Raw genomic sequence first — 227871 nt, forward strand, 5'->3', positions numbered from 1 at the left:
CTTCCCCGAGCCGACGACCGCTGCGATCGAGGCCGCCCAACTCGCACAAGCGGCGGGCTCAGCAGCCTTCGTCCTGCAGTACCACCACGCGAGTGGGTCCGAGTGGCCGGCATCGCTCGCCGTCACGACCGACGCGACCTCCGTCATCGCACCTGACGGGACATTCCTCACTCCCCTGCCTCCGGGCGCGGAGCTGGTCTACAGCACGTCGTCCGACCACCGTGAGTTCTCGATCACCTTGATTGGGAGCACGTTCGGTTCGGTAGCGACTTTCGACTCGGTCACGAACGAAGTGCGAACGACTCAAGGAAACGGCTGAACAGGATGCACACGCCGACATCCCCCACCGCGCAGGATGCCCAGCGGCTTTGGGCGCGGCTGCGCATCCGGACACTCGTCGAGCTTCGCCTGGGCCGGATCTATCGCGCCCCCGCGCTCAGCACCTCGCGCGCGTGCGCGTACTTCGCAGCGAGCTGCTCACGCTTCGAGTCGTCGAGCTTCGCGACGCGCCACGGGAGGAGGTTGTCGGCGATGTCGGCGAGTTTGACCTGTCGCGCGACCGGGTGCGCGGCGAGGCGGGCGTAGTACTCGTCGGACGGCACGTCGTCGGTTCGCGTCATCAGCACCACGATCTCCACGACCTCCGGAGCGACTCCCTCCTGCAGGAGGTCCGTGGCGGTCATCCGTCGATCGCCGAGGTAGGTGTCTTCGATCACGTCGTGGAGCCATCCGGCCGCGACGGCGACGAGATCGCCGCTCGGTTCCAGTGACGCGGCCACCCGAGCCGGATGCGAGATGTAGGCCGCACCGAGCTTGTCGAGCTGACCGAAGTGCTGGCGCGCAGCGATCCGTGCCGCGAGGGCCACCTGCACCACACCGTCGACTCCGTCGGTCATTCGGGCCCCCAGACTGATCGGCGCGACGCCGTTCGTGCTTCGACTCTATGACGTCGGTGCCGAGCACTAGCTTGAGACTCGTGAGCGAATACGTGGGCGTGGGTGACCTCGCGCGGCGCCGCCCCGCGGCATCCGTCATCGCAGAGTGCCTGCGCGAGCAGGCGAGCGTGCCGCCGAACAGCGCGATGCAGCGGATCTTCGGGGTCTCGCCGCTCGGGCGGGCGGCGGAGCCCTGGTACGTCGGAGCGCTCGGCGAGCTCGAGGTCGCGCGGCGGCTGGAGCGACTCGGCGACGGGTGGCACGTGCTGCACTCGGTTCCGGTCGGCACTGCGGGCAGCGACCTCGACCACGTCGTGATCGGGCCGGGCGGGGTGTTCACGATCAACACGAAGCACCACCGCGGCGCGTCGGTGTGGGTCGGCGCGCGCCGCATCCTCGTCAACGGGCAGCGCACCGACCACCTGCGCAACGCCGAGCACGAGGCGAACCGCACCGCGAAGCTGCTGTCGACGGCGACACGGATGCCCCTGGAAGCGACGCCGGTGCTCGCGATCGTCGGCGCCCGGCGGCTGACCGTGCGCGAGCGTCCGGCGCGGGTGGTCGTGCTGCCGGCGGATGCGCTGGCGCGGTGGCTGCGGGGCCGGCCCGTGGTGCTCGCGCCCGAGGAGGTGGGGCGGCTCGTGGCATCCGCTGCCCTGCCGTCGACGTGGGGGCAGAGCGGTGAGGTTGTGGAGGCGGATCACGACGCGTTCGAGCGGCTGCGCCTGGAGGTCGTGCGGGCGCGACGGCGCCGGTTGATGTGGGGCGGGGTCGTGATGGCGGCTGCGGTCGTTGCGCTCTTCGCGGTTGTGGGTGTGGCGGTCGGAGCGGTCGCGGGAACCTAGGCTGCTGGAGCCGACTTGGCGTTGGGGCGGGGCTTGAGCTTCACGCGCACGCCGCCGCCGGGGCGCGGGCCGACCGTGAAGAGGCCGACCTCGCGCACGAGGTCCGACAGCTTCGCGTAACCCCAGTTGCGGGAGTCGAAGTCGGGGCGCTGCTTGCGGACGAGGGAACCGACGGCGGCGAGGTCCGCCCAGCCGTCGTCGCCTCATCGAGCACGTCGAGGTAGGTGAAGCGGTCGCAGGCGTTGCGGAAGGCGCCGAGGGTCTTGCGCTCGCCGAAGCCGTAGACCGTCACGCCGTCCTCGCGGATTCGGGATGCAAGGCGCGTGAAGTCGCTGTCGCTCGAGACGATGCAGAACGCCTGGAAGCGGCCCGTGTAGATCAGGTCCATCGCGTCGATGATGAGGGCGCTGTCGGTCGCGTTCTTGCCGACGGTGTTCGCGAACTGCTGCATCGGCTGGATCACGTGCTCGCTCGGGCGCAGACGCCGCAGGTAGGTTTTCTCCTCCAGGAGGAGTTGTTTCCTGTTCCAGAGAAAAGCGAGTTCTCTCGAGAAAACTCGGTTGTTTCCGGCGCACCGGGCATGTTCTCGTAGATCAGGACTGCGAAGAGCGCAGGCGCGAAGCTAGCCTGAAGACATGCCGGTGGACATCACGATTCGGGCGGTACCCAACGACGTGCTGGACGAACTCGCTGCGCGGGCTCGTCGGTCGGGGCGGTCACTGCAGGAGTACCTGCGCGCGGAACTCGCGCGGCTCGCTGCGGGGCCATCGGTGAAGGACGCTCTGGCGACGATTCGGGAGCACGCCCGCCGGTATCCGCGTATCTCCACGGACGAGATCCTCGCCGCGCGCGCTGCGGACCGGCGGTGACCAGCAGCGGAACTCATCGCTAGCGGGGCGGGAACGACGTGACGCGTATCACCCCAGCGGGATCGACACGATGAGCATCGCGAGTGTCATCGCGGACATGGCTGCCGCGTCGAGGGTGCGGAGGCGCGCACCGCAGCGGTGTGCGCGCAGCGCGTGCCACGCGCTGTAGGCGGCGAAGGCGAGTGCGCCGGCCACGATGACCGGGGCGAACGAGGTCGGCGAGTGGCCAGCATGGGCGCCCGAGGCAGCGGCTCCGGAACCAGCGGCGCCGGCGTGGAGCGCGACGACGAGCGCGGCCGTCACCACGAGCCCGAGCGCGCGGTGCAGGTCCACCTGCGTGACACCGCCGGCAGCACGCGCCGCCGCCACGACGGCGATCGCCACCGCCACCATCGACGCCGCCCACGCCACCGACCGCCCCGCCCACCCGGGCACGGCCCCGGCGAAGAACGCCATGTCGACCATCGCGCCGAGCATGAGCAGCGAGGCCACCACGGCCAGCACCTGCCCCAGCACGGCGACGAGCACCGCGCGGCGGCGCCCGGCCGACCCCGCAGCGGGGGTCGACCAGGCACCGGCGCCGACGGAGCAGCAGACGCCGATCGAGGCGGGAATCACCATGCCGGCGTGGAGCAGCTCGGTCATCGGGGCATCCGTTCCTGAATACCGGTCCTGAAAAGTGCCAGACCCAGCGAAACCGCGCTCAGTGCCCGCAGCTGCACGCCGCGCCCGCGTCACCCGCGCAGTGCGCGCAGCCGGCGTGAGACCCGGTCGCGTGCGACCCCGTGCCGTGCGCGGTCGTGGCGGGCACGTTCAGCACCGGGTTGCGGTCGAAGAAGCCGTACGGCTTCAGCGTGAACTTGGCGTGGTCGACGGGCATGACGGGCCAGTCCTCCGGGCGCGGGAAGTGCGTCGGGCCGAAGGTGTGCCAGAGCACGATGTCCTCGCCGTCGATCGAGCGGTCGCCCGCGCGGTACTTGGTGAGGCCGTCGCCGCCCGGGTTCTGGTGCACGTAGTCGCCCGCGGCGTACTTCTCGGCCGGGTCGTACTGCGTGACGAACAGGTGCTTCGTCGCGAACTCGGCGCGCGACGCGATCGACGACGACGGGTCGGCGAGCAGCGTCGGCGTGGGCGTCGGGTGCAGCACGTATCCGGTGGGCTGGCCGAGACGGTTCGTCTTCTCGGTGTTGACGATGTGCCAGGCGCGTCCGGCCGAGCCGTCCGCGTCGCGCGCAGCATCCGCTTCGGTCGAGAGCCTCGTGCGCGAGAACGTGAAGCCGTTGCCGTGCTCGTTGCCCGGGCCGATCGGCACGCGCACCGCGTCGACCTCGTCGACCGCGTTCGCCAGGCCGTCGACCATCATGTCGAGGCGGAAGTTGAACAGGTGCTGGTGCGCCGGCCCGCCGAGGCCCGGCGCGACCTGCGTGGCGTACGGGTAGCCCTCCTCCGGGTAGGCCGAGGTGAAGAGGATGCCCGTGAGCTTCGCCTCGCACTCGATGGTGCCGTCGAGGTACAGGTACCAGTAGAAGCCGTAGTCGTAGTTGCCGACGGTGGTGAAGAAGCTGATCACCAGTCGACGCGCGCGGCGCACCTCGTCGGACTCGGTGAACATGTCGCTGTGCTTCCACAGCGTGCCGTAGTCCTCCTCGTGCATGCAGATGCCGTTCTGGATGGTCGTCGGGTTGCCGAGCTCATCCGCGAAGGTGGCGTCGAAGTACGTGATTTCCCCGAGGCAGTCGCAGCCGAGCTGCAGCGAGTTCGTGAACCGCCCGAACAGGTACTCCCCCGTGTCGAAGTAGTTCTGCCAGAAGCGCGTGGCCTGCGGGTCGCCGTAGGGCACCAGCATCTCCGACACGCTCGCCCGGTAGATGACCGGACGCTCCTGGTCGCCGTCGACGATGCGCAGCCGCCGCAGGATGAGCCCCTCGCGCGGGTCGAACCCGATCTGGAACTTCCAGTTCGCCCACGACACCTCGTCGCCGTCGACGTCGAAGCTCGGGCCCTCGGGCTGGGTGATGACGATCGGCTTCAGCGAGGTCATCGGCGGGCCCTGCAGCTCGGGGTCGTCGAAGTTGCCGTGCTCGGCGGGCACCGGGTACGGCTCGGTGTCGATGAGGCGCGTGATCTTGCGGTTGATCACGTCGATGTACGCGGCGAGGCCGTCGACCGGGTGCGCCCACGGGTGGTCCTTCGGGTGGTCCATGCGGAAGGCGAAGACGCGCAGCATCCGCGTGCCCGCCTCCTCCTCGTACCCGTAGTGACCGGCCGACAGCGGCACGCACACGACCTGGTCGTGGGTCACGCCGCGGGCGGCGAGCGCCTCGTGCCAGCGCGGATCCTCGGCGACGATGTCGCCCACCATCTCGAACTCCTCGACGAGGATGGGCAGCTGCCCCTCCGACCCGTCGAGCACCACGGTGCTGAGGATCGCGCCCGAGGTGAGCGAGACCAGCAGGTCGGTCGACTTGCCGTCGGCGAGGTCGAGCAGCATGACGCGCACGCGACGCTCGGGCAGCGGCCCGCCGTCCTCCCACGCGAGCACCTCGCGCTTGTGCGGCTCCTCGAGGCCCACGTACGCGAAGCGGGTCGAGGCGGCGAGCGCGAGCTCGGCGATCAGCAGCTCGCGCACGCGCGTGATCTCGGCGGCGCTGAGGTCGGCGAGCGGATGCGGCGCGGCCGCGTCCGCCGCGGCGTGCGCGTGGCCGTGGAGTCCGTGTTCGGTGATGGTCATGGGGTGCTCCTTACGGGGGCGGTGGTTCGTGAAGTCTGCTGCGTGGGCGGGTGCCGCAGGATCCGGATGTGAGGAACGGACCCCGCGGAGTCGTGGGGGGCGGATGCCCCGGGGCGGCCGCGGGCGGGCGGCCGGGCGGATGCCCCGGGCGGGCGTGGGCCGAGGGCCGGCGCACGCCCGGGGCATCCGCTCAGTTGCTACTGCGCGCCGATCGCCTCGGTGATGCGCCGGTAGATCTCGGGCTTCGCCTTGCGCAGGTAGACCGCCTGCAGGTAGCCGAAGACCGGGAAGGCGACGATGATGCCGAGGCAGATCCAGGTGGTTACGCCGAACACCGGGTTGCCGGCCGCGTCGTAGTCGCCCACGAGCATCGGGTAGCCCACGACGATCACGCCCGCCGAGAAGAGCAGGCCCGCGAGGCCGAGCACCGGGGCGATGATCGTGTTCCACACGCGCGAGTCCTTCTTCGTGCGGAGGAAGTACGCGATGACCGCGACCGACGTGATCGACATCAGGATGATGATGCCGAGCGTCGCGATGCCCGCGAGCCAGGTGAAGACCTGCGCCACCGGGTCCATGCCGAAGACCGCGAACAGGGCGATCAGCGCCGCGGCGGTGCCGGTCTGCACGAGCGACGACGTGTGCGGCGACAGGTGCTTGTGGTGCACGTTCGCGAGGCTCGAAGGCAGCACGCCCGCGTTCGACATCGACAGCTGGTAGCGGGTGACGACGTTGTGGAACGAGAGCACGCACGCGAACATGCCGGTGATGATCAGCACGTTGATCGCGATCTCGCCGACCGGGCCGAGGTAGGCGGCGGCGGTCGCGATGACCAGGCCCTCCGGGTCGGCCTGGGCGGCGGCGACGACCTCAGACGGGCCCCACGCCATGACGACGGCCCAGCTGACGAACGCATAGAACAGGGTGATCGCGATGACCGCCGCGTAGGTGGCGCGCGGGATGGTGCGACCCGGCTCGCGGGCCTCGTCGCGGAAGACGGCGGTCGCCTCGAAGCCGATGAACGCGGCGATCGCGAACATCAGGCCGACGCCCGGGGCGCCCGAGGTGATCTCGCTGGGCGCGAAGGTGTCGAGCGAGAGGCCCTCGGCGCCGCCCGTGAACGTCACGGCGAGCGACATGATCAGTGCGATGCCGACCTCGAGCACGAGCAGCACGCCGAGCACCTTCGAGCTCAGGTCGATGTGGCGGTAGCCGAGCAGGCCGACGAGCGCGACGACGGCGAGCGCCCAGACGTACCACGGGATGTCCGGCCCGCCGAGGGCGGCGATCGAGGCGCCGATAATGGTGCCGACGTACGCGTGCACCGCGACCTGCACGGTCGTGTAGGTGAGCCAGGCGAGGTACGCGGTGGCGAGGCCCATCGGGCGGCCGAGGCCGTAGCCCGAGTAGGTGAAGAACGCGCCGGGCTTCGGCACGTGCCGGGTCATGGCGACGAAGCCGACCGAGAACAGCAGCATCACGACGCCGGAGAACACGAACAGCGACGGGAAGCCGACGCCGTTGCCGAACGCGATGCCGAGCGGCACCGAGCCGCCGACGACGGTGAGCGGCGACGCTGCGGCGACGACCATGAAGACGATGGCGACGACGCCGAGCGAACCGCTCAGCTTCTTCGGCGCGGTGGTCTCGGTCGTGGGGGCCGAGCCTTCCTGGGTGGTCATGGGGATCCCTTTCGACGAGGCGGGGGTGGGTGTTGCAGGGCTGGTGCGGCCAGCCTCGTGGTCTCGTGTTGCAGGGGTGTCGGATGCGGGTGAAAGTTCGTCGGCGCCAATTGGGACCGGGGTCGGGGCGGTGTCTCATTTGGGCGACACGGGGCCGAAACACGCGGGTGGCGTGCGGGAAACCGGGGCGGGGTATCGTCGCGGGCGCGACACCCGCACCACCGCACCACCCGAGGAGCCCGCTGATGTCCGCCCTGGAACGCGCGATCGCGAACCCCGAACCGGTGCCCGGCCTCGACGCCGAGTCCCCCGTCGCCGGCCTCGACCGCCGGAGCGTCGGCGCCGTCGAGGTGCTCGCCCAGTCGGTCTCGGCCGTCGCGCCCGCAGGCGCCGCCCTCACGATCCCGGCGATCATCGCCGCGGTCACCGGCACGGCCTCGCTGCTGCCGATGCTGCTCGCGGCGGGCGTCACGCTGCTCGTCGCATCCACCATCAACCAGTTCAGCCGGCGGATGGCCGCGCCGGGCGGCGTCTCGGCCTACATCGCCCGCGGCCTCGGCTCGTCGGCCGCCCTCGTCGGCGGCGTCGCGCAGCTCATCGGCTACGGATTCGTCGCCATGTTCGCCCTCGTCGGCACGGTCTACACGACCCTCTCGCTCGCCGACTTCGTGCTGCCGACCGCCGGCGCGCCCGCCGTGTGGGCCGTCGTGCTCATGCTCGTGTTCGGTGCGGGGGCGCTGTTCATCCTCGTCCGGGGCATCCGTCGGTCTGCCCGCGTGACCCTCATCGTCGAGGTCGTGTCGGTCGGCGCGATCGCGCTGCTCACCGTCGCGCTGCTCGCGGTGCTGTGGGCGACGGATGCCCCGATGATGGCGAACCGCACCTTCGCGGTGTTCGATCCGAGCGGCGTCTCGGGCGCCGAGCTGCTGGTCGCCACCGCGCTCGCGATGACCGCCCTCGTCGGCTTCGAGTCGGCGTCCACCCTCGGCGGCGAGGCGAAGCGGCCGCTGCTCGCGATCCCCCGCGCGATCGTCTGGACCGTCTTCGTGTCGGCCGGCCTCTACCTGCTGACCGGATACGCCCAGCTCACCGGCATCGACGCCGACGACCTCCGCGGCGGCGACGGCTTCTTCCCCGTCGACGGCGTCACCGCCTCGCTCGGCATGCCCTGGCTCGGCGCGGTGCTCGAACTGTCGATCGCGGCCTCGCTCTTCGCGTGCCTCATCGCCTCGGCGACCGCGATGACCCGCGTGCTCTTCGCGCTCGCCCGCGAGGGATTGCTGCCGCGCGCACTCGGACGCACCCGCAGCCGCTCGGGCACCCCCGTCGCCGCCGTCGCGCTCAGCATGTCGTTCGTCACCGTCGTGCCGATCGTGTCGGTGCTGCTCGGCGCGGCGCTCTGGCCGACCATGCAGTGGCTGCTGTTGGGCGCTGCGACCGGATACCTCGTCGCGTACTTCCTCGCGTGCGTCGCCGCGCCGGTGTTCCTGTGGCGCATCGGCGAGTCGGGCTGGCGCTCGACGGTCGTCGCCGCGGCCGGGGCGGTCGGCGTCGCGGTGATCCTCGTCGCGTACCTCGTGGTCGAGTCGACCGGCGCGCGCGCCGGCGCGGTGTGGGTCATGGTCGGCGTGCTCGTCGTGACGGTCGTGCTCGCTGGGCTGCGCGCGTCGTTCGCGCTGCGGCACCCGCGCATCCGGGGCGTCTACGACGTGCCCACGATCGCCGACGTCTGGGGCGGGCGCCGTGGCGGCTCCTGAGCGGCGAGCGGATGCCCCGGGGCCGCCGCCGCGCGCCGATGGTCGCTTCTCAGGAGCGGGCGATCGGTTCTCAGGAACGGCCGCCCGCGATGACGAGCGCAATTCAGGGGCGCCCGGTCGGTATTCAGGAGCGGGTGCGCCCGAGGCATCCGCCGTCCCACCATCAGCGAGCGGCGTGGAGCTGCGAGCGCGGCAGCCGAAGGCGATCCAGCACGCGCTGCACGTGCTCGAGGAGGTCGCGCGACTGGGGCCCGGCGTCACCGCGCAGCAGGTCTCGACGAGCCTCGGCATGCCGCGGGCGACCGCGTACCGGCTGCTCAACCTGCTCGTGCAGGAGGAGTACCTCGTGCGGCTGCCCGACCTGTCTGGGTTCGCGCTCGGCAGCAAGGTGACGCAGCTCGCGACGCTCGTGCCGACCGCGCCACCGCCGCGCGCCGTGCGCCAGGTGGTCGACGATCTCCGCGGCCGCGTGCGAGCCGGCGTGCACCTCGTGCGCTACGACGGCGGCATCCTGCAGATCGTCGACGCCGACCCCGACTTCGCCCTGAGCGACGAGGTGCGCATCTCGCGCGACCCCCACGTGTCGGCGCTGGGCGGGCTGCTGCTCGATGCATCCGCCGCCTTCGTGTCGATGACCTCGCCGATCGTGCCCGGACGCGCATGCCTGGCGGTGCCGATCCGCGACGACCGCGGCGCGCTCGTCGCCGGCATCGCGCTGGCGACCACGCCCGCCCGCGCGGCGTCGCCCGAGCCCCTGCTCGCCGTGCTGCGCGAGGCGGCCGCGCGGCTGGAGCCGCTGCTCGCGTAGCGCGCGGCCTGCCGACCATCGCGGGCCCTCTCCGCGGCGAGCTCAGCCGCGGATCCACCCGGTGGGGCGCGGTGCAGCACTTCCGAGTTCGGGATCGAACGTGCCATCGCCATCGTCGCCCGCAGCGCGACCTGCCGCGAGGTTGTCGGTGAACCGGATCACCGTCTGCTGCAGGCCCGGATGGGCGCCGGCGTGCGGCGACTCGGCCGTCGCGATCGCCCGGATGCGGTCGAGCGCGCCGTCGATGAGCGCCGAGGCATCCTGCACCTTCCATGAGTTCGCCTCGTCGATCAGGTGCGCTCGCGTGAGGAGACGGTGCTGGAATTCGCCTGCAACACGGAACGCCATCTCGCCATCGTTGTCGTAGTGGGTCTGCGGAACGATGTCGTACATCGGGGCGAGCTCGACGCCACCGACGCGGTCGTGCAGGAGCGAGATGTTCTTCGCGTGGAAGTCGAGGTTGCCCACCGCGACCGACAGGGTGAGCATGCGGAGGAGTCGCTCGCGGTCCGCGCGATCCAGCTGCGACGCGACGCTCGACAGGCCGACACCACCGTACGTCTCGTACTTGTCATCGCCTGACAGCCCGAGCACCTGCGAGAAGTCCTCCTGGTGGACTCGACCGTCAGGCGACGCTGCCGACCGGTCGTAGCGTTCGATGACCAGCGCCATGACGCCGTCGAAGGCCTGGAGTCGCGTGTCGAACGTGGCGAGCCCGAGGTCCCTGGCGAACCGGGATCCGTACTCCTCGTCGAAGATCATCGTGGGGAACTCCCCCACGATCGGCTTCACGATGTGCGTCGACGGATAGCCGTCGAGCGCGCGCGCCCATCCGGTCTCGGTGCGCACGAGCACGATCTTCGACTGCACCCCGTTCAGCGAGGTCTTGCCGCGGCGCGGCTTGTTGCCGAGCGGTGCGATCGCGACCTCAGCGAGCATCTGCCGCACTCCCGCATCGTCGACGGGCTCGACGGCGGGCGTCCGCGGCTCGCCCGGCTGTTCGGGGTTCCAGATCTGCAGGGCACCCGCCACGTCGCGGCCGTAGGCGGCCAGCATTCCGAGCACGTCATCGCGCCGAACGCCGGCCTCCACTGCGAGGCGGTCGCGTGCACGGCCCTCCGGCAGCAGCTCGGCGAAGAAGTTGGCGCGGATGCCTCGGTTGCGCGGGTTCGCTCGAGCGACGAGCGGCACTGCCACGGAGAGCACACGGCTGCCGAGCCCGTAGCTCCGGACCGCCTCGACGTCGGCCTGGAAGTCGAATCCGTCGCGGTCGCCGCGGAGTGTGCCGACGTGGTCGCCGTGCAACTCGACATTGAGCACCGTCTCGGGCATCAGGACTCCTCGTCAGCTCGCGCGTCGCTGCGAGCTGCGGCTCCCCTGGCTTCGATCGATTCGATGTCCGCCCCTTCGGGCACCGAGAGGATGATGTCGACTCCGGTCGCGTTGAATGCGTCGAGGAGGCGACTGATCGCCTGGAACTCCTTCCCAGACTCGAGCTCCCAGAGGTAGCGCTGCGAGATGCCGAGGTCGGCGGCGAGGTCGCGCTGGCTGAGACCCGCGGCAGCACGGGCCTGTTGCAGCGCGAGGCCGATCTCGGCAAGGGTGCGCGGGTGCATCTGGAATGACATCGCGGCTCCTGACTACTGATGAGTAGTCGCCCGAGACAACTACCTTTCGGTAGTCAGTTTGCAGCACTACCGTGCGGTAGTCAAGCGGTGGGCGCGGCTCAGCACAGGGCGCAGCACGCGCCCAGCCCGCCGACATGCGCACGAAACATCGAGCGGTTCTCAGTGCTCGGCGAGCGGCAAGAGAGTGATTTCAACGGTTCACAGTCAAGAACGGCGATTCTTTCAGGAGCATCCGTCACCGAAACCGCCCCGAGATGAGCCACTCTCGTCTGACCGGACACCCCCGGTGCCTGCCACCTCATGAAGGGACACCCACCGTGGCCAACATCCTCTGGCTCGACCAGCTCGGCATGGACGACATCGGGCGCGTCGGCGGCAAGAACGCCTCGCTCGGCGAGCTCATCCACAACCTCGGCGCCGCGGGCGTCAACGTGCCCGGCGGGTTCGCCACCACGGCCGATGCCTTCCGCGCCTTCCTCGGCCAGACCGGCCTCGAAGACCGCATCGCCGCCACGCTGCTCGAGCTCGACAGCTCCGACACGCTCGCGCTGGCGCGCGCCGGCCGCAGCATCCGCACCGACATCATCGACACGCCGCTCCCCGCCGAACTCGAGCAGGAGATCCGCGACGCGTACGCCACGCTCACCGCCGACGAAGACCCCGACGACCCCGTGTCCTGGGCCGTGCGCTCGAGCGCCACCGCCGAGGACCTGCCCGACGCGAGCTTCGCCGGCCAGCAGGAGACGTTCCTGAACATCCGCGGCATCGACCAGATCCTGCGCGCCGTGCACGAGGTGTTCGCGTCGCTCTACAACGACCGCGCCATCTCGTACCGCGTGCACCACGGCTTCGCGCACCTCGACGTCGCGCTGTCCGTCGGCATCCAGCGGATGGTCCGCAGCGACCTCGCCTCGTCGGGCGTCATGTTCACCATCGACACCGAGTCGGGGTTCGCCGACGCCGTGCTCATCACGTCGGCCTACGGACTCGGCGAGGGTGTCGTGCAGGGCGCCGTGAACCCCGACGAGTTCGTCGTCTACAAGCCGGCGCTGAACGCCGGCCGCCCCGCCATCTTGAAGCGCACGGTCGGCGAGAAGGCGACCAAGATGGTCTACACGAAGTCGCAGCACGTCGGCCGCACCGTCGACTTCGTGCCGGTGACGAAGCCCGAGGCGCGCCGCTTCAGCCTCACCGACACCGAGATCGAGCAACTCGCACGGTACGCAGTGAGCATCGAGCAGCACTACGGCCGCCCCATGGACATCGAGTGGGCGAAGGACGGCATCGACGGCACGCTCTACATCGTGCAGGCCCGCCCAGAGACGGTGGTCGCCCGCCGCACCGGCCGCACCGAGCGGTTCACGCTCGCCGAGCGCGGACCGGTCGTCGCCGAGGGGCGCGCGATCGGCCACAAGATCGGCACCGGCGCCGCCCGCGTGCTCACCTCGGTCGACCAGATGCACGAGTTCCAGCCGGGCGACGTACTGGTCGCCGACATGACCGATCCCGATTGGGAGCCGGTCATGAAGACGGCATCCGCCATCGTCACGAACCGCGGCGGGCGCACCTGCCACGCGGCGATCATCGCGCGCGAGCTCGGCGTGCCCGCCGTCGTCGGCACCGGCAACGCCACCCAGGCGCTGGTCGACGGCCAGCAGGTCACCGTCTCGTGCGGCGAGGGCGAGACCGGGTTCGTCTACGACGGCGTGCTCGACTTCCACGTCGAGTACAGCGACCTGGGCGAGCTGCCCGAGCTGCCGACCGCGGTCATGATGAACGTCGGCACCCCGGAGCAGGCGTTCAACTTCGCCCAGACGCCGAACGACGGCATCGGCCTCGCCCGGCTCGAGTTCATCATCAACCGCCAGATCGGCATCCACCCGCGCGCGCTGCTCGAGCTCGACGACCAGGCGCCCGAGATCGCCACGGAGATCCGCCACCGCATCGCGGCCTACTCCGGCGCGCGCGACTTCTTCGTCAAGCGCATCGCCGAGGGCGTCTCGACGCTCGCGGCCGCGTTCGCGCCGAACCCGGTGATCGTGCGCATGTCGGACTTCAAGTCGAACGAGTACGCCAACCTCATAGGCGGCGAGCGTTACGAGCCCGACGAGGAGAACCCGATGATCGGGTTCCGCGGGGCGTCGCGCTACGTCGCGCCGAGCTTCCGCGAGGCCTTCGACCTCGAGTGCGAGGCCCTGAAGTTCGCGCGCGACGAGATGGGGCTCACGAACATCAAGCTGATGATCCCGTTCGTGCGCACCATCGCCGAAGCCGAGGGCGTCATCGCGGCCCTCGCCGAGAACGGACTCGTCCGCGGGCAGAACGGCCTGCAGGTCGTCATGATGTGCGAGGTGCCGAGCAACGCCGTGCTCGCCCACGAGTTCCTCAACCACTTCGACGGCTTCTCGATCGGCTCGAACGACCTCACCCAGCTCACCCTCGGCGTCGACCGCGACTCGGCCGAGATGGCCCGCGTCTTCGACGAGCGCGACCCCGCGGTGCTGAAGCTGCTGAGCATGGCGATCGAGGCGTGCGTCTCGCGCGGCAAGTACGTCGGCATCTGCGGCCAGGGCCCGAGCGACCACCCCGACTTCGCCGAGTGGCTCATGGCCCAGGGCATCTCGTCGATCTCGCTGAACCCCGACACGGTCGTCGACACCTGGCAGCGGCTCGGCCGGCTCGAGGCGGCGAAGCGCGAGCTGTCGATGGTGTGAGGGGCGGGGCGGATGCCTCTGGCGCGTCGTCGTCCGGAGGCATCCGCTCGCCGCCCTGCGCCCCCTCACCCTCGCCGCCCCTCCACAGGCAGGTCCCCGCGCCACCGCGAGCACCTGCCCGTCCGATTCGCCCCGACGAGCGCCACGCCAACGACGCTGGTCGCATGCCCGCATCCGACACCCTTCCACGCCCGCGCCTCACCGTCCGCGTCGAACTCCGCGCCGGCGACGACCCGCCTTGGCGCGAGATCGCCATCGACGCCTCGCTCGGCCTCGCGACCCTCGCCGACGCGATCCTGCTCGCCTTCGGCTGGACCGGCACCGGCAGCTGGCGGTTCGGCACCATGCACACTCCGTGGTGGGGTCGCGAGGCGGATGCCTGGGGGCAGCGCATCCTCACGCCGGCGCGCCCGCACCATCCCGCGCCCGTCGACGAGTACGGCGGGTACGACGAGGGGTGCCGGTGCGCCCGCTGCCGCTACGGCGACGCGGTCGACTGGGACCCGAAGGTACAGCGGCGCGTCGAGCCGGAGTGGAACCTCGACCACGTGCTCGAGCGCTTCGGCGGCACGCTCGAGTTCGAGTACCGTCCGCTCGACGCGCGCAGCGGCACGTCCGACCACACCTGGCGCCACCGCATCACCGTCGGCGTGCGCGATGAGGCGACGACGGATGCGTCGGCGCCATCCGCCAACCTCATCGACGGCGCGGGCGCGGTTCCGCGGTCCGGCACCGAGGCGGCGTTCGGCGAGCTCGGCGACCCGACGCACCGCATCTCGCTCCAGCACGAGTTCGCGCTGCGGTTCGGGGCGAGCGACCAGGTGACGCAGTCAGTGCGTGCTCCCGGGTGGGAGCCCCTCGACGTCGCGACGCGCGGCGCCGGCGAGGTGGCCCGCCGCGCGCTGCGCATGGACCTCGTCGAGCTCGGAGCACTCGACCCGCCGATGCTCGACATCGAGGAGGTGGAGCGGGGTACCGCCCAGATCCGTGCGCTCCTCCGGGCGGCCGGCGGGCCCGACGGCATCGATGCGGAGACAGCGGGCGAGCTGGGCGACGACCTGAAGGCGTTGCATCTGGTTCGGACGCAGCGCGGCCGCATGCTCACGCTCGTCGCGGTGCGCGACCGGATCCTCCCTGAACCCGTGACGCTCTGGTACGAGCTCGCACGTCAGCTCATGAGCCTGTCGGGCGCGGACCCCGAGATCGCCGCACGTGCGGTCGACCTCGCGTGCGGCGGCAAGACGGTGCGTCGGTTCGCGCTCGAGCAGGCGCGAAGCGCGCATCGGTCGGGGCAGTACTCGAGCGAGTTCGGGCCGACCCGCGTGGATCGCATGCTCCTGCGCCTCGGGCTGGTCGATGCAGACGGCCGGCCGGGTCACTCGAACGCGCGTGCGTTCGGATTCGCGATGCTGCGAGGCGGGGCTGGGTCGTATATACCGGCAGTCATGCCGAGGTAGAATGGTGGAATGGCGTTGAGCATCAAGAGCGCGGAGGCCGAGCAGCTCGCTCGGCGGCTCGCGGCTGCGACCGGCGAGAGCATCACCGGAGCGATCACGACCGCGCTGCGCGAGCGGCTCGAGCGCACCGAGGCGACCGACGACTCCCGCTCCGCGCAGCGTGTCGAGCGGCTCGCCGCCATCGGAGCCGATGCCGCCGGCCGCTGGAGCGACGACCTGCGTACCGCGGACCACGGCGACCTGCTCTACGACGACCGCGGACTCCCCCGGTGATCGTCGACACGTCGGCGCTCATCGCGATCCTCCGGAACGAGCCCGCCGCGCCGGCCTGCATCGCCGCGCTCGCGTCCTCGACCAGCACGTCCATGTCGGCCGGCACGTTCATCGAGGCATCCGTCGTCGTCGACGCGAACCGCGACCCCGTGCTCAGCGCACGCTTCGACGAACTCGTCGCCGAGGCCGGCATCGAGATCGTGCCGATCGACGCCGCGCTCGCGCGCATCGCCCGCGCCGCGTATCGCGACTACGGAAAGGGCAGTGGCCACCCGGCGCGCCTCAACCTTGGCGACTGCTTCGCCTATGCACTCGCGCGCTCGCGCAGCGAACCGCTGCTCTGCATCGGCGACGACTTCCGTCAGACAGACCTGCGAATGGCGCTCGAACCATCCTCCTGACCGCTACTTCGTCAGGCAGACCGCCGGGAGGTCGAACCAGCGGAGGTGCTCGAAGTCGGCGGAGAGCGCCCTCGGCGAGGCGCCGGCCCGATCGGCGTCGGCGGGCGGAGGCGGCGATTCTGCGGCATCCGTCACCTGCACCTCTTCGAACGGATGCATGGCCGCAGCCGCATCCGTCACCCCCGCTGCCTCCGAACCGCCGCCGCCCGCCGCCGCGAACCGCTGCCTGGCTTCCGCGAGGTACCCGGCGAGCGCCGACTCCGGCGCGCGGTCGTCGTGGTGCGGATACGTCAGCCGCCCGTCGGCGTCGTACGACACCTCGTGCAGGCGCAGCGGCGGCTCGGCCGGGCCGCGCCGGTGGCGCCAGAGGCCGGAGTCGGGGTCGAACGTGTAGTCCGGCAGCATCCGCCACCCGTCTCGGGCGACGAGCCGCACCGCCTCGACGAGGTAGTCGAAGACGCTCTCCGAGATGAAGTAGTTGAAGTTGATGCGCACCCAGCCGGGCTTGATGCCCTCGCAGCCGCGGGCGATCTCGCGCTCGAACTCGTGCGAGCGCTCGATGTCGATGCCGAGCAGTTCGTGGCCGTACGGGCCGGCGCACGAGCAGCCGCCGCGCGACTGGATGCCGAACAGGTCGTTCAGCAGCGCGACGACGAAGTTGTGGTGCAGGTAGCGGCCGCTCGGCGCGCGCACCACGAACGAGACGATCGACAGGCGCTCGGCGTCGAGGTTGCCGAGCACCTCGATGGCGGGCTCGTCGTGCCAGGCCGCGATCGCGCGGCGCAGGAAGTCGTCCTCGAGCGCGCGAATCGCCGGGACGCCGACGGCGTCCTTCAGGCCGAACACGAGCCCGGCGCGAATCGACTCGACGATCGCCGGCGTGCCGCCCTCCTCGCGGTGGGCGACGTCGGCGAGGTACTCGTGCTCGGTCGGGTTGACGAACGCCACCGTGCCGCCGCCCGGTACGTCGGGCACCCGGTTCGTCGCGAGCTCGCGGCGCAGCACCAGCACTCCGGGCGTCGAAGGCCCGCCGATGAACTTGTGGGGGCTGAGGAAGATCGCGTCCTTGTAGGCGCCGGTCGCGAGGGCGCGTGCGGGCGGGCCGTGGTACATCTCGACGTCGATGTAGGGTGCCGCGGCGGCGAAGTCCCAGAACGACAGCGCGCCGTGCCGGTGCAGGAGCGTCGAGATGCCGACGGTGTCGCTCACGATGCCGGTCACGTTGCTCGCGGCGGAGAACGAGCCGATCTTCAGCGGGCGGTCGGCGTACCGGATCAGCTCGGCCTCGAGTGCCGCCTGGTCGATGTGCCCGTCGGCGTCCTGCGGAATGGTCACGACGTCGGCGATCGACTCCCGCCAGGGCAGCTCGTTCGAGTGGTGCTCGAACGGGCCGATGAAGACCACCGGCCGCTGGTCGTCGGGAATCGCGGCGGTGAGGTGGTACCGATCGTCGAGGGCGGACGGCACGCGCAGCCCGAGCATCCCCACCAGCTTGTCGATCGCGCCGGTCGATCCCGCGCCGGTGAAGATCACCACCGTGTCGTCGTCACCGCCCACCGCGTCGCGGATCGTCGCACGCGCGTCCTCGCGCAGCCTGGTCGTCTGCAGGCCCGTGCCGCTCGACTCGGTGTGCGTGTTCGCGTACCGCGGCAGCACCTCGTCGCGCACGAAGTCCTCGATGAAGCTCAGCGCCCGCCCCGACGCCGTGTAGTCGGCGTAGGTCACGCGCCGCGGGCCGTACGGCCCCGGCACGACCTGGTCGTCGCCGATCACCGACTCGCGGATGCGCCGCACCAGCGGCGACCGCCGGATCGCCTCGATGTGCGCCCGGTCGTCGTGGCGGGGGTACGCGGTGCTCGCCTCCGCGGCGGTATCCGCGTGGTGGAGGTCCACACGAGGAGGGTACCGCCGCCCGCCGACGGCTGCCAGAGGCGAGCGGATGCCTCGTGCCCGGCGCTGGTCACCCCGCCGAGAACTCCGCAATTCTGTACGTAAATATGTACATCTTTGCTACCATCAGTCCATGAGCACGACCGTCTCCAGCCCCGCGAACCCCGTCATGCCGGTCGCGGAGGCACGCGCGAAGCTCTCAGCAGTGCTGCGCGAGTTCCGCGCGCACGGCGACACGGCGGCTCCCGTCATCATCGGCTCGCATCGGAAGCCCGAGGCGGTGCTCGTTCCCTACTCCTCCGTCGCACCGGCCATCGGCGACCGCCCCGACGCACCTGCAACGCCCAGGTCCGTTCGCGAGGTCCTGCACCGGCGGCGCGCGCTGATCGAGCGCCTCGCCCGCGCGAACCGGCTGGGTTCGGTCGAGGTGTTCGGTTCGGTGGCTCGCGGGGACGACGGGCCGGCCAGCGATGTCGACCTCCTCGTCGTTCCGAACGACGACGCATCGCTGTTCGATCTCGCGCAGTTCGAGGTCGACATGGAGGCGCTGCTCGAGCGCAAGGTCGACGTCGTCTCGCACGGAGCCCTCGATCCCGTTCGCGACCGCAGCATCCTCGACGAAGCTCAGCCCCTGTGAACGAGAGCGACCGCGTCGATCGGTGGCTCGACGACCTCGAGACGACGCTTGCGACGACCCACGACCTCGTCGCGCGCGGGCGCCATGCCTTCGACACCGACCCCGCGCTACCGCTTGCATTCGAGGCGCTCTCGAACCGCGTCGGCGACCTCGCGAAGCGGCTCACGAGCGCCGACCCCGCGCGGTTCGACGACCCGGTCTGGTCCCAAGCCGCACGGAACCGCGACTATGTCGTGCACCACTACGACCGAGTCGATGCGGCGGTGCTGTGGACGACGGTCTCCCGACACGTTCCCGAGATGACCGCGGTCGTCGCCCAGCTCCGGGGCGGCGCGTAGCGAAGACGTGCAGCGGCGCGCGAAGCGCGGCGTGTCTGCATGCTTTCGCGGAGGATCGCGCTGATCTGCATGTGTTCGGGTGGCGCCGCCGCGCGCGGATCTGCGCAACGACGAAGGCGCCGGCCCCGCGACACGCGTCGCGGGGCCGGCGCCCGGCAGCGGAATCCGCTCAGCCCCCGATCGTGAACACGTCGATCACCTTCGGTGCCTCGCCCGCGGTCACGTTCGCCGAGTAGCTCGTCACCTCACCGGTCGCCGTGTCGAACACCGTGAAGACGGCCAGGTCGTTCGACTGCACGAACGGCTGGGGGGTGCCGTCGGCGGCGAGGTACGGGTCGACCGCCGGCACGATCGGCTCGAGCCCGCCGGGGTTGCCCTGCGCCCAGTAGTTCGCGGGGTTCCACGGCGCCGGCGGCACCGGACGCGACCGGCCCGAGAGCGGGTGGTACGCGCCGTAGCTGTTGCCGGTGTTGGAGGTCTCGATCCAGTTGGTCGTGCCGTTATCGCTGACGAAGCGGTTCCAGAGGTGCGAGTGCCCGTTCTGCACGAGGTCGACACCGGCATCCTCGAGCAGCGGCTGCAGGTCGTACAGCAACTCGTTCTCGGTCGCCGGGTACTCGTAGCGCACCCCGACGACGTCGCCCGAGGCATCCGTCTCCTCGATGCGCTGCGGGTCGGCGAACTGCGGCATGACGTTGTCACCGAGCCCCTGCGGGCCCTCGTGCAGGATCACGACCCGGTACTTCGCGTCCTGGAACGCGTCGCCCGCGAGCTCGTCGGCCAGCCACGCGTACTGGTCGCTCGACGCGTCGATCGCCTCGAAGATGTGCTCGCCGTAGCCCTGCGCGAACAGGTCGTCGAGGTTGGCGGATGCCTCCTGGTAGCGCGAGTTCGCGGTGCGCGCGGCCGGGTCGGCCTGCGCCGTCGTGCCGCGCCAGATGCGGGTCGAGTAGAGCGAGACGAGCCGCACGTCGCCGAAGGTGGTGGCGTAGTAGGTCTCGCCGCCGGACGCGCTCTCGGGCAGGGTGAAGATCTCCTCGTAGGTGCGGGTCGAGAACGAGTTGTCCTCGATCCACGCGGCCTTCAGGTCGGCGTCGCCGGTCGGGTTGACCTCGTCGGCCACTTCGGCGTACGCCGCCTCGGCGACGGCCCGGGGCACGGGGTTGTTGAACGACGCGTTGAGGCTCGTGGCCCCGTCGCGGCGACCCTGCACCTCGTGGTTGCCGATCGCGGTGAACAGGGGCGCGTTCTGGATGATCTCGCCACCCCGGTACTCGACCCCACCGGTCGAGACGCGCCCGCCGGTGCCCTGCAGCACCGGGAAGAACGCGCTGCCGCGGGTGTCGTCGAACCACTCCGACGCCCGGTCGGGGATGTTCACCAGGTCGCCCGCGACGAACACGCCGTCGATGTCGCCGATCGTCTCGGCGGCCAGCTGCAGGTTCGCCGGGGTGTTCACCATGGCCTGGTGGTCGCTGGTCAGCAGGATCTTCGTGCCCTCGCCGGCCGTGGGCGCAGGCTGCAGGGTGAAGGCGTCGGATGCCGCGAGCTGCTGCCCGTGCAGGCTCACGACGCGGTACGGCACCTCGTCGCCCGGCTCGAGGCCGGTGACCACGGCCTCGTGCCGCCAGATCGCGCGGTCGACGATGCCGTCCTCGGGGAGCGGCTTCACCTCGTCGGGGATACGCGAGCCCGAGTCCTCCGCGGTGCGGCTGAGCTGCGTGGTCGTCGCGCGCACCGAGCGCACGTCGGCGAGGTTGCGCTTGTGCACGGCCTGCGCGAGCGCCGTGCCCTCGAGCTCGGCGACGCCGTCTCCCAGCAGCACGGCGTGCTGCGACCCCTCGAACTCGGTGAACCAGACGACGCTCACGCCGGTCTCGGTGGGGGCCTGCAGGAACGGGTCGGTCAGCAGGTCGGTCACGGCGGCGGGCGTCGAGCCCGGCGCCGGTGCCGCGGTCGCGGCGGGAACGGTCGCGGCGAACGTCGCCGCGGTCAGGGCCACCGCGGCAGCGGCCACGGTGACGGTGGAACGGGTGGTGCGAGGCATCCTGTGTCTCCAGTCGGTCGAAAGCACCTGTCGGAGACACGCTCACGGGCCGTCGTGACCGGTCGGTGACCTGCGCCGGACCGACAGGCGAATTCGATGAGTCTCCTGTGAGCGCCCACCTGAGTTCCCATAAATTTGCATTACCTCACAGTTACGAACGCAGCGTTACCGTTTCGTGACACGCCCACGTTGACGCGCACCCCACGCGCCAGCCATGCTGATCCAGCACGTTTCCCCGCGAAACGGCCAGAAAGCGGCCCGATCGCCCTCAACGGCGAGGAAGTTCACACTTGTCACTCATCACACCGACTTCACACCACGACTCAGAAGTTCACACAAAGCGGCACCTGAGCGATGGGACGTTCGCGTTCCTGCTCGTCGTCCCGGGTCTGGCGCTCCTCGCCGCGGTTGTGGTCTATCCGCTCATCACCGCCCTGGTGACGGCCTTCTTCGAGCAGAGCCTCGTGGTGCCGGGTCGCGAGTTCGTCGGGTTCGACAACATCGTCGAGGTGCTCACCGGCGAGTTCATGCAGCTGCTCTGGCAGACGCTGGTGTTCACCATCGGTACGACGATCTTCCCCTTCGTGATCGGCTTCGCCCTCGCCCTGGCGCTCAACACCCGCATCCGCGGCGCCAAGGTGCTGCGGGGCCTCATGCTCATCCCGTGGCTCGTGCCGGGCGTGGTCGTCTCGTTCCTCTGGATGTGGATCTTCAACGCGAACTACGGCGTGATGAACTCGCTCCTCCAGGCGATCGGCCTGATCGACGAGCCGCAGGCCTGGCTCGCCCACCCGACGACGGCGATGGCCGCGGTCATCATCGCCAAGACCTGGCAGTCGTTCCCGTGGATGATGGTGATGCTCCTCGCCGGCCTGCAGACCGTGCCGCGCGAACTGCACGAGGCCGCCGAGATGGACGGGGCCGGCACCGTCCGCCGCTTCTTCTCGGTCACGGTGCCGCATCTCAAGGGCATCATCGGCCTCGTGCTGCTGCTCGAGTTCATCTGGAACTTCCAGCACTTCGACATCATCTACGTGCTCACCGGCGGTGGGCCGGCCGGCTCCACGCAGACCTTCGCCACCGCGGTCTACGAGACGGCATTCCAGGGCTTCGACCTCGGCCAGGCCGGCGCGATCGGCCTGCTCTGGATGGTGCTGCTGATGGGCCTCGTCGTCATCTACGTCCGATTCTCGGAGAAGGGAGAGGAGCGATGACCGTGTCGACCGAGCTCCCCGCACCCGCCCCCGCGACGCCGCCAGCAGACGACACCGTGGCCGCCGTCACCGCTCCCGCCCCGCGCCGACGCCGTCGCGAGCAGCCCGACGCCCAGCGTCCGGAACGCCGCGGCGTCCGGATCACCGCGTGGATCGCGGTCGCGATCTGCGGCGGGTTCGCGTTGCTGCCCGTCTACTGGCTGCTCGCCACCTCGCTCACGCCGCGCACCCAGGTGTTCGCGTACCCGCCGCGCCTGTTCCCGGCCGAGATCTCGTTCGACGCCTACGTCTCGCTCTGGAACAACCCGGCGCTGTTCACCTACCTGCAGAACAGCATCATCGTCTCGGTCATCACCGCGGTCCTGTCGGTCATCGTCTCGGCCTACATGGGCTACGCGTTCTCGAAGTTCCGGTACCGCGGTCGCCGGTCGCTGATGTACTTCGTGCTCGCCTCGCAGATGTTCCCGCAGGCGCTGCTGCTCGTGACGCTGTACACCGTGTTCGCCGCGTACGGCCTGCTCAACACGTACGCCGCGCTCGTGCTCTCGTTCACCACCTTCACGCTTCCGCTCTGCGTCTGGATGCTGAAGGGATTCTTCGACACGATCCCCGACGAGCTCATCGAGGCGGCGCGCGTCGACGGCGCCTCGCGCATGCGCATCATCCACTCGATCGTGCTGCCGCTGTCGGCGCCCGGCCTCGTCGCCGCCGGCCTGTTCGCCTTCGTGCGCGGCTGGAACGACTTCATCTTCGCGCTGACGCTCGCCGGCCCCGACAAGCAGACCCTGCCACCGGGCCTCGTGAACACCTTCATCGGCGAGGCGTCCACCGCCTGGCCCGAGTTGATGGCCGCGTCGCTCGTGACCTCGCTGCCCGTGGCGATCGCCTTCATCGCCCTCCAGCGCCACCTCGTCGGCGGACTCACCGCCGGCGCCGTCAAGGGCTGACGCCCGCGACCCCCAGTACCCGCCGACACATCACATCCCTCGAGGAGGAGGAACACCCATGTCCGACACCCCATTGCTCGCCACGCCGTTCAACCGCCGACGCGCCCTGCAGCTGTTCGGCCTCGGCGCCGCGAGCATGACGCTCGCCGCCTGCGCTCCCACCGGAACCGGTACCGCTGCCGGCGCGGCCGCGGCCGGCGGCAGCTTCACGCCGACCGACTTCGACTTCGCCAGCTGGTCGCTGACGGAGGAGGCATCCGCCCCCAACATCCAGGCGCTGCTCGACGCGTACGCGTCGAACCAGGACGTCGCGATCGGCGAGGTGTCGTTCCCGTACAACGAGTACTTCAACCAGCTCACCCTGCAGCTGCGCGGCGGCCAGTTCGTCGGTGCCGCGCACGTCGACGTGGCGTGGCTCGGCGCGCTCTCGGGCCTCGGCACGCTGCAGGACGTCTCGGCGCTGACCGACGGCCGCGGCTACACCGACGCGGCGCTGAGCGCCGCGCAGTTCGACGGCGTGCAGTACGGGTTCCCGTGGACCATCGGCGCGATCGGCCTGGTCACGAACGCCGAGATCCTGGCGAAGGCCGGCATCGACGAGTTCCCGACCACGATCGACGGGTTCGAGGCGGCGCTGAAGGACCTGAAGGCCCTCGGCGACGGGCTCATCCCGTACGCCGCGTCGACCAAGGCAGCCCAGCTCAAGGACGCCCTGATCTGGATGCAGACGTTCGGCAGCCCGCTCGTCGACGGTGGCACCGTCACCATCGGCGACGACGCGAGCGTCGAGGCCGTCACCTGGTACAAGTCGCTCTACGACCAGGGCCTCATCGCCCCCGACGTCGACCGCTTCGACGCCCGCTCGCTGTTCGCGCAGGGCCGCGCGGCGATCTACGACGACGCTCCCGTCGGCCGCGGCGCGGTCACGAACGAGTCGCCCGACCCCGACCTCGGCTCGAAGCTCGACCCGCAGTCGCGGCCCGTCGTGAAGGCCGGCGACACGCCTCGCGCCCTCGTCTGGGGCGGCGCGATCGTCGTGGTCGACGGCGACACGGCCCCCACCGCGGCCGACTTCGGCCAGTGGGTCACCTCCGACCTCGACACGGTCCTCGCCGACTACGAGCGTCGCGGCCTGCCGCCGGCGCTCCAGGCGGCGCTGGAGTCGCCCGAGGTCACCTCCGACGAGTTCGGCACGGCGTTCGGCGAGCGCATCACCGCGACGGCGACCAGCAACCCGTTCTGGGCCTACGCGCAGTACGCGCAGATCGAGACCGAGATCGCCGAGCGCGTGCAGGCGGTGCTCGTCGGCCAGCAGAGCCCGAAGGACGCCATGCAGGCGGCCGGCGAGGCGGCGCAGAAGCTCATCGACTGACCCGGACGCAGACCGGCCGTTCCATGACTCCCGCCACCACGCATCGGATTCGAGGAGGAACCATGCATCGCTCCACACGTACCCGCCGCATGCGCGGCATCACGGCCGCACTCGCGGCCGCGGGGGTCGCCGCCGTCGCCGTCGGGCTCGCCCCGGCGGCGGCCGCGGCGCCGCCCCCCGCCCAGGTCGAGACCCTCCCCTACGCCGTCGACACGTCCAACCAGGCCGCCTGGTGGTCGCCGGTCGACGTGTTCGAGGGCGTGACCTACTTCGCCTATGACGCCCCCGGGCCGAGCTCGTGGAACCACGAGGTGCACCTCGCCGCGCGCGACGCGGAGGGCAGCTGGGTCGACGGATGCCTCCGGCTGGCGTCGGGCTCCTGTGCCACGTTCCTCGACGACAACGGCCACAACCAGCCGTCCGTCGTCGTCGACGGCACGGGCACGATCCACGCGTTCGTGTCGATGCACCACGAGCAGTGGAACTACTTCCGCTCGACGGTGCCGGGCGACGTCACCTCGCTCGTCGACGCGACCGCGGACATGCCCGACCTCGACGGCACGATCACCTACCCGGTCACCGCGCGCGGTCCGGAGGGCGACGCCTGGGTGCTCGTGCGCTCGGGGGCAGAGAGCCAGGCGCGCCGCGAGGGCGTGCTGTACCACCTCGACCCCGCGGTCGGGCTCTGGGAGCGCGAGACCGTCGTCGGCGCCGCGCGCGGCACGTCGTTCTACCCCGACGACGTCGAGGTCGACGAGCGCGGACGCGTGCACCTGCTCTGGGAGTGGGGCCCGTTCCCGGCGGACCCGTCGCGCCACCTCGGCTCGTACGTCGTGTACGACCCTGCCGACGGCTCGTTCCAGGACGTCGCAGGCGCCACGCTGGCGGGGCCGATCACGCCCGACACCGCGGGCGCCGTGATCTGGCAGCCGTTCACCGAGGGCGAGGAACTCACGACCTACGCACCGGCCCTGCAGAGCGCGAAGCTCGCGATCCGCAACAACGCGCTGGAGGGCATCGCCTACCGCTTCGTCCCCGCGGGCGAGGGTGCGTACGACATCTGGCACGCGAGCTGGGACGGCACCGGCTGGGTGCGCACGATGCTCGTCGACGCCTCGTCGCTGGGCGTCGGCGTGACCACGATCGCCGCGATCGACATCACCTCCTTCGGCGCCAAGACCCGCGTCTACGGCGTGCTCGGCGTGCCCGACTGCGGTGTGCTGCGTAGCCAGGTGATCGTGCTCGAGCAGTTCGCGGGCAGCGACGCGTGGACCGCGAACCTCGTGGGCGAGGACGTCACCGGCCAGCAGCGGCTGCGCGCGGCGGTCGACGAGGACGGCAACGACGTGCTCTACGTCAGCGCGCCCGCGGCCGGGCCGGGCAGCGGCACCCTGAGCCACGTGCTCGTTCCGCGTGCGGGGCCTGCGGCGACGGATGCCTCGCTGGCCGACGCCGTGGCCGACATCGGCGGCGACGTGATCGGGGAGAACGTCGCCCTCGGCGCCGATGTGACGGCGTCCTCGGAGCTGCGCGAGAACACGGCCGCGACGCTCGCGGTCGACGGGGTCTGCGCCGATGCGAGCCGCTGGATCTCGGCGCTCGACGACCTCACGCCGAGCATCACCGCGGACTGGCACGAGCCGACCCCGCTCGAGGTCGTCCGTGTCCGCAGCGGCTACAGCGGCGGCATCCCCTCCCAGTCCGTGCTCCGCGACTTCACCGTCGAGGTGCACACCGCCGACGGGTGGATCGAGATCGGCCGCTTCGACGACAACGTCGACGGCACCGTGCTCGCAGCCGCCGACGGGCTCGTCGCCGACCAGGTGCGCCTGCACATCACCGACCCATCCGCCTCGTCCACCGACGTGGCACGCGTCTACGAGATCGAAGCGATCCGCAGCGGCGGATGACCGACGGCCGGTGCGCCCTCCACAACGGCGGGGGAGGGCGCACCGGCTCCCCCTCCTCCCCCGCCGAGCCCCACCACCATCACCCGCACCGCCCCGGAAGGACCCCGCACCGCATGCGCACTCAGACCGTCGAAGCCGACATCGTCGTGGTCGGAGGCGGCCTCGCGGGCGTCGCCGCGGCCGTCGCCGCGGCGCGCCAGGGTCGCCGCGTCGTGCTGGTCAACAACCGCCCGGTGCTCGGCGGCAACTCCTCGTCGGAGGTGCGGGTGTGGGTCTGCGGGGCGACCGCGCACGGCAACCAGCGCTGGGCGCGCGAGACCGGCATCATCGGCGAGCTCTACGTCGAGAACCAGTACCGCAACCCCGAGGGCAACCCGGTCTACTGGGACGACGTGGTGCTCGACACCGTGCGCCGCGAGCCGAACCTGCAGCTGTTCCTCAACACCGACGTGTCGGAGGTCGACGCGAGCGGCCCGGACGACGCGCGTCGCATCGAGTCGGTCACCGGCTGGACCATGGGTGCCGAGATCCGCACGACGTTCCGCGCGCCGGTCTTCCTCGACTGCACGGGCGACGGCATCGTCGGCCACCTCGCCGGCGCCCGGTACCGGCTCGGCAAGGAGGGGCGCGACGAGTTCGGCGAGGAGTGGGCACCGCCGCAGGCCGCGCGCGAGTTCCTCGGGTCGACGCTCCTCTTCTATACGCGCGACCTCGGCCGACCCGTGAAGTACGTCGCGCCCGAGACGGCGAAGGACATCACCCGCACGCCCATCCCGACCTCCCGCGTCATCCGCAGCGGCGACAGCGGCGCGCACTACTGGTGGATCGAGTGGGGCGGCGAGCTCGACATCGTCGACGACAACGAGCAGATCCGCGACGAGCTGCGCTCGGTCATCCTCGGCGTCTGGGACTACATCAAGAACTCCGGGGACTTCGACGCCGAGACCCTCACCCTCGAGTGGATCGGCAACCTGCCCGGCAAGCGCGAGTACCGGCGCTTCATCGGCGACTACACCCTGCACCAGGGCGACGTCATCGAGCAGACGTCGTTCGACGACGGGGTCGCCTTCGGCGGCTGGTCGATCGACCTGCATCCGGCCCAGGGCATGTACGCCGAGGGTGCCGGTGCGCTCCAGCGCTTCTCCGACGGGGTCTTCGAGATTCCGTTCCGCTCGCTCTACTCCGCGAACGTCGAGAACCTGCTCATGGCAGGGCGCGACGTCTCGGCCACGCACATCGCCTTCGGCGCGGCGCGCGTCATGGCCACCTGTGCGGCCATGGGCGAAGCCGCCGGCACTGCCGCCGTGCTCTGCGTCGAGCACGGCGTGACCCCTCGGCAGCTGTACGCCGACCACCGCGAGGACCTGCGACAGACCCTGCTGCGCTGGGACGCCCCCGTGCTCGGGGTCGCCAACGCCGACCCGCTCGACCTGGCACGGCTCGCCCGGGTGAGCGCGTCGAGCACGACGGTCGAGCTCACGCCGGGTGCCGCCGAGGGAGACGAGCGGATGCCGCATCCGCTCGTCGACGACCTCGCCATCGTGCTGCCGGTGCACGGCGGGCTCGACACCGTGGGCCTGCTCGTCGCCGCCGAACGCGACACGACGCTCGAGGTGGAGGTGTACTCGACGGGGAAGCCGCAGAACGTCGTGCCCGCGCACCTCGAGCATGCGACCACGGTCGCGCTCGCCGCCGGCGGGGCCCGCTGGGTGACCGCGGCGACGCCGTTCGCGCCGGAGGCGCCGGCGAACGCGATCGTCGTGCTGCGCGCGAATCCCGACGTCGTCGTGCACACGACCGCCCCACTCCCGCCGGGCGTGCTCGCGCTCGTGCACCGCGTCGACAACGACGATCAGAACGTGCAGATCAGCCGGGACGAGCTGCTCGTGCAATGGCCGACCAAGCCACTGCGCGGCCGCTCGATCGTCTTCCGCGCCGACGTCGGCGACGCGCTCGCCGCCGAGCGCGCGACCAGCGGGCCGAACCGCCCCTACGGCGGGCCGAACCTCTGGGCGTCGGAGCACGTCGCGCCGGGCCGCCCCGAGTGGCTGCGCCTCGACTGGGACGCACCGGTCGCCGCCCGCGAGGTGCGGCTCGTCTTCGACGACGACGTCGACCTCGAGCTGAACACGCTGCACCACCACCGCAGCCCCGACGAGGTGCTGCCCCAGCTGGTGCGCGACTACCGCGTCGAGGTGCTGCCCGCCGGCATCGATGGGGGGCCGGATGCCACCTGGCGCACGATCGCCGACGAGCGCGACAACCGGTGGCGCCACCGCATCCACGCGCTGCCCGCCGACCTCGGTGCGATCCGCGCCGCGCGGGTCGTCGTGACGGCGACGAACGGCGCCCGCGAGGCGCGCATCATCGCGTTCCGGGTGCAATCGTGACCCGGAATCGCACTACGGTGATCACCGGGGCGGAACGCCGCCGCTCAGACCGCACCGCAGCGAGGAGCACCAACGTGACCGACGCCGCCGCCGCGCCGCGCCGCAGCGCGCCGATGCCGCGTCGCGAGCGCACGGGGATCGTCGCCCTCGCCGTGCCCAACCTGGAGGAGCCGTACTTCGCCGAGCTCACGGCGCTGATCGTGCGCCGCGCCGACGCCCGCGGGCTGTCGATCCTCATCCAGCAGACCGAGGGGTCGCACGAGCGCGAGGTCGACATCGCCAACGGCGTCGGGCTGCCGGCCACCGACGGGCTCATCCACATCCCTCGCGCACTCACCGTCGGCGACCTCACCCGACGCACCTCGCCCGGGCCGCTCGTGCTGCTGGGCGAGCACATCCAGGTGAGCCCGTTCACGCACATCACGATCGACAACCGCGCGGCGGCGCGCGCCGCGACCGAGCACCTCGCCAAGGCCGGATGCACGCGGGTCGCGTTCGTCGGCCCGCGCGATGCCAGCCCGTCGGACGCCGCCGACCAGCGCTTCGCGGGCTACCGCGACGCCGTCGCCGCCCGCGGGCTCGCAGCGGACGCCGACCTCGTCGCTCAGGTCGTCTCGTTCACGTCGGCCGAGGGCCGGCGCGCCATGCGCGGACTGCTCGCCACGGGCATCCGCCCCGACGGCGTGGTCTGCTCCAACGACTCCGTGGCGTTCGGCGTGCTCGCCGCCCTGCACGAGGCCCGGCTCGACGTGCCGGCCGACGTCGCCGTGATCGGCATCGACGACGTGCGCGCCGCGGCGTTCGCGGTGCCGGCGCTCTCGTCGGTCGCACCCGACAAGGAGGCGATCGCCGAGGCGGCACTCGACGAGCTCGAGCGGCAGGTCTCCAGCCCGCCCGGCGCCGACCTCCCGGTGCGGCACGTCGTCGTGCCCGCGACGATCGTCGAGCGGGCGAGCTCGGCCCGCCGCGAGCGGACGCGCTGAGCGGTGGGGCCCGCCGCATCCGGCCGGCGCACGCCGGCGGGGCGTCAGCCGATCAGCTCGTCCGTCACGGCGCGCACGTCCGTCGCCGCATCCGCCCCACTCGTCGGGACCGGCACGACCCAGAGCTCGCCGACCTGCTCGGCGATGACGCCGCGTGCCTCGTCGGGCAGGCCGTCATCGGTCACCAGGCGGTCGATCTCGTTGAGGTCCATGATCGTCGTCAGGCCGACGACCCCCCACTTGGCGTGGTCGGCGAGCACGACCGCCTCACGACCCGCCGCGGCCAGCGCACGGTCGGTCTCGGCCTCGAGCAGGTTGGTGGTGGTGAGTCCGGCCTGCAGGTCGACGCCGTACACCGTCAGGAACACGACGTCGCAGTGCAGGTGCTCGAGCGAGCGCACTGCGACCGGACCGACCAACGCATCCGACGGCGTGCGCACGCCGCCGGTCAGCACGACCGTCTGCGTGTACGGCTCGTCGGCGCGGTCGGGGCGGCGGAAGAGGTCGGCCACGGGCAGCGAGTTCGTCACGATCGTCAGGTCGGGGACGCGTCGCAGCTCCTGCGCGAGCACCCAGGTCGTCGTGCCGCCGGACAGCCCGACGGCCATGCCGGGCTCGACCAGCTCGGCCGCGCGCGCGGCGATGGCACGCTTCTCGGCGAGCATGCGGTGGGTGCGGTCCTCGAAGCCGCGCGACGCATCGGCACCGACGCCGTGGGCGGTCGCTCCGCCGCGCACCTTCTCGATCGCCCCGTCGGCGGCGAGCACGTCGAGGTCGCGACGGATCGTCATGGCACTGACGTCGAGCTCGGCCGCCAGGTCGGCGATGGTGGCGGCACCCCGACGGCGCACGGCGGCGACGATCCGCGACCTGCGTTCCGCGACGAGCACCGGCTCTCCTTCCGACCCTCGGGCCAGTCTGCCACGGCACGGGGCGCCCCCGCGGGCGCCGTCCCGAGGCGGCGACGGACGTGCGCGCGACGCGATCGGCGCACGGGTGCAGGACAGGACCACGACGAGGGGATGCGACGCGTGATCGGCTCGATGCGGCATCCGTGGTTCCCCGATGCGGAGATCGACGGCAGCTACGGATGCGACGAGGCCGCGCTGCGCGCCGTCGCTCCGATCGACCCGCCCGACGGGTTCGCCGAGCGCTGGCGGGCGTGGAACCTGGCCGCTCGACGCACGCCCGCCGATCCGGAGCTCGAGCCGATCGGGCGCATCGGGGCGCACGACGTGTCGGCGCTGGCGTTCGGCACGGCGGACGGGCTGCGCATCCACGGCTGGCTCGCGGTGCCGTCCTCCGGGCCCGCGCGGGTCGGCATCGTGCACAGCCACGGGTACGGCGGGCGCGAGGCGCCCGAGTTCGGTCGCGTACCCGAGGACGCCGCGGCGGTCTTCCCCGTGGCGCGCGGGCTCGGCGCGGTGAACGTCGGCATCGGCGCGCCCGCGGAGCGCGACGCGCACGTCGTGCACGGCATCGAGACGGACGAGACGTACGTGCTCGGGCGCTGCGCGTCCGACCTGTGGAGCGCGGCGAACGTGCTCGACGAGGTGGTCGGCCCGCTGCCGCACTACCTCGTCGGCGAGAGCTTCGGCGGCGGCATCGGCGCGCTCGCGCTGCCGTGGGACGACCGGCTCATGGGCGCCACGCTGATCGTGCCGAGCTTCGGCCAGCACGCCGTGCGCCTCGGGCTGCGCTGCGAGGGCAGCGGCGAGGCGCTGCGCCGCTGGGTCGCCGACCACCCCGAGGCGCGCGAGGTGCTGCGAACGTTCGACGCCTCGACGGCGGCGCTGTTCGCGCGCGTGCCCGTGCGCGTCGAGGCGGCGCTCTGGGACACGGTGGTGCCGCCGCCCGGCCAGTTCGCGGTCGCGGCCGGCATCGCCGCATCCGGCGCCGACCTCGAGCTCGCGGTGCTGCCCGCCGGGCACGCCGAGTACCCCGGGCTGCCCGAGGTGCGCGCGGCCGCCGAGGCCGCGACGCTGCGGCACATCGCCGCCGCGCTCGCGCACCGACGTCCCGACCGGGACGACGCAGCCGACGAGGGGCTGCGCCGCCGAGGCATCCGCCCCTAGGCTTTCGGGCACGAGGAGGTCCACATGGCCGATCGGATGCCGAAGTCGCTGTACAAGCGCGAGCTGAAGTCGCTGCAGGCGAAGCTCGTCGAGATGCAGAAGTGGGTGCAGCAGTCGGGCACGCGCGTCGTCGTGATCTTCGAGGGGCGCGATGCCGCGGGCAAGGGCTCGGCGATCAAGCGCGTCTCGGAGTACCTGAACCCCCGGCAGGCGCGCATCGTCGCGCTGCCCGCGCCGAGCGAACGCGACAAGACGCGCTGGTACTTCCAGCGGTACGTGCCGCACCTGCCGGCCGGCGGCGAGATCGTGCTGATGGACCGCTCCTGGTACAACCGCGCCGGGGTCGAGCGCGTCATGGGCTACTGCACGAACGAGGAGTACCAGCGGTTCCTGCAGCAGGCGCCGATCTTCGAGCGGATGCTCGTGGACGACGGCATCATCCTGCTGAAGTACTGGTTCAGCGTCTCCGACGTCGTGCAGGAGGAGCGCTTCCGCTCGCGCCTCGACGACCCGATGCGGCGGTGGAAGCTCAGCGTCACCGACCTCGCGTCGATCACGAAGTGGGAGGACTACTCGCGCGCCAAGGACCGCATGTTCGTGCACACCGACATCGCCGAGGCGCCCTGGTACGAGATCGAGAGCGACGACAAGCGGCGCTCGCGCATCAACGTGATGGCGCACATCCTGTCGAAGGTGCCGTGGGAGCCGGTGCCGCAGCGCACGATCGAGATTCCCGAGCGCCCGCCGTCGGAGGGCTACGAGCGCCCGCCGCGGCAGTGGTCGAACTCGGTGCCCGACTACGCCGGCGAGCTCGAGCAGCGCGAGGCCGCACGCAAGCACTAGGCGGGCGGATGCCTCGGGCGAGCGGATGCCTCGGGGCGACCGCCGCGCGATGGCAGCCCGGCCCCTGCGTCCACGCCCGCCGCGCCCTCCCGAACGCATGCCGCGGCGGGCCACACGCCGCGCTCGTGCATGCCTTCGGTGCGGTGCGCGCACGTCTGCATGCATTCGGGCGTGCTCCTGCGGTGCGGGCGGCGCGGTGTCAGCGGGTGCGGCGGCGCGCGAGCGGCGCGCGGCGGCGCGGGATGAGCAGCGACGCCGCGGCGCCCGCGCCGGCGAGCACGGCGATCAACCCGAACGCGGTGCCGAAGGAGGCGGCGTCGGGCGGGAAGCCGCGCACGGCGAGGAGCGCGGCGACGCCGGCCGCGCCGAGCGCACCGCCGACCTGGCGGGCCACGACGTTGACGCCGGTGGTGACGCCGACCTCGTCGTCGTGCACGGCGTCGATGAGCACGTTGATCATGCCCGCGGAGCTCACCGCGATGCCGGAACCGACGAGCACGGTGCCGACGAGCAGCGCCGCGAAGTCCCGCGTCGCCGCGAAGATGACGAGGCCCCCGGCGGCGGCCACGAGCGCCCCGAGCGGCACCGGGGTGCCCGTGCCGACGCGCCGCCGCAGCACGCCCGCGAGCGGGCCGACGACGAGCATCGCGAGCGACGCGGGCAGCAGCAGGAGCGCCGCGGCCGTCACGGACTCCTCGAGCCCGTGGCCGGTCTCTGCGGGCGCCTCCGCGTAGGCGGGCAGCAGCACGAAGCAGCCGAGCAGCGTCGCGCCGAGGAGTGCCGCAGTGAGGTGCGTCGCCCACACCGCGCGTCGGCGGAGCGTGCGCGGATCGACCAGCGGGTCGGGGCTGCGGTGCTCGCGCCGGAGCCACAGGGCGACCAGGGCGGCGCCGAGCAGGAGGCATCCGCCGATCGCGAGCGCCGGCAGGGGCCACGACGGCGCCTCGGTGACCGCGATCAGCAGGGCGGTCAGCGCCCCCGAGAACAGCAGGGCGGAGCGCACGCCCAGGTGCACGCCGGAGCGGTTCGGGATGCGCGGGAGCGCTGCGAGCACGCACAGCCACGCGACGCCGAGGATCGCGAGGGGAACCCACGACAGGGCCGGCAGGCCGACGGCGTCGACGAGGAGCCCGGCGACCGCCACCCCGAAGCCGGTACCCGTCGCCCAGGTCGCGGTGACCAGCCCGATCGCGGCGGGGCGGTGGCGCCCGGGCACCACGTGCGGCACGATCGCGAACGCCAGCGGGAAGATGCCGCCGCCGAGGCCCTGGACGGCCCGCCCGGCGATCAGCCAGCCGATCGTCGGGGCGAGGGCGGCCATCGCGAGCCCGACGCCGACGACCGGGATGAGCACGAGCAGCACGCGGCGCGGCCCGTAGAGGTCGCCGATGCGGCCGATCACCGGGGTGCTCGCGACCGCGACGACGAGCACCGCGGTCAGCACCCAGCTCGCCTCCGCGACGGTGGTGTCGAACCCGTCCGCGGTGAGCGCGAGGGTCGGCGCGCTCATCGCCTGCGGCAGCACCGCGCCGAGCGTCGCGAGCACGAGCCCCGCCATCACGAGGGTGCCGCGCGCGCCGAGCCGCGCCGGGGCGGCGTGCGGGGGCGCGGGCGTGCTCACGGTTCAACGCTACGACCGAGGGGTCTCCGGGCCGAACTCCGGCGATCCCCCAGCCCGCTCTCAGGATCTCGCGCTAAGGTCAGACCACAGGCAGTCGGGAACTCTCCCCCAGTTCCACTGCCTGATCAGAGAAGGAAGAGACCATGGCCATCCGCACCCGCATCGCGTCGCACGTCGACGCGTTGGGTGCGCAGCTGCGGCACTTCCGAGATCGGGTCGACGCGGCATAGCGCCCCGCCTGCAATCCCCTTGCCAGGCGGCGCGGCGCTCGGATGCCGCGCCGACGCCGGTCGCGCGCCGGTGTGCCGTCGAGGCGACCGGTCTCAACTCCCCCCAACGAGACCCGTCGCGCCCGGCCACCGGTGCGCCTCCCCTCTGAATCCCCCTGCACCACCTGCATACGCCGTGCCCCGCCTCGCGGACCCCTGACGCGAGGCGGGAAACCCCGCCCCGACCCTTCGAGCGCCGTGCCCCTGCATCGCCGCGTCCCACCCCGCGACCCCCCGCGCGGGGTGGGGCTCGGCCCTGCACGGTCGCGGCCGGCGCGCGCGCCGTTCCCCTGCGCACGCACCGGCTCCGACGGATGCAGGGAAGCGGCCGGCGCGCCCGAACCCGCCGCCGCGCGGGAAGGCGCACCACCGCACCGCACGCCGCACCACCACCACCACCACCGACAGGAACGAGCACGCATGAGCACCGACCACCTCGACCAGATGCCCGCCGACCTGGCCGTCGGCGACGACGGCGCGATCGTGCGCCGTCCGCGCACCGACGTCGACGCCGCCGAGGCGCTCGCACCCGAGCCCCACGGCGAGCTGGTCGGCGCCTAGGCACGACCGGGGTGAGCGGGCGAGCGGATGCCCCGGGGCATCCGCTCGCCCCACACGACCACGTCAGTCGGTGATCAGGTCGCGGCGGCGGAACCCCAGGACCCCGACTCCCGCGATCACGACGGCGACCGCGGTGAGCACGAGCATCGCCGCGCCCGACAGTTCCTCGCCCGGGTACTCGCCGATGTGCTCGAACGGCGAGATCCACAGCGCGAACTCGGGCAGGTCGAACAGCGGGCCGAAGAACCCGACGAGGAAGCCGTAGCCGAACAGCGCCCACACGGCACCGAGCGCTCGCGGCACCAGGCCGTAGAGCAGCGCCGCGACCGCCAGCACGACCCACACGGCCGGCGAGTGGGCGACGTGGCCGAGCACGACGTCCCAGAAGATCGTCCAGTCGCCGGTCGACGTCGACGCGCCGATGGCCTGCCCGACGCCCGAGGCGAACTGCAGCCACGCCACGGCGAGCGCCGCGACGACGAGCCACGAGGTCATCCACGACCCGCGCCCGACCGCCGCGGTGAGCACGCCCTCGCCGCGCCCGTCGAGCTCCTCGCCGCGCAGCGACTGCACCGACAGGATCGCGAAGATCGTCGCGAAGAACGCCATCATGAGGCCCATCAGGCCGAGGTAGCCCGACAGGATGTCGTCCTCCGCGCCCATGATCGCCAGCAGCTCCGGCGGTGCGTCGACGAAGCCCTCGACGAGCGGCTGCGAGAAGCTGCCGTACGCGATCGCGGAGGCGAACAGCGCGAGCGTCCAGCCGATGATGCTCGCCCGCTGCAGCCGGAACGCCAGGGCGAACGGGCTCGCGAGCCACGCCGCCGCGACCGGGCTGCCGCGCCGCGCGGCCACCAGCCCCGACCCGAGGTCGCGGCGCCCGGCGAGCCGGAAGCCGAGCCACGCGAACACGACCGCGAACGCCAGCGACAGCGCGAGCGGCCACCAGCGGTCGTACACGTACGGTGCGGTCTGCTGCGACCAGCCGATCGGCGACAGCCACGACAGCCAGCCGAGGTCGCCGCCCTGCGCGTGCGACATGTCGCCGAGCCCGCGCACGAGGAACGCGCCGCCGAGCACCGCGCCGGCGATGCCCGATCCGGCGCGCGAGAAGGCCGTGAGCTGCGCGGTGGTCGCCGCGAGGCCGGCGAAGGCGATGCCGGCGGCACCGACGGAGGCCCCGAACGTGAACGCGCCCGCGACGTCGGTGCCCTGCGCCGTGAGCACCGCACCGTAGAGCACCGCGACGACCACGCTCATCAGCACGGCGACCAGCAGCGCGGCGGCCAGCTGGGCGACCCGTCCGACCGCGCTCGCGCGCACGAGCTCGGCGCGCCCCTCCTGCTCCTCGCGGCGGGTGTGCCGCATGACGGTGAAGATGCCCATGAGCCCGGCGCCGGTGATGAGGTAGAGCCCGTACTGGCTCACGAGGAACCGGTCGAGTGTGAGCTCGTCGTACCCGAACCCGGGCCCGCCGAGCAGCGCGCCGACCGGGCTCGCGGTGAACCCGATGATCGTCTGCAGGTCCTCGGGGTTCGGGAACACGACCCGCAGCACGCCCGAGAAGTAGACGAGCATGACCGTCATGCCGAGCGTCCAGCCGAGGAAGCGGATGCGGTCGCGCCGCAGCATGAACCGCACCAGCGCGCCGGTGCCCGCGAGCGGGCGGGGCGGGCCGAGCGGAGCGGATGCCTCCGGCGCGCGCCGCGCGGCAGCGGTGACGGTGCTCATCGCGAGGTCTCCGCGTCGGTGGCGGCGGGCGCCTGCTCGGGGGCATCCGTCGCCTCGAGCGCACCCGTCGCTTCGGCGGCATCCGCCCCCGCCGCACCCTCCGGCACGTCGCCGTAGTGCCGGAGCAGCAGCTGCTCGAGCGTCGGCGGCGTCGCGGTGAGGCCCGTGACCTCGAGGGCACCGAGGCGTCGCATGAGCGCGGGCATCGCCTCGCCGTCGACGTCGAAGCGGACGAACCCGTCGTCGACGCGGAAGTGGTGCACGCCCGGCAGCGCCGCGAGGCCCGCGGTGTCGCCGGTCGTCGCGAGCGACACCGACGTGCGGGTGAGGTGGCGCAGCTCCGCGAGCGATCCGGTCTCGACGTTGCGCCCCTGGCGGATGATCGAGATGCGGTCGGCGAGCACCTCGACCTGCGCGAGGATGTGGCTCGACAGCAGCACGGTGCGCCCCACGGCCGTGGCCTCGCGGATGCACGCCTGGAACTCGGCCTCCATGAGCGGATCGAGCCCGGCGGTCGGCTCGTCGAGCAGCAGCAACTCGACGTCCGACGCCAGTGCCGCGACGAGCGCGACCTTCTGCCGGTTGCCCTTCGAGTACGTGCGCCCCTTCTTGCCGGGGTCGAGGTCGAAACGCTCGCAGAGCTCGTCGCGCCGGCTGCGGTGGATGCCGCCGCGCAGGCGCCCGAGCACGTCGATCGCCTCGCCGCCGGTGAGGTTCGGCCAGAGCTCGACGTCGCCGGGTACGTACGCGAGCCGGCGGTGCAGCGCGACCGCGTCGCGCCAGGGGTCGCCGCCGAGCAGGCGCGCGGTGCCGCCGTCGGCGCGCAGCAGCCCGAGCAGGATGCGGATGGTCGTGGACTTGCCCGCGCCGTTGGGCCCGAGGAGGCCGAGCACCTCGCCGCGCCGGACCTCGAGGTCGAGCCCGTCGAGGGCGGTGGTCGCGCCGAAGCGCTTGGTGAGGCCGGAGATCTCGATCGCCGGGGCGCCGGCGGCGTGCCCGGGGGTGGTGGAAATGGTGCCGGAGGTCGTGGTCATGGAATCGCCTTCGATCGCAGTCGAGAGGGGGTGGGGGTGCGGGTGTCAGACGGCGTCGCCGCCGTCGGCGGGCGGGTCGGGCACGTACTCGAGGTACGCGTCGAGCATCGACCGGTCGGTGAGGAACCCCTCCGACATGAGCTCGAGCGCGGGCAGCGTGATGCGCTCGATCGCGCGGAGCATCGTGTCGCTCGGGTCGGCGGAGCGATGGGCGGATGCCCCGGGCCGCAGCTGCTCGAGCATGAGCGCGCCGAACACGGCGCCCATGAGGTACCGCGCCCGTGCCTCCTCGTCGCGGCTCGGCACGATCGTGCCCGCGGCGACGCCCTCGGCGATGTACTCGAGCGCGTCGGCGATCATGTGCTCGACGAACTCGGCGGCGTGCGGTCCCCCGTCCTGGATGCTGCGCAGCACGTACCCCACGAGCGGCCGGTACTCCTCGACGCGTGCGAGCTGCGCGAGGAACGCGCCCGGCGCCCCCGGCTCGGCGAGCACCTCCTGCTTGGCCTCGCGCACGGTGCGGAACACGTACCCGTCGCACGCCGCCCGCAGGGCCTCCTTCGACCCGAAGACCTTCATGACGGATGCCGCGCTGACGCCCGCGTCGTCCGCGATGGCGCGCACCCCGACGCTGAAGCCCTCGCGCGCGAACCGCTCGATCGCGGCGGCCCGGATGCGGGCCCGCGTCGATGTCCCCTCGTGCTCCGGCGCGGTCGGTGAACGCATGTGCACGATGGTAAACGCGTGTTCACCACCCCGGCAAGGGGCGAACGTCCCGCCGTCGCCGCGGTGGCCGCACGACTACCAGGCGTAGGCCTCCGGCGCCGGTCCCGGCCCCGGCCAGATCTCGTCGAGCCGGTCGAGCACCGCGGTCTCGAGGTCGACATCGGCGGCCCCCGCGAGCGCCTCGAGCTGCGCTCGGTTGCGCGGCCCCACGATGGTCGATGTCACCCCCGGCTGCGCGAGCAGCCACGCCAGCGCGAGCACAGCCACCGACAACCCGAGCTCCCCGGCGAGCGCCCGCGTCGCGTCGAGCTGCGACCGGTGCACCTCGGCCCGCCGTGCGAACTCCGCACTGCGCCGGCGGCCGCCGTCCGAGGCATCCGCGTCGGCCAACAGTCCCCCGGCGAGCGGGCTCCACGGCACCACGCCGATGCCGAGCTCGCGCGCGGCCGGCAGCACCTCGAGCTCGACCGTGCGCTGGGCGAGGTTGTACACCGACTGCTCCGAGACGATGCCGAGCGCCCCGCGGGCAGCGGCCGACCCCTGCGCCACGGCGAGGTGCCAGCCGGCGAAGTTCGACGACCCGACGTAGGTGATCTTGCCCTGGGCCCGCAGCAGGTCGAACGCCTCCCACACCTCGGGCCACGGCGCGGCGCGGTCGATGTGGTGCATCTGGTAGACGTCGAGGTGGTCGGTGCGCAGGCGCCGGAGCGACGCCTCGCACGCCTCGCGGATGTGCCGCGCCGAGAGGCCGCCGCCGTTCGGCCCCGGGTGCGTGCGCTCGAAGACCTTGGTCGCGAGCACGATGCGATCGCGGCGCGACGGATCGGCAGCGAGCCACTCGCCGATGATCTCCTCCGACGCGTGCGGCCGGTCGGGCGGCCCGTATCGGTTCGCCGTGTCGACGTAGGAGATGCCCGCGTCGAGCGCGGCGTCGAGCACCGCAAGCGCGGCCGCCGTGTCGGCGTGCGCGCCGAAGTTCATCGTGCCGAGGCAGAGCCGTGACACCTCGAGCCGGCTGCGCCCCAGCTGCGCGAACCTCATCGGGCCGCCACCGCCGACACGGCGGCCTCGGCCGCGTCGCGCACCCGCGCGAGCTCGGCCGCATCGACCTCCGATGGCCGCCAGCGCGACGCCGTGCGCATGCCGATGCCGGCGCGCAGCTCGACCAAGTGCTTTGCCGAGCCCGGATAGGTCGGCCCCATGCGCTCCTCCACCTCGACGAGGGCCGCCTGGAGCGCCGCCGCACGGTCGGCGTCGCCGCGCCGCGCCGCGTCGAACACCTCGCCCGCGGCATCCGGGTACACGTTCGCCACCCACCCCGACAGGCCGCCCACGCCCACTGCGACCGACTCGGCGAACGACTCGATGCCCGCGTTGTAGATGCGCATCGGGCTGCCGTCGGCGCCCGCGACCCGGGCGCGCATGCGCTCGACGTCGTGGCTCGTCTCCTTGAAGAACGCGAAGCGCCCGGTGCGCGCGAGCCACGCGACGGTGTCGTCGCCGAGCACCCGGTGGTACGGCAGCGGGCACTCGTAGATGCCGAGCGCCACGCCGGGCTGCGCCCGCGCCACCTCGGTGGCGATCGCGCGCAGCGCAGCCTCGTCGTCGCCCTCGGCGAGCACGACCGACGCGACCAGCACCACGATGTCGACGCCGACGGCCGCGAGCTCCGCCACGCGCGCCGCGGTCTCGGCCGTCGACCCCGGCTCGGCGACGGCAGCGCACACCGGCACCCGCCCGGCCGCGCGCGCGACCACCCGCCCGGCGACCGCGAGGCGCTCGGCGCGCGACAGCTCGTACATCTCCCCCGACAGCGCGACCGGGAACAGCCCGGCGGCGCCGCGCTCGATGAGCCAGTCGACGTACCGGTCGAGCACGTCGACGTCGACCCGGTCGTCGTCGGTGAAGGGGGTGAGCATGACCGGCCAGACGCCGGCGGGAGGGGACTGCACGCGAAGGTTCTCCAATCGTGGCGCCCGTCAGCGGGCGGGGTGCACGGCCACGCGCTCAAGGTCGAGCGCGGCCAGGTAGTCGGCGAGCTGCCGCAGCGGCTCGCGCTCGTGGTCGCCGATGCGCTCCGGCTTCCAGCGGCTGTGCGGGCGGAACGAGAGCCGCGACGACTCGGCGAGCAGCACCTTCGCCGACGAAGGGTAGCGCAGGTTGACAGCGTGCTCGGCGACGGTCAGCAGTCGCTGCACGGCGGTCACATCGGCGGCATCCTCCTCCGCGTGCCGGCACAGCCAGGCGACGAGCTCGGGGTAGACGTTCGCCGCGTACCCCGAGAGACCGGCGGCGCCGAGCCGCAGCGACGGCACGAGCGACGCGATCGCGGCGTTGTACAGCCGCAGCCGCGACCCCGCCGACGCCTCGATGCGCGCGCCCATCACCGACAGGTCGTGGCTGGTGTCCTTGTAGAAGGTGCAGCGACCGCTCGACGCAAGCCAGCCGACCGTGTCGAGGTCGAGCAGGCGCTTGGACGGCAACGGGCACTCGTAGACGCCCACGTCGACCCCCGGATTGCGGTCGAGCACGGTCGTCGCGGCGACGATCCACTGCGCGGCTGATGCCTCGGGCGGCACGACCAGCGACGAGATCAGCACGACCGCGTCGACACCCGTCGCCGCCACCTCGGCCACCCGGTCGGCCTGGCGCTCGGCTGCACCCGACGTCACCGCCGACGCGACCACTGGCACGCGCCCCGCGGCGCGGTCGACGACCCGGCGCGCGAGCGCCAGCTGCTCCCCGTCGCTCAGGTCGTACATCTCGCTCGACAGCGCGACGGCGAACAGCCCCGACGCGCCGAGTTCGATGAGCCAGTCGACGTAGGCGTCCACGCCGTCCCAGTCGATCGACCGGTCGTCGTGGAACGGCGTCAGCATGACGGGCCAGGCGCCGCCCGGCAGCATCCGCTCGCTCACCCCTTCACCGCCCCGCTCACGAGGTCGAGGCGCCAGTACCGCTGCAGGAAGAGGAACAGCAGGATCAGCGGGATGATCGCGATGAGGCATCCGATGATCACGAGGTTGTACACGTTCAGCTGGTCGGTGCCCTGGTTCATCATCGAGTAGAAGCCGACGGTGAGCGGGAAGGTCTCCTCGCGGCTCAGCATGATGAACGGCAGCAGGAAGTTGTTCCAGATCGCCACGAACTGCAGCAGGAAGATCGTGATGAGCCCCGGCACCATCGGCACGATCGCGACCGAGCGGAACAGCCGCCACTCGCTCGCCCCGTCGAGCCGGCCCGCCTCGAGCAGCTCGTCGGGCACGACCGCCGCCGCGTAGATGCGCGCCAGGTAGATCGAGAACGGGCTGATCATGCACGGCAGCAGCACCGACCAGTACGTGCCCGCGATGCCGATCTTCGCCAGCAGCAGATACTGCGGAATGGCGAGGATCACGCCCGGGATGAGCACGCCGATCAGCAGGAACGTGAAGACGAACTGCTTGCCAGGGAAGTCGTACTTCGCCAGGCCGTAGCCGGCCGCGGCCGACACGACCGTCGCGGCGACCGCGCCGCCGACCGAGTACAGCACGCTGTTGCCGCTCCAGACGAGGAAGGCCCCGTCGTTGAACGCGAACAGCGCGGTCAGGTTCTCGACGAACCCGCCCGTGAAGCTCGGCACCAACGTCGAGGTCGTGAACAGCTCGCCCGCACCCTTGGTGGAGGCGGCGACCAGCCAGTAGACCGGCACGAGCGCGTAGGCCGCGCCGACCAGCAGCACGACGGTGGGCAGGATGCCGCCGCGGCGTACGCCGCGGGCGGGGGCGCCGCCCCCGCCCGTCGCGCGGCTGCGGTGCCCCGCGATCGCCGGGGCGCTCACGACTCGCCCCCGAACGCGCGCCGCTGCAGCACCTTCAGCAGGCCGAGGCTCGCGACGAGCGTCACGACCGTGATGATCATGGCCGTGGCGGCGCCGCCGTAGAGGTCGTTCGTGACGAACGCGTCGCGGTAGACGAGCATCATCGGCACCCAGTCCGACGTGATCGAGTTGGTGAGGGTCATCATCATGTTGGGTTCGCTGAACACCTGGAGCGCTCCGATGATCGTGAAGAGGCCGGTGAGGATGACCCCCGGCACGATGAGCGGCACCTTGATGCGGAGCGCGAGCTGCAGCTCGCTGCACCCGTCGAGCCGCGCCGACTCGTAGAGCTCCTGCGGGAGGCCGCGGAGCGACGTGTAGAGGATCACCATGTTGAAGCCGACCGACCCCCAGATGGTCACGTTCGCCACGGCGAAGAAGACCGAGACCGGGCCCATGAGGTCGGGCTCGGGCAGGCCGACCGCCGAGAACGCGTCGCGGATCGGGCTGACCCCAGGCAGGTACATGAAGCCCCACATGAGGGCGGCGATCACGCCCGGCACCGCGTACGGCACGAAGATCGACACCCGCGAGAAGCGGCGGAACCTGGTCGCGAGGTGGTCGAGCAGCAGGGCGAACAGCAGCGCGAGCCCCATGGTCACCGGCACCGCGATCAGCGCGTAGACGAGCATGCGGCCGAACGACGCGTAGAGCGCCGGGTCGGTCAGCGAACGCACGTAGTTGTCGAGGCCGACCCACACCTCGGTCGCGAGGCCGAGTCCGCCGCCGGCGACCTGGCGGCCCCGGAAGCTCAGGACGAGCGTGTAGACGAGCGGCGCGAGCAGGAGGCCCGCGGCGAGCACGACGGCGGGACCGACGAACAGCCACGGCGCGACGCGAGGACGCAGCGGGCGGCGGCGCACGGGCGGTGCGGGGCGGGCGGATGCCACGTGGCCGGCGGGCGTCGCCGGGTCGGACGTCGCGGCAGGACCGGACGGGCGGGCGGATGCCACGCCGGCGCGCGCCGCACGCGGCGGTGCGGGCGCGTCGCCGGAGGCATCCGTCGCCCCCGCCCCGGGCACGGGGCCGGACGCGAGGCGCCCGGACCCGTGCACGGACTGGTGCGGCGAGGTCATTCGACCGTGAACCCGAGCGAGGTCATGTCGTCGACGACCGCGTCCTGCACCGTGGTGAGGGCGTCGGGGAAGCTGCCGCCGCCGGTGATCGCCGAGCTGAACGCATCGTTGAACGCGCTGTAGGCGAGCGCCACGTCGGGCCCCCAGGTGACCGTCACGGTCTCGTCGTCGATCTGCGCGGCGAGGTCGTAGAAGGTCGGGTCGGTCTCGCGCAGGGCGGCGGGCGTGGTCTCACGCAGTGCGGGCAGCTCGCGCCCGGAGAGGTTCGCCGGCCAGATGCTCGCGTTCTCGATGTACGCCTGCAGCGCCTCCTCCGAGTTGTTCAGCCAGATGGCGAACTCGCGCGCCTCCTCGGGGTGCTTCGTGCCGGTCGTGACGATCGTGCCCGAGCCGCCGAGCACGCCGGAGACGGCGTCGCCCTCGCTCCACTGCGGCAGCCGCACGGCGCCCCACTGGCCCACGGTGTCGGGCGCGTTCTGCAGGATGAGCGGCGGCGCCCAGACCGCGCTGATCCAGCTCGCGAGTGTGCCGTCGGCCAGCGCCGCCTGCCACTCGGGCGTCCAGGTCTTGAACGTGGCGACGGTGCCCTCGTCGACGAGGCCCTGCCAGTACTCGGCCACCCGGTTCGAGGCGTCGCCGTCGATGTCGACCGACCACGAGTCGCCGTCGAGCGCCCACCACTCGGCGCCGGCCTGCTGGCTGAGCGCCGCGAACAGCTGCGCGTCGTTCGCCGGGAAGGTGGCGAGGTACTTCGTCTCGTCGGCCTCGTGGATCGTGCGGGCCGCCTCGGCGTACTCGTCCCAGGTTGTGGGCGCGTCGATGCCGAGCTCCTCGAAGATGTCGGCCCGGTAGAAGAGGAACATCGGGCTCGTGCCCTGGGGCACCGCGTAGTTGACGCCGTCGAAGGTCGTGAGGTCCCACGCGGCGGTCGCGACCTGGTCCTCGTAGTCGCCGAACGCGTCGGTGATGTCGTCGGCGACGCCGTTCACGACCAGGTTCGGGAGGTTCTCGTAGGTGGTGTTCGAGACGTCGGGCAGCGTGCCGGCCTCCTTCGCCGCGGAGAGCTTGGCGACGATGTCCCCGGCGCCGGTGGAGGTGTTGACCTCGACCTGCACGTCGGGGTTGGCCTCGTTCCACACGTCGACGATGGCGGCGACGTTGGGCGCCCACGACCAGTAACGGAGCACGATCGGACCGTCGGAGTCCGATCCCTCCCCGCCGCCGGATGCGGGTGCGCAACCGGCCACGAGCGAGGTGGCCAGGGCGATGGCGGCGATGCCGCCGAGCTTGGTGAAGCGACTGTTCATGGTGCAACTTCCTTGTCGAATCGAACAGGTACAGGACGGGACGGGTGTGCGTCCGGCCCGTGGATTACCGGTAACTCCGTGCGAGAGGATTACCGGTAACGTAGATCGGGTTACCGGTAACCTAGCGCGCGCCCCCGACCGACGCAACCCTCGGCCGGCTCAGCCGACCAGCGCGGTCGACGCCCGGGCCACGAGGCGCCGGTCGGGATACGCCGGCACCGGCGCATCCGGCCGCTCGATCAGACCGATCAGGCTGCGGGCGGCGACGTGCCCCGCCTCGGTGAAGTCGATGTGCACGGTCGACAGCGGCGGCAGGAAGTAGGCCGCCTCGGGGATGTCGTCGATGCCCGCGACGCTGACGTCCTCGGGCACCCGGATGCCCTGCTCCGCCAGCGCGCGCAGCACGCCCAGCGCCATGCGGTCGTTCGCGACGAAGATCGCGGTGATGCCGCCGGTACGATCGACCGACCGAGCCGCGTCGAAGCCCGACGCCGCCGACCAGTCGCCTCGCCCGAGCACGAGCGGCGCGAGTCCCGCATCGGCCATGCGCTCCCGGTACACCGCCTCGCGATTGGTCGCCGAGTCCCAGCCCTCGGGGCCCGCGATGAAGCCGATCCGCGCGTGCCCGAGCTCGCGGAGGTGATCCATGACCAGCCCCGCCGCGATACTGCGGGTCGGACGTCCGTGCTCGGCGGCCACCTGGTCGCCGTTCACGTCGAGGAACACCGGCTTGCGGAACTTGACGCGCTCCAGGGCCTCGCGCACGTTCGCCGTGGGAGAGGTCGCGAGCACACCCGCCACGTCGGACGCGTTCAGCCCCTCGAGCGCGGCACTCAGCGTGTCGATGTCGCCGAGCGGGTCGACGTTCACGATCTCCAGCCGATAGCCGGCAGCCTCGGCGACCTCGTTCACGCCGCGCAGCACCTTGCTCGTGCTCGACTCGAACGTCTCGTAGCCGACGACGCCGATGCGCTTCTGCCGCGAGCGGGCGAGCTCGCGGGCACCCACGTTCGGCCGGTAGCCGAGCGCCTCGACGGCTGCGAAGATGCGCTCGCGTGTCTCGGGCCGGTAGGTGCCGATGTTCCGCAGCACGCGGGAGACCGTCTGGTGCGAGACGCCGGTGGCGGCCGCGACGTCGTAGATCGTGGCGGGACGGTCGGGATCCGGACGGGTCATACCAGCATCATGTCGTATCGTTCGCCGATCGTGTTACCGGTAATCCAACCAGCGGGCGAACGTCCCGGGCTCAGTAGCGCCAGCGCACGAGCTCCGCGACCGCCGCCGCGTCCAGCCCGCCGTACGCGTCCCACTCGTGCCGCCGCGACGCCACGTACGCGTCGAGCAGCGTCGTCCCGACCACGTCGTGGAAGAACGCGCTGCCCTCGAGCAGGTCGAGTGCGGTGCCGAGGTCGGCGGGGAGGCGACGGATGCCCCGGGCCTCCCGCTCGCCCTCGGGCAGCGTGCTCGGGTCGACGTGCACGGGCTCGGGCAGCCGGGCGCCGCGCGCGATGCCGTCGAGCGCCGACGCCAGCAGCGCCGCGACCGAGAGGTACGGGTTGGCGGCGGCATCCGCGCACTTGAACTCCAGGTTCGCCTGCGCGGCCTCGCGACCGGCCTGTCCCTCGACCACCCGCACGGCGGCCTCGCGATTGGCGGGGCCCCAGCACCGGTACGCGCCCGCCCAGTGGTTCGGGCGCAGCCGCTCGAACGACAGCACGCTGCCGCCGTGCAGCGCGAGCCCCTCCTCGAGCCGGTCGAGGATGCCGGCGATCATCATGCCCGCCTCGGGCGTGAAGCCGTGCGGCCCGTCGGGGTCGGCGCAGAGCGGGCGACCCTCGTGCGCGGCGGAGAGGTGCACGTGGCAGCCGTTCGTCGCGGCGCCCGCGACCGGCACGGGCGCGAACGAGACGAGCAGCCCGTGCTCCGCTGCGGTGCGGAGGATCACCAGGCGCGCGAGCACGGCGTCGTCGACCGCGCGCAGCGGGTCGCGCGGCGCGAGCGCGATCTCGACCTGCCCGTCGCCGAACTCCGGGTGCACCTGCTCGACGGGCACCCCGGCGGCGTCGAGCGCGGCCATCGCCTGGAGCAGCCAGGGCTCGAGGGCCAGCACCGCACGCGTCGAGTAGGCGGGCCCGTCATGGGCGAACTCGGGCACGACGCCCGGATGCTCCAACTCGCTCGGGTTGCGCAGTTCGCCCGGCACGGCCGGATCGGCCGACTCGCGGAACACGGTGAACTCCAGCTCGAACCCGACCCGGAATGCCAGCCCGTCCTCCTCGGCCGCCCGGACCACCCGCTTCAGCAGCGAGCGCTGGCAGGTCGGATGCTCCGAGCCGTCGAGCGCGCGCAGGTCGGCCGGCGCCCAGGCGAGGCCCGTCGCCGCGTCGAGCATCGCGAGCGCCGACAGGTCGGGGATGCCCTTGAGGTCGCCCACGATCGCATCGATCTCCGGCGTGGAGTTCAGGTGGTCGTCCACCGAGAAGAGCATGCCGACGCTGTTCGAGATGCTCACGCCGGTCTCGGCGGCCGAGGCGATGCGACGCCGCGGCAGCACCTTCACCCGCGAGACGCCCGCGTTGTCGACGTGCGTGACGAGCAGCGCGTGCACGCCGTCGGTGCTGGTCGCAGCGGACATCCGGCCCCCTCGTTCCCCGGTGCGGCGCGGCCGCACCGCACCGGCCGGTCGCGCTCCCCCAGTATCCACCCCCGTGCGCCGGGTGCACAGGGGCGGGTGGATGCCCCGGGCCGGGCGCGGATCCCGCCCGCCTCCGCCCCGGCGCGCGCGGACCTCCCCGCCGTATGCTGACCGCATGGCCGACGACGGGCAGGATGCGACCGAGCTGACCAACCCCGTGCACCGCACGCTGAGCGACGTGATGGAGGCGGCGCGCCCGCGCACCGACGGCGAGGTGGCGCGGTACATCCCCGAGTTGGCCGACGTCGACCCCGACCAGCTCGGCATCGCGCTCGTCAGCGCCCGCGGCACCGTGCACGAGGCCGGCGACAGCCGGGCCGAGTTCACCATCCAGTCGGTCTCGAAGCCGTTCGTATTCGCCCTCGCGCTCGACGCCATCGGGCTCGACGAGGTCACCCGCCACGTCGGCCTCGAGCCGAGCGGCGAGCCGTTCAACGCCATCAGCCTCGAGGCATCCGGCCGCCCCGACAACCCCATGATCAACGCGGGGGCGATCGTGGCGTCCTCGCTGATCCCGGGAAGGTCGACCGCCGAGAAGTTCGACGTGATCCGGAAGGGCCTCAGCCGGTTCGCCGCCCGCGGGCTGCACCTCGACGAGTCGGTGTACGCCTCCGAGGCCGAGACCGGCGACCGCAACCGCGCGCTCGCCTACCTGACGCACTCGGCCGGCACGCTCGCCGCATCCGTCGACGTCGCGACCGACACCTACTTCCGCCAGTGCTCGCTCGCCGTCACCGCGCGCGACCTCGCCATCATGGCCGCCACGCTCGCGACCGGCGGCGTCAACCCGGTCACGCGCGAGCGGGTGATCAGCGAGGACGCGGCGCGCTGGACGAGCGCGATGATGACCAGCTGCGGCATGTACGACTCCTCCGGCGAGTGGCTGCTGAAGGTGGGGCTGCCCGCCAAGAGCGGCGTCGGCGGCGGCATCGTCGCGCTCCAGCCCGAGCAGTTCGGCGTCGGCACGTTCAGCCCGCGCCTCGACGAGCGCGGCAACAGCGTGCGCGGCATCGCGATGCTCGAGACCCTGTCGACCCGCTACGGGCTGCACCTGCTCGCCGGCCGCGGCACGGCGCTCTCCCCGATCGGCGCACTCGACGCCGAGGACGGCACGACGATCGCGCGCCTGCGCGGCGACATCCGCTTCGCCGGCATGGAGGAGGTGCTCACGCGCCTGCTCCCCCTGGTGCACGACGACGGATGCCTCGTGTTCGACTTCTCCGGCGTCACCCGTGTGGCCCCCGGCGCCGGGCGCTTCTTCCGCACGGTGGTCGATGTCGCCGGCACGAACCCCGACGGCCGGGCGCGGGTGGAGATCCGCGACCCCGACGGCGTGCTCGGCGCCTGAGCGGTGCCGGCCGGCCGAGACCTACCAGGTCGTGCCGGCGCCGAAGAAGATCGATGCGAACGCGATGGTGCCGAGCACCAGCCCGATGATCGCCGGCACGAGGCCCCGCCCGCCGAGGCGGTTCGCCCGGGTGATGCCGACGACGCCGAACGCGATCGCCAGCACGTCGGGCACGAGCCCGAGGAACAGCCCGATGAACAGCGGGATCCAGGTCGTCAGCATGCCCCAGACACCAAGCACCAGCGCGGCGATCGCGATGCCGTTGCCGGGCGGCGCAGGCGGCGGCGTCGGATGCTCCCACGACGGCCGCGCCTCGTACGCGCCCCACGTGCTGCCGCTCCACCAGCGCATGCGACCGGTACCCGGTTCGGGGTACCAGCCCTCGGGCGGCCCGCCCGCCTGGTCCGTCATGCCGCTCCCACCCTCGCAGTGACCTTCACCTCCGATTCTGGCGGATCGCCGGCCGCGCGTCACCTCCCGCGACGGCTGCGCCGCGATGGTGGCCGCATCGATCACCCACGCGCGACTCGGTGCATCCACCGTCGCTCCCGTGGGCTCGGACTGCCAGACTCGAGGCATGCAGACCCGAGGCATCCGCTCGCCCCTCCGCATCTCGGTCGCCGCCGCCGCCGTCGCACTCGCACTCGGCCTTCTCGGCGGTGCGGCCACCGCCCCGGCCGCGACCGCCGACGTCGCGCACGGTGCCGCGACCGGCGTCGAGGACTTCACGTTCGACTCGTTCGGCGCCGACTACGCGCTGAGCCGCGACGCCGACGGCCACTCGGTGCTCGACGTGACCGAGACGATCGTGGCGCGGTTCCCCGACTTCGACCAGAACCGGGGCATCATCCGCAGCATCGTCGACCGCTACGACGGCGTCGACCTGCGCACCGAGCAGATCGTCGTCACCGACGAGAACGGCGCCCCGGTGTTCGCCGACGCCACCCGCGAGGGCGACTACATCGACCTCGCGCTCGGCACCGACGAGTTCGTGCGGGGCGTGCAGACGTACGTGATCAGCTATCGCCAGCACGATGTCGTGGCGAGCTTCGGTGACACCGACGCCGACGAGTTCTACTGGGACGTCAACGGCACGGGCTGGCCGCAGCCGTTCGGCACGGTCGCCATGCACCTCCAGGTCGACCAGCAGCTCATCCCCTCGCTGACCGGCGCGACCGCGTGCTACCGCGGCGTGCAGGGCTCCGACGTGCAGTGCGAGATGCAGGCGGATGCGGCGGCGGGCGTCTTCAGCGTGAGCGAGAGCGATCTCGGGCCGTACTCCGGCGTGACCGTGGCGATCGCGTTCGAGCGCGGCACGTTCGTGGTGCCCGAGCGGGCACGCGACTCGCTGTTCTTCACGTGGGTGCCGGGCGTCCTCGCGGTGCTCGTCCTCGTGGTGGTGATCATCATGCTCGTGGTGCGGCTGACGCGCTGGCGCGACCACCCGGGCCGCGGCATCATCGTGCCGGAGTACAGCCCGCCGAAGGGCGTCGATCCCATCCTCGGCGCGAACATCATCGGGCGTTCCGACCGCGGCCTGCAGGCGCAGATCCTGCGCCTCGCCCTCGACGACCGCATCCAGTTCGTCGAGACCACCGGCGAGTCCGGCTGGTTCGGACGCGAGTCGAAGGACCTGCACGCGGAGCTCCTCGAGGTGCCGACCGAGGTCGAGCCGCGCGACCTCAAGCTGCTGCTCGCGATGTTCCCCACCATGCAGCCCGGGGCGCGTCGCGCGATCGACAAGAAGATGCCGATCGCCGAGGCCCGGCGGCTCATGGCGGTCGACGACGGCGTGGTGCTCGAGACGCACCGGCTCGGCCTGCGCGCGCAGCCGGCGAGGGGCCCGATGGGGTGGCTGACCGCGATCGCCGTCATCTCGTCGATCCTGCTCTGGATCGTCTTCATCGTCGCCATGTTCTCCGAGGTCTTCAACATCTGGATCGTCGGCGGGTTCGTGGTCGGCGTGGTGGGGTTCATCTTCGCGCTCATGATCGCGTCGCGCCCGTCGCTGCTCACCGAGCGCGGGGCGGCGCTGCGCGACCACCTGCGCGGCCTGCGCGACTACATGCGGCTCGCCGAGCGCGACCGCATGCGCGTGCTGCAGGGCGTCGAGACCGCCGAGCGCCGGCCCATCGCCTCGTCCGCCGAGCGCGGGCGGGCGGCGGCGGCGGATGCCGCGGAGCGGGTGCACCTCTACGAGGACCTGCTCCCCTGGGCGCAGTTGTGGGGCATCGAGGACTCGTGGGCGCGCGAGCTCGACGCGCTCGTGCGCGAGGTCGACGACGACCGCCTGCGCTACCGCCACCACCACGTGCCCTACGGTGCGCTCATCGCGATGAACGTCGCGGGCTCGCACGCGCTGCAGTCCGCCGCGGCCGCGCGCGTCGCGGCGGCGTCGTCGAGCTCCAGCGGCGGCTCGGGAGGCGGCGGGTTCTCCGGCGGCGGCGGCGGAGGCGGGGGCGGCGGCGGCCGCTGAGGCCTCCCCGAGTTCCGAGACCCGTCAGGAACCTGCGCATCCCGCGCTGGGAACGCAGTCGATCGACGGGTCCCGACGCATCGCGACGGGTCCCGACGGGCGAGGACGGGTCAGTCGGTCGGGTGCGGCCACCACGACGGCAGCAGGGCGGTGAACCGCTCGGCCGCGGCCTCCAGGTCGTCCTCGTCGCCGACGGCCCAGGTCTCGATGGCACCGATGAGGCCGCCGGCGATGTACGCGGCCGCCTCCTCCTGCGCGCACCGCTCCTGCGGGGCACCCGGGACGTCGCGGGCGGCCCACACCTCGACCGCGAGCAGCGCCCGGTGGCGGATGCGCCCGTCGAGCACGGAGTGGAACAGCCAGCGCGAGCGCGAGGCGAGCAGCGCCCGGTACCCCGCGCGCTCGGAGACGACGTGCTCCAGCAGTCCGCGGAGCGACTCCTCGTACCGGACGGCGACCTGCTGCGGGTCACCCTCCGAGGGATCCACGTCGACCACCGAGATCGAGTCGAACTCGTAGCCGTACTGCTCGATCGCGAAGTCCTGCACGCTCTCGAAGTGGCCGTAGAAGGTCGTGCGGTGCACGCCCGCCTCGCGACAGAGGGCCGAGACGCTGATCTCGTCGATCGCGGTGGTCGCCAGGAGCCGCCGCAGCGCGTCGGCGAGCGCCGCGCGCGTGCGCTCGGCGCGGGGATCGAGGCGTGGTGCATCGGGCGCGCTCGTCGTCACGGGGGCCAGCCTAGCCGGAGGGGTTCCGCCGGATCCGCAGGGCGTGCACTGAGTTGTGCACCGCCCCGCGGCATCCGTCGCCTCAGTCCGCGTAGTGCGCGAGGCCGGCGGTCTCGCCGCCGTCGGCGACGAACTCGGCACCGGTCGAGAAGCTCGACTCGTCGCTGGCGAGGAACAGGATGAGGTTCGACAGCTCGATCGGCTCGCCCACGCGGTGCAGCGCGACGTGGCTCTGCGGGGTGTCCAGCTCCTCGGTCATCGGGGTGCGGATGACGCCCGGGTGCACGGAGTTCACGCGGATGTTGTAGCGACCGAGGTCGAGTGCGGCGTTCTTGGTGAGGCCGCGCACGCCGTACTTGGCGGCGTTGTAGCCCGGGAGTGCCTCGTAGCCCTGCAGGCCGGCGGTCGAGGAGACGTTGATGATGGAGCCGGCGCCCGACTCCTTCAGCGCGGGGATCGCCGCCTTGATGCCGTAGAAGACGCCGGTGAGGTTGATCTTCAGGATGAGGTCCCAGGCGTCGAGGGTGTAGTCCTCGATCGGGCCGAAGTTGGCGATGCCGGCGTTGTTCACGACGATGTCGAGCCGGCCGAAGGACTCGACCGCGGCGGCGACGGCCGCCTCCCACTGCGCGTAGTCGGTGACGTCCAGGTGCACGTAGCGCACCGCGTCGCCGAGCTCGGCCGCGAGCGCCTCGCCGTCCTCGTCGAGGATGTCGCCGATCACCACCTTCGCGCCCTCGTCGACGAGCAGGCGGGCGTGCGACGCCCCCATGCCCCGGGCTCCTCCGCTGATGAGTGCGACCTTTCCGCTGACGCGTGCCATTGACAGACCTTTCGGATCGAGGTTCCCGCGGGTCGGTCGACCCCGGGTGGCGGGGGTCGGCATCGCAGTGGGTGTCGACCTCGTCGTCACGCTCTAATCTACACCTGTCGTGTAGCACTGCGGCCGGGTCACGACCGTTGACACGACGGGCCAGCCTGCGAGGATGACCTCATGGACGATGCCACGACCCTCATGAGCGAACTGTCCGAGCAGGAGTGCTGGGTGCGACTGCGCAACAACGAGATGGGCCGGCTCGCCGTGAGCGTCGACGACCGACCCGACATCTTCCCGGTCAACTACCACGCCAGCGACCGCTCGATCCTGTTCCGCACCGCGGGCGGCACCAAGTTCGACGACGTCACCGCGAACCACGCCGTCGCCTTCGAGGTCGACCACTTCGACCAGGACGGCGGGTGGAGCATCGTCGTGCGCGGCACCGCGAAGCCGCTCACCACGCCCGGCGAGATCGCCGACGCGGAGGGCGCGCCGCTGAAGCCCTGGATCCCGACCGACAAGCCGCACTTCGTGCGCATCGACGTCGAGGTCGTCACCGGGCGCTCGGTCGTGTTCACGCTCGACCCGCGACACGAGGGCACGCTGTAGGCGCGGAGTCCCCCGCACCCGTCGCACGCATGCGGCCGGGGAGGCAGGTGGCGCCACGCTGCGCTCCGTCCGCCGCCCCGGCCGGCCTGTGCGGCAGGGGGAGGTCCGCTCAGGCGCCCTCGGCCATCTCGGCGAGGTCCCCGACGGTCGGGTACGACCAACGGAGCAGGCCGACGGGCACGCCCGCCCGCTCCGAGACGGCCTCGTGCGTGAGGCATCCGTCGTGCTTCGCCTGCCGCGCGGCCTCCGCGATGGCGTCTCGCCGCCGCTCACGTCGGGCCGCGATCGCGCCCGCGGTGTCGCGCACCGGCCGACGCTCCGAGGCACCCCACTCACCACGCCGCGGCCGGTCCCCCGGCTGGCCGACCCGCTCGGCCTTCGCCCAGCGCGCCGTGGCGGCGACGTCCCGGTCGAGCTGGCGGACCAGTTCCTCCGACGAGCGGAAGCGACGCTGCGGGCGCAGGTGCTTGCGCAGGGTCACGATGATCTGCGTGCCGTAGAGGCTCTCGGAGAAGTCGAGCAGGTACGCCTCGAGCAGGCGCACCCCGCTGCGCCCGTAGTAGGTGGGCCGGTGCCCGATCGAGACCGCCGACGCGAACCGCCGGCCGCCCTCGACCACAACGTCGGCCGCCCACACGCCGTCGCGGATGCGCAGGCCGGTCGGCAGCACGAGGTTCGCGGTCGGGAAGCCGAGGGTGCGCCCGCGCTGGTCGCCCGGCACCACGGTGCCCGCGACGACGGGCTCGTCACGGTCGAGGTCGATGATGGCGTACTGCTCGGCGACCGGCCGCAGGCGCGGCACGGCGATCTCGGTGTCGGTCATGCGTCCACGCCCCTCAGGTGTCGGTAGGTGCCCTTGTAGAACAGCAGCGGCTCGCGCGTGTGCCACTCGGCCGGGCTCATCGCGTTGACCCGCCCGATGACGATGTAGTGGTCGCCGGCCTCGTGCTCGGCCCAGAGGTCGCAGTCGAGCCACATCAGCGAGTCCGCGATGAGCGGGTTGCCCGCCTCGCTCGGCGTCCACTCGATGCCGGCCCACTTGTCGGTGCCCTTCCGGGCGAACTGGCTCGACACGGCGTCCTGGTCGTGGGCCAGCACGTTCACCGCGAACCGGCCCGCGTCGCGGATCGCCGGGTAGGTGGTCGACGTCGTCATGACGCTGAACGACACGAGCGGCGGCTCCATCGAGACGCTGTAGAACGACTGGCAGGTGAAGCCGGTCGGCGCCCCGTCGGCCATGCCGCTGATCACGGTGATGCCGGAGGCGTAGTGGCCGAGCGTGTCGCGGAAGTCGCGCGGGTCGAAGCCCGCCTCGGGTGCGATGTCCATGGTCATGTGCGTCTCCTCGGTTCGGTCTCGTCAGGCGTCCGCGGCCACGGCCCGGATCGCGCCGGCGGTCGCGGTGACGGATGCCCCCCAGCGGGCGAGCCACTCGTCGAGGGCGCCCTCCTCGGCGTAGTGCTTGTCCGAGAGGTAGAGGCCCTGCGTCGGCGTCGTGGCGCCGAGCTCGACGAGCACGGGCTTCAGGAGCAGCTCCGGCGCCATGAAGTGGGCGGGACCCGCACCGAGCATCAGCGGGATCGCCGTCACCCCGGCCATCCCGTCGCCCGTTTCGAACTGGTCGAGGAACAGCTTCAGGATGCCGCTGTACGTCGCCTTGAACGTCGGCGACGCGATCACCACCAGGTCGCTCGATTTCACGGTGGCGACCGCGTCGCCGACGGCCTGATCACCCCAGCCCATCAGGCCGGGGCCGAGCGTGACGAGGTCGATCTCGTTCCAGCGCTCGGCGAATGCCCGCGCGACCACGCGCCCGGCATCGAGGGTTCGGGAGTCGGCCTTCGGGTTGCCGGCCACGACGATCACGTTCAGGGTCATACGGTGCTCCTTGGAGGTCGACGTCGTCAGGCGGCGGCGTTCGTGGCGGACAGCAGCGATCGGAAGGCGCGACCGTGGTAGACGAGGGGCTCGGTGTCGTCGGTCACCGCGAGGTCGTGCACGTCGAGCACGACGAGGTCGTGGTCGCCCGACGGGATCTCCGCCCGCACCGAGCACTCGAGCGTCAGCACCGCGCCGTCGAGCGTGAGGGCGCCGTCGGTGCCGGGCGTGAGGGCCAGTCCGGCGAAGCGGTCGCGCGAGCGCGACGCGAGCTGCATGCACGCCGCCTCGTGGCCCTGCGCGAGCACCGAGACGCCGAGTCGGCCGGCACGGCGCAGCACCGGCCACGTGCGCGAGCCGCGCTGCGCGGAGAACAGCACCTGCGGCGGTTCGAACGAGATCCCCACGGTGAACGAGGTCGAGACGAAGCCGACGGGCTCGCCGTCGACGACGGCGGTGATCGCCGCGATCCCCGAGGGGAAGGCGCCGAAGGCCGACTCGACCATGGGCCGTTCGGTGATCGGGATGGTGCGCATGTGCGGTTCCCCCTCGTGTGTCGTGCGATCGATGACGCGGTGTCGTGCGTTGACTCGATTGAACCCGGCGGCGATTTCCCCCGGGTGACTCCTGCATTGCGCCTGCTTTGCGCCGTTCCGGAAACATTCCGACGTCGGGTCAGGTGCGGCGAATAGTCGTTTGAACTGGGTTTTCTCTGATCTCAGGAACGACCCGGTGACATTCCGGACCGATTCCGCCGTCCCTCGCGACCATCCGCCGCGTCATGCGCCGTGCTCGCAGCGGGCGGCGTCGGGCTCCTCGACCTGCGACCGGAGGTGGATCGCCGGCATCGCCAGCACGGCTCCGAACGCGGGCACGACGGCGACCGCGGAGACCGCGAACAGCACGGGCATCCCGTGCAGGTACGCGTCGGCCTCGCTCGCGCCGTCGGCCATGAACGCGCCGACGACCGCCGTCAGCACGGCGCCGAGCGCGACGAGGCCCACCGTGCCGCCGAGTACGAAGAGCATCAGCACCGTCGCCCCCATCGACCCGGCCTGGTCCTGCCGTCCCGACACCTGCGAGGCGAGGATCAGGTTCTGCGTCATCGCCCCGAGTCCGCAGGCCAGCAGCACCGTGCCCGCGATGGTGAACGGCACCGGAGCGAGGTTCACGCCCGCGAGCACGGCGTTGCCGGCCACGAGCGCGATGCTCCCGAACAGGAGCACGGGTCGCAGCTTCGCCGTGCGGCTCATGAAGCGGCCCACCGCGAACCCGGTCACCACGGTCGCGATCGCCATCGGCACGAGCATCGTGCCCGAGATCGCGGGTTGCAGGCCCAGCCCGAACTGCAGGTACTGGCTGATGAAGACGGAGCCGCTGAACATGACGCTGCCGGCGGCGAACGCAGCGATGAAGATCGTGGACGTGCGCCGCCTGGCGAACAGGCGGATCGGCAGGACCGGGTCCGACGCCCGGAGCTCGACGATGACCAACGCGACGGTCGCGATCAGCCCGAGGCATCCGCTCACCCCCACCAGCCATGGATGGCTCGCGGCGTCCGGGGCGGCGGAGACCGCGATGAGCAGCGCGGTGATCGCCGTGGGCAGCAGGATCATGCCGGCGAAGTCGGCGGGGCGCGGCTCGACCGGCCGCCGGGCGACCTTCAGCGTCGCGGCGATCACGATCATCGACGTGATCGCGAACGGCACGCTGAGCAGGAAGCACCAGCGCCAGCCGAGCCAGGAGGTCTGCACGATGATGCCGCCGATGACGGGCCCGGTCAGGGTCGCCGTCGTCTGGGCCGTGGCCATGAAGGCGTTCACGCGGCCGCGCTGCCGCGGAGCCACCAGCCCGGCGAGCGTCGCGGCGGTCGAGGTGAGGATGCCGCCGAGCCCGATGCCCTGCAGTGCGCGGGCCGCGATCAGGACGGGCGTGTTCGGCGCGATGCCGGCGAGCAGCGACCCGACGAGGAAGAATGCGAGGCCGGCCTGCACGACGCGCTTGGCCTCGATGCGATCGGCGAGCCGGCCCCAGATGGAGGCGGTCGCGGTGTTGCCGAGGATGGTCGCGGCGACGATCCAGGTCGACTCGCCGGGCGAGCCGTCGAGGCTCGTCAGGATCGACGGCAGGGCGGTCGCGACGATGGTCCCGCTCAGGCCGGCCACGAACTGCGCGATGACGAGACCCGCGATCGGCGCGATGACGGGGCGCAGCGACTCCTCCCGGGGACGTGCCTCGCCGACCGGGCGACGACCTCGCCTCCGCAGGCGGCGCATCCGTCCGGATGCGATGTCCCGGCTCATGCGTCGCCGCGTTCGACGGGTTCGTAGATGCCGTCGTGGCGGAAGTAGGTGCGCGCCGCTGCGTAGTAGACGTACTGGAGCTCGCGCGGCGTGCCCGTGTCGTCGATCAGCTGCTTCTCGCTGAGCAGGAGTGCTGCGCCCGGCGGGAGGTCGAGCATGCGGGTCGTGGCCTCGTCGCCCTGGATCGCCTCGATCGCGGTCGTGCTCCGCGACAGCGGCCGGCCGAAGTGGGCACGGAACGACGACGGCAGGTCGGCGCCGTCCTCGAGCACGAACGGCCGTCGCGGCTCGACCTCGGGCGCCCAGTAGCAGGTCTCGACGCAGTACGGCCGGCCGTTCTGGATCAGGAAGTACTCGGCCATGCGCACGGGCGAGCGCGGGTCGAGGTGCAGCTGCTGGCAGACGACGGGGGACCCCGGGACGACGCCCTCGAACAGCACCTGCACCTCGAACCCGAGCGTGGACCCCTGCGGAGTGCCGATCTCCACGCCCTCGAACAGTTCGAGCGCGGTCGTGCCCACCCGCGGCGAGCGGGTGACGAGCCCGTCCTGGGCGAGCTGCACGAGCGCCCCGCGGACGGCCGCACGGGTGGCGTTCAGCTGGGTCCCGAGGTCGGACTCCACGAGCGGATCGCCGCGCCGCACGAGCTTGGTGCGGATGGCCGTGCGGAGCAGGGCGTACACGCGACGCGCCTGGTTCTGCTTCGTGCCGCTCGAACGCGACGCGACGGCCCGGCGATACGCGGAGCGCGCGGCGAGCGATTCGTCTTCCATCAGCATGCCTTCCTCGATTCCCTGGTTCGGTGGACGGATGTCCCGTGCGCCTCAGAACTCCGCGAGGTGCTCGGTGAGCGTCGACCCCGAGTACTCGGTGCGCGCGAGGCCCGCGCGCTGCAGCTCGGGAACGAGCCCGTCGATGACCTCGTCGACGTAGCGCATGGTGAGCTGCCCGCTGCCGGAGTAGAAGAGGTAGCCGTCGCCGGTCGTCGACTCGAGCACCTCCCCCATCCGCTCGGCCACGGTCTCGGGCGCGCCCACCAGCTCCACCGACTCGGTGGTGTCGTCCGCGAGCGCCTCACGGAAGGTCTTGCCCGCGTTCATGCGCACGAACGTGTCGGTCACGCTCTGGCCGCGCGCGTCCAGCTCGGGGAGGGGCTCGTCCAGCGGGTATGCGGAGTAGTCCGTCTCGCCCCCCGACATCAGCGACAGCCGCTGCCGCACCCGCTCGTCGACCCGCGCGCGGTCCGCCTCGCGGCGACGCTGGGCGTCGGCATCCGTGTCGCCCAGCGTCGGCGAGACGAGGAAGAGGATCTTGCACTCCTCGGGATCGCGGCCCGCCGCCTCCATCTCCCGCCGCACGTCGTCGCAGTACTTCCGCATGTAGTCCTCGCCCTTCGGGAGGGCGACGATCGTCGAGGCGTACTTGGCGGCGAAGCGGATGCCCCGCGGCGACCCGCCCGCCTGGCAGATGACCGGCCGGTACTGCGGGCTCGGGATGGTGTTGAGCGGGCCGCGGCTGCGGTGGTACTGCCCGTCGTAGTCGACGGTGTGCACCTTGCTCGCCTCGATGTACCGGTCGGCCTCGCGGTCCTGGATGACCGCGTCGCGTTCCCACGACTCCCAGAGCTTCACGACCAGCTCGACGAACTCGTCGGCCATGTCGTAGCGAAGGTCGTGCGCCGACGCCGAGTCCTTCAGCGCGTCATCGGCGATGCCGAAGTTCGCGAGCGCCTGGTTCGGCGCGCCGGTGACCACGTTCAGTCCGATGCGGCCGCGGCTCAGGTGGTCGAGCGTCGAGATCAGGCGTGCGAGCAGGTACGGCGGGTAGAAGGTCGTGTTCGCGGTCGCGATCACGCCCAGGTGCCGGGTCTCCCGGGTGATGGCCGCGGCGAGCGGCATCGGGTCGTGCTTCGGGGCACGGGACATCTGCGCGAGCTCGAGCTCGAAGTCCCCGCCGTACGTGTTCGACACGTAGCTCGAGTCCTCGAGCAGCAGGTAGTCGAGCCGGCCCTCCTCGAGGCGTCGGGCGACGTTGATGTGGAAGTCGCCCGACGCCCAGGTGTCCGCGGCCCGCCCCGACCAGGTGCGGTTCCACGACGGCGGCAGGAAGTTGGTGAACCAGCCGAGGTGCATGCGTGGTGCGGATGCGGTCACGTGTCAGAACTCCATGAGGTTGTCGCGCAGGTGCGCGTGGTTGTAGGAGGTGCGGGTGCGGCCGAGCTGCTGGAGCGCGCCGACGAGCCCGTCGGTGATCTCGGTGATGCCCCGGCGCGAGCCGCCCGCCGCGATGAGGAAGCCGTCGCCGCCCACCTCGTCGAACACGCGGCTCATCTCGGCGGCCACCTTCTCGGGCGTGCCGACGAACGTCGGGTCGGTGTAGCGGATCGCCCACTTGCCGGCCGCCTCGCGCGGGGTCTTGCCGAGCTTCAGGAACTTCTCGAGCGTCGTGCGGTGGCCGTTGGTGGTGAGCTCGGGGAACGGCTTGTCCGCGTCGATCTGCGTGAAGTCGATCTCGGTGAGCGCACCCATGTGGCCGAGCGCCACGTCGACGCCGGCCTGCGTCGGGTGCAGCATGGCCTCCCAGCGCTCCTGCGCCTCCGCCTCGGTGTTGCCGAGCACGGGCGTGGTGATGAACATGACCTTGCAGCTGTCGGGGTCGCGGCCGAGGTCGATCATGCGACGGCGGATGTCGTCGCGGAACTCGCGCATGTCGTCGATGCCCTGCGCCGCGCTGATGATGGTGTCGGCGTGGGCGGCGGCGAACTGGCGACCGCGGGGCGAGCCGCCCGCCTGGCAGTACACCGGCCGGCCCTGGGGCGGGCGCGGCACGTTCAGCGGCCCGCGCACCTTGTAGTACTGGCCGACGTGGTCGATCGGGCGCACCTTGGTGTGGTCGACGTACGTGCCGGTCGCGCGGTCCATGACCACCGCGTCGGCGTCCCACGACGACCAGAGCTTCTCGACGACCTCGACGAACTCGTCAGCCATCTCGTAGCGGGTGTCGTGCTCGTAGAGCTTGTCGAGGTTGAAGTTCTGCGCGGCGCGGTCCTCGCTCGAGGTCACGATGTTCCAGCCGGCGCGCCCCTGGCTGATGTGGTCGATCGTGGCGATCGCACGGGCGAGGAGGAACGGCGGGTAGAACGAGGTGGAGGCGGTGGAGATGATGCCGATGTGCTCGGTCGCCTTGGCCAGCACCGGGGCGATGCTGAGCGGGTCGCCCTTCGGGGCGTAGAGCGAGTGCTTGAGGTCGACCTCCATCGACCCGCCGTAGCCGTCGGCGACCATCGAGGAGTCCTCGAGCATTGCGAAGTCGAAGCCCGCCCGCTCCATGGAGCGCACCCAGTCGATGTGGTAATCGCCGTTCATCCACTCGCGGGCCTCGGACTCGAGGACCCACGGGCTGGTCCAGGCCGTCGAGCGGCTGAAGTTCATGAACCAGCCGAGGTGCATCTTCTTTACCATTGGTGTTACTTCCTGTCTCTTCAGTGCGTGATGGATCGGGAGTGGACGGGTGGGCGACGTGGCAGCGTCGCCCACCCGTCGTCGTCACTCCCCTGGGGTGACCGCGGACCAGTCGATCGTGCTGTCGGTGCGGTACTGCGCACCGCTCAGCTCGGAGGCGACGGCCCAGTTGGCCATCGGCCGCGCGATGAACACGTACGGCGCCTCGGTGAGCAGGATCTCCTCGGCCTCGGCCCAGGCTGCGCCGGCCTCATCGGTGGTGGGCTCGCCCGCCTCGATCGCGGCGTCGACCGCCGCGTAGAAGTCGGGGTTCTCCCAACGCGCGTAGTTGGTCGTCGCTCCCTCACCCGTGAACAGGCTGATCTCGTACGACGGCGCCTGGACGATCGCACCGTCGCGCTGCAGCACGGCCTGGTACTCCGACTCGGCACGACCCGACGAGAACGCCGCGATCGGCAGCTCCTCGAGGGTGATGTCGAATCCGGCCTCGGCGGCAGCGCTCTGGATCTGGATCGCGGCGTCGGCCACGTCGGGGGTGCCCGACGCGTACGTCAGCGTGAACGCGACCTCGTCCAGGCCCGCCTCGTCGAGGAGCGCGAGCGCCTGCTCGGGGTCGTACTCGTAGGTCGGCAGGCCCTCGTCGGTGTAGCCCGGCAGCGTCTTGTCGAGGATGCCGTGGTCGACGGTCGCGCGCCCGGCGTAGACCGTGTCGACGATCTGCTCGTACGGCACGGCGTAGGCGAACGCCTGGCGGACGAGCTCCTCGTCGAAAGGCGCCTTGTCGGTCATGAGCGGCGCCATGAGCAGCCCGTTCGACCAGGAACCGCTCGGCACGGCCACGTTCGGGTCGTCCGACAGGTCGACCGACTCCGACGCGCGCAGCGCCATGGCGGCCTGCACCTCGCCCGTGGCGAGCGCGGTGGCACGAGTGGCCGGGTCGGCGATCGCCCGGAAGGTGATCTTCTCGATCGCCGGGGTGCCACCCCACCAGTTCGGGTTCGCGACCATCACGAACTCGGTGTCGCCCGAGACGCTGTCGACCATGTAGGGACCGAAGCCGTAGTTCGAGTCCCAGTTCGTGTCCGACCACGCGACGGCGTACGGGTCGTCATCGGTCGCGTGCTCCTGGAGCAGCACCGAGTCGAAGATGCCGCCCGTGCTGTTCGCGAGCAGCGACAGCAGTGTGAAGCCGTAGCCCGCCTCCTCGATGGTGAAGGTCACCGTGTGGTCGTCCACCTTCTGGATCTGGGTGGCGGGGTCGGTGAGGATCGGACGGTTCACGAACTGCACCGAGCTGGTCGGGGTCGCGAACTTGCGCTCGTAGGTCCAGAGCACGTCGTCGGCGGTCAGCGGATTGCCCGCCGCGCTCACGGCGTCCTCGCGCAGGTGGAACGTGTAGACGAGGCCGTCGTCGCTGACCTCGTACGACTCGGCCAGGTCGCCCTCGAACGAGGAGACGTCCTGGAGCATCGTCACGCCGTCATCGCTCGGGATGTACGCGTTCTTCACGAGGAAGCCCTGCGACAGCGTGAGGTAGTCGTACTTCGACGTCGCGAAGTTGCCGGAGTCGTGCGCCCAGGAGGTCGGGATGCCTGCGGCGGCGACCACGATCGAGGACATCTCCTCGCCCTCGTCGGACGCCTCGGTGCCGCCGGCGGCGCAACCGCCCAGGACGAGTGCGGTGGTCGCCGCGATCGCGGCGAGTGCGGTGCGGATCCCGCGTCGGTTGGAGCTGTGGTGTGGTTTCACGGTGCTGCCTTTCTCGGGTGTGCGTGATGGATTTCGGGCAGGGTGGTGCGTTCGGGGGGTCGGTGAACGGACGCCGATACGGCGGAGGGTGGGGGCGGGGCGTGTCAGCTGCGGAGTCGGCGCACGGCCGCCCCTCCCGCGACGGCGACCGAGACGATCGCCGCGCCCAGGAAGATGGCCGGGAAGACCGCCGACCACCACCGGCCGGAGATGAGGTCGGATGTCCCGCGGGAGACCATCGAGCCCCACTCCGGTGTCGGCGGCGCGATGCCGACGCCGAGGAAGCCGAGCGCCGCGGCGATCGCCACCGCGACGCCGAAGACCACCGACATGTTCTCCACCGCGGGGACCGCGGCGTTCGGCAGCACGTGCCGCAGGCTCAGCCGAGCCTCGCGCATGCCGCCGATGCGTGCGGCGTCGAGGTAGGCCTCACCCCGGATCCGCAGGGTCTCCGCGCGGGTGAGGCGGGCGGGGCCCGGGATCAGCACGATGGTCAGCACGATGCTGAGCGAGAGCTCGGTGGCGCCGAACATCGCGACGATGACCATGGCGATCACGATCAGCGGCACCGCGTCGGCCAGGTCGAGCACGCGGGACATGCCGCGTGCGACCAGTCCCCGCACGCCGCCGTGCGACTCGCCCATGCCGGCGAACATCCCGATCAGGATGCCGATCACCGTGGCTCCGAGCGTGACCACCGTGGCGATCAGCACGTCGACCCGTGCGGCGGCGACGGTACGGGAGAACACGTCCATGCCGGCCGAGTCGGTGCCGAACCAGAAGGTGCCGTTCGGCGCGATCGCGGCGCCGCCGACCACGCGCTCCGGGTCGTACGGCGTGAGGTAGGGACCGAAGATCGCGAGCAGCGCGAGCAGCGCGGCGGGAACGAAGACGAGGTACGTCGACCAGCGGGGCATCGGGCGGGCCGCGGTGGCCGCGACGGCCGCGTCCCCTGCGGGTCCTGCGAGTCGGAGGGTCATCAGGCCACCACCATTCCGGGTCGGCGTCGGGGGTCGAGGAGCATGTTCACGACGTCGACCAGGAGGTAGACGACGAGCGAGACGGCTGCGGTGAGCACCAGGAAGCCCTGCAGCACCGGGAAGTCGTTGGCGTTGATGGACGCCACGGCGTACTGCCCGACCCCGCCCAGGCTGAACAGCTGGTCGAGCACGACCGATCCGCCCAGGAGGCCGCCGAAGAGCATCCCGCAGATCACCACGGCAGGCGGCGCCGCACGCCGCATGAGGCTCGCGATGACCATGCCGCGCGAGGCGCCGGTCGAGATCCGGAACCGCGTCGACGGCGCGTCCACCGCCTCGTCGAGCGAGATGATCAGGATCTTCATGATGAGCGGCGAGTAGCCGAGCGCCAGCACGAGCACGGGCAGTCCGAGGTGCGCGAGGATCGACCCGGTGATCTCCCAGTCGCCCACCAGCGCGGAGTCGATCAGCGAGAAGCCGGTGATCGGCTCGGGAAGTGTCTGGATCGCGCCGACCAGCCCCACCGGCGGCGGCGCGATGCGCAGCAGCACGTAGAAGAGGAAGATCGACACGACGCCGAGCACGAAGTCGGGGATCGCCCCGGCGGTGCGCGCGTAGACCCGGATCCCACGCCCCACGATGCTCGTCGGCGCCACCGCGGCGAGGTAGCTGCCGAGGAACGCGACGGCGATCGTGACGACGAGTCCGACGACCGTCAACTGGAGGGTGATCGGGAAGCGGAGCATCAGCTCGTCGAAGACCGGCTTCCCCGAGGTGATGGACGTGCCGAGGTCGAACTGCGCGAGACCCGCGAGGTAGCGCCCGAACTGCTCGAGCAGCGACCCGTCGAGCCCGAGCGCCGCCTCGACCCGCGCGTAGTCCTCCTCGGTGGGCGAGCCGTCGCGCAGGAAGTTCTGCACGGGGTCGCCCGGCATGAGCCGGACCAGGAAGAACGCGAGCAGGGCGAACACGAGGATGTGGAGGGGCAGCACGAGGATCCGGGTGATCCACCAGCGCTGGCGGCCGAGGGCGTTCACGCGGGCACCACCGTCTCCTCGAGGGCGTCGTCGAGCCGGTAGGCGTCGATCAGCGAGCGCGTGTAGTCGTCGGCGGGGTCGTGGACGACCTGCGCCGTCGGCCCGCTCTCGACCACGCGACCGTGGTGCATGACGCTCATCCGCGAGCAGATGAACGCGGTCGCGGGGAGGCCGTGGGAGACGAAGACGATGGCCGCGTCATGTTCCGCGATGTACTGCTTCAGCAGGTTCAGGATCGCCCCCTGCACGCTGACGTCGAGCGCGGATACGACCTCGTCGCAGACAATCACGCGCGGCCGCACGATCAGCGCGCGGGCGATGGCGAAGCGCTGGCGCTGGCCGCCCGACACCCGATGCGGCTTGCGATCGGCGAGTGCCGGGTCGAGCTGGAGCGATGCCAGCACGTCGTCGAAGGCCTCGTCGAGCTCTCGCCCGCCCAGCCCGTAGAGGGTGCGCAGCGGCGACTGCACGGAGTCGCGAAGCGAGCGCCGCGGGTCGAAGGACGAGCTCGTGTCCTGCGGCACGTACTGCACCGTGCGCCGGAACTCGAGGGCACGGCTGCGCTCCGCGAGCCAGTCGTGCACCGGGGCGCCGTTCAGGAGGACCGTTCCCGAGGTCGGCTGGTCGAGCCCGACGAGCATGCGCGAGAGCGTGCTCTTGCCCGACCCCGACTCCCCGACGATGCCGAGGGAGGTCGACGGGCCGATGGTCAGGTCGACGCCGTCGACGGCGACGTGGCGGTGCCGCCGCGAACCGAAGACGCGTCGCGCGTCGTCGACGCGGAGCTCGGTGAACGGCCGGCGGCCGATGGCGGTCTCAGGCAACGCGGGCCTCCGCTTCCCGAGCGGCGACGTTCGTCGCGAGCGCCATGCCGTCGATGGTCGGCAGCAGGTCGGCGTCGTGGTTGTCGAGGCTGGGCACGCACTCGACGAGTGCGCGCGTGTACGGGTGCGAGGCGTCCATCAGCCGGTCGGCGGGGATGTCCTCGACGACGCAGCCCTGGTACATGACGATCACCCGGTCGGCGAACGACTGGCAGAGGCGGATGTCGTGGGTGACGATCAGCACGGCCGCGCCGGTCGTGGACGCCAGCTCGATCATCAGCCGCATCATCTCCACCGAGCGCGACGCGTCGAGCGCCGAGGTGGGCTCGTCGGCGATCAGCAGCCGCGGGCGGCCGCAGAGCGCGATCGCGAGCATGACCCGCTGGCGCATGCCGCCCGAGAGCTCGTAGGGGCGGCTGCGCATCACCCGGTCCACGTCGTGGAGCCCGACCCGGCGCAGCCAGGCCTCCGCCTCACGCCGCCGCGCCTTCCCGCGCAGCTTGAGCTGGTTGCCGAGCACGGCCTCGAGCTGGCTGCCCACGGTCCAGACCGCGTCGAGCGAGGTCATCGCGTCCTGGAACATCATCGCGATGCCGGGTGTCTGACGCGGGATGCGCGAGGTCCTCCGGCGCAGCAGGTCGCGGTCCTCGAAACGGAGGGTCGATGCCGACACGTGGGAGCCGGGCTCGGTCACGAAGCCGCCGATCGCAGCGCAGGTGGTGCTCTTGCCCGAGCCGGACTCGCCGACGATCGCCACGCGCTCGCCGGCGCGGACCTCGACATCGGCTCGCGTGACCGCCTGCACGGCCCCGGACTCGAAGGTGACGCCGAGGTCGCGGACCTCGAGCAGCGGACGGACGTCGTTCGTGGATGGTACGTCGAGCACGTTGCATCCTTTCGTTCGTCAGCGTCGCTCCCGCCGGCGACGGACGAGGACACTGCTTCGGCGTTGAGGGAGGTGTGATCGAGTGTCCGGGCGCTTTGTTTCTGCTTCCGACGGCCGGAGTTAACTCGGGGTTACGCGAAAAACCGCTGTTCCGGGCCCCGAACGCGCCGTGGCGGCGTCCTGCCGGATCCGCGCCTCATCAACAGGTGAAGGCGAATTCCGCCGCGCACCGGGCAGATTGCGCCGAGATCGCACCGTGTTACGCCGTCCGAAACATGGCGTCGACGGGCGGATTTCGGCACTGTCCTGTCATGCTTCACTTCATTCCGCTATTAGCGAACGTCGGATGTTTGGAGCACCGACGCCCGCCCGTCCACCGATCGTTGACGCCCGCCGCGCAGCCCTCCTAGGGTCGGGGGAACACGGGAGGGGGACCCGATGCTCGAGACGGCGCCCTGGCTGACGCTGCTGCCACCGGTCATCGCGATCGTGCTGGCGATCTGGACGAAGAAGGTGATGCTGAGCCTCGGGGCCGGCGTCGTCGCGGCCGCGCTGCTGGTCGCCGAGCTGAACGTGCTCGAGACCCTGCGGCTGGTCTGGACGGCGTTCGCGGAGATCTTCTGGGTCGACGGCGGGGTGAACACCTGGTACGTCTACATCCTCGTGTTCACGCTGCTGCTCGGCGTGATCGCCGCGTTCATCATGATGTCGGGCGGCACGAAGGCGTTCGCCGACTGGGCGGTGGAGCGCATCCGGACCCGCCGCGGCGGCATGTTCCTGCCGGCCATCCTCGGCATCGTCATCTTCATCGACGACTACTTCAACGCGCTCGCCGTCGGCCAGATCAGCCGGCCGGTGACCGACGAGCACCGCATCTCCCGGGCGAAGCTCGCCTACATCGTCGACTCCACGTCGGCGCCGGTCGCGGTGCTCGCCCCGTTCTCGAGCTGGGGCGCGTACATCATGGGCATCCTCGCCCCCATCGTCGCCGCGTCGACGCTCACGCTCAGCAGCGTGCAGGCGTTCCTCGGCGCGGCCGCGGCCAACTACTACGCGATCGCCGCGGCGGTGCTGGTGTGGCTCGTCATCGTCTTCCGCGCCGACCTCGGGCCGATGCGCCGCGAGGAGCGTCGGGCCATCGTGGAGGGCCGCCCCTATGCGGAGGGCGAGGTCGTGCCGGGCCACCTCAGCGAGGACCTGCCCGTGCACGAGCCCGGCGCGAAGCGCGCGCTCGTCGTGCCGTTCGTCGCCCTCGTGGTCGGCGTCTTCACCGGTATCGTCTGGACCGGCGTGAGCGCGGCCGGCTCGTGGGACCCGGTCGAGATCCTCGCCTCGACCGACACCAGCGCCGCCCTGATCTTCGGCGGCGTGCTCGGCATCGCCGCCGCGCTGTACTACTACTTCCGCTACACCACCGCGAACCCGAAGTTCGCGTGGAACACCTTCGGGCGCGGCTGGTGGGAGGGCATCAAGTCGATGCTGCCCGCCGTGGGAATCCTGATCCTGGCATGGATGCTCGGTGGGCTGATCGACGCGCTCGGCACGGGCGTCTTCCTCGGCGAACTGGTCGAGGCGTCGAACCTGCCGCCGGCCTGGCTCATCCCGATCGTCTTCGTCCTGGCCGCGGCGATGGCCTTCTCGACGGGCACCTCGTGGGGCTCGTTCGGCCTGCTGCTGCCGATCGCGGGCGGCATCGTCAACGCCGTGGACGCCCCGGAGCTGCTGCTGCCCATGCTGGGCGCGGTCCTCGCCGGCGCGGTCGCGGGCGACCACAGCTCCCCGATCTCGGACACCACGATCCTCTCCGCCACGGGTGCCGGGTCGAACGTGATCACGCACGTCGTGACGCAGCTCCCGTTCGTCGGCATCGCGGGGGCATCCGCCGTGATCGGCTACGTCGTGCTCGCCGCGACCGACCTCGTCTGGCTCGGCCTCGTCGTGACGCTCGCGGTGCTCGCCGGTGCGGTCCTGCTCGTCCGGCTGGCGAGGCCGCCCGTAGAGGTCGCCGCCGAGCAGGAGATCGCCGAGGCATCCGCCCCCGCCGGCTGACCGGTCACCAGGGGCTGGTGCAGGCCGCCGCGTCGAGGCATTCGCGCACGGTCGCGGCGTCGAGCGCGTGGTCCAGCTCCCGCGCGGTCGGGAGGTCGGCACCCACCCGCGAGACGGTGATCGACGCGGCCGTCGCGGCGCGCCGGCCGAGCCGGGCGAGCGCGTCGTGGTCGAGCGCCGCCGGCGCCGCATCGGCGGCCAGCACCCCGGCGATGAGCGCCGCCATGAAGGTGTCGCCCGCGCCCACCGTGTCGCGCACGTCGACGGCGACGGCGGGCACCACGGCGGATGCCTCCGAGTTGGCCACGACCGCGCCGTCACCGCCGAGCGTGACGGCCACGAGCCCGGCCCCGCGCCCGAGCAGCTCGGCCACGACCACGTCGACGTGGCGGCCCGGGTAGAGCCACTCGGCGTCCTCGTCGCTCAGCTTGACCACGTCGCAGCCCGCCGCGAGCGCCTCGACCTCGGCGCGCACCGCGTCGGGCTCGCCGAGCAGCGCGGGGCGGATGTTCGGGTCGAACGTCACGAGGGCGCTCCCTCGCGCGGCGGAGACGGCGGCCCGCACGTGCGCGGCGCCCGGCTCCAGGAACGCGGCGATCGAGCCGGTGTGCACCACCGACTCGCCCGCGAGCTCCGGGGCCCCGGGCAGCTCCCACGCGATGTCGAAGTCGTAGTGCGCCGACCCGTCGGCGGCGATGCTCGCCCGCGCGACCGCGGTGCGCTCGAGGCACCACGAGGCCGGGTCGATGACGACGCCGGACGCGGTGAGCCGTTCGGCGATCGCCTCGCCGAAGTCGTCCCTGGCGAGCGCCGTCGCGAGCCGCGGCACGACCCCCAGTCGGGCCAGGCCGAGCGCCACGTTCGCGGGGGATCCGCCCGGGGCATCGGTCTCCGCGCCGTCGGCGTCGATGACGACGTCCATGATCGACTCGCCGATGACGAGCACCTCGGCCGCTCGCGTCTGGGTCTCAGGCATCGTTCACCCTTCTCGGGCTCCGCTGGACCCGGGTCCCGGGCTCCATCGCCCGTGGATTCAGCACTCGTCGATGAGCCTACCCGCGGTAGCCTTCCCGCAACGGACAGGTCCGGCGGACGGGGGCGACCATGGCTGGCGGCGGCATGACCGGTGGACTCGCGGCGATCGGCGACACCCCGCTGGTGCAACTCGGGCACGTGGTGCCCGACGGCGCGGCCGAGGTCTGGGTGAAGCTGGAGGGCGCCAACCCGACGGCCTCGCACAAGGACCGCATGGCGGTCTCCGTGCTGACCGCGGCACTCGAGCGCGGCGACGTCTCGCCGGGCGACACGGTCGTCGAGTACACGGGCGGCTCGACCGGCACCTCGCTGGCCTTCGTCGCGGGCGTGCTCGGCCTGCGCTTCACCGCGGTGTTCTCCGACGCGTTCTCCGACAGCAAGCGGCAGGCGATGGAGGCGTTCGGCGCGAGGGTGCTGGTCGAGCCGAGCCACGGCGGCGGCATCACCCCGGCGCTCAAGGACCGGATGGAGGCGCGGGCCCGTGCGCTCGCCGACGAGCCGGGCGCGTACTACGCCGACCAGTTCGGCTCCCCCGACGTGCCGCGCGGCTACCGCCCGATCGGCGAGGAGATCGCCGCGCAGCTGGGCGGCGCACCGGACGCGTTCTGCATGGCCGTCGGCACGGGCGGCACGCTCATGGGCGCGCTCGCCGGGTTCCGGGCATCCGGTGCCGACCCCGCCGTGGTCGCGGTCGAGCCCGCCGAGTCGCCGCTGCTCACGACGGGGGTGTCGGGTTCGCACCACGTGGAGGGCATCGCGGTCACGCTGCATCCGCCGTTCCTCGACCGGTCGGTGCTGCGCGAGGTGCGCGCGATCGAGCAGGAGCGGGGGTTCGAGATGTGCCGCACCCTCGCCCGCACCGAGGGAGTCTTCGGCGGCGGCTCGACGGGGCTCAACGTGTGCGCGGCGATCGACGTCGCCGTCGAACTCGGCCCCGGCCACCGGGTGGTGACGATCGCGTGCGACTCCGGGCTCAAGTACCTCGGCGGGCCCATCTACTCCTGAGCACGGCGCTCCTCCTGAGCACGGCCCTCCTCCTGAGCACGGCGCTCCTCCTGAGCACGGCGGGCGGATGCGGCTGGGCCGGCGCCGCCCGCTCCCCGGCGCACCGCGCGCTAGCGTGGAGCCATGCGCTTCGCCGGCGGGTTCCGCGCGACCAGGCGGCTGCCGCTGCTGCAGGTGGCCAAGTCGATCGCGGCCACGATCACGGCCTGGCTCGTCGGCGGCTGGCTGTTCCCCGGCGTGCTGCCGATCTTCGCGGCGATCGCCGCGCTGCTCGTCGTGCAGCCGAGCGTGAACCAGTCGCTCGGCAAGGGCATCGAGCGCAGCGTCGGCGTGATCGTCGGCGTGATCCTCGCGTCGGTGATCGGGCTCCTGCTCGGTTCCGCGTCCTGGGTCGTGCTGCTCGCGATCGTCGTCGCGAGCCTCACCTCGTGGGGGCTGCGCCTGACCTCCGGCACGTCGAACCAGGTCGCGATCAGCGCCATGCTCGTGCTCGCCCTCGGGCAGGCGACGCCGCAGTACGCGCTCGACCGGGTGCTCGAGACCGTGCTGGGGGCGTTCATCGGCATCGTCGTCAACGCGCTCATCGTGCCGCCCGTGCTCGTCGAACCGGCGCGTCGCGCGGTCGTCGACCTGGGCCTCGAGGTCGCCGCGTCGATGGACCGCCTCGCCGCCGGGCTCGCCACCCCGCAGTCGCCGGCCGACGTCTCGGGGGTCATGATCGAGGCCCGGCTGCTGCGCCCGATGACGGATGCCGCGCACGAGGCGCTCGAGGACGCCCGCGAGTCGCTCGCCCTGAACCCGCGCCGGCAGTCGCACCGGCGTGAGCTCGAGCACCTCGAGGCGCTCGTGGAGCGGCTGCGCCCGATCACCACGCAGCTGATCGGCATGACGCGCGCGTTCCACGACCACTACGACGCGTCGCTCCACGACGAGCCGTCGGTGCGTTCCATCCGCGACGAGCTCGAACGCGCCGCGCACGACGTGCGCCTGCTCGTGCGGCCCGCCGAGCGGGAGCCCGAGCCCATGACGACCGAGATGCCGGTGCTCACCGCGCCGCTGTCGCTCGCGCCGCCGCGCTCGACGCACTGGGTGCTCATCGGCTCGCTCATGGAGGACCTGCGGCGCATCCACGAGGGGATCGTCGGCGAGGACCCCGCAGGCTGAGCCTGCGGACCGTCGCTCACGTGCGGACCCGACCGTCCACAGGCGTCGGCCCGCCGCGGTCCGCCCACGTACCCTCGGTGCACAGCCATCGAGAGGACCCCCATGCCCGACCACAGCGACGACCCGACCACCCCGCCCGTGCCCCCGGTGACCGGCGACGACGCGGTCGGCGAGCCGGCCGCGCCCGAGGCCCCGGCGCAGGGTGCCGACACCGCCCCCGGCGTGCCCGCCGTCCCGGTTCCGGACGCCCCCGTCGCCGACGTCGCCGGCGAGCAGGCGGCGTGGAGCACCCCCACCGCCACCGCCACCGCCGTGCTCGAGCCGGCGGCCGACGCCGCCCCGACGGACGCTGCCGCGCCCGCGCCGGCCCCCGAACCCGACCGCCGCATCGGCGGCTTCTCGCTCGCGGCCGTGATCACGGCCGGCGTGGCGTTCGTGGTCGCGTTCCTCATCCCCGGACTCGGCGCCCTGCTCGGCATCCAGGCGATCGCGTTCGGCATCATCGCCCTCGTGGTCGCGGTGCGCCGGCGCCGGCGCACCGCATCGAAGGCGCTCGGCATCATCGGCATCGTCGTCGGCGGCGTGACGCTCGTCGTCGCACTGGTCATGACGATCGTCTACGCGCTGACGAACCCGCTCGTCCAGGCGGAGCTCGAGGAGGCGTTCGGGGAGCTCGACGAGACGTCGCAGGAGGCACCGGCACCCGTGGTGGAGGAGGAGCCGGTCGTCGTCGACGACGAGTCCGCCGACGGCGAGGCGGATGCCGCCGCGGGCGACGCCGACAAGACCGCGAAGTGGGAGCTCGACCCGGCCGAGGTCGAGTACTACGTCACGTTCGACTGGAACGCGCAGGCGGAGGCCGACGGCGCCCCGTGGCGGGCGACCGAGACCGACTGCGGGGAGGCACCGACCCTGCTGGCGTCGGGCGACTCCTACACCTGCCTCACGTCGTTCGACGACGGCGACCTCATCGAGGTCACCGTGCTGATGACCGACGAGGGCTGGACCTGGACCACCGACTGACCGTCGGCGCCGCCGCGCTCCGCGCAGCGGGCAGCCAGTCGAGCGACTGGCCGTGCGCACCGGCGAGCGCCACCAGCCGGCCACCGTCGGCGAGCGCGAAGCGCGACGACGCGGTGGTGCCGTCGGGCTGGACGCCCGGCGTGACGCCCTGACCCTCGAGGGAGAGCCAGCGCGTGCCGGCCCGTTCGGCGACCAGCGCGCGCACCTCGTCGGCGAACGCGGCGCGCTCGTCGCGCCCGAGGTAGACGATCGTGCCGGCGTGGAACACCACCAGCGCGGCATCCGTCGGCGCCTCGGCGGCGAGCGCACGCAGCCGTTGCCGCCCGTCGCCTGCGACGAGCAGCGGCGGCTCGCGGCGGGCGATCGCGATCGCGCGGCGGATGCGCTCGCGCCGTTCGTGCTGCTCGGGCCAGACGAGGGTCTCGAGCCACCGCATGTCGTCCGCGTCGTCGACCGACAGGGGCGCGAGGTCGATGCCCGCGCGCCACACGATCTCGGGGAGTCGCTCGGGCACGGGAACCGGTCCGCTCGTCGTGCACTCGAGCAGCACGTCCGAGTCGCCGAGCACCGGCCCGTCGTCGTAGCGGTACGCGTAGCGGTCGGGGTACAGGCAGAGCCCGGCCGACGCACCCACCTCCAGCAGCGCGACGGGCCCGTCGATGCGGGCGAGCGGCGGCAGCAGCACGGCGCAGCGACGCGGCTCGTTCGTCTGCGTCGCGCGCGTGCGCGTGGCATCCGCCACCTCGTGCCAGTGCCCGAGCAGCCACTCGCGCCACCGGGCGTAGGGGCCCTCCGGGGCGCCGAGCAGCCGCGAGCAGGCGAAGACCAGGTTCGGCTGGCGCTTCGGCCGCGGCAGCTCCCGGATGCGGTCGAGCACCTCGTCGTCGCCCGCGACCCCCAGCGCCCACGCCTCGTACGTCGCCGACTGCCCGTGCGCCTCGACCGCGGCGAATCGCGTGTACCAGTCGCGCGTCACGTCCCCGGTCTGCTGCGGCACCTGCATCCGCCGAGTCTACGGATGCCCCCTGCCGGCAGCGGCCGCATCGGCTGCATGCAGATCCGCCCGATCGCCGCGGAAGCATGCGGACGCGCCGCGTCCGCCCCGCCGGTGCATGCATTCGCGATGCCGACTGCATCCGAGCAGGGCCGCCCGGCCGAACCCCTTACAGCGGCGCCGACCCGCCGCGCAAGGCGTGGCCGCGACCCGCGGCGAGGCCTAGCTTGAGATCGACGTCAGGAGGCAGCACATGTCCGCAGCCAACGAGACCACGACGCGCCCAGGAGGCGCGGACCCTGACCCCGCCGGGCAGGCGGAGGCGACCGGCCCCGGGGCATCCGCCCGCGACGGCGCCCCGAACGACCTCGCCCGGCAGCTCACGGTCGCGATCAGTGCCGTGCTCGCCATCGTCGGTTCGTTCATCGGGTCGGGCGCCGCCGGGGGCACGCCGATCCAGGACGCGGCGGGTGGCGCGCTCGCGGCCGACGCGACCCCGATCGCCCCCGGGCAGGGCGCCTTCTCGATCTGGTCGGTGATCTACCTCGGCCTCATCGCCTACGCGGTCTGGCAGTTCCTGCCCGCGCAGCGCTCCGCCGAGCGACACCGCCGGGTCGGCTACCCGGTCGCCGCGTCGCTGCTGCTGAACGCCGCGTGGATCCTGTCGATCCAGTTCGACGTGCTGTGGCTCAGCATCCCCATCATCGCCGTGCTGCTCGGCGTGCTGGTCGTGGCGTTCCTCACCCTGCTGCGGTGGCGACCGGCGAACGCGCTCGACGCGCTCGTCACCGACGGCACGGTCGGCCTCTACCTCGGCTGGGTGGCGATCGCGACCGCCGCGAACGTGACCGCCGGCCTCGTCGCGGCCGGGTTCGGGGGCTGGGGCATCGGGGCGGATGCCTGGGCGGTCGTCGTGCTCGCGATCGCCGGGCTCGTCGGCGTCGCCGTCGCCGTGCGCGGCGGCGGACGCATCGCGCCGACGCTGTCGCTCTGCTGGGGATTGAACTGGGTCGCGATCGCGCGGCTCGACGGCGACCTGCTCTCGACGCCGGCCGCCGTCGCGGCCATCGTCGCGGTCGTCGTCGTCGTGATCACGACCATCCTCGCCCGGGCGCGCCTGATGCTGCGCGGCGAGCAGCCCTCCTGAGCGGCGCCGGCCCCGCCGACGCGGAACCGCCGGATCCGCATGTCCCCGCGCGGGGCATCGTCACTAGGCTGGCGACGTACGACGCGGGGAGGCGCACCGGATGAGCGACACGGCTGCAACGAGCACGACGACGACGCCGGACGAGTCGCCCGGCACCACCTGGTGGAGCATGTCGCTCGACGAGGTGACCACGCAGCTCGGCGTCGACCCGGCCGACGGCCTGCCGGAGTCCGAGGTGAACGGCCGGCTGGCCGAGTACGGCGAGAATGCGCTCGCGGCCGCGCCGCAGCCGAGCTGGGTGCGCATCGCGCTGCAGCAGCTGTTCGAGCTGATGACCTTCATGCTCGTGATCGTCGCGATCGTGTCGCTGCTGATCGGCCAGGTCTCGACGGCGATCATCGTCGGCATCCTCGTGCTCTACAACGTCTGGCGCGGCACGAGCCAGGAGCTCAAGGCCCGGCGCAGCGTCGATGCGCTGGCGAAGCTGCAGGTGCCGCAGGCCCGCGTGGTGCGCGGCGGGGTGCTGCGCCTCGTCGACGCGACGGCGATCGTGCCGGGCGACGTGGTCGAGCTCGAGGCGGGCGACCTGGTGCCGGCCGACGGGCGCATCCTGCGCGCCGCGAACCTCGAGACCCAGGAGGCGGCGCTCACGGGCGAGTCGCTGCCGATCCCGAAGGGCCCGACCGCGACCGGCGCGGACGCCGCCCTCGCCGACCGCACCTCGATGGTCTACCAGAACACGTCGATCACGCGCGGCACCACCCGCATCGTCGTGGTCGAGACCGGCATGCGCACCGAGGTCGGCCGCATCGCGGCGCTGCTGACCAGCGTCGAGTCGGGCAAGTCCCCGCTCGGGCGCGAGCTCGACAGCCTGACGAAGGTGCTCGGCGTGATCGCCTGGTCGGCGGTCGCCATCATCATCGCGATCGGCCTGCTGCGCGGCCAGGAGCTCGACGAGCTGCTCTTCCTCGGCACCGCGGTCGCCATCTCGGCGATCCCGACCGGCCTGCCGGCGTTCGTGCAGAGCCTGCTCGGCTGGGGCGCGAACCGCCTCGCCGCGCAGAAGGCCATCGTGACGAGCCTCAACGACGTCGAGACGCTCGGCGCGACGAGCGCGATCTGCTCCGACAAGACCGGCACCCTCACGCTGAACGAGATGACGGTGCGCACCGTCTGGTTCGGCGGCGTGCACCTGTCGGTGACGGGCGGCGGGTACTCGTTCGAGGGCCGGGTGCTGACCCCCGCGGGCGAGGAGGTCGAGGTGCACCCGGGCAAGCTCGCGCAGGCGCTCGTGCTGCCGAACGATGCATCCGTCTCGGCCGACGGCGACGTGATCGGCGACCCGACCGAGGCCGCGCTGGTCGTGCTGGGTGCCAAGATCGGCGTCGACGCCGACGAGTCCCGCCGCACCTACCCGCGCGTCACGGAGGTGCCCTTCGACTCCGACTACAAGTACATGGCGACCTTCCACCGCATGCAGGTCGACGGCGAGCGCCGGCTGGTCGAGTTCGTCAAGGGCGCGCCCGACATCGTGCTCGGTCGGTGCACGGGCATGGTCGACCCCTCGGGCCAGGTGGTGCCGGCCGATGCGGATGCCGCGACGGCGGCGCTCGAGGAGATGTCGGCGTCGGGCCTGCGCACCCTGGCACTCGCGATGCGCGTGCTCGACGACGCGGACGAGGCGCCGCTGCTGCGCGACCCGCAGCAGATGGTGCACGACCTGGTGCTCGTCGGCATCGTCGGCATCGTCGACCCGCTGCGTTCCGAGGCGAAGGACGCCGTCGAGCTCGCGCAGCGCGCGGGCATCGAGGTGCGCATGATCACGGGCGACCACGCGGTGACCGCCGGCGCGATCGGCGCGGAGCTCGGCCTCGGCCCGGGCGCCATCTCGGGCGCCGACCTGCGCAAGCTCAACGACGCGCAGCTGAACTCCCGGCTCGGCCACCTGCACGTGTTCGGTCGCGTCACCCCGCAGGACAAGCTGCGGCTCGTCGGCATGCTGCAGCAGCAGGGCGAGGTCGTCGCGATGACGGGCGACGCCGTCAACGACGCGGCGGCGATCAAGCAGGCCGACATCGGCGTGGCCATGGGCTCGGGCTCCGAGGTCACGAAGCAGGCCGCGAAGCTCGTGCTCACCGACGACAACTTCTCGACCCTGGTGCACGCGGTCGAGCTGGGGCGCGTCGTCTACGACAAGATCGTCTCCTACCTGCGCTTCCAGATGTCGCAGCTGTTCTCGATGATCTTCCTGTTCCTCGCTGCGAGCGCGTTCGCGATCAACGAGGGCGTGGCCATGTTCCCGGGCATGGTGCTGTTCCTGAACTTCTTCATCACGCTGTTCGCGGTGCTCGCGATCGCCGCCGATCCCACGCCGCCGGGCATCATGGACCGTCCGCCGCGCGACCCGAGGAAGGGCGTCGCGAACCCGGCGTCGATCTTCGAGTGGCTGCTCTACGGGTTCGCGATCTTCGTCGTCTCGCTGGTGCCGCTGGTCTGGGGGCCCGACGACCCGAGCCCGACCGCACCCAGTGCGTCGATGACCATGGTGTACATCGTGGTCGGGCTGGCCACGGTGCTGAGCGCGCTGCTCATGCGCCGGGCCCCGGAATCGGGCCTGCTGCCGCCGATCGCGTCGGCCGCGAAGATCCTGGTCTGGCCGGTGCTGCTGCTCGTCGCGACCACCGAGTTCGGGTTCCTGCAGGAGATGCTCGGCACCGTCTCGCTCACCGGGTGGGAGTGGCTCGAGTGCGTCGCCCTGCTCGTGCCGGTGGTCGCCGTCGTCGAGGCGCACAAGTGGTGGATGCGCCACCGCCTGCGGGCCGCGCTCGCGCCGAAGCCGGTGCGCGAGCCGGTGGCCGACTGAGCGGATGCCCCGGGCCGCGTCGCCGGCCACCCCGCACGCCCTCCGTGCGCGGCGCGGTCAGCCCCTGATGGCGCCCAGGTACTCGTCGGTGTCGACCCACTCGGCGCCGCAGCCCTTGCAGTGGCGCGTCGGCGCGTAGTCGGTCGGGAACCAGCCGCCGTGCACGACGTCGCCGCCGGCGATCGCCTCGTCGAGCACCGCGTCGGTGAGGCCGTAGACGACCTGCACCGTGCTGCCCGAGCCGCAGTCGGGGCACGCGTCGCTGCCGGTGGCCGGCAGGTCGATCGACTCGGTGACGGGGTGCTCGCTCATGTGCCGCACGCTACGCCCGCCCGCCGACATCGACGGGTGCGACGCGCGGCACTGCCGCATCGCGTGCGGGCGCGCCCGCAATTGTGACGAACCGCTGACGTTTCACCCACGCGCGCCCGGGCGACCTCGGCAGGACCTAGCGTGGGAGCATGGCCGACTCGCCGCGACGCCCCCTGCCCGGATGGCTGCTGCCGGGCACCGCCGGCGCGGCCGCCGCGATCTTCGGCGCGGGCCTCGGCGAGCTCACCGCGGCGCTCATCGCCCAGACGGGCAGCCCGTTCACCGTGATCGGCTCGGGCCTGGTCGACCTCGCGCCGCCGTGGGCGAAGGACGCCGCCATCGCGCTGTTCGGCACGGCCGACAAGGTCGCGCTCCTCGTCGGCATCGCGATCGTGCTGCTCGCCGTCGCCGTCTGGGCGGGCGTGCTCGAGCGCCGGCGCCCGCCGTGGGGGCGCGTCGTGTTCGTCGCGCTCGGCGTCGTCGGCTTCCTCGCCGCGACGTCGCGCGCGAACGCCACCCCGCTCGACTGGGTGCCCTCGGCGGTCGCTGCCGTCGCCGCGGCATCCGCCCTCGGCACCCTGCTCAAGCGCCTTCCGGTGACGGCGCGGGCGGATGCCTCCGGCGCACCCGCGCACGCCCTCGCCACGACCCCCGCCCACGAGCCCGCTCGGGCGACCGGCGCCGCCTCCACGCCGGCGCCCGAGCCGATGCCCGCACCTCGGCCGACGCCCGGTGCCGCAGCCGCACCCGGCGCCGCCATCGACCGCCGCCGCTTCCTGGGCTGGGCCGGAGGCGCCGCCGCGATCGGCGCGCTCGCCGCGCTCGGCGCGTTCGCCATGCAGGCCGGCGCCCGTGCGGTGAACGCCGTGCGCGAGACGCTCTCGTTGCCGACGCCCGCGACGCCGGCACCGCCGATCCCGTCCGGCGCCGAGCTCGGCATCGACGGCCTCGCCCCGGTGATCACGCCGAACGAGACGTTCTACCGCATCGACACCGCGCTGCGCGTGCCCGAGATCGACCCGGCCGACTGGAGCATCCGCGTGCACGGCATGGTCGACCGCGAGGTGACGCTCACGTGGGACGAGCTGCTCGCCCTGCCGCTCGTCGAGCACGCGGTCACCCTCGCGTGCGTGTCGAACGAGGTGGGCGGTTCGCTCATCGGCAACGCGATGTGGCTGGGCTCGCCGATCCGCGACCTGCTCGCGCAGGCGGGTCCGTCGCCCGACGCCGACATGGTGCTGTCGCGCTCGATCGACGGCTGGACCGCCGGCACCCCGCTCGAGGTGCTGACCGACGACCGGCAGGCGCTGCTCGCGGTCGGCATGAACGGCGAGCCGCTGCCCGCCGAGCACGGCTTCCCGGTGCGCATGGTCGTGCCCGGCCTCTACGGCTACGTGTCGGCGACGAAGTGGGTGACCGAGCTCGAGGTGACCCGGTTCGACCGGGCGGAGGGGTACTGGACGCCGCGCGGGTGGTCGGAGCGCGGGCCGGTGAAGCTGCACTCCCGCATCGACGTGCCGCGCTACGGCGCGACCGTCGCACCGGGCACCGCCGTCGCGGCGGGCGTCGCCTGGCACCAGCACGTCGGCGTCGCCGGCGTCGAGGTGCAGGTCGACGACGGCCCGTGGCAGGAGGCCGAGCTCGCGACCGCGATCTCCGACGACACCTGGGTGCAGTGGCGCCACGAGTGGCAGGCCGAGCCCGGCAGCCACGTGCTGCGGGTGCGTGCGCGCAGCGCGTCCGGCGAGGTGCAGACCGACGAGCGCACGACCGTCGCCCCCGACGGCGCGACCGGGCACCACCAGGTCACCGTCGAGGTGAGCTGACCCGTCGGCCCGCCCGGGCGCGTGCGCCTGCGGAATCGGCCGGCCGGCCGCATCCGCCGCCCGCTACAGTTCCACGCATGGCGGTGCACGGGTCGGGCAGCCGGATGCCCTGGGGCGAGGTTCCCGCCAGCCTGCGCGCGGCCGTCGAGGACGTGCTCGGGTCGCGCGTCGTCTCGGCCGACAGCCAGTCCGCCGGGTTCTCCCCCGGCTCCGCCGACCGCGTCGTGACCGCGGACGGGAGGCGCGCGTTCGTGAAGACCGCGTCGGCCGCGATCAACGCCCGGGCGGTCGAGCTGCACCGCCAGGAGGCGGCGATCGCCGCGGCGCTTCCGGCGCACCTGCCGACACCGGGCGTACTCGGCGTCATCGACCGCGGCGACTGGATCGCCGTCGTCTTCGAGGACGTCGCGGGGCGGCATCCGCACACCCCCTGGCAGCGCGACGAGGTGATCGCCGTGCTCGACGCGCTCGACGCGCTGACCTCGCGGCCGGCCCCGCCGGAGCTCGCCACGACCCTGCCGCGGGTGCCCGACGCGATCGGCCACGACCTACGGGGCTTCGAGCGCCTCGCCGCGGACCCCGGGCGCCTGCCGGCGCTCGCGCCCGACGACGACGCGTGGGTGCGCACCCGCCTCGACCGGCTCGCCGCGATGGCGATCGAGCTCCTCGGGGAGATCGGTGGCGACCGGCTCGCCCACCTCGACGCGCGGGCCGACAACCTGCTCGTCACCCCGGCCGGCGAGGTCGTGCTGGTCGACTGGCCGTGGGCTGCGGTCGGCGCCGCCTGGTTCGACGCGTTCCTGCTGCTCGTCAACGTGCGCCTGTACGACCCGGCCGCGGACGTGGAGGCGCTGCTCGCGGAGCATCCGGTCTTCGCGGGCCTCGACCCCGACACCGCCACGCGCACGATCGCGGGCTTCACAGGGTTCTGCCTCGACGCGGCCGGGCAGCCCGAGGTGCCGGCGATCCCGACCCTCCGCCGCTTCCAGCTCGACCAGGGCCTCGCGGGCCTCGCCTGGCTCCGCGAGCGGATGCCCTGACGCATCCGCCCGCCCCGCCACCCCCAGCCCGCCACCCGCCGCCACGTGCCGAGACCCGTCGAAAAACTGCGGTCCCAGCGCGCAGAGCGCAGCTTCTTGACGGGTCTCACCCAGCCCCACCGCGAGAGCCGTCGAAAAACTGCGGTCCCAGCGCGCAGAGCGCAGCTTTTCGACGGGTCTCGCCACGGCCCGGCGCGGCGACCCTCGTAGACTCGGGGGAACGCACCGCACCGCGAGGGGAGGGCGCCGCGTGACCGACCGGAGGCTGTCGCCCGGGGTCTTCGTGCGCGAGGTCCCGCAGCCGGGGCCGCCCCCGATCACGCCGGTCGAGACCTCCGTCACCGGATTCGTCGGCGGCGCGACGCGCGGCCCGCGCGACTCGCCCGTGCCGATCCGCAGCTGGGGCGAGTTCGAGCGCGCCTTCGGACCGCTCACGTCGCGCAGCCACCTCGGCTACTCCGTGCGCGACTTCTTCCGCAACGGCGGGCGCCGGGCGATCGTGGTGCGCGTCGGCGACGACGACGGCTCGGTCGCCGACGACGACCTGCTCGGGGCGACGGATGCCACGGGCATCCGCGCCCTCGCCGTGTCGGAGCACGTCGGCCTCGTGGTCGTGCCGCCGAACGGCTCCCCGGGTGTCGCCCGGCGGGGCGACCCGCTCGCCGCGCTCGAGCTCAGCGCACCCGTCGTCGCGGCCGTCGTCGACTTCGCCTCCCGGCGCCGTGCGATGGCGGTGCTCGACGCGCCCGCCGGCCTCGATCCCCGTTCGGTCGGCGCCGCCGACCTCGCGCACCTTCCCGACAGCCCGGACGCGGCCGTCTACGCGCCGCGCGTGACGGGCGCCGATCCGCTGCGGGCCGCCGACACCCTGCGCGCGCCGTCGGGTGCGATCGCGGGCCTGTTCGCACGCACCGATGCGACCCACGGGGTGTGGAAGGCGCCGGCGGGAACGGATGCCACCCTGGCGGGCATCGGCGGCCTCGCGACGTCGATGCGCGACGACGACATCGGCCGTCTCACCGACCTGCGGGTGAACGCGCTGCGGCAGGCGACCGACGGATCGGTGCTCGTCTGGGGGGCGCGCACGCACTCGTCCGACCGCGAGTGGCGCTACGTGCCGGTGCGCCGCACGGTGAACTTCCTCGAGGAGAGCATCGAGCGCGGGCTCGCCTGGACGGTGTTCGAGCAGAACGACGCGAACCTGCAGGCGCGCGTGCGCGCCATGGTCGCGGACTTCCTCGACGGGCTGTTCCGGGCGGGCGCGTTCCGGGGCACCGCCCCGGACGACGCCTGCTTCGTGCGCGCAGACTCGACCACGACCACGCCGGCCGACGTCGCCGCGGGGCGGCTGCACGTGGTGATCGGCGTCGCACTGGTCGCGCCGGCCGAGTTCACCGTGATCACCGTCACGGCCCGTACCGCCGTCGCGCCCTGAGCGGGCTCCGGCCCCGAGGCACGCGTCAGTCGGCGTGCTGCGCACCGTCGGCAGCCTCGCGCGACTGCTTCACCTCGAACGCCACCTCGCGCATGAGCAGCCGCATGCGCCGCTCGCGCCCCTGCTCGTAGTCGGGGTCCTGCTCGTACCGGTGCCAGGTCTCGGCCGTGCGCCGCGCGATCTCCCCACCGATCTCGGCCCACGCATCGTCGCGCGCGAGCTTCACGAGCACCTGCACCGACTGGTCGGAGTCGCGGATGACCCGCAGCCTGGCCGCGACCGCCTGGTTGACCTCCTCGCGGTGCTCGAGGTTGCGCAGGTCGCGCGAGCGGTAGTCGTGCTCGTGCGCGGCCTTGCCGGGCAGGCTGAAGGCCTTGCGCTTGACCGCGTGGACCCGTTCGGCCGAGCCTTCGAGCTCCTCGACGAGGTCATCCAGGATCTCGCGTGCGACCGTCTCGTAGCGCTCGCCGTCGAACGCGTCCTCGCCGCGGAGCGCACCGACGATGATGCGGTTCTTCAGGGTGAGCCGCGCGCTGTAGCGGGCGACCATCACGCCGTCGTCGATGACGTGCTCGAGCAGCGGCTGGTCGGGGTTGATCTCCGGCGCCCGGTACGGCTCCATCTTGAACCGCTTGGGTCGGCGGCGGAACAGGTCTGCCCAGCCCATCACCGACCCCCTTCCCGACATGCGACGCGCTCCACGCAAGCGTAGCGCCGGGTGCCGGGCGGATGCCCCGGTCAGCGTCCCACGAGCGGCGGCGTGCGCGGCGGCGACGTGCGGCGCGCGCCGGTCGCCTCGAACGCCGCGGCGAGCGCCAGCAGCGCCGTGTCGTCGTAGGCGCGGCCGGCGAACGTGAGGCCCACGGGCATCCCGATGTCGGCCATGGTCCCCATCGGAACGGTGACCGTCGGGATGCCGAGGTGCCGGGGCACGAGATTGCCGTTGGCGACCCAGGTGCCGTTGCGCCAGGCCAGGTCGGCGGAGCCTTCCGACACGTCGGCGTCCGCCGGGCCCACGTCGGCCACCGCCGGGAACACGACCGCGTCGAGGCCGAGCCCGTCCATCCACGCCTCGAGGTCGACGCGCCGGGTCTCCTCGAGGCCGCGCAGCCCGTCTTCGAGATGCGGGATGTCGGCGAGGGCGCGTCCGGGGTGCGCGGCCACGTGCGCGGGGTACTCGGCGATGTCGTCGTCGAACCCGGTGTAGCGGTCGGGCAGCGCGCCCTCGGGTTGCGGGAAGATCTGCGCGCCGTCGACGTCGGCGAGGCCGGGCAGCGCCGGGTCGCCGTTGGCGGCGAGGAAGTCGTCCCACGCCCAGGCCGACAGGTCGACGATCTCGTGGTGCAGGAACTCCGGGCTCACGAGCCCGCGCGTGCACACGGTGGGCGCGCCCGGCCGGTCGCCCTCGTAGTTCGTGACGGCGGGGAAGTCGACCTCGACGACCTCGGCGCCGGCGGCCTCGAGGTCGCGGCGCGCGGCCTGCCAGAGCTCGATCACCGACGCGCGGGTCTCGATGCGACGGCCGGTCGGGCCGCCGATGCCCGGCCGGTCGGCGGTGCCGGCCTCGGAGTCGGCGTTCACGTACATGCGCGGCACGCCGAAGCGCCGCCCCGCGAGCGCGGCGCGCGCCCCCGAGGCATCCGCCCCACCCGGCGCCAGCGCCGCGTACGACGCCGGCCGCACCTCGGAGGCGGGCGGCAGCTCCACCCACGGCTGCGCGCGCCAGAAGTCGCCGCGCGTCTCGGGGTCGTCGGCGACGATGACGTCGAGCACCGCGAGCAGGTCGGCCATGGTGCGGGTCTGGGGCACGACGACGTCCATGGTGGGCACGAGCGGCCAGTTGCCGCGCACCGAGATGACGCCGCGCGAGGGCGTGTAGGCGCAGAGCGCGTTGTTCGACGCGGGCGCGCGGCCCGACGACCAGGTCTCCTCGCCGAGTCCGAACGCGGCGAATGACGCGGCGGTCGCGGTGCCCGACCCGTTCGACGAGCCCGACGCGAACGCCGCGGTGAGGTAGTCGGCGTTGTACGGGCTCTCGGCGCGGCCGTAGACCCCGCGCTGCATGCCGCCGTTGGCCATGGGCGGCATGTTCGTCAGGCCCAGGCAGATCGCCCCGCCCGCGCGCAGCCGCGAGATCGCGAACGCGTCGTCGCCCGCCACGAGATCGGCGAACGCGGGGCTGCCCGCCGCGACGGTGAGCCCGCGCACCGCGTACGAGTCCTTGGCGGTGTACGGAATGCCGTCGAGCGGCCCGAGCACCTCGCCGCGCGCGCGGCGGGCGTCCGATGCACGCGCCTCGTCGAGCGCCTCGGGGTTCGGCACGACCACGGCGTTCAGGCGGATGCCGCCGCGATCGAAGTACGCGATGCGCGCGAGGTACGCCAGCACGAGCTGCTCGCTCGTCGCGCGGCCGTCCTCCAGCGCGGCCCGCAGGTCGGCGATGGACGCCTCGTGCACCTCGATCATCGGGCGCCTCCCTCGGTACCCGCAGCGGCTCCGCCGGCACCGCCGGCACCCACGGCCGGCTGCTGCTGCGTGATGCAGTGGATGCCCCCGCCGCGGGCCAGGATCTCCCGCGCGTCGACGGTGACGACCTCCCGCCCGGGGTACGCGTCGGCCAGGATCTCGGCTGCCGCCGCATCCGCCCGCTCCTCGCCGTAGCCGCAGGCGATGACGCCGCCGTTGACGACGAGGTGGTTCACGTAGCTGTAGTCGACGAAGCCGTGCTCGTCGCGCAGCGTCGCGGGTGCGGGCAGGTCGATGATGTCGAATCGGCGCCCCGCGGCATCCGTCTGGGTCTCGAGGAAGGCCCGCAGCTCGCGGGTGACCTCGAAGTCGGGGTGCTCGGGGTCGTTCTGGGCGTGCAGCAGCAGGCGGCCGGGCGAGGGGATCGTCGCGACCATGTCGACGTGGCCGCGGGTACCGAAGTCGTCGTAGTCGCGGGTGAGGCCGCGGGGCAGCCAGATCACCTTGGTCGCGCCGATGGTGCGCGCGAGCTCAGCCTCGACACGGGCCTTGTCGGCGTAGGGGTTGCGACCCGGGTCGAGCTGCACGGTCTCGGTGACGAGCACGGTGCCCTCGCCGTCGACGTGGATCGCACCGCCCTCGTTCACGAGCATCGACGAGACCACGGGCACGTCGACCTGCCCGGCGACGAACCGCGCGATCTCGCGGTCGTGCTCCCAGCGCGCCCAGGCGGGGGCGCCCCAGCCGTTGAAGACCCAGTCGACCGCGCCCAGCGCGCCGTCGTCGCCGAGCACGAACGTGGGGCCCATGTCGCGCATCCAGTAGTCGTCGAGCGGGGCCTCGACCTGCGCGATGTGGTCGCCCAGCATGCTGCGGGCGTGAGCGGATGCCACGGGGTCGACGACCATCGTGACCGGCTCGAACTCCGCGACGGCGTGGGCCACCGCGGTCCACGCCTCGCGGGCGCGGTCACCGTCGGCCTCGGACTCGCCGAGGGTGAGGTTGGGGCGCGGGAACGCCATCCAGGTGCGCTCGTGCGGATCGGTCTCGGCGGGCATGCGCCAGGTCATCGGGCCTCCTCGGGGCGTCGCTGTTGTTGATCATATGGTCAATACCGGCGCGGCGCACCCCTTCATCGACAACTGTCTGCCTAGACTCGTCTGCGATGACACCACCGCTTCGCCGCCGCGCCGGCCGGAAGTCGCCCGAGGCGCGGGCCGAGCAGATCCAGGCCGCGGCCCGGTCGCTCGCGCTCGACCAGGGCCTCTCGGCGCTGACCCTCCGCGGCATCGCCGCGCGCATCGACGTGACGCCCGCTCTGGTCTCGCACTACCAGCCGAACATGGACGCGCTCGTCGCCACGACGTTCGCCTCGATCGTCTCCGAGGAGATCGAGGAGGTCGCCGCGATGCTCGCCGAGCTGCCGACGCCGACCGCACGGCTGTCGGCCGCGATCGACACGCTGCTCGACGCCGAACGCGACGACGTCACCGTCGTGTGGGTCGAGGCCTGGTCGATGGGCCGTCGCAGCGACGCGCTCGCGAGCGCCATCCGCGGCGAGATGGACGCCTGGCATGACGTGCTGCGCGAGCTCGTCGAGGCCGGCGTCGCCGCGGGCGAGTTCGAGACCGACACCCCCGACGCCGTCGCGTGGCAGCTGCTGGGCATGATCGACGGCCTCAACGCGCAGGCGCTCGTGCGCTGGGGCGACCCCGGCGAGCGCGGCTCGATGATCGGCCGCGCGGTCGAGGGGATGCTCGGGCTGGCGCGTGGGGCGCTCGGCGCGGGGGCCGGCGCCGACGTGGCATCCGCCACCTGACCCCCCGGACCCGACACCCGTCGCGGGGCCGGGGTTTCGCGTAGCATTGCAGACGCACCGGGGCGCGGGCCCCGGTGTTTCGCATCGGGCGGGGCGCCCGGAGATGGGGGCACGCCATGAAGGACGCCGACGACACCGCACGCGACCACGCCGCACGCACCGATGAGGCAGCGACCGGCATGACCCGCCGTGCGCTCGCCAGGACCGCCGCCTGGTCGGTGCCCGTCGTGGCGCTCGCAACCGCGGTGCCGGCGTACGCCGCCAGCGACGGCGGTGGCGCGCCGACCCGCCCCGTGATCGTGACGGCTGACTGCGGCACGGGCGCGAACGGCTCGTTCCGCATCGACGCCGGCGTGCTCGCGGTCGGCGCGCAGATCCGGATCACGCTGAGCCACACGGGCAGCGGCTCCTTCTCGGCGACGCCGCAGTTCACGCACGCGGGAACGGGCAACGGGCCGTACATCGTCACGGGCACGGGCGCCGACTTCGACGGGGTCATCGACATCTCGTTCAGCCTCGGCAACCACGGCACCGGCACCGTCTCGATCTTCGTCGAGGGACTCGACGGCCTGGTGCTCGCCGGCGACACCACGTCGGCCCTCACGATGCGCCGCGAGGGCCTCAGCCACGTCTACCGGTGCACCCGGGTCTGACCTCGGCTCCGTAGCGAGCGGACCCGATCGGCCGGAACACTGGTGCTCGGCGGGCGTGCTCCCCTACTCTGGGCGGAGCGCCGCGGCACGGATGCCCGATGCGCAGGTTCGACGGGCACACGACGCCTCAGACGGAGGAGCCACGCATGCACGACGCAGCAGACGCACCACGCAGCACCGACGAGACGACGGGCCTCACCCGCCGCGCACTGACGCGGTCGGCCGCATGGTCGGTCCCCGCGATCGCCGTCGCGGCAACCGCGCCCGCGGTCGCTGCGTCGGCCGAGCTCCCGACCGTCGAGTTCCAGTTGTCGGTGTTCTGCAACACGGGCTTCCACCTCGACTATCGATTCAGCTCACAGCAGCCGATACCGGTCGGCGCCCAGCTCGCGTTCTCGGTGACCTCCGATGTCCCGGGAAGCCTCTTCGGCAGCCTGACCGGAATCCCCCATGACCCGACGCAGACACCCTACGTCTTGACCGGTGCCGGTGCGCCGAGGAGCCACAGCGGCGACGTCTACTCGCCGTTGCCCGACGACACCGAGGCGCAGATCACCTTCACCCTCACCGCCATCAGCGGACTTCAACTCGGCGGCAGCACGTCGGTCGTGGCGCGCATGCGCAGGGACGCATCCGGCTCGTACGAGTGTCTGGCTCCGGGCAACTCCACCTGACGCGGCGTCACAGCCGCCTCGAGCGCCGCGCCGGCGCTGCCGGTGTCGCCCGTCGCCGCTACCGTGAGGGTGTCGGGCCACCCGAGCCCGGCAGGCGAGGAGCGGCATGTTCGTACGAGACGGCCGGGTCGTCACGAGCGCCAGCGATCTCAAGAAGGCGTCGGAGTGCGAGTTCGCGTTCCTGCGCGCGCTCGACGCGAAGCTCGGCCGCTGCGCACCCGTGCCCGACCCCGAGGACGCGATGCTCGAGCGCTCGGCGCGCCTCGGCGATGCGCATGAAGACCGCCGGCTGGCCGAGTACGTCGCCGAGTTCGGCGACGGCGTCGCCCAGATCGCCCGCCCCGACACGCGCGACGCCGACCAGGTGCAGGCGGCTGTGGATGCCACCAACGACGCGTTCGCGCGCGGTGCCGACGTGGTGTTCCAGGCCACCTTCGCGACCGACGACTTCATCGGGTTCGCCGACTTCATCGTGCGCGACGCCGACGGCCGCTACCTCGTGCAGGACACCAAGCTCGCCCGCCGCGCCAAGGTCACCGCGCTGCTGCAGCTCGCCGCCTACGCCGAGCAGCTCGACCGGCTAGGCGTGCCGCGCGCCGACACCGCCGAGCTGCTGCTCGGCGACGGCACGGTCTCGAGCCACCGCATCGACGACCTCATGCCCGCGTACCGCCTCCGCCTCGCGCGCCTGCGCCAGGTGATCGACGAACGCCTCGCCGACACCGAACCGGTCGCCTGGGGCGACGAGCGCTACGCCCTCGACGGACGCTGCCCCACCTGCGACCTCGAGGTTCAGGCGCACCGCGACGTGCTGCTCGTCGCGGGCATGCGCGTCGGCCAGCGCGCGCGGCTGGCGGCAGCGGGCATCCGCACCATCGACGACCTGGCCGCCTCGCACGGCGAGGTCGAGGGCATCGGCCCGTCGGTGCTCGACGGGCTGCGCGAGCAGGCGCGGCTGCAGCTCGAGGCCGAGGCGGATGCCGGTGCAGGTGGCGCCGAGGCGGCGGGCTCCGAGGGCGGCGTCGACTCCGGGGCATCCGTGCCCGACCCCGACGCACCGCCCGCGCCGCCGCCGTTCCACGTGCGCGACGCGTCGGCGCTCGCGGCCATTCCCGAGCCCGACCCGGGCGACCTCTTCTTCGACTTCGAGGGCGACCCGCTCTACTCCGAGGGCGAGGGGTCGTGGTGGGGCATCGACTACCTGTTCGGCATGGTCGACACGGGCGAGCAGTTCACGCCGATCTGGGCGCACACCTTCGCCGAGGAGCGCCGGGCGCTCGAGGCGTTCCTCGCGTTCGTCGCCGAGCGCCGTCGTCGCCACCCCGGGCTGCACATCTACCACTACGCGAGCTACGAGCGCACGCACCTGCTCGCCATGGCGGCGCGCCACGGCGTCGGCGAGGCCGCGGTCGACCAGCTGCTGCGCGAGGGCGTGTTCGTCGACCTCTACCCCATCGTCAAGCGGGGCGTGCGCGTCGGCAGCCGGTCGTATTCGATCAAGAAGCTCGAGCCGCTGTACATGGGCGACGAGCTGCGCGAGGCCGAGGTGAAGTCGGGCGGCGACTCGATCCTCGAGTACGTGCGGGCGCGCGAGCTGCTCGCCACGGGCGACGCCGAGGCGGCGCAGGTCGTGCTGGACGACCTCGCCGACTACAACCGCTACGACTGCGTCTCGACGTTGCGCCTGCGCGACTGGCTGCTCGAGCGCGCCCGCGACGAGGGTGTCGCGCCCGCACCGCTGCCCGACGCGACCGACGCCACGGTCGAGTCGTCGCCGCTCGCGGCCGAACTGCTCGACCGCGCCGGCGACCCGCTCGCACGCGACCGCGACCCCGAGCGCACCGCGCTCGCACTCGCCGCCGCGGCGATCGACTACCACGAGCGCGAGCAGAAGAGCTTCTGGTGGGCGCACTTCTTCCGCCTCGAGCAGCCGATCGACGAGTGGGAGGACACGCGCGACGTGCTCGTCGTCGAGCCCGCCGCGTCGGCGGTGCTGCGCGACTGGTTCATGGAGGACGACTCGCGCCAGCGCAAGCCGCGTCGCCACGTGCTGCTGCGCGGGCGCATCGCCCCCGGCAGCCGGTTCTCCACCGGCGCGAAGCCCTTCGCGCTCTACGAGCCGCCCGCTCCGTTCGGCCTGCCCGGGGCACGCCCGACGACGCGCGTACCGCTCACCGTCAACGTGCTCGAGGTGCGCGACGACGGCGTGGTGATCGAGGAGATCCTGCGCGACGACGCCGAGCCGTGGCGCCTGCTCCCGAGCGCCCTCGCCCCGAGCCCGCCGCCGAACGCGGGCGCGCAGAAGGGCGCGATCGCCGAATGGGCGCGCGACCTCGTGCGCACCCTGCCCGACTGGCCGCGCAATCCGGCGGCCGACATCCTCCGGCGCGTGCCGCCGCGCACGCGCAGCGGCGGCCTGCCGACGGGCGCCGACCCGGTCGCATCCGTCACCGACGCCCTGCTCGACCTCGACGAGTCGTACCTGGCCGTGCAGGGCCCGCCCGGCACCGGCAAGACCTACGTCGGCTCGCACGTCATCGCCCGCCTCGTCGCCGAGCACCGCTGGCGCATCGGCGTCGTCGCGCAGTCGCACGCGGTCGTCGAGCACCTGCTCGACCGCGTCGTCGACGCCGGGCTCGACGCCGACCTGGTCGCCAAGGCGCCGAAGGACCCGGCTGCCCCGGAGCCGGCGTTCACCGCCATCGCCAAGAACGGGGTCGGCGAGTACACCCGCGCCCACGCGGCATCCGGCTACGTCGTCGGCGGCACCGCCTGGGACTTCGCCAACCTGGGCCGCTTCGACCGCCGCAGCCTCGACCTGCTCGTCATCGACGAGGCCGGGCAGTTCTCGCTCGCGTCGACCATCGCGGTCGGCGTCGCGGCCCGCAACCTCCTGCTGCTCGGCGACCCGCAGCAGCTGCCGCAGGTGAGCCAGGGCATCCACCCCGAGCCGGTCGACGGCTCCGCACTCGGCTGGGTCGCCGACGGGCACGACGTGCTGCCCGCCGAGTTCGGCACGTTCCTCGCCGAGAGCCGGCGCATGCACCCCGACGTCGCCGCATCCGTCTCCCGCCTGTCGTACGAGGGGGCGCTGCACTCGCACCCGGTCGCTGCGCTGCGCACCCTCGGCGGGGTCGAGCCCGGCCTGCACCCCGTGCCGATCGCGCACGCCGGCAACGCCACCGAGTCGCCGCAGGAGGCGGCCGAAGTCGTCGCGATCGTCGCATCGCTGCTCGGGCGGGCGTACACCGACGCGCACGACGGCACCGCCCCCGCCGCCGCGGCGCCCCGGCCGCTCGAGCAGGCCGACCTGATCGTCGTGACGCCCTACAACGCGCAGCTCGCCCTCGTGCGCGAGCGACTCGACGACGCCGGCTTCACCGATGTGCCCGTCGGCACGGTCGACAAGTTCCAGGGCCAGGAGGCGGTCGTCGCGATCGTCTCGCTCGCCGCGTCGAGCGCCGCGGAGGTGCCGCGCGGCATCGACTTCCTGCTCTTGAAGAACCGCCTGAACGTCGCCGTCTCGCGCGCGAAGGTCGCCGCCTACCTGCTGTACTCGCCCGGGCTGCTCGACTACCTGCCGTTCACGCCCGACGGGCTGACCCAGCTCAGCGGGTTCATCCGATTGGTCGGCCGCGAGCCCGCACCGAGCGAAGCTGGGAATACCTCACAACTCGTCGGCGTAGTCTCCTGATGTGACTTCCCCTGCACCACAGCTTCAGCCTGCCCGCGTGACCATGTACGGCGCCGAATGGTGCGGCGACTGCCGCCGCTCCAAGGCGCTGCTCGACCGCCTCGACGTCGACTACGACTACGTCGACCTCGAGGAGCAGTACGACGGCGCCGAGCGCGCGAAGGCGATCAGCGGCCGCACCAGCATCCCCGTCATCGTCTTCCCCGACGGCACGCACGTCGTCGAGCCGACCGACGCCGACCTCACCGCGAAGCTCGAGTCGCTCGACGAGGCGTCCGCGGCGTAGCATCCGCCCGGCCCCGGCACCCCCGGGTCAGGCGAGTGCAGGTCAGGCGAGCGCGGGGATGACCTCGCGCTCGAACAGCTCCAGCCCCGACCGGTCGTGGGCCGCCTCCGGGAAGTAGTGGATCGAGTACCCGAGGCCGCGCTCGCGCATGTCGTGCAGGCGCTCGACCCACTGCTCGACCGTGCCCACTCCGAACGCGTGCTCGCCGCGGTAGGCGGCCATGTACCGCTCGACCGCGTCCGCGGGCATCGCCGACGCCGCACGCGCCTCGATCGCCGCCAGCCGCTCGGCGACCTCCGCCTCGGTCTCGCCGATGACGGTGTTGTAGTTCGTGCTGCGCACGATGGCGTCGAAGTCGGTGCCGACCGCCTCGGCGTGCGCGCGCAACACCTCGCTGCGGCGGCCGAAGTCGTCGGGGTCGCCGTTGCCGAAGTTCGTGTACTGCGCGTACCGCGCCGCGATGCGGAGCGTCACCTTCTCGCCGCCGCCCGCGATCCAGAGCGGGATGCCGCCGGGCTGCAGGGGCTGCGGATGCACCAGGGCGCCCGACACCCGGTAGTACTCGCCGTCGAGGCTGGCCTCGCCCGTCGTCCACGCCTGGCGCATGAGCTCGACGCCCTCGCGCAGCATCCCGAGCCGTTCGCGCACCGGCGGGAACCCGTAGCCGTACGCCTCCCACTCGTGCTCGTACCACCCGGCACCGATGCCCATCTCGGTGCGGCCGCCCGACACGATGTCGACCGTGGCGGCGACCTTCGCGAGGTACACCGGGTTGCGGTAGCCCATGCAGGTGCACATCTGGCCGAGGCGCACCCGGTCGGTGACCGCGGCGAAGGCCGACATGAGCGTCCACGCCTCGTGCGTCGCCTCGGCGCTCGGCACGGGCACGGTGTGGAAGTGGTCGTAGACCCAGATCGACTCCCACGCGCCGCCGTCGGCGTACCGTGCGAGGCCCTGCATCACCTCCCACTGCCGAGCCGGCTCGATGCCGACCAGATCGTGCCGCCAGCCCTGAGGAACGAACATCCCGAATCGCATGGGGTCGAGCCTACGCACGTCGCCGCGCACGCCGGTGCCACCCGGAGGCCAAGGTCGGGGGCCGCCCTGATGCATCCCACCCCGCCCGGGCCTTACCGTCCGGTACATGGTGGTCTTCCGCAAGCGCTGCACGTACGACGCGGCCGACTTCGCCGCGTACGCCGTCTACACCGGCGAGCGCCGACTCGTGCACGTGACCGGATCGGGCGTGTGCCCGACCGATGGCTGGGAGTTCGCGTTCGTGGCCGACGAGACCGAGTCCGCCGGTGCGCTCGAGATCACCCTGCGCGAGCAGCGCGCGTCCGGCCACCGCGTGCGCGTGCTCACCCGCGTCTCGGTCGACGACTGGTTCGAGAGCCCCCGCGCCACCGCCGTGATCATCCGCTCCTCCGGCGGCGACCTCCGCGTCCCCATCGAGGAGCCGCATCCCGATCGCCTGCGCCCGGCCGAGCTCGACAGCGAGCCGGTGTTCCACCTGCTCTCCGAGCCGACGGGCTGACCGCACCCCCCACGAGGGCTCGGGCCGAGCGGATGCCTCCGGCTCAGCCGATCTCGTGCCCCGCGCGCATCACGCCGCCGGCGTCGACGCGGTCGCGCACCGCCGCGAGGCGTCCGGCCGCATCGCCCCAGAACTGCTCGGGCGCGCGGTTCGTCTCGGCGAAGTTGAGGTAGTCGAGTTCACCGCGCCACGGCGCGAGGCGTGCGAACAGCGCATCGAGCGCCGCGCGCACGGGCGCCGGCCCGTCGGGGAACGGCAGGCCGTTGGCGAAGCACACGAACTCGGCATCGAACCCCGCGACGACCCCGGTGGGTCCATCGGCCACGGCGGCCGCCGCCTCGGGGCGCATGGCGCCGCCCACGTGCCGCAGCTCGATGATCATGAGCCGCGTGCGGTCGCGATCGCCGAGCGCGTCGAGCGCCTCGGCGAGCGCCGCGTCGGGCAGTTCGGTCAGCAGGATGCCGTCGGAGGTCCCCGGCGTCGGCCCGGGCGGGTCCATGTGCAGGTGCAGCAGCTCGGGCACGGGTGTCGTCGCGAACGTGTCGATCTCCGGGGCGAGGGCGCGCAGGCCGTCGAGCAGCGGCGCCGCGGCCTCGGCGGGCTCCTGCACGACGCCGTCGACGACGACCACCGATCGACCCGACAGGAACGGCGGCAGCTCGGGCATCTCGGGGAAGTGCATCAGGCGGCACGCGGTCGACGCCGACGTCGGCGCCTCGGCCGTCAGGTCGCGCCATGCCGCGAACACCTCGGAGGCGCGGTCCGCCGGCCAGAGCAGCATGCCCGCGAACACGTCGGTCACCGGGAAGAGCCGGCACTCGAGCGCGGTGACGACGCCGAGTCCGCCGCCGCCGCTGCCGCGCAGCGCCCAGAACAGCTCCGGATCGGACTCCGCGTCCACGCGGCGGAACTCGCCGTCGGGCGTGACCAGCTCGACCGCGAGCACGTGGTTCGCCGCGAGCCCGTGCGAACGCGCGAACCAGCTCACGCCGCCGCCGAGGGAGTACCCGACCACGCCCACGTCGTGGGACGACCCGGCGAGCCCCGCGAGTCCGTGCTCGGCCGCTGCGGCCACGACCTTCCCCCAGGTCGCGCCGCCGCCGACCCGGGCGACGCGGGCGACCGGGTCGACCTGCACGTCGTCGAGCGACGACGTGCGCACCACGATCGTGTCGCCGAGGTCGTCGCGCTCGGCGAGCGGACCCGCGTTGTGCCCCGTCGACTGCGGGGCCACGCGCAGCCCGAGCTCGCGGGCCGTGTCGACGACGGACACGACGTCGGCGACGACGGACGGGCGCACGACGGCTGCCGGATGCAGGTCGGCGGCGAGGTTCCAGGCCTGGCGCGCCGCATCCCAGTCGGGATCGCCGGGCACCGCGAGGGTGCCGGTCAGACGGGTCCCGAGGTCGACGAGGCGCTCGGCGCGGTGGTCGCGCTGCGCGCCGCGCGCCGCGGTCGCCGGCGATCCGGGCACGGGGGTGTTCACAGGGGTGGTCCTTTCGACGCGGGACGCGTGGGATCGGTGGCGGAAGCGATCCCCCGGGGCATCCGATGTCAGGTGCAGCGGACTGCGCTGCTCACGCATCGCTCATCACACACCCGCGGGCGGTCGGCGGCATCAGGGAAGGCACCGAGCGCGGGCGCACCCGGCGCCGTGCGCGGGCGCCGGGCGCGCGGACGGCTGGAATACGCCCCGCCCGGACCGCGTTGGGCCGTGCGATGGATGCACCGCTGAACCTCTCCGTACTCGACCTCGTGCCGGTGCGATCCGGCCAGACCAGTGCGCAGGCCGTGACCGCGTCGATGGGCCTGGCGACCCTCGCCGACCGGCTCGGCTACACCCGCTACTGGTTCGCCGAGCACCACAACATGCCCGCGGTCGCCTCGACCACCCCTCCGGTGCTCATCGCCGCGGCGGCCGCGCGCACCGCGCGCATCCGCGTCGGATCGGGCGGGGTCATGCTCCCGAACCACGCGCCGCTCGTCGTCGCCGAGCAGTTCGCGGCGCTCGAGGCGCTCGCCCCCGGGCGCATCGACCTGGGCCTCGGGCGTGCGCCGGGCAGCGACGGGGTCATCACGCAGCTGCTGCGGATGTCGGGTACGACGAGCGATGTCGACCGCTTCCCCGACCACGTGGCCGACATCGCCGCGCTGCTGCAGCCCGACGGCGCGTCGCTGCGACTGTCGAGCGGACGCGAGTACGCGGTGCACGCGACGCCGGAGGCATCCGGAACCCCCGTGATCTGGCTGCTCGGCTCGAGCGACTACTCGGCGCGCCTCGCTGCCGAGCACGGGCTCCCCTACGTCTTCGCGTACCACTTCGCCGGCGACGGCATCGAGGCGGCGCTCGAGCTGTACCGGTCGGGGTACCGGCCCAGCGCGGCGCACCCGGAGCCGCGCACCTTCCTGACGCTGAACGCCGCGGTGGCCTCGACCGACGAGGAGGCCATGGCGCGGGCGCTCCCGCAGCTGCGCGGCATGGCGCGCATCCGCACGGGGCGGCCGCTGCAGGCGCTCGAGACGGTGGAGCAGGCGGCGGCCGCGGCGAGCGACGCGATGACCGACGAGGTCGTCGCGGGCATGCGCCGGCGCTGGGTGATCGGCGCGGCCGCGAACGCGGCGGCCGAGGTGCGACGGCTGGCGGCGAGGTACGGCGTCGACGAGGTGATGGTCTCCCCGGTGGCGGGTGCCTACGACGACGAGCCGGCGGATGCCGCGCCGGGCCGCGAACGCACCCTGGAGCTGCTCGCGGGCGAGCTGCTCGGCGCTCCCGCGTGAGCGGGGCGAGCCGCCCCGCGCCCGCCGGCGCGTCGCCGGGTCGCACCGTCGCGTGGGGCCGGTCGCCGAGCCGAACGCGGCCGGCGGGCCGGTCGCTGTTCAGGAACGCCCGGCGGGCCGGCGGCGAGATGCTGCGGACAGCGGCCGCTGACGCAGCATCCGTGCGCAGAACCGTCGATGTGCTGCACACCCCGCCATCCGCACCCCCGAGGTTCCTGAGAAGCGACCGCCCCGGCGGGGGCGGGGACAGTACGATCGAACGCAAGGCGAGCGAGGCGAGGGGATCGCACATGCGGGGAGCACGAGCGGGCCGCCACCGGGCCGGCAGGCCGACCGCGGCCGCCGCAGCCGCCGCCGTGCTGGTCGCGGTGCTCACCGCGTGCGACCCGCACTCCGTCGCCGTGCGCACCTACGACGGCCCGGCCGAGGACGCGGTCGCGACGCCCGCGGCGTCCGACGCGCCTGCCGGGCAGTTCGAGCCCGGCGTCGCCTGGGTCGACGACGGCGCGCGGCTCGCGCTGACCATCCCCGGCAGCTCGTCGTGCCCGTACGTGCCGACCGGCATCGACGTGCCCGATCCGTCGATCATCGAGATCGAGGTCGAGCGCTCGGGCGGGGACGCGTGCACGGCCGACCTGACGCTGCGCACGCACGAGATCCCGACGCCGCAGGGCGTGGCCAAGGGCGGCCCCGTGCGCGTCGAGGTGCTGGGTATCGGCGACTTCGAGCTGCCGCCGATCGGGCCGAGCACGACCGGCTGAGCGCGGCCGGCTGAGCGCCACCGGCTGAGCGCCGAGCACGACCGGCCCAGCACGACCGGCCCAGCACGACCGGCCCAGCACGACCGGCCCAGCACCGAGCCGGGCCGCCGTTCGAGGCGCCCGGCCCGCCGACGCGACGGGGCCCGGCGACCCTCAGGTCGCCGGGCCCGTCAGGCTCGCGTCGCGCCGCTCAGGCGGCCAGCCCGTGCGCGCGCGCCCACGCGGCGGTGTCGACGGACGTGCCGTCGGGCACCACCACGTCGCGGTCGATGCGCGCACCGTTGGCGATCTTGACGTCGGCGCCCACCTTCGCGTGCGCTCCCACGTCGACGCCGTGGCCGACGACGGTGCGGCGGCCGATGTGCACGTTCGCGCCGATGTTGACGCGCTCGCCCACGACGGCGTCGTGGTCGATCCAGCTGCCCGGACCGATCGAGGCGTTCCGCAGCACCTTCGCGCCCGGGTCGACGTATGCCGTGGGGTGCACGTACGCCGTCGCATCCACCTTCGCGCCGGCAGCGACGAGGCCGCGGCCGTTCGCGTGCTTGCGGTACCGCAGGGTGACGCCGTGGTCGTCTTCGAACTCGACATAGGTCTTGCCCATGGTGCCCTCCCTTCACTACGCGGATCTCGGGTGATTCCACGCGTAGCACTGGTACAACACTGCGTCGCGAACGTGCATTCCCGCTGTGCGGCATCCGTGCACCCGCTGAGTGCGCGGTCGGGGGCATCCACCGTTGGGTTCACCGCCGAGCGAGGTTAGGCTGTCCTAAGCTGCAACCCACTCCCCACCGACGCGAGCCCATGACACAGACGCCCCTGCTGCACCTCGACCGCGTGTCCATCCGGCACGACGGCGCCGCGCGTCCCACCCCGGAGCACGTCTCGTTCGACGTCTCGCCGGGCGAGGTCGTGCTGCTGCTGGGGCCGAGCGGATGCGGCAAGTCGACGCTCGCCCTCGCGCTCGACGGGCTCGTGCCGCACGCCGTGCCGGCGACCCTCGAGGGCACGGTGCGCGTGGCGGGGCTCGACACGGCGGAGCATCCGGTGGGCGAGCTCAGCGCGCACGTCGCGATGGTCTTCCAGGACCCCGACGCCCAGGTCGTGACCGGCACGCTGCTCGACGAGGTCTGCTTCGGTCCGGAGAACCAGCTGCTCCCCGCCGACGAGGTGCTCGCCCGCGGCGAGCGGGCGCTGCGTCGCGTGGGGCTCTGGGAGCGCCGCAGCGAGAACCCCGACCGGCTCTCCGGCGGCGGACGGCAGCGCCTCGCGATCGCCTGCGCGCTCGCGATGGCGAGCCCGGTGCTCGTGCTCGACGAGCCGACCGCGAACCTCGACCCGGCGGGCATCGACGAGGTGTACGCCGTGCTGCGCGAGCTCGCCCGCGACGACCGCCACGCGATCGTGCTCGTGGAGCACAACCTCGACCAGGCCATCGACCTGGTCGACCGGGTCGTGGTGCTCGACGGCGCGGGGCACGTCGTGGTCGACGGCCCGGCGCGCACGGTGCTCGCCGGACGCGCCCGGGAGCTGCTCGACCACGGCGTGTGGCTGCCGGTGTCGACCCTCGCCGCGCTGCGCCTCGTCGACGCGGGCGTGGCGATCGACCCGCTGCCGCTCACTCCGACCGAGCTGGCCGCGGCGCTGGACGCGGTGCCCGAGCTGCCCGCGCCGATGACGGATGCCGCGCCGGTGCGCGCCTCCGCACTCGACCCGCGCCCGCAGGTGCGCCTGCGCGCCGGCTCCCCGGGGCCGGCGATCCGCGCCCGCGGGCTCGACGTGCGTCGCGGCGGCAGGCGCGGCCCGGTGGTCGTGCGCGACGTGTCGCTCGACGTCGAACGCGGCGAGTTCCTCGCGATCGTCGGCACGAACGGCGCCGGCAAGACGTCGCTGCTGCAGGCGCTGGCGGGCGTCGTCGTGCCGCCGGCGGGCGCCGTCGACGTGCTCGGCCTCGACCCGGCGCGCACCGACGCGCGCACCCTCGCCCGCAGCATCGGCTTCGTGTTCCAGAACCCCGAGCACCAGTTCCTCGCCCACACGGTCGCAGACGAGCTCGACCACGGCCTGCGCGTGCAGGGCGTGCCAGAGGCGGAGCGGGCGCCTCGGGTCGACGAGATGCTCGCGCGGTTCGGCCTGTCGGACCTCCGCGACCAGCATCCGTTCCTGCTCTCCGGCGGGCAGAAGCGCCGCCTCTCGGTGGGCACCGCGCTCATCGCGGGCGCACCGGTGCTCGCGCTCGACGAGCCGACCTTCGGGCAGGACCGCGAGCGGGCGGCCGAGCTGCTCGGCATGCTCGCCGACCTGAACGCCGCCGGCACGACCGTGATCGTCGTCACCCACGACCTGCAGCTCGTCGCCGACTACGCCACCCGCGTCGCCGTCATGCGCGACGGCCGCGTGATCGGGCACGGACCGACGGGCGACGTGCTCGCGGGGCCCCTCATCGACGAGGCCGGCCTGCGGCACCCCCCGCTCGCTCGGGCGACGCGGGCGCTGACCCGACACCCGGAGTGGCACGGCGTGAGCCGCATCGCCCAGCTCCCGGTGGCGGTACCGGGGGCGACGCGATGAGCGCCACCGCCGCACCGGGCGCGGCCCCGGGCCACGACGACGGCCTCGGCACCGCGACCGCCGGCCGGCGCGGGCGCGGCGAGGGCGTGCGCCTCGACCCGTTCGCGCCGCCGCCGCCCGCACCCCCGTGGCGGTTCCTGCACCACCTGAACCCGCTCGCGAAGGTCGCCGCCCCGCTGCCCGTGATGCTGCTGCTGATCTTCACGCGCGGCATCGCCATTCCGCTCGCGTTCATCGCGCTCGTCGTGCTGCTGCTGCTCGTGGGCGCGCGCCTCGGCGGGCGCCTCGTCGCCGCGCTGCTCGTCGGCCTGCCCGTCGTGATCGCCCTCATGGGTGTGAGCTTCGGGCTCTGGGTGGACGCGTCGCGGGTGGACCAGGCCTCGCCCGCGGCATCCGTCGTGCTGCTCGAGATCGGCGACTGGCGGTTCACGCTCGCCGCCTACCTGGTCGGCCTCGCCACGGCGCTGCGCATCGCGGGCCTGCTCGCGCTCGCACTGCTCTCGGGCCTCACGACCACCGGGCCCGAGCTCGTGCGTGCGATGGTGCAGCAGCTGCGCGTGCCCTACCGCATCGGCTACACGGCGCTCGCGGCCTTCCGGTTCGTGCCGCGGTTCGGGCACGAGCTCGAGGTGATCCGGCAGGCCCATCGGGTGCGCGGCACGGATGCCGGCCGCGGGCCGGTCGCGGCCGTGCGCCGCACGGTCGGCTACGCCGTGCCCCTGCTGGCGAGCGCCATCCGCCACGCCGAGCGCGTCGCCCTTGCCATGGACGCCCGCGCCTTCGGCGCCCACGCGACCCGCACCGAGCGCCACCTCGTGCCGTGGCGCGCCCGCGACACCGTGTTCGTGCTCGCGTTCTGGGCGGTCGCCGTCGCCCTGTACTGGTGGGGCATCTCGTCGGGGCTCGGCACGCTCACGCCGAGCCGATCCGAGATCACCGCCTGAGGCGCACCGCCCGTCCGACCGCCGACCCCGTCCCCGTCCCCGACCCGATTCCCCCGAGGAGACCCATGCGCTTCACGACCCGACTGCTGATGACCTGCGCCGCGATCGGCGCCGCCGGCGGCCTGCTGCTCATCCCGGTGAACAACGCCGCCGCCGCGCTCGCGAAGGTGGTGCCGCTCGCGTACGCCGCCGGCGTCGGCCTCTACCTGCTGCCGTTCGTGATCGCGCTCGCGCTGCTGCGGCGCCCGGGCGTGGGCGTGCTCACCGCGCTCATCGCGGGACTCGTCAACGTGCCGTTCACGCCGTACGGGTTCTCGGCCGTGGTGACGTGCGTCATGATCGGCGTCGCGCTCGAGATCCCGTTCCTGCTCAGCCTGTACCGCTACTGGCGGCCGTGGGTCTTCTACGTCGGGGCGGGCGCGTTCGCCGCGCTCTACTCGACGGTGTCGCTGCGCAGCCTCGGCGTGATCGACTTCGCGCCGGCGGTGCAGGTCGTCTTCGTCGCCCTGCTCGTGGCGAGCGCCGTCGCCGGCACCTGGCTCGGGCGCCTCATCGCCGGCCGACTCGAGCGCACCGGCGTCGTGCGCGGACTCGCGCGGCCCGCGCCGCAGCGCACGCCGGTCGAGGCGTCCGTGGACGCCACCGCCTGACCCGGCCGGACTCGCCCACGCGACACCCCGACGCGAAGAGCCGCCCACCCCCTGCGGGATGGGCGGCTCTCGCGCATGTGCCGTCGGGTCAGCCCGCGGCGGCCGCGGTGTCCTCGATCTCGATGAGGAACACGAGGGTCTGGCCGGAGAGCTCCTGGCCCGCGCCCTCCTCGCCGTACGCGTAGCGCGGCGGGATCGAGACGATCAGCTGCGTGCCGACGGTCTGGCCGACGAGCGCCGCGCCGAAGCCCTCGATGACGCCCGCGGTGCTGAAGCTGATCGGGTCGCCGCCGTAGCTCTGGTCGAAGATCTCGCCCGTGTCCCAGCTGATGCCCTGGTACTGCACGGTGACGGTGTCGCCCCCGGCGACCTCCGCACCGTCGCCCTCCTCGAGCACGGCGACGAGCAGGTCGTCGGACGGGTCGGTGTCGGGCAGCGTGACGGTCGGCAGGCCGGCGTCGTCGAAGGTGACGTCGGGCACGTCCTCGGTCCAGTCCTGCGGCACGGCCGGCTCGATGCGGTCGACCAGGTCGGACACGATGACCACGGTCTCGCCGCCGGCGATGCCGATGTCGGCGTTGCCCTCGTCGCCGAACAGCTCGGCGGCCGGCGCGATGGTCACGGTGCGGGTGCCGACGGGCAGGCAGTCGATGCCGGCGAGGAACGCCGGGAAGATGGTCTCGTCGGCGACGGTGAGCGTGGCCTCCTGCGAGAACGCGAGGTCGCCGGTGGTGCCCGAGAACACGCTGATCTGCGCGGTCACGGCGTCCCCGGCCTCCGTGGCGTCGCCGTCGCCCTCCGTGACGACGGTGCGCTGCAGGTCGTCGGCCTCGAGCGGCACGTCGAACGTGGCGGTCGGCTCCACGCCGAAGTCGCCCGAGACCTCGACCGAGTCGCTCTCGGCGCCGGAGGCGACCTCGAGGCAGGCGCCCGCCTCGGTCGTGGCGTCGGGCTCGTCCGGGGTCGAGGCGCACCCGGCGAGCAGCAGGGCGGATGCGGAGAGCAGTGCGATGGGCGCGGCACGGCGCAGGGTGCGATGCATGGAGGTGCGTCTCGTTTCGTCGTGGGTGTGCGTCCAGTCTGGCCCTTCACGCTTTCAATTGCCTGAATCGGTGCGCCCGGGGTGAGAATGGGCGCATGGGGGAAGTGGCGACGACGCCCGCGTACGCCGATGCGTTCGCCGATGCGGCGGCCGACTTCGGGGTGCTCGGGGCACAGCTGTGGGAGCCGGTCTCGGCCGCGACGATCGCACGGTCGCGGCCGCAGCCGGGCGAGCGCGTGCTCGACGCGTGCTGCGGCGACGGGGCCTCCGCGATCCCGACCGCCGAGCTCGTCGGCGAGGAGGGCCGGGTCGACGCCGTCGATCGCATGCAGGCGATGATCGACCGGCTGCGCGAGCGCGCCGGGTCGGCGCTGCCGCAGCTGCACGCGCACGTGGGCGACGCGCTCGAGTGGTCCGAGGGCGACTACGACCTCGTGCAGTGCGTGCTCGGCGTGTTCTTCTTCGACGACCCGCGCGCCGGGGCGGAGCACCTGGTCGGGCTCGCGCGGCCGGGCGGGCGGGTCGCGTTCACGATCTGGGCGCCCGGCGCGATCGAGCCGCTCGCGGTCGCGCTCGTCGACGCGCTGCGCCCGCTGCGGCCGCAGCTCGACGACGTCGACCCGACCGAGGTCTCGCCCGTCATGCGCTCCGCGTCCAACCCCGGGGCCCTGGCGGTGTGGATGGGGGGCCTGGGCCTCGAGCAGGTGCGCGCGGACGCCGTGCCGCGCACCCTCGAGGTCACGCCCGAGCTCGCCTGGGGCCTCGCCCGCGGCACCGGCATGCGGGCGCTGTTCGGCGACCTCGGTCCCCGGAAGGTCGATGAGGTGCGCACCGCCTACCTCGACCTGCTCGCCGAGCGCGGGATCGACCGACTCGACGCCGGCACCCTCATCGGCGTGGGGCGTCGTCCCCGGTAGTCCTCAGGCCCGGTCGCCGGTGCCGTCGCGGGTCGCCACGGGCCGGCCGGGCGTGTTCGCCCACTGGCTCCATGAGCCGGGGTAGAGGGCGGCGTCGAACCCGGCGATCGCGAGCGCCGCGACCACGTGCGACGCGGTGACGCCCGAGCCGCAGTACGCCGCCACCGGGCGCCCGGGCTCGACCCCGAGCGCCGCATAGCGGTCGCGCAGCGCGGCGGCCGGCAGGAAGCGGCCGTCGGCGTCGAGGTTCCCGGCGGTGGGGGCGGATGCCGCGCCGGGAATGTGTCCCGCCAGCGGATCGACGGGCTCCACCTCACCGCGGTAGCGCTCGGCGGCTCGCGCGTCGAGGAGCACGCCGCCCCGGGGCATCCGCTCGGCCCCGTCGATGTCGACGACCGGCAGGTGACCGAACCGCGCGGTCGCGTCGCCCGGCACGGGTTCGGCCCAGCCGTGCTCCAGTGGCAGCCCGGCCCCGGTCCAGGCGGCGAGGCCGCCGTCGAGCAGGCGCACGTCCGCCACCCCCGCGTGCCGCAGCAGCCACCAGGCGCGCGCGGCGGACTGTCCGCCGAGGTCGTCGTAGGCCACCACCGCCGCACCCGGCCGGATGCCCCAGCGCCGCATCGACGCCGTGAACGCGTCCTCGTCCGGCAGCGGGTGGCGACCGTCGGCGGGCGCATGGTCGGCACGGGCGAGCTCGGTCTCGAGGTCGACGAACACCGCGCCGGGCACGTGGCCCGCGCGGTACGCCGGCCGGCCGTCGGGCTCGGCCAGGCTCCAGCGCACGTCGAGCACCACGGGCGGCGCGGCACCGGCGAGCGCGTCGGCGAGCGACTCGGGCGTGATCAGGACGTCCATGCCCCCATGCTCGCATCCGCGCCGACCCGTCGAGATCGCACGGGCACGCGAGGCCGCACGGGCCGTCGCGACCCCGACGGGCCGTAGCGCATGCGGCTGGCCGAATGCACCGACCCCGCTCCGAGCCCGCCCGGTAGGCTGGATGCCCGCGACCGGGGGGAGGCCAGATGCTCGTCAGCCTCGGGCTCTTCGCGCTCGTGTCGCTGCTGACGCCGTTCGCCACCCGCCTCCTCGGCCGTCGCGTCTTCCCCATCATCGCGATCCTGCCCGCCGCCGTCTTCGCCTGGCTCTGCACGCTCCTGCCCACGGTGGTCGGCGAGGGCGCTGCCGAGGTCGAGCAGCTGCGGTGGATCCCGCAGCTCGGCATCGAGCTCGGCTTCCGGCTCGACGCGCTCTCGATGCTGCTCGCGCTCGTGGTGACCGGCGTGGGCGCAATCGTGCTGCTCTACTGCACCTGGTACTTCCGCGACGACGAGCCGTCGCTCGGGCGGTTCGCCGCGCTCCTGCTGCTGTTCGCCGGCGTCATGTTCGGCCTCGTGACCGCCGACGACGTCTTCGCCCTGTTCATCTTCTGGGAGGCGACGAGCGTGCTCTCGTACCTCCTGATCGGCCACTACACGGGCCGCCGCGAGAGCCGCGGGGCGGCGCTGCAGGCGCTCACGGTCACGACGTTCGGCGGGCTGGTCATGCTCGTCGGCCTGGTGCTGCTCGCCGTCGCGGGCGAGACCACGTCGCTCGCGACGCTCGTCGAGACCCCCGTCACCGGCGCCGCCGCCGAATGGGGCGTCGCGCTGGTGCTGGTCGGCGCGATCTCGAAGAGCGCGCTGGTGCCGTTCCACTTCTGGCTCCCCGCCGCGATGGCGGCGCCGACGCCGGTGAGCGCCTACCTGCACGCGGCGGCCATGGTGAAGGCGGGCGTCTACCTCGTGGCGCGCCTGGCGCCCGCGTACGCCGACCTGTCGGTGTGGCATCCGCTCGTCGTCGGCATCGGCGTGCTCACCATGCTGGTCGGCGGCTGGCGCGCGCTGCGGCAGTACGACCTGAAGCTGCTGCTCGCGTACGGCACGGTCAGCCAGCTCGGCTTCATGATCGTGGTCGTCGGCTTCGGCACGCGCGACGCGGCGCTGGCGGGGGTCGCGCTGCTGCTCGCGCACGCGCTGTTCAAGTCGACGCTGTTCCTCGTCGTGGGCATCGTCGACCACGCGGCCGGAACCCGCGACTGGCGCGAGCTGTCGGGCGTGGGCAGGCGGATGCCCGTGCTCGCGACGTTCGCCGGGCTCGCGGCCGCGTCCATGGCCGGCGTGCCGCCGCTCGTCGGGTTCGTCGCGAAGGAGGGGGTGTTCGAGGCGTTCCTCGAGGGCGCCGCCGCGGGCGAGGCGTGGGCGTGGCTCGCGCTCGTCGGGGTGCTCGTCGGCTCGATCCTCACGGTCGCCTACACGGTGCGGTTCTTCTGGGGCGCGTTCTGGCGCCGACCCGGGAAGCCCGACACGCCCCTGCACGCGGAGGGCGCGGGCATCGTCGCCTCCCCCGTCGTGCTGGCGACCGCGAGCGTGGTCGCCGCGTTCGCGATCGGGTGGATCGAGCCGCTGCTCACGGGGTACGCCGACGAGCTGCCCGGGCCGCAGGAGTACCACCTCGCGATCTGGCACGGCTTCGGGCCGCCGCTGGCGATCTCGGCGCTGGTGTTCGGCGTCGGCGCCCTGCTGGTCTGGCTGCGACGCCCCGTCGCGCGGTTCCAGGCCGCGACCCCCGAATGGTTCGACGCGTCGCGCGAGTACCTGTCGATCGTGCGCGGCACCGATCGCTTCGCGGCGGGCGTCACCCTGTTCATCCAGCGCCGCGGGCTGCCCGGGTACGTCGGCGTCATCGTCATGGTGCTCGTGCTCGGCCTCGGCACCGGGATGCTGCTGAACGGCTCGTGGCCCGACCAGTGGCGCGCCTGGGACTTCCCCGCCCAGCCGTTCATCGCGGGCGTGATGGCGGTCGCCGCGATCGCCGCCGCGGTCGCGAGCCACCGGGTGACCGCGATCCTGCTCGTCGGCGTCACCGGGTACGGCCTCGTGATGCTCTTCGGCATGTCGGGGGCGCCCGACCTCGCGCTCACCCAGGCGCTCGTCGAGTCGCTCACCCTGGTGGCGTTCGTGCTCGTGCTGCGCCGGCTGCCGAAGCAGATCGCGCAGCACAACCCGCCCGTGCGGCGACGCTTCCGCGCGATCATCGGGGTGCTCGCGGGCGCGACCATGGGGGCGGTCGGCCTCATCGCGCTCGGCGCGCGCATCGAGCCGTCGATCTCGGGCGGCCTGCCCGAGCTCGCCCTCGAGGCGCACGGGAAGAACATCGTGAACGTCATGCTCGTCGACATCCGCGCGTGGGACACCCTCGGCGAGATCTCGGTGCTCGTCGCGGTCGCCACCGGCGTCGCGAGCCTCATCTTCGTCACCGGGCGCACGGGCGCCGCGCCCCGGCTGGACTCGTCGGCGGGCCGTCGCGAGCGCGTGCGGCCCGTCGTCGAGCCCGAGCATGCGGAGCCCGACCCCGACGGCCGGCCGACGAACCGCCAGGCCTGGCTGCTGGCCGGGCGCACGCTCGCACCGGGCAACCGCTCGATCCTCATCGAGGTGCTCGTGCGGCTGCTCTTCCACCCGGCGATCGTCGTGTCGGTGTACCTGCTGTTCGCGGGCCACAACGCCCCCGGCGGCGGCTTCGCCGGCGGGCTGCTCGCGGGCCTCGCGCTCGTCGCGCGCTACCTCGCCGCGGGCCGCTACGAGCTCGGCGAGGCCGTGCCGGTCGACGCGGGCAAGCTGCTCGGATTCGGCCTGCTGCTCGCGGCCGGCACGGCGACCGCGCCCCTGCTGTTCGGCTCGACCGTGTTCGAGTCGACCTGGTTCGAGTGGCACGTGCCCGTGCTCGGCGAGATCTCCTTCGGCACCTCGACGTTGTTCGACATCGGCGTCTACCTCGTGGTGGTGGCGCTCGTGCTCGACATCCTGCGCTCGCTCGGCGCGGAGGTCGACCGCCATCGCGAGGAGGGCATGGACTCCGCCGCCGGGCCCACCGAGCCGGAGACGGGCCCCGTCGCCGTGGGCTCGACCACCACGATCGACGACGAGGAGGGTGCCCCGATGGGCGCACCCGCCACCCGCGGGGAGGACGGCCGATGACCGCATCCCTCACCCTCGTCGTGCTCGTCGCCGTCATGTTCGGCGCCGGCATCTACGTGATGCTCGAGCGCAGCCTCACGCGCGTGCTCATCGGGTTCCTCCTCGTCGGCAACGCCGTGAACCTGCTGATGTACCTGATGAGCGGCGCACCGGGCCTCGCGCCGGTGCTCGACGACGGCGTCGACCCCGAGGCGATCAGCGACCCGCTGCCGCAGGTGTTCATGCTCACCGCGATCGTCATCAACCTCGGCATCACGGCGTTCATGCTCGCCCTCATCTACCGGTCGTGGTGGCTGGCGCAGCTCGGCGACCGCGGCGACCTGGTCGACGACGAGCAGGACGAGGTCGCCTCGAGCGAGGGCGCCGCCGACGTGGCGCGCAGCTCACTGCTCGACGACACCGCGATCATGCGGATCCTCGACGAGAGCGACGAGGAGTTCGAGGAGCGTCGCGCCCGGGCATCCGACCGCTCGCCCTCCGGCCGCCGCTCCGACCGGGGAGGTGACGACCGATGACCGCCCTCGTGCCCCTCGTCGTGCTGCTGCCGCTGCTCGGCGCGGCCGCGACCCTCGTGCTCGGCCGGCGCCGGCGACTGCAGCTCTGGCTGAGCGTCTCCGTGCTCGCCGCCGTCGCGATCATCGCGACCGTGCTGCTGGTGGCGGTCGACCGCACCCGCGGACTCGTCGTGTACATCGGCGACTGGGACGCGCCCTTCGGCATCACCCTCGTCGTCGACCGGCTCTCGGCGATCATGCTCATCATCTCGGCGCTCATGCTGCTCGGCGTGCTCGTCTACTCCGTCGGGCAGGGCGTCGCCGACCGGCACCGCGAGACGCCGGTCTCGATCTTCTACCCGACGTACCTGATCCTCGCGGCGGGCATCTGCAACGCGTTCATCGCGGGCGACCTGTTCAACCTCTACGTGGGCTTCGAGATCCTGCTGTCGGCGAGCTACGTGCTGCTGACGCTGGGCGGCACCGGCGAGCGCATCCGCGCGGGCGTGACCTACATCGTGGTGAGCCTCGTCTCGTCGCTGTTCTTCCTCAGCGCGATCGCGCTGATCTACGGCGCGACCGGCACCGCGAACCTCGCCCAGCTGTCGGTGCGCATCGCCGACCTGCCGCAGGACATCCAGCTGCTGCTGCACCTCGCGCTGATCATCGCGTTCGGCATCAAGGCCGCGGTCTTCCCGCTCTCGTTCTGGCTGCCCGACTCGTACCCGACCGCGCCCGCACCGGTCACCGCCGTGTTCGCTGGCCTGCTCACGAAGGTCGGCGTCTACGCGCTCATCCGCTCGGAGATGACGATCTTCGCCGAGAACGACCTGACGACGATGTACCTCGTGCTCGGCGGGCTGACGATGCTCGTCGGCATCCTCGGCGCACTCGCCCAGGCCGACATCAAGCGGCTGCTGTCGTTCACGCTCGTCTCCCACATCGGCTACATGCTCATGGGCATCGGCCTCGCGACCGAGCTCGGCATCGCCGCGACCATCTACTACGTGGTGCACCACATCACGGTGCAGACCGCGCTGTTCCTCACGACCGGGCTCATCGAGCGGGTCGGCGGGGCGACCTCGGTCAGCCGGCTCGCCGGCCTGCTCGCGGCATCGCCGTTCGTGGCGATCCTGTTCTTCATCCCTGCGCTGAACCTCGGCGGCATCCCGCCGTTCTCCGGCTTCATCGGCAAGGTCGGCCTGTTCCTCGCGGGCGGGGAGCTGGCGGCGGATGCATCCGGGCCGGCGCCCTGGCTCATCTGGACCGTGATCGGCGCCGGGGCGCTCACCTCCCTGCTGACGCTGTACGCGCTCTCCCGGTTCTGGAACCTCGGGTTCTGGCGCGGGCGCGACGAGCTCGAGGGCTACGAGTCGTTCCTCGTCGAGTCGATGCAGGAGGCGCCCGAGGGGGCGACCGTCACCGAGACGCGCACCGCGCCGACCCTGATGCTCGCCGCGACCGTCGGCCTCGTGCTCGTGACGCTGCTGCTCACGGTGCTCGCCGGCCCCCTGTTCGAGCTCACCGGCCGCGCCGCCGCGAACCTGCTCGACCCATCGATCTACGTGAACCTGGTCTTCCCCGGGGGCATCCGATGAGCCCCTCGCGCGACATCTCGCCCTGGCGCTCGCTCTGGCGCCAGCTGCCGCTGCTGGTGCTGCTGATCGCCCTGTGGCTGTTCCTCTGGGACGAGGTGACGGTCATGTCGGTCGTGACCGGCGTCGTGCTGGCCGTGCTCGTGACCCGCGTGCTCTACCTGCCGCCCGTGCTGCTGTCGGGCCGGTTCAACCCGTGGCGCGGGCTGCTGCTCGGCCTGCGCATGATCGTCGACGTCGTCACCGCGTCGATCGAGGTCGCCTTCGCGGCGGTGAACCCGCGCTACCGGCCCGTGAACGCGATCATCGCGGTGCAGCTGCACACGCACTCCGACCTGGTGATGACGCTCACCGCGGAGGCCATCACGGTCGTGCCGGGCACCGTCGTCGTCGACGTCGACCGGGAACGGGCCGTGCTCTACCTGCATGCGCTCGGCACCCGCACCGAGGTCGACGTCGAGCGCACCCGCCGCCACGTGCTCGGCACCGAGGAGCGCATCGTGCTCGCCGTCGGCACGCACGAGGAGGCCGAGTCGGTGCGTGCGGAGCGACGGGCGAGGCGGATGCAGCGGGGCGGCGGCGCCCACGGCGGCGCGCCCGACGGGCTCACCGGGCTGTCGAGCGACGCGGTGTCGCGGTCGGACCTCGCCCGGCGCGACGGCGAGCACCACCCGGACCCGGGGGAGGAGGACCGATGAGCATCCTGACCCTGGCGGTGATCGTCCTCGCCGCCGTCATGTTCGGCATCGGCGCGATCTGCGCGGTGTGGCGGATCATCCGCGGGCCGTCGATCCTCGACCGTGCCCTCGCCGCCGACGTGCTGCTGGCGATCTCGATGTGCGCGCTCGGCGCCGAGATGGCCGTGAACCGCCACACCGACACGCTCGTGGTGCTGCTCGTGCTGGCGATGTTCGCCGTGCTCGGGTCGATCGCCATCGCGCGGTTCATGGCGAAGGAGGACGACTCGTGACCGCCGCATCCGCCGCATTCGCCGCCCTGCTCCTGCCCGCCGAGGCGATGCCGCTGCTGCCCGAGGACTTCTCGGTGCGCGATGCCATCGTCGGCGCGCTGATCGTGCTCGGCGCCTTCCTCTCCCTCGCTGCGGGCGTCGGCATCGTGCGGTTCCCCGACGTGCTCTCGCGGCTGCACGCCGGCACGAAGCCGCAGGTGCTCGGCCTCGTCGCGGTGCTCACGGCGATCCTGCTCGAGGTGCCGAGCTGGGGCGTGCTCACGACGATCGTGCTGATCCTCACGTTCCAGCTGCTGACCCAGCCGATGACGGCCCACATGCTCGGCCGCGCCGCCTACCGCACCGACCACGTGCGGCGCGACCTGCTCATCGACGACGAGCTGGCCGAGGACATCGCGCGGCGCGAGCGCGAGCGGGAACGTGCCGGCGACGACCGCGGCGACGCCTGACGCCTGCCACCTGCCGCCTGGCCGCCCTGTCGCCTGCCCGCGAGGGGCCCAACGGCCCACTGACAGCCACTCCGCCCGGGAGTACCGTGAGGGGCATCCACGCTCCGAGGGGGGAGACGCGATGGGCACCCATGTCAACGTCGACAACTTCGCGGTCGCCGAGACCGCGCGCATGTTCCACGACCTGCAGCGCGACGCCGGTGGCGTCAACCGGCTGCTGCACCATCGGGAGCCCGCGCCGATCGACCAGCAGACCGTGATCCGGATGAATCGCGACACGCTCTACAGCTTCGCGATCGTCGACGTCTCGGCCGGTGCGACGCTGACGCTCCCCGACGCGGGCGGTCGCTACGTCTCGGCGATGGTCGTGAACGAGGGGCACTACATCCCGGTCGTGTTCCACGGCGCGGGTTCGCACCACATCGACGCCGAGGTCGCCGGCTCGCCGCACTGCTTCGTCGCGCTGCGGATCCTGGTCGACCCGAACGACCCCGACGACGTCGCCGCGGTCGCGGCGCTGCAGGACGGGGTCGCGCTCGAGGCGGCATCCGACGCGCCCTTCCCCGACCCGGACTTCGACACCGCGTCGCTCGATGCGACGCGGAACGCGCTGCTGCAGCTCGCGGCCGGCATCGGCGGGTTCGAGCGCACGTTCGGCCGCCCCGACGAGGTCGACCCCGTGCGGCACCTCATCGGCACCGCGGCCGGATGGGGCGGGCTGCCGTCGACGGAGGCGTCGTACGTCGGCGTCACGCCCGATGAGGGCACCGGCACGTTCGCCCTGCGCATGGCCGACGTGCCGGTCGACGCGTTCTGGTCGATCTCGGTGTACGACGCGAAGGGGTTCTTCGAGCCGAACGCGAGCGGCCGGTACACGGTGAACAGCGTCACCGGCGTGCCCGACGACGACGGCGCGATCACGGTGCACTTCGTGCCCGACGACGCGGTGCGCGACCTGCCGAACGCGATCCCGACGCCCGAGGGGTGGAACTTCATCGTGCGCCTGTACCAGCCGCGTCCGGAGTACTTCGCGGGCGCCTGGACCGTGCCCGACCTGACGCCCGTGCTGCGCTGATTCGCCCGGCCGCGGGCGCGCGTGTCGGCCGGGTGCGAGAGGGTGGAGGGGTGACGACCGCCACCACGACCCGCGACGCCGCCCGCGACATCCTGCGCACCCTCGTCGGGCGCGACGACGCCGACTTCCACGACGGCCAGTTCGAGGCGATCTCGACCCTGGTCGACGACCGCCGGCGCGCGCTCGTCGTGCAGCGCACGGGGTGGGGCAAGTCGGCCGTGTACTTCGTGGCGACCCTGCTGCGCCGTCGCCAGGGCGCAGGTCCCACGGTGCTGGTCTCCCCGCTGCTCGCCCTCATGCGCGACCAGATCGCCGCCGCCGAACGGGCGGGGGTGCGGGCCGTCGCGATCAACTCGACCAACGCGCACGAATGGGGCGACGTGCTCGCGGCCCTCGACCGCGACGAGGTCGACGTGCTGCTGGTCTCCCCCGAGCGGCTGAACAACCCGTCGTTCCGCGACGAGCGCCTGCCGGTGCTCGTGCGCCGCATGGGCATGCTCGTCGTCGACGAGGCGCACTGCATCAGCGACTGGGGCCACGACTTCCGGCCCGACTACCGGCGTCTCGCCGAGCTCATCGCGCAGCTGCCCGACGACGTGCCCGTGCTCGCGACCACGGCGACCGCGAACAGCCGGGTGGTGACCGATGTCGCGGAGCAGCTGGAGCACGCCGCCGACGGGCGCTCGGTGGAGGTCGTGACGATCCGCGGGCCGCTGGCGCGGGCATCCTTGCGCCTCGGGGTGCTGCGGCTGCCCGAAGCGCGCGGCCGGCTGGGCTGGCTGCTCAGCCACCTCGACGACCTGCCCGGCTCGGGCATCGTCTACGCCCTCACGGTGAGCGCCGCGAACGACACGGCACGGATGCTGCGCGACGCCGGGCACGAGGTGCGCGCCTACACGGGGCAGACGGACCCGGCCGAGCGCGAGGAGTCGGAGCGGCTGCTGAAGGAGAACCGGGTCAAGGCGCTCGTCGCGACCTCGGCGCTCGGCATGGGCTTCGACAAGCCCGACCTGGGGTTCGTCGTGCACCTGGGCGCGCCGTCGTCGCCGGTGGCGTACTACCAGCAGGTGGGCCGCGCCGGCCGCGCGACCGACAACGCCGACGTGCTGCTGCTGCCCGGCCACGAGGACCCCGACATCTGGCACCACTTCGCCACCGCGTCGATGCCGACCGAGGAGCGCGCGTCGCGGGTCATCGCGGCGCTCTCCCCCGACGAGCCGCTGTCGACGCCGGCGCTCGAGTCGATCGTCGACATCCGCCGCTCGCCGCTCGAGCTGCTGCTGAAGGTGCTCGACGTCGACGGCGCGGTGCGGCGCGTGCGCGGCGGCTGGGTGTCGACCGGGCAGCCGTGGGTGTACGACGCCGACCGGTACGACCGCATTGCCGCCGAGCGCCGCGCCGAGCAGCAGCACATGATCGACTACGAGCGCACCGACGGCTGCCGCATGGAGTTCCTGCAACGCGCGCTCGACGACGACACCGCGGCGCCCTGCGGGCGGTGCGACACCTGCACGTCACCGTGGTTCCCGACCGACATCGACGACTCTGCCGCCGACACGGCCGCGGCCTCGCTCGACCGCGTGGGCGTGCCGATCGAGCCGCGCGCGCAGTGGCCGACCGGCGCCGACCGCCTGGGCGTACCGGTGAAGGGCCGCATCGCGCCCGACGAGCGCATGGCGGAGGGCCGCGCCCTGGCCCGCCTCACCGACCTCGGCTGGGGCGGTCCGCTGCGCGAGGTCTTCGCCGAGTCGGCGGCGGATGCCCCGGTGTCGGGCGCCCTGCGCGACGCGGTCGTGCGCGTGCTCGCCGACTGGCCGTGGGCGGAGCGCCCGGTCGCGGTCGTGTCGATGCCCGCCCGCCGCCGGCCGCTGCTCGTCGAGTCGCTCGCGCGCGGCCTGGCCGAGGTCGGCCGGCTCCCCTACCTCGGCGCGCTCGGGCTGGTCGACGGCGGCCCGACCGGCGATGCCGGCGGCAACAGCGCGTACCGGCTGGCGGGCGTGTGGGGGCGCTTCGAGGCATCCGCCCTCGACCTGCCCGACGGGCCCGTGCTGCTGGTCGACGACCTCGCCGACAGCCGCTGGACCCTGACCGTGGCCGCGCGGGAGCTGCGGCGCGCCGGGGCGGGCGCCGTGCTGCCGTTCGCGCTGGCACTGCGCGGGTAGCCCTGCGCTCCTCCGCGGGGGGCTCGCTCAGGCGGCGCCGCGCACACGGTCGGTGCGGGCGAGGAACGTGGCCGTGACGATGCTCAGGAGGCAGAGCATGGCGGCGCCCACGGTGATGAGCACGTCGCCCTGCACGGCGCCGATGAACGTGTCGATGCCCTGGACGATCACCGTGACGACCGCGAGCGCGAGCAGCGCCGCGTCGGCCGGGAAGAGCGGGACGACGAGCGCGACGACCAGGATGGCGATGCTGCGCGACGCGAGGAAGAGCGCGGTCGCGTCCTCGAGGCCGCCCGCGATCACCAGGTCCACCGAGCCCCAGGTGCTGATCGCCGAGCTGAGCAGGATGACCGCGAAGCAGATCCAGTAGGCGGCGCCGCGCTTCGGCACGGGGCGGGCTGCGGGTGTGGCGCCGGTGCTCGTCATGCCCCCCACACTGGCCGTGCCGTCGCGGGGAGGTCAAGGGCGGTCGGGAATGCGGAGCATCCGTCGTGTGCTTGTCTTCTGGTGTGAAGCACATCGGATTCCTCTCGTTCGGACACTGGCAGCCCTCGCCGCAGTCGGCCACGCGCTCGGGCGGCGACGCCCTGCTGCAGTCGATCGACCTCGCGGTCGCGGCGGAGGAGCTCGGCGCCGACGGCGCGTACTTCCGCGTGCACCACTTCGCCCGGCAGCTCGCGAGCCCGTTCCCGCTGCTCGCGGCGATCGGCGCGCGCACGAGCCGCATCGAGATCGGCACGGGCGTGATCGACATGCGCTACGAGAACCCGCTCTACATGGCCGAGGACGCCGGCGCGGCCGACCTCATCTCGGGCGGGCGGCTGCAGCTCGGCGTGAGCCGCGGGTCGCCCGAGCAGGTCATCGACGGGTACCGCTACTTCGGCTACGAGGCGCCCGAGGGCAAGACGATGTCCGACGTGGCGCGCGAGCAGACCGAGGTGTTCCTCAAGGTCATCGAGGGTGCGCGCTTCGCCGAGCCCAACCCCCGGCCGATGTTCGCCAACCCGTACCCGGGCCCGCTGCCGATCGAGCCGCAGTCGCCCGGGCTGCGCGACCGCATCTGGTGGGGCGCCGGGTCGGATGCCACGGCCGTCTGGGCCGCCGAGCGCGGCATGCACCTCATGAGCTCGACGCTCAAGGAGGACGAGTCGGGCGAGCCGCTGCACGTGCAGCAGCGGAAGCAGATCGAGAAGTACCGGGCTGCATGGACCGAGGCGGGCCACGAGCGCGAGCCGCGCGTCTCGGTGAGCCGGTCGATCTTCCCGATCGTCGACGACCGCGACCGCGCCTACTTCGTGGGCGGCGGCGAGACGAGCGACCAGTTCGGCGCGATCGACGGCTACCGCGCGGTGTTCGGGCGCAGCTACTCCGACGAGCCCGACCGGCTGATCGAGCAGCTGCGCGCCGACGAGGCGATCGCGGCGGCCGACACGCTGCTGCTCACCGTGCCGACCCAGCTCGGCGTCGACTACAACGCGCACGTGCTCGAGTCGGTGCTGACGCACGTCGCGCCGGCGCTCGGCTGGCGCTGACCGTCGTTGGAGGTCGCTTTTCAGGAAGCGCCCTCCTGCGGTGGCGCGAATCGGCGCAGCGGGAACGTGCTCCGGCCGGATTCGGCCGCCGAGCAGCCGGATGCGCACATCTCGTGCGTGGTGGTCGCGCCACCTCCTGAGAAGTGACCGTTCTCGCGTTCGGGCGGGGCGGGTCTGCCATGGTGTGGGGATGGAGATCCGGCCGTTCCGCCCCGACGACACCGAGGCGGTCGCCTTCTACGAGCGCCTCGGCTACCGCGTCGACGACACGATCGACCTCGGCAAGCGCCTCATCGACGACTGACCCGCCCCGCTGGGTCCTCGCTTTTCAGGAGCCCTCGGCGGGCGGCGGGCGGCGGCGAGATCGTGCGCGACTGTCGTGTGATCCGGACGGAACTGCACGGGTACCGGCCCGGTCCGCACGATCCGTGCGCGGCCGCCGGGCCGGTTCCTGAGAAGCGACCACCCTACCCGGGGGGGAGGGAAGTGGCGCCGGCTACCCCGCGTAGGGCGAGTACGGCCAGGTGATCTCCGCGAGCTTGGCCTGCCCTGCGACGCTCGGATGGAAGTAGTCGAACGTCGAGATGTGCGACGACGTGAACTCGAAGTCCGCGACCCGGTAGTCATCGAACGAGCAGTTCTCGAGCGCCGCGCAGATCACTGCGAGCTCGCCGTTGAACGCGTCGACGCGCGCCTGCACGGTATCGCGCCGCTCCTCGCTCGCGGTCGTCGTGCTGGTCGGGTTCTCGAGCATCGACTGGCACACGTCGCCGATGGACCAGATGAAGCGGGCCCACCCGTTGTCCTTGCTGAGCGCCCACATGCGCTTCAGGTTCGGGATGCTCGTGAGCAGGATCTCCGCATCGGGACGTGCATCGGCGAACGTTCCGAGGGCACCGGCGACGCTCGACGAGAACGCGCCGACCGACGTCATCTCCCCGACGGTGCCGGTGCAGGCGTCATTCGCACCGATCTGCACCGTGAGGTAGTCGGCCCCCTGGCTGATCGCGGCGTTCACCTGCGGTGCGAGGTCTGCGGCCTGCGCGCCGACCACGGCGTCGTTGTAGGTCACCAGCCCGGATGCCCCGGCGGCGACCAGTCGGGTCGCGTGCGACTGCACCGTGGACGACGATCCGGTCGACCAGCTGTACTGGGGGAACGAGCCGCTGCCGTCGGCGTCGTAGGCGACGGTGATCGAGTCGCCGACGCCGGCCATGATCGCCGGGAGGGCGGACGGGTCGGGTGTGGGCGGCGGGTCGGTGGGGTCGGGCGGCGGGGTCGTCTCGGTGGGAGGAGGCGTGGTCTCCGTCGGCGGAGGCGTCGTCTCGGTGGGAGGAGGCGTGGTCTCGGTGGGCGGCGGGGTCGTCTCCGTCGGCGGAGGCGTGGTCTCCGTGGCGGTCGGGGTGGGCTTGTTCTTGCCCTTGCCGCCTCCCTTCCCCTCGGGCGGGGCGCCGAGCGCGGGGCTGGCGATCAGACCGATCGCGATGACGGTCGAGATGACGATGGCGACGGCGGCGGGGGCACCGGCTGGACGATGGCGGGACATCGGTCCTCCATTGGACGAGTGCGATCGAGCGACCCGGGGCGACCCCGGAGTGTGGTGCGTCGACTGCGTCAGATCGGCAACTCGTGTCGGTCACCCGCAGGGACCCGCGACAAGCGAACCCACGCCGCACGTTAGTCCTGCGCACGCGAGTGCGGCAACACCCCAGTTCACGGGTGAGCCCTCCGGTGGGGCCGACTGCCGCGCGTGCGCGGCCCCGACGAGCGGGGCGAGCCCGGTGATCCGCTGGGTGTCGAGCGCGGGCGCGCGTCGGCGAAGTCGCCGGAGCGCGCGGCCGGCCCCTGAGACCGGCCGCACGCGAGCCGGAACTACTCGGCGGGCGGTGCGTCCTCGTCGGCGGCGGCGAGCGTGAACTCGTCGCCGCGCTCGAACTCGTCGAACTCCGCCTCGATCTCGGCGCGGCCGAGCAGCTCGGTCATGCGACGGTGGCGCCCGCGCGGAATGAGCGTGACCACGACTCCACGCTTGCCGGCACGGCCGGTGCGGCCCGAGCGGTGCAGGTAGGTCTTGTACTCGTCCGGGGCATCCGCCTGGATCACCAGGTCGATGTCGTCGACGTGGATGCCGCGGGCCGCGACGTCGGTCGCGACCAGCACGTCGACCTTGCCGCTCGTGAGCTGCTGCAGGTTGCGCGTGCGGCGGGCCTGGTTGAGGTCGCCGTGCAGCGCGACGGCGAACACGCCGCGGTCCTCGAGATGCTCGACGAGATCCTCGGCGAACGCGCGGGTGCGCGAGAAGACGAGCGTCTTGCCCCGGTGGCGGGCCAGCTGGGCGACGATGTCGCGCTTCTGGTCGTTGCGGATCACGAGCACGCGGTGCTCGATGGTGCCCGACGCCTGGGTTTCCCCCGCGACCTCGTGCACCGCGGGGTCGACGAGGAACTCGCCGACGAGCGCGGCGACGCCCGTGTCGAGGGTCGCCGAGAAGAGCAGCTTCTGGCCGCCCGCACGGGTGCGGCGGATGATGCGCTGCACCGGCTCGAGGAACCCGAGGTCGCACATGTGGTCGGCCTCGTCGAGCACGGTGATCTCGACCTCGCTCAGGTCGAGGCGGCGTTGCTCGACGAGGTCCTCGATGCGACCCGGGGTGCCGATCACGATGTCGACGCCGCGCTGCAGCGCACCGACCTGGCGCCCCTGCGGCACGCCGCCGTAGATCTGCGTGGTGAACAGGCCCACGCTCTGCGCGATCGGCTGCACGGTGCGGTCGATCTGCAGTGCGAGCTCGCGGGTGGGCGCGAGGATCAGGGCGCGCGGTGCACGGCCGAGCTTGCGCTTCTCGCCGGTCTTGCCCGAGCTCGCCCACATCTGCATGAGGCGCTCCACGGTCGGGGCGCCGAAGGCGATCGTCTTGCCGGAGCCGGTGCGGCCCCGGCCGAGCACGTCGCGGCCCTCCAGCACGACCGGGATCGTCGCTGCCTGGATGGGGAACGGATGCTCCGCGCCGAGGTCGCCCAGGGCGCGCACGATGTTGCCGCCGAGGCCGAGGTCGGCGAACGTCACGCCCTCGACGGCCTCCGCCGAGATCGCCTCGGCCTCGAGGCGCTCGAGCACGACGTCGTCCTCGGGCGTGTACGCGGCGCGGTCGTCCTTCGCGGGGAAGTACGTCGACGGGCGGCGCTCGGACTCGCGGAAGCCCGGGCGGTCGGCGCCGCGGGAGCCGCCGCGCTGGTCGCGGTCGTCACGGCGGGGGGCGCGGTCGTCCCGGCGCGGGGCGCGGTCGTCCCGGCGCGGGGCGCGGTCGTCCCGGCGCGGGGCGCGGACGTCCCGGTCGTATCCGCGGTCACGGCGGTCGTCGCGGTCGTACCCGCGTCCGGCGACCCGACGGTCGTCGTGGTCCCGGCGGGGACGCTCGCCCCGATCGCGGTCGCGACGGCGGGCATCGTCGTGGTCGTAGCCGCGGCCGGCGACGCGCCTGCTGCGGTCGTCGCCGTCGCTCCGGCGTGCGCCGCTGCGCAGGTCGCGGTCGTCACGACGCGGACGCTCGTCACGGTCGTACCGGCGGCCGCCGTCGCGGCGGTCGCGGTCGTCGCGGCGCGTGCGGTCGTAGCCACGCGAGCCGCCACGCGAGTCGCGGTCGTCGCGACGGGGGCGGTCGTCGCGGTCGTAGCCGCGTCCGCCATCGCGTCGGTCGCGGTCGTCACGACGCGGACGGTCGTCACGGTCGCGGCGCTGCGCGCGCTCGTCGCGCGACGCACTCGAACGGTGCGCCGACCGACCGGTCGCCTCGCGCTCCTCGCGACTCCAGCGCTGCTTGGGCTCGGCCGCCTCCTCGGGGCGGTAGCCGCGGTGGCCCGGGCTGCGCGAGCCGGGCTTGCGGCCGGCCGAGGCATCCGGTCGACCGTTCTTCGTGCGCGAGGTCTTCGCGTACGCGGGGTCGAAGTTGCGGGCCGGTCGTCCGCCGGCGGGCTTCTTGTTCTTGGGCATGGCGATGCTTCCTGGGTTGTACTCGTGTACATGCGGAAGCCGCCGAGCGGGCGCGCGTCGGCTTCAGAACCCGGGCTGTCCTCGACCGGGGCCGTCACATACGGTGATGCACCCCACCACCTCGGTGGGGTTCCGGCCCACGGGACTCACAAACCCATCCGCGCGACGTGCGCGGTGTCCCAGACCGACGCCGCAATGCTAGCGCCCCCGGCTGGGAGGATGCCGCATCGCGGTCGCCGCGAGCGCGCCCGAGTGCGGGCGGTCGGATGCCCCGGCGCGACACGCCGTGCGGAGTCTCGTCGCGCGGCGTGTCGCCCGCGGCATCCGACCGCCATTCACCCGCGGTCCGCCCGGCGGCCGCTCACGCCTGCTCGCCCAGGTCGAACACCACGGTCTCCCAGTCGTCTGCGGACTCGAGGACGACTCCGCCGTCGACGATCGCCAGGGGCACCTCCGCCCCGTCGACGATGCGGGACGCGGCACGCGCTCCGGGAGGCGCGCTCAGCCGCAGCCCGGCGATGGACGCGACGTCCTCGATCGCCGCCGGTTGGGGTGCGCCGTGCACGTCGAGCGAGACCACCGGGTGCCCCGTGACCAGGTGCGCCACGAGTCGACCCGGCAGCTCGGAGAGCACCACCTCGGTGCCCGCCGCGCCCGGCGCAGGGAGCACCGGCACCGGGCGGGGAGCTGCCCGCTCGACCAGGTCGGCGAGGAGGCGACCGTAGGCGCCGTTTCCCAGGCGCGCGAGGTTGTTGCCCAGGCGCGCGGCCGACACGATCACGCGTCCGGCGCCGAACTCGCGCTCCACGATGACGGGCTCGCCACTGTCGGCCCCGGGCGCCGGCTGGTTGTTGTGCCAGAACGAGCGGTCGTCGGTCTCGAGCACCGGGTCGACCCGCGTGGCCAGTACGCGCACGTCGTCGGCGCACACCTCCAGCCGGGGCATCCGCCCGTAGTGCGGCACGGGCCACGCCCCGAGCGGCTCGGTCGGCCGCAGGTACGGGTACGTGTATTCGCCCAGGCCGTCGAACCGCACCCCGAGCAGGTCGGTCAGCGCGGGCGGGGCCGCCGTCTCGACGCCCCGCGCATCGCGCACGCCGGCCGGTCCCGTCACGACCAGTCCGCCGCCGGCGGCGACGAAGGCGCGCACCGCCGCGATCTCGGCATCGTCGAGGCAGAGCGCATCGGGCAGCACCAGCACCGCGTACTCGTCGAGGGTGGCGATCGACGAGGGGCGCTCGTCGAGGAACGCGACCGGCAGGTGCGCGCTCCGGAGCGCGCGGTAGGTGCCCGTGAGGGCTGCGACGAGGTCGGACGGCGCCGACCGCGGCTCGCTCTGCGGGAACTGCGCGGACTGCTCGCCGTTGGTCGGGTTCTCCGGGGCGCCGAGCAGCGACTCGAGCTCCCGCGCGCGCTGGCTCGCGTAGAGCGCCGCGTGGCGCACGGGCGTGCCTCCGAGCCACGGCTCGCGCTCGGCGATGCGCCCGAAGACGGGCTCCAGCCGGCGGTACACCTCGGGCTCGATCGCGCCCGTCGCGTACGGCTGGTCGTCCACCGACACGGCGACGCCGTGGGCTGCCGCCGCGAACGACTCGAACCGGAGTTGGGCGGTCGAGCGCAGCGTGAAGTCCCACGTGTGCACGAACCGGCTGACCAGCACCTCGGCGGGTCGCTCCTGCACCCCGGCGCGGATGTACGCGGCGGCGTAGCTGGGGAACCCGAGGCCGTGCCAGTCGGTGTACCCCTCGCTCGAGCCGATGTCGGCGGCGGCCAGGTGATCGGTCGTCAGCCCCGTGACCGCGTCCACGAACGTGGTGGCGTAGTAGTTCGGGATCAGCGCGGCCTCGGGACGTGCGGCCTTCAGCACGGCCCGCTGCTCGTCGAGGTAGTCGCCCAGCACGCCCTGCCAGAAGTGGATGAGGTCCAGCCACCCGTCGTCGTCGCGATCGGCGGGCATGTCGCGACCGTACTGCCCACGGAACGCGGAGCGACAGCGCTCGCAGACGCAGGGGCCCGCGGTGAGGATGTCGCTCCACAGCCCGTCGATCGGGTAGCGCTCGGCGATCTCGCGCACCTGGTCGAGCGCCCGCTGCCGGTACCCGCTCAGCAGGCAGAGAGAGGGCCAGCGCCCGGTGCTGCCACGGCTCGGCAGCGGTTCGAGCGCCCATTCGGGGTGCTCCCCGGCGGCGGCCACGTCCCACATGTTCGAGTAGTAGGCGATCACGCGGATGCCGCGGGCGTGCGCCGCGGCGAGCTGCTCGCCGAACAGGTCGCGCCCGTTGAGGGCCGCGTGCACCCGGCCGATGCGCGACGGGTAGTACGCGTTGCCGTACTGGCACTTCGCGAAGAGCACGACCGAGTCGACGCCGGCCTGCGACATCAGCTCGAGGTCACCCTCGGGGTCGACCTCGCTCAGTAGCGGGAACGACCGGTCGGCCACGCTGCCGAGCTGGTGGGGGTCGGTCCAGTCGGGCGTGTGCGCGTCGTAGAAGACGCGCCGCCGCGAGGTGCGCCACCACCCGGTGTCGGGTCGAACGGCCGGACGGGCGAGGGGGTCGCTGCGCAGCATGCGCGGTTCTCCAGTCTGTGGGGTCGGTGAGGGCTGCGACATCGGTTCGGCCGGCGGGGAGTCGGCACCCGCGACGATCGGGCCGGCGCTGCCGGCCGACGGGCTCATGCGTCGGCCTCGTCGTTGACGAGCGCCACGACGTCGGCGGCCAGGAGGGCCGTGTAGAGCGCGTGGACCGGCGCGAGCACGAGCACCAGCACCCCCGCGCTGGCCACGACCGCGAACGCGGCCAGTACGCCGACGGCGAGCACGCAGAGCGCCGCCGACGGCCGGACGAGCGCGATCACGGCCCCGCCGCGCAGCGCGGAGAGCCCGCGTCGCTCCCGCAGGCCGCCGTACGCGGCTGCGAGCGGGAGGACGAGTCCGGCGATCGCCCCGAGCACGGCCGCGAACACCTGCCCGGCGGCGCCGCCCGCGACGGCGACGCCGAACATCGTCGCGCCGACGATGGTGGCGACCGCCACCCAGACGGGGTCGATGCGACGGAGCATCCGCACCCGCAGCGGCTCGCCGCGGGCCATCGAGCCGGCCACGGACGACATCGCGGAGGCGCCGACCGCGGCGAGGGCCACGGTCGCGGGCACCAGCGCGGTGGCACCGGTCGCGACGGCCACGACCAGCGGGACCCAGGCGGCCGCGACGATCGCGGCCGCGAGGCAGGCTGCGGGCAGCTCCGACCAGGTGAGCACGGCGGCCCGGCGCAGTGCCCCGCCGAGGCGGACCTCGTGCGTCGCGGCGGTCACAGCTTCAGTCCGCTCGACGCGATCGACTGCACGATCCATCGCTGCGCGACGATGAAGACGATCAGGACGGGCACGACCGCGAGCGCGATGCCGGCGGCGATCATGCCGAGCGAGCCCGTCGAGAACCTTCCGGCGAGCAGCACGAGCCCCACCGGGAGCGTCTGCAGCTCGGTGTCGCGGATCATCACGAGCGGCAGCAGCAGGTCGTTCCACCAGTACGTGAAGCAGATGATCGCGAGCGTCGCCAGCGCTGGTCCCGACAGCGGCAGGATGACCTGGAAGAACGTGCGCGCATGCCCGGCGCCGTCGATGCGCGCCGCCTCCTCGAGCTCGCGCGGCAGGCTCAGGAAGTGCTGGCGGAGCAGGAAGATGCCGAAGGCGCTGAACACGCCGGGAAGGATGAGCGCCCACAGGGTGTTCGTCAGGCCGATCTTCGAGAGCACGAGGAACAGCGGCACGATCGTCACCTGCACCGGGATCATGAGCGATCCGATGACGAGCGCGAAGGCGAACCCCTTGCCGCGGAACTCCATGCGTGCGAACGCGTAGGCCGCGGTCGAGCAGGTGAGCAGCTGCGCCGCCGTGATCGAGGTGGCCACGATGAGCGAGTTGATGATGAACCGCAGGTAGGGCACCTGCTGGAATACCTTCGCGAAGTTCTCGAGGGTGGGATCGGACGGGAAGGGCGACGGCGGCAGCTCGTACAGCTCGGCGTCGGTGGGCGAGATCGCGCCGCGGAAGATCCAGAGGAACGGGGCGATGATCGCGAGGGCGGCGACGCCGAGCACCGCGAACGCGAGGATGCGCTGGGCGAGGTCGGCGACGGGGCGGGGGCGGATGACGGTGCTCATTCGTAGTACGTCCATCGGCGGGAGATGCGGAACTGGAGCCCCGTCAGCACGACGAGGATGACGAGCAGCGTGATGCCGACCGTGGAGGCGTAGCCGAGGTCGAAGCTGCCGAAGGCGAGGTCGTAGATGTACTGCACGATCGTGCGGCTCGCATCGCCCGGGCCGCCGCCGGTGAGCACCTCGGGCTCGGCGAACAGCTGGAACGCGTTGATCGTGTTGATCACGACGAGGAAGAACACCGTGGGCGAGAGCAGCGGCAGCGTGACCCGGAAGAAGCGCTGCCAGGCGTTCGCGCCGTCGACGATCGCCGCCTCGCGGATCTCGTTCGGGATCGACTGCAGCCCGGCGATGTAGACGAGGATCGAGAACCCGAGCGTCTTCCACGACGACACGATGATGATCGACACCGGCGCCCAGGTGCTGGAGCCGAGCCAGTCGATGCGATCGATGCCGAGTTCGCCGAGCCAGTAGTTGACCAGCCCGAGGTCCTTGTTGAGCAGGAAGCGCCAGATCAGGGCGACCGCCGTCGAGGAGACCACGAACGGGAACAGGAACGACAGCCGGAAGAACCCGCGCAGCCAGCGCGGCATCCGCATCTCCAGCAGCACCGCGAGCAGCAGGCCGATGACGACGTTGGCGGCGAGGATGGCGACGGCCATGTAGGTCGTCGATCCGTAGACGGCGAGGAGCCGCTCGTCGCTCGCGAGGCGCTGGAAGTTGTCGAGGCCGACGAACCGGCCGTCGCTCAGGAGGTTCCAGTCGTAGAAGCTCAGCCCGACCACGCCCAGGGCGGGAGCGAGCACGAACAGCAGGAAGGCGAGCAGGGACGGGGTGAGGAAGGCCAGTGCGGCCCATCCCTGCCCGCTGCGGCGCCTGCGGGGGCGGGGCGGTGTCTCCGACGATGCGGGGGCGGGAGCCGTGTCGGTCCCACCCCCCACCCGGATGAGGGTGTCGGTCGTCATCTCACTCGCACGTCACGATGGGCTCGAGCTCGCCCTGCATGGTGGCGAGACCCTCGTCGACGGTGACGTCGCCGGCGAAGATCAGCTGCAGGCTGCGCAGCACGGTCGACTCGAACTCGCTGTACTTCGCGGGTGCGGGGTACGGCACGAGCGCGTCGTGGTCGTCGATGCTCGAGTAGAACAGGTCGGTGTTCGCCGGCGGGACCCCGCCTTCGCCCATCTGCGCAGCGATGGACCGGCGCGACGGGATCTGGTTGCCGGGTTCCTCGGCCGTGCCGACGTAGAGCTCCTGCATCATGTCGCTGATCGTGAACTTCTGGAACTCCCACGCGAGGTCGGGGTTCTCCGACGAGCTCAGGATCGGATACGTGGCGCCGCCCACGACCGTGCGGTAGGTGTCGCCGGTCGGATAGAGCTGGATGTCCGCGGCGGTGAAGCCGGCGGGTCCGAACGAGCCGTTGGGCCAGCGGCCCGCGCCGAACATGGCGACCGTGCCGTTCTGGAACCTGGTGAACACGTCGCTCATCGGCATCGGGGCGGGAGCGATCCCGTCCTCGATGAGGTCGTTCAGGAACGTGACCGCCGTGGTCACCTCCGGGGTGTCGACGGTCACCTCGCAGACGTCGTCGGAGGTGAGGTTGCCGCCCGAGTTCGCGACCCACGGCATGATGCCGGGGAAGATCTCGTTGCTCGCCCAGGTGAAGCCGTACCGGTCGTTCGCCCCGTCGCCGTCGGTGTCCGCGCTCAGTGCGGCGGCGGTCTCCCGGAACTCGTCCCACGTCCAGTCGGCGGACGGCGGCTGGATGCCGGCCTCGGCGAAGACGTCGGTGTTGTACCAGACCACCATGTCGTTCCACGACTGCGGGATGCCGATGATGTCGCCGTCGACGGTGAACCCGTCGATGAGGCCCGGCGCGATGTCGTCGCGGAGTTCCGCGGCCTCCGGGTCGTTCTCGAGGTAGTCGTTGATGGGCGTCACGAGGTCGTTCGCGTGCACGAACTGCGCGCCCTCCGTGGAGATCACCATGAGGTCGGGCCGCTCGCCGCCCGCGATCATGGTGGCGACGTTGGCGTAGTAGTTGCCCCAGTTCTCACCCGCGACCGGGGTGAGGGTGATCTCGACGCCGTCGTGCTCGGCCTCGAAGGCGTCGGCGGTCGCCTGGTTGGTCTGCTCCGCCGACGGTCCGTAGTTCCAGAACACGACGTTGAGCGTTCCGCCGTCGCTCGCGTCGCCGCCCGCCCCCGAGGACGAGCAGCCCGTGAGGGCGAGGGAGGCCGTGACGAGTGCGGTCAGCGCTGTGGCAGCGCGTCTCTCGGTGCGCTTCATTTCGGTTGGTTTCCTCTCCATTGAGAATCGGGTACACACAGTAGAGCGCATGTAATCGGTTTCGTCAAGTATTCGATTACATCGCGATCTGGGCGCGCAAGATCACCGGAAATCCAATGTAAATCGGTTACAAGGCGGCGGGGACGGCGGGTGTAGGGAGGAGCTCCCCACGGAGCACGACGGTGCGCGGGGGCTGGTCGTCTCCGCCGATGCGGTCCAGCAGCATGTCGGCCGCGGTGGTGCCCAGGTGCCTGGCGGGAAGCCGCACCTGCGTGAGTTCGCCCGCCATCGCGGGCGGATACGGCAGCTCGCCGATGACGGCGACGTCGATGGCAGCCCCGGCGTCGTCCTGTTCGGCGAGCGCCTGGAGCGCGCCGACGCCCATGGAGTTGTTGGTGGTCACCACCGCGTCGGGGGGATCGGCGAGGGCGAGCAGCGCGCGCATCGCCTCGCGTCCACCCTGCACGCGGTAGTCGCCGTGCACCAGCAGGTCGCGGATCTCGGCGTCGCCACCCCGGGCGAGCACCACGTCGCGCCAGCCGAGCGCCCGGTCCTCAGTCCATTCCATCTCGGGGGGTCCCGCGATGCAGGCCACCCGTCGACGTCCGCGATCGAAGAGGTGACGGGTGATCTCCGCGCCGATGGCGCGATTGTCGACCATGACCGCGTCGATGTTGAGCCCGGTCCTGCGGTCGACCGCGACGACCGGTCGACCGCGATCGGTCAGGTGCCGGATGTCGCCGTCGACCGACGACGGCGCGAGGATCACCCCCGCCATGTCCTCCGAGTTCGCGATGTCGAGGTACCGCGTCTCCTTCTCGGGATCGTCGTCGGTGTTGCAGAGCACGATGGAGTAGCCCGCGCGCTGCGCGTGGTCCTCCACGCCGCGGGCGAGTGCGGTGAAGAACGGGTTCTCGATGTCGGGGATGACGAGCGCGATGAGCTCCGAGGTCTGACGACGCAGTCGCCGGGCCGTGCGGCTGGGAACGAACCGCAGCCGATCGGCGGCGTCCTGCACGCGCTGCGCCGTGTCGGGCGAGACCTTGGCGCCGTTGAAGAACCGGGAGACGGTCGCCGTCGACACCCCGGCCGCTGCCGCCACCTCGTAGATCGTCGCCATCGCAACACCATACCTCCCGCGGAATCGGTTACACCACGGTGTGGGCAACCTCCGACGCGGGACTCGGGCCGTGCCGGGAGAGGCCGACGGCGGATGCCACTCGCCATCCGCGCACGGAGCGGCGTATGGTGCGTCGTCCGTCGCATCCGCGTCCGCCCCGCCCTGCACCCGCACCCGCACCGGCACCGGCACCGGCACCGGCACCGGCACCGGCACCGGGGGCGAACTGAAGGAGATATGGGGTCGCGCGCGCCCCGCGCACGGCGTGTCGCCGATCGAGTCCTCCGATTCGCCCGGGCGGGTCCTCGGGCGGGCGGGATTCGGCGCGGGAGCCCGCCTCGGGTAGCATCACCCCACCCGATTCCCCCGGAGCCCCGATGCCCAGCACCCGTGCGACCGACGGCGGCTCGGGCCGGGGCGCCGCACCCGACGGGCGCCGGCCGGCCGGACGCCGCCGAAGCCTCCGCGCGCTCCTCGTCGCGGTAGCGGCCGGGTCGGCGATCGCCGCGGTCGCCGCACTCAGCGGGTTCCACCTGGGGCTGCGCGCCATCGATCCCGCCGGGCCGAACGACGTCAGCGAGCTCCCGGGCGACGCCGTCGTCGGCATCCGCACCTTCACGGCGCCGACGACCGGCATCACGATCGACGAGGACCTCGAGTACGGCGCGCGACCCGACGGCACGCTGCTGACGCTCGACGTCTGCGCCCCCGCCGGCAGCGCGGCGGTGCGTCCGGCGGTGCTCGCCATCCACGGCGGGAGCTGGGCGCGCGGCGACAAGGCGAGCGACGACTGGCGGCTGGTCTGCGAATGGCTCGCGTCGCAGGGCTTCGTGGCCGCATCCGTCAACTACCGCCTGGTGCCCGACGTGACCTATCCGGCCGCGATCGACGACGTCGCGCTCGCGGTCTCGTGGCTGCGCGAGCCCGAACAGGTCGCCGCCTACGGCATCGACCCCGCCCGCGTCGGCGCGTTCGGCGGCTCGGCGGGCGGCAACCTCGCGGCGCTGCTCGGCACGGTCGGCGACGGCCCGCTCGACACCGGTTCGCGCGTCGGGGCCGTGGTCGAGCTCAGCGGGCCGATCACCCTGGACGCGGTGTCCCTCGGCGCCGACCAGGCGACGCCGTGGCTGCACGGCATCGTCTCCGACTACCTGGGTTGCGAGCGCGCCTCCGAGTGCCCGCAGGCCGACCTCGCGTCGCCCACCACGCACGTCGACGCGTCCGACCCGCCCGTGCTCATCGCGCACGCCGACGACGAGATCATCCCCCTGGCCCAGGCCGACCGCTTCGCCCGCACGCTCGAGGAGGCCGGCGTGCCGGTCGAGTTCGTGGTCGTCGCCGGCGAGGAGCACTCCATCGGCATCCTCGACGCGGGGCTGCGCGAGCGCGTCGCGACCTTCCTGCACGCGCACCTGGGCTGGGCGGAGCAGCTCCCGGTCGAGCAGCTCGCGGCGCCCGAGGCCGATGCCGCGGCGGCGCCGGCGACGGATGCCCCGCAGGCGACGGACTCCCCCGCCGAGGGCTGACCCGGGCGCACGCCCCTGCGCCTCGCGGGCCGCCACCGGCGCGGATGACGGCGGATGCACGCCTCACGATTGCGCGTCGTGTCGGGTCGCGTGCATCCGCCGCCGGTCCCGGAAGCACCCCTGACCCCGGGACGTCTCGGTCAGATCAGCAGCTCGCGCGCATCCGACATCGGCAGGCGCTTCTCGGCGAGCCCGCGCAGGTAGTCGTCGGCGCCGAGCGTGCGCGTCATGGTGCGCATCGCGCCGTCGGAGACCGCGCCGACGGCGACGAGCGGCCGCATCGGCAGGCGGTTCAGCACGACCTCGGCGCGGTCGCGGCGCAGCGCCCTCACGGCCTGACGGGCGATCGTCGCCGACGCGTTCGTGCCGAGGTACCAGGGCACGGGCGTCTCGTAGGCGGGGTACATGCCCTCGTCGCCGATGAAGCCGGGCGAGACGACCGTGCTCGACACGCCCGTGCCGGCGAGCTCGGCGCGCAGCGCCCGCGAGAACGCGACCAGCCCGGCCTTCGACGCCGAGTAGTCGACGAGGAAGGGCAGGCCGGCGAGCCCGGCGAGCGACGCGACGTTGAGCACGCGCCCGAAGCCGCGCTCGCGCATGCCGCCGAGCACGAGGCGTGTGAGCTCCATGGGCGCCACGAGGTTGGTGTCGAGGATGCGCGTGGGATCGGCGTCGCCGTACCCGCTCGCGCGGGCGAGGCCGGCGTTGTTCACGAGCACGTCGACCGGGCCGAGGAGCGTCGACACCCGGTCGACGATGCCCGCGCGATCGCTCGGGTCGGTGACGTCGCCCGGCACCGCGATCGCGCGGCGGCCGGTGGTCGCCGCGATCTCCTCGGCGAGCTCGTCGAGCGGCGCCACCGTGCGGGCGGTGACGGCCACGCTGCATCCGGCGGCCGCCAGCTCGCGTGCGAGGTGCCGCCCCAGTCCGCGGGATGCGCCGGTGACCAGCGCGACCCGTCCGTCGAAGTCGTCCATCTTCCCTGTCCTCTCCTGCGATCGCCTGCCGCGACCGCGCGGTCGATCCGCGTGCACGGCACGATGCCGGGTGGAGTTCACATCGGGGTCACACCCGGGTCGCGGGCCGCCGCCGCGCGGTACAGTCGCCCCGATGCTGGTGCGCCTGTTCGGAGCGGTCGCCGTCGGTGACGGGGCCGGCACCGCGCTGGGAGCCGGGCGCTCGGCGGCGATCCTCGCGATGCTCGCGCTGCGGCCCGGCGCGGCCGTGGGCGTCGATCGCCTCGTCGATGAGCTGTGGGGCGCGGATGCCCCGGGCGAGGCCGAGCACGCCCTGCGCGTCGCGGTCTCGCGGCTGCGCGCCGCGCTCACCGCCGCCGGGATGCGCGACGTCGTCGCGACGCGCGCCGGCGGATACGCCCTCGAGGTCCCGCGCGAGTCGGTCGACCTCGCGTGCTTCGAGGACCTCGCGGCCGCCGGACTCGGTGCGACCGACGCCGACGGCGCGCTGGCGACGCTGGAGCGCGCCCTCGCCCTCTGGACCGACGCCCCGCTCGCCGCATTCCCCTACGCCGACTTCGCGCTCGACGCGCGCGACCACCTGCAGGAGCTGCGGCGCGAGGCCCTCGTGCGCTGGGCCGAGCTCGCGACCGAGGCGGGACGCGCCGACGAGCCGCCGGCCGTGCTGCAGGCGGTGCTCCGCGACGACCGGCTGCACGAGGGGCTCTGGGTGGCGGCGGCACGAGCGGCCCGGCGGGCCCGGGGCGCGGTCGACGCCCTCCGCATGGTGGGTCGCGCCCGCGCCGCCCTGGGCGACGGCGGGCTCGCGCCCGGCCCCGAGCTGCTCGCGCTCGAGGCCGAGCTGCGCGGCGAGGTCGCTCCCGACGCGCATCCCGACCCGCCGCACGCCCTGCCCGCGCCGGTCGACGCGTTCATCGGCCGCGAGCGCGAGCTCGACGCCCTGTCCGACCTCCTCCGCGGTCGGCGCCTGGTGACGCTGGTGGGGCCGGGCGGATGCGGCAAGACGCGCCTGGCCACCGAGGCCGGCGCCCGTGCGCGTCAGGCGTTCGCAGACCGGGTCTGGTTCGTCGACCTCGTCGCCGCCGACGGACCGGCCGACGTCGCGGGCATCATGACGCGTGCGCTGGGGCTCGGCCCGTGGGCGCACGAGGATCCGGCCGGGGCGCTGCATCGCGTGCTCGGCGACCGGGCCGCGCTGCTCGTGCTCGACAACTGCGAGCACGTCGTGGAGGCGGCCGCGTCGCACGCGCAGGCCCTGCTGCGCGACTGCGCCGGCCTGCGCGTGCTCGCGACCAGCCGCGAGGCGCTGCGGGTGCCGGGCGAGCAGGTGTTCACCGTGCCCTCGCTCGCGGTGCCCGAGCGAATGCCGGCGAGCGACCCGGTCGCGACCTCCGCTCCGGGCGCCGGTGCATCGGCCGGCGGCGCGGACGCGCCGGACGACCCCGTGGCGCGGATCGCCGACGTCCCCGCGGTCGCCCTCTTCGTCGAGCGCAGCCGGAGCGCCGTGCCGGGCTTCGTGCTGACCGCCGACAACGCCCCGGGCATCACGCGCATCACGCGGGCGCTCGACGGCATCCCGCTCGCGATCGAGCTCGCCGCGGTGCGCCTGCGCACCCTCGACGTGACCGAGCTCGCCGCCCGCCTCGACGACCTCTTCACCGCGCTCGGCGTCGGATCGCGCACCGCCCTGCCGCGCCACCGCACCCTCGGCGCCGCGCTCGACTGGAGCTTCGCGCTGCTCGAGGCCGACGAGCAGCGGCTCCTCCGCGCCCTCGGCGCGCTCCGAAGCCCGTTCGGGCTCGACGCCGCCGCCGCGCTGCTCGGCCGGGCCCCCGACGCGACCGAGCCGGCGATGGCCGGCCTCGTCGAGAAGTCCCTCGTGCTGGTGGTGCGCGGCCCGACGACCCGGTACCGCCTGCTCGAGCCGGTGCGCCAGTTCGCCGCCCGCCTGGCGGCCGACTCCGGCGAGCGCGACGCGGTCGTCGCACGACGCGACGACTGGTTCGCGGCGCTCGCCACCGGGGCGGGTGCGGGACACCGTCGCTTCGAGCAGGTCGCATGGCGCACCCGCATCCGTGCCGACCGCCCCAACCTCCTGGTCGCGGTCGAGAGCCTCGCGCGCCGGGGCGAGCACGACCTGGCGGCAGACGCCGCGCTCGGGCTCGGCCGGTACTGGCAGGAGTTCGGGCTGTACGACGAGGGCCGGCGGATGCTCCGCGCGGTCCGCGCGCCCGCGGGCCTCGATGACCGGCGGCGCGGCGCACTGCTCCTCCAGGAGGCGTGGCTCGCCGGGCACCGCGGCACGTACGGCGACACGATCGCGCTCGCCGGCGCGTCCCTCGCGCTGGCGGATCGTCGCGACGACGCCCTCGCGCGGGCCGCCGCCCTGAACCTGATCGGCTCCACGCATGCGCAGCGCGGCGACAACCGCGCCGCGCGGGAGCACCTCGATCGGGCGCTCGCCCTGCTGGTCGACCGGGACCCGACCGCGTTCGCGATGACGTCGATCAACCTCGCCGTGGTGCTGGTCTACGCGGGCCGGCCGCACGAGTCGCGCTCGGCGATGGCCGCGGCGGAGGCCGTGCCCACGGGCCCGGAAGCGCACTGGGCCCGCTTCGTCGAGGGGCTGCTCGCGCGCCTGCGCGGCGACCACGCCCTCGCCGCCGCCGAGCTCGATGCGACGATCCCGTCGTTCGAGCGCGTCGGCTCGGTCTTCCATGCCACGCTCGCGCGGGTCGAGCGCGCGCTCGTCGCCGCCGAGTCCGGCGACCTGGAGACCGCGCGGCGGGTCATCGCGGGCGTGCTCGCCGACGCCGATCGCGGCACGGTGCCGCTCCGTCAGCGCATGACGGCGCATCGCATCGCCGCGGTGGTCCTCGCCGCAGGCGGCGACGCGGACGACGCGCTCGACGAGGCCGCACGGTCGGCGTCGGAGGCCCGCCAGTCGGAGTCGCTCGGTGGCGTCGCCGAGGCCGCCGAGACGGTCGCGCTGGTGCTCGCGGACCGGGAACCGGCGCACGCCGCGCGCCTGGTCGCCGCGGCCGGCGCGCTGCGCGGCCGGCTCGACCTCGCACGCGACGCGTGGGAGCTCGAGCGGTTCGGCCCGGTCGAGGCGGACGGGGCGGGGAGGGTGCGGCCCGGCGCCGCCGCGACGGACGCGGAGGACGCCGCCGCGGACACCGACACCGACGCCACCGCCGCCGACGCCGACGCGACCGCCCTCGCCGACCGCGCCTTCGCGCTCGTGCGCGAGGTCAGTGCTGGCGACCCGCGAACGGGGCCAGCGCATCGCGCAGCGCGGTGAGGTCGTCGACGCTCATCCCCGTGCGCTCCATGATCTGCTCGGGCACGCGTTCGGCACGCTCGCGGAGCGCGACGCCGTCGGCGGTGAGCGAGATGTCGAGCACGCGCTCGTCGCTGGCACGGCGGCGGCGCTCGACGAGCCCCTGCGACTCGAGGCGCTTCACGAGCGGGGAGAGCGTCGGCGGCTCCATCGCCAGTTCGCCCGCGAGTTCGGTGAGGGAGCGCGGCGAGCGCTCCCAGAGCGCGAGCATGACCAGGTACTGCGGGTGCGTGAGCCCGAGCGGGGCGAGCACCGGGCGGTAGATCGAGACGACGTTGCGCGCCGCGGTGACGAGCGCGAAGCAGACCTGGTTGTCGAGCTTCAGCAGGTCGTCGGGCGCGGGCCGGTCGGTCACGGATTGATCGTACCGCTATTAGTTCGTACACTCATCATTGTGACCCTCAAGAACTCGGACCCGACGCGACCCCCACTCCGCGAACGCGTCCGCGCGGCCGGCGGCTGGTACTGGTGGTTCAACCGCTGGCTGGTGCGCGTCGCCGGGCCGGCATCCGTCGGTCCGTACGAGACGGAGCCGCCGCCGCCCAGCGCCGAGCGTCCGTGCCCGCTCTGCGGCGCCGCCATGAGCGGTCACCGCATCGACCGCTCCGGCCCCAGGACGATGGTGCACTGCCCGCGCTGACGCGCCGCCCCGGGGCATCCGCCCGCCCTCCCGCGCACCTGCGCAGCGGCGCGTTCCGCCGCGGATGCGTACAGCGCCACGACGCGTCGCGCGGTGCTGCACGTTCCGCGCGGCACGGCGAGGTCCTTGAGCACGGCACGCCACATGCGCTAGACACGAGACACCGCCCGAGATCGCGACGGCGCCGAGACGGAGTTCGCGCCCGCACGGCTCCGGGAGGGGACGCAGCATGTCGGACACGTCGTACGGAGTACACTCCGAGGTCGGACGGCTCCACAAGGTGCTCGTCTGCCGGCCCGGGCTCGGGCACGAACGCCTCACCCCGAGCAACAGCGACGCACTGCTCTTCGACGACGTGCTCTGGGTGCAGAACGCCCAGCGCGACCACGCCGACTTCGTCGACAAGCTCGAGGCGCGCGGCGTCGAGGTGATCGAGCTGCACGACCTGCTCACCGAGACGCTCGGCGTGCCGGGCGCCCGCGACTGGCTGCTCGACCGCAAGATCACGACCGCCGAGGTCGGCTCGGGCCTCGTCGCCGATACCCGCGCGTTCCTCGACACGCTCGCCGACCCGGTGCTCACCGAGTACCTCATCGGCGGCCTCTCCACCCGCGACCTGCCCGACGCGTTCCGCTCCCCCGAGCTCGCACTGGTGCGCGAGTCGGCCGGCCTCACCGAGTACCTCATGGCGCCGCTGCCGAACACGATCTACACGCGCGACACCACGTGCTGGATCTACGGCGGCCTCACCCTCAACCCGCTCTACTGGCCCGCGCGCCACGGCGAGACGCTGCTCATGCAGGCGATCTACCAGTTCCACCCCGGGTACACGGGCAACACCATCTGGTGGGGCGACGCCGAGACCGACTGGGGCCGCGCGACCCTCGAGGGCGGCGACGTGATGCCCGTCGGCAACGGCGTGGTGCTCATCGGCATGAGCGAGCGCACGTCGCGGCAGGCGATCACCGCGGTCGCCGAGCGGCTGTTCGCGGCCGGTGCGGCCGAACGGGTGGTCGTCGCCGGCATGCCGAAGCTGCGCGCGGCCATGCACCTCGACACCGTGTTCACGTTCGCCGACCGCGACCTGGTCACGTACTACCCCGACATCGTCGACGGCATCCACACCTTCTCCCTCAGGCCCGCGGATGCCGGTGGGCTCGAGGTGACCGAGGAGCGCGCGCCGTTCATCGACGTCGTCGCCTCCTCGCTCGGGCTGCCGAAGCTGCGCGCGGTCGAACCCGGCGGCGGCTGGTACGCGGGGGAGCGCCAGCAGTGGGACAGCGGCAACAACGCCGTCGCGGTCGAGCCCGGCGTCGTGTTCACCTACGACCGCAACACCTACACGAACGAGCTGCTGCGCAACGAGGGCGTCGAGGTGATCGAGATCGTCGGCGCCGAGCTCGGCCGCGGTCGCGGCGGCGGGCACTGCATGACCTGCCCGATCTCGCGCGATCCGGTCGACTACTGACGGCCGGGCCGCCTCGGCGCAACCCCCTGCGGGCATCGGCACCCTCGCCTACGCTCGAGAGGACGTGGTTCGCGGGCCGCCCGGCGGGGTGCCCGGGAGGGAGCGAGCATGTTCGGTCGACGCAGGCAGCGAGCGGATGCCGCCGAGGGCGCGTCCGCGGAGGAGGCATCCGCCACCACCCAGGACGTGGTCGACGCCCTCGTGCAGGGGCGCGACCGCGCACAGGCCGACGCGGCGGCCGCGGTGCTCGGCTCCCGCGGCGGGCCGCGCCGGCTGACCTGGCCGGCGTGGAAGCTGGCGCTCGGGCGCACCGTGCGGCAGTTCTCGCGCGACCGCTGCACCGACCTCGCCGCGGGCATGACCTACTTCGCCGTGCTCGCGCTCTTCCCGGGCCTGCTCGCGATCGTGTCGCTGCTCGGCATCGTCGGCCAGGCCGACGAGACCACCGACGCCGCGTTCGACCTGGTCGAGGAGCTCGGCGGCGCCGGCATCATCGACGCGGTGCGCGGCCCGATCGAGGGCCTCACCGCGTCCCCGGCGGCCGGCTGGACGTTCGTCGTCGGCCTCGTCGGCGCGCTCTGGTCGGCATCGGGGTACGTCGGCGCGTTCGGCCGCAGCATGAACCGCATCCTCGGCGTCGAGGAGGGGCGCGCGTTCTGGAAGCTCCGCCCGCAGATGCTGCTGGTGACGGTCGTCGTCGTGGTGCTGGCCGCGAGCGCGGGCCTGCTGCTGGTGATCTCCGGCCCGATCGCCGAGTCGCTCGGCGCGGTGGTCGGCATGTCGGAGGCATCGGTCGCGATCTGGAACGCCGTGAAGCTTCCGGCCCTCGCGGTGATCGCGGTGATCGCGATCGCGATCCTCTACTACGCCACCCCGAACGTGCGGCAGCGGTTCCGCATCCTGAGCGTGGGGGCGTTCCTCGCGATCGCGGCCTGGGGGCTCGCGTCGTTCGGCTTCGGCATCTACGTGTCGAACTTCGCCAACTACGACGCCACCTACGGCGTGCTCGGCGGCGTGATCGTCTTCCTGCTCTGGATGTGGATCTCGAACCTCGCCGTGCTCGTCGGCGCCGAGCTCGACACCGAGCTCGAGCGGGCGCGCGAGCTGCAGATGGGCGTGGAGTCCGAGGTCGCCGTGCAGCTGCCGCTGCGCGACCGGTCGGGCATCGAGAAGACCGCGCAGCAGGTGCGCGACGACGTGGCCCGCGCGATCGAGTTCCGGCTCGCGTCGGCGCGCAGCGCGAAGGCGGCGCGTCGACGCGCCGAGCTCGCCGCCCAGGAGGCCGCGAAGGACGCCGCGGCCGACTGAAATCCGACACCTGTGGAAGAACACGGACCGGCGGGCACTCCCACCACTACAGTGGCGCCGGCACGCGGCATCCGATCGCGGCCGGAGGGGCGCACATGGCGGAGTCGACGACCGAGGACACCACGACGACGGATGCGTCGGGCGGGCGCCCCGGCGCGGGCCGCGTCATCGCGACGCTGCTCCTGCTCGTGCTGTTCCTCCTGGTCACCGCCGGCCTGAGCGTGCTCGGCCTGTTCCTGCCGTCGTTCACCGAGGACTGCGTCACCGAGGCGGCGTGCGACCGGCAGCTGATCGGGTGGGCGTCGCTGCTGGCGATCTTCGGCCCGTGGCTCGTCGCGCTCGTGGTCGTGATCTGGACTGCGGTGCGGATGCTCCGCCGACGCGGCGCCCGCTGGCTCCCCCTCGTCGGCATCGTCGTGAACGCCGGCGTCTTCGGGCTCGGCCTCTGGCTCGCATCCGGCGGCGTCGGGTAGGCGCGCACCCGCCCGACACGCGCCCGACACGTGGGTGCGGTGCAATGGAGGCATGGCCACCGCTCCCGTCACCGTCTCGATCCGACGCGAGGTCGACCCCGACCGCATCCCCGAGGTGACCGCCTGGGTGCAGGCGGGCGTGAACCTCGCCAACCGCTACCCGGGCTTCCTCGGCTCGGGCTGGATCCGCGCCGGCGAGGACTCGCAGGTGTGGCACATGCTCTACCGGTTCACGAGCGAGCGGACGCTCGACGCGTGGGAGCAGTCGTCGGAGCGCGCGTGGTGGCTCTCGACCGGGGAGGGGCTCATCCGCTCGGAGCGCAGCACGCGCCGTACCGGCATCGAGGGCTGGTTCGACGAGCCGACGACGGGGTCGACGCCGGTCGACGGCGACACGGGACGCGTCGAGACCGTGCCGGCCGCGCCGCCGCGGTGGAAGCAGGCCGTCACCATCTGGCTCGGCTTCTTCCCCGTGAACGTCGTGTTCGCCTACCTCGTGGCCGGCATCCCCGGCTGGGACGCGCTGCCGATCTGGCTGCACTCGCTGGCGCTCACCCTCGTGCTGACGCCGCTCATGACCTACTTCGTGCTGCCCTGGGTCACGCGGGCGCTGCACCCGTGGCTGCAGCGGGCGACCTGACCGACGAGCCGACGCCCGGCCGCGCGTCGAACCCGCCGCGCTCAGGTCGCGTCGGCGTCGGCGTCGGCGTCGCGCGGCGCCGCCCGGTGCCCGATGCCCCGGATGCGCCGCGACAGCTCGGTCGCCGCGCGATCGACCTCGGCGACGAGCTCGCTGCGCCGCGCCGCGTCGACCCGGTCGGCCGGGAAGGTGACCGCGACGGCCGCCGCCGGCCAGCCGAGGTGGTCGAGCACCGCGACGCCGACCGAGCCGAGACCCGCCGTGACCTCGCCGTCCTCGGCGGCGTAGCCCTGCTCGCGCACGGTCGCCAGCACCCCGCGCAGGCGGCGCAGGCCCCAGGGGGCGGATGCCTCGTCGCCGGCGGCGCCCGGCGCGAAGGCGGCCGCGTCGGGGTACAGCGCCCGCACCTGCGCCGAGGGGAGCGCGGCGAGCATCGCCCGGCCGGTCGCCGTGAGGTGGGCGGGCAGCCGCACGCCCACGTCGGAGACGAGCGACGGGCGGCGCGGCGCGCGCTCCTCGACGAGGTAGAGCACGTCGCGGCCGTGCAGCACCGCGAGGTGACCGCTCTCGCCGGCGGCGTCGACGAGCCCGGCGACGAGCGGCGCACCGAGCCGGGCGAGCGGCTGCTGCCGGCTGAAGCCCGAGCTCAGCTCGAATGCGGCGACGCCGAGGCCGTAGCGGCGCGCCTCGGGCAGGTGCACGACGTAGCCGTGCTCGACGAGGGTCGCGAGCAGGTGGTAGACGCTCGAGCGCGGCAGGTCGAGCGCCGACGCGATGGCCGCGGCGGGCGCCGGCCCGCGCAGCGTCGCCAGGTGCGACAGGATGCGCAGCGTGGCATCCGCCGCCGGCACCTTCGGCCCACGGGGGTCGTCCGGGATCACAGACTGAGGCTACTCCAGGGGCGCTGACGGATGCCTCCCGGCGAGGTTGGATCGGAGCATGCGCACCACTCCGACCGCCGCGGTCGCCGCCGACCCGGCGGCATCCGCCCACCCGGCCCCCGACGCGGCCGCCGCCCCGCCCGCCGAGGTCGTCGTCGGCACCGGCCCGCTCACGATCGACGAGGTCGTCGCGGTCGCCCGCCACGACGCCCGCGTGACGCTCGACCCCGCCGCACTCGCCGAGGTGGCGGCGAGCCGCGCACTCGTCGACGGCCTCGCCGCCGACCCCGAGCCGCACTACGGCATCTCGACGGGGTTCGGCGCGCTCGCGACCACGTTCATCGCGGGTGATCGCCGCGCCCAGCTGCAGGCGAGCCTCGTGCGCTCGCACGCGGCGGGCTCCGGCCCCGAGGTCGAGCGCGAGGTCGTGCGCGCCCTGACCGTGCTGCGCCTGTCGACGCTCATGACCGCCCGCACCGGCGTGCGCGCCGTCGTGTGCGAGACCTACGCGGCGCTCCTGAACGCACGGCTCACGCCCGTCGTGCACGAGTTCGGGTCGCTCGGGTGCTCGGGCGACCTGGCACCCCTGTCGCACGTGGCGCTCGCGACGCTCGGCGAGGGCGAGGTGACGGATGCCTCCGGCGCACGCGTCCCCGCCGCATCCGCCCTCGAGGCCGCCGGCATCGCCCCGCTCGTGCTGCGCGAGAAGGAGGGCCTCGCCCTCATCAACGGCACCGACGGCATGCTCGGCATGCTCGCGCTCGCGATCCACGACCTGCGCGCCCTGCTCGTCACCGCCGACGTCGCCGCGGCCATGAGCGTCGAGGGGCTGCTCGGCACCGACGCCGTCTTCGCCGACGACCTCCAGCGCCTGCGCCCGCAGGCCGGCCAGGCCGCATCCGCCGCGAACCTGCGGGCGCTGCTCGCCGGCTCCCCCATCGTCGCGAGCCACCGCGGCCCCGAGTGCACGCGCGTGCAGGACGCCTACTCGCTGCGGTGCGCCCCCCAGGTGCACGGTGCGGCCCGCGACACGCTCGCGCACGCGGCATCCGTCGCCGCCGCCGAGCTCGCGAGCGCGATCGACAACCCGGTGCTGACACCCGACGGGCGGGTCGAGTCCAACGGCAACTTCCACGGGGCGCCCGTCGCCTACGTGCTCGACTTCCTCGCGATCGCCGTCGCCGATGTCGCGTCGATGAGCGAACGGCGCACCGACCGGTTCCTCGACCGGGCGCGCAACCACGGGCTGCCGCCCTTCCTCGCGCACGAGGTGGGCGTCGACTCGGGGCTCATGATCGCCCAGTACACGGCTGCGGGCATCGTGTCGGAGCTGAAGCGCCTCGCGGTGCCCGCGTCGGTCGACTCGATCCCGTCGTCGGCGATGCAGGAGGACCACGTGTCGATGGGCTGGGCGGCCGCGCGCAAGCTGCGGCGCGCGCTCGACGGGCTCTCGCGCGTGCTCGCGATCGAGGTCATGACGGCCGCCCGCGGCATCACGCTGCGCGCCCCGCTGCGGCCCGGCGCCGGCACCGGCGCGGTCGTCGACCTCGTCGCGGGCGTCGTGCCAGCGCCCGGACCCGACCGGCACCTCGCCCCCGAGATCGAGGCGGTCGTGCGGCTCGTGGCCGACGGTGCGGTCGGGCGGGCCGCCGCCGGGGCGGTCGGCGCGCTCGACTGAGCCAGGCTGCGGCAGCGGCGGTGCCCGGGCCGTGCCCGCCGCGCTGCCGCCGGACCCGCGTTCCGTTCGGCGGACTCCCCCATTGTGTCCCCACGCGACGGGTGGGAGACTGGCGAGCATCGGTTCCCCGAATCGACGGATAGGTGGACGTGCACCGTGGCACTCGATGAAGGCGACGCATCCCGCCGGCTGAGGGCTGGCCGGAAGGCGCTGCCCGTCACGGCCGGCCTGGCGGTCGCCGCACTCGTGCTCGTCGGCGCTCCGATCGCGGCGGCCGAGGACGCCACGGGCACCGAGACCACCCAGACGGAGTCCACCCAGGCGGAGTCGACTCCGACGCCCACGCCGACCCCCACCGAGACCGCCACGGCCGAGACCACGGCGCCCGAGCCGACGAGCACGCCGACGCCGACCACCGAACCCTCGCCGACCGCGACGGCGGAGCCGGAACCGACCGGCACCCCCACCCCGACCACGGAGCCGGAACCGACGACGACGCCGGAGCCCACGTCCACCCCGGAGCCCACGTCCACCCCGGAGCCGACGGGCACGCCGACGCCCACCTCGACGCCGACCGGCACGTCCACGCCGACGCCCACCCCGACCAAGACGGCGACCCCGAGCCCCACCTCGTCGCCGTCGCCGAGTCCGACCGCCACGCCCTACTCGTACACGTACGCGACCTACGGGTCGTACTTCACGACCCCGCTGCTGTTCGGCGGCGCGGTGACGGCCGCCACGTCGGGACCGTCGCCCGCACTGCTCGCCGCGCAGGAGCGCCTCGTCGACGCACGCCAGGCCCTCGCCGACGCACGTGACGCGCTGGCCGCCGGCCTCGTCGAGCAGGACCGCGCCGAGGCCGTCGCGCTGCAGCTGCAGAACGAGGCGGACGCCGCGGCGCAGGTCGCCGACGAGGTCGCGGGCATGTACCTGCGCGCGGTGCGCGGCAGCCTCGACACCCAGGCCGGCACGCTCGACGTGCTGTTCGACACCGAGTCCGACCTGCTCGGCGGGCTCGCGTCGCTCGACCGCGTCTCCGACCTCTCCGCCGACATCGAGGGGCTGTCGGAGCTCGCCGCCTCGACGCGTGCCGCGGCAGACCGGGCGCAGGAGCGGGCGGATGCCGCGCGCGACGCCGTCAGCGCCGTCGGTGTCATCCAGCTGCGCCAGGCCGTCGCAGACGCGCAGGACGCGGTGGCGGCCGCTGAGGACGCGGTCGACGCCGCCCGCGAGGCCATGGACGAGGCCGAGAACGAGGTGGTGCTGGCCGGCGCGACGACCGCGTACGCGTTCGAGAACCTCCCCACCGACTCCGGGCAGCTGAGCGACCAGGGTTGGTCGGCCCCGGCCGGCGGCTACATCACCGACGGCTTCGGTCACCGGCCGAACAAGCCGCTGCCGAGCGTGCAGGACTTCCACCGCGGCACCGACCTCGCCAACGCGTGCGGCAGCCCGGTGTTCGCCGCGACGGACGGCATCGTGGTGCAGGTCGGCCCGAACGGCACGTATGGCAACTGGGTCCTGATTCAGCACGGCGACGGCGTCTCGACGGGGTACGCGCACCTCGCGACCGGCTCGACCCTGGTGCAGCCCGGCGACGAGGTCGACGCGGGCCAGACGATCGCCGCGGTCGGCAGCACGGGCGCCTCCACCGGATGCCACCTGCACTACGAGGTGCGCCTCGAGAACACGGCGATCGACGCGGTGCCGTTCATGGAGGCGCGCGGCGTGCTGCTCGGCTCGGCCTTCCTCGGGAACCTCGGGGGCTGAGGCCGTGCGTCCGGGATCCCGGACGACTGACGGGGCATCCGCCTTGTCGGGCCGGGGTGCCCGGTGTGGGATCGGATCATGACCGATCACGCCGTCTCCGAGGCACCCGCGGGCGACGCCGCCCCCGCCGCATCCGACCGTCACGAGGCATCCGGTGCCGCCCCGGCCCACGGGCCGCGCACCGTGCGCGCCGCGCGCGGCACCGAGCGCACCGCGCGCAGCTGGCAGACCGAGGCGCCGCTGCGCATGCTCATGAACAACCTCGACCCCGAGGTCGCCGAGCGCCCCGACGACCTGGTCGTCTACGGCGGCACGGGCCGGGCCGCGCGCAGCTGGGCGGCGTTCGACGCGATCGTCGACACGCTCCGCGACCTCGCCGACGACGAGACGCTGCTCGTGCAGTCGGGCAAGCCCGTGGGCGTGTTCCGCACGCACGAGTGGGCACCGCGCGTGCTCATCGCGAACTCGAACCTCGTGGGCGACTGGGCGACGTGGCCCGAGTTCCGCCGCCTCGAGCAGCTCGGGCTCACGATGTACGGGCAGATGACCGCCGGCTCGTGGATCTACATCGGCACGCAGGGCATCCTGCAGGGCACCTACGAGACGTTCGGCGCCGTCGCCCGCTCGATCGCCGCCCGCCGGGCTCTCGCCGAGGGGCTCGACGCGTCGGTGCACGTGACGGATGCCTCGCTGGCGCACACCCTCACCCTCACCGCCGGGTGCGGCGGCATGGGCGGCGCGCAGCCGCTGGCGGTCACCATGAACGGCGGCGCCGTGCTCATCGTCGACGTCGACGAGACGCGCCTGCGCCGCCGGGTCGAGCACGGGTACCTGCACGAGGTCGCGCCGTCGCTCGACGCCGCGGTCGCGCGCGTGCTCGACGCGAAGGCCGCGGGCGAGGCGCTGTCGGTGGGCGTCGTCGGCAACGCGGCGACCGTGTTCGACGAGCTGCTCGCCGAGGGCGTGCCGATCGACATCGTGACCGACCAGACCAGTGCGCACGACCCCCTCTCGTACCTGCCGGAGGGCGTGTCGGTCGAGGAGTGGCACGAGCTCGCGGCATCCGACCCCGAGGGCTTCACCGAGCGGGCGCGCGCCTCGATGGCGAAGCACGTGGCCGCGATGGTCGGTTTTCAGGACGCCGGCGCCGAGGTGTTCGACTACGGCAACTCGATCCGCCGGGAGGCGGAGCTCGGCGGGTACGACCGGGCGTTCGCCTTCCCCGGCTTCGTGCCCGCCTACATCCGGCCGCTGTTCGCCGAGGGCAAGGGGCCGTTCCGCTGGGCGGCGCTCTCGGGCGACCCGGCCGACATCGCCGCGACCGACCGCGCGATCCTCGAGCTGTTCCCCCACGACGCGCACCTGCGCCGATGGATCGAGCACGCCGGCGAGCAGGTGCACTTCGAGGGGCTCCCCGCGCGCATCTGCTGGCTGGGCTACCAGGAGCGGCACCTCGCGGGGCTGAAGTTCAACGAGATGGTCGCCTCCGGCGAGCTGTCGGCGCCGGTCGTGATCGGCCGCGACCACCTCGACTCGGGGTCGGTCGCCTCGCCCTACCGCGAGACGGAGGCGATGGCCGACGGCTCCGACGCGATCGCCGACTGGCCGCTGCTGAACGCCCTCCTGAACACCGCGTCGGGCGCGACCTGGGTGTCGATCCACCACGGTGGCGGCGTCGGCATCGGCCGGTCGATCCACGCCGGGCAGGTCGTGGTCGCCGACGGCACCGACCTCGCCGCCGAGAAGATCGCACGGGTGCTCGTCAACGACCCCGGCACGGGCGTGATGCGCCACGTCGACGCCGGCTACGACCGCGCCGTCGAGGTCGCGCGCGAGCGCGGCCTGCGCGTCCCCATGCTGGACGCGTGATCCCCGTGGCCGTGCCCGCCCTCTTCCCAGACCCGTCAATTCCCTGCGCTCTCAGCCCCCATTCCGCACCATTTCGACGGGTCTCGCGCAGCGTGCCACCTAGACCCGTCGATTTCCTGCGCTCTGGGCCCGCATTCCGCACTTTCTTGACGGGTCTCGGCACCGCGAGGGCGGGGAGGGGGCGGCGATGAGCCGCGATCGCATGCTGCTGGTCGGCATCGGGGAGCTGGTCACCAACGACCCGGCGCCGGGCCGCGAGGGCGGGCCACTCGGCATCGTGCGCGATGCCGCGGTGCTCGTCGACGGCGACCGCATCGCCTGGGTCGGCGCCGACACGCACGCGCGCGAGCGCATCTCCCGGCATCCCGGGCGCGACGATCACGAGGAGGGCGAGGAGCACCGCGAGCTCTGGGACGACCCCGTCGAGGTGGTCGACCTGGCGGGCGGATGCCTCCTGCCGGGGTTCGTCGACGCGCACACGCACCTCGTGTTCGGCGGCGACCGGGCCGACGAGTTCGCGGCCCGCATGGCCGGGCGTGCGTACGAGGCGGGGGGCATCCGCTCGACCGTCGCGGCGACGCGCGCCGCGAGCGACGACGCGCTGCGCGCACGGCTCGCCGGGTTCGTCGCCGAGCTGCGCGCCCAGGGCACCACGACGTTCGAGGTGAAGACGGGCTACGGGCTGACCGTCGCCGACGAGGAACGGCTCGCCCGTCTCGCCGCGGAGGTCACGCCGGAGGTCACGTTCCTGGGCGCGCACGTGGTGCCCGCCGAGTACGCCGACCGCCCCGACGACTACGTCGACCTCGTCGTCGGCGAGATGCTCGACGCCTGCGCACCCCACGCGCGCTGGATCGACGCGTTCTGCGAGCGCGGGGCGTTCACGCCCGAGCAGTCGCGGCGCGTGCTGGAGGCGGGCGCGGCCCGCGGGCTCGGCGTGCGCGTGCACGGCAACCAGCTCGGCCCGGGCGAGGGCGTGCGGCTCGCGACCGAGCTCGGCGCGGCATCCGTCGACCACTGCACCTACCTGTCCGATGCGGACGTGGCCGCCCTCGCGGCATCCGACACCGTGGCCACCCTGCTGCCCGGCGTCGAGTTCTCGACCCGGCAGCCGTACCCCGACGCGCGGCGCCTCATCGACACGGGCGCGCGCGTGGCCCTCGCGAGCGACTGCAACCCGGGGTCGAGCTTCACCAGCTCGATGCCGTTCTGCATCGCGGTCGCAGTGCGCGAGATGGGCATGACCCCGGGCGAGGCCGTGCACGCGTCGACCGCGGGCGGTGCCGCCGCGCTGCGCCGCGACGATGTCGGTGTCATCCGTGCGGGGGCCCGGGCCGACCTCGTCGAGCTCGCCGCGCCGAGCCACGTGCACCTGGCGTACCGCCCGGGCGTGCCCCTCGTGCGGCGCGTCTGGAAGGACGGCTCACTGGCCTAGCGGCTCAGCCCTTCGGGGTGTCGAGGCGCACGTCGACCGGCACCGCCGCGACCGTCTCGGCCCAGTGCGCCACGTCGAAGTCGAACTCGGCGACCGCGCAGGTCGGCATGCGGCCGATCGAACCCGACAGTGCGTATGCCAGGTCGGACATACCGGGATCGTGGGCCACGATCATGCCCGTACTCACCGACTCGTCGAACTCCTCGGCGACGAGCCTGAGCACGGCGGCGGATGCCCCGTAGAGCCGCTCCTCCAGCACCAGGCGGTCCGCGCCCACGCCGAGCACCTCGGCCAGCGCGGCCGCGGTCGTGCGCGCCCGCACCGCGGTGCTCGACCGGATCGCATCGGGCACGACCCCGCGTTCGGCGAGCCTCCGGCCCATCTCGGGGGCATCCCGCCGGCCCCGATCGTTCAGCGGACGCTCGTGGTCGTCGAGGCGTGCGTCGCCCCAGTCGGACTTCGCGTGCCGCACCAGGATGAGCGTCTTCATGGCCGACTCCCCTCGCTCGCGGGCCACGGGCTCGACCGCAGCACCCCGAGGTCGATCCTTCCACGGCGAGCACGACTCCGCGACGCCGCGGCCGCGCTCGTCACGCCGACCGCAGGGCGACCCCGGCGAGCCACTCGAGCACGCACAGCGCGGCGAGGCGCACCGTGCGTCCGTCCGGGGCATCCGTCGTCGCATCGATCTCGACGAGGTCCGCCGAGCGCACCCGGGCGTCGGAAGCCGCCGCCCGAACGAGCGCCCGCAGCTCCCACGCCTGCAGCCCGCCCGGCACCGACGCCGGGCACGCCGGCGCGACCGCCCGGTCGCACGCGTCGACGTCGACGTCGAGGTGCACCGGCCCGCCGCCGGCGCCGGCGATCGCGAGCGCCTCGGCCATGACGTCGGCCGGCCGCCGGCCGTGCAACTCGTCGCGGTGGATGACCGTGATGCCGAGGTCGGCCGCCCGCCGCGCATAGGCCACCGAGTTCGCGAAGTCGGCGATGCCGATCTGCACGATGCGCGTCGGGTCGAGCCCGGCCTCCACGAGCCGCCGCACGGGCGACCCGTTCGACACGCCGTCGCGCAGGTCGTAGTGCGCGTCGATCGTGACGAGTCCCGCCCGGCCGAGCTGGTCACCCCACGCCCCGAGCGCCGTCGCGTACGTGACCGAGTTGTCGCCGCCGAGTGCCACCAGCGTCGACGACCGGCGCAGCGCCGCCGCGACCGCGGCGACCGTGGCGGCCTCACCCGCCTCGCCGTCGGGTTCCTCGATGTCGCCGAGGTCGACGCAGCGCATCCCGCCCAGGTCGAGCGGGGCGGATGCCTCGGGCCGGTGCGCGCCCCCGTGCCCGTGCACGTGCACCCCGGACCGCGTCGCGCGATGCTCGGCCTCGGCCGCCGACCCCTCGTGCCGCCGGTCGGGCACGAGCGCCGGGCTGTACCGCCGCAGCGCCTCGCGCACGGCCGCGGGCGTCGTGTCGGCGCGCGTGGGCGACAGCGAGGTGCGGAAGGCGGGGACGCCGAGGAGCGCGAGGTCGAACCGATCCCCGGGCCCCGTGGCATCCGGCCCCGGCCAGCCGCCCGCGCGAGGCCAGAGCGCGTCCTGCGAGAGTGCGGCAGCGGTCATGCGATCCTCCCGAGCAGCTCGCGCTCGCGCTCGGCGGGCATGCCCGCCGGGCGAGCGGCGTGCAGGCCCTCCGTGCGCTCCCACGCGAGCACGTCGGCGAGCAGCTCGCGCGGCGGACGGGTGCGCAGGCCCGCCGCCTCGGCCGCGACGGTCGACCGCGAGAAGAACCCGACGTACTCGTCGCCCGGCAGCCAGAACGGCAGCTCGAGCGGGCCCACCTCCTGCTCCACCAGCCACTCCGATGAGACCCGCACCACCTCGCCGACGTGCCCGCCGACCTCTCGCGAGTCCTCCACCCAGTGCGCGAACGGCACGATCGGGCCGTCGGCGTTGAAGGTGCCGACGATGCCCTGCTCGGCCGCGTCGAGCAGCCAGGCGACGAGGTCGCCCACGTCGATCACCTGGGTCGCGGCAGCGGGCGTGTCGGGCACGAGCAGTGGGCCCTCGGGGTCGCGGGCGGCGCGCCGCACCCAGTACCCGGATCGCCCGGTGTGGTCGCCCCGCCCGCCGATGATGCCCGGCCGCGACAGGTGCACCCGGTCGCCGACCACCTCGGCGGTCGCCAGCTCGCACGCGACCTTCGCCGCCCCGTACGCCGCGCGGTCGGCGGTGTCACCCTCGTGCGGCGCGTGCACCTCTGCACGCTCGTCCTCGCCGGCCACGTCCTCGCGTGCGTAGACGCTGCCCGAGGACACGTAGGTCCAGTGCCGCGCCCGCGGCCCGATCGCACGCACCGCGTCGCGCACGAACCCGGGCTGCCACGACACCTCGAGCACGGCGTCCCAGTCGCGCCCGGCGATCTCGTCGTACGCGCCCGGCTCGCTGCGGTCGGCGGCGACCAGCGCGGCGCCGGGGACTGCCGCCCCCGCCTCGCCGCGCGCCAGGCAGGTCACCGCGTGCCCGCGCTCCAGCGCCGTTGCCGCGATCGTCCGCCCGAGCCAGGCGGTGCCGCCCAGGATGAGGATCTCCATGCCCCCATCAGAGCAGGTGTGCGGATGCCGCGCCAGCACGGTCCTCGCCGGGCGAGCCGGGCGTCCGCCCCGAGGCATCCGCTCGCCCCACCCCCGGCGCGACGCCTCAGGCCGCGAGCCGCGCCCGATCGCGAGCCCGCAGCACGAGCTTCTGCAGCTCCGACGCCCAGAGCACGAGGGTCGCCGCGACCACGCACGCGAGCCAGTGCTCGGCCGACAGGTGCGCGGTGCCGAACGCGACCTGCAAGAACGGCACCTCGACCACCGCGACCTGCAACGCGACGCTCAGCGCGACGGCCCCAAGCAGCCAGCGGTTGCTGAACGGCCGGAAGAACGCGCTGTGCGTCTCGGAGCGCGCGTTGAACGCCGTGAGCAGCCCGGCGAAGACGAGCGTCGTGAACGCGGCCGTCCGCGCGACCTCGATCGTGTCGGTGCCGCCCGGAATGAGCCCGCCGGGGAGGAACAGGTCCATCACGCCGAGCGCCGCGACGGCCATCACCGCACCGGTGACGAAGATGCCGACCCACATGCGGCCGTCGATCGCGCGGTCATCGACCCCGCGCGGCTTCCGTGCCATCACGTCGTCGATCTCGGGGTCGACGCCCATCGCGAGCGCGGGTCCGGAGTCGGTGATGAGGTTCATCCAGAGGATCTGCGTCGCGAGCAGCGGCGCCACCACCGCCTCGTCGCTCGCCCCCGAGAGCCCGAGCACCCCGGCGAGCACGACCCCGAAGAACACGGTCATGACCTCGCCCATGTTCGAGAACAGCAGGTAGCGCAGGAACTTCTTGATGTTGTCGAAGATCACCCGCCCCTCGCGCACGGCCGCGACGATCGTGGCGAAGTCGTCGTCGCCGAGGATCATCTTCGCCGCCTGCTTGGTCACCTCGGTGCCCGTGACGCCCATGGCGACGCCGATGTCGGCCGACTTCAGCGCGGGCGCGTCGTTCACGCCGTCGCCGGTCATCGCGATGACCTGGCCGTCGGCCTGCAGTGCGTCGACGATGCGCAGCTTGTGCTCGGGCGCGACGCGCGCGTACACCGAGTGCTCGTGCACGGTGCGCCGCAGCGCCTCGTCGTCGAGCGCGGCGAGGTCGCGGCCGGCCACCGCCTCGGCGCCCGGCTCCACGATGCCGAGGTCGGTCGCGATGCGCGCCGCGGTCTCGGGGTGGTCGCCGGTGATCATGAGTACCCGGATGCCCGCGCGATGCGCCTCCGCGATCGCCGGCTTCGCCTCGGGCCGGGGCGGGTCGATGATGCCCACGACGCCGACGTAGACCAGGTCGTGCTCGACCGAGTCGTCGAGCTCGGTGGCATCCGTCTCGGTGGGCAGGTCGTCGGGCTGTTCGCGGTACGCGACGCCGAGCGTGCGGTACGCCTGCCGGGTGAGGGCGTGCACGTCGGCGAGCGCCTTCGCGCGACGCTCCTCGGTGAGCGGCACCGCGTCGTCGCCCACGCGGATCGCGGTGCAGCGCTCGAGCAGCACGTCGGGCGCGCCCTTGCTGAAGAGCACGGCGAGCCCCTCGTCGAGGTGGCGGTTCGCGGTCGACATCATCATGCGGTCGGCGTCGAACGGCACCGACCCGAACCGCTCGAACCTGCCGGCACGCTCGACCGTGCCCGCGAGCTTGCGCGCGGCGACGAGGAAGGCCGCGTCGGTCGGGTCGCCCTGGATGCTCCAGCGGCCGTCCTGTTCGCTCAGCCCCGCGTCGTTCGCGAGCGAGCCCGCCGCGAGCACGACCTGCGCCTCCTCGCGCAGCGCACCCTCGCCGAGCGGCGCCCCGCCCGAGGTGGCTTCGCCCTCCGGCGCGTAGCCGACGCCCGCGAGCTCGACCTCGCCCGAGGCGGTGACGATGCGCTGCACGGTCATCTCGTTGGTCGTGAGCGTGCCGGTCTTGTCGGAGCAGATGGCGGATGCCGCGCCCAGCGTCTCGACGCTCGAGAGCTGTCGCACGACGGCGTTGCGCTTCGCCATGCGCTGCACACCCAGCGCGAGCACGACCGACATGATGGCCGGCAGCCCCTCGGGCACCGCCGCCACCGCGAGCGAGACGCCGAGCAGCAGCACCGTGACGAGGTCGGCCGGCTGCGTCACGCCCTCGACGATGATGATGGTCGCCATGACCACGATCGCGATGGCGATCACGACGATGCCGAGCACGCGCCCGACACGCCCGATCTCGCGCTGCAGCGGGGTCTGCTCCTCTCGGGTCTGCTCGAGCAGGGTGGCGATGGAGCCCACCTGCGTGGCCATGCCGGTCGCGGTGACCACGGCGCGGCCGGTGCCGCGGTTGACCGCCGTGCCCTTGAAGACCATGTCGGTGCGGTCGCCCGGCTCGGCGGGCTCGGCGAGCGCACGCGGGTGCTTGTCGACCGGCTGGCTCTCGCCGGTGAGGGATGCCTCCGAGACGCGGAGCCCGCTCGACTCGAGCAGCCGGGCGTCGGCGCCGACCTGGTCGCCCTCGCCGAGCACCAGCACATCGCCGCGCACCAGCTCGCGGCTGGGCACCGCGGCGCGCTCGCCGTCGCGGAGCACGAGCGAGTTCGCCTCGGTCATGCGCGAGAGCGCCGCGACCGCCTCGTCGGCGCGGGCCTCCTGCACGACGCCGATGATCGCGTTGACGATCACGATCGAGCCGATCACGAGCACGTCGATCGGCAGCCCCTCGGCGCCCTCGAGCGCCCAGGCGAACAGGGCCACCACGAGCGCGCCGAGCAGCAGGTAGATCAGCGGGTCCTGGAACTGGGCGAGGATGCGGCGCCAGAGCGGTGTCGGCCGCGACTCGCGCAGCTCGTTCGGTCCGTCGGCATCCAGCCGCCGGGCCGCCTCGCGGGCGGAGAGCCCGACCGCGGGGTCGACGCCGAGCGCCTCGGCGACCTCGTCGGCGTGGGCGATGCTCGGATCGGCGATCGGTCGGTCGGTGCGCTGCTCGGTCCGGTCGGTGCGCTGCTCGGTCCGGTCGTCGCTCGCCACGGTTCCATCCTGCGGCGCGCAACGGGGCGAGCACAACGGGTGCGGATGCCCCGGGGCATCCGCCTGCACCGCCCACGTCTCGGGTGCGGGGTCAGGCCTCGAATCGCGCGGCGACCTCGTCGGCGGCGGCGGCGCGCACGCGCTGCTTCTGGTCGTCGGGCATGTCGTCGAGCTCGTCGAGCCGGGCGAGCGGGTACCAGAACACCTCGGATGCCTCGCCGTCGGCCGGGTACGGATCGCCCGAGACGTAGCGGCAGCGGAACGTCAGGTCGAGGTACGCGGTGCGGTCGCCGTTCGGATACGTGATCTCGGGCGTCGTGTGCACCCAGGCGAGGCGCTCGACCTCGATGTGCACGTTCGCCTCCTCGAGCGCCTCGCGCACCGCCGTGATGGCGGGCTCCTCGCCCGGCTCGATGATCCCGGAGATGGGTGCGAGCCGGCCGTTGTCGCTGCGGCGGCCGAGCAGCACCTCGTCGTCGCGGAGGATCACGGCGGTCACGCCCGACAGCCAGAGCGGGGCGGTGCCGATCGAGCGGCGCAGGTCGACGATGAAGTCGGGGATGGGCATGGTCCGAGCCTATGCAGGAGCCCGGCGGCGCGGGAGCATGGCAGTGATGGGAGCCGATCGGATGGCGCGTCGAGACCGTGCGGGAACAACCCGGAGGGTGTCCGCGTTGACGTTGACGAATACCCCCTAGGGGTATAGCTTGGCGAACAGGGAGCGATGATGGCGAACGCACACGAGCCGCAGGCCGGCACCGGGCACCACGGGCACGAGGCCCACGACATGCACGAGCACGCGGGACACGACATGCACGAGCACGAGCACGAGCAGCACGAGCACCACGGGCACGAGCACCACGGGCACGAGCACGCGGGCCACGACACGCACGGCGGCCACAGCGGGCACGCGGGCCACGGCGACCACGTCGCCCGGTTCCGCCGCCTGTTCTGGATCATGCTCGTGCTGGCGGTGCCGACGGTCGCACTGAGCCCCATGTTCGCGATGCTGCTCGGCTACGAGGTGCCCGACTCCGGCCCGATCGCCTGGGTCGTCCCGCTGCTCGGCACCGTCATGTACCTCTGGGGCGGCTGGCCGTTCCTGACCGGCGCCGTGAGCGAGATCCGCGCGAAGTCGCCGGGCATGATGCTCCTCATCGGCCTGGCCATCACCGTCGCGTACTTCGCGTCGCTCGGCGCGAGCCTCGGCATCCTCGACCACCAGCTCGAGTTCTGGTGGGAGCTCGCACTGCTGATCGTGATCATGCTGCTCGGCCACTGGGTCGAGATGCGCTCGATCATGCAGGCGTCGTCCGCGCTCGACGAGCTCGCGAAGCTCCTGCCCGACGAGGCCGAGCGCGTGACCGACGACGGCACCGAGACGGTGTCGCCGTCCGACCTGGCGGTCGGCGACGTGGTCGTCGTGCGGCCGGGAGGCAGGGTCCCCGCCGACGGCGACGTCACCGAGGGCACCGCCGAGATGGACGAGTCGATGATCACGGGCGAGTCCCGCACGGTCTCGCGTGCGCCCGGCGATCGCGTGGTCGCCGGCACGGTCGCGACCGACACGGCGATCCGGGTGCGGGTCACCGCCGTCGGCGACGACACGGCGCTCGCGGGCATCCAGCGCCTCGTGTCCGACGCGCAGGGCTCGAGCTCGCGCGCCCAGCGCCTGGCCGACCGGGCGGCGGGCTGGCTGTTCTGGTTCGCGCTCGGCGCCGCGGTGCTGACGGCCATCGCCTGGACCCTCGTCGGCAGCCCCGACGACGCCGTCGTGCGCACCATCACGGTGCTCGTGATCGCCTGCCCGCACGCCCTGGGCCTGGCCATCCCGCTCGTCGTGTCGATCGCGACCGAGCGCGCGGCGAAGGGCGGCGTGCTGGTGACCGACCGCATGGCGCTCGAGCAGATGCGCACGATCGACACCGTGCTCTTCGACAAGACGGGCACCCTGACCAAGGGCGAGCCGACGGTGACGGATGCCGAGGCCGCGGACGGCCACGACGCCGACGAGGTGCTGGCGCTCGCGGCCGCGGCGGAGGCCGACTCGGAGCATCCGCTGGCCCGCGCCATCGTGGCGCACGCCGAGGAGCACGGGCTCGACGTGCCGCGCGCGACCGACTTCTCGTCGGCGCCCGCCGTCGGCGTGCGGGCGAGCGTCGAGGGCCGCATCGTGCGCGTCGGCGGCCCGGCGCTGCTCGACGAGGAGGGGCTGCCCCCGCTTCCCGCCTCGGAGGGCTGGGCCGAGCGCGGCGCGACCGTGCTGCACGTCGTGCTCGACGGCGAGGTGGCCGGCGCGCTGGCCCTCGCCGACGAGGTGCGCGAGGAGTCGCGCGAGGCGATCGACGCGCTGCACGCGCTGGGCATCGGCGTGGTCATGATCACGGGCGACGCCGAGCCGGTGGCGCAGGCGGTGGCCGACGACCTCGGCATCGACCGCGTGTTCGCCCGGGTGCGGCCCGAGGACAAGGCCGACCGGGTGTCGCAGCTGCAGCATGAGGGCCGGCGCGTCGCGATGGTCGGCGACGGCGTGAACGACGCACCGGCGCTCGCGCAGGCCGACGTCGGGCTCGCGATCGGCGCCGGCACCGACGTGGCGATCGCCTCGGCGGGCGTCGTGCTGGCGTCCTCCGACCCGCGCTCGGTGCTGTCGGTGATCGAGCTCTCGCGGGCCTCGTACCGCAAGATGCAGCAGAACCTGTGGTGGGCGGCCGGCTACAACCTGGTGTCGGTGCCGCTCGCGGCGGGCGTGCTCGCGCCGATCGGGTTCGTGCTGCCCATGTCGGTCGGCGCGATCCTCATGTCGGCGTCGGCCGTGGTGGTCGCGGTCAACGCGCAGTTGCTGCGCCGCCTCGACCTGCGACCGGAGGTGTCGACGCGCGCGGTGCTCGATCGCGAGGGCGGCCGGCCCGCTCGCAGCGACGAGCGCGAGCCCGCCCGCGTCAGTTGACGCCCGGCCCGTCCCGGTGCGCTCAGCCCGCGGGCCAGCGCGCCGGGATACCGCCGGCCGGACCCGGCGCGACGACGCCCTGCGTGGGCGTGAGGGTGCGCAGCACCCCGCCGTCGAGCGTGAGGAACAGGTAGACCTGCCCGTCGACGTCGAGCGGGTCGCCGTCGGGGTAGGCGTCGCCGCCGGTGCAGGTGACCGGCGTCGACACGACCCGCCGCACGTCGTCGCCGGTGTCGGGGCCCTTCACGAGCTCGTCGACCTCCACCGTCCACGCCGACGCGGAGATGCCGAACAGTCGCTCGGTGCCGTCGCGGCCCGCGACCGTGGCGAGCACGACGACGTCGGCGTCTCCCGCCGCCTGCTCGGGCGTGCCGAAGTCCACCCACGACACGCACGTCTCGCCCTCGCCCGGCAGCCCGACGTCGCCGATCGCGCACCCGGCCAGCAGGGCGACGGATGCCCCGGCGAGCAGCACGCCCGCGACCCGGCGCCGCGGGTGCCGGCGCCGGTTCGACGCGTCATCGGTGCGCCCCGGCACGACGGTGGTCATCGCGCGTCCGGGGTGAGCTCGTGCGCACGTCGCACCAGCGCCGCGAGCGCGTCGAGGTCGAGGTCGTCGAGCCGCGTGACGTTCACCGCGGCCGAGCCGACCTTCACCCGGCCGAGGCGGTCGGCCCACGACTGCACGAGGTAGGCGCCGTCCTCGACGGCGTTGACGTAGACGCTCACATGCCGCTGCTGTGCGGCGAGCCCGACGAGGAACCACTCCACGTCGGCGCCGCGCGGACGCGGCTGCATGATGGCGCCGTATCCGATGATGCGCTGCTCGGTGCCACCCCAGAACCCGCCCTCCCAGAGCACGCGCTCGAGCCCCGCGAGCTCGGCCGCGATGCGCGCGTCGAGCACCCGCATCGCGTCGCCGCGCTCGCCCTCGAGCGACGCCAGGTACGCGTCGACGTCCGTCCCGGTGCGCTCCATCGTGCAACCCCTCCCACTCGACACGACGATTCTCCCCCACACCACCACCGCCCCGCCCCGCGCCGGCTCCCGCCCGCCGCTGGTGCGCACAGCGTGGCCAACGGTCCCGCTCATCACGCTTCACGCACCAGCGGCCCCGCCGGGGCTCGGCGCCGGTGCGCGAAACGTGGTCATCCGAATGGGAGACCACGGTTCGCGCACCAGCGGCGACGGGTGCGTGATCGGGCGGCGGAGCGGGCCGAGCGGCGGGCAGCGCCCCCGAAGCGGATGCCCCGGGCGGCCGCTACTCGGCGGGCGTCGCCGCGGCGGCGGCCTCCTCGTCGGCCCGGCGCTGCGCGCGCTTCAGCTCGCGCTTCGCGCGGCGCTTCTCGCGGCCGCCCTCGACGACCGAGTACAGCACGGGCAGCACGATGAGCGTCAGCACGGTCGACGACAGCAGGCCGCCGATCACGACGATCGCGAGCGGCTGCGAGATGAAGCCGCCGGTGCCGGTGATGCCGCTCGCCATCGGGATGAGCGCGAAGATCGTCGCCAGCGCCGTCATGAGGATCGGCCGCAGACGGCGGGACGCACCGTGCAGCAGCGCATCCCGCACGTCGCGACCGCGATCTCGGTACTGGTTCACGAGGTCGATGAGCACGATCGCGTTCGTCACCACGATGCCGACGAGCATGAGCACGCCGATCAGCGACGAGACGCCGAACGGAATGCCGACCGCGAGCTGCAGCAGGATCGCGCCGGTCGCCGCGAACGGCACCGAGACGAGCAGCAGCAGCGGCTGCAGCAGCGACCGGAACGTCGCGACCATGACGATGTACACGATCAGGATGGCGGCCAGCAGCGCGAGGCCGAGCTGCATGAAGGCCTCCTCCTGGTCGCTCGACACGCCGCCGATGGTGGCGTTGGTGCCCTCGGGCAGGTCGGCCGACTCGAGCGCGTTCGACACGGCGAGCGACGCGGCGCCCACGTCCGACTGATCGGGCGCGGCCGTGATCGTCGCGCTGCGCAGGCCCTGCACGGTCGTGATCGACGCGGGGCCGTCGGTCTCGTCGACGTCGGCGAGCTCGTCGAGCTCGACCGTGCCGGCCGGCGTCGGCACGGGCAGCGCGCGGAGCTCCTCGACCGTCGCGGGCGGGTCGTCGCTGGCGATGTAGATCGTCAGGAGGTCCTCGTCGATCTGCACGCTGCCCGCGGCCTGGGGCTGCATGGCGGATGCCACGAGCGAGCTCAGCGCGACCTCCGAGTACCCGGCGTCGGCCGCCGCCTCGCGGTCGACGACGACGCCGATGTACGGCCGGGTCTCCGAGAGGTTCGACGTCACCTCGACGATCTCGTCGAGCCCGTCGAGCGCCTCGACGACGGCGTCGGACGCCTCGCGGAGGTCCGCGTCGTTGCCGGCGGTGACGTCGACGAGGATGTCGCTGGAGAACCCGCCCTGCTGGGCGGCCAGGGTGAGCTGGCCCACGTCGTCGAGTGCGTCGAGCTCCTCGCGCACCTCGGCCTGCAGCGCCTCCTGGTCGGCCGACTCGTCGGTCGTGACGGCGTAGGTGATGGTGCTGGACGCGCCGCCGCCGAGGCCGATCTGGAGGTCGGTGCCGCCCCCGATGGAGGTCTGCACGATCTCGATGCCCTCGGTGTCGCGCAGCGTCTGCTCGACCTCGGTCGACGCCTCGTCCATCTGCTCGAGCGAGGTGCCCGCGGGCAGCTCCTGCGTGACCTGGAAGGTGTTCTGCCCGGTCGCGCCGATGAAGTTGGTCGGCATCAGCGGGTACAGCGCGAACGTGCCGACGAGCACGAGCGCGGCCGCGATGAGCGTGAGCCAGCCGTGCCGGAGCGTCCAGCCGATGATCGGCAGGTAGCCCTTCTGCAGGCGCCCGGGGTGCTCGAGCTCGTCCTCGCCGGTCTCCTCGGCGAGCGCCTCGGTCGACGGAGTCCCGTCCTTGCGGGTGCGCCGGGCCGGCTTGATGAACCAGTACGCGAGCACCGGCACGATCGTGAGCGACACGAACAGCGACGCGCCGAGCGCGATCGCGACGGTGAGCGCGAACGGCCGGAACAGCTCGCCGGTCGAGCCGCCGACCAGCGCGATCGGCAGGAAGACCGCGATGGTGGTGACGGTCGACGCCGTGATGGCGCCGGCGACCTCGCGCACCGCCTTGACGATCGTCGGGAGCTTCTCGGCGCCCTCGACGAGGTGTCGCTTGATGTTCTCGATCACCACGATGGAGTCGTCGACGACACGGCCGATCGAGATCGTGAGCGCGCCGAGCGTGAGGATGTTCAGGCTGTAGTCGGTCGCCCATAGGCCGATGAAGGTGATGAGCACCGACGTCGGGATCGAGATCGCCGTGACGAGGGTGGCGCGCACCGACAGCAGGAACAGCAGGATGACGAGCACCGCCATCACGAGGCCGAGCATGCCCTCGACCGCGAGCGTCTCGATCGACTCCTGGATGAACGGGGCCTGGTCGAACACGACCGTGAACTCGGCGCCAGGGAACTGCGAGGCGATGTTCGCCTGCAGGTCGCCCATCGCGTCCTGCACGGCGGTCGAGACCTCGACGGTGTTCGCGGCGGGCAGCTTGGTGATCGAGAGCGTGAGCGCGGGCTCGCCGTTCACGCGCGAGATCGAGGCCTCGGGGTTGTCGACGAGCTCGACGGATGCCACGTCGCCGATCGTCGGCGCGGGCGAGACCGGCACGGTGACGGTGCCCGTCGCGGCGCCGAGCCCGGTGTCGGTCGCGGCGCCGAGGTCGGCGCCCGCACCGGCATCCGTGCCCGTGCCCGGGACCGCACCCGCGCCCGCGTCGGTGGACGGAGCCGCGACCTGCTCGGTCGCGCCGAGCAGCGGCAGGTCGGCGATGTCGTCGACCGAGGTGAGGCGCTGGCCGGACTGCACGGAGTACGAGATGCCGTCCTCGGTGATCTCCCCGGCGGGGATGAGCACGCCGTTCTGCTGGAGCGCGCCGGTGATCGCCTGCGAGGTGAGGCCGAGCGCGGCGAGCTCCTCGTCGTCGGGCACGATGGTGACGCGCTGGCCGATCTCGCCGATGACGGTGGCCTCGCGCACGCCGTCGATGTCGTTGAGCTCGCCGATCGTGGTGCGGTTCAGCGCATCGGAGAGGGCCGAGGTGTCGTCCGTGCCGCTGACCGCGATCGCGACCACGGGGAAGTCGTCGAAGCTGAAGGCGACCACGCGCGGGTCGACGTCGTCGGGCAGCTGCGACGAGATGCGGTTGATCGCCGTCGTCATCTTCTGCTCGGCGGTCGCGAGGTCGGTCTCGTAGTCGAAGGTCGCGGTGACGACCGAGACGTTCGTGGAGCTCGTGGAGCTCGTCGACTCGAGGCCGGCGATGCCGCGGATGGAGTTCTCGATGGGCGTCGAGACGTCGTTCTCGACGACCTCGGGGGCGGCGCCCGGGTAGGTCGTGACGATCGACAGCTGCGGGAACGCGATCGAGGGGATGAGCTCCTGCTTGAGCAGCGTGAGCGAGACCCCGCCGAAGATCGCGACCACGATCGTGACGAGCGCGATGAGGGCGCGGTTCTTCAGGCTGGCCTGCGCGAGGAGATGCATGCCAACGATTCTCGCATTGCAGTGAGTGCAAGAAGTAACGGGAAGCTGTGAGCCTGCGGAATGACCCGACCGACGGCGCCGGCCGGGCGATGCCGCAGCACCGCCCGGCCGGCGCCGGCCGTCATCGCCCCGGGTTCAGCGGAACGCGGGGATCACCTTCTTGGCGTCGCCGAGCCGCAGGAACACGGTCTCGCCGGTGGCGTCGTCGACGCCGTCGTTGTCGGTGACCGCGTAGACCTGCCGGTCGATCCCGATGGTGAAGCCCTCGAGCTTCTCCTGGGTCCAGCCGTTGCCGGCCTGCAGCGCGGGCAGCGCGTCGATCGCGAGCGACTTCTCGAGGATCGGCAGCTCGTCGGCGCCCGGCAGCTCGTCGGGGATCTCGACGGTGATGACGGTCTTCAGCGCGGCATCCGGGCCGTTCAGCTTGTCGCGCTCGATGAGGGCGAGCGTGTCGTCGTCGATCGCGGTGATCTCCGAGAGGCCGATCCAGTCGCCGTCGACCTCGGTCGACTCGAGCTCGACGCCGAAGAACGCCCAGGTGCCGGATGCCACGTCATAGCGTCCGATGCGCGCGACGTCGCCCTCGAGCAGCTCGAGGCTGCCGGCGCCGACCGACGGGTCGACCCAGAGCGGGCGCTGGATGGCGACCCAGAGCGCCTCGTCGCCGGTGCCCTCGCCCGTGATGGTCACGCCCTCGAAGCCCCAGTTGCGCACGTGGGCGGCGACCTCGGCAGGCAGCGGCACGGTCTCGACGACCTCGCCCGCGGCGTCGATGCGCACCAGCGCGTTCGCCGGGCCGCTCGAGCCCTCGACCGCGAGCCAGAAGCCGCCGTCGGCGAGCGCCTGCAGGCCCTCGACGTCGAACTCCGCGGGCTCGCCGCCCTCGGTCACGACGAGCGCCTCGGTGATGACCGCCTGGCCCTTCCTGTCGGAGACGTCGACCGTGAACACCGTGCTCGGGGCGAGCGCGTTGTCGCTCGCGGCGTAGACGAGCCCAGCGTCGCTCGGGTCGGCCGAGAGCGCTCCGAGCGCGGACCAGCCGATCGGCAGCCCGTCGATGTCGGCCGAGACGATGCTCGGCTGCGACGGCTGCCCCTGCTGCACCTGGTAGAGGTTCACGGACGCCCGAACGCCCGCGTCGGCCTCGTCCACCTCGCTCGAGACGACCAGCAGGTCGCGGCTCGGCACCGGCAGGATGCCCTCCGGCCCGTTGGTGGCGAACAGCAGCTGCTGGAAGACCGGCGCGGTCGGGTCGCTCACGTCGTAGACGGCGACGAAGTTCGACCGCTCGGAGGCGACGAATGCGGTGGGCACGCCGTCGAACCGGGCGACCGCGAGGCCCTCGGGCTCTGCGCCCTTGTTGTCGGCGCGGCCGTCGTTGTAGAGGCCGTGCGCGATCGCGAGGTGCTCGAACGAGTCGCCGGCATCCCACACGACCTCGCCGGTGGCGGCGTCGAAGATCGACCAGCCGCGGCTGCCGCCCTTCCAGTCGCCCTCGTTGGCGGTCGCGACGTACCCGTCGCCGATCCAGGCGATGGCGTCGGGCTCGCGCGGCACCTCGATGGTGTCGGTGAGCGAGATCGCGCCGTCGTCGTCGGTGTCGACGTTCGGGATGACGGGCGAGCCGAGCGAGAACGCGCCCGTCACGGTGCGTGTCGCGAGGTCGATGGTGACGAGGCCGTTGTTCTCCTGCAGCGACACGGCGAGCTGGTTCGCGTCGTTGATCGCGACGTACTCGGGCTCCGGGTCCTCGGGGGTGTCGATGCCGGCGGCCTCGAGCAGCGGCGCGGCCGCGTCGTCGACGAGCGAAACCGGGTCGATGCTCCAGGTGCCCGCGTCCTCGGGCGTGGCCCCGAACGTGATCACCTGCACGAAGCCGGCGGGGGCCTGGGGCAGGTCGCCCTCGTCGCCCGCGCCACCGTCGACGGGGAAGTCCTCGTTGCGCTGGTTCTCCATGGCGATCGCCGCGTAGGCACCGTCGCCGCTCACGGCGATCGAGTCGGGCTGGCCTGCGAGGTCGAAGGTCGCGACGACCTCGTGCGTGGTCGCGTCGACCGCGACGAGCTCGCCCGAGCGCGGCTTCGAGTCCAGCGTGTCGGCGTCGTAGTCGGTGGTGTCGACGACGACCAGCACCAGCTCGCCGTGGGCCGCGACCGAGGTCGGCGACGCCACCGGGGCATCCGTGATCGCGTCGAGCGCCAGCGTGCCCGCGCCGACCGGGTTCGCCGGGTCGGTCACGTCGACGAAGCCGATGCGCTCGCCCGCGGCATCCGTGTAGATGACGGTGTTCCCATCGGGGCTGATCGCCGAGATCTCCGCGACCGTCTCATCGGCCGGGTCGACGCCCGCCGGGGCGTTGAGGTACACGGGGTAGGTCGCCGTGCGGTGGAACGCCGTGGCGGGCGTGCCGTACTTGGGCCCGTTCGGCTGCGCGAGCGCCGGGGCGGCGGCTCCGCAGGCGAGCAGGGCGGTGGTGGCGAGGGCGAGTCCGGTCAATCGGCGCGCGCGCGTCATCGCGTCTCCTTCGAAGGTGGGGTCGAGGCGTCACGCCCCGCTGACCTCCCCACCGTTCCGCCGCGGTCGCAACGCGGCGTGATGCGGCGATGACCCGGCGGTGTCCGCTCGGTGAACGGACGGTGCGGCCGCTCAGGCGGGCAGCGCGCCTTCGATCGCGGCCACGACCTCCGGGGCGTCGGGCTCCGTCGTCGGGCGGAACCGCAGCACCTGCCCGTCGGGGGTCACGAGGAACTTCTCGAAGTTCCAGATGACCTTGCCGGCCTTGCCCTTGGCGTCGGGCGTCTTCTTCAGCTCGGTGTAGAGCGGATGCTCGTTGCGGCCGTTCACCCGCACGCGATCGAAGATCGGGAAGGTGATGCCCCAGGTCGTGGAGCAGTACTCCGAGATCGCCTCGTTCGAGCCGAGCTCCTGCAGGAACTGGTTGCTCGGGAAGCCCAGCACCGTGAAGCCGCGCTCGCCGTACTCCTTCTGCAGCTGCTCGAGCTTCTCGTACTGGGGCGAGAGCCCGCAGCGCGAGGCGACGTTGACGATCAGCTTCACCTTGCCGTCGTACTCGGCGAGGCTCGTCTCGGCGCCGTCGATGGTCGTGATCGGGATGTCGTCGATGGCCATGCTCCAGCCAACCATATTTGCAGTGAGTGCATTCCGAAGTCGCAGCAATCGTTCAGACGACGGCCGACAGCACGTCGGCGTCGGCGAGCGGCGCACCGCCCATGGTCCGCCACGCGGCCTGCAGCGCGTCGAGCGCCCGCTCGGTCTCGGCCTCGCCGTAGCCGAGCGGGATGCGCAGGCTACGCTCGAAGGCCCCGTCGATGCCGAACCGCGGGCCGGCCGTGATCATGAGGTCGTGGCTGCGCGCGGCGAGCGCGAGCTGCGAGCTGACCGGGGCGCCGAGGTGCACCCACAGCGCCAGCCCGCCGTGCACGTGCGGCACGTGCCACTCGGGGAAGCGCTCGGCGATGGCGCGCTCGAGGTGCGCGCGTCGCTCGCCGAGCTGGGCGCGGCGCAGCTCGAGGATGTCGTCCATGCGCGGCAGCAGCTCGGCCACGAGCAGCTGCTCGAGGATGGGCGTGCCGAGGTCGTTCGGGGCGCGCTGCGCGAGCAGCCGTCGGATGAGCCCCCGGTCGGCGCGGATCCAGCCGAGGCGGATGCCGCCCCAGACCGTCTTGCCGACGGAGCCGATCATGACCGCAGGGCCGTGCGCCGCGAGGGGACGGGTCGCGAACGGGCGATCGATGTCGAGCTCGGCGGTGGTCTCGTCGGCGATGAGCACGGTGCCCTGGGCCGATGCCGCGTGGGCGACGAGCTCGCGGTCGCGCTCGCCGAGCGAGCGCCCCGTGGGGTTGTGGAAGTCGGGCAGGAGGTAGGCGACCGACGGGCTCGCGTGGCGGATCGCCTCGGCGATGGCCGCGCCGTCGCCGCGCTCGCCGTCGCCGCCCTCGCCGTCGCCGACCCCGGCGAGCGCACTCTCGGGCCCGGCGCCCCCGACCGGCACGGCGACGAGCCGGGCGCCGGCACCGCGCAGCGCCTCGTACGCGTGGGGGTACGTGGGCGACTCGACCAGCGCGCGGTCGCCGCGCCCGAGGAGGGTGCGCGAGAGGAGCGAGATCGCGTGCTGCGCCCCGATGGTGACCAGGATCTCGTCGGGATCGGTCGCCAGCCCCCGTGCGGTGTACCGCGCGGCGATCGCCTCGCGCAGCTCGGGCAGCCCGATCGGGTCGTAGCCGGGGTCGCCGAGGTAGGCCGGCAGTCGCTCGGCCGCCGCGCGCGCGGCCTCGCCCAGCCACGGCAGCGCGGGCAGCGCCGCCTTGGTGAAGTCGATGCAGGCGGCGCCGGTCGAGTGCAGCGGCGTGATGTTGCCGGCCGGCAGCCGGGTGATGCTGCCCGAGCCGCGCACCGACTCGAGGTGCTCCGACTCGCGCAGTCGCGCGTAGGCGGCCGCGATGGTGGTGCGACTGAGGCCGAGCCGCGCCGCGAGCTCGCGCTCGGCGGGCAGGCGGGTGCCCACGGCGATGCGCCCGTCGATCACGAGGAGGCGGATGCGGGAGGCCAGGTCCTCGTACGTCGCGCCATCGCCGCGCCAGTCGCCGAGCAGTCCGATGAGCGCGCGTGGTCCCAGGGTGGCCTCATTCATGCGGCCACTTTACCGCGATTGGCATCTTGGCAACAGTCCAATCGAGGAATTGGATGGGTGTCATGCCTCGTCGTCTGCTCCAGCTCCTCGTCGGCCTGTTCCTCTACGGGTTCGCCATCGCGCTCATCGTGCGCGCCGGCTACGGCGTCGCACCCTGGGACGTCCTGACGCAGGGGCTCAGCCGCGTCACGGGGCTCGGGTTCGGACTGGTCACCGTGCTCACGAGCGGCGTGGTGCTGCTGCTGTGGATCCCCATCCGCCAGCGCCCGGGCCTCGGCACCGTCGCGAACGCGCTCCTGGTCGGCCCGTTCGCCGACATCGGCCTCCAGCTCGTGCCCGCAGGCCTCGACCCCGGGCTGCGCGCGGTGCTCCTGCCCGCCGGCATCCTGCTCCTCGGCATCGCGACCGGCCTCTACGTGGGCGCGCGCTTCGGCCCCGGCCCGCGCGACGGACTGATGACCGGCCTGCACGCGCGCACCGGGCTGCCGCTCTGGCTGGTCCGCACGGGCATCGAGGCCACCGTGCTCGCCGTCGGGTGGCTGCTCGGCGGGCAGGTCGGCATCGGCACGGTCGCGTTCGCCCTGTTGATCGGTCCGATCTGCGGGCGCACCATCCCGTTCTTCACGGTGCCGGTCGCCGGCCGGGCGGATGCCCCGGCGGGCGACGCTCCCCCGACCGCACCGGTTCCGGCCCTGACCATCGCGACGCCGACGGCGCCCCGCACCTGAGAGGAGGAGGAGACATGATCGCATTCATGGCCGCCCTCGCGGCGATCGCCGTGGCCGGTGCCGCCTGGACCGTCGTCGACTGGCTCCGCGACGGCTACCGCCGGGTGCCGACCCTCGACACCTGACCGAGACGAGCGGATGCCTCGGGACCACGCGGGTCCCGAGGCATCCGTCGTCCTAGAGGTTGCGCTCGGCGTAGACCGCCAGCGCGTCGCGCACGAACTCCGCGCCGCGCGGTCCGCCGTAGTTGCGCGCGAACCGCGGGTCGGCGACGTACATCTCGCCGAGCCCCAGCACGTACTCCTTCACGGGTCGCCCGCGCTCGGAGCCGGGCGTGCCGGGAATCGAGCCGAGCCACGCGGCGTGCCGCGCAGCCAGGGCCTGGGCCTCGTCGCCGTCGGGTGCGAGGCCGCGTTCCGCGGCATCCGCCCAGTCACGGCCCAACGCGGCCGTCTCCGCCTTCCAGGCGTCCTGCTCGCCGGCGCTCTTGCCGCGCCACCAGGCATCCGACGTCGCGTACGCGTCGGCGCCCCAGCGCTGCTCGACCTCCTCCTGGTACTCGGTGTGGTCGAAGCCCTCGAACATCTGCTCTGCCATGAGGTGCTCACCTCCTTCCAGCGCCTCGATGGTGCGCTCGACCGAGGCGGCCTGCCTCGCGAGCCGTTCCTGTTCGCGCCGCAGCCACTCGAGGTGGCCGTGCAGCGCGTGCACCTCGCGGGGCTCGTTGCCGAGCGCCTCCGCGATCGCCGGCAGCCCGAGGCCGAGCTCGCGCAGCAGCAGGATGCGCTGCAGGCGCACGAGCGCGGCCCGGTCGTAGTGGCGGTAGCCGTTCGCGGCCACGCGGCTGGGCGGCAGCAGGCCGATCTCGTCGTAGTGGCGCAGCGTGCGGCTCGTGGTGCCGGTGAGCCGCGCGATCTCCTGGATCGACCAGTCCATCGTCGTCCCTCCTCCGGTCGCGCCGTGCGGCGGTCGGTGCCGCCCGTCGTCGGTGCGGGCGATGGCTCCACGATAGAAGTTGACGCAACGTCAAGGTCAAGCACGAATTCGCACACCGCCTTGCGTCCCGCGCAAACGCGATATATCTTGAATCTCGTCAGACGCGATATATCGCGATCAGGGCGCATCCCCACCCGGCGGATGCCACGCAGCAGGAGGACCTTCGATCATGGCGCTGGAGAAGTGGATCATCGCACCCGGGCAGACCCGGGTCATCGACATCGAGCTCGCACGATCGCTCAAGGTCGGGCTCGTCGGCGGCAGCGTCACGGTGCTCGCCCATGACGAGCCGGGCCTGCGCATCGAGGTCTCCTCCGTGCACGGGCGCGACCTGCGGGTCGAGATCGACGGCGACGCCGTCGAGGTCGACCACGCCCAGCTCCGCTGGGACAACTTCATGGACGCGTTCAAGGGCTTCCGCGGCAACATGCGCGCCGACGTCTCGATCCTCGCGCCGCGCGAGATCGCGCTGAAGCTCGGCGTCGTCTCCGCCGACGCCCTCATCACCGGGTTCCTCGGCGACGCGAAGCTCAGCACCGTGAACGGCGACCTCACGGTCGACCGGCACGTCGGCGACCTCGAGCTGAACAGCGTCACCGGCGAGATCTCGGTCGGGTCGCACGAGGGCCGCATCGCCGCGCACTCCGTCTCGGGCGACATCGCCGCCAGCGGCACGGTGACCCGCTTCGACAGCGACACCGTCTCGGGCGACGTCATCCTCGACGTCGCGGGCGTCCCCAGCCGCATCGACACGAACACCATCTCGGGCGACCTGACGGTGCGGCTCGACGCGGGCTCGAGCGCGCGGTTCCGCGTGAACACGGTCAGCGGCACCATCTTCATCGACGACACGTCCATCAAGGGCACCCTGGGCAAGGGGTTCGAGCGCGTCGTCGGCGAACTCTCCGGCTCGTGGACCGACTTCGGGGCGAACTCGGTCTCGGGCAACGTGTCGGTGATGCGGCGCCGGCCGGCCGACTCCGGGCAGGCGCACGATGCCGACGGCTCGTCGGCGCCGTCCGACGGCGGCACCGACGCCGAGACGGCGGCGACCGCATGACCCCGCCCGTCTTCTCGCACGGCAGCCTCCGCCTCTACCTGCTGAGCCTGCTCGCCGAGCAGCCCCGACACGGGTACGAGCTGATCCAGGCGCTGTCCGACCGCTTCGGCGGCACCTACAGCCCGAGCGCCGGCACGATCTACCCGCGCCTGGCCAAGCTCGAGGCGGAGGGGCTGGTGGTGAAGTCCGCCGACGGCCGCAAGACGGTCTACGAGATCACCGACGCCGGTCGCGCCGAGCTCGCCGAGCGCGAGCACGAGCTCGAGTCGATCGAGGCCGAGGTCACCGACTCGGTGCGCCGGCTCGCCGACGAGGTGCGCGTGAACGTCAACGAGGCGCTGCGCAGCATGCGCGCCGACCTCGCGAGCGCCGCCCGCGAGGCCAGGCGCGCCGCGACCGAGGCCACCTCGGTGCCGCCCGAGCCCGCGCCCGAGCCGCGGGCCGACGCCGACGGCCGGGCCGTGCACGAGGCGGACCTCGTCATCAACGCCTTCCGCCAGCGGGTGCGCACCGACCTGCGCACGCACGCACGCCGCGGGCAGGTCGCCCCCGAGGCCGTGGACCTCCTGCGGTCGCGCCTGGACGCGGTGCGCGCCGACCTGCTCGACGAGCTGCGCGGGCGCTGAGCCCCCGCCCGTTCGGGGAGCGCGTCGCCCCGCGGCGCCCGCCGCGCCGGGCGTAGGGTGGCATCGAGGCCCGCGAGGAGGTTCCCATGCCCGACACGCCCGTCCGTCCCGTGGTCGCCGGCATCGTGCCCGGCCAGCCCTCCGCCGTCGTGCGCTACGCCGCCCGGCTCGCCGCCACCTTCGGCGTGCCGCTCGAATGCGCGTACGTCGACGTCTCGAGCTACGCCATCTCCACCAACATCGACGGGTCGATCCTCGCCGTGCCGATCGATCCGGACGGGGTCACCGACGCCGCCGAGGAGACCGCCGCCGCGATCGAGCAGTACCTCGAGCGCGAGCTCGCCGGCCTCGGCGTCGACTGGCGCGTCCACCTGCTCGCGGGCAACGCCTCGCGCGAGCTGGAGCGGCTCGCCGACGAGGTGCACGCGGAGCTGATCGTGGTCGGCACGCGCGAGCGGGGCGTGCTCGCCGGCCTCGCCGAGTTCCTCAGCGGCTCGATCGCCGCACAGCTCTCCCACCGGCAGGCCCGCCCGGTGGTCGTGGTCCCGCTGCAGCCCGTCTCCGACGACGAGTCGCTGCCGTGGGACGAGCCGTGACGCATCGCCCGGTCCACCTCCGTCCCGCCGCCGTCGCGCTCGTCGCCGCCGGCGGCGCCGTCGGCACGGCCGCCCGCGAGGGCGCGACGCTCGCCTTCCCCGATGCGGGCGCCTTCCCGCTGACGCTCCTCGTCGTCAACGTGCTCGGCGCGTTCGCGCTCGGCCTGCTGCTCGAGGCGCTGCTGCGGCTGGGCCCCGACGCGGGTCGCCGCCGCGCGTTCCGGCTCGCGTTCGGCACGGGCGTGCTCGGCGGCTTCACGACCTACAGCGCGTTCGCGGTCGGCACGGTCGAGCTCCTCGGGCAGGGAGCGCCCGGGCTCGCGCTGCTGAACGCCCTCGGCACGGTCGTGCTCGGCGCCGCGGCCACGTTCGCGGGCATCGTCGCGGCGAGCGCGCTGATACGACGGCGCACGCCCGGGGCGGAGGCCGCGTGACCCCGCTGCTCTTCCTCGGCATCGCCGTCGCGGGCGGCATCGGCGCCGCCTGCCGCCTCGTGCTCGACGGCGTGCTGCGCAGCCGCATCGTGTCCGCGTTCCCGTGGGCCACGACGATCGTGAACGTCAGCGGTTCGCTCCTGCTCGGGTTCGCCGTCGGCATCGCCGACGCCGGGCTGCTCCCGGCCGGGGCGCACCTGGTGGTCGGCACGGGCTTCCTCGGCGGCTACACGACCTTCAGCACCGCCAGCGCCGAGACGGTCCGGCTGCTGCTCGAGCGGCGGATCACCGCGGGACTCGCGAGCGGATTCGGCATGCTGCTGCTCTCGGTGGCGGCGGCGGCCGTCGGGTTCTGGCTCGGGATGCTCGCCTGAACCGCTCGCGCGGTGCGGACGCGGGCACGCGGCATCCGCTCGCCGCGTCTCAGAGCATGGCCATGATCTGCCGCGCGATCATGCGCCCGGCGCGGTTCGCCCCGATCGTGGAGGCCTGCGGCCCGTAGCCCGCGAGGAACACGCGCGGGTCGGCCCACGACGCGCCCTGGCCGACGGCGACGCCGCCCGCCTTCTCGCGGAGCTTCAGCGGCGCGAGGTGCCGCAGCTCGGGCCGGAAGCCGGTCGCCCAGATGATGGTGTCGGCGAACGCGAAGTCGCCGTCGTCCCAGCGCACCCCGGCGCGCTCGATGCGATCGAACATCGGCTTCGCGACGAGCAGGCCGCGATCGATGCCGGCCACGATGCGGCGGCTCCTGGCCACGCCCGTGCCGCTCACGATCGACGGGAGGGCGCGACCCGAGCGCGCGGCCTCGTCCTGCATGGCGACGGCGGCGGATGCCCCCTCGAGGTCGAGGTCCTCGGAATCGATCCAGTCGATCGGCCGGCGCGACACCCAGGTGAGCCCGGCGGCGACGGATTCCAGTTCGAGCATGAACCCGATCGCCGACGTGCCGCCGCCGACGACCACGACGTGCTGGTCGCGGAAGTCCTCCGCCGAGCGGAAGTCGGACGTGTGCACGTGGCGTCCGGCGAAGTCGTTCATGCCGGGGTAGTAGGGCACGAACGGCGCACCCCACGTGCCGCTGGCGTTGACCAGGAACCGGGTGATCACCTCGCGCGTCGGGGCGGCGGCGGCCGCCGCCTGGTCCTCCGCCCGCCGGCTCCAGCGGCCGAACAGCCCGCGCGGCGCCGGCCGCTCCTCGTCCTGTGCGCGCAGGTCGTCGTAGCGCACCTCGAGCTCGACCCCGTGGTTCACGACGCTGCGCACGTTGACGGGGCGCCGCACGTCCAGCTCGAAGTGCCGCTCGTAGCGGCCGTAGTAGTCGGCGACGACCTCCTTCGCGGGCAGCGACCGGTCGGCGGTGTCGAAGCTCACGCCCACCTGCTCCATGCCCGGCAGGTCGTGCACCCGGTGCGCGGTGCCGAGCTTCATCGAGTCCCAGCGGTGGGCCCACGCGCCGCCCGGACCCTCGGTGCGATCGAGGATCAGGAAGTCCTCACCGGCGACGAGCTGGAACCGGCGGAGGTAGTACGCGACCGACAGACCGGCCTGGCCGGCGCCGATCACCACGACCTTCACGGCCTCCGCAGCATGCTCCACCCGACCATCTCAACATGCTCCGCTGTGCGCGCGCAGAATGGATTCCCCGCTGTGACTACATGGGCGGGGCCCACCCGCCACGGTGCTAAACTGACATCCGGGATTCTGTTCATATCAGTGAGCGCCGGGCGAGGCTCATGTTCGCACCGGCCCGACGTCGTTAGGGGGTCACGCATGGGGCGCGGCCGTCAGAAAGCCAAGCACACGAAGGTGGCTCGGGAGCTGAAGTACTTCAGCCCGGAGACCGACTACGATGCGCTCGAGCGCGAGCTCACGAGCGGGCACGACGACCACTACGCCGAAGAGGCGTCGAAGTGGTCGGAGTACGCCGACGACGACTACGCGTCGGACGAGCAGAAGCGGGCCTGAGCGCCCCCACCCCATCGACTCAGGCGGCGTAGCCGCCCACGAGACGCACGGCACCGCCGTCGACGCCCTTGGCGCCCTGCTCGAACCCGTCGAGGTCGCGCGCGGCCGTCGACACGGTGCCGGCACGCCAGGCCGGCAGGCCGAGGCGGTCGAGCTCGGCGACCACGTCGTCTGCGGCATCCGCGGCGACCACCGCGAAGAAGCCGACGCCGAGGTTCCAGGTGCCCTCCGCCGCCTCCAGCGGATCGCCGGCGAGGTCGCTCAGCACGCGGAACACCGGCTGCGGCGACCAGGTCGAGCGATCGAGCTCGACCCACGAGCCGCGTGGCAGCACGCGGGCGAGGTTCGCGGCGATGCCGCCGCCCGTGACGTGCGAGAGGGAGTGCACCGCGCCGCCGACGCGCTCGTCGGCGAGCAGCGAGACGAGCGGGCCGGTGTAGAGGCGGGTGGGCTCGAGCAGTGCCTCGCCCCAGCTGGTGCCGAGCTCCGCGGCGTGGTCGGTGTACGCGATGCCGCGGCGGTCGAGGATGTGCCGCACGAGCGAGAACCCGTTGGAGTGCACGCCGCTCGAGGCGATCGCGATCACGGCGTCGCCGTCGACGACGCGCTCGGCGCCGAGCATGCGGTCGGCCTCGACCACGCCGACCGCGGCACCGGCCACGTCGTAGTCGTCGGGCGCCATGAGTCCGGGGTGCTCGGCGGTCTCGCCGCCCACCAGCGCGGTGCCGGTCTCGGCGCACGCGTTCGCGATGCCGGTGACGATCGCGGCGATGCGCTCGGGCACGACCCGGCCGCACGCGATGTAGTCGGTCATGAACAGGGGGGTCGCGCCCACCACGACGATGTCGTCGACGACCATCGCCACGAGGTCCTGGCCGATCGTGTCGTGCCGGTCGAGCGCCTGGGCGATCGCGATCTTGGTGCCCACGCCGTCGGTCGAGGTCGCGAGCAGCGGACGCTCGTAGTCCTTGGCGAAGGAGAGGTCGAACATGCCGGCGAAGCCGCCGACGCCGCCGATCACGTTGGGGCCGTGCGTGCGCGCCACCGACTCCTTCATGAGCTCGACGGCGAGGTCGCCCGCGGCGGTGTCGACGCCCGCGGCGGCGTAGGAGGCGTTGGAGGTCACGCCTCAAGGGTACCGGCGGCCGGCCTCCCCCGTTCGAGGGTCATGCCCGCGCGCTCCGGGAGGTCCATGATGAGCACATGGCCACCTCGCCGGTGATCCGCACGCCGGATCAGCGGATCCGCGTCTTCGTGAGCTCGACGCTGCGCGAACTGCAGCCCGAGCGACGTGCGGCCCGGCGCGCCATCGAGCGCCTCCAGCTCGCGCCCGTCATGTTCGAGCTCGGCGCTCGGCCGCATCCGCCCCGCGAGCTCTACCGCTCGTACCTCGCCCAGAGCGACATCTTCGTCGGCATCTACGCCGAGAGCTACGGCTGGGTCGCACCGGGCGAGGAGGTCTCGGGCCTGGAGGACGAGTACCGGCAGGCGCCGGCCGGCATGCCCAAGCTCATCTACGTGCGCGCGGGGGCGAACCGCGAGGAGCGGCTGCAGGCGCTCATCGCGCGCATCAAGCAGGACGACAGCGCCGCGTACGTCTCGTACGAGGGCGCGGAGCAGCTCGAGGAGCAGGTCGCCCACGACCTGGCGACGCTCCTCGCCGAACGCTTCCTGCAGTCCCGACCGTCGCCCGACGACGCGATCGACGTCGTGATCCCGCCCGTGCCGGGACTCCCGACCCCCTACACGCCGACGATCGGGCGCGAGCACGAGGTCGCGGCGCTCCGCGCGATGCTGGCCGCGGAGGAGGGGCGCATCGTCAGCCTCATCGGCCCGGGCGGCGTCGGCAAGAGCCGGCTCTCGATCGAGGTGGCGCACGCCTGCGACGACCTCTTCCGCGACGGGGTGTACTTCGTGCCCCTCGAGGGCGTGCTGGAACCGGGGCTGCTCGTGCCGACGATCTCGTACGCGCTCGGCATCCGCGACAACGGCGAGGCCGCGCTCGACGAGCGGCTGGTGCGCGCGCTCGAGGGCCGCCGCGTGCTCGTCGTGCTGGACAACTTCGAGCAGATCGTCGACGCCGCGCCGCTGCTCGTGCGCCTCACCGCCGCGGCCCCGTCGGTCGCGTTCCTCGTGACCAGCCGCGTGGTGCTCCGCGTCCGCGGCGAGCGCGTGTTCGACGTACCGGCGCTCCGGGCGCCGCCCGAGGGAGTGCCGGCGTCGCTCGACCGCGCCACCCGCTCCCCCGCCGTCGCGTTGTTCATCGACCGCGCCCGCGCCGCGAGGCAGGACTTCGAGCTCACCGCGGAGAACGCCGACGACGTCGCCGAGATCTGCCGGCGCCTCGAGGGCCTGCCGCTCGCCATCGAGCTGGCCGCCGCCAAGATCCGGATGATCGGCCCGCACGGCATCGCCGAACGGCTGGGGCAGGCGCTGCCGCTGCTGTCGGCACCGATGCGCGACCTGCCCGAACGCCACCGCACCATGCGCTCGGCCATCGACTGGAGCGTCAGCCTGCTGCCGCCGGAGCAGCGCGCGCTCCTCTACGACCTCGGGGTGTTCGCCACCCGGTTCACGCTCGACGCCGTCGAGGCGATCGGTGCGGGCCGGGAGTGGGACGGCCGCGCCCTCGACGCGATGGCGGCGCTCGTCGACGGCACGCTCGTGAAGGAGGTGGAAATCGGCGGGCGGTCGGCCTACTCGCTGCTGGCGATCGTGCGCGAGTACGCGCTCGACCGGCTGCGCGAGCAGGGCGACACCCGTGCCATGCGCGCCGCGCACGCCGACTACTACCGCGCGCTCGTCGCCCGCATCGCGCCGGGCCTGCGCGGCGACGGGCAGGCCGACGCCGTCGCCCTGCTCGGGCTCGAGCTGTCGAACCTGCGCGCCGCGGTGCGCCACCTCATCTACACCGACCGGCTCGACGACGCCGGCGACTTCGCCTGGAGCCTGCTCATCTACTGGTGGATCGCCGGCTTCTTCAACGAGGTGCAGGTGTGGATGCTCGAGCTGCTCGGCAAGGACGCGCCGATCTCCGCGCACACGCGCGCGGCCGCGCGCTTCTTCGTGCTGTGGTGCGAGATGTGGCAGCAGCCGTCCGAGCAGGTCGTCGAGGGGCTCGGCGAGTGCGTGGAGCTCTTCCGCGAGTCGGGGGACGACGACGCGGCCGCGATGTCGCTCGCCGCGCGCGCGACCGCGCGACTGCAGCTGCCCCGCCCCGACGTCGCGGTCGCGGAAGGCGAGCTGCGCGACGCCGCCGCGCGCATGCACGAGCTCGGCAACGGCTGGGCCGAGGCCATCACCGAGGTGTCGCTCGGCCGGCTCGCCTGGCTGCGTCGCGACACCGACGCCGCCGTGGCCCACTTCGAGCGGGCGACCGCGCTCGCGGAGGCCGGCGCCGACCTGTTCACGCTGTCGGTGAGCGGCAATCACCGCGGGCGCCTGCTCCTCGCGACGGGCGATGCGGATGCCGCGGAGGACGCCTTCCTCCGCACCCTGCACGTCTCGGTGCGCCTCCACTTCGACGAGGGCGTCGCGTACGGTCTCGAGGGCCTCTGCGGGGTCGCGGCGCTGCGCGGCGAGGCCGTGCGCGCCGGCACGCTCGCGGCCGCGGCGGCCGCCATCCGCTCCCGCATCGGCGTGTTCGACGTCGAGGCGTTCACGGTGCACACGGTCTCGCTCGACGCGATCCGCGCGGCGGAGCCCGAGGCCGTCGCGGCGGGGGAGCGGCGCGGGCGCGAGCTGACCGTGCCCGAGGCGGTGGCCTACGCGCTCCCCGACGACGACGTGGAGGAGGTCGAGGGCGTGCTCGCCACCTGGTGAGGCGCCCGGCCGGCACCGGGACTTCCGTCCCCACCTGCGGATTCACGCGCCTGCGGGGCATCCGCCGCCCTACACTTGTCACATGCCGAGCGGGGGCACGCCGTCATGGGTGATTCGCGAGAACGCGTCTCGCTCGGTCCTGCTCGCCCTCTACCTGCGCGAGGTGCTCGGCATCGCCTCGCCGACCGAGTTGCCGCGCCTGCGCGACCTCGGCACCGTCACGCCCGCCGACCGCGCCGTCGACGCGCAGGACGAGCTCGAGCGCGAGTGGCGCGCGTGGTGGATGATGACGGTCGAGCCCGAGGCGCACCCGTCGGCCGTGCCGCTCGAACTGGTCGAGGCGTACGGCACCGAGGTCGCGCTGCCCACGTCGGGCGCCGAGGCCCTCGCCGCCGCGATCGTGCCGCACGCCGACGCGGCCCTGTCGTGGGCCGAATGGTCGCACGAGGCCTACCGGTCGGCGTCGTCGACCCATCGCGGCGACGCCTACCGCGCCTACGCCGGCACCATCGCCGAGCACGAGCGCGAGGTGGGCCGGCGGGCCCACTCGTTCGAGCTGAACGTCGAGGTCCTGCCGCTCGCGGAGCGCGGCATCTGGTGGATCGGCTCGCTCACGGTCGCGGTCACCGACACGTTGCGCTCCGATGCGGCGGCCTTCGACGAGGCGCTGCACCCGATCATCGCCGAGCTCGCCTGAGGCGGCGCCCCGGGGCATCCGCCCGCCCCTGCCCGCCGTGGCAGACTCGACCGCATGAGCATCTGGTTCGCCGGCGAACACCCCTCGGCCGAATGGGTCGACTCCCGCTGCGACGACACCGCGATCCGCGCGCTCGGCATCGAGATCACCGGGTTCACCGACGACTCGATCCTGGGGCGGATGCCCGTGGACGGACGCACCCGCCAACCCGGCGGGGTGCTGCACGGCGGCGCATCCGTGCTGCTCGCCGAGACCCTCGCGAGCTGGGGCTCGTCGTTCACGGTCGACCCGGAGCGCCACTACTGCGTCGGCATGGAGATCAACGCGAACCACACGCGCCCCGTCGCGGGCGGCTGGGTGCACGGCGAGGCGCGGCCGATCACGCGCGGCCGCACGACCCAGGTCTGGGACATCCGCATCACCGACGAGCAGGACCGGCTCGTCTGCGTGTCGCGGTGCACGATCGCCGTGCTGTCGGGTCCGTCGCAATACTGACGCCGGGGCCGCGCGTCCGGGCTATCGTGGCCCCGTGAAGCCGTTCGTCCTCCTCGCGACGCGCGCCGAGGACGTGCCCGCCGACGAGGAGTACGCCCTCTTCCTGCGCGGCACCGGACTCGAGGAGCGCGACCTCGTGCGCGTGCGCCTCGAGGCGGAGCCCATGCCGCCGATCGACCTCGACGCGATTTCCGGCATCATCGTCGGCGGCGGCCCGTTCAACGCCTCCGACCCGCCCGAGCGCAAGTCGGCCGTGCAGCATCGCGTCGAGGCCGAGTTCGCGACGCTGCTCGACGAGGTCGTCGCACGCGACTTCCCCTTCCTCGGCGCCTGCTACGGGGTCGGCACCCTCGGGGCGCACCAGGGCGCCGTGATCGACCGGGTCCACGCCGAGAAGATCGGCGTCGTGCCCGTGAGCCTCACCGGCCCCGGGGCATCCGACCCGATCTTCGACGGCATGCCCGAGACGTTCAACGCCTTCGTGGGGCACAAGGAGGCCGCGCGCGTGCTGCCCGCCTCGGCGACGCTGCTCGCCTCCTCGCCCGCCTGCCCCGTGCAGGCCTTCCGGGTCGGCGCGAACGTCTACGCCACCCAGTTCCACCCCGAGCTCGACCTCCCCGGCATCGAGGTGCGCATCCGCTCCTACGCGGGCTACGGCTACTTCGAGGACCACGAGATCGAGCTCACCCTCGCGTCGGTGCGACGGGCGCCCGTGTCGGAGCCGAGCCGCATGCTGCGGACCTTCGTGGAGCGCTACGCGCGGTAGCCGCGGTGCGGGCCGCCGCGCACCCGCCGGCCACCCGTCGGCCGTCCGTCGGCCACCCAGACTTCACCCACCGACGGTGTGCGAGGATTGCCCTGTCCGATCCGGGCACTCGCACCTCCCACACCCCTGGAGACACGCCACGCATGTGCGGCATCGTCGGAATCGTCTCAGCCGAGCCGGTCAACCAGCAGATCTACGACAGCCTCCTCCTCCTGCAGCACCGCGGGCAGGACTCCACCGGCATCGCCACCGCCGACGGCAGCCAGTTCCACATCCACAAGGGCCGCGGGCAGGTGCGCGAGGCGTTCCGCACGCGTGACATGCGCGCGCTGCTCGGCACGATGGGCCTCGGGCACGTGCGCTACGCGACCAAGGGCGACGCCGCCAACGAGCGCGAGGCGCAGCCGTTCTACGTGAACGCGCCGTACGGCATCATCCTGATCCACAACGGCAACCTGACGAACACGCGCGAGCTCGCCGACGACCTGTTCCACAAGGACCGGCGGCACATGAACTCGGCCAGCGACACCGAGATGCTCCTGAACGTGCTCGCCACCGAGCTGCAGGGCGAGGTGCGCGGCTCGCTCGACCTCGACCCCGACCAGGTCTTCAACGCCGTCCGCAACGTGCACCAGCGCGTCGAGGGCTCCTACGCCGCGATCGCGATGATCGCCGGCCACGGCCTCCTGGCGTTCCGCGACCCGTACGGCATCCGGCCCCTCGTGCTCGGCCGCCGCACCGCCGGCCTCGTGGGCGACGAGTGGATCGTGGCATCCGAGTCCCTGGTGCTGGAGAACGGCGACTACGAGATCGTGCGCGAGATCGCCCCCGGTGAGGCCGTGTTCATCACGATGCAGGGCGAGATGTACTCCCGCCAGTGCGCCGACGACCCGCGGCTCGTGCCGTGCTCGTTCGAGTACGTCTACCTCGCCCGGCCCGACTCGATCATGAACGGCATCTCGGTCTACGAGGCGCGCCTGCGCATGGGCAACCGCCTCGCCGACACCATCGCGCGCTACACGCCGATGGGCGACATCGACGTGGTCATGCCCATCCCCGACTCGTCGCGCCCGGCCGCCATGCAGGTCGCCCAGAAGCTCGGCGTCGAGTACCGCGAGGGCTTCTACAAGAACCGCTACGTGGGCCGCACGTTCATCATGCCCGGGCAGGCGCAGCGCAAGAAGAGCGTGCGCCAGAAGCTCAACGCCATGGGCTCGGAGTTCAAGGGCAAGAACATCCTCATCGTCGACGACTCGATCGTGCGCGGCACGACCTCGAAGGAGATCGTCGAGATGGCGCGTGCCGCCGGCGCCAACAAGGTCACCTTCACGTCGGCGGCCCCGCCCGTGCGGTACCCGCACGTGTACGGCATCAACATGCCGACGCGCGCCGAGCTGATCGCGCACGGCAGGAAGATCCCCGAGATCGCCGCCGAGCTGGGCGCCGACCACATGATCTACCAGGAGGTCGCCGACCTCCAGGCCGCGATCACCGAGGGCACCGACATCGGGCAGCTCGACCTGTCGTGCTTCACGGGCGAGTACGTGACCGGCACGGTCACCGAGGAGTACCTCGACTGGGTGGAGCGCACCCAGCTCTCCTAGCGGGCCGGATGCCTCCGGGCGAGCGCGTCGCCCGAGTCCGGCGGATCAGCCGGCGGGCGGCTGTGCTCAGCGGGTCGCGCCGTCGACGTCGTCCTGCTCCGCCTCGGCGAGCTCGGCCTCGAGCACGGCGCGCTCGATGCTGTCGGTCATCTGGTGCACCTGCTCGTGCTCGGCGACGACGGTCGCCGCGTGCCCCGCCATGACCCGGTCGAGCACGAGCGCGAGCAGCGCGCCCAGCGCGACGCCCAGCGACCCGAGGATGAGCAGCAGGAACCCGAAGACCTGGCCCCGGTCGTACTCCGCGACCGCCGGGAAGGCGAACGTGAGGATCAGGGCGATCAGCGCACCGACGGCGCCGCCGAGGGCGAGGAACCGCGGGTAGCGCGGGGCGCGGCGCACCGTCACCGGGTCGCGGCTGACGTCGGCGTGCTCGTCGGGCACGGGGATCTCGTTCACCCCTCCATTGTCGCAGCCGAGGCTGTGAGCCGGCTCGCGCCGCTCAGACGAGCGGCAGCAGGCCGGTGAGGTCGGCGCGGGTGCCCGACGCCTGCACGGCGCCCGACGCGAGCGCGGCCTCCCACGACAGGCTGCCGCTCGCGAGGCCGAGCCAGGTCGCGGCGTCCGTCTCGATCACGTTCGGCGGGGTGCCGCGCGTGTGCCTGGGCCCCTCGACGCACTGGATCACCGCGAACGGCGGCACGCGCACCTCGAGGGTGTTGCCGGGTGCCTTCTCGGCGAGCAGCTGCAGGCTGAAGTGCACGGCGAGCGACAGGGTGGGGCGGTCGACGGATGCCACGGAGGCGGCGCCCGCGTCGGGGTTGACCACCGCCGCGTCGGGGTTCCCCGCGTGGTCGGCCGCGTTCTCGGCGCCGATCGCCGCGCGGAGCGCCGCCCAGCCGTCCTCGTCGTTGATGCGCGCGCGTGCCATGCGCCCATCCTCGCACCGGGGCGCGCGAATGCCGCCCATCGGCGCCGGGTTTCGCGGCCGTTCACGCGCCGGGGCGGTCGGGTAGCCTGTGACGGTGAGAATCCTGGTCCTCGGCTCGGGCGCGCGGGAGCACGCCATCATCACCGCACTGCTCGCCGAGCGGGCCGGTCACGAGATCATCGCGGCGCCCGGCAACGCCGGCATCGCGGCATCCGGCGGCGACCCCGAGGCGGGCACCGTCACGACCATCGCGCTCGACGCGAACGACCCGGTCATCGTGGCCGACTTCGCGTTCGACAACGACATCGACCTCGTGGTCGTCGGCCCCGAGGCGCCGCTCGTCGCGGGCGTCGCCGACGCGGTCCGCACCCGCGGCATCCCGGTCTTCGGCCCCGGCCGCGCCGCCGCCGAGCTCGAGGGCTCGAAGGCGTTCGCGAAGCGGGTCATGGACGCCGCGGGCGTGCCCACGGGCCGAGCGGAGCGACTGCAGAGCACCGATGACGCGGAGCGCGTGCTCGACGAGTTCGGCGCGCCCTACGTGGTGAAGGCCGACGGCCTCGCCGCGGGCAAGGGCGTGCTCGTCACGCACGACCGCGACGCGGCGCTCGCCCACGCGACCTACTGGCTGCAGCACGGCGGGGTGCTCGTCGAGGAGTTCCTCGACGGCCAGGAGGTCTCCCTCTTCCTCCTCGCCGACGGCACGAACGTGCTGCCCCTCTCGCCCGCGCAGGACTACAAGCGCCTCGGCGACGGCGACGCCGGCCCGAACACCGGCGGCATGGGCGCCTACTCGCCGCTGCCGTGGCTCGACGAGCGGTTCGGCAGCGAGGACGCGTTCGTCGACGAGGTGATCGAGACCATCGCGCTGCCCACCGTGCGGCAGCTCGACGCCGACGGCACCCCGTTCATCGGCCTCCTCTACTGCGGCCTCATCCTCACCGAGCGCGGCATCCGCGTGATCGAGTTCAACGCGCGCTTCGGCGACCCCGAGACCCAGGTGGTGCTGCCGCGCCTCGCGACCCCGCTCTCGGGCCTGCTCATGGCGGCCGCGACCGGTGGGCTCGGCTCGCTCGAGCGCCCGGAGTTCCGGCCGGATGCGGCGGTCACCGTCGTGCTCGCGAGCGAGGGGTACCCCGAGCAGCCCGTCACCGGTCGCCCGCTGGAGGGCCTCGCCGATGCGGCGGCCGTGCCCGGGGTGCACCTGCTGCACGCCGCGACGGCGGTGGCCGCCGATGCCGACCGCTCCGACGCCGCTGCGCCGCTCGTCGCGACCGGCGGCCGCGTGCTGAACGTGGTCGCGACCGGCGACGACTTCGCCACGGCGCGCGCCCGCGCCTACGACGCGATGGGGCGCATCCGCCTCGAGGGCGGCCAGTTCCGCACCGACATCGCGGCCCGCGTCGTCGGCTGACCCGCGCCGCCCGCCGACCCGCGCCGCCCGCCGACCCCCGCCGCCCGCCGACCCCCGCCGCCCGCCGACCCCCGCCGCCGGCCCGCGCCGCCCGCCGACCCGCGCCGCCCGCGACGCCTCGCGTTCGCGGATGCGGACTTCGAACGCGCCACGCCGGGCGGCGGCCGCCCCACCCGGCGCGTCGCCGGGCGACTCCGCATCCGCGTCCACCCGAGGTGCGGCGCCCGCCGCGCGGGCCTCGGCTCGGGGCATCCGCCGACCTACACTGGAGACGTGAGCAACGACCTCGCCTCCGCCGGCTGGACCCACGTCTACTCGGGCAAGGTGCGCGACCTCTACGTGCCGACCGTGTCGATGACCGACGACGACACCTGGACGGGCGACCCCATGGCGACGGCCCCCGTCGCGCTGGTCGTCGCGAGCGACCGGGTGAGCGCGTTCGACCACGTGCTGGAGCCCGGCATCCCCGAGAAGGGCGCGCTGCTCACGACGCTGTCGAACTGGTGGTTCGCCCAGCTCGCCGACGTGCCGAACCACCTCGCCTACGCCGAGGACGACCGGTTCGAGGTGCCGCCGGTGCCCCCGGCCGTCGCCGCCCGGTCGATGCTGGTGCGGCCGCTGGACATGTTCCCGGTGGAGTGCGTGGTGCGCGGCTACCTGACGGGATCGGGCTGGAAGGAGTACCGGGCCGAGGGCACCGTGTGCGGCATCCCGCTGCCCGAGGGCCTCGAGAACGGCGACCGGCTGCCGGTGCCGATCTACACGCCGGCGTGGAAGGCCCCGATGGGCCAGCACGACGAGAACATCACGTACGAGCGCACCGTCGAGCTCGTCGGCGAGGTGGCCGCGGAGCAGCTGCGGGCGATCTCGCTCGACGTGTTCGCCCGGGCGTCGGAGATCGCCGAGGCGCGCGGCGTCATCCTCGCCGACACGAAGTTCGAGTTCGGCGCCGACCGCGAGACCGGCATCGTGACCCTCGCCGACGAGGTGCTGACCAGCGACTCCAGCCGCTACTGGGATGCCGAGGCGTACGCGACCGGTTCCACGCCGGAGCTGCGCATGGCGAGCTTCGACAAGCAGATCGTGCGCGACTGGCTGGCCGCGAACTGGGACCAGGACGCCGTCTCGCACCCGCCGACGCTGCCGACCGAGATCGTCGAGCGCACGGCGCAGCGCTACCGCGCGCTGATCGAGCGCCTCACCGGCACGCCGGCCTGAGCGGTTCGCCGCGCGCGGGGAATACGCCCGCCACTCGTGTGGTTCAATTTACTTGTGACTTCAACTAATTCCGGAGCATCCGGCCTGCTCGCCCCCGACACCGGCATGGGCGCCGTCACCCTGCGCGTGGCCGACCTCGACGCGATGATCCGCTACTACCGCGACGGCGTCACGCTCGACCTGCTGAGCCACGACGGGCCGGTCGCGGTGCTCGGCCGCGGTGCGACGCCGGTCGTGATCCTCCAGCACGCCCCCGAGCTGAAGCACGCGAGCCCGCGCAGCGCCGGCCTCTTCCACACCGCCGTGCTCTTCGACGACCAGGCGGCGCTGGCCGCGGCCGTCTACTCGGTCGCGACCCGCTACCCCGGCACGTTCACCGGCAGCAGCGACCACCTGGTGAGCCAGGCCTTCTACTTCGACGACCCCGAGGGCAACGGCGTCGAGCTGTACTGGGACCGCGACCGCACCGAGTGGTCGTGGACGCACGGCAGCGTCGAGATGGCCACGATCTTCCTCGACCCGAACCGCTTCCTGCAGGAGCACCTGACCGAGCAGGGCATGACGACGGATGCCTCGCAGCCGCGCCTCGGCGACGCCGTGGTCGGGCACGTGCACCTGTCCGTCGGCGACATCGCGAGCGCGCGGGCGTTCTACGTCGACCAGCTCGGCTTCGAGACCACGGCGACGTACGGGCCGCAGGCGCTGTTCGTGTCGGCCGGCGGGTACCACCACCACATGGCGATGAACACCTGGCAGTCGGCGGGGGCCGGGCGCCGCCAGCTCGCGCTCGGGCTCGGGCGCGTCGAGATCGTGGTGCCCGGCGCCGACGACCTCGGTGAGCTGGGGGAGCGGATGTCGCACTTCGGCCTCGCGGCCCGCGACGACGGCCGCAGCCTCGAGTTCGACGACCCGTGGGACAACGTCGTGCAGGTGCGTGCCGCCCGCTGACCGCAGCGTCGCGCTACTCCAGCGTCTCGAGCACGACCTCGACCTCGTCGCCGAGCTCGATGCCCTCGGCCTTGCGCACCGCCTTCTTGAGCGGCAGCACGTAAGCACCCTCCTTCGCGTCGGGGAAGATCGACGTCGTCCAGTCGGACCCGCCCACGCGCACCCGCACCTTGACCGACCCGAACCCGCGCGGCGGACGCGGGCGGTCGGCGATCTCCTCTGACCGATCGGCCGGCAGGGTCACGAAGTACCAGCCCTCCTCGACGCGCGCCTGCCACTGCCAGACCTCGGCGCGGAACCCGAACTGCTCCCCCATGCGCCGAGCATATGCCGACCCGTCGACAGCGACGCGGGACGGCCACCTCCGGGTGGGGCCGGCTCGAGGCATCCGCTCGCCCGCAGTGCAACACGGATGACCCCCGAACGAGTGCGGCCCAAGCGGGTGGGGCCCGAACGGGTGGGACCCGAACTGGTGCTGGCAAGCGGACGCAGAATCCCACAGACTGCTCGGGATTGCCCTCGCACCGTCACGGCTCGCACGGCGATCGCCCGCACCGAGTCGAAGGAGAACCATGCACACGCTCACCAAGGCCGCGCTCGGGTTCGCGGCCGTCGCCGCGCTGACCCTGGGCGCGACCACCCCCGCGCAGGCCGCCCCGCCCCTGCACCCCGACGCGAACGCCAGCGGCACGCTCGGGCAGAGCCAGCGCATCACCATCGACGACGACATCGACTTCAACGTCTCGCTGCGCGCCGGCTGCCACAACTTCCACGACGCCCCGTGGATGCAGGTCATCGTCGTCAACTACGCCGACGAGGGCTACTCATGGAAGATCGACGTCGACCACGGCGGCATCTTCGCGGGCGCCTGGAACATCAACACGTGGGGCCTCGGCTGGAACGAGGACGACGCCGCGTTCGAGATGGTCCGCACCCTCGAGGCCGACCCGGGCGCGTTCACGCAGGGCGCCTGGGTCGAGCTCGACCGACGGCGCGCCCGCACGGCGCCACCACCGTCACGTTCCAGAAGGTCAACCCGCGCGGCAAGGAGGTCGGCCAGCCGATCGAGGTCGCGTTCCAGCGTCCGCTGCTCAGCTGCGGCGAGAACGGCACCGGCGGGGCCTCCTCGAAGAACTGGGTATTCGAGGACTGACACGACCCGGGCGGCGGGCCGGGCCACCTGCCCGCCACCCGGCTCCCTCCGCGGGACCGCACGCGTCGCTAGGCTGGCCGCGTGAGCGCTGACGAGGAACGCGACGGGGAACGCACCGGCGTCGAGCAGAACACGCGCACGATCGAGGACACGGTCGTGACCGACTTCAGCGAGCGCATGAGCTACGGCGGCTACCTCGAGCTCGAGCAGGTGCTCTCGGCGCAGCATCCGGTCAGCCGGCCCGAACACCACGACGAGCTGCTGTTCATCATCCAGCACCAGACCACCGAGCTCTGGCTGAAGCTCATGCTGCACGAGCTGCGCACCGCGCGAGACCTGCTCCGCCACGACGAGCTCGCCCCGGCGCTGAAGTGCATCGCACGGGTCAAGCACATCCAGCGCACGCTCACCGAGCAGTGGTCGGTGCTCGCGACGCTCACGCCGACCGAGTACAGCCAGTTCCGCGACTTCCTCGGCAACGCGAGCGGCTTCCAGTCGTACCAGTACCGGGCGGTCGAGTTCGTGCTCGGCAACAAGAACGCGAAGATGCTCACGGTCTTCGAGAACGACCCGGCCGCCACCGCGCTGCTGCGCGAGGCCCTCGAGAGCCCCAGCCTGTACGACGAGTTCCTCCGCCTCCTGGCCCGCGCCGGCTACCCGGTGCCGGAGGCCGTGCTCGACCGCGACGTGACGCGGGCGTGGACGTTCCAGCCCGAGCTGGTGTCGATGTTCACCGCGATCTACGCCGACACCGAGCACCACTGGTCGGCGTACGAGACCTGCGAGGAACTCGTCGACCTCGAGGACAACTTCCAGTTCTGGCGCTTCCGCCACCTGAAGACGGTCGAGCGCATCATCGGCATGAAGACCGGCACCGGCGGCTCGAGCGGCGCCCCGTTCCTGCAGAAGGCGCTCCAACTCACGTTCTTCCCCGAGCTGTACGCCGTGCGCACCGAGATCGGGGCGTGACGGATGCCCGGCTGCGCGACACGCCGACCAGCCGGGACACGCGCGCCCGGGGGCATCCGCCCGGCCGCCCGCACCGGCGCCCGCACCGCCGAGGGCGCCGTCACCCGCACCGAGGAGGCACCGTGACCGACGTCGATCCGCTGCTCGGCCCGCTCGCCCGCCACGTGCGCCACGGCGTCACGGGCGAGGACGGCGTCGCGCTTCCCCCGCTCTGCGACCACCACGTGCACCTCGGGCTCGTGGAGGCACGGGCGATCGTCTCCGGCGGCGTCGCGGCGGTGCTCGACCTGGGCGGCGACCCGGCCGTGCTCTCGCGCCTGGCCGACGCACACCACTCGCCGCAGATCGCCTACGCGGGCGCGTTCCTCACCGCCCCCGGCGGCTACCCGACCGATCGCGACTGGGCACCGGATGCCTCGGTGCGCGCCGTGCCGACCGGCCGCCTCGAGCACCACCAGGCGGGCCGCACCCCCGCCGAGGCCGCGGTCGAGGAGCAGCACGCGTTCGGGGCATCCGTCGTCAAGGTCACGCTGCACGTCGACGACGGCCCCGTCTTCGACGCCGACGGGCTCGCCGAAGTCGTGGCGGCCGCGCGTACGGCGGGCCTGCCCGTGGTCGCGCACGTGCAGGGCGCCGGCATGGCCGAGCGGGCGATCGACGCGGGCGTCGACGCCGTCGCGCACACGCCGTGGACCGAGCGGCTCGACGACGCGCTCATCGCGCGGGCCGTCGCCGCCGGGCAGCGCTGGATCTCGACGCTCGACATCCACGACCGGGGCGGGCGCGGCGCCGACCACGCGGTCGCGCTCGACAACCTCGCGCGCTTCCACGCGGCGGGCGGCACGGTGCTGTCGGGCACCGACCTCGGCAACGGCGACCTGCCGTCGGGGGTGAACCCGCGCGAGGTGCGGGGGCTGCTCGACGCGGGACTCGCGCCGGCCGAGGTGCTCGCGGCGATGACCGCGTGCTGGCCGGTCGGCCCGCCGGCCGGCGTCGCCACCTGGATCCCCGGCCCGCCCCCGGCGAGCGCCGCCGACGTCCCCGACTGGCTCGCCGGTGCGCACGTCGTGCCCGCCGAGGCCTTCGCACAGCACGTCTGACGCCGGGCCCCGCGGCGCGTCACCGAGAATGGAGGCCATGACGCTCGACCGCCACCTCGCCTGGGCACGCCGACAGGACCGTGCCGACGGCCTCGCCCACCACCGCGCGCGCTTCCACGGCGCCGACACCCCGCTCGTCTACTTCGACGGCAACTCGCTCGGGCGCCCGCCGGTGTCGGCGATCGAGCGGGTCGAGCGCTTCCTGCGCGAGGCCTGGGGCGAGCGTCTCATCCGCGGGTGGGACGAGGAGTGGATGGAGCTGCCGTTCCGCATCGGCGACGACATCGGCCGGCACGTCATCGGCGCGGCCCCGGGGCAGACCGTCATCGGCGACTCCACGACGGTGCTGTTGTACAAGCTCGCCCGGGCGGCGGTCGACGCGCAGCTCGCGCGCGACCCGCGTCGCACCGAGATCGTGGTCGGCAGCGACGACTTCCCCACCGACCGCTACCTGCTCGAGGGCATCGCCCGCGAGCGCGGCGCGCGCCTGCGCTGGATCGAGGTCGCGCGCGACTCGGGCGTGACCGCCACCCAGCTGCGCGACGCCGTCGGCCCCGAGACCGCCCTCGTCGTGCTGAGCCAGGTCGCCTACCGTTCGGGTCATCTGGCGGATGCCCCCGAGCTGACCCGCATCGCGCACGACGCCGGTGCGCTCGTGCTCTGGGACCTCTGCCACTCGGCCGGGTCGGTGCCGGTCGAGGCGGACGCCCACGGGTTCGACCTGGCCGTCGGGTGCACGTACAAGTACCTGAACGGCGGGCCGGGCTCCCCCGCGTTCGCGTACGTGCGCGAGGACCTGCAGGCGGCGCTCGCGCAGCCGATCCAGGGCTGGATGGGCACCGCCGACGTGTTCGCGATGGGTCCGGAGTACGTGCCGGCCCCGGGCATGCGCCGCTTCATCAGCGGCACCCCGCCGATCGTCGGCATGCTCGCCATGCAGGACACGATCGAGATGATCGCCGAGGCCGGAATGCCCGCGGTGCGCGCGAAGTCGGTCGCGCTGACCGAGTTCGCGATCGCGCTGAGCGACGAGTGGCTCGCGCCGCACGGCGTCGAGGTGGCGTCGCCCCGCGCCCCCGGCGAGCGGGGCGGGCACGTCACGCTGTCGCACCCCGCCATGCGCGAGGTGGTCGCGACGCTCTGGGAGCGCGACGTGCTGCCCGACTACCGCGACCCGGGCGGGCTGCGCGTCGGCCTGTCGCCGCTGTCGACGAGCTTCGAGGAGACGTTCCACGGCATGGCCGCGGTGCGCGACGCGCTGCGCGGCATCATCGCGCGCCAGGCCGGGCTGGCCTGAGGCCGGGAGGCTGGGCTGGCCGGGCTGGCCCGAGGCCCCGTGGCAGGGCTGGCCCGAGGCCCGGCGGCAGGCCGGCCGCGCTGCCCGTGCGGCACGTCTGGGCGAATCCATAGCCCCGCCCGAGGGTCCCCATAGCGGCGTGGCCCACCATGTCGGCATGCAGAACGATCGACCCGACCCAGAGCCCGCCGGCGACGACGCCGCGCCCGCCGAGCCCGCCGAGCACACCGAGACGACGGCAGCGGATGCCCCCGAGGCGACCGCCGCCGAGACCGGCGCGCCGGCCGCATCCGCCGCCCCCTCGACCGAGGACGCGACGCCCACCGTGCCGCAGCCCGCTGCCGCTGCCCCCGCTGCGGCCGCTCCCGCCGCCGCGCAGCCCGCGCCGCGGCCGTACACCGCTGCGGCGCCGGGCTCCGCGCCCGCCGCACCGACGACGGCGGTCGCACCGGCAGCGCCCGCCACCCCGTGGTACCGCCGCCTCTGGTTCCTCGTCACGGCCGCGGCCGTCGCCGCCGTGCTGCTGTTCGGCATCGGCTTCGCGTCGGGCTTCGCGACGGCCGGGGTGTTCGACCCGCGCCCCGCGTTCAACGTGAACGGGCCCGGCGACCGCGACTTCCCGGGCGGCCCCGGCGAGCGCGGCGACCGCGACGACTTCGGCCCCGGCAGCGAGGGGAGCACCGGGACCGACTCCTGACGCGCACGCCGGTAGACTTCAGGGGCATCCCATCACCCATCGGACGGAGAACCCCGGTGCCCACCATCGTCGTCGACGTGATGCCCAAGGCCGAGCTGCTCGACCCCCAGGGGAAGGCCGTCGCCGGCGCGCTGTCCCGCACGGGCCACGACGCGGTCTCCGGCGTGCGCATCGGCAAGCGCTTCGAACTCACCGTGGACGGCCCGGTCGACGACGCCGTGCGCGCCGACATCGAGCAGATCGCGGCCGACATCCTCTCCAACGGCGTCATCGAGGACGTCGTCGCGATCCACTGGGGCGACGACGAGGTGACCACCCCGCCGGCCGACGACACCGACAGCGAGACCGTCGACGTGTCGCTCACCGACGCGGAGGTCGCCGAGGCCGCCGCGACCGCGCCCGAGGCGCACGACGGCGTGGGCTACGACGCTCCCGCGGGCGAGACGCACTGACCATGCGCATCGGCGTCATCACCTTCCCCGGGTCGCTCGACGACCGCGACGCGCAGCGCGCGGTGCGCCTGGCCGGCGCCGAGCCGGTCGCGCTCTGGCACGGGTCGCACGACCTCGAGGACGTCGACGCGCTGGTGCTGCCCGGCGGCTTCAGCTACGGCGACTACCTGCGGTGCGGGTCGATCGCGAGCCTCTCGCCGATCATGGCCGAGGTCATCGACGCCGCGAATCACGGCATGCCCGTGCTCGGCATCTGCAACGGCTTCCAGATGCTCACCGAGGCGCGCCTGCTCGAGGGCGGCCTGATCCGCAACGACCACGGCACCTTCGTCTGCCGCGACCAGGTGCTGTCGGTCGAGACGACCGCCACCGACTGGACCGGCGAGTTCGACCTCGGCGAGCGCATCACCATTCCGCTGAAGAACGGCGAGGGCGGGTTCATCGCCGACGCCGACACGCTGCAGCGCCTCGAGGAGGAGGGCCGCGTGGTCTTCCGCTACCAGGGCGTGAACCCGAACGGCTCGCTCAACGACATCGCCGGCGTCACCAACGCCCGCGGCAACGTGGTCGGCCTCATGCCGCACCCCGAGCACGCGGTCGAGCCGGGCTTCGGCCCAGACACCCCCGACGCCATGCGCTCGGGCATCGACGGGCTGCGCTTCTTCTCCAGCGTCATCGCACGCGCGCTCACCCGCATCTGATCCGGCCCGGCCTGCAGGTAGCATCGGCACCACCGACACGAGGGGGTGCCGTGGTCGCAGCGAGCCGAACGGATGCCGGCAGGGGGCGCATGCTCCGCAGGTGGGCCGCGTTCGCGGACGCGTTCGGCACCAGGCTCTGGCCGGTGCCCACCGTCGCCGTCGTCGCGGCGGTCATCGCGGGCCTCGCGATCCCGGTGATCGACCGCCAGGTCGACGCGCAGCTCCCGGCCGGCCTCGAGTCGATGCTGTTCGGCGGCGGCACCGACTCGGCCCGCGCGGTGCTCTCGGCCATCGCGGGCTCGCTCATCACCGCGACCTCGCTCACCTTCTCGCTGACCGTCGTCGCACTGCAGCTCGCGAGCAGCCAGGCGTCGCCGCGCGTGCTGCGCCTGTTCGCGCAGGACCGCATGGTGCACGGCACCCTCGCGCTCTTCCTCGCGACCTTCGCCTACGCGCTCACCGTGCTGCGCACGGTCGACGACGCCGACGGCGACCCGTTCATCCCGCGCATCGCGGTGACCCTGGCGAGCCTGCTCACGTTCGCGAGCGTCGTCGTGCTGGTCTTCTTCCTCGCGCACCTCGCCGCCCAGCTGCGGGTGGAGACCATCCTGCGCGACGTGCACCGCGAGACGGCGCGCACCATCGAGCTGGTCGCCGAGACGGCGCTCGACGGCGTCGACCGTGCGCCGGAGCGTCCCGATTCGGCGCACACGGTGGCGGCCCGCCGGTCGGGCTTCCTCACCGGCATCGACCGGCACGCGCTGCTCGAGACGGCGGCGACGTACGACATCGTCATCCTCGAGCGGCGCGCGATCGGCTCGAGCGTCATCGCGGGCACGCCGCTGGCCGACTGGTGGCCGCGCGCCGGCGGCGGCCCCGCGGGCGAGGGGCGAGCGGATGCCCCCGAGCGCGACCCGTCCGAGATCGCCGACGCCGTCACCGATGCGCACTCGACCGGCTACGAGCGCACCGCGGCGCAGGACGTCGGGTTCGGACTCCGACAGCTGACCGACATCGCGGTGCGCGCCCTCTCACCGGGCGTGAACGACCCGACCACCGCGGTGCACGCGCTCAGCCACACCTCCGCGCTGCTCTGCCGCATCGCTTCGCTCGACCCCGAGCCCGAAGCGCTCACCGACGACGACGGCGTGGCCCGCGTGGTCCAGGGCTCGCACGACTTCGCCGACCTGCTCGAGGTCGCCGTGCAGCAGCCTCGCCGGTACGGTGCGAGCGACCCGGTCGTCGCCGCGCGCCTGTTCCAGCTGCTGCACGATGTCGCCCTGCACACCGGCCCGGGCGCCGACGGGGAGGCGGTGCGTGCGCAGGCCGACCGGCTCGCGGCATCCGTCGACGCCGAGGACTACGACGCGGTCGAGCGCGAGGGCTTCGCACGGGCCCGCCGGGCGATCGACGAGGCCCTGTCCTCCCCCGCACCGGCGGACGCGTAGGCTCGTCGTCCATGGCCACCGGCGCGACGATCCACACCTTCACCGTGCACCTCGCCGACGTCGACCGCGGCGTCTACGAGGAGCTCTCGCTGCGCGTCGCCCGCCACCCCTCGGAGACCGACGCGTTCATGCTCACGCGCGTGCTCGCCTACTGCCTCGAGTACGTCGAGGGCATCGCGTTCAGCGACGGCGTCTCGGCCGTCGACCTGCCGGCAGTGCTCGCGCGCGACGCGACCGGGGCGCTCACCGCCTGGATCGAGGTCGGCGCCCCCGACGCCGAGCGCCTGCACGCCGGCAGCCGCCAGGCCGCGCGCACGGTCGTCTACACCCACCGCGACCCCGCGAAGGTCGCCGCACAGTGGGCGGGCAAGCGCATCCACCGCGCCGACGAGCTCGCGCTGTACTCGTTCGACCCCGGGTTCCTCGACGCGGCCACCGCGCACCTCGAGCGCCGCAACGAGCTCACCGTCTCGGTCACCGAGCGACGCCTCTACCTCGACCTGAACGGCACGACGCTCGAGACCGATGTGCACGAGCAGCCGGTCGCCTGAGGTCCGGCCCCGGGTCTGCGCGCGCTCGCCCGACGGCGGGTATCGTCGGGACGGTCCACGCCCACGAGGAGGTCGCAGATGCCCACCATCGCCATCGTCGGAGCCGGGCCGGGGCTCGGCGCCGCCGTCGCCCGCAGGTTCGGACGCGAGGGGTTCCAGGTCGCGCTGATCTCGCGCGACCAGGCGAAGCTCGACGCGCTCGCCGCCGAGCTCGGCGACGCCGGGGTGACGGCCCGCGGCTACGCCGCCGACGTGCGCGAGCCCGACCAGCTCACCGCCGCACTCGCGCGGGCCGCCGACGAGCTCGGCCCCGTCAGCGCCCTGCAGTACAGCCCGCTGCCGTCGCGCAGCTACCTCGAGCCGGTGCTCGACCTCACGCCCGAGCTCGCCCTCGAGGCTCTCAGCTTCTCGGCCCTCGGCCTCATCGCCGCCGCGCGCGCCGTGCTGCCCGCCATGCGCGAAGCGGGCGACGGAACGATCATCCTCATCAACGGCGGCACCTCGGTCAAGGCACGTCCCGGCTTCTCGGGCACGTCGGTCGCGTTCCCCGCCGAGAGCGCCTACGGCGAGATGCTGCACGACGCGCTCGCCGACGAGGGCGTGCGCGTGGTGCAGCTGGTGATCCCCGGCGCGATCCCGAAGCTCCGGCTGCCGAACGGCATCGACGACGTGGCGGACCGCATCTGGGAGCTCCACGCGACGCCGGGCGAGTTCCGCACCATGCTCATCCCGCTCGAAGAGGGCCGGGAGTAGGGCGCCGGCGGCGGACGCCGCTAGGCCTGCAGCAGGCTGAAGACCTCACGTCCCTCCAGCGCTGCGCGGCCGCCGAGCACCTCCAGCTCGAGCACGACCGCCACGCCCGCGACCTCCCAGCCGGCGCGCTCGACGAGCGTGCAGGTCGCCGCCGCGGTGCCGCCGGTCGCGAGCACGTCGTCCAGCACCAGCACGCGCGTGCCCGGCGGCAGGTCGTCGGCGTGCACCTCGAGCCGGGCCTCGCCGTACTCCAGCGCGTACGACTCGGCGATGGTCGCCCGGGGCAGCTTGCCGGCCTTGCGCACGGCCAGCACACCCGCATCCGTGCGCATCGACGCGGCGCCCGCGAGCAGGAACCCGCGCGCCTCGATGCCCGCGAACACGTCGTAGCTGCCCGCGAACGGTGCGACGAGCGCGTCGACCATGCCGCGGAACAGGTCGGCGTCGGCGAACACCGGCGTGAGGTCGCGGAACATGATGCCGGGCTGCGGGAAGTCGGGCACGAGGGCGATGCGGGACTCGAGGCGTGCACGGATGTCGTCCATGCGCACAGGCTAGCGGCGCGGTCCGCACTGCGGGCCGAGCCGGTGGGGCGGCGGGCGGAACCCGCCCGGTCGGGCGCCCGGCACGCTGGCCTCCGCGGCGCGCGCCGCAGTAGCATCGGGGCCATTGGGGGCATCCGATGGCGTCTGGGGAACGAACGCGGTCCGAGCTGAACGAGCTCGGCGAGATGCGCGACGCCGTCTTCTTCTCCGGGCCCGAGCGGCAGCGCAAGGTCAGCCGGTACTGGATCCTGCTCGTGCTGTCGTCGGTCATCTCGGCCGCGGGCATCGTCGCGGACTCGACCGCGACCGTGATCGGTGCGATGATCGTCGCCCCGCTCATGCTGCCCATCCAGGGGGTCATGCTCGCGAGCGTGCTCGGCGACCGGCTGAACCTGCGGCGCTCCATGCTGCTGCTCGTCGGCGGGGGGATCGTCGCGGTCGGCATCGGGTACCTGCTCGGGCTGGTGATGGTCTACGACATCGACGCGACCAACAACGCGCAGGTCGCGGCACGGTCATCGCCCGGGCTGGTCGACCTGCTCGCCGCGCTCGCGACCGGCGCCGTCGGGTCGATCGCGCTGGTGCGCCGCGACATCTCCGACACGCTGCCGGGCGTGGCGATCGCCATCTCGCTCGTGCCGCCGCTGTCGGTCGTCGGGGTCACGCTCGAGTCGGCGTCGTGGAACGACGCGTTCGGCTCGTTCGTGCTCTTCCTCACCAACGTGTCGGCCATGATCGGCACGGGCATGCTCGTCATGTCGATCTACGGCCGCAGCCGCGTCGGCGAGAACCGGCGCGTCGACGCGGTGCGCTCGCGCAGCCGCCGCAGCACGATCATCGTGCTCTCGACCATGGGCGCCGCCATCCTCGTGATCCTCACCCTGTCGGGGCTCGTGAAGCTGCAGGACAACCTGCTCGCCAGCCAGGTGCAGCACGAGCTGCAGCAGTGGGCGCACCCGTCCGGCTGGATCGTCACGTCGGTCACCTGGCACAACGACACGCTCGTCGCGCAGGTCGAGGGCCCGTCGCCCGCACCCGACACCGACGACCTGCAGGAGGCGTTCGACGACGCCGGCATCGACACCTCGCACATCGACGTGCGCCTCGTCGAGGGCACCTCGGTCGACTTCGACGACTGAGCGGATGCCCCGGGCCGGCGCTGCACGTCGCCGCGAGGCATCCGTCGCCCGGCGCCCGCTGCCCGCACCCCGCCGCGACCGCCGCCGGCACCGGGCCGTTCGCCCCTTGCCCGCACCCCCGCCCCTCAATAGGCTCGGCAGCGGGGCATCGACACCGAGGGGGACGTCATGGGTTCAGGGCCGATCGAGATCGTCGTCATCGAGTTCACGGGGGAGTTCACCGGCGCGATACTCCCCGAGCTCGAGCGGCTGGTCGCCGCGGGCACCATCAGCATCGTCGACGGGCTCGTCGCCCGGAAGGACGAGGACGGCACCATCGACCTGCTCGAGATCGCCGAGGCCGACGACGACGTGAGCGCGCTCGCGGGCGTGATCGACCGCGTCGAGGGGCTCGTCTCCGACGAGGACGTCGAGACGCTCACCGCGGGCATCGCGCCCGGCACCGCCGCCGCGATCCTCGCCTTCGAGCACGTCTGGGTGAAGCCGCTGCGCGACGCGATCACCGCCGCGGGCGGGTCGCTCGTCGACACCGTGCGCATCCCGGGTCCCGTCGTCGACGAGATCCTCGCGACCGTGCCCGACGAGGGCTGAGCGTCCGCCGCGGCGGACAGGAGAGCAGGGGGAAGACCATGCGAGGCAGGATCGGACGTCCCGGACTGATCGGGACCATGGCGCGCACGGCCGTCGTCGCGGGCACGGCGAGCGCCGTCGCCGGCGGCGTGCAGCACCGGCAGGCGAACCGGTGGAACGCGCAGCAGCAGCAGGCGGCCGAGAAGCAGATGGCGGCCCAACAGCAGCAGCAGTCGCAGGCGCAGGTCGCCGAGATGCAGGCGCAGCTGAACGCACTGCAGGCGCAGCAGGCCGCGCCCGCGGCACCCGCCGCGCCCGCCGGCGGAGGCGGCGACCTCATGGCCGAGCTCGAGAAGCTCGCGAACATGAAGGCCGCCGGCATCCTCAGCGACGCGGAGTTCGCGGCCGCGAAGGCGAAGCTGCTCGGCTGAGCCCGTCGGGCCGCAGGGCGGGGCTCAGCGCGAGCCCTCGCCCTCCCCGTCGGCGTCGCCGTCGCGATGCTCCGAGCCGGTCGGGTCGCCGCCCTTCGGGGCATCCGGGTCGATGACGCGCACCCGCTCGGGGTCGACGATCTCGATCTTCGAGGTGAACGCCTCGGCGCGCGCCTGCGCCTCGGGCGTTCCCGTGAAGAGCCCGGTGCGGTCCTGCGGCACCCGCTGCGCACGCTCCGCGGGGGCATCGCCGGCTTCGACGGCATCCGTGTTGCCGACCAGCACGCGCTGCAGCGGCAGGGCGTCGCGGTCCTCGTCGCGCATCCACTCCGAGAGCTCCTCGCGGATGAGGCAGCGGAGGTCCCACATCTTGGCCGAGTCCTCGGCGCTGACGAGCACGCGCACGCGCATGTAGCCACCCGTGGCATCCGTCACCTGGATGCCGGAGGCGACGCCGTCCCAGAGGTCGGTCTCGGCGAGCACCTCGTCGAGCTGCTTCCGCATGCCCGTCGTCGAGACGCGCCAGTCGAGGTCGAACTCGACCGTGCCGAGCAGGGCCTTGCCCGTCTTCGTCCAGTTCTCGAACGGCTGGCTCGTGAAGTACGTGCAGGGCAGCACGAGGGAGCGCTGGTCCCAGATGTCGACGACCACGTAGCTCAGCGTGATCTGGTTGATGCGGCCCCACTCGCCCTCGACCACGACGACGTCGCCCACGCGGATCGCGTCGCTGAAGGCGAGCTGCACGCCCGCGAACACGTTGCCGAGCACGGTCTGCGCGGCGAGGCCGGCAACGATGGACGCGATGCCGGCGGAGGCGAGCACGCTCGCGCCGACCGCGCGCACCGACGGGAACGTCACGAGGATCGAGCCGACCGCGACGACCACGATCACGGCCACCACGAGGCGACGCACGATCTGCAGCTGGGTGCGGATGCGGGCGGCCTGCACCGTGTCGGTCTCCTGGATGCGGTAGCGCTTCACGCCCGTGTCGACCATGAACAGGAAGATCTGGCAGGCGAGCCAGGCGCCCGACGCGATGAGCCCGATGCCGAGCCAGTGGATGATCTCGGAGACCCACTCGTCGATCGGGAAGAACACGAACGCGACGATGAGCGACATCAGCAGGATGGTGACGCGGAACGGCCACTCGGCCCGCTTGCGCAGCGCCTCCGGCCAGTCCTTCTTGCGGCGGATCAGCGCGAGGATCACCCGTGCGATCACGATCACGATGACGCCGAAGAGCAGCGAGATGCCGAGGGCGATGAGGAACGCCCAGAGGTGCGTCCATCCATCGAGTTCGGCCAGGGTGGTGAACTCGTCCGTTTCGGTGAGGTCGTCCATGCGGTCCTTCCGTCGGGTGCGTCGGGTGCCGTCCCAGCCTAGGGAACCCCGCGCCGGGCCCCGAATCCCCCTGTGGGCGCCGCCCGTCGTCGAGACCCGTCGATTTCCTGCGTTCTGGGCCTCCGGAACGCAGCTTTCTGACGGGTCTCGGCCACGGGGCGCGGGCTGCGAGGATGGAGGGACCCCGACCCCTGGAGCACCGTGTCCCCGCGCATCCTCTTCCGCACGCTCGCGATCGCCGAGGCGATCACCTGGACCCTGCTGATCGCCGGCATGGTCATCGCCTACGGCTTCGACGGCACCCGTCTCGGCATCTCGGTCGGCGGCGGGCTGCACGGCTTCGTGTTCCTCGCCTACGCGGTCGCCGTCGTGGTGGTCGCCGTCAACCAGCGCTGGCACGCCGGCGTGACGCTCATCGGGCTCGTGTCGGCCGTGGTGCCGTACGCGACGATCCCGTTCGACGTGTGGGCCGACCGCACGGGCCGGCTCGACGGCGACTGGCGACGCGAGGCCGGCGACGACCCGCGCGACCAGCGATGGGTCGAGCGGATGCTGCGCCTCGCGCTCGCGCGCCCGGTCGTGACCGTGGTGCTGGGCGTCGTCGGCGTCGCGGTGGTGTTCAGCGCGCTGCTCGTGATCGGCCCGCCCGGGGGCCGCTCCTAGCGGTCGGCTTCAGCCCGCGCCCGGACGCGCTGCGCGCCAGCGGGGCATCCGCTCGGCTGCGCACGGCCGCTCGCGCCAGCCGGGCATCCGCTCACCCCTGCGGCCACTCGCGTCAGCGACCGCCGTCGCCGCCGGAGCCGCCGTCGGCGGACCCGAAGTCGGCGCCCTCGCCGCCGCGCCCCGCGATGCGGTGGATCGCCCCGGTCGACGCGACCAGCTCGCGCTCGCGATCGACGCCCGAGTACCCGAGCTCGTGGGCCAGCTCGCGCTCGACCGCATCGACGTCGAGCGTCTGCGTGAAGAGGGCCGCCCGCTCCTCGGCTTCGGGGCTGCCGGAGAACATCCCCTCGGCGGCATCCACCGCCTTGTCGACCATCGCGATCGGCTCGGTGAGCACGAGCGGCGCGGGGGCCTCGGGGTCGACGTACTCGAAGCGCTGCACGGGCAGGGCGGCGGCGTTCTCGGCCTGCACCCAGAGCACGAGCTTCTCGCGCACGAGGCAGCGCAGGTCGTAGAGCTTCGCGGCGTCCTCGGCGCTGATGACGCAGCGGATGCGGACGTACCCGCCGACCGCGTCGAGCACCTGGAGAATGGCGGTGCGGCCGTCCCAGAGGTCGGAGTGCGCGGTGATCTGCTCGAGGCGCTCGCGCATGCGGGTGGTGGACACGCGCCAGTCGAGATCGAAGTCGACCGTGCCGAGCAGCTCGTTGCCCTCCTTGGTCCAGTTCTCGAACGGCTGGGTGGTGAAGTAGGTGCAGGGCAGCACGAGCGTGCGCGAGTCCCACACCTCGACGACGACGTAGCTCAGGGTGATGCGCTTGATGCGGCCCCACTCGTCCTCGACCACGACGATGTCGTCGACGTGGATCGCGCCCGTCACGGCGAGCTGCATGCCCGCGAACAGGTTCGCGAGCACCGACTGCAGCGCGAGGCCGGCGACGATCGAGGCCAGGCCCGCCGACGCGAGCATCGAGGCGCCGATGGTCTGCACGTCGGGGAAGGTGAGCAGGATGGCGCCGACGGCGACCACCGCGATGATCACGATCGCGACGCGCTGGAACACCTGGAGCTGCGTGTGCAGGCGGCGCACGTGGCGGTTGTCCATGTCGCGCGGGTAGCGCGCGGTCGACAGGTCGGCGGCGAACATGACGAGCGAGCCGAGCAGCCAGGCGACGCTCGCGATGAGCGCGATCTTCAGGCCGTGCTCGGCGGCCGCGCGCCACTCGCGCTCGGGCATGGTCACGGCCAGCGCGACGAACCCGCCGACGAGGAACACGGTGACCTGCAGCGGCCGGTCGAGGCGCCGGGCGAGCATCGCGGGCCAGTCGTCGCGGTTCGCGACGACGCGGATGACCGCGCGCACGAGCTGGTTGAACAGGAAGCTCGCACCGATCGCGATCGCCACGGCGATGACGAGTCCGTACCAGGATCGCCACGCGAACTCGGCGAACACCGCCTCGAACCACTCCATGTCGCCTCCTCCTCCGGTCGGCTCCGGCCCGCATCCTGCGGACGCCCGCGCCCGCACCCTGCGGACACGACGAACGGCGGGGCCGATGGGCCACCGCCGCCATGCTGGTGCCCACGCTACGACGAGCCGCTGAACGCCCGCTGCACGCCGATTGTGAGCGGGCCGTGAGGCGCCCGGCAACGGGCTTCGGGGTGGGCGGCGGTAGGATCGACGCGTCAGCGTCCGGCGCGGCATCCGCCACCGGCATCCGCTCGTTCCGGGAGTCTCCCACGTGACCGATACCGTCTCCACCACGGCCACCCTCGACACCGTCGAGCACGCTGCCGCCACTCCCGACAAGGAGCAGCCCTACGCGGCGCTCGGGCTGAAGCCCGACGAGTACGACCAGATCCGCGAGATCCTCGGTCGGCGCCCCACCTCGGGTGAGCTCGCGATGTACTCCGTGATGTGGAGCGAGCACTGCTCGTACAAGTCGTCGAAGAAGTACCTGCGCCAGTTCGGCCAGAAGGTCACCGACGAGATGCGCAAGGACCTCATGGTCGGCATGGGCGAGAACGCCGGCGTCGTCGACATCGGCGAGGGCTGGGCGGTCACGTTCAAGATCGAGTCGCACAACCACCCGAGCTACATCGAGCCGTTCCAGGGCGCCGCGACCGGCGTCGGCGGCATCGTGCGCGACATCATCTCGATGGGCGCGCGCCCGGTCGCCGTGATGGACGCGCTGCGCTTCGGAAAGATCGACGACCCCGACACCGCCCGCGTCGTGCACGGCGTGGTGAGCGGCATCTCGTTCTACGGCAACTGCCTCGGCCTGCCGAACATCGGCGGTGAGACCTGGTTCGACCCGGTGTACCAGGCCAACCCGCTCGTCAACGCGCTCGCGGTCGGCGTGCTCCGCCACGAGGACCTGCACCTGGCCAACGCCAAGGGCGCGGGCAACAAGGTCGTGCTGTTCGGCGCCCGCACGGGCGGCGACGGCATCGGCGGCGCGTCGATCCTCGCATCCGACACCTTCGCCGAGGGCGGCCCGACCAAGCGCCCCGCGGTGCAGGTGGGCGACCCGTTCGCCGAGAAGGTGCTCATCGAGTGCTGCCTCGAGCTGTTCGCGGGCGACCTGGTCGAGGGCATCCAGGACCTCGGCGCGGCCGGAATCTCGTGCGCCACCTCGGAGCTCGCCTCCAACGGCGACGGCGGCATGTCGATCGTGCTCGACGAGGTGCTGCTGCGCGACCCGACGCTCACGGCCGAGGAGATCCTCATGTCCGAGAGCCAGGAGCGCATGATGGCCATCGTGCGCCCCGAGAAGCTCGAGGGCTTCCTCGAGGTCGTCGGCAAGTGGGACGTCGAGACCAGCGTACTCGGCGAGGTGACCGACACCGGGCGCCTGTCGATCACCTGGCGCGGCGAGGAGATCGTGAACGTCGACCCCCGCACGGTCGCCGTCGACGGCCCGGTCTACGACCGTCCGGTGCGCAAGCCCAAGTGGCTGAAGAAGCTGAACGCCGATTCGGCGACCGCGCTGCCCCGGCCGACCACGCCCGACGAGCTGCGCGCCCAGTTCCTGCAGCTGCTCGGCTCGCCGAACCTCGCCGACGCATCGTGGGTGACCAGCCAGTACGACCACTACGTGCTCGGCAACACCGCGCTGGCCTCCCCCGACGACGCCGGCATGATCCGCGTCGACGAGGAGTCGGGCCTCGGCGTCTCGGTCGCGACCGACGCCAACGGCCGCTACTGCCAGCTCGACCCGTACGCGGGCGCACAGCTCGCCCTCGCCGAGGCGTACCGCAACGTCGCCGCGACCGGCGCCGTGCCCGCGGCCGTCTCCGACTGCCTGAACTTCGGCTCGCCCGAGAACCCCGAGGTCATGTGGCAGTTCTCGAAGGCGGTCGAGGGACTGGCCGACGGATGCCTCGAGCTGGCCATCCCCGTCACCGGCGGCAACGTCTCGTTCTACAACCAGACCGGCGACGTGCCGATCCACCCGACGCCGGTCGTCGCCGTGCTCGGCGTGATCGACGACGTCGCCCGTCGCATCCCGTCGGGCTGGCAGGACGACGGCCACAACATCTACCTGCTCGGCATCACGCGCGAGGAGCTCGACGGCTCGGCCTGGGCCGGCGTCGTGCACGACCACCTCGGCGGCGTGCCGCCCGTGGTCGACCTGGCCGGCGAGCAGCGCCTCGCGGAGCTGCTGCGCGCAGCCTCGCTCGAGGGCCTCATCGATTCGGCGCACGACCTCTCCGACGGCGGCCTCGCGGCCGCGCTCGCGGAGGGCGTGCTGCGCTTCGGCGTCGGCGCCCGCGTGGTGCTCGGCGAGGTGCTCGACCGCGACGGCGTCGACGTGGCATCCGCCCTCTTCTCGGAGTCGCAGGGCCGCGTGATCGTGACCGTGCCGCGGGAGGACGACGTGAAGTTCCGCGGGCTGTGCGAGGGCCGCGACTACCCGGTCGCCCGCATCGGCGTGACGGATGCCGCCTCCGGCTCGCTCGAGGTGCAGGACGCGTTCACCGTGTCGATCGACGACCTGCGCGGCACGCACCGCGCGCCGCTGTCAGATGCGTTCGGCCCGGTCGTCGGGTACTGAGGCGATGATGCCCGCGGAACCCGACGGCGGGCCGCGCGGGTACACGGCCGAGTACGCGGCGGCGCACGGGCGGTTCGCGCTCGTGCCGGCGGCGTACGTGTTCCTGCTCGCGGCTTCCGGTGACGGCGGCGGTGAGCGCGTGCTGCTGCAGCGGCGCGCCGGCACCGGGTTCTACGACGGCTGGTGGGGTGCCTCCGCCGCGGGGCATGTCGACCCGGGGGAGTCGGCGGCGACCGCGGCGGCGCGCGAGGCGGCCGAGGAGATCGGCGTCGGCATCGCGGCATCCGACCTGCTGCCGTTGACGACCCTGCACCGCCGGGCCGGATCCGAGCGGCCCGCCGACCAGCGCGTCGACTTCGCGTTCGCCTGCCGCCGCTGGTCGGGCGAGCCCGCGCTGCAGGAGTCGACGGCCGACGCGCTCGAGTGGTTCGCCCTCGACGCGCTGCCCGACCTCGTCGTGCACCACGAGCGCGCCGTGCTCGAGGGGTTCCGCGACGGCACGCTCGCCGCGATCACGCCGTTCGGGTTCTGAGCGCCGGCGGGCCGAGCGGAGGACGAATTCGCCGACACGCCGCGCCCGCCGCCCCCGCACCGCCGAATCTCCTCCGTTTCGCAGATTGCAGTCCGCGGTCCGCAGGCCCGCCCCCACTACCCGGGCTCGGCCGAACGGAGGACGACTTCGCCGACACGCCGCCCCCGCCGCCCCCGCACCGCCGAATCTCCTCCGTTTCGCCCTCCGCAGGCCCGCCTACCCGGGCTGGGCCGAACGGAGGAGGCACTCGCCCACACGGCGCGCCGCCGGTACCCGCTGCACGGGTTCTCCCACGTCTCGCACGTCGGGGGTCGCGCGTCGGGGGTCGGGGGTCGGGGGTCGGGGGTCGGGGGTCGAGCGTAGGGTGCGGGCATGACCGAGGGCGCGGGCGGGTGCTGCGGGGCGGATGCCTCGGGCGGCGCGTGCGCGCGCGAGGTCGAGCCCGGTGCGCCGGTGCCGCTCTGCACCGCGCACCTGCTCGCCGCGTACGACTGGGTCGCGCGGGGCGTCGGCGAGACCGACCTGCTGCCGGCGCCGTGCCGCGCATGCGGTGGGCGGGTGGGCGTGCGGTATCCGTCGGGATGGCTGTGCGCGGCGTGCGAGTGGCGCGTGGGGGAGGTGCCCGACGGCGATGCGCCGCCGCGGGTCGACGTCGTCTACTACCTGCGGTTCGACGACCGGGTGAAGATCGGCACGACTGCGAATCCGCGCGGCCGATTCGCGGCGCTGCCCCACGACGAGGTGCTCGCGTTCGAGCGCGGCGGGCGGGCGCTCGAACAGCGCCGGCACGCGGAGTTCGCCGCGCACCGCATCCCGGGCACCGAGTGGTTCGAGGCGAACGCCGAGCTCGACGCGCACGTCGCCGCGCTCCGCGCGAGCGGCGACGACCCGTGGCACCGTTACGCCCGCTGGGTCAGCACCGAGCTCGCGCTCCGCGGCGCGTAGGCATCACGGGCGAACCCACCGCCGTGCCCGACGACGCGGAACGCGCGCTCAGGCGCCCTCGGGCGGCTCGACCAGGAGCTGCACGCGGTCGGCGAGGTAGCGGTCGAAGGCGATGACGGCGTCGTCCATCGACGGGTTCCAGCGCACGAGCAGGTCGCCGTCGCGCAGCAGCAGCGGGCCGTCGGAGGCGGCGAGCGCGTCGGGATCGAGCGCGATCTCGCGGGCGTGGAAGTTCACCGTCTCGTCGCGCGCGAACGGCCCCTCGAACGCGGCTGCACGGTAGATGCGCCGCACCTCGGCGGAGTTCGCCTGGTAGGTCGCACGACCGGGCGGGGTCGCGCGGGTCACGTCACCGGTCGCGTGCAGGGCGCCGTCGGTGCCGAGCAGCAGCACGCCGAGGCGCCAGACGCGGCCGAGCGGATGCATCCGCGGCTTCCGCGCGATCCCGAGCACGCGACGCGACGGCTCGAACTCCGCGAGCGCCTCATCGCGGGCGTCGGCCTCGACGAGCGCGGCCCGGGCGGCCACGAGCGCACCGCGTGCCCGCACGATCGCGGCGTCCGCGGCATTCGACATGGCCCGATGATACGACCGGGCCCGGCCCACCCCCGCGCCCCGCGCCCCGCGCCGCTCGCATCGAGTCGCCACGAGTCGCCACGAGATGTCGCCTCCGCCGCCGGATTCCGACAGTCCGTGACGACTCGGCGCTCCGCCACGCGCGCGCCGACCGACCACGGCCGGCCGTCAGCGCGTGCGGCCGACCAGCTCCAGCAGCGCCATGCCGTAGGCCTCGGCGGGGTCGGGGTGCTCGAAGCGCAGGCGCTGCCCGCCGAGCTCGATCTCGACCTCGAAGGCGTCCTCGAGGCGGCGGAGCGAGCGGAAGGTGTTCCGCAGCAGCTCGCGCAGCTGGTCCTCGCGCGGCAGCCAGACCGCGTCGGACATGTCGACCGAGTCGAGCGCCCACTCGGTCGTGCCGTTGAAGCCGAGGATCGTGCCGGTCGCGTAGTCGTGCGGCTCGATCGTCATGTCGCTCACGGTGAAGACGTCGGCCTCGATCTCGGGCTCGACGTCGCTCGTGAGGTCGAGCTGGAAGCGGTCGCCCGATGCCGGATGCCACACCAGCCCCGCCTCGCGCAGGGCGAGCCCGAGCTCGCGGCTGATCATGCGCCGCCCCCGTTCGCCGCATCCCGACGGCGACGACGCTTCGGCTCCGGGTCGGGCTCGCGGCCGCGGGTGGTGCGCGCGCGGATGCCCGCGCCGACCACCACGACCATCAGCCCGACGAGGATGAACCCGAACCGCGAGGTCACGAGCGCGAGCACCACCACGACGGCGCCGACGACCACCAGCACCTCGGCCGCGCGCCGGCGGAACCCCGACCACAGCCGGCCGCCCAGCGACTCGCCCGTCATCGCGGCCCGCTCATGCGGCCACCGTCAGGGTCTGGCCGGTCCACTGCTCCGACAGCGTCCACAGCCTGGTCGCGAGCGCGCGGTCGGTCGACGTGCGCGCCGGGTGCTGGCGCGTCGGCTCGCCCTTGGTCCACCCGCGCGGCCCCCAGTAGTCGCCGTTGCGCGCCTCGGGCGAGGCCGCAGCGACGAGCACGGGCGCCGCACCGCGGTGCTTGCCCTGCGTGAACGGCGCCTGCAGGTTGTCGGCGAACCGGGTCATGCCCGTGGGCTCGTTGACCCCGTGCACGAACGGCGTGCGTCCGCTGATCGAGTAGCCGGGGTGCGCGACGATGCTCGACACCGTCGAGTCGGCGGCGGTGAGGCGTCTGGCGAGTTCGAAGCCGGTCGACTGCGCGGCGATCTTGGAGTGCGCGTAGGCGGTCCAGAAGTCGTAGCCCTCCTCGAGCTGCAGCCCGTCGACGTCGAACCCGCTGAGGCGGGAGGCGAGCGAGCCGAGCCAGACGATGCGCGCGGCATCCGCCCGCTGCAGCGCGGGCAGCACCTGCGCGACGAGGGCGAAGTGGCCGAGGTGGTTGGTGGCGAGCACGAGCTCGTGGCCGTCGACCGACACCTCGCGGGTGCGCGACGGATGCACCGATCCGGCGTTCAGCACGAGCCCGTCGATGCGGGCGCGGGCGAGCAGCTGGGAGGCTCCGGCGGCGACGGACTCCAGCGACGAGACGTCGATGACGAGCGTGTCGACGGATGCCCCGGGCACGCGCTTCCGGATCGCGGCGACGGCCGCGGCGAGGCGGTCGGGGCTGCGTCCGCTCAGCACCACGTGCGCACCCGCCTCGGCGAGCCGGGCGCTGGTGAAGAACCCGAGGCCGGCGTTCGCGCCGGTGACGACGTAGGTGCGGCCGTCGAGGCGCGGCAGCGCGACGGGGTACCAGCTCATGCGGTCGGCCCGCCCGAGGCATCCGTCGCCTCGCCCGCGATCTGCTCGTGGTGCTGGATCACCTCGGCGACGACGAAGTTGAACCACTTCTCGGCGAAGGCGGGGTCGAGGTGCGCGTCGACGGCGAGCGCGCGCAGGCGCGCGATCTGGCGCTTCTCGCGCTCGGGGTCCGACGGGGGCAGGCCGTGCTCGGCCTTCAGGCGGCCGACCTTCTGCGTGAACTTGAACCGCTCGGCGAGCAGGTGGATCAGCGCCGCGTCGATGTTGTCGATGCTCGAGCGGATGCCCAGCAGCTCCGTCATCACGGCAGCCTGGTCGTCGGGGCGGATCTCAGCCATGTGAACGACCCTAGCGAGTCGGGGGCACGGCGGTCGCGGCGCGGGTCACCGGCCGGGACGAGCGGCCGGGTGCCACGCGCCTCACGCTGGCGCGGCACCCCGCGCGACCGCGCGCTTCGCGAGCAGCGCGTCGACCCGGCCCTGCGCGAGCAGGATGCCCGCGAGCACGAGCACGGCGCCGACCGGCTCGTGCCAGCCGAATCGCTCGTGCAGCAGCAGCACGCCGAGCACGACGCCCACGACCGGGGTCACGTAGGTGACGGTCGACATGCCCGTCGGCCCCCAGGCGCGCAGCACGTTCACCTGCCAGACGTAGGCGAGCCCGGTGCCGAGCACGCCGAGCGCGACGAGGCTCGCCACCACCGGGAGGTCGAGCTGCACGGGCTGCCAGGCGACGACCGGGGTGAGCAGCGCCATGATCACCCCCGCGATGCCGATGTTCAGGAAGGCGAAGGTCGCGGGCGCGATGGGCCGCGAGCTCAGGAACCTCTTGGTGTAGCCGAGGATGAACCCGTAGCAGACGACCGCGCCGAGGCACGCGAGCTGCCCGGCGAGCTCCCCGCCGAGGCGCACCTGCCACGGGGCGATGATCACGATCACGCCGCCGATGCCGACCGCGACGCCCGCCCAGCGCAGCGCGCTCAGCTTCTCGACGCGGAACGCGAGCGTCGCCATGAGGGCGGTCGCGATGGGCGTGGCCGCGTTGTAGATCGACGCGAGGCTCGAGGTCACGTACTGCTCGGCCCACGCGTACAGGGTGTGCGGGATGACGCAGAAGGTGATCGCGATCACCGTGAAGTGCAGCCACACGATCGGCTCCCTCGGCAGCACCGGCCCCGTGCCGACGCGCGGGCGCATGACGAGCACGATGAGGCCCAGCGTGACGCCGCCGAGCACGAGCCTGGACCACGAGACCTGCGAGAACGAGACGCCGTCGAGGGCGACCTTCATGAAGAGGAAGCTCGACCCCCAGAACAGGCCCATGCCGAGGAACTGCAGCACGACGGATGCCCGGCCGGGGCCGGTCGCCGTGCCGGATGCGGACGCGGGTGCCGCCGTCGCGCCGGGGGTCGGGGCGATCGCCCCGGTGCTGCCGTGTGTCACGATCTGGACGCTACTCGCGGGCGGCCCGCGTCCGGCGTGCCGGCGGGTGCGCTGTCCGGAATCCGCCGATCGTCGGCAGGAACGCGGTGGGGACGAACGACGCGGGTCGCGGCCGACCTCAGCCGTGGGCGCCGGCGGGCGTGCGGACGGGTGCGTCGGCGGGCGCGCCGGCCGGTGCGCCGGCGCGTCGAGACGCCCGGCGCCCGCTCAACCGAGCTCGACGGTCGGGTCGCCGGCGTCGTCGCGGCGGGCGCGCCGGCCGCGCGGGCGGTGCGGGGCGGTGGGCAGCGCGGGGCGCTCCTCGTAGCCGTGCTGGCCGGCATCGCGGATCACCGTGCGGCGGAGTCGCGTGCGCTCGTCACGCCGGCGGGAGGTCTCGGATGCCTCCGAGCTGCGCGCATCGGACGAGGCGTCGCGCCGCACGTCGGGCTCGCCGCGGTGCCGCGCGTCGCGGGGGTCTCCGGCGACGTGCCGGGCGATGTGGAGCCGCTCCTCGCGCGGAGCCATGCCGTCGCCCGTGCGCACGTCGCGGCGGCGCGGGACTTCGGGCTGTCGATCCACACCGTCAAGGATATGCGGCCGCACCGACGGCGGTCGCCGGATTGTTGATGGCCGTTCACGCACGGAGTGCACGTCGACATGCGAACATTCCGACTGTTCGGTATGTTAGGAGTCGGCCACGACCGAGGAGGGTCCGATGCAGATCACGGCAGCCGTGCTCGAGGAGTGCGGGCGCGCCCGCCCGTTCGCGGCCAGCCGGCCGCTCACCGTGCAGGAGGTCACCCTCGACGACCCCGGCCCGACCGAGGTGCGCGTGCGCATCGAGGCCGCGGGCATCTGCCACTCCGACCTGTCCGTCGTCGACGGCAACCGCGTGCGGCCCACGCCGATGGTGCTCGGGCACGAGGCATCCGGCATCGTGGAGGTCGCGGGCGCCGACGTCGACGACCTCGCTCCCGGCGACCGCGTCGTGCTCACCTTCCTCCCCCGCTGCGGCGCGTGCGCGGGCTGCCGCACCGACGGGCGACTCCCCTGCGAGCGCGGCAGCGCCGCGAACGCGGCCGGCACGCTGCTCGGCGGGGCGCGTCGGCTGCACCGACCGGGCACGAACGGCCTGCAGGACGTGCACCATCACCTCGGGGCATCCGCCTTCGCCACCCACGCCGTGGTCGACCGCGCATCGATCGTGCCGGTCGACGCCGACGTGCCGCCCGACGTCGCGGCGCTGCTCGGCTGCGCGGTGCTCACCGGCGGCGGGGGCGTGCTCAACGCCGCGCGGCCCGCGGCCGGCGAGCCGGTCATGGTCGTGGGGCTCGGCGGGGTCGGCATGGCCGCGCTGCTCGTCGCGGTCGCGCTCGGGCACCCCGTGATCGGCGTCGACGCGCTGCCCGACAAGCTCGACGCCGCACGGGACGCCGGGGCGGTCGAGACGTACACGCCCGAGGAGCTTGCCGCCCGAGGCATCCGCTCGCCTGCCGTGATCGAGGCCGCCGGGCATCCGCGCGCCTTCGAGACCGCCTTCGCCGCCACCGCACCGGGCGGCACCACCGTCACCGTCGGCCTCCCCCGCCCCGACGCCACCGCGACCCTCGCGCCGCTCACGTTCACCGCCGAGGCGCGCACGGTCGTCGGCAGCTACCTCGGTTCGTCGGTGCCGTCGCGCGACATCCCCCGCTACGTCGACCTCTGGCGCGCCGGCCGCCTGCCCGTCGAGCGGCTCGTCTCGGGCGAGGTCGCGCTCGCCGACATCAACGAGGCCATGGACGCGCTCGCCGGCGGCCATGTGCTCCGGCAGCTCATCCACCCCTGACTCCCCCTTCCCCGAACCGCCACCCGCTGACCCCACCACCACCGAGAGGACCCCATGACCGAACGCATCGCCATCGTCACCGGTGCCGCCCGCGGCATCGGCGCCGCCGTCGCCCGCCGACTCGCCGCAGACGGCAACGCCGTCGCCGTGATCGACCTGCAGGAGGACGCGACCGCAGCGACGGTCGACGCCATCACCGCCGAGGGCGGCCGCGCGATCGGCATCGGCGCCGACGTGTCCGACTCCGACGCCGTGGCATCCGCCGTCGCCCGCGTCGCCGACGAGCTCGGCGCGCCCACGATCCTGGTCAACAACGCGGGCATCCTGCGCGACAACCTGCTCTTCAAGATGACCGACGACGACTGGGACCTCGTGATGCAGGTGCACCTGCGCGGCGCGTTCCTGATGAGCCGGGCGGTGCAGGCGCACCAGGTGCAGGCCGGCTGGGGCCGCATCGTGAACCTGTCGAGCACGTCGGCGCTCGGCAACCGCGGGCAGGCGAACTACGCGGCCGCGAAGGCCGGCATGCAGGGCTTCACGAAGACGCTCGCGATCGAGCTGGGCCGCTACGGCGTGACCGCGAACGCCATCGCGCCGGGGTTCATCCAGACCGACATGACCCGCGCGACCGCCGAGCGCATCGGGGTGCCGTTCGACGAGTTCGTCGCCGCGACCGTGCAGCAGATCCCGGTGCAACGTGCCGGCGTGCCCGACGACATCGCCGCCGCGGCGTCGTACTTCTGCTCCGAGGAGGCCGGGTTCTGCTCGGGCCAGGTGCTCTACGTGGCGGGCGGGCCGACCTCGTGAGCGCGACGTTCGACTCCCCCGCCGCGCTCGTCGAGGCCGTCGCCGCCGGCCCGGTCGCGCTCGGCCCGGGCGAGTGGTTCACCATCGACCAGGCCCGCATCGACGAGTTCGCCCGCGCGACCGAGGACCACCAGTGGATCCACGTCGACGTAGAGCGCGCGAAGGCCGGCCCGTTCGGCGCGCCGATCGCGCACGGCTTCCTCACCCTGTCGCTGCTGTCGGCGCTCGCCTCGCCGCTGCTCGACGTGCGTGGCGTCGCGATGGGCGTGAACTACGGCTTCGACCGGGTGCGGTTCCTCGCACCTGTGACGGTCGGCTCGCGCGTGCGGGTCGTGGGGCAGGTGACGGATGCCACGCCGGGGCGCTCCGGGGTCCGCGTGACGCAGGACCTCACCGTCGAGATCGAGGAGTCGGAGACGCCCGCGCTGGCGGCGCAGTGGCTGACGCTCGTCGTGCCGCGCCCTTGAGTTCAGAACGTGTTCTGAATAGAATGGTGGCATGCAGACCGCGCCCCCGCCGGAGTCGTTCCAGTCGTCAGATCTGAGCCGCCACTCGAGCAAGGTGTTCGCGGCAGCCGTCGAGCACCCCATTCGGGTGACCAGGCGTGACGGCGAGTCCCTGGTGCTGATGTCACAGCGCGAATCCGACGCGCGCGAGTCGCTGCTCCAACTCGCTGCGCAGATCATCGGGGCCGCGATCGACGACGAGGGAACCCTCGCGGAACGCATGGCCGACCGCCTGCCGTGGATGCTCGCGCTCGAGCCCGCCGATCAGGCGACCTGCGCAGACGACCTCGTTCGCGCCGCGCGCGCCTCGTTCGCTACGAACCAGGCCCATCTCGCGGTCGCCGAGCTGACGGCATGGCGCGAGACCGCACTCGCCGTGGCGGGCGGACTCACGAGCGGCCCGGTCGACTGGGAAGCCGCAGCAGAACCCGTCACCCGGCCGTAGCGGGTGCACATGCACCACCCAAACGCCACCAAGTAGCGCTCATCCGCGCCAAGCGGCGCTAGTCTCCCCACTGTGCTGATCGTGCTGCGCGGCAATTCAGGGTCGGGGAAGAGCACCGTCGCGCGCCTGCTGCAGGCCGAACTCGAGGGGCCGACCGCGAACCTCGGGCAGGACCACTTCCGCCGCGAGGTCTACCGCGAGTCGGACCACGACGACATGGCGCACGCCGAGCTGCTCGAGCTCGCCGCCGTGCACTGCCTCCGCCGCGGCGACCACGTGATCCTCGAGGGTATCCTGAGCACGCACCGCTACGGCGAGATGATCGAGCGCATCGCGGCGCATGCCACGGATGCCCGCTTCTTCGCGTTCGACCTCGACTTCGACGAGACCGCGCGACGGCACGCGACACGTCCGCTGGCCGATGAGTTCAGTGTCGACGAGATGCGCGAGTGGTACCACGGCTGGCAGCCGCTCGACTTCGTCGAGGAGCAGCGCATCGGCCCCGACGAGTCGCCCGAGCACATCGTCGCGCGCATCCTCGGCCGCGCCTGACGCGAGGCCGTACCGCTCTCAGTAGTGGTAGCGGGCCTGCAGGATGATCACGTACTGTTCGGTGACCGTGTAGACGAGGCGGTTCGCTTCGTCGATGCGCCGCGACCAGGCGCCGGCCAGCGCGTGCTTGAGCGGTTCGGGCTTGCCGACGCCCTCGAACGGGTCATCCCGCAGTATGTCCTCGATGAGCAGGTTGATGCGCTTGAGCGTCTTGCGGTCCTGCGTCTGCCAGTAGAGGTAGTCGTCCCAGCCGTCGGCGGTCCAGGCGAGCTTCCGCGCCGTCACTGCTCCTGCAGTCCGTGCTCGGCGACCTCGCCATCGCGCGCCTGCTCCATCGCCCGGATGAGGCGTCGGGCGTTCTCCGGGGAGCGGAGCAGGTAGGTGGTCTCGAGCAGGGAGTCGTATTCCGCCTTGGACATGAGCACCGCGGAACCGCGCTTCGACGTGATCTCGACCTCGGTGTGATCGAGGTTCACGCGCTCGATCAGACCGAAGAGATCGCGGCGCGCCTCGCTCGTGGTGATGGCCATGACTCCTCCTCAGTGGTACAAGATATGGTACCACTCAGGACGCGTCGGCAGCGACCCTCAGCTCAGGCGCTCGACCACCATCGCCATGCCCTGGCCGCCGCCGACGCACATGGTCTCGAGCCCGAACTGCGCGTCGCGCGCCCGCAGCCCGTTGAGCAGCGTCGAGGTGATGCGCGCGCCGGTCATGCCGAACGGATGCCCCACCGCGATCGCCCCGCCGTGCACGTTGAGCTTGTCCCACGAGATGCCGAGCTCGCGCGCCGACGGGATGACCTGCGCCGCGAACGCCTCGTTCAGCTCGACGAGGTCGATGTCGTCGATGGTCAGCCCGGCACGCCCCAGCGCCTGCCGGCTCGCTTCCACGGGCCCGAGCCCCATGATCTCGGGCGAGAGCCCGGTCACCCCGGTCGACACGATGCGGGCGAGCGGGGTCAGCCCCAACTGGGCGGCCTTCGCATCGCTCATCACCACAAGCGCCGCGGCCCCGTCGTTCAGCGGGCAGGCATTGCCTGCCGTGACCGTGCCATCGGGCCGGAACACCGGCTGCAGCCCGGCGAGCGCCTCGACGGTCACGCCCGGTCGCGGCCCGTCATCGGCAGATACGACCGATCCGTCGGGCAGCGTCAGCGGCGTGATGTCCGTCGCATAGAACCCGTCGGCGATCGCCTGCTCGGCCCGGTTCTGGCTGAGCGCCGCGTACTCGTCCTGCTCCTGGCGCGAGACCCCGGTGAGCTGCGCGACGTTCTCGGCGGTCTGCCCCATCGCGATGTACACGTCGGGCAGCAGGTCGTCCTCGCGCGGGTCGTGCCACGTCGTCCCGCCCTCGGCAGACCGCGCCGACCGCGCCACGGCCTCCCCGAACACGGGGTTCTCGAGCGAGGCGCCCGGAATCCAGTCCGACGACCCGATGCCCATGCGGCTCACGGCCTCGACGCCCGCCGAGATGAACACGTCGCCCTCGCCGGCCTTGATCGCGTGGAACGCCATGCGCGTCGACTGCAGGCTCGACGAGCAGTACCGGTTCACGGTCGTGCCGGGCAGGTGGTCCATGCCGAGCAGCACCGCGACCACGCGCCCGATGTTCATGCCCTGCTCGCCGCCGGGCTGCCCGCAGCCCATGATGAGGTCGTCGATCTCGCGCGGGTCAAGCTCGGGCACCTTCGCGAGGGCGGCGGCGACCATCTGCACGGCCATGTCGTCGCCGCGCATGCTCACGAGCGACCCCTTGCGGGCGCGCCCGATGGGCGAGCGGGCGGTCGAGACGATCACTGCTTCGGTCATGCGGATGCTCCTTCGGGTCGGGGTTCCCGCGGGCCGGCGACCGCGCCTGCGGGGTCTGGGTCAAGGGTGACGGATGCCACTGGATGCACGCTCAGCGGAACGCCGCGATGCCCGTGATGGCGCGTCCGACGATGAGCTGGTTCATGTCGTACGTGCCCTCGAACGTGTAGACGGCCTCGGCGTCGGCGAAGAACCGCGCGAGCCCGTGGTCGAGCTGGATGCCGTTGCCGCCGGCGATCTCACGGCAGAGCGCGACGGTCTCGCGCATGAGCTTGGTCGTGAACGCCTTGGCCATGGCGGAGTGCTCGTCGTACTGCTCGCCCTGCCCCTCCATCTCGGCGAGGCGCACGCACATGGCGATCGACGCGGTGATGTTCGACAGCGCCGTGGCGAGCTTCTCCTGGGTGAGCTGGTACGACGCGATCGGCTTGCCGAACTGCACGCGCTCCTTGGCGTAGGCGAGCGCCGCCTCGTAGGCGCCGACGGCGACGCCGATGGCCTGCCAGGCGACGCCGGCGCGGGTGAGCCGCAGCACGACGGCGAGGTCGCGGAAGGAGTCGATGCGCTGGAGGCGGTCGCGCTCGGGCACGACGACGTCTTCGAGCACGATGTCGGCGTTCTGCACGCCGCGCAGCGACTGCTTGCGCTCGATCTTGGTCGCACTGAACCCGATGGCGGGCGTGCGCACGATGAAGCCCTTGACCTGGTCGTCGGCGGTGTCGCGCGCCCAGATGATGACCATGTCGGCGAAGGTGGCGTTGCCGATCCAGCGCTTGGCGCCGTTCAGCACCCACTCGTCGCCGCTCCGGGTGGCGGTGGTCTCGAGCCCGCGCGCGGTGTCGGAGCCGTGGCCGGGCTCGGTGAGCCCGAACGCGCCGATGATCTCGCCGCGCGCCATCGGCCCCATCCACTCGGCCTTCTGCTCTTCCGAGCCGCCGACGGCGATCGAGGTCATGCCGAGCCCGTTGTGCACGCCCACGAAGGTGCAGGTCGACGGGTCGACGCGAGCGATCTCGAGCGCGATCCAGGCCCGGTAGAGGTCGCTGTTCTCGAACTGGCGGGTCTCGGGCCACGCTGCGCCGAAGATGCCGAGCTCGGCGAACCGCGGAATCAAGTGCACGGCGGTCTCGGCGCGATCCCAGTAGTCGTCGGCGATGGGCTTCAGCTCCTCCTCGAGGAAGGCGCGGATGCGCCCGAGCGACGCCTGCTCCTCGGGGGTGAGCGTCGACTGGAACCCGTAGAAGTCCGCGGCGAGCAGCGGGGTCTCGGTCAGCGTGGTCATCTGGTCGGTCATCGTCGGCGTCCTCTCGACAGCGTCGTCGGTGCAACCCCGGGCGGGGCGTGCAACATTCTACGGATTGTTGCACACTTGTCCAGCGGTCGGGCTACAGTGGGCCTCGACACCGGCGAGAGGAACGGCATGACGACGACGGATGCCACGGGCACACGACCCGCGGAACCGGCCGCCGACGAGGCATCCGCCCCTCGTCTCGGGCTCGTGGCCGTGCGCGCCGTGCCGACCCGACTCAGCGATCGCCTCGGCATGTCGGGCGAACCGCACGCCGACGCGCTGCGGGCGTTCCGCGCCGCGCGGCACGAGTTCATCGCCGGTTCGCGCATCGACATGGGCGCGCTCGCGGCCGACCTCGGCGTCGACCGCACGTCGCTGTTCCGATGGGTCGGCAACCGCGACGCGCTGCTCAGCGAGGTGCTCTGGTCGCTCGCGATCCCCACGCTCGACCGCGCCGACCACCCCGAGCTGCACGGCCCGGCGCGCCTCGTCGAACTGCTGAGCGCGTTCGTCGACGCGCTGATCGACGCCGACTACTTCCGCACCTTCCTCACCCGCGAGCCCGCCCGCGCGCTGCGGCTGCTGACGACCGCTGACAGCGAGATCCAGCGGCGCCTCCGCGTCGTGATCGAGACCGCGATCGACGAGGAGGCCGTGCGCGGCACGTACACCCCGCCGCTGCCGACGGCCGACCTCGCCTACCTGCTCGCGCGCATCGCCGAGTCGTTCATCTACGCCGACCTCATCACGGGCGACGAGCCCGACGCGGCCAAGGCGCGCGACGCGTTCGCGCTGGTGCTCGGGCGATGAGCGGCGAGCGCCCGGCACGTGCCGGCACGGCGACAGGCGAGCGGATGCCTCGCCGTGACGACTACGGCCACCTGGCGTTGTTCCCGACGAGGTGGAATGACAACGACGTCTACGGCCACGTGAACAACGTCGTCTACTACGCGGCGATGGACAGCGCCGTGAACGCCTGGATGATCGCGCGCGGGCTCGACATCGAGCAGGGCGAGGCGATCGGACTCGTCGTGAGTTCGTCGTGCGACTACCACGCGTCGGGCGCCTACCCCGACGTGCTCGAGGTCGGCGTGCGCATCGGACGCCTGGGCACGTCGAGCGTGACGTGGGAGACCGGCATCTTCCGGACATCCGACGCCGAGCTACTGGCGACCGGACGCTTCGTGCACGTGTTCGTCGACCGCGAGTCGCGCCGACCGACGCCGGTGCCGGCACCGCTGCGGGCGGCGATGGAGCGCGAGCTCGTCGTCGCCGACCGCTCCGCCTGAGCATGCGGGTTCGGCACCGCCCACAGGCGTCGCGCGCAATAAAACCGACCGGGCGGTATGCTAGTCTCTCGACAGCGGATGCACGCGACGATGCGGCCCGGCCGGAAGGACGAGACACGTGGACGAAGCACTGGCGCCCACCGCCGAGCGCGGCATCGCACCGGCGGGCGTGGATGCGCTGCGACTCGAGGCGTGGCTCGCCGTGCACCACCCGGAACTGCTCACCGACGCACCCGCCGGTCCCCTGACCGCCACGCTCCTCGCCGGCGGCCGGTCGAACCTCACCTACCGCATCGACGGCGGCGCGCGCCCCCTGGTGCTGCGCCGACCGCCGCTCGGGCACGTGCTGCGCACGGCGCACGACATGGGCCGCGAGTTCCGCATCATCTCAGCGCTGGCCGGCACCGATGTGCCCGTGCCCGGCGCGGTCGCCTACGTCGACGACGAGGAGGGCGCGGCCGGCGTCGGCACCGAGTTCTACCTGATGGAACTCGTCGAGGGCCGCCCCCTCCGCACCGCCGACGACAACGCCGGTTTCGACCCCGCGACGCTGCACGGCCTCAGCCTGCGACTCGTCGAGTGCCTCGCCGCGCTGCACGCGCTCGATCCCGCCGAGGTCGGCCTCGCCGACTTCGGCCGCCCCGACGGCTACCTCGAGCGCCAGGTGCGGCGCTGGGGCCAGCAGTACGACGGCTCGCGCAGCCGCGACCTGCCCGAGCTCGACCTGCTGCTCGAGCGCATCCGCGCCGACATCCCGCAGACCGAGCACGTGTCGCTGCTGCACGGCGACTTCCGGCTCGACAACGCGCTCGTCGCCGGCGACGGCACAGGTCACGCGCACGTCGCCGCCATTCTCGACTGGGAGATGGCGACGATCGGCGACTCGCTCGCCGACCTCGGCCTGCTGGGGCTCTACTGGACCCTCGGCGAGGTGGGGTTCGGCGCCGGCGACCTCGGCATCAGCGCGGTCGATCCGGCCGCGGGCTACCCGGAGTTCGACGAGCTCGCGGCGCGGTACGCCGAACTCAGGGGCATCCGCCTGCCATCGCTGTCGTGGTACCTCGCGTTCGCGGCGCTGAAGCTCGCGATCATCCTGGAGGGCATCCACTACCGCTACCGGGCGGGCGAGACGCTCGGCGAAGGGTTCGACGGCATCGGCGCGCTGGTCGCGCCGCTCGCGCGCCACGGACTCGCCGTGCTCGACGGGGAGGTGCGCTGATGGACTTCGCACCCAGCGCCCGCGCGACCGACGTCGCCGATCGCACCCGCGCGTTCCTCGACGAGGAGGTGCTGCCCGCCGAGCCGGCGCTCGCGGAGCAGCTCGAGGCGACGCCTGGCGAGTGGAACTTCCGTCCGGTCGTCGACGACCTGCGGCGGGCCGCCCGCGAGCGCGGGCTCTGGAACCTGTTCCTGCCCGGCACCCGCGACGACGGCAGCGCAGGGCTGTCGAACGTCGACTACGCGCCCGTCGCCGAGCTCAGCGGACGCAGCCCGAAGCTCGCGCCGGTCGCGATGAACTGCGCGGCGCCCGACACGGGCAACATGGAGCTGCTCAACGACTTCGGCACGGCGGCGCAGCGCGACGAGTGGCTGGCCCCGCTGCTCGATGCGCGCATCCGCTCGGCCTTCTGCATGACCGAGCCCGAGGTCGCGTCGTCGGATGCGACGAACATCGCCACCCGCATCCGCCGCGACGGCGACGAGTTCGTGATCACCGGGCGCAAGTGGTGGTCGACCGGGGCGATGAACCCCGATGCGACGCTGTTCATCGTGATGGGCAAGACCGATGCGGATGCCCCGCGCCATCGCCAGCAGTCGATGGTGCTCGTGCCCCGTGACGCACCGGGCGTCGAGGTCGTGCGGCCGCTGACCGTGTTCGGCTACGACGACCGCGACCACGGCGGGCACGCGGAGGTCGCGTTTCACGACGTGCGCGTGCCGGTCGCGAACCTGCTCGGCGGTGAGGGCGAGGGCTTCGCGATGGCCCAGGCGCGGCTCGGGCCCGGCCGCATCCACCACTGCATGCGCCTGATCGGCATGGGCGAGCGCGCCATCGAGCTGATGCGCGAGCGCGCCGGGTCGCGGGTCGCGTTCGGCCGGCCGCTCGCCGAGCAGGGCGTCGTGCGCGAGTGGATCGCCCGCTCGCGGGTCGAGCTCGAGGCGATGCGCCTGCTCGTGCTGAAGACCGCGTGGCTCATGGACACCGTCGGCAACCGGCGGGCGATGACCGAGATCCAGTCGATCAAGATCGCCGTGCCCGGCACCGTGCAGGGCATCCTCGACCGCGGCATCCAGCTCTTCGGGGGCGGTGGAGTCTCGGGTGACCACCCGCTCGCCGAGATGTACGCTGCCGCCCGAACCCTGCGCCTCGCCGACGGCCCCGACGAGGTGCACCTGAACTCCCTGGGGCGCGCGCAGCTGCGCGAGCCCGCCTGACCACCCCGCACCGTCAACGACGACGAAAGGCACCCTGACATGACCGACCGCATCATCGAGGGCTACGGCCGCGCGACCATGTCGATCGCGGCGATCCTCGCCGAGACCGCGCACCGGCAGCCCGACAACGTGGCCCTCATCTGGAACGACGAGCAGGTCAGGTACGGCGAGCTCTGGGACCAAACCCGCGCCTACGCCGGCGCCCTGCGCGACCGGGGCGTCGGCCCGGGCGACCGGGTCGCGATGATCGTGCCGAACGTGCCCGACTTCGCGCGGGTCTACTACGCGGTGCTCTCGCTCGGCGCGGTCGTCGTGCCGGTGCACCTGCTCTTCAAGGCCGACGAGATCGAGTACGTGCTGCGCGACTCGGGCGCGAAGCTCGCGGTCGTCGCCGCGCCGATGCTGCAGGAGGCCGGGGCGGCCGCCGCACGGGCGGGCGTGCCGATGGTCTCGGTGCTGCTGCCCGACGCCATGAAGGACCAGGTTGCGGTGCCGCGGCTGGAGGACGAGGCATCCGCCGCCCTGCCCATCGAGCGGTACGCGTCGGTCTCGCCGATGGAGGCCGCCACGGTGCTCTACACGAGCGGCACGACCGGCAAGCCGAAGGGCGCGGTCGGCATGCACCTCGGCATGATCGAGCAGGTCAACGCGAACCTCATCGACACGTTTCCCATGCGGAGCGACGATGTCGTGTTCGGCGGACTGCCCCTGTTCCACACGTATGGGCAGATGGCGGTGCTGAACATCTCGTTCCGCAAGGGCGCGGCGATCATCCTGCTGCCGAAGTTCGACCCCGACGAGGCGCTCGCGCTCATGACCCGCCACGGGGCGACGCTGTTCACGGCGGTGCCGACCATGTACATCGCGCTGCTGCACGCGGCCAGGTCGCATTCGGAGCATCCGCAGCTGCGCTTCGCGGTGTCGGGCGGGGCGGCGCTGCCGGTGAGCGTGCTCGAGGAGTTCGAGCGCACCTTCGGCGCCGAGGTGCACGAGGGCTACGGGCTGACCGAGACGTCGCCGACGGTGGCGTTCAACTCGGTCGGCGTGCCGACCCGGCCCGGCACCGTGGGCACCCCGCTCTGGGGCGTCGACGTGGAGATCACCGACGCCGACGTTGAGGATCGAATCGTGCTGCTGCCGCACGGCGAGGCCGGCGAGATCGTAGTGCGCGGGCACGCCCTGTTCGCGGGCTATTTGGCGATGCCGGATGCCACGGAGGCGGCGTTCACCGACGGCTGGTTCCGCACCGGCGACATCGGCACGAAAGACGACGACGACTACATCACGATCTGCGACCGCAAGAAGGACATGATCGTGCGCAACGGCTACAACGTCTACCCGAGCGAGGTCGAGGCCGTGCTCATCCAGCACCCCGCCATCGCCAACATCGCCGTCTTCGGCCTCTCAGATGAGACCCGCGGCCAGGAGGTCAACGCCGCCGCCGTGCTCGAGCCCGGCGCCCTCGTCACCGAGGCCGAGCTCATCGCCTGGGCGCAGGAGCGCATGGCCGCCTACAAGTACCCCCGCCACATCGACTTCGTCGCCGAGCTGCCGCTCGGCGCGAGCGGCAAGGTGCTCAAGCGGGAGTTGGTGGCGCGGTACTCGGCGGCGGTGGCGACGGCGAGTTGATCCTCATCGGTGCCCCGAGTGCTGGCCAATCGACTGTGTTTGCGCGAGTCAGCATGGGGTCCGCTCCCGTGTCCTGACAGTGTTGAGCGGTGAATCCTCTTCGTGGCATTGGAGTTGGCGGATACCGCAGTTTTAGCACCGGATCACCGGTCGCTATTGGACCCCTGGACAAGGTCAACCTACTGGTCGGGCAGAACAACGCGGGCAAGTCGAATGTCTTGCGAGTGGTCGAGCACATGCTTGCGCGAAAGCCCCCAAAGCTCACGTTCTTTGATCGCCCAAGCGGTGAAGCGGAACAGAACTTGACCACGGGAATCGCGTTTGACAGGCAATGGGCCATCGAGCTACTCACCGAGTCCAACCCTGGCTCTGCTTCACAGCTCGCGCGCTACCTCACCTCTATGTTTGCCCCGACGAGTCGCATCCATCGCGTTGGCAAGGACGCGGTCTGGTTCGAGGTCGAGGGGTGGCCCTCACGGCACTCAAATCTCAAGTTTACGAAGGACTACATAGCCGGCATTCAACCTGAATCGGGTGACAGGGAGAGCATTCGTTCGGCACAGATGGTCAAGTCACTCCTAGGCGCCTCCGGCCCTGGCGGTGGGGACTTCCAAACCGTCGCATCATCGATGCTTCGGCGCTTTCTGGACAGGCCACTCCCCGACGCGTACACCGTGGCCGGACTGCGCGCAATTAGCGAGGATTCGGACGAGGGTGCGCAAGACCTCAACGGACTCAACCTGAAGGCCCGGCTGCTCAAACTGCAGAACCCATCGACCGTGGACCTACACAGGCGGGTTGAGTTCGAGAAGATCAACGAATTCGTCCGGTCGGTCCTTGAGACCCCAGACGTCTCCCTAGATATTCCACATGATCTGAAGACGATCCACGTAACGCAGTCGGGCGTGACCCTTCCGATCGAGAATCTTGGTACGGGCATCCACGAGGTCGTCATTCTCGCCGCGGCAGCGACGGTGGTGCAAGACTCGGTTCTCTGCATCGAAGAGCCAGAAATCCACCTGCATCCCTTGCTGCAACGGAAGTTATTGCAGTACCTGCGCAACCGGACCTCCAACCAGTACTTCATCGCAACTCACTCGGCGCACATGCTCGACTCATCACTCGGGTCGATCTTCCATGTCCAGAAGCTCGACGGGAGAACGCTGGTTGCCAACGTAGGTAACGCAGCGTCCCAGTCGCGTGTGTGCGTTGATCTCGGCTATCGTCCGTCAGATCTTGTGCAAGCGAACGCAGTCATTTGGGTCGAGGGCCCCTCCGACCGCATCTACCTGAACCACTGGATTCAAACGCGTGCCCCCGGGAGATACATCGAGGGCATTCACTACTCGGTCATGTTCTATGGTGGCAAGCTCCTGAACTCGCTCTCTGCAAGTGACGTTGACCCGGTTGAGGACTTCATCTCGTTGCGCCGCCTCAACAGATACATGGCGGTGGTGATTGACAGCGACAAGAGGAGTGCGCACTCGCGCATCAACGAGACCAAGAAGCGAGTCAGAACCGAACTTCAGACATCCGAAGAAGAGACTAGCCTCGCGTGGATCACGGCTGGCTACACGATTGAAAACTACGTACCGTGGCAGTCGCTATCTGAGGCAGTGCTCCAAGTTGATCCGAGGGCATCAGTCGACCACGAACCAACTCGCTACGAGAACCCACTCGACGCGAGTGTCATTGGCCGTGAGATCAACAAAGTTGCCGTCGCGCGAGCGGTGTGCGCTTCCCCGCCACAATCCTGGCTCCACGATCTTGATGAGCGCGTCAACGAACTTGTCGCACTGATCGACTCCGCGAATGCTACAGCCGGATGATGAGGACCAAACACTGCCTGCAGAGTCCCGGTCCGAAATCGCGAGGGCGTGCAATGCCGCCGCACGATAGCCGCGCACCTTCCCGGAACGACGGTAGGCGTGGAAACGGTGTTGTTCGGAGTCCGTCCTCCGAGTGCTTCGAAATCGGAGTTGACCGGGTAGCAGCGCGCTCAACCCGCTCTTTCCCTCCGCGGCCGTCGGAGTTCGGGTGGCGTTACGCCCTGGTGCCCGCGTCACTTGATGGCGCGGAGTACCCGTTCTAGGTTGCCGAGTGCGTCAACGAAGTCATCCGCGAAACCTTCGCCGACGTGAAGGTCAACGGAGGCGTGCACAAGCTTGTTCCGAACCCCCTGCAGATCACGCATGAGATTGGCGGTCTTGGCGCCAACTAAGTCTCGATCCTGTAGCTCGCGGGCGAGCACCCCGAGGTTCAGACTCGCCATCGGGCTCAATCCAAGCCGCCTGGCCGTGAGTACTGCTGCCGACTCGAGGCGGTTCCATGCGAAGAGCATGCGTCCAGCCTGATCTTCCGGGAGCGGTCCCGACCCTGCCGGTTCGGACGGAAGCTCGGGCGCCTCGGCGAGTTCGGGCAACGACTCGGATACTTCTGCAGCCTCAGCAACGTCCTCGGTGAGCTTCAGCATTGCGCCGAACCCGCGCGCCTCGATCACACGACCGAACATCCGCGCAAACTGGCGACGGAACAGCAGCAGAGCCAGTACCACTACCAGAGGCCAGACGAGAACCTTGATGTAGGCGAGCACCAGCTCCGCAATCTCCACGGCACAAGTATCGCGGTCGGCGCGTTCCGCATCGGTGCGCCGCGCTGGCTACGTATGGACCCCTCGATCTCGAACGCCTGCCGCCGAAAAGTTCGGGCGGGTGCGGCTGCACGTGACGGGCAATTGCGTGTCGAGGAACGACTGCTTGAGGTCGTCGGGCTACGAGACCCGGTCGGACCGGACGCGGCGCCTCTTGACGTCGATCTCCGTGTCCTCGGCGCGGAGGACGTTCCGCGCCCGCTCTTGGGGCGCCGAAGCTGGTCCGGGCGAACTTCTCGTCGTCGTAGGCCCGTGACACTGTACGGGCTGGCCCGCAAGCGCAGGCGGGGATCGATGTGTACGCGCGTACGGAGCTCACGCTCGACGCCGCCGCCACCTCCTCAGGGAGACCCTTCGTAGCCTTGCAGTCACGCCGTGCGGAGCTACCGTACGGTCGCGTCGACCCCCGGCCACCTCCGACCTCCTCGCCGGGGAATGGGCGGACCGGTTCTCGCGGCGGGTCACCACTACAACTAGCCTCGGCGTATGAGGCGTTCATCATGGGGAATCGTGGGCGTCGTACTTTCAATCGGATTTGGTGCGCTCATGGCGGCGCGAGCCTTGCGCAGGGCAGACTCTCCCGACTCCACACCACCTCCTTCACGGGACAGGCGGGAAAGTCCAACTAAACAGCGTTGGATACTGGCAATTCTCTCCAGCTCGGCGGTCTTGCTCGGCGTAGCTGGGTTCGCAATCTGGCCCGGATTCACCATCCTCAGCGGAGACCGGGCACCGGATGGCGGAATCTTGCTCCTACATGATCGCGGACCCTTTGATGAGAGCGGGGTGTCCGGTGTCCAAGCCACCGTCGAAGTAGCTTTCTGGGCGACCGGCTCAGCCGACGTCAGCATTGCGGAGCTAAGGATCACATTCGAAACTCCCCACTCGAGCGATCATTGGTACGTGGTTGCGTCCGGAGATTACGTCGTTACGCCGAACCGAGACCCGTCTCTGTACTGCAAGTACGACAATTTCCACTTGAAGGTCAACGGCATCGAATGCGGATCGCAGGCTGGCAATCCTGCGATGATGTTCAGCTTCGATCAGGAATTAGGGAACAGCCTCGGTCAAGAAGTAGTCGCCGAGTCTGTGGCCCAGCTTGAGGGCTACGACAGGAACCGGGTGAGTGTCGTGAGCGGACGCATGCCAAACACACGCGAGGACGGCCAAAGCGTGGCCGTGGTCTGGCTGCCGATATCAACGCCACCTTCGTTCACAGTGAACGGTGACCAGTTCGTAGCTTTCCCTCCTATTGCTTTGGCCCCCAACGCTTGGGCGCCGGGTCCCCCGCTCGATGAATCGTGCGAGCTCGAGCCATCCGAGGTCGCGGCCACCTTCGCACTCACGCAAGGGTGTCTGCCCGTCAACCCCGTCACGGTTACGAGCACCGTCGTCGACACACAAGTCGATGTTGGGAGCCGAACGGTCGAGTATGCCGCACCGGATACCGTCACCGACGACGAAGTCGTATGGGCCGTTGATGGCGGATTCCCGGGCGGGCAAGCTCTGCTTCGCGACCCCTTCGCTCAATCGGACGAGTCCAGACGTGCGTTCTTCGCAGCACTCGTGATCGGCGGTGGGTTGTCGTTTGCCCTTCTATTTGTTGAGCGAATCCTCTTCCATTTCTATCCAGTCAGAGAGCAGGGCGGCACAGCGAAGTGATCGCCCTGCTCTCTACCGGTAACAGCAGTTGGATCCCTGAGCCGTCCGGGCGCAGTGCGCGCCTCCTGGGCACGCTTCGCGCGAGCGCGCAGCGGATCGAGCGGTCGCGGGCGCGCCTCAGTCGACGGGCGGGCGACGCAGGCGCTTGACGTCGGTGCGACGCTTCTTCTCACTGAGGCGGCGCTCCTTCGAGCCGCGGCTCGGCTTCGTCGGGCGACGCGACGGCGCCGGCGGGCGAAGGGCGTCGCCGACGACAGCGGCGAGTCGCGCCCGCGCGGCATCTCGGTTGCGCAGCTGGGCGCGGTGCTCGGAGGCGGCGATCGTCAGCACGCCGTTCACAAGCCGACCGCTCATACGGTCGAGCAGGCGCTCGCGCTGCTGCACCGAGAGCACGGTCGAGCCCGCGACATCCCACACCAGTTCCACCCGGGAGTCGGCGGTGTTCACGCCCTGGCCGCCCGGGCCCGAGGAGCGCGAGAAGCGCCAGGTCAGCTCCGACTCGGGGATCGTGAGCCCGGCGGTGACCCGCAGTCCGGGGCGATGGGCGGCTGGCATGGGCCCATCATGCCCCGAGACCGCGGGCTGTGCGAGGCATCCGTCAGATGAGCTCGTAGAAGCGCCAGAAGCCGAACTCGGGCACGATCACGCGCACGTCGCTCCAGCCGGCCTCGCGCGCGTAGGCGCGCAGCGTGTCGGGCCGCATGACGGTGCCGGTGGCGGCGCTCGACCCGTGCGAGCGGCCGTCCGGCAGGCAGACGAACAGGCTGTAGCCGTACATCAGCCGGTCGAGGTCGCCGGCGTTCGGCGCGAACGCGTCGGCGACCGCCTCGTCCATGATCACGACCGTTCCGCCCGGGCGCACGGCGTCGCGCATCGCGCGCAGCACGTCGACCGGGTGGGGCAGGTCGTGGATGCACTCGAAGGCGAAGATCGCGTCGAACGGTCCGTGCTCGGCCAGCTCAGCGGCATCCGTCTCCTGGAACCGCACGCGATCGGCGACTCCCGCCGCCCGCGCGTTCTCGCCCGCGGCGACCACCGAGGCGGTGTCGACGTCGAAGCCCTCGACCCGCAGCTGCGGGTACGCCGACGCCAGCGCGATCGACGACCAGCCGAGGCCCATGCCGACGTCGGCGATGCGGGCATCCGGCCGCGACAGCGCCTCGTGCACCTGCGGCACGTCGGCCAGCACCGCGGGCATGGCGTCGAACCACGGGCGGTTGGCCTCGGCCTGCGACTCGCGGGCGTCGGCGCCGAACTGCTGCCAGCTCACGCCGCCGCCGGTGCGGTAGGCGTCGATGATGTGGGGCATCGACTGCCCCGCGGCGGCGAGCATGCGCGCGAGCGGTGCCATGTAGGCGAGGTTCGTGCGGTCGGTGAGCGCCGGCTCGGCGTGGGCCGGGAGCGAGAACCGGCGGCGCTCCGGGTCTGCCGAGGCGTCGTCGACGGTGAGGATGCCGGCGGCCGCCTGCTGCTCGAGCCACTCGCGTGCGTACCGCGCATCGGTATCGGTGCGTGCGGCGAGCTCGGCGGTCGTAATTGCGGCGGCGCCCGCGAGGGCGTCGTACCAGCCCAGCCGGCTGCCCAGGTGCACCGACATCGTCTCGATGGCGCCGAGGAACGACGTCAGCATGCGGTCGGCGAACGCGTCGACGGCAGCGTCGTCGACGGTGTCGGTGTCGGGTGCCCGCTCGATGTCGGCGGGTTCGGGCGCGGCCTGCGCCTCGGGTGTGGTGATGGTCATGATGTGTCCCCTCGGTGTCTGCGCGCCGACGTGTCGTCGGCACCTCCGAAGCTACGGAGGGGGCACCGCGGGGCTCATCGGCCGAATCATGCATCTCGCGACCGCGGTCTGCATACCGTGATGCACGGTGGGCCCGCGGGGCTACGAGCCGTGCGCCGAGTCGCGCCACCACGCCGCCGCCGCGGTGCGGGAGCCGACGCCGAGCTTCAGGTAGATGTTCGCCAGGTGGCGGCCGACGGTCTTCTCGCTGATGAACAGCCGGCCGGCGACGTCGCGGTTCGACGCCCCATCGGCGACGAGCGCGAGGATCTCCGCCTCCCGCGCGGTGAGCGGACCCGACCGGGGCGCCTCCGTGCGGGCCTGCACCACGACCGGGCGTGCGCCGAGCCGGTCGAATGCCTCAGCAGCATCCGCTCGCATCTGCGCACCCGCAGCGGCGTCGCCCTGCGCCTCGAGCCCCGCGGCGATCCACGACCGCATGCTCGCCTGCTCCCAGCGGATGCCGAGCCGGGTGAAGAGGCCGAGCGCGCGGTGGAACGCCTCCACTGCGGTCGCCGCGTCGCCGTCGGCGAGGGCGACCATGCCGCGACTGTGCTCCGCCCAGGCCCGGAAGCCGTCGGTGCCGAAGTCGTCTGCCGCGGCGGCGAGCTCGTCGCGCATCTCGCGTGCGTTCGCGTCGCGGCCGGTGGCGAGCGCAACCTCGACGCCGGCGCGCAGCAGGCGCACCCGCGCCAGGCGGTCGCGACCGATCAGGGCCGAGGTGAGGAGCGCCCACGCACGGTCGCCGTCACCGTCGGCGAGGTGCAGCAGCGCCTCCCCGGGGGCCGGGTCGATGCCGAGCTCGCGGGCCTGCGCGTACGCCGTGCGCGCGCCGGCGGCCTCGCCTCGCAACCGCCGGATCTCGCCGACCTGGTACCAGCCCTCGCCCGCGACCCACGGGTCGGCGGACTGCAGGTCGGCGCAGGCGCGCTCGAGCTCGGACTCGGTCTCGGCCCAGTCGCCGCCCGTGCTGCGCAGCTCGAGCCGGTGCACGCGGCACACGCCGACGTACACCGCGTCGGCCCCGTACGCGGCGCACCACTGCTCCGTCGCGCGCGTCCACTCGGCCATGCGCCGGTAGTCGGCGAGCTCGTGGCAGGCGTGGATAGTCATGCAGAGGATGTCGCCCGCCCACTCGGGCGCGACGTCGCCGCCGACGACCGCCAGCATCGCCTCGTCGAGCTTGTCGAAGCCGGCGGCCGCATCGCCGGAGCGCATCGCGTGCATGCCCTCGACCACGGCGGCGAGCGCGCCGACCGCCGGGTCGTCGAGGGCGTCGTCGAGCTCGCGCAGGCGTGCGACCGAGCCTGCGGTCCACAGCTCCTCCCCGTCTGCAGCCAGGCCGCCGGCGGCCTCGAGGTACACGAGGTAGGCGTGTGCAAGGCGGTCAGGATGCCCCGAGAGCAGGCGCTCGGCCCGCCGCGCCCACGCGGTGCCGACCGTGAGCTCGCCGCGCGTGAGTCGCAGCAACGAGATCAGCAGGGCCGTGTCGGCGCAGCCGAGTTCGTCGCGCGCGGCGCGGAACGCCCGGAATGCCGACTCGAGCGACACGAGGCATCCGTCGACGTCGCTCAGCCACCACTGGCTCGCGGCGAGGGCGCGCAGGTCATCCGGTGCAAGGGGACCCTCCGCGCTCGCCGCGAGGAAGCTCGCCCGGGCGTCGCGCCAGTTCGCGTCGCGGTGGGCCGTGCGCGCCGCGTCGATCAGGACGCTCGCGTCGGACATGCCGGGAGCCTACCCGGTAGCGCAGGTACATGACGAGCATCGCCAGCATCGTCACCAGGTAGAAGCCGTGCAGCACCCAGACCGGCCCGAACGGCAGCGTGGTGATGTAGACGGTGTGGAACAGGTTGCCGACGTTGCCCAGCAGGAGCGCCGGGAGGCTGTACGACGCGAGGTCGCGCGACCGCACCGCCTTGACGACCATCGGCAGGTTCGCCGTGGCGAACAGCACGGTCGAGACCGTGCCGGCGAGCAGTGCGAGTTCCATGGGGGTGACGCTACGGAGGGCCGGGCCTCGGTAGCGTCGGCCGATTCATGCAGTTTGCGGGGGCGGCTGCATCGTTCGATCCACCGGCCTGCGGTCAGTTCGGCACCGGCTTGACTCAGCGCCGCGGTACGCGCACCTGCCGACGGTCAACGACTCATGAAGACGTCGGTCCATCCGTCTATCGTCGCGAACAACGTTCCCGCAACGACGAAACCCCAGGCGTACGCCTGTCTATCGAACCGGCGCTCGAGTCGAAGCTCACGTTCAGTCATTGCATCCTGCGCGAGAGACTCGACCTTGGTGAGTTCTTGTCGTCGCCTCATCAGCTTCCAGCGGGGAACAGATGCGCGGATACGGGCACGTTCCTCGCGCATGAGCGCATTCTTCGCGCCGAGAAAATCATCCATGGATTCGATGCCGTCGAGGAACGCCAAACCCACCTGCCAGGACGCGCCGACCAATGCAAGGGTCGATGCCACTGCAATCCACACGCGGAGACTGTATCGACGCCTTCAGACATGGGTGCTGCTGCCAGGACGCACCGCACACCACATTGCGCTGCGAGCGCTGCTCACTTAGGCGGCCACTCGATCAGCGGCGCATCCTCGGGCACGTAGAGCGGATGCGTCGGCTGCCCGGTCTTGTTCACACCCAGCGCGAGAAGCGGCGGCAGGAGCGCCACCGCCTCGGCGACGCGCGCCGGGTCGGCGTGATTGCCCCAGCCTGCGACGACCGTGCCGGTGACGCCGGCGAGCACGCGGTCGTTCTCCGGGCCCACCGGGTCGGGCGCGGCCTGCATCAGCTTCGGCGACTTCGTGCGGAACGCGTAGAGGTTGACGATGAGCATGCCGCCGAAGCCCTCGCGCGTCGCGAAGCCCACGCATCGGCGCAGCGTCGGGTCCAGGTGCTCTGCGTCGGCGGTGCTCGGGTTGAGCAGCACGAACGTGATCGTCGGTAGCGTCGGATCCCAGACCCGGGTGAGCGAGTAGCGGTAGTCGCCGCGGATGTCTGCGGTGGCGGAGACGAAGTCGGTCATCGGTCGGGCGGGCCCCCTCCTGCCGGATCCGGGTTCGCGCGTGCGGCGGCGCCGACGACGCGATCAGCGCTGCCGCTTGGCCACGACGACCTTCACGCCGGCGTCGCGGAGCCGGGAGACCTCGACCCGCGGCATCGCTGAGTCGACCACGACCGCGTCGAAGTCCTTCAGCGTGAAGAGCGCATGGAGGGCGCGCTTCTGGAACTTCGTGTGGTCGACGAGCAGCACCCTCGTGCTCGCCACGTCGAACATCGCACGCTTGACGTCGACCGTCTCCAGGGACTGGTGGAAGGCGATGTCGTCGGTCACGGCCGCCGTCGACGTGAGGAAGACATCGGCTCGAATCGACTGGATCGACGTCGTCGTCATGCGCCCCATGAAGGCGTTGCACCAGTTGTAGTACTGCCCGCCCAGGCCGAGCATCGTGATGTCGTTCGCGTCACGCAGCTCGTCCATGATCGTGAGGGTGTTGGTGATGACCGTCAGCGGCCGCTTGTTGCGCAGGTGCGGAACGAGGTGCCCCACCGTCGTGCTGTCGTCGAGCATGATCGCCTGGCCGGGTTCGATGAACTCGAGGGCCGCGAGGGCGATCGACTCCTTCTCCTCCGATTGGCGGTTGGACCGGTAGACGGCGCTCGACTCGACGATCGGGGTCGCCACCGCCGTCGCGACGCCACGGCTCTTGCGCAGGATGCCCTTGCTCTGGAGCTCGTCGAGGTCGCGATGCACCGTCATGACACTGATGTCGAACTGCTCCGCGAGCTGCTCGATGCGCACCACTCCTGCCGCCATGACCGCCTCGGTGATGGCCTGCTGACGAGCAGCCTGCCGGTTCTGGCGCGGTGACGGATCGGCAAGTCCTTCGGCGGTCGTGCTCATCGTCCCTCCTCGATATCAACCTAGCGCGGCGGCCTCGTCCAGCATCCGAGCGAACGACGCCGGATCGTGCGCGAACCTGCCGAGGAAGAGGCCGTCGACCGCATCGGCGAGCTCGGTGAGGGTTCCCTCCTGCGCGCTTCCGCCGTAGATCAACCGCACCGACCCCCCGTGCTGCGCCATGCCGTCGCGCAGCGCCGCGACGACGGCGCGGACGTGGGCCGCGGACGCCGGCTCTGGCTGCCCGATCGCCCATTCGGGCTCGTAGGCGACGATGAGGTCGGCGGAGTCGTCGCCCGCGCCGTCGAGCAGCGACCGCAGCTGCTCGAGGCACTGCGCGGCCGCCTCGGCCGGCTCGCGCCGCTCCGGCTCGCCGACGCACAGCACGGGGGTGAGGCGGTTGCGCAGGGCCGCCTGCAGCTTCGCCCGTGCCACGTCGCCGTCCTCGCCGAACACCGACCGCCGCTCCGAGTGGGCCACCTCGACATGGGTGCATCCGATCTCACGCAGGTCGGCGCCGCTCACGGCTCCCGTGTAGGCGCCGCGGTCGGCCCAGTGCAGGTCTTGCGCCCCGAACCGCACCGCCGTGCCGGCCAGGGCGTCCCGCACGCCCGGCACGGCCGGGAGCGACGGCAGCACGAACACCTCGACGGCACCCGACCGCACGGCGGGATGCGCGCGAGCGATTCGCGCGACCTCCGCAGCCCACTGCCGGGACTCGTCGACACCGAGGTACAGCTTGAGGCTCACCCCCAGGACGCGCACGGACGAGCGCCCAGCGCCCTCCGGTGGGCTGACGCTCCCGAGCTCATCCACAGCTGCCGGTCTGCTCGTACGCATCGATCGCCGCGACCTTCTGCGCGGAGGCGGATGTCGCGTCGAACGTGT

At 72.7% G+C, this 227871-nt stretch carries 208 protein-coding genes and 3 pseudogenes (1 of these 211 only partly in view); 108 read left to right on the top strand and 103 right to left on the bottom strand.

Translation table 11 applies throughout. The features are described from left to right. Positions 1-419 precede the first annotated feature (419 nt). On the bottom strand, positions 420-896 hold the full coding sequence (locus tag ABZK10_RS02870; protein WP_353807677.1) for an HD domain-containing protein: 477 nt from the start codon (positions 894-896) through the stop codon (positions 420-422). Positions 897-976: 80 nt separating this feature from the next. On the opposite strand from ABZK10_RS02870, the gene ABZK10_RS02875 reads away from it, so the two are divergent. Beyond that, complete coding sequence (locus ABZK10_RS02875) at positions 977-1780, top strand: nuclease-related domain-containing protein (RefSeq protein ID WP_353807678.1); 804 nt, start codon at positions 977-979, stop codon at positions 1778-1780. On the opposite strand, the pseudogene ABZK10_RS02880 reads toward ABZK10_RS02875, so the two are convergent. Then, positions 1777-1920 (bottom strand): annotated as a pseudogene (locus ABZK10_RS02880) (OST-HTH/LOTUS domain-containing protein); the annotation flags it as partial. The gene ABZK10_RS02875 and the pseudogene ABZK10_RS02880 overlap by 4 nt on opposite strands. 134 nt (positions 1921-2054) lie before the next feature. After that, positions 2055-2231: pseudogene (locus ABZK10_RS02885) on the bottom strand (NYN domain-containing protein); the annotation flags it as partial. Positions 2232-2415: 184 nt separating this feature from the next. Between ABZK10_RS02885 and ABZK10_RS02890 the strand changes: the two are divergent. Then, a complete protein-coding gene (locus tag ABZK10_RS02890; RefSeq protein ID WP_353807679.1) occupies positions 2416-2649 on the top strand; it encodes a FitA-like ribbon-helix-helix domain-containing protein in 234 nt (77 codons plus the stop codon). A gap of 48 nt (positions 2650-2697) precedes the next feature. On the opposite strand, the gene ABZK10_RS02895 is transcribed toward ABZK10_RS02890, so the two are convergent. The 3 genes from ABZK10_RS02895 to ABZK10_RS02905 all read right to left on the bottom strand — a co-directional run bounded on the left by ABZK10_RS02895 (position 2698) and on the right by ABZK10_RS02905 (position 7062). Further along, positions 2698-3294 carry a hypothetical protein gene (locus tag ABZK10_RS02895; protein WP_353807680.1) on the bottom strand — a complete coding sequence of 199 codons (597 nt, stop codon included), beginning with the start codon at positions 3292-3294 and terminating at the stop codon, positions 2698-2700. A gap of 58 nt (positions 3295-3352) precedes the next feature. Then, positions 3353-5380 carry a primary-amine oxidase gene (locus tag ABZK10_RS02900; protein WP_353807681.1) on the bottom strand — a complete coding sequence of 676 codons (2028 nt, stop codon included), beginning with the start codon at positions 5378-5380 and terminating at the stop codon, positions 3353-3355. Between the two features lie 197 nt (positions 5381-5577). Further along, on the bottom strand, positions 5578-7062 hold the full coding sequence (locus tag ABZK10_RS02905; protein WP_353807682.1) for an APC family permease: 1485 nt from the start codon (positions 7060-7062) through the stop codon (positions 5578-5580). Between the two features lie 245 nt (positions 7063-7307). Between ABZK10_RS02905 and ABZK10_RS02910 the strand changes: the two genes are divergently transcribed. Next, a complete protein-coding gene (locus ABZK10_RS02910; protein WP_353807683.1) occupies positions 7308-8819 on the top strand; it encodes an APC family permease in 1512 nt (503 codons plus the stop codon). Between the two features lie 175 nt (positions 8820-8994). After that, positions 8995-9627, top strand: coding sequence for a helix-turn-helix domain-containing protein (locus ABZK10_RS02915; RefSeq protein ID WP_353807684.1), 633 nt, complete (start codon positions 8995-8997; stop codon positions 9625-9627). 42 nt (positions 9628-9669) lie between these two features. On the opposite strand, the gene ABZK10_RS02920 is transcribed toward ABZK10_RS02915, so the two are convergent. Together ABZK10_RS02920 and ABZK10_RS02925 are read right to left on the bottom strand one after the other, a co-directional pair. Next, entirely contained in the window at positions 9670-10959 is a 1290-nt protein-coding gene (locus ABZK10_RS02920) for a type II toxin-antitoxin system HipA family toxin (RefSeq protein ID WP_353807685.1), read from the bottom strand. Further along, on the bottom strand, positions 10959-11255 hold the full coding sequence (locus ABZK10_RS02925) for a helix-turn-helix domain-containing protein (RefSeq protein WP_353807686.1): 297 nt from the start codon (positions 11253-11255) through the stop codon (positions 10959-10961). Before ABZK10_RS02925 ends, ABZK10_RS02920 begins: the two co-directional genes overlap by 1 nt. A 317-nt stretch (positions 11256-11572) precedes the next feature. On the opposite strand from ABZK10_RS02925, the gene ppsA reads away from it, so the two are divergent. From ppsA to ABZK10_RS02945, 4 genes are all read left to right on the top strand, one after another. After that, positions 11573-13969, top strand: a complete 2397-nt coding sequence (gene ppsA / locus ABZK10_RS02930) for a phosphoenolpyruvate synthase (RefSeq protein WP_353807687.1) — start codon at positions 11573-11575, stop codon at positions 13967-13969. Positions 13970-14133: 164 nt separating this feature from the next. Continuing rightward, positions 14134-15426, top strand: a complete 1293-nt coding sequence (locus tag ABZK10_RS02935) for an IS1096 element passenger TnpR family protein (protein ID WP_353807688.1) — start codon at positions 14134-14136, stop codon at positions 15424-15426. A gap of 9 nt (positions 15427-15435) precedes the next feature. Further along, positions 15436-15699, top strand: a complete 264-nt coding sequence (locus ABZK10_RS02940; RefSeq protein WP_353807689.1) for a type II toxin-antitoxin system VapB family antitoxin — start codon at positions 15436-15438, stop codon at positions 15697-15699. Further along, positions 15696-16100: a type II toxin-antitoxin system VapC family toxin gene (locus ABZK10_RS02945; protein WP_353807690.1), complete on the top strand. Its 405-nt coding sequence runs from the start codon at positions 15696-15698 to the stop codon at positions 16098-16100. Before ABZK10_RS02940 ends, ABZK10_RS02945 begins: the two co-directional genes overlap by 4 nt. A gap of 3 nt (positions 16101-16103) precedes the next feature. Here the strand turns inward: ABZK10_RS02945 and ABZK10_RS02950 are convergent, their stop codons facing one another. After that, positions 16104-17993 (bottom strand): aminotransferase class V-fold PLP-dependent enzyme, encoded by a 1890-nt coding sequence (locus ABZK10_RS02950; protein WP_353807691.1) that lies wholly within the window; start codon positions 17991-17993, stop codon positions 16104-16106. A gap of 130 nt (positions 17994-18123) precedes the next feature. Between ABZK10_RS02950 and ABZK10_RS02955 the strand changes: the two genes are divergently transcribed. Together ABZK10_RS02955 and ABZK10_RS02960 are read left to right on the top strand one after the other, a co-directional pair. Next, on the top strand, positions 18124-18627 hold the full coding sequence (locus ABZK10_RS02955; protein ID WP_353807692.1) for a nucleotidyltransferase domain-containing protein: 504 nt from the start codon (positions 18124-18126) through the stop codon (positions 18625-18627). Continuing rightward, positions 18624-18965 (top strand): HepT-like ribonuclease domain-containing protein, encoded by a 342-nt coding sequence (locus ABZK10_RS02960; protein WP_353807693.1) that lies wholly within the window; start codon positions 18624-18626, stop codon positions 18963-18965. The genes ABZK10_RS02955 and ABZK10_RS02960 overlap by 4 nt, the downstream gene beginning before the upstream one ends. Before the next feature lie 169 nt (positions 18966-19134). Here ABZK10_RS02960 and ABZK10_RS02965 read toward each other — a convergent pair whose 3' ends face one another. Continuing rightward, positions 19135-21012 carry a hypothetical protein gene (locus ABZK10_RS02965; RefSeq protein WP_353807694.1) on the bottom strand — a complete coding sequence of 626 codons (1878 nt, stop codon included), beginning with the start codon at positions 21010-21012 and terminating at the stop codon, positions 19135-19137. 290 nt (positions 21013-21302) lie between these two features. Here ABZK10_RS02965 and ABZK10_RS02970 point away from each other — a divergent pair, with 290 nt between their 5' ends. The 6 genes from ABZK10_RS02970 to ABZK10_RS02995 all read left to right on the top strand — a co-directional run bounded on the left by ABZK10_RS02970 (position 21303) and on the right by ABZK10_RS02995 (position 29828). Continuing rightward, positions 21303-22226 (top strand): carbohydrate ABC transporter permease, encoded by a 924-nt coding sequence (locus tag ABZK10_RS02970; RefSeq protein ID WP_353807695.1) that lies wholly within the window; start codon positions 21303-21305, stop codon positions 22224-22226. Continuing rightward, a complete protein-coding gene (locus ABZK10_RS02975) occupies positions 22223-23173 on the top strand; it encodes a carbohydrate ABC transporter permease (RefSeq protein ID WP_353807696.1) in 951 nt (316 codons plus the stop codon). The genes ABZK10_RS02970 and ABZK10_RS02975 overlap by 4 nt, the downstream gene beginning before the upstream one ends. Before the next feature lie 58 nt (positions 23174-23231). Next, the gene (locus ABZK10_RS02980) at positions 23232-24545 is read left to right on the top strand and encodes an ABC transporter substrate-binding protein (RefSeq protein ID WP_353807698.1); all 1314 of its coding nucleotides are present in this window, start codon (positions 23232-23234) and stop codon (positions 24543-24545) included. A 62-nt stretch (positions 24546-24607) separates the two neighbouring features. Next, positions 24608-26455 carry a BNR-4 repeat-containing protein gene (locus ABZK10_RS02985; RefSeq protein WP_353807699.1) on the top strand — a complete coding sequence of 616 codons (1848 nt, stop codon included), beginning with the start codon at positions 24608-24610 and terminating at the stop codon, positions 26453-26455. A 113-nt stretch (positions 26456-26568) separates the two neighbouring features. Beyond that, the gene (locus tag ABZK10_RS02990) at positions 26569-28845 is read left to right on the top strand and encodes an FAD-dependent oxidoreductase (RefSeq protein WP_353807700.1); all 2277 of its coding nucleotides are present in this window, start codon (positions 26569-26571) and stop codon (positions 28843-28845) included. A 74-nt stretch (positions 28846-28919) separates the two neighbouring features. Continuing rightward, positions 28920-29828: a LacI family DNA-binding transcriptional regulator gene (locus ABZK10_RS02995; RefSeq protein WP_353807701.1), complete on the top strand. Its 909-nt coding sequence runs from the start codon at positions 28920-28922 to the stop codon at positions 29826-29828. A gap of 44 nt (positions 29829-29872) precedes the next feature. Here the strand turns inward: ABZK10_RS02995 and ABZK10_RS03000 are convergent, their stop codons facing one another. After that, on the bottom strand, positions 29873-30718 hold the full coding sequence (locus ABZK10_RS03000; RefSeq protein ID WP_353807702.1) for a DeoR/GlpR family DNA-binding transcription regulator: 846 nt from the start codon (positions 30716-30718) through the stop codon (positions 29873-29875). 141 nt (positions 30719-30859) lie between these two features. On the opposite strand from ABZK10_RS03000, the gene ABZK10_RS03005 reads away from it, so the two are divergent. Continuing rightward, positions 30860-31903: an acetylxylan esterase gene (locus ABZK10_RS03005; RefSeq protein ID WP_353807703.1), complete on the top strand. Its 1044-nt coding sequence runs from the start codon at positions 30860-30862 to the stop codon at positions 31901-31903. 24 nt (positions 31904-31927) lie between these two features. Continuing rightward, positions 31928-32746: a polyphosphate kinase 2 gene (ppk2, locus tag ABZK10_RS03010; RefSeq protein WP_353807704.1), complete on the top strand. Its 819-nt coding sequence runs from the start codon at positions 31928-31930 to the stop codon at positions 32744-32746. A 199-nt stretch (positions 32747-32945) separates the two neighbouring features. Here the strand turns inward: ppk2 and ABZK10_RS03015 are convergent, their stop codons facing one another. Then, the gene (locus ABZK10_RS03015) at positions 32946-34367 is read right to left on the bottom strand and encodes an MFS transporter (protein WP_353807705.1); all 1422 of its coding nucleotides are present in this window, start codon (positions 34365-34367) and stop codon (positions 32946-32948) included. 689 nt (positions 34368-35056) lie between these two features. On the opposite strand from ABZK10_RS03015, the gene ABZK10_RS03020 reads away from it, so the two are divergent. Further along, positions 35057-35197: a hypothetical protein gene (locus tag ABZK10_RS03020; RefSeq protein WP_353807706.1), complete on the top strand. Its 141-nt coding sequence runs from the start codon at positions 35057-35059 to the stop codon at positions 35195-35197. 63 nt (positions 35198-35260) lie between these two features. Here ABZK10_RS03020 and ABZK10_RS03025 read toward each other — a convergent pair whose 3' ends face one another. The 11 genes from ABZK10_RS03025 to ABZK10_RS03075 all read right to left on the bottom strand — a co-directional run bounded on the left by ABZK10_RS03025 (position 35261) and on the right by ABZK10_RS03075 (position 47565). Further along, positions 35261-36928, bottom strand: a complete 1668-nt coding sequence (locus ABZK10_RS03025) for an ABC transporter permease (RefSeq protein ID WP_353807707.1) — start codon at positions 36926-36928, stop codon at positions 35261-35263. Next, positions 36925-37962, bottom strand: a complete 1038-nt coding sequence (locus tag ABZK10_RS03030) for an ABC transporter ATP-binding protein (RefSeq protein ID WP_353807708.1) — start codon at positions 37960-37962, stop codon at positions 36925-36927. Before ABZK10_RS03030 ends, ABZK10_RS03025 begins: the two co-directional genes overlap by 4 nt. A 45-nt stretch (positions 37963-38007) precedes the next feature. After that, positions 38008-38688, bottom strand: a complete 681-nt coding sequence (locus ABZK10_RS03035; protein WP_353807709.1) for a TetR/AcrR family transcriptional regulator — start codon at positions 38686-38688, stop codon at positions 38008-38010. 75 nt (positions 38689-38763) lie between these two features. After that, the gene (locus ABZK10_RS03040) at positions 38764-39729 is read right to left on the bottom strand and encodes an aldo/keto reductase (RefSeq protein WP_353807710.1); all 966 of its coding nucleotides are present in this window, start codon (positions 39727-39729) and stop codon (positions 38764-38766) included. Beyond that, positions 39726-40640, bottom strand: a complete 915-nt coding sequence (locus tag ABZK10_RS03045; protein ID WP_353807711.1) for a dihydrodipicolinate synthase family protein — start codon at positions 40638-40640, stop codon at positions 39726-39728. The genes ABZK10_RS03040 and ABZK10_RS03045 overlap by 4 nt, the downstream gene beginning before the upstream one ends. Before the next feature lie 27 nt (positions 40641-40667). Beyond that, the gene (locus ABZK10_RS03050) at positions 40668-41606 is read right to left on the bottom strand and encodes a dihydrodipicolinate synthase family protein (protein WP_353807712.1); all 939 of its coding nucleotides are present in this window, start codon (positions 41604-41606) and stop codon (positions 40668-40670) included. Continuing rightward, the gene (locus tag ABZK10_RS03055; protein ID WP_353807713.1) at positions 41603-42508 is read right to left on the bottom strand and encodes a carbohydrate ABC transporter permease; all 906 of its coding nucleotides are present in this window, start codon (positions 42506-42508) and stop codon (positions 41603-41605) included. The genes ABZK10_RS03050 and ABZK10_RS03055 overlap by 4 nt, the downstream gene beginning before the upstream one ends. Beyond that, complete coding sequence (locus ABZK10_RS03060; protein ID WP_353807714.1) at positions 42505-43623, bottom strand: carbohydrate ABC transporter permease; 1119 nt, start codon at positions 43621-43623, stop codon at positions 42505-42507. Before ABZK10_RS03060 ends, ABZK10_RS03055 begins: the two co-directional genes overlap by 4 nt. Further along, entirely contained in the window at positions 43620-44930 is a 1311-nt protein-coding gene (locus ABZK10_RS03065) for an ABC transporter substrate-binding protein (protein WP_353807715.1), read from the bottom strand. Before ABZK10_RS03065 ends, ABZK10_RS03060 begins: the two co-directional genes overlap by 4 nt. A 159-nt stretch (positions 44931-45089) precedes the next feature. Further along, complete coding sequence (locus tag ABZK10_RS03070) at positions 45090-46106, bottom strand: LacI family DNA-binding transcriptional regulator (protein ID WP_353807716.1); 1017 nt, start codon at positions 46104-46106, stop codon at positions 45090-45092. A gap of 70 nt (positions 46107-46176) precedes the next feature. Beyond that, positions 46177-47565 (bottom strand): glutamine synthetase family protein, encoded by a 1389-nt coding sequence (locus ABZK10_RS03075; protein WP_353807717.1) that lies wholly within the window; start codon positions 47563-47565, stop codon positions 46177-46179. Positions 47566-47740: 175 nt separating this feature from the next. Here ABZK10_RS03075 and glsA point away from each other — a divergent pair, with 175 nt between their 5' ends. Next, positions 47741-48973: a glutaminase A gene (gene glsA, locus ABZK10_RS03080; protein WP_353807718.1), complete on the top strand. Its 1233-nt coding sequence runs from the start codon at positions 47741-47743 to the stop codon at positions 48971-48973. A 21-nt stretch (positions 48974-48994) separates the two neighbouring features. On the opposite strand, the gene ABZK10_RS03085 is transcribed toward glsA, so the two are convergent. Then, positions 48995-49384, bottom strand: a complete 390-nt coding sequence (locus ABZK10_RS03085) for a DUF4190 domain-containing protein (protein ID WP_353807719.1) — start codon at positions 49382-49384, stop codon at positions 48995-48997. Between the two features lie 166 nt (positions 49385-49550). Between ABZK10_RS03085 and ABZK10_RS03090 the strand changes: the two genes are divergently transcribed. Beyond that, on the top strand, positions 49551-51449 hold the full coding sequence (locus ABZK10_RS03090) for a DUF2207 family protein (RefSeq protein ID WP_353807720.1): 1899 nt from the start codon (positions 49551-49553) through the stop codon (positions 51447-51449). Between the two features lie 110 nt (positions 51450-51559). On the opposite strand, the gene ABZK10_RS03095 is transcribed toward ABZK10_RS03090, so the two are convergent. Both ABZK10_RS03095 and ABZK10_RS03100 read right to left on the bottom strand, forming a co-directional pair. Further along, positions 51560-52177, bottom strand: coding sequence for a TetR/AcrR family transcriptional regulator (locus ABZK10_RS03095; protein ID WP_353807721.1), 618 nt, complete (start codon positions 52175-52177; stop codon positions 51560-51562). Positions 52178-52259: 82 nt separating this feature from the next. Next, complete coding sequence (locus tag ABZK10_RS03100) at positions 52260-53000, bottom strand: glucose 1-dehydrogenase (RefSeq protein ID WP_353807722.1); 741 nt, start codon at positions 52998-53000, stop codon at positions 52260-52262. A 171-nt stretch (positions 53001-53171) separates the two neighbouring features. Here ABZK10_RS03100 and ABZK10_RS03105 point away from each other — a divergent pair, with 171 nt between their 5' ends. Next, positions 53172-53603 (top strand): pyridoxamine 5'-phosphate oxidase family protein, encoded by a 432-nt coding sequence (locus ABZK10_RS03105; protein WP_353807723.1) that lies wholly within the window; start codon positions 53172-53174, stop codon positions 53601-53603. A gap of 109 nt (positions 53604-53712) precedes the next feature. Here the strand turns inward: ABZK10_RS03105 and ABZK10_RS03110 are convergent, their stop codons facing one another. The 13 genes from ABZK10_RS03110 to ABZK10_RS03170 all read right to left on the bottom strand — a co-directional run bounded on the left by ABZK10_RS03110 (position 53713) and on the right by ABZK10_RS03170 (position 66721). Further along, the gene (locus tag ABZK10_RS03110) at positions 53713-54426 is read right to left on the bottom strand and encodes a riboflavin kinase (RefSeq protein WP_353807724.1); all 714 of its coding nucleotides are present in this window, start codon (positions 54424-54426) and stop codon (positions 53713-53715) included. Further along, the gene (locus ABZK10_RS03115) at positions 54423-54938 is read right to left on the bottom strand and encodes a flavin reductase family protein (protein WP_353807726.1); all 516 of its coding nucleotides are present in this window, start codon (positions 54936-54938) and stop codon (positions 54423-54425) included. Before ABZK10_RS03115 ends, ABZK10_RS03110 begins: the two co-directional genes overlap by 4 nt. A gap of 24 nt (positions 54939-54962) precedes the next feature. Then, positions 54963-55481 carry an NADPH-dependent FMN reductase gene (locus tag ABZK10_RS03120; RefSeq protein ID WP_353807727.1) on the bottom strand — a complete coding sequence of 173 codons (519 nt, stop codon included), beginning with the start codon at positions 55479-55481 and terminating at the stop codon, positions 54963-54965. Positions 55482-55507: 26 nt separating this feature from the next. After that, positions 55508-56017 carry a flavin reductase family protein gene (locus ABZK10_RS03125; protein WP_353807728.1) on the bottom strand — a complete coding sequence of 170 codons (510 nt, stop codon included), beginning with the start codon at positions 56015-56017 and terminating at the stop codon, positions 55508-55510. Between the two features lie 243 nt (positions 56018-56260). Beyond that, positions 56261-57784 carry an MFS transporter gene (locus ABZK10_RS03130; protein ID WP_353807729.1) on the bottom strand — a complete coding sequence of 508 codons (1524 nt, stop codon included), beginning with the start codon at positions 57782-57784 and terminating at the stop codon, positions 56261-56263. Next, entirely contained in the window at positions 57781-58557 is a 777-nt protein-coding gene (locus ABZK10_RS03135; protein WP_353807730.1) for a GntR family transcriptional regulator, read from the bottom strand. The genes ABZK10_RS03130 and ABZK10_RS03135 overlap by 4 nt, the downstream gene beginning before the upstream one ends. A gap of 51 nt (positions 58558-58608) precedes the next feature. Next, positions 58609-59937: an NtaA/DmoA family FMN-dependent monooxygenase gene (locus ABZK10_RS03140; protein ID WP_353807731.1), complete on the bottom strand. Its 1329-nt coding sequence runs from the start codon at positions 59935-59937 to the stop codon at positions 58609-58611. Positions 59938-59940: 3 nt separating this feature from the next. Beyond that, entirely contained in the window at positions 59941-61245 is a 1305-nt protein-coding gene (locus tag ABZK10_RS03145; protein WP_353807732.1) for an NtaA/DmoA family FMN-dependent monooxygenase, read from the bottom strand. An 84-nt stretch (positions 61246-61329) separates the two neighbouring features. Continuing rightward, the gene (locus ABZK10_RS03150) at positions 61330-62994 is read right to left on the bottom strand and encodes an ABC transporter substrate-binding protein (protein ID WP_353807733.1); all 1665 of its coding nucleotides are present in this window, start codon (positions 62992-62994) and stop codon (positions 61330-61332) included. Between the two features lie 104 nt (positions 62995-63098). Next, complete coding sequence (locus ABZK10_RS03155; RefSeq protein ID WP_353807734.1) at positions 63099-63974, bottom strand: ABC transporter permease; 876 nt, start codon at positions 63972-63974, stop codon at positions 63099-63101. Further along, positions 63974-65011 carry an ABC transporter permease gene (locus tag ABZK10_RS03160; protein WP_353807735.1) on the bottom strand — a complete coding sequence of 346 codons (1038 nt, stop codon included), beginning with the start codon at positions 65009-65011 and terminating at the stop codon, positions 63974-63976. Before ABZK10_RS03160 ends, ABZK10_RS03155 begins: the two co-directional genes overlap by 1 nt. Continuing rightward, positions 65008-65835, bottom strand: coding sequence for an ABC transporter ATP-binding protein (locus tag ABZK10_RS03165; RefSeq protein WP_353807736.1), 828 nt, complete (start codon positions 65833-65835; stop codon positions 65008-65010). Before ABZK10_RS03165 ends, ABZK10_RS03160 begins: the two co-directional genes overlap by 4 nt. Beyond that, positions 65828-66721, bottom strand: coding sequence for an ABC transporter ATP-binding protein (locus tag ABZK10_RS03170; protein WP_353807737.1), 894 nt, complete (start codon positions 66719-66721; stop codon positions 65828-65830). Before ABZK10_RS03170 ends, ABZK10_RS03165 begins: the two co-directional genes overlap by 8 nt. 438 nt (positions 66722-67159) lie before the next feature. Here ABZK10_RS03170 and ABZK10_RS03175 point away from each other — a divergent pair, with 438 nt between their 5' ends. Further along, a complete protein-coding gene (locus ABZK10_RS03175) occupies positions 67160-68770 on the top strand; it encodes a Na+/H+ antiporter NhaC family protein (protein ID WP_353807738.1) in 1611 nt (536 codons plus the stop codon). 4 nt (positions 68771-68774) lie between these two features. Here ABZK10_RS03175 and ABZK10_RS03180 read toward each other — a convergent pair whose 3' ends face one another. Further along, the gene (locus tag ABZK10_RS03180) at positions 68775-69746 is read right to left on the bottom strand and encodes a PfkB family carbohydrate kinase (protein ID WP_353807739.1); all 972 of its coding nucleotides are present in this window, start codon (positions 69744-69746) and stop codon (positions 68775-68777) included. 143 nt (positions 69747-69889) lie between these two features. Between ABZK10_RS03180 and ABZK10_RS03185 the strand changes: the two genes are divergently transcribed. From ABZK10_RS03185 to ABZK10_RS03195, 3 genes are all read left to right on the top strand, one after another. Then, positions 69890-70810 (top strand): PLP-dependent cysteine synthase family protein, encoded by a 921-nt coding sequence (locus tag ABZK10_RS03185; protein WP_353807740.1) that lies wholly within the window; start codon positions 69890-69892, stop codon positions 70808-70810. A gap of 123 nt (positions 70811-70933) precedes the next feature. After that, positions 70934-71974: an FUSC family protein gene (locus tag ABZK10_RS03190; protein ID WP_353807741.1), complete on the top strand. Its 1041-nt coding sequence runs from the start codon at positions 70934-70936 to the stop codon at positions 71972-71974. Positions 71975-72076: 102 nt separating this feature from the next. After that, positions 72077-72997: a hypothetical protein gene (locus tag ABZK10_RS03195; RefSeq protein WP_353807742.1), complete on the top strand. Its 921-nt coding sequence runs from the start codon at positions 72077-72079 to the stop codon at positions 72995-72997. Here ABZK10_RS03195 and ABZK10_RS03200 read toward each other — a convergent pair. Next, positions 72951-74000 (bottom strand): DUF2332 domain-containing protein, encoded by a 1050-nt coding sequence (locus ABZK10_RS03200; protein WP_353807743.1) that lies wholly within the window; start codon positions 73998-74000, stop codon positions 72951-72953. The two genes, ABZK10_RS03195 and ABZK10_RS03200, sit on opposite strands and share 47 nt — an antisense overlap. Positions 74001-74244: 244 nt before the next feature. Between ABZK10_RS03200 and ABZK10_RS03205 the strand changes: the two genes are divergently transcribed. Both ABZK10_RS03205 and ABZK10_RS03210 read left to right on the top strand, forming a co-directional pair. Continuing rightward, positions 74245-75138, top strand: a complete 894-nt coding sequence (locus tag ABZK10_RS03205; RefSeq protein WP_353807744.1) for a TspO/MBR family protein — start codon at positions 74245-74247, stop codon at positions 75136-75138. 100 nt (positions 75139-75238) lie between these two features. Beyond that, positions 75239-78001: a cation-translocating P-type ATPase gene (locus ABZK10_RS03210; RefSeq protein WP_353807745.1), complete on the top strand. Its 2763-nt coding sequence runs from the start codon at positions 75239-75241 to the stop codon at positions 77999-78001. A gap of 57 nt (positions 78002-78058) precedes the next feature. Here the strand turns inward: ABZK10_RS03210 and ABZK10_RS03215 are convergent, their stop codons facing one another. Further along, positions 78059-78313: a hypothetical protein gene (locus tag ABZK10_RS03215; protein WP_353807746.1), complete on the bottom strand. Its 255-nt coding sequence runs from the start codon at positions 78311-78313 to the stop codon at positions 78059-78061. A 149-nt stretch (positions 78314-78462) separates the two neighbouring features. Here ABZK10_RS03215 and ABZK10_RS03220 point away from each other — a divergent pair, with 149 nt between their 5' ends. The 3 genes from ABZK10_RS03220 to ABZK10_RS03230 all read left to right on the top strand — a co-directional run bounded on the left by ABZK10_RS03220 (position 78463) and on the right by ABZK10_RS03230 (position 82614). Further along, a complete protein-coding gene (locus ABZK10_RS03220) occupies positions 78463-80139 on the top strand; it encodes a molybdopterin-dependent oxidoreductase (RefSeq protein WP_353807747.1) in 1677 nt (558 codons plus the stop codon). A 77-nt stretch (positions 80140-80216) separates the two neighbouring features. Further along, entirely contained in the window at positions 80217-81179 is a 963-nt protein-coding gene (locus tag ABZK10_RS03225) for a hypothetical protein (RefSeq protein WP_353807748.1), read from the top strand. A 250-nt stretch (positions 81180-81429) separates the two neighbouring features. Further along, complete coding sequence (locus ABZK10_RS03230) at positions 81430-82614, top strand: phage tail sheath family protein (RefSeq protein WP_353807749.1); 1185 nt, start codon at positions 81430-81432, stop codon at positions 82612-82614. A gap of 25 nt (positions 82615-82639) precedes the next feature. On the opposite strand, the gene ABZK10_RS03235 is transcribed toward ABZK10_RS03230, so the two are convergent. From ABZK10_RS03235 to ABZK10_RS03245, 3 genes are all read right to left on the bottom strand, one after another. Beyond that, on the bottom strand, positions 82640-83281 hold the full coding sequence (locus ABZK10_RS03235; protein WP_353807750.1) for a hypothetical protein: 642 nt from the start codon (positions 83279-83281) through the stop codon (positions 82640-82642). A 71-nt stretch (positions 83282-83352) separates the two neighbouring features. Next, positions 83353-85080 (bottom strand): amidase, encoded by a 1728-nt coding sequence (locus ABZK10_RS03240; RefSeq protein WP_353807751.1) that lies wholly within the window; start codon positions 85078-85080, stop codon positions 83353-83355. Then, entirely contained in the window at positions 85077-86150 is a 1074-nt protein-coding gene (locus ABZK10_RS03245) for an agmatine deiminase family protein (RefSeq protein WP_353807753.1), read from the bottom strand. Before ABZK10_RS03245 ends, ABZK10_RS03240 begins: the two co-directional genes overlap by 4 nt. A gap of 95 nt (positions 86151-86245) precedes the next feature. On the opposite strand from ABZK10_RS03245, the gene ABZK10_RS03250 reads away from it, so the two are divergent. The 5 genes from ABZK10_RS03250 to ABZK10_RS03270 all read left to right on the top strand — a co-directional run bounded on the left by ABZK10_RS03250 (position 86246) and on the right by ABZK10_RS03270 (position 92206). Continuing rightward, positions 86246-86899 carry a TetR/AcrR family transcriptional regulator gene (locus ABZK10_RS03250; protein WP_353807754.1) on the top strand — a complete coding sequence of 218 codons (654 nt, stop codon included), beginning with the start codon at positions 86246-86248 and terminating at the stop codon, positions 86897-86899. Positions 86900-87015: 116 nt separating this feature from the next. After that, the gene (locus tag ABZK10_RS03255; RefSeq protein ID WP_353807755.1) at positions 87016-87552 is read left to right on the top strand and encodes a hypothetical protein; all 537 of its coding nucleotides are present in this window, start codon (positions 87016-87018) and stop codon (positions 87550-87552) included. A gap of 146 nt (positions 87553-87698) precedes the next feature. Further along, positions 87699-88226 carry a hypothetical protein gene (locus ABZK10_RS03260; protein ID WP_353807756.1) on the top strand — a complete coding sequence of 176 codons (528 nt, stop codon included), beginning with the start codon at positions 87699-87701 and terminating at the stop codon, positions 88224-88226. 106 nt (positions 88227-88332) lie between these two features. Beyond that, entirely contained in the window at positions 88333-91920 is a 3588-nt protein-coding gene (locus tag ABZK10_RS03265) for a TM0106 family RecB-like putative nuclease (protein ID WP_353807757.1), read from the top strand. Positions 91921-91963: 43 nt separating this feature from the next. Beyond that, positions 91964-92206 carry a glutaredoxin family protein gene (locus ABZK10_RS03270; RefSeq protein ID WP_353809591.1) on the top strand — a complete coding sequence of 81 codons (243 nt, stop codon included), beginning with the start codon at positions 91964-91966 and terminating at the stop codon, positions 92204-92206. A 42-nt stretch (positions 92207-92248) separates the two neighbouring features. On the opposite strand, the gene ABZK10_RS03275 is transcribed toward ABZK10_RS03270, so the two are convergent. Next, a complete protein-coding gene (locus ABZK10_RS03275) occupies positions 92249-93244 on the bottom strand; it encodes an LLM class F420-dependent oxidoreductase (protein ID WP_353807758.1) in 996 nt (331 codons plus the stop codon). A 106-nt stretch (positions 93245-93350) separates the two neighbouring features. Here ABZK10_RS03275 and ABZK10_RS03280 point away from each other — a divergent pair, with 106 nt between their 5' ends. Beyond that, the gene (locus tag ABZK10_RS03280) at positions 93351-93743 is read left to right on the top strand and encodes a hypothetical protein (RefSeq protein WP_353807759.1); all 393 of its coding nucleotides are present in this window, start codon (positions 93351-93353) and stop codon (positions 93741-93743) included. A gap of 43 nt (positions 93744-93786) precedes the next feature. Here ABZK10_RS03280 and ABZK10_RS03285 read toward each other — a convergent pair whose 3' ends face one another. Next, the gene (locus ABZK10_RS03285; RefSeq protein WP_353807760.1) at positions 93787-95229 is read right to left on the bottom strand and encodes an FAD-binding oxidoreductase; all 1443 of its coding nucleotides are present in this window, start codon (positions 95227-95229) and stop codon (positions 93787-93789) included. A 233-nt stretch (positions 95230-95462) separates the two neighbouring features. On the opposite strand from ABZK10_RS03285, the gene ABZK10_RS03290 reads away from it, so the two are divergent. Both ABZK10_RS03290 and ABZK10_RS03295 read left to right on the top strand, forming a co-directional pair. After that, positions 95463-96521 (top strand): LLM class flavin-dependent oxidoreductase, encoded by a 1059-nt coding sequence (locus tag ABZK10_RS03290; RefSeq protein WP_353807761.1) that lies wholly within the window; start codon positions 95463-95465, stop codon positions 96519-96521. Between the two features lie 290 nt (positions 96522-96811). After that, a complete protein-coding gene (locus tag ABZK10_RS03295) occupies positions 96812-97282 on the top strand; it encodes a hypothetical protein (RefSeq protein WP_353807762.1) in 471 nt (156 codons plus the stop codon). Between the two features lie 190 nt (positions 97283-97472). On the opposite strand, the gene ABZK10_RS03300 is transcribed toward ABZK10_RS03295, so the two are convergent. After that, positions 97473-97886: a transferase gene (locus ABZK10_RS03300; protein ID WP_353807763.1), complete on the bottom strand. Its 414-nt coding sequence runs from the start codon at positions 97884-97886 to the stop codon at positions 97473-97475. A 200-nt stretch (positions 97887-98086) separates the two neighbouring features. On the opposite strand from ABZK10_RS03300, the gene ABZK10_RS03305 reads away from it, so the two are divergent. The 3 genes from ABZK10_RS03305 to ABZK10_RS03315 all read left to right on the top strand — a co-directional run bounded on the left by ABZK10_RS03305 (position 98087) and on the right by ABZK10_RS03315 (position 101447). Then, complete coding sequence (locus ABZK10_RS03305) at positions 98087-99853, top strand: ABC transporter ATP-binding protein (RefSeq protein WP_353807764.1); 1767 nt, start codon at positions 98087-98089, stop codon at positions 99851-99853. Beyond that, entirely contained in the window at positions 99850-100797 is a 948-nt protein-coding gene (locus tag ABZK10_RS03310) for an energy-coupling factor transporter transmembrane component T family protein (protein ID WP_353807765.1), read from the top strand. Before ABZK10_RS03305 ends, ABZK10_RS03310 begins: the two co-directional genes overlap by 4 nt. A 65-nt stretch (positions 100798-100862) precedes the next feature. Beyond that, positions 100863-101447 carry an ECF transporter S component gene (locus ABZK10_RS03315; RefSeq protein ID WP_353807766.1) on the top strand — a complete coding sequence of 195 codons (585 nt, stop codon included), beginning with the start codon at positions 100863-100865 and terminating at the stop codon, positions 101445-101447. Between the two features lie 88 nt (positions 101448-101535). Here ABZK10_RS03315 and ABZK10_RS03320 read toward each other — a convergent pair whose 3' ends face one another. Further along, complete coding sequence (locus tag ABZK10_RS03320; protein WP_353807767.1) at positions 101536-102489, bottom strand: FKBP-type peptidyl-prolyl cis-trans isomerase; 954 nt, start codon at positions 102487-102489, stop codon at positions 101536-101538. Positions 102490-102584: 95 nt separating this feature from the next. Here ABZK10_RS03320 and ABZK10_RS03325 point away from each other — a divergent pair, with 95 nt between their 5' ends. Next, positions 102585-103406 (top strand): class I SAM-dependent methyltransferase, encoded by an 822-nt coding sequence (locus tag ABZK10_RS03325; RefSeq protein ID WP_353807768.1) that lies wholly within the window; start codon positions 102585-102587, stop codon positions 103404-103406. A 3-nt stretch (positions 103407-103409) separates the two neighbouring features. Here ABZK10_RS03325 and ABZK10_RS03330 read toward each other — a convergent pair whose 3' ends face one another. Further along, positions 103410-104261: a sulfurtransferase gene (locus tag ABZK10_RS03330; RefSeq protein WP_353807769.1), complete on the bottom strand. Its 852-nt coding sequence runs from the start codon at positions 104259-104261 to the stop codon at positions 103410-103412. A 167-nt stretch (positions 104262-104428) separates the two neighbouring features. Between ABZK10_RS03330 and ABZK10_RS03335 the strand changes: the two genes are divergently transcribed. The 8 genes from ABZK10_RS03335 to ABZK10_RS03370 all read left to right on the top strand — a co-directional run bounded on the left by ABZK10_RS03335 (position 104429) and on the right by ABZK10_RS03370 (position 114167). After that, on the top strand, positions 104429-107422 hold the full coding sequence (locus ABZK10_RS03335; RefSeq protein ID WP_353807770.1) for a Na+/H+ antiporter subunit A: 2994 nt from the start codon (positions 104429-104431) through the stop codon (positions 107420-107422). After that, positions 107419-107937 carry a sodium:proton antiporter gene (locus ABZK10_RS03340; protein ID WP_353807771.1) on the top strand — a complete coding sequence of 173 codons (519 nt, stop codon included), beginning with the start codon at positions 107419-107421 and terminating at the stop codon, positions 107935-107937. The genes ABZK10_RS03335 and ABZK10_RS03340 overlap by 4 nt, the downstream gene beginning before the upstream one ends. Beyond that, the gene (locus tag ABZK10_RS03345; RefSeq protein ID WP_353807772.1) at positions 107934-109514 is read left to right on the top strand and encodes a Na+/H+ antiporter subunit D; all 1581 of its coding nucleotides are present in this window, start codon (positions 107934-107936) and stop codon (positions 109512-109514) included. The genes ABZK10_RS03340 and ABZK10_RS03345 overlap by 4 nt, the downstream gene beginning before the upstream one ends. Beyond that, positions 109511-110209: a Na+/H+ antiporter subunit E gene (locus tag ABZK10_RS03350; RefSeq protein ID WP_353807773.1), complete on the top strand. Its 699-nt coding sequence runs from the start codon at positions 109511-109513 to the stop codon at positions 110207-110209. The genes ABZK10_RS03345 and ABZK10_RS03350 overlap by 4 nt, the downstream gene beginning before the upstream one ends. Then, positions 110206-110481 (top strand): MrpF/PhaF family protein, encoded by a 276-nt coding sequence (locus ABZK10_RS03355; protein ID WP_353807774.1) that lies wholly within the window; start codon positions 110206-110208, stop codon positions 110479-110481. Before ABZK10_RS03350 ends, ABZK10_RS03355 begins: the two co-directional genes overlap by 4 nt. Next, positions 110478-110930: a monovalent cation/H(+) antiporter subunit G gene (gene mnhG / locus ABZK10_RS03360; RefSeq protein WP_353807775.1), complete on the top strand. Its 453-nt coding sequence runs from the start codon at positions 110478-110480 to the stop codon at positions 110928-110930. Before ABZK10_RS03355 ends, mnhG begins: the two co-directional genes overlap by 4 nt. Positions 110931-111051: 121 nt before the next feature. Continuing rightward, positions 111052-112005 carry a DUF1214 domain-containing protein gene (locus tag ABZK10_RS03365; protein WP_353807776.1) on the top strand — a complete coding sequence of 318 codons (954 nt, stop codon included), beginning with the start codon at positions 111052-111054 and terminating at the stop codon, positions 112003-112005. A 50-nt stretch (positions 112006-112055) separates the two neighbouring features. Beyond that, positions 112056-114167: a RecQ family ATP-dependent DNA helicase gene (locus ABZK10_RS03370; protein ID WP_353807777.1), complete on the top strand. Its 2112-nt coding sequence runs from the start codon at positions 112056-112058 to the stop codon at positions 114165-114167. Between the two features lie 27 nt (positions 114168-114194). On the opposite strand, the gene ABZK10_RS03375 is transcribed toward ABZK10_RS03370, so the two are convergent. Further along, positions 114195-114593: a hypothetical protein gene (locus ABZK10_RS03375; protein WP_353807778.1), complete on the bottom strand. Its 399-nt coding sequence runs from the start codon at positions 114591-114593 to the stop codon at positions 114195-114197. A gap of 83 nt (positions 114594-114676) precedes the next feature. On the opposite strand from ABZK10_RS03375, the gene ABZK10_RS03380 reads away from it, so the two are divergent. Beyond that, a complete protein-coding gene (locus ABZK10_RS03380) occupies positions 114677-115699 on the top strand; it encodes an LLM class flavin-dependent oxidoreductase (RefSeq protein WP_353807779.1) in 1023 nt (340 codons plus the stop codon). 496 nt (positions 115700-116195) lie between these two features. Here the strand turns inward: ABZK10_RS03380 and ABZK10_RS03385 are convergent, their stop codons facing one another. The 8 genes from ABZK10_RS03385 to ABZK10_RS03420 form a co-directional block, all read right to left on the bottom strand. Then, complete coding sequence (locus ABZK10_RS03385) at positions 116196-117245, bottom strand: GDSL-type esterase/lipase family protein (RefSeq protein ID WP_353807780.1); 1050 nt, start codon at positions 117243-117245, stop codon at positions 116196-116198. A 326-nt stretch (positions 117246-117571) separates the two neighbouring features. Next, positions 117572-119689 carry a DEAD/DEAH box helicase gene (locus tag ABZK10_RS03390; protein ID WP_353807781.1) on the bottom strand — a complete coding sequence of 706 codons (2118 nt, stop codon included), beginning with the start codon at positions 119687-119689 and terminating at the stop codon, positions 117572-117574. A gap of 361 nt (positions 119690-120050) precedes the next feature. Next, a complete protein-coding gene (locus tag ABZK10_RS03395) occupies positions 120051-122258 on the bottom strand; it encodes a beta-galactosidase trimerization domain-containing protein (protein WP_353807782.1) in 2208 nt (735 codons plus the stop codon). A 104-nt stretch (positions 122259-122362) separates the two neighbouring features. Then, a complete protein-coding gene (locus tag ABZK10_RS03400) occupies positions 122363-123001 on the bottom strand; it encodes a hypothetical protein (RefSeq protein ID WP_353807783.1) in 639 nt (212 codons plus the stop codon). After that, positions 122998-123852 (bottom strand): carbohydrate ABC transporter permease, encoded by an 855-nt coding sequence (locus tag ABZK10_RS03405; protein WP_353807784.1) that lies wholly within the window; start codon positions 123850-123852, stop codon positions 122998-123000. Before ABZK10_RS03405 ends, ABZK10_RS03400 begins: the two co-directional genes overlap by 4 nt. After that, the gene (locus ABZK10_RS03410) at positions 123849-124814 is read right to left on the bottom strand and encodes a carbohydrate ABC transporter permease (RefSeq protein WP_353807785.1); all 966 of its coding nucleotides are present in this window, start codon (positions 124812-124814) and stop codon (positions 123849-123851) included. Before ABZK10_RS03410 ends, ABZK10_RS03405 begins: the two co-directional genes overlap by 4 nt. 1 nt (position 124815) lies before the next feature. Next, the gene (locus ABZK10_RS03415) at positions 124816-126141 is read right to left on the bottom strand and encodes an ABC transporter substrate-binding protein (RefSeq protein ID WP_353807786.1); all 1326 of its coding nucleotides are present in this window, start codon (positions 126139-126141) and stop codon (positions 124816-124818) included. Between the two features lie 127 nt (positions 126142-126268). Further along, entirely contained in the window at positions 126269-127261 is a 993-nt protein-coding gene (locus ABZK10_RS03420; protein ID WP_353807787.1) for a LacI family DNA-binding transcriptional regulator, read from the bottom strand. A gap of 377 nt (positions 127262-127638) precedes the next feature. On the opposite strand from ABZK10_RS03420, the gene ABZK10_RS03425 reads away from it, so the two are divergent. Next, a complete protein-coding gene (locus ABZK10_RS03425; RefSeq protein ID WP_353807788.1) occupies positions 127639-128787 on the top strand; it encodes an alpha/beta hydrolase in 1149 nt (382 codons plus the stop codon). 140 nt (positions 128788-128927) lie between these two features. On the opposite strand, the gene ABZK10_RS03430 is transcribed toward ABZK10_RS03425, so the two are convergent. Beyond that, on the bottom strand, positions 128928-129764 hold the full coding sequence (locus ABZK10_RS03430) for an SDR family NAD(P)-dependent oxidoreductase (RefSeq protein WP_353807789.1): 837 nt from the start codon (positions 129762-129764) through the stop codon (positions 128928-128930). Between the two features lie 133 nt (positions 129765-129897). Here ABZK10_RS03430 and ABZK10_RS03435 point away from each other — a divergent pair, with 133 nt between their 5' ends. Then, on the top strand, positions 129898-133068 hold the full coding sequence (locus ABZK10_RS03435; protein WP_353807790.1) for an AfsR/SARP family transcriptional regulator: 3171 nt from the start codon (positions 129898-129900) through the stop codon (positions 133066-133068). Here the strand turns inward: ABZK10_RS03435 and ABZK10_RS03440 are convergent. Then, entirely contained in the window at positions 133019-133462 is a 444-nt protein-coding gene (locus ABZK10_RS03440) for a MarR family winged helix-turn-helix transcriptional regulator (protein WP_353807791.1), read from the bottom strand. The genes ABZK10_RS03435 and ABZK10_RS03440 overlap by 50 nt on opposite strands. A 39-nt stretch (positions 133463-133501) precedes the next feature. On the opposite strand from ABZK10_RS03440, the gene ABZK10_RS03445 reads away from it, so the two are divergent. The 5 genes from ABZK10_RS03445 to ABZK10_RS03465 all read left to right on the top strand — a co-directional run bounded on the left by ABZK10_RS03445 (position 133502) and on the right by ABZK10_RS03465 (position 137636). After that, entirely contained in the window at positions 133502-133747 is a 246-nt protein-coding gene (locus tag ABZK10_RS03445) for a hypothetical protein (RefSeq protein ID WP_353807792.1), read from the top strand. Between the two features lie 229 nt (positions 133748-133976). Beyond that, positions 133977-135215, top strand: a complete 1239-nt coding sequence (locus tag ABZK10_RS03450; RefSeq protein WP_353807793.1) for an arginine deiminase — start codon at positions 133977-133979, stop codon at positions 135213-135215. Between the two features lie 108 nt (positions 135216-135323). Continuing rightward, a complete protein-coding gene (locus tag ABZK10_RS03455; RefSeq protein ID WP_353807794.1) occupies positions 135324-136523 on the top strand; it encodes a YihY/virulence factor BrkB family protein in 1200 nt (399 codons plus the stop codon). A 95-nt stretch (positions 136524-136618) separates the two neighbouring features. Further along, entirely contained in the window at positions 136619-136996 is a 378-nt protein-coding gene (locus tag ABZK10_RS03460) for a hypothetical protein (RefSeq protein WP_353807795.1), read from the top strand. A 52-nt stretch (positions 136997-137048) separates the two neighbouring features. Beyond that, positions 137049-137636, top strand: a complete 588-nt coding sequence (locus ABZK10_RS03465) for an antibiotic biosynthesis monooxygenase (protein WP_353807796.1) — start codon at positions 137049-137051, stop codon at positions 137634-137636. 41 nt (positions 137637-137677) lie between these two features. On the opposite strand, the gene ABZK10_RS03470 is transcribed toward ABZK10_RS03465, so the two are convergent. Next, entirely contained in the window at positions 137678-138514 is an 837-nt protein-coding gene (locus ABZK10_RS03470) for an IclR family transcriptional regulator (protein WP_353809592.1), read from the bottom strand. A 61-nt stretch (positions 138515-138575) separates the two neighbouring features. Here ABZK10_RS03470 and hutH point away from each other — a divergent pair, with 61 nt between their 5' ends. The 4 genes from hutH (at position 138576) to hutI (ending at position 145269) form a co-directional block, all read left to right on the top strand. Further along, positions 138576-140195: a histidine ammonia-lyase gene (gene hutH / locus ABZK10_RS03475; RefSeq protein ID WP_353807797.1), complete on the top strand. Its 1620-nt coding sequence runs from the start codon at positions 138576-138578 to the stop codon at positions 140193-140195. A 156-nt stretch (positions 140196-140351) separates the two neighbouring features. Next, positions 140352-141965, top strand: a complete 1614-nt coding sequence (locus ABZK10_RS03480; protein ID WP_353807798.1) for a M23 family metallopeptidase — start codon at positions 140352-140354, stop codon at positions 141963-141965. Positions 141966-142043: 78 nt separating this feature from the next. Further along, entirely contained in the window at positions 142044-143834 is a 1791-nt protein-coding gene (gene hutU, locus ABZK10_RS03485; RefSeq protein WP_353807799.1) for a urocanate hydratase, read from the top strand. A gap of 187 nt (positions 143835-144021) precedes the next feature. After that, complete coding sequence (gene hutI, locus ABZK10_RS03490) at positions 144022-145269, top strand: imidazolonepropionase (protein ID WP_353807800.1); 1248 nt, start codon at positions 144022-144024, stop codon at positions 145267-145269. 4 nt (positions 145270-145273) lie between these two features. On the opposite strand, the gene ABZK10_RS03495 is transcribed toward hutI, so the two are convergent. The 5 genes from ABZK10_RS03495 to ABZK10_RS03515 form a co-directional block, all read right to left on the bottom strand. Further along, complete coding sequence (locus ABZK10_RS03495) at positions 145274-145759, bottom strand: SixA phosphatase family protein (protein ID WP_353807801.1); 486 nt, start codon at positions 145757-145759, stop codon at positions 145274-145276. Between the two features lie 100 nt (positions 145760-145859). Beyond that, entirely contained in the window at positions 145860-146882 is a 1023-nt protein-coding gene (locus ABZK10_RS03500; protein WP_353807802.1) for an arginase family protein, read from the bottom strand. Next, a complete protein-coding gene (locus ABZK10_RS03505) occupies positions 146879-147853 on the bottom strand; it encodes a Rossmann-fold NAD(P)-binding domain-containing protein (RefSeq protein ID WP_353807803.1) in 975 nt (324 codons plus the stop codon). Before ABZK10_RS03505 ends, ABZK10_RS03500 begins: the two co-directional genes overlap by 4 nt. Positions 147854-147959: 106 nt before the next feature. Next, positions 147960-150827: a cation-translocating P-type ATPase gene (locus ABZK10_RS03510; RefSeq protein WP_353807804.1), complete on the bottom strand. Its 2868-nt coding sequence runs from the start codon at positions 150825-150827 to the stop codon at positions 147960-147962. A gap of 91 nt (positions 150828-150918) precedes the next feature. Continuing rightward, the gene (locus ABZK10_RS03515) at positions 150919-151395 is read right to left on the bottom strand and encodes an NUDIX hydrolase (protein ID WP_353807805.1); all 477 of its coding nucleotides are present in this window, start codon (positions 151393-151395) and stop codon (positions 150919-150921) included. A gap of 159 nt (positions 151396-151554) precedes the next feature. On the opposite strand from ABZK10_RS03515, the gene ABZK10_RS03520 reads away from it, so the two are divergent. After that, positions 151555-153777, top strand: a complete 2223-nt coding sequence (locus ABZK10_RS03520; RefSeq protein ID WP_436408481.1) for a heavy metal translocating P-type ATPase — start codon at positions 151555-151557, stop codon at positions 153775-153777. A gap of 22 nt (positions 153778-153799) precedes the next feature. On the opposite strand, the gene ABZK10_RS03525 is transcribed toward ABZK10_RS03520, so the two are convergent. From ABZK10_RS03525 to yczR, 6 genes are all read right to left on the bottom strand, one after another. Then, positions 153800-154327 (bottom strand): hypothetical protein, encoded by a 528-nt coding sequence (locus ABZK10_RS03525; RefSeq protein ID WP_353807806.1) that lies wholly within the window; start codon positions 154325-154327, stop codon positions 153800-153802. Then, positions 154324-154755 carry a hypothetical protein gene (locus ABZK10_RS03530; protein ID WP_353807807.1) on the bottom strand — a complete coding sequence of 144 codons (432 nt, stop codon included), beginning with the start codon at positions 154753-154755 and terminating at the stop codon, positions 154324-154326. Before ABZK10_RS03530 ends, ABZK10_RS03525 begins: the two co-directional genes overlap by 4 nt. A gap of 283 nt (positions 154756-155038) precedes the next feature. After that, the gene (locus ABZK10_RS03535; RefSeq protein WP_353807808.1) at positions 155039-158332 is read right to left on the bottom strand and encodes an efflux RND transporter permease subunit; all 3294 of its coding nucleotides are present in this window, start codon (positions 158330-158332) and stop codon (positions 155039-155041) included. A gap of 135 nt (positions 158333-158467) precedes the next feature. After that, positions 158468-160846, bottom strand: coding sequence for an esterase-like activity of phytase family protein (locus ABZK10_RS03540; RefSeq protein ID WP_353807809.1), 2379 nt, complete (start codon positions 160844-160846; stop codon positions 158468-158470). Positions 160847-160978: 132 nt separating this feature from the next. Further along, entirely contained in the window at positions 160979-161461 is a 483-nt protein-coding gene (locus ABZK10_RS03545; RefSeq protein WP_353807810.1) for a glutathione peroxidase, read from the bottom strand. A 52-nt stretch (positions 161462-161513) separates the two neighbouring features. Next, positions 161514-162983: a MocR-like transcription factor YczR gene (yczR, locus tag ABZK10_RS03550; RefSeq protein ID WP_353807811.1), complete on the bottom strand. Its 1470-nt coding sequence runs from the start codon at positions 162981-162983 to the stop codon at positions 161514-161516. A 62-nt stretch (positions 162984-163045) separates the two neighbouring features. Between yczR and yczE the strand changes: the two genes are divergently transcribed. After that, entirely contained in the window at positions 163046-163711 is a 666-nt protein-coding gene (gene yczE / locus ABZK10_RS03555; RefSeq protein WP_353807812.1) for a membrane protein YczE, read from the top strand. Positions 163712-163888: 177 nt separating this feature from the next. On the opposite strand, the gene ABZK10_RS03560 is transcribed toward yczE, so the two are convergent. Then, entirely contained in the window at positions 163889-164647 is a 759-nt protein-coding gene (locus tag ABZK10_RS03560) for a MerR family transcriptional regulator (protein WP_353807813.1), read from the bottom strand. A gap of 229 nt (positions 164648-164876) precedes the next feature. On the opposite strand from ABZK10_RS03560, the gene ABZK10_RS03565 reads away from it, so the two are divergent. From ABZK10_RS03565 to ABZK10_RS03585, 5 genes are all read left to right on the top strand, one after another. Further along, positions 164877-165767: a DUF4097 family beta strand repeat-containing protein gene (locus tag ABZK10_RS03565; protein WP_353807814.1), complete on the top strand. Its 891-nt coding sequence runs from the start codon at positions 164877-164879 to the stop codon at positions 165765-165767. After that, positions 165764-166393 (top strand): PadR family transcriptional regulator, encoded by a 630-nt coding sequence (locus ABZK10_RS03570; protein WP_353807815.1) that lies wholly within the window; start codon positions 165764-165766, stop codon positions 166391-166393. The genes ABZK10_RS03565 and ABZK10_RS03570 overlap by 4 nt, the downstream gene beginning before the upstream one ends. An 86-nt stretch (positions 166394-166479) precedes the next feature. After that, positions 166480-166989, top strand: a complete 510-nt coding sequence (locus ABZK10_RS03575) for a universal stress protein (protein ID WP_353807816.1) — start codon at positions 166480-166482, stop codon at positions 166987-166989. Continuing rightward, complete coding sequence (locus ABZK10_RS03580) at positions 166986-167423, top strand: fluoride efflux transporter FluC (RefSeq protein ID WP_353807817.1); 438 nt, start codon at positions 166986-166988, stop codon at positions 167421-167423. The genes ABZK10_RS03575 and ABZK10_RS03580 overlap by 4 nt, the downstream gene beginning before the upstream one ends. Further along, entirely contained in the window at positions 167420-167797 is a 378-nt protein-coding gene (locus ABZK10_RS03585) for a fluoride efflux transporter FluC (RefSeq protein WP_353807818.1), read from the top strand. The genes ABZK10_RS03580 and ABZK10_RS03585 overlap by 4 nt, the downstream gene beginning before the upstream one ends. Positions 167798-167846: 49 nt before the next feature. Here the strand turns inward: ABZK10_RS03585 and ABZK10_RS03590 are convergent, their stop codons facing one another. Then, on the bottom strand, positions 167847-169019 hold the full coding sequence (locus ABZK10_RS03590; protein ID WP_353807819.1) for an NAD(P)-binding domain-containing protein: 1173 nt from the start codon (positions 169017-169019) through the stop codon (positions 167847-167849). A gap of 174 nt (positions 169020-169193) precedes the next feature. Between ABZK10_RS03590 and ABZK10_RS03595 the strand changes: the two genes are divergently transcribed. Beyond that, positions 169194-169388 (top strand): DUF3073 domain-containing protein, encoded by a 195-nt coding sequence (locus tag ABZK10_RS03595; RefSeq protein WP_281884248.1) that lies wholly within the window; start codon positions 169194-169196, stop codon positions 169386-169388. Positions 169389-169407: 19 nt separating this feature from the next. Here the strand turns inward: ABZK10_RS03595 and purM are convergent, their stop codons facing one another. Next, complete coding sequence (purM, locus tag ABZK10_RS03600; protein WP_353807820.1) at positions 169408-170514, bottom strand: phosphoribosylformylglycinamidine cyclo-ligase; 1107 nt, start codon at positions 170512-170514, stop codon at positions 169408-169410. Positions 170515-170591: 77 nt separating this feature from the next. Between purM and ABZK10_RS03605 the strand changes: the two genes are divergently transcribed. The 5 genes from ABZK10_RS03605 (at position 170592) to purF (ending at position 176772) form a co-directional block, all read left to right on the top strand. Then, positions 170592-173210, top strand: a complete 2619-nt coding sequence (locus ABZK10_RS03605; RefSeq protein ID WP_353807821.1) for a DUF4062 domain-containing protein — start codon at positions 170592-170594, stop codon at positions 173208-173210. 82 nt (positions 173211-173292) lie between these two features. Beyond that, entirely contained in the window at positions 173293-173907 is a 615-nt protein-coding gene (locus tag ABZK10_RS03610; RefSeq protein ID WP_353807822.1) for a zinc-binding alcohol dehydrogenase, read from the top strand. A 54-nt stretch (positions 173908-173961) separates the two neighbouring features. Then, a complete protein-coding gene (locus tag ABZK10_RS03615; protein WP_353807823.1) occupies positions 173962-174402 on the top strand; it encodes a hotdog fold thioesterase in 441 nt (146 codons plus the stop codon). 34 nt (positions 174403-174436) lie between these two features. Beyond that, on the top strand, positions 174437-175168 hold the full coding sequence (locus ABZK10_RS03620; protein WP_353807824.1) for a glutamine amidotransferase: 732 nt from the start codon (positions 174437-174439) through the stop codon (positions 175166-175168). Positions 175169-175311: 143 nt separating this feature from the next. Beyond that, positions 175312-176772: an amidophosphoribosyltransferase gene (gene purF, locus ABZK10_RS03625; protein ID WP_353807825.1), complete on the top strand. Its 1461-nt coding sequence runs from the start codon at positions 175312-175314 to the stop codon at positions 176770-176772. Between the two features lie 66 nt (positions 176773-176838). Here purF and ABZK10_RS03630 read toward each other — a convergent pair whose 3' ends face one another. Beyond that, positions 176839-177228: a potassium transporter Trk gene (locus tag ABZK10_RS03630; protein ID WP_353807826.1), complete on the bottom strand. Its 390-nt coding sequence runs from the start codon at positions 177226-177228 to the stop codon at positions 176839-176841. Positions 177229-177271: 43 nt separating this feature from the next. Further along, positions 177272-177700 (bottom strand): sterol carrier family protein, encoded by a 429-nt coding sequence (locus tag ABZK10_RS03635; protein ID WP_353807827.1) that lies wholly within the window; start codon positions 177698-177700, stop codon positions 177272-177274. Between the two features lie 94 nt (positions 177701-177794). Between ABZK10_RS03635 and purD the strand changes: the two genes are divergently transcribed. The 3 genes from purD to ABZK10_RS03650 all read left to right on the top strand — a co-directional run bounded on the left by purD (position 177795) and on the right by ABZK10_RS03650 (position 181277). Beyond that, complete coding sequence (purD, locus tag ABZK10_RS03640; protein WP_353807828.1) at positions 177795-179111, top strand: phosphoribosylamine--glycine ligase; 1317 nt, start codon at positions 177795-177797, stop codon at positions 179109-179111. 273 nt (positions 179112-179384) lie between these two features. Then, a complete protein-coding gene (locus ABZK10_RS03645) occupies positions 179385-180329 on the top strand; it encodes a phosphoribosylaminoimidazolesuccinocarboxamide synthase (protein WP_353807829.1) in 945 nt (314 codons plus the stop codon). Between the two features lie 105 nt (positions 180330-180434). After that, positions 180435-181277, top strand: coding sequence for a VOC family protein (locus tag ABZK10_RS03650; RefSeq protein WP_353809594.1), 843 nt, complete (start codon positions 180435-180437; stop codon positions 181275-181277). Between the two features lie 13 nt (positions 181278-181290). Here the strand turns inward: ABZK10_RS03650 and ABZK10_RS03655 are convergent, their stop codons facing one another. Continuing rightward, positions 181291-181593, bottom strand: a complete 303-nt coding sequence (locus tag ABZK10_RS03655; protein ID WP_353807830.1) for a DUF1905 domain-containing protein — start codon at positions 181591-181593, stop codon at positions 181291-181293. A gap of 256 nt (positions 181594-181849) precedes the next feature. On the opposite strand from ABZK10_RS03655, the gene ABZK10_RS03660 reads away from it, so the two are divergent. The 10 genes and pseudogenes from ABZK10_RS03660 (at position 181850) to ABZK10_RS03705 (ending at position 190398) form a co-directional block, all read left to right on the top strand. Beyond that, complete coding sequence (locus tag ABZK10_RS03660) at positions 181850-182515, top strand: hypothetical protein (protein WP_353807831.1); 666 nt, start codon at positions 181850-181852, stop codon at positions 182513-182515. After that, on the top strand, positions 182512-183399 hold the full coding sequence (gene kynA, locus ABZK10_RS03665) for a tryptophan 2,3-dioxygenase (RefSeq protein WP_353807832.1): 888 nt from the start codon (positions 182512-182514) through the stop codon (positions 183397-183399). The genes ABZK10_RS03660 and kynA overlap by 4 nt, the downstream gene beginning before the upstream one ends. Positions 183400-183521: 122 nt before the next feature. Then, positions 183522-184499, top strand: a complete 978-nt coding sequence (locus ABZK10_RS03670; RefSeq protein WP_353807833.1) for an amidohydrolase family protein — start codon at positions 183522-183524, stop codon at positions 184497-184499. 28 nt (positions 184500-184527) lie between these two features. Then, entirely contained in the window at positions 184528-185796 is a 1269-nt protein-coding gene (locus ABZK10_RS03675; RefSeq protein ID WP_436408482.1) for a kynureninase, read from the top strand. Between the two features lie 157 nt (positions 185797-185953). Further along, positions 185954-186493: a hypothetical protein gene (locus ABZK10_RS03680; RefSeq protein ID WP_353807835.1), complete on the top strand. Its 540-nt coding sequence runs from the start codon at positions 185954-185956 to the stop codon at positions 186491-186493. A 56-nt stretch (positions 186494-186549) separates the two neighbouring features. Further along, positions 186550-186783: pseudogene (gene purS / locus ABZK10_RS03685) on the top strand (phosphoribosylformylglycinamidine synthase subunit PurS); the annotation flags it as partial. 164 nt (positions 186784-186947) lie between these two features. After that, entirely contained in the window at positions 186948-187646 is a 699-nt protein-coding gene (gene purQ, locus ABZK10_RS03690) for a phosphoribosylformylglycinamidine synthase subunit PurQ (RefSeq protein WP_353807836.1), read from the top strand. Between the two features lie 50 nt (positions 187647-187696). Next, on the top strand, positions 187697-189094 hold the full coding sequence (locus ABZK10_RS03695; protein ID WP_353807837.1) for a DUF2254 domain-containing protein: 1398 nt from the start codon (positions 187697-187699) through the stop codon (positions 189092-189094). A gap of 11 nt (positions 189095-189105) precedes the next feature. Further along, positions 189106-189645, top strand: coding sequence for a YaeQ family protein (locus ABZK10_RS03700; RefSeq protein ID WP_353807838.1), 540 nt, complete (start codon positions 189106-189108; stop codon positions 189643-189645). Between the two features lie 78 nt (positions 189646-189723). Then, positions 189724-190398, top strand: coding sequence for an SDR family NAD(P)-dependent oxidoreductase (locus tag ABZK10_RS03705; protein ID WP_353807839.1), 675 nt, complete (start codon positions 189724-189726; stop codon positions 190396-190398). A gap of 20 nt (positions 190399-190418) precedes the next feature. Here the strand turns inward: ABZK10_RS03705 and ABZK10_RS03710 are convergent, their stop codons facing one another. Further along, entirely contained in the window at positions 190419-190943 is a 525-nt protein-coding gene (locus tag ABZK10_RS03710) for an adenine phosphoribosyltransferase (RefSeq protein ID WP_353807840.1), read from the bottom strand. Between the two features lie 185 nt (positions 190944-191128). Between ABZK10_RS03710 and ABZK10_RS03715 the strand changes: the two genes are divergently transcribed. From ABZK10_RS03715 to ABZK10_RS03725, 3 genes are all read left to right on the top strand, one after another. Further along, a complete protein-coding gene (locus tag ABZK10_RS03715; RefSeq protein ID WP_353807841.1) occupies positions 191129-192082 on the top strand; it encodes a DUF389 domain-containing protein in 954 nt (317 codons plus the stop codon). A 168-nt stretch (positions 192083-192250) separates the two neighbouring features. Then, on the top strand, positions 192251-192673 hold the full coding sequence (locus ABZK10_RS03720) for a DUF6325 family protein (RefSeq protein WP_353807842.1): 423 nt from the start codon (positions 192251-192253) through the stop codon (positions 192671-192673). Positions 192674-192750: 77 nt separating this feature from the next. After that, a complete protein-coding gene (locus tag ABZK10_RS03725; RefSeq protein WP_353807843.1) occupies positions 192751-193083 on the top strand; it encodes an SHOCT domain-containing protein in 333 nt (110 codons plus the stop codon). 24 nt (positions 193084-193107) lie between these two features. Here the strand turns inward: ABZK10_RS03725 and ABZK10_RS03730 are convergent, their stop codons facing one another. Beyond that, positions 193108-194424, bottom strand: coding sequence for a mechanosensitive ion channel family protein (locus ABZK10_RS03730; RefSeq protein ID WP_353807844.1), 1317 nt, complete (start codon positions 194422-194424; stop codon positions 193108-193110). 201 nt (positions 194425-194625) lie between these two features. Here ABZK10_RS03730 and ABZK10_RS03735 point away from each other — a divergent pair, with 201 nt between their 5' ends. Continuing rightward, positions 194626-195087 carry a DUF3817 domain-containing protein gene (locus ABZK10_RS03735; protein WP_353807845.1) on the top strand — a complete coding sequence of 154 codons (462 nt, stop codon included), beginning with the start codon at positions 194626-194628 and terminating at the stop codon, positions 195085-195087. 112 nt (positions 195088-195199) lie between these two features. Here ABZK10_RS03735 and ABZK10_RS03740 read toward each other — a convergent pair whose 3' ends face one another. Next, a complete protein-coding gene (locus ABZK10_RS03740) occupies positions 195200-196558 on the bottom strand; it encodes a mechanosensitive ion channel family protein (RefSeq protein ID WP_353807846.1) in 1359 nt (452 codons plus the stop codon). Between the two features lie 271 nt (positions 196559-196829). Between ABZK10_RS03740 and purL the strand changes: the two genes are divergently transcribed. The 3 genes from purL to ABZK10_RS03755 all read left to right on the top strand — a co-directional run bounded on the left by purL (position 196830) and on the right by ABZK10_RS03755 (position 200622). Continuing rightward, positions 196830-199145: a phosphoribosylformylglycinamidine synthase subunit PurL gene (gene purL, locus ABZK10_RS03745; RefSeq protein ID WP_353807847.1), complete on the top strand. Its 2316-nt coding sequence runs from the start codon at positions 196830-196832 to the stop codon at positions 199143-199145. A gap of 7 nt (positions 199146-199152) precedes the next feature. Then, positions 199153-199677: an NUDIX domain-containing protein gene (locus ABZK10_RS03750; RefSeq protein ID WP_353807848.1), complete on the top strand. Its 525-nt coding sequence runs from the start codon at positions 199153-199155 to the stop codon at positions 199675-199677. A gap of 372 nt (positions 199678-200049) precedes the next feature. Continuing rightward, on the top strand, positions 200050-200622 hold the full coding sequence (locus tag ABZK10_RS03755; RefSeq protein ID WP_353807849.1) for a GIY-YIG nuclease family protein: 573 nt from the start codon (positions 200050-200052) through the stop codon (positions 200620-200622). A gap of 48 nt (positions 200623-200670) precedes the next feature. Here the strand turns inward: ABZK10_RS03755 and ABZK10_RS03760 are convergent, their stop codons facing one another. The 7 genes from ABZK10_RS03760 to ABZK10_RS03790 form a co-directional block, all read right to left on the bottom strand. Then, a complete protein-coding gene (locus ABZK10_RS03760; protein ID WP_353807850.1) occupies positions 200671-201198 on the bottom strand; it encodes a hypothetical protein in 528 nt (175 codons plus the stop codon). A 168-nt stretch (positions 201199-201366) separates the two neighbouring features. Beyond that, positions 201367-201786, bottom strand: coding sequence for a pilus assembly protein CpaE (locus ABZK10_RS03765; protein ID WP_353807851.1), 420 nt, complete (start codon positions 201784-201786; stop codon positions 201367-201369). Then, entirely contained in the window at positions 201783-202034 is a 252-nt protein-coding gene (locus ABZK10_RS03770) for a hypothetical protein (RefSeq protein WP_353807852.1), read from the bottom strand. Before ABZK10_RS03770 ends, ABZK10_RS03765 begins: the two co-directional genes overlap by 4 nt. Positions 202035-202044: 10 nt before the next feature. Then, entirely contained in the window at positions 202045-202971 is a 927-nt protein-coding gene (locus ABZK10_RS03775; protein ID WP_353807853.1) for an SDR family NAD(P)-dependent oxidoreductase, read from the bottom strand. Continuing rightward, positions 202968-203309 carry a chorismate mutase gene (locus ABZK10_RS03780; RefSeq protein ID WP_353807854.1) on the bottom strand — a complete coding sequence of 114 codons (342 nt, stop codon included), beginning with the start codon at positions 203307-203309 and terminating at the stop codon, positions 202968-202970. The genes ABZK10_RS03775 and ABZK10_RS03780 overlap by 4 nt, the downstream gene beginning before the upstream one ends. An 81-nt stretch (positions 203310-203390) precedes the next feature. After that, the gene (locus ABZK10_RS03785) at positions 203391-204413 is read right to left on the bottom strand and encodes a DMT family transporter (protein WP_353807855.1); all 1023 of its coding nucleotides are present in this window, start codon (positions 204411-204413) and stop codon (positions 203391-203393) included. Between the two features lie 207 nt (positions 204414-204620). Beyond that, positions 204621-204974: a hypothetical protein gene (locus ABZK10_RS03790; RefSeq protein ID WP_353807856.1), complete on the bottom strand. Its 354-nt coding sequence runs from the start codon at positions 204972-204974 to the stop codon at positions 204621-204623. A 136-nt stretch (positions 204975-205110) separates the two neighbouring features. Here ABZK10_RS03790 and ABZK10_RS03795 point away from each other — a divergent pair, with 136 nt between their 5' ends. The 5 genes from ABZK10_RS03795 to ABZK10_RS03815 all read left to right on the top strand — a co-directional run bounded on the left by ABZK10_RS03795 (position 205111) and on the right by ABZK10_RS03815 (position 208533). Further along, positions 205111-206223, top strand: coding sequence for an alcohol dehydrogenase catalytic domain-containing protein (locus ABZK10_RS03795; RefSeq protein WP_353807857.1), 1113 nt, complete (start codon positions 205111-205113; stop codon positions 206221-206223). A 54-nt stretch (positions 206224-206277) separates the two neighbouring features. Then, positions 206278-207030: an SDR family oxidoreductase gene (locus tag ABZK10_RS03800; protein WP_353807858.1), complete on the top strand. Its 753-nt coding sequence runs from the start codon at positions 206278-206280 to the stop codon at positions 207028-207030. Beyond that, positions 207027-207497, top strand: coding sequence for a MaoC family dehydratase (locus tag ABZK10_RS03805; RefSeq protein ID WP_353807859.1), 471 nt, complete (start codon positions 207027-207029; stop codon positions 207495-207497). Before ABZK10_RS03800 ends, ABZK10_RS03805 begins: the two co-directional genes overlap by 4 nt. Before the next feature lie 31 nt (positions 207498-207528). Further along, the gene (locus tag ABZK10_RS03810) at positions 207529-207981 is read left to right on the top strand and encodes a prevent-host-death protein (RefSeq protein WP_353807860.1); all 453 of its coding nucleotides are present in this window, start codon (positions 207529-207531) and stop codon (positions 207979-207981) included. A 72-nt stretch (positions 207982-208053) separates the two neighbouring features. Then, a complete protein-coding gene (locus ABZK10_RS03815; RefSeq protein WP_353807861.1) occupies positions 208054-208533 on the top strand; it encodes an AAA family ATPase in 480 nt (159 codons plus the stop codon). Between the two features lie 18 nt (positions 208534-208551). On the opposite strand, the gene ABZK10_RS03820 is transcribed toward ABZK10_RS03815, so the two are convergent. The 4 genes from ABZK10_RS03820 to ABZK10_RS03835 all read right to left on the bottom strand — a co-directional run bounded on the left by ABZK10_RS03820 (position 208552) and on the right by ABZK10_RS03835 (position 211638). Further along, positions 208552-208818 carry a Txe/YoeB family addiction module toxin gene (locus ABZK10_RS03820; RefSeq protein ID WP_353807862.1) on the bottom strand — a complete coding sequence of 89 codons (267 nt, stop codon included), beginning with the start codon at positions 208816-208818 and terminating at the stop codon, positions 208552-208554. Further along, entirely contained in the window at positions 208815-209063 is a 249-nt protein-coding gene (locus tag ABZK10_RS03825; protein ID WP_353807863.1) for a type II toxin-antitoxin system Phd/YefM family antitoxin, read from the bottom strand. Before ABZK10_RS03825 ends, ABZK10_RS03820 begins: the two co-directional genes overlap by 4 nt. Before the next feature lie 57 nt (positions 209064-209120). Continuing rightward, a complete protein-coding gene (locus tag ABZK10_RS03830; RefSeq protein ID WP_353807864.1) occupies positions 209121-210344 on the bottom strand; it encodes an acetyl-CoA C-acetyltransferase in 1224 nt (407 codons plus the stop codon). Positions 210345-210435: 91 nt separating this feature from the next. Beyond that, complete coding sequence (locus tag ABZK10_RS03835) at positions 210436-211638, bottom strand: acyl-CoA dehydrogenase family protein (protein ID WP_353807865.1); 1203 nt, start codon at positions 211636-211638, stop codon at positions 210436-210438. Positions 211639-211764: 126 nt separating this feature from the next. Here ABZK10_RS03835 and ABZK10_RS03840 point away from each other — a divergent pair, with 126 nt between their 5' ends. From ABZK10_RS03840 to ABZK10_RS03865, 6 genes are all read left to right on the top strand, one after another. Continuing rightward, a complete protein-coding gene (locus ABZK10_RS03840; RefSeq protein ID WP_353807866.1) occupies positions 211765-212445 on the top strand; it encodes a QsdR family transcriptional regulator in 681 nt (226 codons plus the stop codon). A 44-nt stretch (positions 212446-212489) separates the two neighbouring features. Continuing rightward, positions 212490-212924, top strand: a complete 435-nt coding sequence (locus ABZK10_RS03845) for an acyl-CoA thioesterase (protein WP_353807867.1) — start codon at positions 212490-212492, stop codon at positions 212922-212924. 118 nt (positions 212925-213042) lie between these two features. Further along, positions 213043-214143: a phosphotransferase family protein gene (locus tag ABZK10_RS03850; protein WP_353807868.1), complete on the top strand. Its 1101-nt coding sequence runs from the start codon at positions 213043-213045 to the stop codon at positions 214141-214143. Further along, positions 214143-215360, top strand: a complete 1218-nt coding sequence (locus ABZK10_RS03855) for an acyl-CoA dehydrogenase family protein (protein WP_353807869.1) — start codon at positions 214143-214145, stop codon at positions 215358-215360. The genes ABZK10_RS03850 and ABZK10_RS03855 overlap by 1 nt, the downstream gene beginning before the upstream one ends. 39 nt (positions 215361-215399) lie before the next feature. After that, on the top strand, positions 215400-216989 hold the full coding sequence (locus ABZK10_RS03860) for a long-chain-fatty-acid--CoA ligase (RefSeq protein WP_353807870.1): 1590 nt from the start codon (positions 215400-215402) through the stop codon (positions 216987-216989). A gap of 224 nt (positions 216990-217213) precedes the next feature. Continuing rightward, complete coding sequence (locus ABZK10_RS03865; protein WP_353807871.1) at positions 217214-218818, top strand: ATP-dependent nuclease; 1605 nt, start codon at positions 217214-217216, stop codon at positions 218816-218818. Between the two features lie 233 nt (positions 218819-219051). Here ABZK10_RS03865 and ABZK10_RS03870 read toward each other — a convergent pair whose 3' ends face one another. Continuing rightward, positions 219052-219600, bottom strand: coding sequence for a hypothetical protein (locus ABZK10_RS03870; RefSeq protein WP_353807872.1), 549 nt, complete (start codon positions 219598-219600; stop codon positions 219052-219054). A gap of 1017 nt (positions 219601-220617) precedes the next feature. Between ABZK10_RS03870 and ABZK10_RS03875 the strand changes: the two genes are divergently transcribed. Continuing rightward, the gene (locus tag ABZK10_RS03875) at positions 220618-221301 is read left to right on the top strand and encodes a hypothetical protein (protein WP_353807873.1); all 684 of its coding nucleotides are present in this window, start codon (positions 220618-220620) and stop codon (positions 221299-221301) included. Between the two features lie 117 nt (positions 221302-221418). Here ABZK10_RS03875 and arfB read toward each other — a convergent pair whose 3' ends face one another. The 9 genes from arfB to ABZK10_RS03920 form a co-directional block, all read right to left on the bottom strand. Beyond that, a complete protein-coding gene (arfB, locus tag ABZK10_RS03880) occupies positions 221419-221856 on the bottom strand; it encodes an alternative ribosome rescue aminoacyl-tRNA hydrolase ArfB (RefSeq protein ID WP_353807874.1) in 438 nt (145 codons plus the stop codon). Positions 221857-221899: 43 nt separating this feature from the next. Beyond that, on the bottom strand, positions 221900-223042 hold the full coding sequence (locus tag ABZK10_RS03885; protein WP_353807875.1) for a class I SAM-dependent methyltransferase: 1143 nt from the start codon (positions 223040-223042) through the stop codon (positions 221900-221902). A gap of 141 nt (positions 223043-223183) precedes the next feature. Next, positions 223184-224806, bottom strand: coding sequence for a LuxR C-terminal-related transcriptional regulator (locus ABZK10_RS03890; protein WP_353807876.1), 1623 nt, complete (start codon positions 224804-224806; stop codon positions 223184-223186). Then, positions 224688-225071, bottom strand: a complete 384-nt coding sequence (locus ABZK10_RS03895; RefSeq protein ID WP_353807877.1) for a hypothetical protein — start codon at positions 225069-225071, stop codon at positions 224688-224690. Before ABZK10_RS03895 ends, ABZK10_RS03890 begins: the two co-directional genes overlap by 119 nt. Positions 225072-225217: 146 nt before the next feature. Continuing rightward, positions 225218-225562, bottom strand: a complete 345-nt coding sequence (locus ABZK10_RS03900) for a hypothetical protein (RefSeq protein WP_353807878.1) — start codon at positions 225560-225562, stop codon at positions 225218-225220. A gap of 80 nt (positions 225563-225642) precedes the next feature. Beyond that, entirely contained in the window at positions 225643-226107 is a 465-nt protein-coding gene (locus tag ABZK10_RS03905) for a DUF1643 domain-containing protein (RefSeq protein ID WP_353807879.1), read from the bottom strand. Positions 226108-226170: 63 nt separating this feature from the next. Continuing rightward, complete coding sequence (locus tag ABZK10_RS03910) at positions 226171-226986, bottom strand: DeoR/GlpR family DNA-binding transcription regulator (protein WP_353807880.1); 816 nt, start codon at positions 226984-226986, stop codon at positions 226171-226173. Between the two features lie 15 nt (positions 226987-227001). After that, positions 227002-227733, bottom strand: a complete 732-nt coding sequence (locus tag ABZK10_RS03915) for a triose-phosphate isomerase family protein (RefSeq protein ID WP_353807881.1) — start codon at positions 227731-227733, stop codon at positions 227002-227004. A 58-nt stretch (positions 227734-227791) separates the two neighbouring features. Then, a protein-coding gene (locus ABZK10_RS03920) for a ribose-5-phosphate isomerase (RefSeq protein WP_353807882.1) crosses the window boundary here: on the bottom strand, positions 227792-227871 show its end. Its footprint extends 394 nt past the window's final position; 80 of the gene's 474 nt are visible here — the last part of the coding sequence; its start codon lies beyond the right edge, outside the window; its stop codon occupies positions 227792-227794.

Source organism: Agromyces sp. SYSU T00194 (assembly GCF_040496035.1).
Lineage (GTDB): Bacteria > Actinomycetota > Actinomycetes > Actinomycetales > Microbacteriaceae > Agromyces > Agromyces chitinivorans.

Excerpts from the sequence above, each read along its gene's own strand:
- ABZK10_RS02870 (WP_353807677.1), bottom strand. The coding sequence starts at position 896 with ATGACCGACGGAGTCGACGGTGTGGTGCAGGTGGCCCTCGCGGCACGG.
- ABZK10_RS02890 (WP_353807679.1), top strand. The coding sequence starts at position 2,416 with ATGCCGGTGGACATCACGATTCGGGCGGTACCCAACGACGTGCTGGAC.
- ABZK10_RS02895 (WP_353807680.1), bottom strand. The coding sequence starts at position 3,294 with ATGACCGAGCTGCTCCACGCCGGCATGGTGATTCCCGCCTCGATCGGC.
- ABZK10_RS02900 (WP_353807681.1), bottom strand. The coding sequence starts at position 5,380 with ATGACCATCACCGAACACGGACTCCACGGCCACGCGCACGCCGCGGCG.
- ABZK10_RS02905 (WP_353807682.1), bottom strand. The coding sequence starts at position 7,062 with ATGACCACCCAGGAAGGCTCGGCCCCCACGACCGAGACCACCGCGCCG.
- ABZK10_RS02910 (WP_353807683.1), top strand. The coding sequence starts at position 7,308 with ATGTCCGCCCTGGAACGCGCGATCGCGAACCCCGAACCGGTGCCCGGC.
- ABZK10_RS02920 (WP_353807685.1), bottom strand. The coding sequence starts at position 10,959 with ATGCCCGAGACGGTGCTCAATGTCGAGTTGCACGGCGACCACGTCGGC.
- ABZK10_RS02925 (WP_353807686.1), bottom strand. The coding sequence starts at position 11,255 with ATGTCATTCCAGATGCACCCGCGCACCCTTGCCGAGATCGGCCTCGCG.
- ABZK10_RS02935 (WP_353807688.1), top strand. The coding sequence starts at position 14,134 with ATGCCCGCATCCGACACCCTTCCACGCCCGCGCCTCACCGTCCGCGTC.
- ABZK10_RS02940 (WP_353807689.1), top strand. The coding sequence starts at position 15,436 with ATGGCGTTGAGCATCAAGAGCGCGGAGGCCGAGCAGCTCGCTCGGCGG.
- ABZK10_RS02955 (WP_353807692.1), top strand. The coding sequence starts at position 18,124 with ATGAGCACGACCGTCTCCAGCCCCGCGAACCCCGTCATGCCGGTCGCG.
- ABZK10_RS02965 (WP_353807694.1), bottom strand. The coding sequence starts at position 21,012 with ATGCCTCGCACCACCCGTTCCACCGTCACCGTGGCCGCTGCCGCGGTG.
- ABZK10_RS02975 (WP_353807696.1), top strand. The coding sequence starts at position 22,223 with ATGACCGTGTCGACCGAGCTCCCCGCACCCGCCCCCGCGACGCCGCCA.
- ABZK10_RS02980 (WP_353807698.1), top strand. The coding sequence starts at position 23,232 with ATGTCCGACACCCCATTGCTCGCCACGCCGTTCAACCGCCGACGCGCC.
- ABZK10_RS02985 (WP_353807699.1), top strand. The coding sequence starts at position 24,608 with ATGCATCGCTCCACACGTACCCGCCGCATGCGCGGCATCACGGCCGCA.
- ABZK10_RS02990 (WP_353807700.1), top strand. The coding sequence starts at position 26,569 with ATGCGCACTCAGACCGTCGAAGCCGACATCGTCGTGGTCGGAGGCGGC.
- ppk2 (WP_353807704.1), top strand. The coding sequence starts at position 31,928 with ATGGCCGATCGGATGCCGAAGTCGCTGTACAAGCGCGAGCTGAAGTCG.
- ABZK10_RS03020 (WP_353807706.1), top strand. The coding sequence starts at position 35,057 with ATGAGCACCGACCACCTCGACCAGATGCCCGCCGACCTGGCCGTCGGC.
- ABZK10_RS03025 (WP_353807707.1), bottom strand. The coding sequence starts at position 36,928 with ATGAGCACCGTCACCGCTGCCGCGCGGCGCGCGCCGGAGGCATCCGCT.
- ABZK10_RS03030 (WP_353807708.1), bottom strand. The coding sequence starts at position 37,962 with ATGACCACGACCTCCGGCACCATTTCCACCACCCCCGGGCACGCCGCC.
- ABZK10_RS03035 (WP_353807709.1), bottom strand. The coding sequence starts at position 38,688 with ATGCGTTCACCGACCGCGCCGGAGCACGAGGGGACATCGACGCGGGCC.
- ABZK10_RS03040 (WP_353807710.1), bottom strand. The coding sequence starts at position 39,729 with ATGAGGTTCGCGCAGCTGGGGCGCAGCCGGCTCGAGGTGTCACGGCTC.
- ABZK10_RS03060 (WP_353807714.1), bottom strand. The coding sequence starts at position 43,623 with ATGACCTCGCCGCACCAGTCCGTGCACGGGTCCGGGCGCCTCGCGTCC.
- ABZK10_RS03065 (WP_353807715.1), bottom strand. The coding sequence starts at position 44,930 with ATGAACAGTCGCTTCACCAAGCTCGGCGGCATCGCCGCCATCGCCCTG.
- ABZK10_RS03070 (WP_353807716.1), bottom strand. The coding sequence starts at position 46,106 with ATGACCCGTCCGGATCCCGACCGTCCCGCCACGATCTACGACGTCGCG.
- ABZK10_RS03075 (WP_353807717.1), bottom strand. The coding sequence starts at position 47,565 with ATGTCCGCTGCGACCAGCACCGACGGCGTGCACGCGCTGCTCGTCACG.
- glsA (WP_353807718.1), top strand. The coding sequence starts at position 47,741 with ATGGCCGACGACGGGCAGGATGCGACCGAGCTGACCAACCCCGTGCAC.
- ABZK10_RS03085 (WP_353807719.1), bottom strand. The coding sequence starts at position 49,384 with ATGACGGACCAGGCGGGCGGGCCGCCCGAGGGCTGGTACCCCGAACCG.
- ABZK10_RS03090 (WP_353807720.1), top strand. The coding sequence starts at position 49,551 with ATGCAGACCCGAGGCATCCGCTCGCCCCTCCGCATCTCGGTCGCCGCC.
- ABZK10_RS03100 (WP_353807722.1), bottom strand. The coding sequence starts at position 53,000 with ATGGCACGCGTCAGCGGAAAGGTCGCACTCATCAGCGGAGGAGCCCGG.
- ABZK10_RS03105 (WP_353807723.1), top strand. The coding sequence starts at position 53,172 with ATGGACGATGCCACGACCCTCATGAGCGAACTGTCCGAGCAGGAGTGC.
- ABZK10_RS03110 (WP_353807724.1), bottom strand. The coding sequence starts at position 54,426 with ATGACCGACACCGAGATCGCCGTGCCGCGCCTGCGGCCGGTCGCCGAG.
- ABZK10_RS03115 (WP_353807726.1), bottom strand. The coding sequence starts at position 54,938 with ATGACCATGGACATCGCACCCGAGGCGGGCTTCGACCCGCGCGACTTC.
- ABZK10_RS03120 (WP_353807727.1), bottom strand. The coding sequence starts at position 55,481 with ATGACCCTGAACGTGATCGTCGTGGCCGGCAACCCGAAGGCCGACTCC.
- ABZK10_RS03125 (WP_353807728.1), bottom strand. The coding sequence starts at position 56,017 with ATGCGCACCATCCCGATCACCGAACGGCCCATGGTCGAGTCGGCCTTC.
- ABZK10_RS03130 (WP_353807729.1), bottom strand. The coding sequence starts at position 57,784 with ATGAGCCGGGACATCGCATCCGGACGGATGCGCCGCCTGCGGAGGCGA.
- ABZK10_RS03135 (WP_353807730.1), bottom strand. The coding sequence starts at position 58,557 with ATGGAAGACGAATCGCTCGCCGCGCGCTCCGCGTATCGCCGGGCCGTC.
- ABZK10_RS03145 (WP_353807732.1), bottom strand. The coding sequence starts at position 61,245 with ATGGTAAAGAAGATGCACCTCGGCTGGTTCATGAACTTCAGCCGCTCG.
- ABZK10_RS03155 (WP_353807734.1), bottom strand. The coding sequence starts at position 63,974 with ATGACCCTCCGACTCGCAGGACCCGCAGGGGACGCGGCCGTCGCGGCC.
- ABZK10_RS03175 (WP_353807738.1), top strand. The coding sequence starts at position 67,160 with ATGCTCGAGACGGCGCCCTGGCTGACGCTGCTGCCACCGGTCATCGCG.
- ABZK10_RS03180 (WP_353807739.1), bottom strand. The coding sequence starts at position 69,746 with ATGCCTGAGACCCAGACGCGAGCGGCCGAGGTGCTCGTCATCGGCGAG.
- ABZK10_RS03185 (WP_353807740.1), top strand. The coding sequence starts at position 69,890 with ATGACCGGTGGACTCGCGGCGATCGGCGACACCCCGCTGGTGCAACTC.
- ABZK10_RS03190 (WP_353807741.1), top strand. The coding sequence starts at position 70,934 with ATGCGCTTCGCCGGCGGGTTCCGCGCGACCAGGCGGCTGCCGCTGCTG.
- ABZK10_RS03195 (WP_353807742.1), top strand. The coding sequence starts at position 72,077 with ATGCCCGACCACAGCGACGACCCGACCACCCCGCCCGTGCCCCCGGTG.
- ABZK10_RS03200 (WP_353807743.1), bottom strand. The coding sequence starts at position 74,000 with ATGCAGGTGCCGCAGCAGACCGGGGACGTGACGCGCGACTGGTACACG.
- ABZK10_RS03205 (WP_353807744.1), top strand. The coding sequence starts at position 74,245 with ATGTCCGCAGCCAACGAGACCACGACGCGCCCAGGAGGCGCGGACCCT.
- ABZK10_RS03210 (WP_353807745.1), top strand. The coding sequence starts at position 75,239 with ATGAGCGACACGGCTGCAACGAGCACGACGACGACGCCGGACGAGTCG.
- ABZK10_RS03215 (WP_353807746.1), bottom strand. The coding sequence starts at position 78,313 with ATGAGCGAGCACCCCGTCACCGAGTCGATCGACCTGCCGGCCACCGGC.
- ABZK10_RS03220 (WP_353807747.1), top strand. The coding sequence starts at position 78,463 with ATGGCCGACTCGCCGCGACGCCCCCTGCCCGGATGGCTGCTGCCGGGC.
- ABZK10_RS03225 (WP_353807748.1), top strand. The coding sequence starts at position 80,217 with ATGGCGGTGCACGGGTCGGGCAGCCGGATGCCCTGGGGCGAGGTTCCC.
- ABZK10_RS03235 (WP_353807750.1), bottom strand. The coding sequence starts at position 83,281 with ATGGGCTGGGCAGACCTGTTCCGCCGCCGACCCAAGCGGTTCAAGATG.
- ABZK10_RS03240 (WP_353807751.1), bottom strand. The coding sequence starts at position 85,080 with ATGATCGAGGTGCACGAGGCGTCCATCGCCGACCTGCGGGCCGCGCTG.
- ABZK10_RS03245 (WP_353807753.1), bottom strand. The coding sequence starts at position 86,150 with ATGACCTGGCGCATGCCCGCCGAGACCGATCCGCACGAGCGCACCTGG.
- ABZK10_RS03250 (WP_353807754.1), top strand. The coding sequence starts at position 86,246 with ATGACACCACCGCTTCGCCGCCGCGCCGGCCGGAAGTCGCCCGAGGCG.
- ABZK10_RS03255 (WP_353807755.1), top strand. The coding sequence starts at position 87,016 with ATGAAGGACGCCGACGACACCGCACGCGACCACGCCGCACGCACCGAT.
- ABZK10_RS03260 (WP_353807756.1), top strand. The coding sequence starts at position 87,699 with ATGCACGACGCAGCAGACGCACCACGCAGCACCGACGAGACGACGGGC.
- ABZK10_RS03265 (WP_353807757.1), top strand. The coding sequence starts at position 88,333 with ATGTTCGTACGAGACGGCCGGGTCGTCACGAGCGCCAGCGATCTCAAG.
- ABZK10_RS03270 (WP_353809591.1), top strand. The coding sequence starts at position 91,964 with ATGTACGGCGCCGAATGGTGCGGCGACTGCCGCCGCTCCAAGGCGCTG.
- ABZK10_RS03275 (WP_353807758.1), bottom strand. The coding sequence starts at position 93,244 with ATGCGATTCGGGATGTTCGTTCCTCAGGGCTGGCGGCACGATCTGGTC.
- ABZK10_RS03280 (WP_353807759.1), top strand. The coding sequence starts at position 93,351 with ATGGTGGTCTTCCGCAAGCGCTGCACGTACGACGCGGCCGACTTCGCC.
- ABZK10_RS03290 (WP_353807761.1), top strand. The coding sequence starts at position 95,463 with ATGGATGCACCGCTGAACCTCTCCGTACTCGACCTCGTGCCGGTGCGA.
- ABZK10_RS03295 (WP_353807762.1), top strand. The coding sequence starts at position 96,812 with ATGCGGGGAGCACGAGCGGGCCGCCACCGGGCCGGCAGGCCGACCGCG.
- ABZK10_RS03300 (WP_353807763.1), bottom strand. The coding sequence starts at position 97,886 with ATGGGCAAGACCTATGTCGAGTTCGAAGACGACCACGGCGTCACCCTG.
- ABZK10_RS03305 (WP_353807764.1), top strand. The coding sequence starts at position 98,087 with ATGACACAGACGCCCCTGCTGCACCTCGACCGCGTGTCCATCCGGCAC.
- ABZK10_RS03310 (WP_353807765.1), top strand. The coding sequence starts at position 99,850 with ATGAGCGCCACCGCCGCACCGGGCGCGGCCCCGGGCCACGACGACGGC.
- ABZK10_RS03315 (WP_353807766.1), top strand. The coding sequence starts at position 100,863 with ATGCGCTTCACGACCCGACTGCTGATGACCTGCGCCGCGATCGGCGCC.
- ABZK10_RS03320 (WP_353807767.1), bottom strand. The coding sequence starts at position 102,489 with ATGCATCGCACCCTGCGCCGTGCCGCGCCCATCGCACTGCTCTCCGCA.
- ABZK10_RS03325 (WP_353807768.1), top strand. The coding sequence starts at position 102,585 with ATGGGGGAAGTGGCGACGACGCCCGCGTACGCCGATGCGTTCGCCGAT.
- ABZK10_RS03330 (WP_353807769.1), bottom strand. The coding sequence starts at position 104,261 with ATGGACGTCCTGATCACGCCCGAGTCGCTCGCCGACGCGCTCGCCGGT.
- ABZK10_RS03335 (WP_353807770.1), top strand. The coding sequence starts at position 104,429 with ATGCTCGTCAGCCTCGGGCTCTTCGCGCTCGTGTCGCTGCTGACGCCG.
- ABZK10_RS03340 (WP_353807771.1), top strand. The coding sequence starts at position 107,419 with ATGACCGCATCCCTCACCCTCGTCGTGCTCGTCGCCGTCATGTTCGGC.
- ABZK10_RS03345 (WP_353807772.1), top strand. The coding sequence starts at position 107,934 with ATGACCGCCCTCGTGCCCCTCGTCGTGCTGCTGCCGCTGCTCGGCGCG.
- ABZK10_RS03350 (WP_353807773.1), top strand. The coding sequence starts at position 109,511 with ATGAGCCCCTCGCGCGACATCTCGCCCTGGCGCTCGCTCTGGCGCCAG.
- ABZK10_RS03355 (WP_353807774.1), top strand. The coding sequence starts at position 110,206 with ATGAGCATCCTGACCCTGGCGGTGATCGTCCTCGCCGCCGTCATGTTC.
- ABZK10_RS03365 (WP_353807776.1), top strand. The coding sequence starts at position 111,052 with ATGGGCACCCATGTCAACGTCGACAACTTCGCGGTCGCCGAGACCGCG.
- ABZK10_RS03375 (WP_353807778.1), bottom strand. The coding sequence starts at position 114,593 with ATGACGAGCACCGGCGCCACACCCGCAGCCCGCCCCGTGCCGAAGCGC.
- ABZK10_RS03385 (WP_353807780.1), bottom strand. The coding sequence starts at position 117,245 with ATGTCCCGCCATCGTCCAGCCGGTGCCCCCGCCGCCGTCGCCATCGTC.
- ABZK10_RS03390 (WP_353807781.1), bottom strand. The coding sequence starts at position 119,689 with ATGCCCAAGAACAAGAAGCCCGCCGGCGGACGACCGGCCCGCAACTTC.
- ABZK10_RS03395 (WP_353807782.1), bottom strand. The coding sequence starts at position 122,258 with ATGCTGCGCAGCGACCCCCTCGCCCGTCCGGCCGTTCGACCCGACACC.
- ABZK10_RS03405 (WP_353807784.1), bottom strand. The coding sequence starts at position 123,852 with ATGAGCACCGTCATCCGCCCCCGCCCCGTCGCCGACCTCGCCCAGCGC.
- ABZK10_RS03410 (WP_353807785.1), bottom strand. The coding sequence starts at position 124,814 with ATGACGACCGACACCCTCATCCGGGTGGGGGGTGGGACCGACACGGCT.
- ABZK10_RS03415 (WP_353807786.1), bottom strand. The coding sequence starts at position 126,141 with ATGAAGCGCACCGAGAGACGCGCTGCCACAGCGCTGACCGCACTCGTC.
- ABZK10_RS03420 (WP_353807787.1), bottom strand. The coding sequence starts at position 127,261 with ATGGCGACGATCTACGAGGTGGCGGCAGCGGCCGGGGTGTCGACGGCG.
- ABZK10_RS03425 (WP_353807788.1), top strand. The coding sequence starts at position 127,639 with ATGCCCAGCACCCGTGCGACCGACGGCGGCTCGGGCCGGGGCGCCGCA.
- ABZK10_RS03430 (WP_353807789.1), bottom strand. The coding sequence starts at position 129,764 with ATGGACGACTTCGACGGACGGGTCGCGCTGGTCACCGGCGCATCCCGC.
- ABZK10_RS03435 (WP_353807790.1), top strand. The coding sequence starts at position 129,898 with ATGCTGGTGCGCCTGTTCGGAGCGGTCGCCGTCGGTGACGGGGCCGGC.
- ABZK10_RS03450 (WP_353807793.1), top strand. The coding sequence starts at position 133,977 with ATGTCGGACACGTCGTACGGAGTACACTCCGAGGTCGGACGGCTCCAC.
- ABZK10_RS03455 (WP_353807794.1), top strand. The coding sequence starts at position 135,324 with ATGTTCGGTCGACGCAGGCAGCGAGCGGATGCCGCCGAGGGCGCGTCC.
- ABZK10_RS03460 (WP_353807795.1), top strand. The coding sequence starts at position 136,619 with ATGGCGGAGTCGACGACCGAGGACACCACGACGACGGATGCGTCGGGC.
- ABZK10_RS03465 (WP_353807796.1), top strand. The coding sequence starts at position 137,049 with ATGGCCACCGCTCCCGTCACCGTCTCGATCCGACGCGAGGTCGACCCC.
- hutH (WP_353807797.1), top strand. The coding sequence starts at position 138,576 with ATGCGCACCACTCCGACCGCCGCGGTCGCCGCCGACCCGGCGGCATCC.
- hutU (WP_353807799.1), top strand. The coding sequence starts at position 142,044 with ATGACCGATCACGCCGTCTCCGAGGCACCCGCGGGCGACGCCGCCCCC.
- hutI (WP_353807800.1), top strand. The coding sequence starts at position 144,022 with ATGAGCCGCGATCGCATGCTGCTGGTCGGCATCGGGGAGCTGGTCACC.
- ABZK10_RS03495 (WP_353807801.1), bottom strand. The coding sequence starts at position 145,759 with ATGAAGACGCTCATCCTGGTGCGGCACGCGAAGTCCGACTGGGGCGAC.
- ABZK10_RS03500 (WP_353807802.1), bottom strand. The coding sequence starts at position 146,882 with ATGACCGCTGCCGCACTCTCGCAGGACGCGCTCTGGCCTCGCGCGGGC.
- ABZK10_RS03505 (WP_353807803.1), bottom strand. The coding sequence starts at position 147,853 with ATGGAGATCCTCATCCTGGGCGGCACCGCCTGGCTCGGGCGGACGATC.
- ABZK10_RS03515 (WP_353807805.1), bottom strand. The coding sequence starts at position 151,395 with ATGCCCATCCCCGACTTCATCGTCGACCTGCGCCGCTCGATCGGCACC.
- ABZK10_RS03520 (WP_436408481.1), top strand. The coding sequence starts at position 151,555 with ATGGCGAACGCACACGAGCCGCAGGCCGGCACCGGGCACCACGGGCAC.
- ABZK10_RS03525 (WP_353807806.1), bottom strand. The coding sequence starts at position 154,327 with ATGACCACCGTCGTGCCGGGGCGCACCGATGACGCGTCGAACCGGCGC.
- ABZK10_RS03530 (WP_353807807.1), bottom strand. The coding sequence starts at position 154,755 with ATGGAGCGCACCGGGACGGACGTCGACGCGTACCTGGCGTCGCTCGAG.
- ABZK10_RS03535 (WP_353807808.1), bottom strand. The coding sequence starts at position 158,332 with ATGCATCTCCTCGCGCAGGCCAGCCTGAAGAACCGCGCCCTCATCGCG.
- ABZK10_RS03540 (WP_353807809.1), bottom strand. The coding sequence starts at position 160,846 with ATGACGCGCGCGCGCCGATTGACCGGACTCGCCCTCGCCACCACCGCC.
- ABZK10_RS03545 (WP_353807810.1), bottom strand. The coding sequence starts at position 161,461 with ATGGCCATCGACGACATCCCGATCACGACCATCGACGGCGCCGAGACG.
- yczR (WP_353807811.1), bottom strand. The coding sequence starts at position 162,983 with ATGAATGAGGCCACCCTGGGACCACGCGCGCTCATCGGACTGCTCGGC.
- yczE (WP_353807812.1), top strand. The coding sequence starts at position 163,046 with ATGCCTCGTCGTCTGCTCCAGCTCCTCGTCGGCCTGTTCCTCTACGGG.
- ABZK10_RS03560 (WP_353807813.1), bottom strand. The coding sequence starts at position 164,647 with ATGGACTGGTCGATCCAGGAGATCGCGCGGCTCACCGGCACCACGAGC.
- ABZK10_RS03565 (WP_353807814.1), top strand. The coding sequence starts at position 164,877 with ATGGCGCTGGAGAAGTGGATCATCGCACCCGGGCAGACCCGGGTCATC.
- ABZK10_RS03570 (WP_353807815.1), top strand. The coding sequence starts at position 165,764 with ATGACCCCGCCCGTCTTCTCGCACGGCAGCCTCCGCCTCTACCTGCTG.
- ABZK10_RS03575 (WP_353807816.1), top strand. The coding sequence starts at position 166,480 with ATGCCCGACACGCCCGTCCGTCCCGTGGTCGCCGGCATCGTGCCCGGC.
- ABZK10_RS03595 (WP_281884248.1), top strand. The coding sequence starts at position 169,194 with ATGGGGCGCGGCCGTCAGAAAGCCAAGCACACGAAGGTGGCTCGGGAG.
- ABZK10_RS03605 (WP_353807821.1), top strand. The coding sequence starts at position 170,592 with ATGGCCACCTCGCCGGTGATCCGCACGCCGGATCAGCGGATCCGCGTC.
- ABZK10_RS03610 (WP_353807822.1), top strand. The coding sequence starts at position 173,293 with ATGCCGAGCGGGGGCACGCCGTCATGGGTGATTCGCGAGAACGCGTCT.
- ABZK10_RS03615 (WP_353807823.1), top strand. The coding sequence starts at position 173,962 with ATGAGCATCTGGTTCGCCGGCGAACACCCCTCGGCCGAATGGGTCGAC.
- purF (WP_353807825.1), top strand. The coding sequence starts at position 175,312 with ATGTGCGGCATCGTCGGAATCGTCTCAGCCGAGCCGGTCAACCAGCAG.
- ABZK10_RS03635 (WP_353807827.1), bottom strand. The coding sequence starts at position 177,700 with ATGGCACGCGCGCGCATCAACGACGAGGACGGCTGGGCGGCGCTCCGC.
- ABZK10_RS03650 (WP_353809594.1), top strand. The coding sequence starts at position 180,435 with ATGGGCGCCGTCACCCTGCGCGTGGCCGACCTCGACGCGATGATCCGC.
- ABZK10_RS03655 (WP_353807830.1), bottom strand. The coding sequence starts at position 181,593 with ATGGGGGAGCAGTTCGGGTTCCGCGCCGAGGTCTGGCAGTGGCAGGCG.
- ABZK10_RS03660 (WP_353807831.1), top strand. The coding sequence starts at position 181,850 with ATGCACACGCTCACCAAGGCCGCGCTCGGGTTCGCGGCCGTCGCCGCG.
- ABZK10_RS03675 (WP_436408482.1), top strand. The coding sequence starts at position 184,528 with ATGGAGGCCATGACGCTCGACCGCCACCTCGCCTGGGCACGCCGACAG.
- ABZK10_RS03680 (WP_353807835.1), top strand. The coding sequence starts at position 185,954 with ATGCAGAACGATCGACCCGACCCAGAGCCCGCCGGCGACGACGCCGCG.
- purQ (WP_353807836.1), top strand. The coding sequence starts at position 186,948 with ATGCGCATCGGCGTCATCACCTTCCCCGGGTCGCTCGACGACCGCGAC.
- ABZK10_RS03700 (WP_353807838.1), top strand. The coding sequence starts at position 189,106 with ATGGCCACCGGCGCGACGATCCACACCTTCACCGTGCACCTCGCCGAC.
- ABZK10_RS03705 (WP_353807839.1), top strand. The coding sequence starts at position 189,724 with ATGCCCACCATCGCCATCGTCGGAGCCGGGCCGGGGCTCGGCGCCGCC.
- ABZK10_RS03710 (WP_353807840.1), bottom strand. The coding sequence starts at position 190,943 with ATGGACGACATCCGTGCACGCCTCGAGTCCCGCATCGCCCTCGTGCCC.
- ABZK10_RS03715 (WP_353807841.1), top strand. The coding sequence starts at position 191,129 with ATGCGCGACGCCGTCTTCTTCTCCGGGCCCGAGCGGCAGCGCAAGGTC.
- ABZK10_RS03720 (WP_353807842.1), top strand. The coding sequence starts at position 192,251 with ATGGGTTCAGGGCCGATCGAGATCGTCGTCATCGAGTTCACGGGGGAG.
- ABZK10_RS03725 (WP_353807843.1), top strand. The coding sequence starts at position 192,751 with ATGGCGCGCACGGCCGTCGTCGCGGGCACGGCGAGCGCCGTCGCCGGC.
- ABZK10_RS03730 (WP_353807844.1), bottom strand. The coding sequence starts at position 194,424 with ATGGACGACCTCACCGAAACGGACGAGTTCACCACCCTGGCCGAACTC.
- ABZK10_RS03740 (WP_353807846.1), bottom strand. The coding sequence starts at position 196,558 with ATGGAGTGGTTCGAGGCGGTGTTCGCCGAGTTCGCGTGGCGATCCTGG.
- ABZK10_RS03750 (WP_353807848.1), top strand. The coding sequence starts at position 199,153 with ATGCCCGCGGAACCCGACGGCGGGCCGCGCGGGTACACGGCCGAGTAC.
- ABZK10_RS03755 (WP_353807849.1), top strand. The coding sequence starts at position 200,050 with ATGACCGAGGGCGCGGGCGGGTGCTGCGGGGCGGATGCCTCGGGCGGC.
- ABZK10_RS03760 (WP_353807850.1), bottom strand. The coding sequence starts at position 201,198 with ATGTCGAATGCCGCGGACGCCGCGATCGTGCGGGCACGCGGTGCGCTC.
- ABZK10_RS03765 (WP_353807851.1), bottom strand. The coding sequence starts at position 201,786 with ATGATCAGCCGCGAGCTCGGGCTCGCCCTGCGCGAGGCGGGGCTGGTG.
- ABZK10_RS03770 (WP_353807852.1), bottom strand. The coding sequence starts at position 202,034 with ATGACGGGCGAGTCGCTGGGCGGCCGGCTGTGGTCGGGGTTCCGCCGG.
- ABZK10_RS03775 (WP_353807853.1), bottom strand. The coding sequence starts at position 202,971 with ATGAGCTGGTACCCCGTCGCGCTGCCGCGCCTCGACGGCCGCACCTAC.
- ABZK10_RS03780 (WP_353807854.1), bottom strand. The coding sequence starts at position 203,309 with ATGGCTGAGATCCGCCCCGACGACCAGGCTGCCGTGATGACGGAGCTG.
- ABZK10_RS03795 (WP_353807857.1), top strand. The coding sequence starts at position 205,111 with ATGCAGATCACGGCAGCCGTGCTCGAGGAGTGCGGGCGCGCCCGCCCG.
- ABZK10_RS03800 (WP_353807858.1), top strand. The coding sequence starts at position 206,278 with ATGACCGAACGCATCGCCATCGTCACCGGTGCCGCCCGCGGCATCGGC.
- ABZK10_RS03810 (WP_353807860.1), top strand. The coding sequence starts at position 207,529 with ATGCAGACCGCGCCCCCGCCGGAGTCGTTCCAGTCGTCAGATCTGAGC.
- ABZK10_RS03825 (WP_353807863.1), bottom strand. The coding sequence starts at position 209,063 with ATGGCCATCACCACGAGCGAGGCGCGCCGCGATCTCTTCGGTCTGATC.
- ABZK10_RS03830 (WP_353807864.1), bottom strand. The coding sequence starts at position 210,344 with ATGACCGAAGCAGTGATCGTCTCGACCGCCCGCTCGCCCATCGGGCGC.
- ABZK10_RS03835 (WP_353807865.1), bottom strand. The coding sequence starts at position 211,638 with ATGACCGACCAGATGACCACGCTGACCGAGACCCCGCTGCTCGCCGCG.
- ABZK10_RS03840 (WP_353807866.1), top strand. The coding sequence starts at position 211,765 with ATGACGACGACGGATGCCACGGGCACACGACCCGCGGAACCGGCCGCC.
- ABZK10_RS03845 (WP_353807867.1), top strand. The coding sequence starts at position 212,490 with ATGCCTCGCCGTGACGACTACGGCCACCTGGCGTTGTTCCCGACGAGG.
- ABZK10_RS03855 (WP_353807869.1), top strand. The coding sequence starts at position 214,143 with ATGGACTTCGCACCCAGCGCCCGCGCGACCGACGTCGCCGATCGCACC.
- ABZK10_RS03860 (WP_353807870.1), top strand. The coding sequence starts at position 215,400 with ATGACCGACCGCATCATCGAGGGCTACGGCCGCGCGACCATGTCGATC.
- arfB (WP_353807874.1), bottom strand. The coding sequence starts at position 221,856 with ATGCCAGCCGCCCATCGCCCCGGACTGCGGGTCACCGCCGGGCTCACG.
- ABZK10_RS03885 (WP_353807875.1), bottom strand. The coding sequence starts at position 223,042 with ATGACCATCACCACACCCGAGGCGCAGGCCGCGCCCGAACCCGCCGAC.
- ABZK10_RS03890 (WP_353807876.1), bottom strand. The coding sequence starts at position 224,806 with ATGTCCGACGCGAGCGTCCTGATCGACGCGGCGCGCACGGCCCACCGC.
- ABZK10_RS03895 (WP_353807877.1), bottom strand. The coding sequence starts at position 225,071 with ATGGAACTCGCACTGCTCGCCGGCACGGTCTCGACCGTGCTGTTCGCC.
- ABZK10_RS03905 (WP_353807879.1), bottom strand. The coding sequence starts at position 226,107 with ATGACCGACTTCGTCTCCGCCACCGCAGACATCCGCGGCGACTACCGC.
- ABZK10_RS03910 (WP_353807880.1), bottom strand. The coding sequence starts at position 226,986 with ATGAGCACGACCGCCGAAGGACTTGCCGATCCGTCACCGCGCCAGAAC.